This is a genomic window from Roseomonas sp. CCTCC AB2023176 (assembly GCF_042259275.1).
Lineage (GTDB): Bacteria > Pseudomonadota > Alphaproteobacteria > Acetobacterales > Acetobacteraceae > Roseomonas.
In genome coordinates this window covers 3,594,261-3,792,500 of the sequence record NZ_CP170086.1, presented here as the reverse complement: position 1 = coordinate 3,792,500, position 198,240 = coordinate 3,594,261, and the positions used below count along the sequence as shown (strand labels likewise).

At 72.4% G+C, this 198,240-nt stretch carries 180 protein-coding genes, 2 tRNA genes, 2 other RNA genes and 6 pseudogenes (2 of these 190 running past the window's edge); 100 read left to right on the top strand and 90 right to left on the bottom strand.

The features are described 5' to 3' along the window. Window positions 1-2,531: the 5' portion of an ATP-dependent chaperone ClpB gene (clpB, locus tag ACE7GA_RS18955; RefSeq protein WP_376089990.1), read on the bottom strand. Its footprint begins 70 nt before the window's first position; only the first 2,531 of its 2,601 coding nucleotides appear in the window; it begins with the start codon at window positions 2,529-2,531; the stop codon falls past the left edge of the window. 167 nt (window positions 2,532-2,698) lie between these two features. On the opposite strand from clpB, the gene ACE7GA_RS18950 reads away from it, so the two are divergent. Both ACE7GA_RS18950 and ACE7GA_RS18945 read left to right on the top strand, forming a co-directional pair. Beyond that, window positions 2,699-3,478, top strand: a complete 780-nt coding sequence (locus tag ACE7GA_RS18950; protein WP_376089987.1) for an MOSC domain-containing protein — start codon at window positions 2,699-2,701, stop codon at window positions 3,476-3,478. A gap of 83 nt (window positions 3,479-3,561) precedes the next feature. Then, window positions 3,562-5,739, top strand: coding sequence for a glycogen debranching N-terminal domain-containing protein (locus tag ACE7GA_RS18945; RefSeq protein WP_376089984.1), 2,178 nt, complete (start codon window positions 3,562-3,564; stop codon window positions 5,737-5,739). Window positions 5,740-5,765: 26 nt separating this feature from the next. Here ACE7GA_RS18945 and ACE7GA_RS18940 read toward each other — a convergent pair whose 3' ends face one another. The 7 genes from ACE7GA_RS18940 to ACE7GA_RS18910 form a co-directional block, all read right to left on the bottom strand. Continuing rightward, window positions 5,766-6,128 carry a DUF4167 domain-containing protein gene (locus ACE7GA_RS18940; RefSeq protein WP_376089981.1) on the bottom strand — a complete coding sequence of 121 codons (363 nt, stop codon included), beginning with the start codon at window positions 6,126-6,128 and terminating at the stop codon, window positions 5,766-5,768. 330 nt (window positions 6,129-6,458) lie between these two features. Beyond that, a complete protein-coding gene (gene prmC / locus ACE7GA_RS18935) occupies window positions 6,459-7,325 on the bottom strand; it encodes a peptide chain release factor N(5)-glutamine methyltransferase (RefSeq protein WP_376089978.1) in 867 nt (288 codons plus the stop codon). A 28-nt stretch (window positions 7,326-7,353) separates the two neighbouring features. Then, window positions 7,354-8,409, bottom strand: a complete 1,056-nt coding sequence (prfA, locus tag ACE7GA_RS18930) for a peptide chain release factor 1 (RefSeq protein WP_376089975.1) — start codon at window positions 8,407-8,409, stop codon at window positions 7,354-7,356. Then, a complete protein-coding gene (gene hisS, locus ACE7GA_RS18925; RefSeq protein ID WP_376089972.1) occupies window positions 8,409-9,656 on the bottom strand; it encodes a histidine--tRNA ligase in 1,248 nt (415 codons plus the stop codon). Before hisS ends, prfA begins: the two co-directional genes overlap by 1 nt. 38 nt (window positions 9,657-9,694) lie before the next feature. Then, a complete protein-coding gene (locus tag ACE7GA_RS18920; RefSeq protein WP_376089969.1) occupies window positions 9,695-9,862 on the bottom strand; it encodes a hypothetical protein in 168 nt (55 codons plus the stop codon). Then, on the bottom strand, window positions 9,859-11,001 hold the full coding sequence (gene ispG, locus ACE7GA_RS18915) for a flavodoxin-dependent (E)-4-hydroxy-3-methylbut-2-enyl-diphosphate synthase (protein WP_376089966.1): 1,143 nt from the start codon (window positions 10,999-11,001) through the stop codon (window positions 9,859-9,861). The genes ACE7GA_RS18920 and ispG overlap by 4 nt, the downstream gene beginning before the upstream one ends. A gap of 93 nt (window positions 11,002-11,094) precedes the next feature. Continuing rightward, window positions 11,095-12,150, bottom strand: a complete 1,056-nt coding sequence (locus tag ACE7GA_RS18910; protein WP_376089963.1) for a helix-turn-helix domain-containing protein — start codon at window positions 12,148-12,150, stop codon at window positions 11,095-11,097. Between the two features lie 153 nt (window positions 12,151-12,303). On the opposite strand from ACE7GA_RS18910, the gene ACE7GA_RS18905 reads away from it, so the two are divergent. From ACE7GA_RS18905 to ACE7GA_RS18895, 3 genes are read left to right on the top strand one after another with little or no spacing between them, the layout of a single operon-like run. Continuing rightward, on the top strand, window positions 12,304-13,401 hold the full coding sequence (locus tag ACE7GA_RS18905) for an ABC transporter ATP-binding protein (protein WP_376089960.1): 1,098 nt from the start codon (window positions 12,304-12,306) through the stop codon (window positions 13,399-13,401). Beyond that, window positions 13,398-14,432, top strand: coding sequence for a PotD/PotF family extracellular solute-binding protein (locus ACE7GA_RS18900; RefSeq protein WP_376089957.1), 1,035 nt, complete (start codon window positions 13,398-13,400; stop codon window positions 14,430-14,432). The genes ACE7GA_RS18905 and ACE7GA_RS18900 overlap by 4 nt, the downstream gene beginning before the upstream one ends. 10 nt (window positions 14,433-14,442) lie before the next feature. Continuing rightward, window positions 14,443-16,125: an ABC transporter permease gene (locus ACE7GA_RS18895; RefSeq protein WP_376089954.1), complete on the top strand. Its 1,683-nt coding sequence runs from the start codon at window positions 14,443-14,445 to the stop codon at window positions 16,123-16,125. A gap of 879 nt (window positions 16,126-17,004) precedes the next feature. Here the strand turns inward: ACE7GA_RS18895 and ACE7GA_RS18890 are convergent. Beyond that, complete coding sequence (locus tag ACE7GA_RS18890; protein WP_376089951.1) at window positions 17,005-17,424, bottom strand: helix-turn-helix transcriptional regulator; 420 nt, start codon at window positions 17,422-17,424, stop codon at window positions 17,005-17,007. A gap of 212 nt (window positions 17,425-17,636) precedes the next feature. Between ACE7GA_RS18890 and ACE7GA_RS18885 the strand changes: the two genes are divergently transcribed. The 8 genes from ACE7GA_RS18885 (at window position 17,637) to ACE7GA_RS18850 (ending at window position 28,549) form a co-directional block, all read left to right on the top strand. After that, window positions 17,637-19,664 (top strand): M3 family metallopeptidase, encoded by a 2,028-nt coding sequence (locus ACE7GA_RS18885; RefSeq protein WP_376089948.1) that lies wholly within the window; start codon window positions 17,637-17,639, stop codon window positions 19,662-19,664. 143 nt (window positions 19,665-19,807) lie between these two features. After that, a complete protein-coding gene (locus ACE7GA_RS18880; RefSeq protein WP_376089945.1) occupies window positions 19,808-21,871 on the top strand; it encodes a 3-hydroxyacyl-CoA dehydrogenase NAD-binding domain-containing protein in 2,064 nt (687 codons plus the stop codon). Beyond that, on the top strand, window positions 21,868-23,520 hold the full coding sequence (locus ACE7GA_RS18875; protein ID WP_376089942.1) for an AMP-binding protein: 1,653 nt from the start codon (window positions 21,868-21,870) through the stop codon (window positions 23,518-23,520). The genes ACE7GA_RS18880 and ACE7GA_RS18875 overlap by 4 nt, the downstream gene beginning before the upstream one ends. 4 nt (window positions 23,521-23,524) lie before the next feature. Next, window positions 23,525-23,953, top strand: coding sequence for a PaaI family thioesterase (locus ACE7GA_RS18870; protein ID WP_376089939.1), 429 nt, complete (start codon window positions 23,525-23,527; stop codon window positions 23,951-23,953). Then, entirely contained in the window at window positions 23,950-25,152 is a 1,203-nt protein-coding gene (locus ACE7GA_RS18865) for an acetyl-CoA C-acyltransferase (protein ID WP_376089936.1), read from the top strand. The genes ACE7GA_RS18870 and ACE7GA_RS18865 overlap by 4 nt, the downstream gene beginning before the upstream one ends. A 1-nt stretch (window position 25,153) precedes the next feature. Next, window positions 25,154-26,350, top strand: coding sequence for an acyl-CoA dehydrogenase family protein (locus tag ACE7GA_RS18860; RefSeq protein WP_376089933.1), 1,197 nt, complete (start codon window positions 25,154-25,156; stop codon window positions 26,348-26,350). A gap of 4 nt (window positions 26,351-26,354) precedes the next feature. After that, window positions 26,355-27,497 (top strand): acyl-CoA dehydrogenase family protein, encoded by a 1,143-nt coding sequence (locus ACE7GA_RS18855; RefSeq protein ID WP_376089930.1) that lies wholly within the window; start codon window positions 26,355-26,357, stop codon window positions 27,495-27,497. Between the two features lie 71 nt (window positions 27,498-27,568). Further along, the gene (locus ACE7GA_RS18850) at window positions 27,569-28,549 is read left to right on the top strand and encodes a tripartite tricarboxylate transporter substrate binding protein (protein WP_376089927.1); all 981 of its coding nucleotides are present in this window, start codon (window positions 27,569-27,571) and stop codon (window positions 28,547-28,549) included. Window positions 28,550-28,568: 19 nt separating this feature from the next. Here the strand turns inward: ACE7GA_RS18850 and ACE7GA_RS18845 are convergent, their stop codons facing one another. From ACE7GA_RS18845 to ACE7GA_RS18830, 4 genes and pseudogenes are all read right to left on the bottom strand, one after another. Then, window positions 28,569-29,186 carry an HpcH/HpaI aldolase/citrate lyase family protein gene (locus ACE7GA_RS18845; protein WP_376089924.1) on the bottom strand — a complete coding sequence of 206 codons (618 nt, stop codon included), beginning with the start codon at window positions 29,184-29,186 and terminating at the stop codon, window positions 28,569-28,571. A gap of 122 nt (window positions 29,187-29,308) precedes the next feature. Next, window positions 29,309-29,383 (bottom strand): annotated as a pseudogene (locus ACE7GA_RS18840) (hypothetical protein); the annotation flags it as partial. Window positions 29,384-29,720: 337 nt separating this feature from the next. Beyond that, window positions 29,721-30,407 (bottom strand): MBL fold metallo-hydrolase, encoded by a 687-nt coding sequence (locus ACE7GA_RS18835; protein WP_376089921.1) that lies wholly within the window; start codon window positions 30,405-30,407, stop codon window positions 29,721-29,723. 511 nt (window positions 30,408-30,918) lie between these two features. Continuing rightward, window positions 30,919-33,150, bottom strand: a complete 2,232-nt coding sequence (locus tag ACE7GA_RS18830) for a family 1 glycosylhydrolase (protein WP_376089918.1) — start codon at window positions 33,148-33,150, stop codon at window positions 30,919-30,921. A gap of 473 nt (window positions 33,151-33,623) precedes the next feature. Here ACE7GA_RS18830 and ACE7GA_RS18825 point away from each other — a divergent pair, with 473 nt between their 5' ends. After that, a complete protein-coding gene (locus ACE7GA_RS18825; protein WP_376089915.1) occupies window positions 33,624-37,268 on the top strand; it encodes a helicase-related protein in 3,645 nt (1,214 codons plus the stop codon). A gap of 43 nt (window positions 37,269-37,311) precedes the next feature. Here the strand turns inward: ACE7GA_RS18825 and ACE7GA_RS18820 are convergent, their stop codons facing one another. After that, complete coding sequence (locus tag ACE7GA_RS18820) at window positions 37,312-38,172, bottom strand: hypothetical protein (RefSeq protein WP_376089912.1); 861 nt, start codon at window positions 38,170-38,172, stop codon at window positions 37,312-37,314. A 313-nt stretch (window positions 38,173-38,485) separates the two neighbouring features. Between ACE7GA_RS18820 and purC the strand changes: the two genes are divergently transcribed. The 5 genes from purC (at window position 38,486) to purQ (ending at window position 40,899) form a co-directional block, all read left to right on the top strand. After that, window positions 38,486-39,271 carry a phosphoribosylaminoimidazolesuccinocarboxamide synthase gene (gene purC / locus ACE7GA_RS18815; protein ID WP_376089909.1) on the top strand — a complete coding sequence of 262 codons (786 nt, stop codon included), beginning with the start codon at window positions 38,486-38,488 and terminating at the stop codon, window positions 39,269-39,271. 10 nt (window positions 39,272-39,281) lie between these two features. Continuing rightward, on the top strand, window positions 39,282-39,521 hold the full coding sequence (gene purS / locus ACE7GA_RS18810) for a phosphoribosylformylglycinamidine synthase subunit PurS (protein WP_376089906.1): 240 nt from the start codon (window positions 39,282-39,284) through the stop codon (window positions 39,519-39,521). A 1-nt stretch (window position 39,522) separates the two neighbouring features. Continuing rightward, window positions 39,523-39,756, top strand: a complete 234-nt coding sequence (locus ACE7GA_RS18805) for a hypothetical protein (RefSeq protein ID WP_376089903.1) — start codon at window positions 39,523-39,525, stop codon at window positions 39,754-39,756. A 61-nt stretch (window positions 39,757-39,817) separates the two neighbouring features. Beyond that, complete coding sequence (locus ACE7GA_RS18800) at window positions 39,818-40,102, top strand: hypothetical protein (protein WP_376089900.1); 285 nt, start codon at window positions 39,818-39,820, stop codon at window positions 40,100-40,102. Between the two features lie 122 nt (window positions 40,103-40,224). Next, entirely contained in the window at window positions 40,225-40,899 is a 675-nt protein-coding gene (purQ, locus tag ACE7GA_RS18795) for a phosphoribosylformylglycinamidine synthase subunit PurQ (protein WP_376089897.1), read from the top strand. Window positions 40,900-40,917: 18 nt separating this feature from the next. Here purQ and ACE7GA_RS18790 read toward each other — a convergent pair whose 3' ends face one another. Together ACE7GA_RS18790 and ACE7GA_RS18785 are read right to left on the bottom strand one after the other, a co-directional pair. Next, complete coding sequence (locus ACE7GA_RS18790; protein WP_376089894.1) at window positions 40,918-42,708, bottom strand: LCCL domain-containing protein; 1,791 nt, start codon at window positions 42,706-42,708, stop codon at window positions 40,918-40,920. A gap of 96 nt (window positions 42,709-42,804) precedes the next feature. Continuing rightward, entirely contained in the window at window positions 42,805-43,794 is a 990-nt protein-coding gene (locus ACE7GA_RS18785; RefSeq protein ID WP_376089891.1) for an SDR family NAD(P)-dependent oxidoreductase, read from the bottom strand. Window positions 43,795-44,086: 292 nt separating this feature from the next. Between ACE7GA_RS18785 and ACE7GA_RS18780 the strand changes: the two genes are divergently transcribed. Beyond that, on the top strand, window positions 44,087-45,067 hold the full coding sequence (locus ACE7GA_RS18780) for a Bug family tripartite tricarboxylate transporter substrate binding protein (RefSeq protein ID WP_376089888.1): 981 nt from the start codon (window positions 44,087-44,089) through the stop codon (window positions 45,065-45,067). A 174-nt stretch (window positions 45,068-45,241) separates the two neighbouring features. Here the strand turns inward: ACE7GA_RS18780 and ACE7GA_RS18775 are convergent, their stop codons facing one another. Next, window positions 45,242-45,571 (bottom strand): hypothetical protein, encoded by a 330-nt coding sequence (locus tag ACE7GA_RS18775; protein ID WP_376089885.1) that lies wholly within the window; start codon window positions 45,569-45,571, stop codon window positions 45,242-45,244. A gap of 146 nt (window positions 45,572-45,717) precedes the next feature. Beyond that, window positions 45,718-47,379: a M10 family metallopeptidase C-terminal domain-containing protein gene (locus tag ACE7GA_RS18770; protein ID WP_376089882.1), complete on the bottom strand. Its 1,662-nt coding sequence runs from the start codon at window positions 47,377-47,379 to the stop codon at window positions 45,718-45,720. Window positions 47,380-47,688: 309 nt separating this feature from the next. Between ACE7GA_RS18770 and purL the strand changes: the two genes are divergently transcribed. From purL to ACE7GA_RS18750, 4 genes are all read left to right on the top strand, one after another. Beyond that, window positions 47,689-49,920 carry a phosphoribosylformylglycinamidine synthase subunit PurL gene (gene purL / locus ACE7GA_RS18765; protein ID WP_376089879.1) on the top strand — a complete coding sequence of 744 codons (2,232 nt, stop codon included), beginning with the start codon at window positions 47,689-47,691 and terminating at the stop codon, window positions 49,918-49,920. Between the two features lie 26 nt (window positions 49,921-49,946). Further along, window positions 49,947-50,180, top strand: a complete 234-nt coding sequence (locus tag ACE7GA_RS18760; protein ID WP_376089876.1) for a BolA/IbaG family iron-sulfur metabolism protein — start codon at window positions 49,947-49,949, stop codon at window positions 50,178-50,180. Between the two features lie 14 nt (window positions 50,181-50,194). After that, complete coding sequence (gene grxD, locus ACE7GA_RS18755) at window positions 50,195-50,530, top strand: Grx4 family monothiol glutaredoxin (protein ID WP_376089873.1); 336 nt, start codon at window positions 50,195-50,197, stop codon at window positions 50,528-50,530. A 99-nt stretch (window positions 50,531-50,629) separates the two neighbouring features. Beyond that, window positions 50,630-51,778 carry an MFS transporter gene (locus ACE7GA_RS18750; RefSeq protein ID WP_376089870.1) on the top strand — a complete coding sequence of 383 codons (1,149 nt, stop codon included), beginning with the start codon at window positions 50,630-50,632 and terminating at the stop codon, window positions 51,776-51,778. Window positions 51,779-51,782: 4 nt separating this feature from the next. Here ACE7GA_RS18750 and ACE7GA_RS18745 read toward each other — a convergent pair whose 3' ends face one another. After that, the gene (locus ACE7GA_RS18745; RefSeq protein ID WP_376089867.1) at window positions 51,783-52,547 is read right to left on the bottom strand and encodes a hypothetical protein; all 765 of its coding nucleotides are present in this window, start codon (window positions 52,545-52,547) and stop codon (window positions 51,783-51,785) included. A 258-nt stretch (window positions 52,548-52,805) separates the two neighbouring features. Here ACE7GA_RS18745 and ACE7GA_RS18740 point away from each other — a divergent pair, with 258 nt between their 5' ends. Beyond that, a complete protein-coding gene (locus ACE7GA_RS18740) occupies window positions 52,806-53,105 on the top strand; it encodes a hypothetical protein (protein ID WP_376089864.1) in 300 nt (99 codons plus the stop codon). Window positions 53,106-53,184: 79 nt separating this feature from the next. Here the strand turns inward: ACE7GA_RS18740 and rpsD are convergent, their stop codons facing one another. Next, window positions 53,185-53,802 carry a 30S ribosomal protein S4 gene (gene rpsD / locus ACE7GA_RS18735; RefSeq protein WP_376089861.1) on the bottom strand — a complete coding sequence of 206 codons (618 nt, stop codon included), beginning with the start codon at window positions 53,800-53,802 and terminating at the stop codon, window positions 53,185-53,187. Window positions 53,803-54,017: 215 nt separating this feature from the next. Between rpsD and ACE7GA_RS18730 the strand changes: the two genes are divergently transcribed. Next, window positions 54,018-54,245: a hypothetical protein gene (locus ACE7GA_RS18730; protein WP_376089858.1), complete on the top strand. Its 228-nt coding sequence runs from the start codon at window positions 54,018-54,020 to the stop codon at window positions 54,243-54,245. Window positions 54,246-54,570: 325 nt separating this feature from the next. Here ACE7GA_RS18730 and ACE7GA_RS18725 read toward each other — a convergent pair whose 3' ends face one another. Continuing rightward, entirely contained in the window at window positions 54,571-55,428 is an 858-nt protein-coding gene (locus ACE7GA_RS18725; protein ID WP_376089855.1) for a LysR substrate-binding domain-containing protein, read from the bottom strand. Window positions 55,429-55,544: 116 nt separating this feature from the next. On the opposite strand from ACE7GA_RS18725, the gene ACE7GA_RS18720 reads away from it, so the two are divergent. Then, a complete protein-coding gene (locus ACE7GA_RS18720) occupies window positions 55,545-55,964 on the top strand; it encodes a 4-oxalocrotonate tautomerase family protein (RefSeq protein WP_376089852.1) in 420 nt (139 codons plus the stop codon). A gap of 175 nt (window positions 55,965-56,139) precedes the next feature. Here the strand turns inward: ACE7GA_RS18720 and ACE7GA_RS18715 are convergent, their stop codons facing one another. The 4 genes from ACE7GA_RS18715 to ACE7GA_RS18700 are packed head-to-tail and all read right to left on the bottom strand — an operon-like array spanning window position 56,140 to window position 59,406. Then, window positions 56,140-56,907, bottom strand: a complete 768-nt coding sequence (locus ACE7GA_RS18715) for a lysophospholipid acyltransferase family protein (protein ID WP_376089849.1) — start codon at window positions 56,905-56,907, stop codon at window positions 56,140-56,142. Next, window positions 56,904-57,902 carry a phosphatidate cytidylyltransferase gene (locus tag ACE7GA_RS18710; protein WP_376089846.1) on the bottom strand — a complete coding sequence of 333 codons (999 nt, stop codon included), beginning with the start codon at window positions 57,900-57,902 and terminating at the stop codon, window positions 56,904-56,906. The genes ACE7GA_RS18715 and ACE7GA_RS18710 overlap by 4 nt, the downstream gene beginning before the upstream one ends. Then, a complete protein-coding gene (locus ACE7GA_RS18705) occupies window positions 57,899-58,531 on the bottom strand; it encodes a CDP-alcohol phosphatidyltransferase family protein (RefSeq protein WP_376089843.1) in 633 nt (210 codons plus the stop codon). The genes ACE7GA_RS18710 and ACE7GA_RS18705 overlap by 4 nt, the downstream gene beginning before the upstream one ends. Window positions 58,532-58,587: 56 nt before the next feature. After that, on the bottom strand, window positions 58,588-59,406 hold the full coding sequence (locus ACE7GA_RS18700) for an RNA methyltransferase (protein ID WP_376089840.1): 819 nt from the start codon (window positions 59,404-59,406) through the stop codon (window positions 58,588-58,590). 168 nt (window positions 59,407-59,574) lie between these two features. On the opposite strand from ACE7GA_RS18700, the gene ACE7GA_RS18695 reads away from it, so the two are divergent. Both ACE7GA_RS18695 and ACE7GA_RS18690 read left to right on the top strand, forming a co-directional pair. Continuing rightward, entirely contained in the window at window positions 59,575-59,940 is a 366-nt protein-coding gene (locus tag ACE7GA_RS18695) for an HPF/RaiA family ribosome-associated protein (protein WP_376089837.1), read from the top strand. A 56-nt stretch (window positions 59,941-59,996) separates the two neighbouring features. Next, window positions 59,997-60,623 carry an alpha/beta hydrolase gene (locus ACE7GA_RS18690; protein ID WP_376089834.1) on the top strand — a complete coding sequence of 209 codons (627 nt, stop codon included), beginning with the start codon at window positions 59,997-59,999 and terminating at the stop codon, window positions 60,621-60,623. Between the two features lie 12 nt (window positions 60,624-60,635). Here the strand turns inward: ACE7GA_RS18690 and ACE7GA_RS18685 are convergent, their stop codons facing one another. The 9 genes from ACE7GA_RS18685 to ACE7GA_RS18645 all read right to left on the bottom strand — a co-directional run bounded on the left by ACE7GA_RS18685 (window position 60,636) and on the right by ACE7GA_RS18645 (window position 68,114). Beyond that, window positions 60,636-60,995, bottom strand: a complete 360-nt coding sequence (locus ACE7GA_RS18685) for a DUF305 domain-containing protein (RefSeq protein WP_376089831.1) — start codon at window positions 60,993-60,995, stop codon at window positions 60,636-60,638. A gap of 76 nt (window positions 60,996-61,071) precedes the next feature. Then, window positions 61,072-62,505 carry a cysteine--tRNA ligase gene (cysS, locus tag ACE7GA_RS18680; RefSeq protein ID WP_376089828.1) on the bottom strand — a complete coding sequence of 478 codons (1,434 nt, stop codon included), beginning with the start codon at window positions 62,503-62,505 and terminating at the stop codon, window positions 61,072-61,074. Between the two features lie 133 nt (window positions 62,506-62,638). Continuing rightward, entirely contained in the window at window positions 62,639-63,289 is a 651-nt protein-coding gene (locus tag ACE7GA_RS18675) for a glutathione S-transferase family protein (protein WP_376089825.1), read from the bottom strand. After that, a complete protein-coding gene (gene gltX / locus ACE7GA_RS18670) occupies window positions 63,286-64,653 on the bottom strand; it encodes a glutamate--tRNA ligase (RefSeq protein ID WP_376089822.1) in 1,368 nt (455 codons plus the stop codon). Before gltX ends, ACE7GA_RS18675 begins: the two co-directional genes overlap by 4 nt. Continuing rightward, window positions 64,650-65,060, bottom strand: coding sequence for a hypothetical protein (locus ACE7GA_RS18665; protein ID WP_376089819.1), 411 nt, complete (start codon window positions 65,058-65,060; stop codon window positions 64,650-64,652). Before ACE7GA_RS18665 ends, gltX begins: the two co-directional genes overlap by 4 nt. Continuing rightward, window positions 65,060-66,724, bottom strand: coding sequence for an NAD+ synthase (locus ACE7GA_RS18660; RefSeq protein WP_376089816.1), 1,665 nt, complete (start codon window positions 66,722-66,724; stop codon window positions 65,060-65,062). The genes ACE7GA_RS18665 and ACE7GA_RS18660 overlap by 1 nt, the downstream gene beginning before the upstream one ends. Window positions 66,725-66,757: 33 nt before the next feature. Then, entirely contained in the window at window positions 66,758-67,177 is a 420-nt protein-coding gene (locus ACE7GA_RS18655) for a hypothetical protein (RefSeq protein ID WP_376089813.1), read from the bottom strand. Continuing rightward, a complete protein-coding gene (locus ACE7GA_RS18650) occupies window positions 67,174-67,785 on the bottom strand; it encodes an EamA family transporter (protein WP_376089810.1) in 612 nt (203 codons plus the stop codon). The genes ACE7GA_RS18655 and ACE7GA_RS18650 overlap by 4 nt, the downstream gene beginning before the upstream one ends. Continuing rightward, window positions 67,785-68,114: a hypothetical protein gene (locus ACE7GA_RS18645; RefSeq protein WP_376089807.1), complete on the bottom strand. Its 330-nt coding sequence runs from the start codon at window positions 68,112-68,114 to the stop codon at window positions 67,785-67,787. Before ACE7GA_RS18645 ends, ACE7GA_RS18650 begins: the two co-directional genes overlap by 1 nt. A 77-nt stretch (window positions 68,115-68,191) precedes the next feature. Between ACE7GA_RS18645 and ACE7GA_RS18640 the strand changes: the two genes are divergently transcribed. Next, window positions 68,192-69,235, top strand: coding sequence for a 2OG-Fe(II) oxygenase family protein (locus tag ACE7GA_RS18640; protein WP_376089804.1), 1,044 nt, complete (start codon window positions 68,192-68,194; stop codon window positions 69,233-69,235). 117 nt (window positions 69,236-69,352) lie between these two features. Here ACE7GA_RS18640 and ACE7GA_RS18635 read toward each other — a convergent pair whose 3' ends face one another. Continuing rightward, complete coding sequence (locus ACE7GA_RS18635; protein WP_376089801.1) at window positions 69,353-70,507, bottom strand: nicotinate phosphoribosyltransferase; 1,155 nt, start codon at window positions 70,505-70,507, stop codon at window positions 69,353-69,355. A 17-nt stretch (window positions 70,508-70,524) separates the two neighbouring features. Further along, window positions 70,525-71,952: a class II 3-deoxy-7-phosphoheptulonate synthase gene (locus ACE7GA_RS18630; protein ID WP_376089798.1), complete on the bottom strand. Its 1,428-nt coding sequence runs from the start codon at window positions 71,950-71,952 to the stop codon at window positions 70,525-70,527. Between the two features lie 149 nt (window positions 71,953-72,101). Here ACE7GA_RS18630 and ACE7GA_RS18625 point away from each other — a divergent pair, with 149 nt between their 5' ends. Further along, a complete protein-coding gene (locus ACE7GA_RS18625) occupies window positions 72,102-72,479 on the top strand; it encodes a DUF6152 family protein (RefSeq protein ID WP_376089795.1) in 378 nt (125 codons plus the stop codon). Window positions 72,480-72,485: 6 nt separating this feature from the next. Next, window positions 72,486-72,965 carry a DUF2214 domain-containing protein gene (locus ACE7GA_RS18620; protein ID WP_376089792.1) on the top strand — a complete coding sequence of 160 codons (480 nt, stop codon included), beginning with the start codon at window positions 72,486-72,488 and terminating at the stop codon, window positions 72,963-72,965. Window positions 72,966-72,969: 4 nt separating this feature from the next. Here ACE7GA_RS18620 and gorA read toward each other — a convergent pair whose 3' ends face one another. Genes gorA through glmU form a run of 8 tightly spaced genes read right to left on the bottom strand, consistent with a single transcriptional unit; the run spans window position 72,970 to window position 82,448 of the window. Next, a complete protein-coding gene (gene gorA / locus ACE7GA_RS18615; protein ID WP_376089789.1) occupies window positions 72,970-74,364 on the bottom strand; it encodes a glutathione-disulfide reductase in 1,395 nt (464 codons plus the stop codon). Further along, window positions 74,361-74,996: a hypothetical protein gene (locus ACE7GA_RS18610; RefSeq protein WP_376089786.1), complete on the bottom strand. Its 636-nt coding sequence runs from the start codon at window positions 74,994-74,996 to the stop codon at window positions 74,361-74,363. Before ACE7GA_RS18610 ends, gorA begins: the two co-directional genes overlap by 4 nt. A 2-nt stretch (window positions 74,997-74,998) precedes the next feature. Then, window positions 74,999-75,691 (bottom strand): Fe2+-dependent dioxygenase, encoded by a 693-nt coding sequence (locus ACE7GA_RS18605; protein ID WP_376089783.1) that lies wholly within the window; start codon window positions 75,689-75,691, stop codon window positions 74,999-75,001. A 13-nt stretch (window positions 75,692-75,704) separates the two neighbouring features. Beyond that, a complete protein-coding gene (locus ACE7GA_RS18600) occupies window positions 75,705-76,517 on the bottom strand; it encodes a hypothetical protein (protein WP_376089780.1) in 813 nt (270 codons plus the stop codon). Between the two features lie 4 nt (window positions 76,518-76,521). Beyond that, window positions 76,522-78,000 carry an NAD-dependent succinate-semialdehyde dehydrogenase gene (locus ACE7GA_RS18595; protein WP_376089777.1) on the bottom strand — a complete coding sequence of 493 codons (1,479 nt, stop codon included), beginning with the start codon at window positions 77,998-78,000 and terminating at the stop codon, window positions 76,522-76,524. A gap of 53 nt (window positions 78,001-78,053) precedes the next feature. Continuing rightward, complete coding sequence (locus tag ACE7GA_RS18590) at window positions 78,054-79,292, bottom strand: MFS transporter (protein ID WP_376089774.1); 1,239 nt, start codon at window positions 79,290-79,292, stop codon at window positions 78,054-78,056. 10 nt (window positions 79,293-79,302) lie between these two features. Further along, on the bottom strand, window positions 79,303-81,126 hold the full coding sequence (gene glmS / locus ACE7GA_RS18585) for a glutamine--fructose-6-phosphate transaminase (isomerizing) (RefSeq protein WP_376089771.1): 1,824 nt from the start codon (window positions 81,124-81,126) through the stop codon (window positions 79,303-79,305). Further along, window positions 81,126-82,448 (bottom strand): bifunctional UDP-N-acetylglucosamine diphosphorylase/glucosamine-1-phosphate N-acetyltransferase GlmU, encoded by a 1,323-nt coding sequence (gene glmU, locus ACE7GA_RS18580; RefSeq protein WP_376089768.1) that lies wholly within the window; start codon window positions 82,446-82,448, stop codon window positions 81,126-81,128. The genes glmS and glmU overlap by 1 nt, the downstream gene beginning before the upstream one ends. 90 nt (window positions 82,449-82,538) lie before the next feature. Here glmU and ACE7GA_RS18575 point away from each other — a divergent pair, with 90 nt between their 5' ends. Beyond that, on the top strand, window positions 82,539-83,174 hold the full coding sequence (locus tag ACE7GA_RS18575; RefSeq protein WP_376089765.1) for an HAD family hydrolase: 636 nt from the start codon (window positions 82,539-82,541) through the stop codon (window positions 83,172-83,174). Window positions 83,175-83,178: 4 nt separating this feature from the next. On the opposite strand, the gene ACE7GA_RS18570 is transcribed toward ACE7GA_RS18575, so the two are convergent. Continuing rightward, complete coding sequence (locus tag ACE7GA_RS18570) at window positions 83,179-83,946, bottom strand: DUF3108 domain-containing protein (protein WP_376100358.1); 768 nt, start codon at window positions 83,944-83,946, stop codon at window positions 83,179-83,181. A 136-nt stretch (window positions 83,947-84,082) separates the two neighbouring features. On the opposite strand from ACE7GA_RS18570, the gene ACE7GA_RS18565 reads away from it, so the two are divergent. Further along, window positions 84,083-84,157: transfer RNA gene (locus ACE7GA_RS18565), tRNA-Val, on the top strand. Between the two features lie 13 nt (window positions 84,158-84,170). Here the strand turns inward: ACE7GA_RS18565 and ACE7GA_RS18560 are convergent. From ACE7GA_RS18560 to ACE7GA_RS18520, 9 genes are all read right to left on the bottom strand, one after another. After that, a complete protein-coding gene (locus ACE7GA_RS18560) occupies window positions 84,171-85,097 on the bottom strand; it encodes a manganese catalase family protein (RefSeq protein WP_376089762.1) in 927 nt (308 codons plus the stop codon). 128 nt (window positions 85,098-85,225) lie between these two features. Then, window positions 85,226-85,753 (bottom strand): EF-hand domain-containing protein, encoded by a 528-nt coding sequence (locus ACE7GA_RS18555; protein WP_376089759.1) that lies wholly within the window; start codon window positions 85,751-85,753, stop codon window positions 85,226-85,228. Between the two features lie 82 nt (window positions 85,754-85,835). Next, entirely contained in the window at window positions 85,836-87,227 is a 1,392-nt protein-coding gene (locus ACE7GA_RS18550; protein ID WP_376089756.1) for a M20/M25/M40 family metallo-hydrolase, read from the bottom strand. 175 nt (window positions 87,228-87,402) lie between these two features. Beyond that, window positions 87,403-87,774: a hypothetical protein gene (locus ACE7GA_RS18545; protein ID WP_376089753.1), complete on the bottom strand. Its 372-nt coding sequence runs from the start codon at window positions 87,772-87,774 to the stop codon at window positions 87,403-87,405. After that, window positions 87,764-88,396 carry a maleylacetoacetate isomerase gene (maiA, locus tag ACE7GA_RS18540; RefSeq protein WP_376089750.1) on the bottom strand — a complete coding sequence of 211 codons (633 nt, stop codon included), beginning with the start codon at window positions 88,394-88,396 and terminating at the stop codon, window positions 87,764-87,766. Before maiA ends, ACE7GA_RS18545 begins: the two co-directional genes overlap by 11 nt. Before the next feature lie 49 nt (window positions 88,397-88,445). Continuing rightward, on the bottom strand, window positions 88,446-90,431 hold the full coding sequence (locus ACE7GA_RS18535) for an HWE histidine kinase domain-containing protein (RefSeq protein WP_376089747.1): 1,986 nt from the start codon (window positions 90,429-90,431) through the stop codon (window positions 88,446-88,448). 172 nt (window positions 90,432-90,603) lie between these two features. Then, window positions 90,604-91,776, bottom strand: a complete 1,173-nt coding sequence (locus ACE7GA_RS18530; RefSeq protein ID WP_376089745.1) for an acyl-CoA dehydrogenase family protein — start codon at window positions 91,774-91,776, stop codon at window positions 90,604-90,606. Window positions 91,777-91,927: 151 nt separating this feature from the next. Beyond that, window positions 91,928-92,734: an FkbM family methyltransferase gene (locus tag ACE7GA_RS18525; protein WP_376089741.1), complete on the bottom strand. Its 807-nt coding sequence runs from the start codon at window positions 92,732-92,734 to the stop codon at window positions 91,928-91,930. 258 nt (window positions 92,735-92,992) lie between these two features. Further along, window positions 92,993-96,430: an indolepyruvate ferredoxin oxidoreductase family protein gene (locus tag ACE7GA_RS18520; RefSeq protein ID WP_376089738.1), complete on the bottom strand. Its 3,438-nt coding sequence runs from the start codon at window positions 96,428-96,430 to the stop codon at window positions 92,993-92,995. 120 nt (window positions 96,431-96,550) lie between these two features. Here ACE7GA_RS18520 and ACE7GA_RS18515 point away from each other — a divergent pair, with 120 nt between their 5' ends. After that, the gene (locus ACE7GA_RS18515; protein WP_376089734.1) at window positions 96,551-97,003 is read left to right on the top strand and encodes an Lrp/AsnC family transcriptional regulator; all 453 of its coding nucleotides are present in this window, start codon (window positions 96,551-96,553) and stop codon (window positions 97,001-97,003) included. Window positions 97,004-97,013: 10 nt separating this feature from the next. On the opposite strand, the gene ACE7GA_RS18510 is transcribed toward ACE7GA_RS18515, so the two are convergent. After that, on the bottom strand, window positions 97,014-99,881 hold the full coding sequence (locus ACE7GA_RS18510) for an FG-GAP-like repeat-containing protein (protein WP_376089731.1): 2,868 nt from the start codon (window positions 99,879-99,881) through the stop codon (window positions 97,014-97,016). Window positions 99,882-100,160: 279 nt separating this feature from the next. Further along, on the bottom strand, window positions 100,161-100,454 hold the full coding sequence (locus ACE7GA_RS18505; protein ID WP_376089728.1) for a hypothetical protein: 294 nt from the start codon (window positions 100,452-100,454) through the stop codon (window positions 100,161-100,163). A 148-nt stretch (window positions 100,455-100,602) separates the two neighbouring features. On the opposite strand from ACE7GA_RS18505, the gene ACE7GA_RS18500 reads away from it, so the two are divergent. Further along, a complete protein-coding gene (locus ACE7GA_RS18500; protein ID WP_376089725.1) occupies window positions 100,603-101,271 on the top strand; it encodes an SCO family protein in 669 nt (222 codons plus the stop codon). 123 nt (window positions 101,272-101,394) lie between these two features. Beyond that, window positions 101,395-102,657: a phosphoglycerate dehydrogenase gene (gene serA, locus ACE7GA_RS18495; RefSeq protein ID WP_376089722.1), complete on the top strand. Its 1,263-nt coding sequence runs from the start codon at window positions 101,395-101,397 to the stop codon at window positions 102,655-102,657. A gap of 140 nt (window positions 102,658-102,797) precedes the next feature. Here the strand turns inward: serA and ACE7GA_RS18490 are convergent, their stop codons facing one another. From ACE7GA_RS18490 to hflK, 4 genes are all read right to left on the bottom strand, one after another. Next, complete coding sequence (locus tag ACE7GA_RS18490) at window positions 102,798-104,642, bottom strand: Do family serine endopeptidase (protein WP_376089719.1); 1,845 nt, start codon at window positions 104,640-104,642, stop codon at window positions 102,798-102,800. Next, window positions 104,566-106,413, bottom strand: a complete 1,848-nt coding sequence (locus ACE7GA_RS18485) for a methyl-accepting chemotaxis protein (protein WP_376089716.1) — start codon at window positions 106,411-106,413, stop codon at window positions 104,566-104,568. Before ACE7GA_RS18485 ends, ACE7GA_RS18490 begins: the two co-directional genes overlap by 77 nt. A gap of 117 nt (window positions 106,414-106,530) precedes the next feature. Next, window positions 106,531-107,406, bottom strand: a complete 876-nt coding sequence (gene hflC, locus ACE7GA_RS18480) for a protease modulator HflC (RefSeq protein ID WP_376089713.1) — start codon at window positions 107,404-107,406, stop codon at window positions 106,531-106,533. After that, complete coding sequence (gene hflK, locus ACE7GA_RS18475) at window positions 107,403-108,590, bottom strand: FtsH protease activity modulator HflK (RefSeq protein WP_376089710.1); 1,188 nt, start codon at window positions 108,588-108,590, stop codon at window positions 107,403-107,405. Before hflK ends, hflC begins: the two co-directional genes overlap by 4 nt. Window positions 108,591-108,755: 165 nt before the next feature. Between hflK and ACE7GA_RS18470 the strand changes: the two genes are divergently transcribed. Continuing rightward, entirely contained in the window at window positions 108,756-109,871 is a 1,116-nt protein-coding gene (locus ACE7GA_RS18470) for an Mrp/NBP35 family ATP-binding protein (RefSeq protein WP_376089707.1), read from the top strand. Here the strand turns inward: ACE7GA_RS18470 and ACE7GA_RS18465 are convergent. From ACE7GA_RS18465 to ACE7GA_RS18455, 3 genes are all read right to left on the bottom strand, one after another. Further along, on the bottom strand, window positions 109,858-111,261 hold the full coding sequence (locus ACE7GA_RS18465) for a tetratricopeptide repeat protein (protein WP_376089704.1): 1,404 nt from the start codon (window positions 111,259-111,261) through the stop codon (window positions 109,858-109,860). The genes ACE7GA_RS18470 and ACE7GA_RS18465 overlap by 14 nt on opposite strands. Before the next feature lie 65 nt (window positions 111,262-111,326). After that, window positions 111,327-112,715 (bottom strand): amidohydrolase, encoded by a 1,389-nt coding sequence (locus ACE7GA_RS18460; protein WP_376089701.1) that lies wholly within the window; start codon window positions 112,713-112,715, stop codon window positions 111,327-111,329. Window positions 112,716-112,863: 148 nt separating this feature from the next. Then, on the bottom strand, window positions 112,864-113,760 hold the full coding sequence (locus ACE7GA_RS18455; RefSeq protein ID WP_376089698.1) for a PfkB family carbohydrate kinase: 897 nt from the start codon (window positions 113,758-113,760) through the stop codon (window positions 112,864-112,866). A 233-nt stretch (window positions 113,761-113,993) separates the two neighbouring features. Here ACE7GA_RS18455 and ACE7GA_RS18450 point away from each other — a divergent pair, with 233 nt between their 5' ends. Next, window positions 113,994-115,178, top strand: coding sequence for a helix-turn-helix transcriptional regulator (locus ACE7GA_RS18450; RefSeq protein WP_376089695.1), 1,185 nt, complete (start codon window positions 113,994-113,996; stop codon window positions 115,176-115,178). Between the two features lie 81 nt (window positions 115,179-115,259). On the opposite strand, the gene ACE7GA_RS18445 is transcribed toward ACE7GA_RS18450, so the two are convergent. From ACE7GA_RS18445 to ACE7GA_RS18435, 3 genes are all read right to left on the bottom strand, one after another. Beyond that, window positions 115,260-115,535: a hypothetical protein gene (locus ACE7GA_RS18445; RefSeq protein WP_376089692.1), complete on the bottom strand. Its 276-nt coding sequence runs from the start codon at window positions 115,533-115,535 to the stop codon at window positions 115,260-115,262. Beyond that, on the bottom strand, window positions 115,532-116,506 hold the full coding sequence (gene thyX, locus ACE7GA_RS18440; protein WP_376089689.1) for an FAD-dependent thymidylate synthase: 975 nt from the start codon (window positions 116,504-116,506) through the stop codon (window positions 115,532-115,534). Before thyX ends, ACE7GA_RS18445 begins: the two co-directional genes overlap by 4 nt. A 249-nt stretch (window positions 116,507-116,755) precedes the next feature. Next, the gene (locus ACE7GA_RS18435) at window positions 116,756-117,082 is read right to left on the bottom strand and encodes a DUF4440 domain-containing protein (protein WP_376089685.1); all 327 of its coding nucleotides are present in this window, start codon (window positions 117,080-117,082) and stop codon (window positions 116,756-116,758) included. A gap of 23 nt (window positions 117,083-117,105) precedes the next feature. Here ACE7GA_RS18435 and ssrA point away from each other — a divergent pair. After that, window positions 117,106-117,456, top strand: a transfer-messenger RNA (tmRNA) gene (gene ssrA, locus ACE7GA_RS18430). 5 nt (window positions 117,457-117,461) lie between these two features. Here ssrA and ACE7GA_RS18425 read toward each other — a convergent pair. Then, complete coding sequence (locus ACE7GA_RS18425; RefSeq protein WP_376089682.1) at window positions 117,462-117,824, bottom strand: hypothetical protein; 363 nt, start codon at window positions 117,822-117,824, stop codon at window positions 117,462-117,464. Window positions 117,825-117,874: 50 nt separating this feature from the next. Between ACE7GA_RS18425 and ACE7GA_RS18420 the strand changes: the two genes are divergently transcribed. From ACE7GA_RS18420 to ACE7GA_RS18375, 10 genes are all read left to right on the top strand, one after another. Then, window positions 117,875-118,411 (top strand): TetR/AcrR family transcriptional regulator, encoded by a 537-nt coding sequence (locus ACE7GA_RS18420; RefSeq protein ID WP_376089679.1) that lies wholly within the window; start codon window positions 117,875-117,877, stop codon window positions 118,409-118,411. Between the two features lie 87 nt (window positions 118,412-118,498). Continuing rightward, window positions 118,499-119,026, top strand: coding sequence for an SspB family protein (locus ACE7GA_RS18415; protein WP_376089676.1), 528 nt, complete (start codon window positions 118,499-118,501; stop codon window positions 119,024-119,026). Between the two features lie 190 nt (window positions 119,027-119,216). After that, a complete protein-coding gene (locus ACE7GA_RS18410) occupies window positions 119,217-120,860 on the top strand; it encodes a fumarate hydratase (protein ID WP_376100355.1) in 1,644 nt (547 codons plus the stop codon). 22 nt (window positions 120,861-120,882) lie between these two features. Next, entirely contained in the window at window positions 120,883-121,209 is a 327-nt protein-coding gene (locus tag ACE7GA_RS18405) for a hypothetical protein (RefSeq protein WP_376089673.1), read from the top strand. A gap of 10 nt (window positions 121,210-121,219) precedes the next feature. After that, window positions 121,220-121,603 carry a RidA family protein gene (locus ACE7GA_RS18400; RefSeq protein WP_376089670.1) on the top strand — a complete coding sequence of 128 codons (384 nt, stop codon included), beginning with the start codon at window positions 121,220-121,222 and terminating at the stop codon, window positions 121,601-121,603. A gap of 63 nt (window positions 121,604-121,666) precedes the next feature. Then, complete coding sequence (locus ACE7GA_RS18395) at window positions 121,667-121,996, top strand: hypothetical protein (RefSeq protein ID WP_376089667.1); 330 nt, start codon at window positions 121,667-121,669, stop codon at window positions 121,994-121,996. Window positions 121,997-122,896: 900 nt separating this feature from the next. Then, on the top strand, window positions 122,897-123,301 hold the full coding sequence (locus ACE7GA_RS18390; protein WP_376089664.1) for a VOC family protein: 405 nt from the start codon (window positions 122,897-122,899) through the stop codon (window positions 123,299-123,301). 10 nt (window positions 123,302-123,311) lie between these two features. Beyond that, entirely contained in the window at window positions 123,312-124,460 is a 1,149-nt protein-coding gene (locus ACE7GA_RS18385; RefSeq protein ID WP_376089661.1) for an alanine racemase, read from the top strand. A gap of 416 nt (window positions 124,461-124,876) precedes the next feature. Then, the gene (locus tag ACE7GA_RS18380; protein ID WP_376089658.1) at window positions 124,877-126,304 is read left to right on the top strand and encodes a class II fumarate hydratase; all 1,428 of its coding nucleotides are present in this window, start codon (window positions 124,877-124,879) and stop codon (window positions 126,302-126,304) included. A 2-nt stretch (window positions 126,305-126,306) separates the two neighbouring features. Then, window positions 126,307-126,543: a ribbon-helix-helix domain-containing protein gene (locus tag ACE7GA_RS18375; protein ID WP_376089655.1), complete on the top strand. Its 237-nt coding sequence runs from the start codon at window positions 126,307-126,309 to the stop codon at window positions 126,541-126,543. On the opposite strand, the gene ACE7GA_RS18370 is transcribed toward ACE7GA_RS18375, so the two are convergent. The 4 genes from ACE7GA_RS18370 to ACE7GA_RS18355 all read right to left on the bottom strand — a co-directional run bounded on the left by ACE7GA_RS18370 (window position 126,531) and on the right by ACE7GA_RS18355 (window position 133,180). Then, window positions 126,531-127,676 (bottom strand): G1 family glutamic endopeptidase, encoded by a 1,146-nt coding sequence (locus ACE7GA_RS18370; RefSeq protein ID WP_376089652.1) that lies wholly within the window; start codon window positions 127,674-127,676, stop codon window positions 126,531-126,533. The two genes, ACE7GA_RS18375 and ACE7GA_RS18370, sit on opposite strands and share 13 nt — an antisense overlap. A 4-nt stretch (window positions 127,677-127,680) precedes the next feature. Further along, window positions 127,681-128,628 carry a hypothetical protein gene (locus ACE7GA_RS18365; protein ID WP_376089649.1) on the bottom strand — a complete coding sequence of 316 codons (948 nt, stop codon included), beginning with the start codon at window positions 128,626-128,628 and terminating at the stop codon, window positions 127,681-127,683. Between the two features lie 33 nt (window positions 128,629-128,661). Next, window positions 128,662-130,233 (bottom strand): winged helix-turn-helix domain-containing tetratricopeptide repeat protein, encoded by a 1,572-nt coding sequence (locus ACE7GA_RS18360; RefSeq protein ID WP_376089646.1) that lies wholly within the window; start codon window positions 130,231-130,233, stop codon window positions 128,662-128,664. Window positions 130,234-130,339: 106 nt separating this feature from the next. Further along, on the bottom strand, window positions 130,340-133,180 hold the full coding sequence (locus ACE7GA_RS18355; protein WP_376089643.1) for an AsmA-like C-terminal region-containing protein: 2,841 nt from the start codon (window positions 133,178-133,180) through the stop codon (window positions 130,340-130,342). 373 nt (window positions 133,181-133,553) lie between these two features. Between ACE7GA_RS18355 and ACE7GA_RS18350 the strand changes: the two genes are divergently transcribed. The 30 genes and pseudogenes from ACE7GA_RS18350 (at window position 133,554) to ACE7GA_RS18205 (ending at window position 163,766) form a co-directional block, all read left to right on the top strand. Next, complete coding sequence (locus ACE7GA_RS18350; RefSeq protein ID WP_376089640.1) at window positions 133,554-134,303, top strand: cache domain-containing protein; 750 nt, start codon at window positions 133,554-133,556, stop codon at window positions 134,301-134,303. Further along, window positions 134,234-136,357, top strand: a complete 2,124-nt coding sequence (locus tag ACE7GA_RS18345) for an ATP-binding protein (protein ID WP_376100352.1) — start codon at window positions 134,234-134,236, stop codon at window positions 136,355-136,357. The genes ACE7GA_RS18350 and ACE7GA_RS18345 overlap by 70 nt, the downstream gene beginning before the upstream one ends. Window positions 136,358-136,400: 43 nt before the next feature. After that, window positions 136,401-137,174: a TerB family tellurite resistance protein gene (locus ACE7GA_RS18340; RefSeq protein ID WP_376089637.1), complete on the top strand. Its 774-nt coding sequence runs from the start codon at window positions 136,401-136,403 to the stop codon at window positions 137,172-137,174. 153 nt (window positions 137,175-137,327) lie between these two features. Continuing rightward, window positions 137,328-137,384: pseudogene (locus ACE7GA_RS18335) on the top strand (nucleotidyltransferase domain-containing protein); the annotation flags it as partial. Then, a complete protein-coding gene (locus tag ACE7GA_RS18330; protein ID WP_376089634.1) occupies window positions 137,385-137,546 on the top strand; it encodes a hypothetical protein in 162 nt (53 codons plus the stop codon). It abuts the pseudogene before it with no gap. Continuing rightward, window positions 137,539-138,006: a hypothetical protein gene (locus ACE7GA_RS18325; RefSeq protein WP_376089631.1), complete on the top strand. Its 468-nt coding sequence runs from the start codon at window positions 137,539-137,541 to the stop codon at window positions 138,004-138,006. Before ACE7GA_RS18330 ends, ACE7GA_RS18325 begins: the two co-directional genes overlap by 8 nt. 10 nt (window positions 138,007-138,016) lie before the next feature. After that, window positions 138,017-138,751, top strand: a complete 735-nt coding sequence (locus tag ACE7GA_RS18320) for an N-acetylmuramoyl-L-alanine amidase (RefSeq protein ID WP_376089628.1) — start codon at window positions 138,017-138,019, stop codon at window positions 138,749-138,751. A 43-nt stretch (window positions 138,752-138,794) separates the two neighbouring features. Continuing rightward, an RNA gene (gene rnpB, locus ACE7GA_RS18315) (RNase P RNA component class A) lies at window positions 138,795-139,229 on the top strand. A gap of 406 nt (window positions 139,230-139,635) precedes the next feature. Next, on the top strand, window positions 139,636-140,112 hold the full coding sequence (gene mraZ, locus ACE7GA_RS18310) for a division/cell wall cluster transcriptional repressor MraZ (protein WP_376089625.1): 477 nt from the start codon (window positions 139,636-139,638) through the stop codon (window positions 140,110-140,112). Then, window positions 140,109-141,052 (top strand): annotated as a pseudogene (rsmH, locus tag ACE7GA_RS18305) (16S rRNA (cytosine(1402)-N(4))-methyltransferase RsmH). Before mraZ ends, rsmH begins: the two are co-directional and overlap by 4 nt. After that, window positions 141,049-141,858 (top strand): hypothetical protein, encoded by an 810-nt coding sequence (locus ACE7GA_RS18300; protein ID WP_376089623.1) that lies wholly within the window; start codon window positions 141,049-141,051, stop codon window positions 141,856-141,858. Before rsmH ends, ACE7GA_RS18300 begins: the two are co-directional and overlap by 4 nt. Before the next feature lie 2 nt (window positions 141,859-141,860). Beyond that, the gene (locus tag ACE7GA_RS18295) at window positions 141,861-143,903 is read left to right on the top strand and encodes a peptidoglycan D,D-transpeptidase FtsI family protein (protein ID WP_376089620.1); all 2,043 of its coding nucleotides are present in this window, start codon (window positions 141,861-141,863) and stop codon (window positions 143,901-143,903) included. Then, a complete protein-coding gene (locus ACE7GA_RS18290; protein ID WP_376100349.1) occupies window positions 143,904-145,361 on the top strand; it encodes a UDP-N-acetylmuramoyl-L-alanyl-D-glutamate--2,6-diaminopimelate ligase in 1,458 nt (485 codons plus the stop codon). Next, window positions 145,358-146,731 carry a UDP-N-acetylmuramoyl-tripeptide--D-alanyl-D-alanine ligase gene (murF, locus tag ACE7GA_RS18285; RefSeq protein ID WP_376089617.1) on the top strand — a complete coding sequence of 458 codons (1,374 nt, stop codon included), beginning with the start codon at window positions 145,358-145,360 and terminating at the stop codon, window positions 146,729-146,731. Before ACE7GA_RS18290 ends, murF begins: the two co-directional genes overlap by 4 nt. Beyond that, entirely contained in the window at window positions 146,728-147,810 is a 1,083-nt protein-coding gene (mraY, locus tag ACE7GA_RS18280; protein ID WP_376089614.1) for a phospho-N-acetylmuramoyl-pentapeptide-transferase, read from the top strand. Before murF ends, mraY begins: the two co-directional genes overlap by 4 nt. After that, complete coding sequence (murD, locus tag ACE7GA_RS18275) at window positions 147,807-149,156, top strand: UDP-N-acetylmuramoyl-L-alanine--D-glutamate ligase (RefSeq protein ID WP_376089611.1); 1,350 nt, start codon at window positions 147,807-147,809, stop codon at window positions 149,154-149,156. The genes mraY and murD overlap by 4 nt, the downstream gene beginning before the upstream one ends. Continuing rightward, entirely contained in the window at window positions 149,153-150,295 is a 1,143-nt protein-coding gene (locus tag ACE7GA_RS18270) for an FtsW/RodA/SpoVE family cell cycle protein (protein WP_376100347.1), read from the top strand. Before murD ends, ACE7GA_RS18270 begins: the two co-directional genes overlap by 4 nt. Window positions 150,296-150,347: 52 nt before the next feature. After that, entirely contained in the window at window positions 150,348-151,472 is a 1,125-nt protein-coding gene (murG, locus tag ACE7GA_RS18265; RefSeq protein WP_376089608.1) for an undecaprenyldiphospho-muramoylpentapeptide beta-N-acetylglucosaminyltransferase, read from the top strand. A gap of 1 nt (window position 151,473) precedes the next feature. Next, window positions 151,474-152,916, top strand: coding sequence for a UDP-N-acetylmuramate--L-alanine ligase (gene murC, locus ACE7GA_RS18260; RefSeq protein WP_376089605.1), 1,443 nt, complete (start codon window positions 151,474-151,476; stop codon window positions 152,914-152,916). After that, window positions 152,913-153,835 (top strand): annotated as a pseudogene (murB, locus tag ACE7GA_RS18255) (UDP-N-acetylmuramate dehydrogenase). The gene murC and the pseudogene murB overlap by 4 nt, the downstream one beginning before the upstream one ends. Continuing rightward, window positions 153,832-154,791: a D-alanine--D-alanine ligase gene (locus tag ACE7GA_RS18250; protein WP_376089601.1), complete on the top strand. Its 960-nt coding sequence runs from the start codon at window positions 153,832-153,834 to the stop codon at window positions 154,789-154,791. The pseudogene murB and the gene ACE7GA_RS18250 overlap by 4 nt, the downstream one beginning before the upstream one ends. Then, window positions 154,781-155,668 (top strand): cell division protein FtsQ/DivIB, encoded by an 888-nt coding sequence (locus tag ACE7GA_RS18245; protein WP_376089598.1) that lies wholly within the window; start codon window positions 154,781-154,783, stop codon window positions 155,666-155,668. Before ACE7GA_RS18250 ends, ACE7GA_RS18245 begins: the two co-directional genes overlap by 11 nt. Then, window positions 155,665-156,984, top strand: coding sequence for a cell division protein FtsA (gene ftsA / locus ACE7GA_RS18240; RefSeq protein WP_376089595.1), 1,320 nt, complete (start codon window positions 155,665-155,667; stop codon window positions 156,982-156,984). Before ACE7GA_RS18245 ends, ftsA begins: the two co-directional genes overlap by 4 nt. 117 nt (window positions 156,985-157,101) lie before the next feature. After that, window positions 157,102-158,623, top strand: a pseudogene (gene ftsZ, locus ACE7GA_RS18235) (cell division protein FtsZ). 196 nt (window positions 158,624-158,819) lie between these two features. After that, window positions 158,820-159,752: a UDP-3-O-acyl-N-acetylglucosamine deacetylase gene (gene lpxC, locus ACE7GA_RS18230; protein ID WP_376089592.1), complete on the top strand. Its 933-nt coding sequence runs from the start codon at window positions 158,820-158,822 to the stop codon at window positions 159,750-159,752. A gap of 65 nt (window positions 159,753-159,817) precedes the next feature. Beyond that, on the top strand, window positions 159,818-160,699 hold the full coding sequence (locus ACE7GA_RS18225) for an outer membrane protein assembly factor BamD (RefSeq protein ID WP_376089589.1): 882 nt from the start codon (window positions 159,818-159,820) through the stop codon (window positions 160,697-160,699). Between the two features lie 40 nt (window positions 160,700-160,739). After that, window positions 160,740-162,417, top strand: a pseudogene (gene recN / locus ACE7GA_RS18220) (DNA repair protein RecN). A 79-nt stretch (window positions 162,418-162,496) separates the two neighbouring features. Next, window positions 162,497-162,847, top strand: a complete 351-nt coding sequence (locus tag ACE7GA_RS18215; protein WP_376089586.1) for a DUF6968 family protein — start codon at window positions 162,497-162,499, stop codon at window positions 162,845-162,847. Beyond that, window positions 162,844-163,341, top strand: coding sequence for a GNAT family N-acetyltransferase (locus tag ACE7GA_RS18210; RefSeq protein ID WP_376089583.1), 498 nt, complete (start codon window positions 162,844-162,846; stop codon window positions 163,339-163,341). The genes ACE7GA_RS18215 and ACE7GA_RS18210 overlap by 4 nt, the downstream gene beginning before the upstream one ends. Continuing rightward, the gene (locus ACE7GA_RS18205) at window positions 163,338-163,766 is read left to right on the top strand and encodes a hypothetical protein (RefSeq protein WP_376089580.1); all 429 of its coding nucleotides are present in this window, start codon (window positions 163,338-163,340) and stop codon (window positions 163,764-163,766) included. Before ACE7GA_RS18210 ends, ACE7GA_RS18205 begins: the two co-directional genes overlap by 4 nt. Here ACE7GA_RS18205 and ACE7GA_RS18200 read toward each other — a convergent pair. From ACE7GA_RS18200 to ACE7GA_RS18190, 3 genes are read right to left on the bottom strand one after another with little or no spacing between them, the layout of a single operon-like run. After that, on the bottom strand, window positions 163,700-164,173 hold the full coding sequence (locus tag ACE7GA_RS18200) for a type II toxin-antitoxin system VapC family toxin (protein ID WP_376089577.1): 474 nt from the start codon (window positions 164,171-164,173) through the stop codon (window positions 163,700-163,702). The two genes, ACE7GA_RS18205 and ACE7GA_RS18200, sit on opposite strands and share 67 nt — an antisense overlap. Then, window positions 164,166-164,447, bottom strand: a complete 282-nt coding sequence (locus ACE7GA_RS18195; protein WP_376089574.1) for an AbrB/MazE/SpoVT family DNA-binding domain-containing protein — start codon at window positions 164,445-164,447, stop codon at window positions 164,166-164,168. The genes ACE7GA_RS18200 and ACE7GA_RS18195 overlap by 8 nt, the downstream gene beginning before the upstream one ends. 27 nt (window positions 164,448-164,474) lie before the next feature. Next, window positions 164,475-165,182, bottom strand: a complete 708-nt coding sequence (locus tag ACE7GA_RS18190) for an endonuclease V (RefSeq protein ID WP_376089571.1) — start codon at window positions 165,180-165,182, stop codon at window positions 164,475-164,477. Between the two features lie 60 nt (window positions 165,183-165,242). Here ACE7GA_RS18190 and ligA point away from each other — a divergent pair, with 60 nt between their 5' ends. The 4 genes from ligA (at window position 165,243) to ACE7GA_RS18170 (ending at window position 169,798) form a co-directional block, all read left to right on the top strand. After that, a complete protein-coding gene (gene ligA, locus ACE7GA_RS18185; protein WP_376089568.1) occupies window positions 165,243-167,396 on the top strand; it encodes an NAD-dependent DNA ligase LigA in 2,154 nt (717 codons plus the stop codon). Beyond that, window positions 167,396-168,274 carry a C13 family peptidase gene (locus ACE7GA_RS18180; protein ID WP_376089566.1) on the top strand — a complete coding sequence of 293 codons (879 nt, stop codon included), beginning with the start codon at window positions 167,396-167,398 and terminating at the stop codon, window positions 168,272-168,274. Before ligA ends, ACE7GA_RS18180 begins: the two co-directional genes overlap by 1 nt. Window positions 168,275-168,384: 110 nt before the next feature. Beyond that, complete coding sequence (locus tag ACE7GA_RS18175; protein WP_376089562.1) at window positions 168,385-169,029, top strand: LysE family translocator; 645 nt, start codon at window positions 168,385-168,387, stop codon at window positions 169,027-169,029. Between the two features lie 82 nt (window positions 169,030-169,111). Continuing rightward, a complete protein-coding gene (locus ACE7GA_RS18170) occupies window positions 169,112-169,798 on the top strand; it encodes a hypothetical protein (RefSeq protein WP_376089559.1) in 687 nt (228 codons plus the stop codon). Between the two features lie 4 nt (window positions 169,799-169,802). Here ACE7GA_RS18170 and ACE7GA_RS18165 read toward each other — a convergent pair whose 3' ends face one another. Next, window positions 169,803-171,599 (bottom strand): aminopeptidase P family protein, encoded by a 1,797-nt coding sequence (locus tag ACE7GA_RS18165; protein WP_376089556.1) that lies wholly within the window; start codon window positions 171,597-171,599, stop codon window positions 169,803-169,805. Window positions 171,600-171,765: 166 nt separating this feature from the next. Between ACE7GA_RS18165 and ACE7GA_RS18160 the strand changes: the two genes are divergently transcribed. The 3 genes from ACE7GA_RS18160 to ACE7GA_RS18150 all read left to right on the top strand — a co-directional run bounded on the left by ACE7GA_RS18160 (window position 171,766) and on the right by ACE7GA_RS18150 (window position 172,881). Beyond that, a complete protein-coding gene (locus tag ACE7GA_RS18160) occupies window positions 171,766-172,128 on the top strand; it encodes a DUF1127 domain-containing protein (RefSeq protein ID WP_376089553.1) in 363 nt (120 codons plus the stop codon). Window positions 172,129-172,297: 169 nt separating this feature from the next. Next, entirely contained in the window at window positions 172,298-172,564 is a 267-nt protein-coding gene (locus ACE7GA_RS18155; protein WP_376089550.1) for a type II toxin-antitoxin system CcdA family antitoxin, read from the top strand. Window positions 172,565-172,569: 5 nt separating this feature from the next. Then, on the top strand, window positions 172,570-172,881 hold the full coding sequence (locus tag ACE7GA_RS18150) for a CcdB family protein (RefSeq protein ID WP_376089547.1): 312 nt from the start codon (window positions 172,570-172,572) through the stop codon (window positions 172,879-172,881). On the opposite strand, the gene ACE7GA_RS18145 is transcribed toward ACE7GA_RS18150, so the two are convergent. Together ACE7GA_RS18145 and ACE7GA_RS18140 are read right to left on the bottom strand one after the other, a co-directional pair. Further along, entirely contained in the window at window positions 172,868-173,791 is a 924-nt protein-coding gene (locus ACE7GA_RS18145) for a 50S ribosomal protein L11 methyltransferase (RefSeq protein WP_376089544.1), read from the bottom strand. The two genes, ACE7GA_RS18150 and ACE7GA_RS18145, sit on opposite strands and share 14 nt — an antisense overlap. A 41-nt stretch (window positions 173,792-173,832) precedes the next feature. Continuing rightward, a complete protein-coding gene (locus ACE7GA_RS18140; protein ID WP_376089541.1) occupies window positions 173,833-176,043 on the bottom strand; it encodes an ATP-dependent helicase in 2,211 nt (736 codons plus the stop codon). A 56-nt stretch (window positions 176,044-176,099) separates the two neighbouring features. Between ACE7GA_RS18140 and ACE7GA_RS18135 the strand changes: the two genes are divergently transcribed. Both ACE7GA_RS18135 and ACE7GA_RS18130 read left to right on the top strand, forming a co-directional pair. Further along, window positions 176,100-176,492, top strand: coding sequence for a hypothetical protein (locus ACE7GA_RS18135; RefSeq protein WP_376089538.1), 393 nt, complete (start codon window positions 176,100-176,102; stop codon window positions 176,490-176,492). Continuing rightward, window positions 176,417-177,022: a hypothetical protein gene (locus tag ACE7GA_RS18130; RefSeq protein ID WP_376089535.1), complete on the top strand. Its 606-nt coding sequence runs from the start codon at window positions 176,417-176,419 to the stop codon at window positions 177,020-177,022. The genes ACE7GA_RS18135 and ACE7GA_RS18130 overlap by 76 nt, the downstream gene beginning before the upstream one ends. Here ACE7GA_RS18130 and ACE7GA_RS18125 read toward each other — a convergent pair whose 3' ends face one another. Together ACE7GA_RS18125 and metF are read right to left on the bottom strand one after the other, a co-directional pair. Further along, entirely contained in the window at window positions 177,023-177,769 is a 747-nt protein-coding gene (locus tag ACE7GA_RS18125) for a ZIP family metal transporter (RefSeq protein ID WP_376089532.1), read from the bottom strand. Window positions 177,770-177,819: 50 nt separating this feature from the next. Beyond that, window positions 177,820-178,758, bottom strand: coding sequence for a methylenetetrahydrofolate reductase [NAD(P)H] (gene metF, locus ACE7GA_RS18120; RefSeq protein ID WP_376089529.1), 939 nt, complete (start codon window positions 178,756-178,758; stop codon window positions 177,820-177,822). 170 nt (window positions 178,759-178,928) lie between these two features. Here metF and ACE7GA_RS18115 point away from each other — a divergent pair, with 170 nt between their 5' ends. Both ACE7GA_RS18115 and ACE7GA_RS18110 read left to right on the top strand, forming a co-directional pair. Further along, a complete protein-coding gene (locus ACE7GA_RS18115) occupies window positions 178,929-179,720 on the top strand; it encodes a VacJ family lipoprotein (protein ID WP_376089526.1) in 792 nt (263 codons plus the stop codon). A gap of 104 nt (window positions 179,721-179,824) precedes the next feature. Continuing rightward, window positions 179,825-180,448: a phospholipid-binding protein MlaC gene (locus ACE7GA_RS18110; RefSeq protein WP_376089523.1), complete on the top strand. Its 624-nt coding sequence runs from the start codon at window positions 179,825-179,827 to the stop codon at window positions 180,446-180,448. A gap of 6 nt (window positions 180,449-180,454) precedes the next feature. On the opposite strand, the gene ACE7GA_RS18105 is transcribed toward ACE7GA_RS18110, so the two are convergent. From ACE7GA_RS18105 to ettA, 3 genes are all read right to left on the bottom strand, one after another. Continuing rightward, the gene (locus tag ACE7GA_RS18105; protein WP_376089520.1) at window positions 180,455-180,754 is read right to left on the bottom strand and encodes a hypothetical protein; all 300 of its coding nucleotides are present in this window, start codon (window positions 180,752-180,754) and stop codon (window positions 180,455-180,457) included. Window positions 180,755-180,823: 69 nt separating this feature from the next. Next, window positions 180,824-181,447: a GNAT family N-acetyltransferase gene (locus tag ACE7GA_RS18100; RefSeq protein ID WP_376089517.1), complete on the bottom strand. Its 624-nt coding sequence runs from the start codon at window positions 181,445-181,447 to the stop codon at window positions 180,824-180,826. A gap of 33 nt (window positions 181,448-181,480) precedes the next feature. Then, the gene (gene ettA / locus ACE7GA_RS18095) at window positions 181,481-183,160 is read right to left on the bottom strand and encodes an energy-dependent translational throttle protein EttA (protein ID WP_376089514.1); all 1,680 of its coding nucleotides are present in this window, start codon (window positions 183,158-183,160) and stop codon (window positions 181,481-181,483) included. A gap of 113 nt (window positions 183,161-183,273) precedes the next feature. Between ettA and ACE7GA_RS18090 the strand changes: the two genes are divergently transcribed. Beyond that, complete coding sequence (locus tag ACE7GA_RS18090) at window positions 183,274-183,852, top strand: LysE family translocator (RefSeq protein ID WP_376089511.1); 579 nt, start codon at window positions 183,274-183,276, stop codon at window positions 183,850-183,852. A gap of 198 nt (window positions 183,853-184,050) precedes the next feature. Here the strand turns inward: ACE7GA_RS18090 and ACE7GA_RS18085 are convergent, their stop codons facing one another. The 7 genes from ACE7GA_RS18085 to ACE7GA_RS18055 form a co-directional block, all read right to left on the bottom strand. Further along, window positions 184,051-184,977, bottom strand: a complete 927-nt coding sequence (locus ACE7GA_RS18085) for a 3-keto-5-aminohexanoate cleavage protein (protein ID WP_376089508.1) — start codon at window positions 184,975-184,977, stop codon at window positions 184,051-184,053. A gap of 108 nt (window positions 184,978-185,085) precedes the next feature. Further along, a complete protein-coding gene (locus tag ACE7GA_RS18080) occupies window positions 185,086-185,505 on the bottom strand; it encodes an acyl-CoA thioesterase (protein WP_376089505.1) in 420 nt (139 codons plus the stop codon). After that, on the bottom strand, window positions 185,502-187,058 hold the full coding sequence (locus ACE7GA_RS18075) for a class I adenylate-forming enzyme family protein (protein ID WP_376089502.1): 1,557 nt from the start codon (window positions 187,056-187,058) through the stop codon (window positions 185,502-185,504). The genes ACE7GA_RS18080 and ACE7GA_RS18075 overlap by 4 nt, the downstream gene beginning before the upstream one ends. A 37-nt stretch (window positions 187,059-187,095) precedes the next feature. Continuing rightward, window positions 187,096-188,046, bottom strand: a complete 951-nt coding sequence (locus tag ACE7GA_RS18070) for a 3-hydroxyacyl-CoA dehydrogenase NAD-binding domain-containing protein (RefSeq protein ID WP_376089499.1) — start codon at window positions 188,044-188,046, stop codon at window positions 187,096-187,098. Further along, window positions 188,043-188,342 carry a hypothetical protein gene (locus tag ACE7GA_RS18065; protein WP_376089496.1) on the bottom strand — a complete coding sequence of 100 codons (300 nt, stop codon included), beginning with the start codon at window positions 188,340-188,342 and terminating at the stop codon, window positions 188,043-188,045. The genes ACE7GA_RS18070 and ACE7GA_RS18065 overlap by 4 nt, the downstream gene beginning before the upstream one ends. Window positions 188,343-188,351: 9 nt before the next feature. Next, complete coding sequence (locus tag ACE7GA_RS18060) at window positions 188,352-189,149, bottom strand: crotonase/enoyl-CoA hydratase family protein (protein WP_376089493.1); 798 nt, start codon at window positions 189,147-189,149, stop codon at window positions 188,352-188,354. A 102-nt stretch (window positions 189,150-189,251) separates the two neighbouring features. Then, window positions 189,252-189,737, bottom strand: a complete 486-nt coding sequence (locus tag ACE7GA_RS18055) for a MarR family winged helix-turn-helix transcriptional regulator (RefSeq protein ID WP_376089490.1) — start codon at window positions 189,735-189,737, stop codon at window positions 189,252-189,254. Window positions 189,738-189,805: 68 nt separating this feature from the next. Here ACE7GA_RS18055 and ACE7GA_RS18050 point away from each other — a divergent pair, with 68 nt between their 5' ends. The 4 genes from ACE7GA_RS18050 to ACE7GA_RS18035 all read left to right on the top strand — a co-directional run bounded on the left by ACE7GA_RS18050 (window position 189,806) and on the right by ACE7GA_RS18035 (window position 193,949). Further along, window positions 189,806-190,690, top strand: coding sequence for a 3-keto-5-aminohexanoate cleavage protein (locus ACE7GA_RS18050; RefSeq protein ID WP_376089487.1), 885 nt, complete (start codon window positions 189,806-189,808; stop codon window positions 190,688-190,690). A 45-nt stretch (window positions 190,691-190,735) separates the two neighbouring features. Beyond that, on the top strand, window positions 190,736-191,959 hold the full coding sequence (locus tag ACE7GA_RS18045) for an ABC transporter substrate-binding protein (protein WP_376089484.1): 1,224 nt from the start codon (window positions 190,736-190,738) through the stop codon (window positions 191,957-191,959). A gap of 188 nt (window positions 191,960-192,147) precedes the next feature. Continuing rightward, a complete protein-coding gene (gene hemC / locus ACE7GA_RS18040) occupies window positions 192,148-193,182 on the top strand; it encodes a hydroxymethylbilane synthase (protein ID WP_376089481.1) in 1,035 nt (344 codons plus the stop codon). A 23-nt stretch (window positions 193,183-193,205) separates the two neighbouring features. Continuing rightward, entirely contained in the window at window positions 193,206-193,949 is a 744-nt protein-coding gene (locus ACE7GA_RS18035) for a uroporphyrinogen-III synthase (RefSeq protein ID WP_376089478.1), read from the top strand. Window positions 193,950-194,216: 267 nt separating this feature from the next. On the opposite strand, the gene ACE7GA_RS18030 is transcribed toward ACE7GA_RS18035, so the two are convergent. Beyond that, window positions 194,217-194,555 (bottom strand): hypothetical protein, encoded by a 339-nt coding sequence (locus ACE7GA_RS18030; RefSeq protein WP_376089475.1) that lies wholly within the window; start codon window positions 194,553-194,555, stop codon window positions 194,217-194,219. Between ACE7GA_RS18030 and ACE7GA_RS18025 the strand changes: the two genes are divergently transcribed. From ACE7GA_RS18025 to ACE7GA_RS18010, 4 genes are all read left to right on the top strand, one after another. Then, entirely contained in the window at window positions 194,545-195,984 is a 1,440-nt protein-coding gene (locus tag ACE7GA_RS18025; protein WP_376089472.1) for a mitofilin family membrane protein, read from the top strand. The two genes, ACE7GA_RS18030 and ACE7GA_RS18025, sit on opposite strands and share 11 nt — an antisense overlap. Further along, window positions 195,984-197,273, top strand: a complete 1,290-nt coding sequence (locus ACE7GA_RS18020) for a heme biosynthesis HemY N-terminal domain-containing protein (protein WP_376089469.1) — start codon at window positions 195,984-195,986, stop codon at window positions 197,271-197,273. Before ACE7GA_RS18025 ends, ACE7GA_RS18020 begins: the two co-directional genes overlap by 1 nt. 72 nt (window positions 197,274-197,345) lie before the next feature. Continuing rightward, a tRNA-Thr gene (locus tag ACE7GA_RS18015) sits at window positions 197,346-197,420 on the top strand. A gap of 92 nt (window positions 197,421-197,512) precedes the next feature. Next, a protein-coding gene (locus tag ACE7GA_RS18010) for a pyridoxal phosphate-dependent aminotransferase (RefSeq protein WP_376089466.1) crosses the window boundary here: on the top strand, window positions 197,513-198,240 show its 5' portion. 466 nt of this gene lie beyond the right edge of the window; only the first 728 of its 1,194 coding nucleotides appear in the window; it begins with the start codon at window positions 197,513-197,515; its stop codon lies off the right edge, out of view.

The following is a 198,240-nucleotide window of genomic DNA, read 5'->3' as shown; positions in this document are numbered from 1 at the left end:
ACGCGTACGAACTGACCATCACGGACCGAACCCTCCAGCAACAAGCTGGCAAGTCGGTCCTGCAGGTTCCGCTGGATGACGCGCCGCAGGGGCCGGGCTCCGTAGGTCGGGTCGTAGCCCGCCTCCGCCAGCCAGTCCCTGGCATCCTGGTCCAGGTCCAGCGTGATCTTCCGGTCCGAGAGGAGCGACCGCAGGCGCCCGAGCTGGATTTCGACGATCGCGCCCATGTCGCCCCGGGCCAAACGACGGAACAGGACGATCTCGTCGAGGCGGTTCAGGAACTCCGGCCGGAAGCGGGTCCGGACGATGTTCATGACCTGGCCGCGGACGAGGTCCACATCCTCCCCCTCCCGCTGGGCCGCCAGGACCTCGGAACCGAGGTTGGATGTCAGGACGATGAGTGTGTTGCGGAAGTCCACCGTCCTCCCCTGCCCGTCCGTCAGACGGCCGTCGTCCAGGACCTGAAGAAGGATGTTGAAGACGTCCTCATGCGCCTTCTCCACCTCGTCGAAGAGGATGACCTGATAGGGGCGCCGGCGAACGGCCTCAGTCAGCGCGCCGCCTTCCTCGTAGCCCACATATCCCGGCGGCGCGCCGATCAGGCGCGCCACGGCGTGCTTCTCCATGTATTCCGACATGTCCACGCGCAGCAGCGCGCGGTCGTCGTCGAACATGAAGGCTGCCAGCGCCTTCGTCAGTTCCGTCTTGCCGACGCCCGTCGGGCCGAGGAACAGGAAGGAGCCGATCGGGCGGTTCGGGTCCTGCAGGCCGGCGCGGGCGCGCCTCACCGCCTTGGAGACGGCTTCCAACGCCTCCTCCTGGCCGACGACGCGGCGGCGCAGCGCCTCCTCCATGCGGAGGAGTTTTGCCCGCTCGCCCTCAAGCATCTTTTCGACGGGCACGCCGGTCCAGCGTGAGACGACGGAAGCGATCCCCTCTTCCGTCACAGCCTCGTTCACCAGCCGCCCGCCGCTGTCGCCGGCCTCGGCAATCTGCTTCTCCAGGCGCGGGATGACGGAATACGTCAGTTCGCCGGCACGCGCGTAGTCTCCCTTGCGCTGCGCGAGTTCGACCTCCGTGCGGGCCTTGTCCAGCTCCTCCTTCGCCTTCTGGGCGGAGACGAGCCGGTCCTTCTCGGCCTGCCAACGGGTGGTCAGTTCGGCCGAACGCTCCTCGAGCGTCGCAACCTCGCGCTCCAGCTTCTCCAGCCGGTCGCGGGAGGCGACGTCCGTCTCGCGCTTCAGCGCCTCGCGCTCGATCTTCAGGCGCATGAGGTCGCGGTCCACCTCGTCCAGCTCCTCCGGCTTGCTGTCCACCTGCATGCGCAGGCGGGACGCCGCCTCGTCCACGAGGTCGATCGCCTTGTCCGGCAGGAAGCGGTCGGTGATGTAACGATTGGACAGCGTCGCCGCCGCGACCAGCGCGGAATCCGCGATGCGGACCCCGTGGTGAAGCTCGTACTTCTCGCGGATTCCGCGGAGGATGGAGATGGTGTCCTCCACGGAAGGCTCGCCGACGAAGACGGCCTGAAAGCGACGGGCGAGGGCCGCGTCCTTCTCGACGTGCTTGCGGTACTCGTCGAGCGTGGTGGCGCCGACGCAGTGCAGCTCGCCGCGGGCGAGCGCAGGCTTCAGCAGGTTCGACGCATCCATCGCGCCATCCGCCTTCCCAGCGCCGACGAGGGTGTGCATCTCGTCGATGAAGAGGATCACCTCGCCCTGGGCGGACTCGATCTCGGTGAGGACCCCCTTCAGCCGCTCCTCGAACTCGCCGCGATATTTGGCGCCGGCGACCATCGCCCCGAGGTCGAGCGCGAGGACACGCTTGGTCTTCAGCGCCTCCGGCACATCGCCGTTGACGATGCGCAGCGCGAGGCCCTCGACGATCGCGGTCTTCCCGACGCCAGGCTCGCCGATCAGGACGGGGTTGTTCTTGGTGCGGCGTGCCAGCACCTGGATGGTGCGGCGGATCTCCTCGTCGCGGCCGATGACCGGGTCGAGCTTGCCGTCGCGCGCGGCCGCCGTGAGATCGCGGGCGTACTTCTTCAGCGCGTCGAAGGACTGCTCGGCCGTGGCGTTGTCCACCTTGCGGCCTTTGCGGATGTCCTCGACGGCGGCCTCCAGCTTCTGCGCCGTCGCGCCGGCCTTGACGAGGATGCGGCCTGCCGTGGCATCGCTTGCCGCCAGCGCGACCAGCAGCCGGTCCTGCGCGACGTAGGAGTCGCCGGCCTTCGTCGCGGCGCGCTCGGCGCCGTCCAGCACGCGGACCAGGTCCGGCGTGACCTGCGGGTTGCCGGCACCACCGCCGCTGACGCGTGCGTTCCGCGCGACCTCCGCGTCCACCTCGCGCTTCGCCGCGACGGCGTCGCCGCCGGCGGCGCGGATCAGGCCGCTTGACGCGCCCTCCTCATCGTCGAGGAGCGCCTTCAGCAGGTGTTCCGGCGTGATGCGCTGATGGTATTCGCGGATCGCGATGGTCTGCGCGGCCTGCAGGAAGCCGCGCGCGCGCTCAGTGAGCTTCTCGATATCCATGCATGTCCCTCCGCCGCGGGCACGCGCACTGGCGTAGGTCCCGCGGTATCGCTGGCGACCGCCCTCCCCGCCCCTCACGAGGCGACGGCTTGGGCATCACTGAACGATGTGGTAGCGCCAGCGCCGGCCCTTCAAGGCCCGACGGGGCGAGGACGTTTCATTTCTCCATGCGTATCGAACGGATCTACCGCTATCCCGTGAAGGGCCTGACGGCCGAGAGCCTGGAGGAGGTGGCGCTGACGGAGGGTCAGACCCTTCCGCATGACCGGCGCTTCGCGCTCGTCCAAGGTGACACCGAGTTCGATGCGGCGTCGCCACGCTTCCTGCCGAAGCAGAACTTCGCCTGCATGATGAAGAACGCGAAGGTCGTGCTGGTCCGGGCAGCCTTCGACCCGCATGACGGCACGCTGTCGCTCGCGGCCGCGGGTCATGTGCCGATGGTCGCGCCGACGCGCACGGCGGCCGGGCGGGACGCGCTGGGGGCGTGGCTCACGGCCTTCCTCGGCGAGGAGGCGCGCTACGGCACCGCGGCGGACGGATCGCCCCGCGCACCATGGTTCACCGAGGCGCCGGGCCACGCCTTCACGGACCAGGTGAAGAAGGGCGTGTCCATCATCAACCTCGCGAGCCTCGCCGCGGTGGAACAGGCGCTCGGACGGCAGCTCGATCCGTTGCGGTTCCGCGCCAACTTCTACATCTCGGGCCTCGCGCCCTGGGCGGAATTCGGTTGGGTTGGGCAGGAGTTGCTCCTGGGCGGGGCGCGGCTCTCCGTCTTCAAGCGCACGGTGCGCTGCCCCGCGACCCAGGTGGACCTCGCAACGGGGGAACGGGATTGCGACGTGCCCCGTCTGCTGCAGGAGCACTTCGGCCACAAGGACCTTGGCGTGCACGCCGCCGTGCTGGAGGGCGGTCGCGTCGCGGTCGGGGACGCGCTCGAGCCGGTCTGACCGGCGTCGGAACGCTTGCCGCGGCCGGTTCGGCCGCCCATGCTCGCCCGCGTTAACGTGGGTTAAGGGTTGGGAGGTCCGGCTTGGACGAAGAGGGGTCCTCGGATCGCGAGGACGGCGCGTGGAACATCGCGGCAACGTCTGCCAACACGCTCTACCGTCCTCGCACGCTGAAGAACGGCCCGTCCTTCCTCGTTCTCGACCACCTCGGCGATGCACAGGCGTTCGGGCCGACGGCAGAGGGGCTCTTCCACGACGACACGCGGTTCCTGTCGCGGCTCGCGCTCCGGGTGGGCGGCGCGCGGCCGCTGCTGCTGTCCTCCGCGGTCAGCGCGGACAACGCGCTGCTGACGGTGAACCTGACGAATCCCGAGCTGCCGGACGCCGCGCGGACGCGTCGCGACACGATCCACCTGGAGCGTCAGGTCGTGCTCGGCGCGGGGCTGATGCGGGAGCGGCTGACGCTCCGGAACTTCGGGAACGCGCCGATCGCCTTCGACGTGACGCTCTCCCTCGGCGCTGATTTCGCCGACATCTTCGAGGTGCGCGGGCAGCGACGCGCCCGTCGTGGCGAACGCCTGCCGCCGCGCGCGACGGAGGACGGCGTCGTGTTCGCCTATCGCGGGCTGGACGGCGTCGAGCGGCGCACCTTCGCGCGCTTCGATCCAATGCCGGCGGACGAGCCCGGGCGCGACAACCGCTGGCCCCTGACGCTCACGCCGGGTGAGGAGCGGCGGATCGAGGTCGCGATCGCCTGCGAGTCCGGGCCGGAGCCGGGTCCCGCGCCGGCGGCCTTCGACCCGCTGCTGGCTGGCATCCGTGCCTGGGCGCGGCGGCGGGAAGGGGAACACGCATCGGTCACATCCTCCAATCCAGCCTTCGATGCGTGGTTCGCGCGGTCGCAGGCGGACCTGACGATGCTGACGACCGAGACCGAGCAAGGCCCCCTGCCCTATGGCGGCATCCCCTGGTTCTCCTGCCCCATCGGGCGGCACTCCATCGTCGCGGCGCTGCTGTGCCTCTGGTCCGATCCGGCGCTGGCTGCGGGCGTGCTGCGCTTCCATGCGGCGCACCAGGCGACCGCGATGGATCCGTCCCGTGATGCGGAGCCGGGGAAGATCCTGCATGAGCGTCGGCGGGGCGAAATGGCGGCACTGCGCGAGGTTCCCTTCGGCCTCTATTACGGGTCGGTGGATACGACGCCGCTCTTCGTCATGCTCGCCGCGTCCTACGCGGAGCGGACGGGCGACCTCGCGCTGATCCGTGGCATCTGGCCCAACATCGTCGCGGCGCTGAACTGGATCGAGCGGCACGGCGACGGGGATGGCGACCTGCTGGTCGAATACGACCGGCGCTCGGCGAACGGACTGATCCAGCAGGGCTGGAAGGATTCCTGGGACAGCGTCTTTCACGAGGACGGCTCGCCGGCCGAGGGGGAGATCGCCCTGATCGAGGTACAGGCCTATGCCGAGGCCGCCTGGCGCGGCGCGGCGCGGCTGGCCCGCGCGCTTGGGCAGGAAGGGCAGGCCGACCTTTGGTCAGACCGCGCGGAGGAGACGCGGGCGCGGATCGAGGAGGCGTTCTGGGACGAAACGCTAGGCACCTATGCCATGGCGCTGGACGGGGCAAAGCGGCCCTGCCGTGTGCGTTCCTCCAACCCGGGGCACGCACTGTTCACGGGGCTGCCCTCGCCAGACCGCGCGGCGCGCATCGCCGGCACGCTGATGTCGTCCCAAGGCTTCGGCGGCTGGGGCGTGCGGACCGTCGCGGCGGGGCAGGCGCGGTACAATCCGATGTCGTATCACGTCGGCTCGATCTGGCCGCACGACAACGCGCTGATCGCGCTGGGGCTGAAGCGCTACGGGCTGCACGCGCCGCTGGAGGCGTTGCTGGGCGGTCTCTACGCAAGCGCGCTGGCGATGGAAGACAAGCGGCTGCCCGAACTGTTCTGCGGGTTCCCGCGGCGGGACGGGGAGCCGCCGACCACCTATCCCGTCGCCTGCATCCCGCAAGCCTGGGCGGCGGCGGCTGCGCATGCGTCGCTGGGCGCGATGCTCGGCGTGGCCTTCCGGCCGGAGGAGCGGGAGATCCGCTTCGTCCGCCCGATCCTGCCGCCTTGGCTCGACGAATTGCGGGTCGGCAACCTGCGGCTCGGCGAGGCTTCAGCGGAGGTTCTGCTGCGACGCGGCCGCGGCGAGGGCGGCGTCACCGTGAGGGTGCTGCGCCGCACCGGCCCGCTGGAGGTGGCGGTCATCGCCTGATCGCGGACGTCCCGGCTACTGGCCGACTACTGAAGGGCTTCGCGGCCCTCGGTCTCGACGGCCTCGTGCGAGCCATCGGGGCCTGCATGGCCGTTGACGGGGCCGACTTCCTCGACACCCTCGGACGGCGGTGGGCCGTCGTCGTTGCCCTGGTAGCGGCGCTGCTGGTAGCCGCCATTGCCCTGTGGCTGCTGACCCTGGACCTGGTTCATCGCGCCGAGGATGCGGAAATAGTGCTCGGCGTGCTGGAAGTAGCCCTCGGCGGCGACCCGGTCGCCGGAGCTCGTCGCGTCCCGGCCGAGCTGGAGGTACTTCTCGAAAAGCTGCTGGGCGGTGCCCCGCATCCGCATATCCGGTCCGATCGAGTCGAACACGTGGTTGCGGTTCATGGGTTGGTGGTTGGTGTTGGGACGGGGACCGCCGCCGCCACCGTGGCCGCCACCGCCATGGCCACCCCCCCGGTAGTTCCCGCGGCCGCGCATGCGCTTCATGTTCATGGTCTGTGGTGTTCGCACCTTCGGGCCCGCGGCCCGTACGCGATGGGCGAACCCATCACTTGGCGAGACGTGGCGCTGAGAGTTGTGCCGGTCGGCTCGCCCGCGGGATCAACCTTCCCGCCCGATCCGCCGCGACCTGTGCCAGGTGGCGCGATGGGGGGAGCCGTGACGGGAACCTAGTGTCCCCGCCCGATTCCTCCAAACGGTTTTTTCGCGCCCGGATCAGGTCGGGTCTACGGCAAGCGTCAGCATGAGCGCCCGGGGGATGCCGGCGAGGTCGGGGCGGCAAGCCAGGACGGTCAGGCCGCTGTCGTGCATGAGGCCGGACACCGGCACTTCCTGCCCGTGACCGAGTTCGAGGACAGCGAGGCCACGCGGGGCCAGAAGGCGTGGCAGGGCGCGGGCCAGGGCGCGGTAGGCGTCCAGGCCGTCGGCGCCGCCGTCCAGGGCGAGATGCGGTTCGTACCGGGAGACGTCGGGCATGAGGTCGGGGATCACCGCCGACTCGATATAGGGCGGGTTGGAGAAGATCAGGTCGAAACGGCCGGTGACGGCGGCATCCCAGTCGCCCACCGCGAACGCGGCGCGGTCGTCCAGACGATTGGCGACTGCGTTGTCCAAGGCGAGCCGGGCCGCGGCTTCGCTGCGGTCCAGCCCGAGGCCGAAGGCGGCGGCGGCGAACTCGGACAGGGCGGCCAGGAGCAGGGCGCCGGTGCCGGTCCCGAGGTCGAGGATGCGCCGTACGGCCGCCCGGTCGCGGCGGGCGTCGAGCGCGGCTTCGATCAGCGTCTCGGTGTCGGCCCGCGGCACCAGCGCGTCGGGGGTGGAGCGCAGCGCCAGGGTCCAGAACCCGGCCTCACCAAGCAAGTGCGCGACCGGTGTGCGGGCCGCGCGGGCAGCCAGGAGCGCGCGGAAGCGAGAGGCTGTATCGGGCGGGACAGGGGCGCGGGGGTCACGCAGGAGCGAGTCCTGCGTCCCGCCGGTCGCATGGGCCAGGAGAAGGCGGGCTTCGAAGCGCGGCTGCTCGATACCCGCGGCGCGGAGGATCTGGCCGGCCTGGCACAGGAAGGCCCCGACGGTTTCGCCCATTCCCGAAGTAGAGGGCTCGCAGGCCACGTCAGTCCGCCTCGGCCGCGAGCCGCGCGGCCTCGTCCTCGGCGATGAGAGCGTCGATGATGTCGTCCAGTTCCCCCAGCATCACGCGCTCGATCTTGTGCAGCGTCAGGCTGATCCGGTGGTCGGTCACGCGCCCTTGCGGGAAGTTGTAGGTGCGGATGCGCTCGCTGCGGTCGCCGGTGCCGACCTGCCCCCGGCGGTCGGCGGCCCGGGCGTTGTCGGCGGCGGCGCGCTGGCCCTCGTAGATTCGGGCGCGAAGCACCTTCATCGCCTTCGCGCGGTTCTTGTGCTGCGACTTCTCCTCCTGCATCGCGACGACGATGCCGGTCGGCAGGTGGGTGATGCGGACCGCGCTGTCCGTCTTGTTCACGTGCTGCCCGCCGGCGCCGCTCGCGCGGTAGGTGTCGATCCGCAGGTCGGATTCGCTGATCTGGACGTCCACCTCCTCCGCCTCCGGCAGCACGGCGACGGTCACGGTGGAGGTGTGGATGCGGCCTTGGGTTTCGGTTGCCGGCACGCGCTGGACGCGGTGCACGCCGCTCTCGAATTTCAGCTTCGCGAAGACACCGCGGCCCGTGACGGACGCCGTGGCACCCTTCACGCCACCCAGCTCGTTCTCGTCGTAGTCCAGGGTTTCCCAGCGCCAGCCCTGCCGCTCGGCGTAGCGCTGGTAGGCGCGAAACATTTCGCCGGCAAAGATGCCCGCCTCGTCGCCGCCGGCGGCGGGGCGGACTTCCAGGATCGCGGAGCGCTCATCCGCCGCGTCGCGCGGCAGCAGCATGATCCGGATTTCCCGCACCAGCACGGGAACGCGGTCCTTCTGGGAGAGGAACTCCGGCTCGGCCAGCTCGCGCATCTCGGGGTCCGCGAGCAGTGCCTCCGCCTCATCCCGCGCGCGCTCGGCGGCGCGCAGCTCGCCGACCTTCGCGACGATCGGCTCGAGGTCCGACAGTTCCTTCGACAAGGTGCCGAAGCGGGAGCCGTCGGCGGTGCCGAGTGCGTGCCGGATCTCGTCGGCCCGGGTCAGCAGGCGGTCGAGTTTCTGGGGGAGCGCCATCAGGACAAGCGCGCGGGCAGCTCCGCCAGCGCCACGCTCTCCTGCGTGCCGGCGTCGAGGTCGCGGAACTGGACGGTGCCGGCTGCGATCTCGTCGTCGCCGATGATGACGGCGGCGCGGGCATTGAGCTTGTTCGCACGCTCCATCCGCCGCTTCAGGTTTCCCTTGTAGGCGACCTCGGCCGCTAGACCGACGCGGCGCAGTGCCTGCGCCGCGTCGAGCGCCACGGCCTCCGCCGCCTCGCCGACCGGGATGACGGCGACCGGGCGCGGCGCGGGCGGGGTGCGGCCGGCGCCTTCCAAGAGGAGCGACAGGCGTTCAATGCCTGCGGCCCAGCCGACGCAGGGCGTTGAAGGGCCGCCCATTTCCTCGACGAGGCCGTTGTAGCGGCCGCCACCGAGGACGGTGCCCTGCGCGCCCAGGCGGTCGGTGACGAACTCGAAGGCCGTGTGGCTGTAGTAGTCCAGGCCGCGCACGATGCGCGGGTTCTCTCGGTAGGGCACGCCGAAGCGGTCGAGGTGCCGGCGGACGGAGTCGTAGAAGGCCGAGGCCTCCGGCGTCAGGTGCGCGTGGATCGTGGGCGCATCGGCCACGATCGCCTTGTCCTTCGCGTCCTTGCTGTCCACGACGCGGAGGGGATTGCGTTCCAGCCGCGCCTGGCTCTCGGCGGACAGCCCGTCCTTGTGGCCCAGGAAATAGGCAATGAGGGCCGCGCGATAGGCATCGCGGGACGGCGCGTCGCCGAGGGTGTTGATCTCCAGCACCGTGCCCTCGGCCACGCCGAGGTCTGACAGGATGTGCCAGCCGCAGGCGATCACCTCGGCATCGGCCAGCGGCTCGGCGGCGCCGAGCACCTCCAGGTCAATCTGATGAAACTGGCGGTAGCGGCCCTTCTGCGGCCGTTCGTAGCGGAACATCGGTCCCGCCGCGAACACCTTGCGCGGGAGCGTCTGGGTCAGGCCATTGGTGACGAGGGCGCGGCACAGCCCAGCCGTATACTCGGGACGCAGGGTGACGCTGTCCCCGCCGCGGTCCTCGAAGGTGTACATCTCCTTCGTCACGACGTCCGACGTCTCGCCGAGGGTGCGGAAGAAGACGCGCGTGTCCTCGAAGATCGGAGTCGCCCATTCCTCGAAGCCGTAGAGGGCGGCGACGCGCCGGGCCGTGTCCACGACGTGGTGGTGGCGCCGGAAGTCCTCGCCGATCAGGTCATGCGTGCCGCGGGCGGGCTGGAGAGGCTGGGCCATGGGGGGCGGTGGATTAGCACCCGCGCCTCACCTTGTCCCTACCCCTCCCGAAGCACCACGACGGCCTGGCGCAGCAGGTCCTTGGCACGGTCGAGCACGACGGCGTCGTCATCCTCCAGCAGGCCGTGGCCTTCCTCGAACTCCTCCAGCAGGTCGAGGATGGCCTGCTCGAAGGCGCTGAGGACCGGGTGCGCGTCGTCGCTCATTTGGCCAGGGCGGGCTCAGGGGTCGGCGCGGCCTCGGCGGCCTTCGCGGCGCGGACCGCCTCGGCCCTCTGCTCCACGAGATCGACGATGTGGTCCACCATGTCACCGGTCCGGATCGTGTGGTCGCGCTTCCCGGCGGAATAGACCATGTGGGTCCCTTCCCCGCCCCCGGTCAGGCCGATGTCGGTCATCAGCGCCTCGCCCGGGCCGTTCACGACGCAGCCGATGATGGACAGCGTGATGGGCACGTCGATATGGGCCAGCCGCTCCTCAAGCTTCTCCACCGTGCGGATCACGTCGAAGCCCTGCCGCGCGCAGGACGGGCAGGAGATGATCTTCACCCCGCGGTGGCGCAGGCCGAGCGACTTCAGGATCTCCCAGCCGACCAGCACTTCCTCTTCCGGCTCCGCGGACAGGGACACGCGCACCGTGTCGCCGATGCCGGCCCAGAGGAGGCTGCCGAGGCCGATCGCCGACTTCACCGTGCCGGTCCGGCGCCCGCCGGCTTCGGTGATGCCGATGTGGAGCGGGTGATCGCAGGCCTCGGCCAGTTGCTGGTAGGCGGCGACGGCGAGGAAGACGTCGCTCGCCTTCACGCTGATCTTGAACTCGTGGAAGTCGTTCTGCAGCAGGTGGTCGGCGTGCCAAAGCGCGCTCTCGACCAGCGCATCGGGGTTGGGCTCGCCGTATTTCTCCAGCAGGTGCTTCTCAAGCGAGCCGGCATTGACGCCGATGCGGATGGAGCAGCCATGGTCCTTCGCGGCGCGGACGACTTCCTTAACCCGCTCCGCGCTGCCGATGTTGCCGGGGTTGATGCGTAGGCACGCAGCGCCGGCCTGGGCGGCCTCGATCGCGCGCTTGTAGTGGAAGTGGATGTCGGCAACGACGGGAACGTTCACCTCCCGCACGATCTCGGCCAGCGCCGCGGTGCTCGGCTCGTCGGGGCAGGAGACGCGGACGATGTCCACGCCGGCGAGTTCGGAGCGGCGGATCTGGGCGATCGTCGCCTGCGCGTCCTCGGTCGGCGTGTTGGTCATGGTCTGGACGGAGATCGGGGCGTCGCCGCCGACGGGCACCTTGCCGACGTGGATCTGCCGGGACTTCCGACGCTCGATGTGCTGGTACGGGCGGTAGGACATGGGGGGCCTCTCGACGCGCGAGGGATATGGCAGGGCGGCCCCGGAAGGCCAAGGCGTAGGCGGCCGCCCGGGAGGTCCCCAGGTGGCGGCCCGTCAGCGCGGGGCGGGGCCGGGGGTGGCCGTCGCGGTGCCCGGCCCGGCCGCCTGGGGCGGGCGCGCGGCGCGGAGCGTGTCTGGGTTCACGGCGACGTCGCGGACGACGCCCTGACGGCCGGCCAGGACCTGGGTCGCCTGGCCATCCACCACGACTTCCAGCCCCTGGGCCTTGCCGGTCGAGAAGACCAGGCCCTCGCGACCACCCGGGACCTGGAAGGCTTCCCCGGCGCGGAGGACGCGGTTCAGCAGCACCTGGCCGGACCGGGAATCCCGGACCTGGACCCAGGCCTCATCCGTCGCGCGGAGGGTGACGCGGCTTGCATCCGGCGCGGGCGCGGCGGGCGTCACGGGCGGCGGGGCCGGGGCGGCGGGCGTGACGGCCGCAGGACCCGGCGTCCCAGCGGTGCCGGGGCCGGCTTGGGGCGCGGCGGCCGGGGGCCGCGCCTGGCCGATCATGACGTTGCCCGGGCTGCCCGGGGCGGCGCCCGGGGCCGGCGGAGTGACCCCGGGGCGGCCGCCCGGCACGGCCTGGCCGAGGGTAGGCGGCAGAACCGGCGCTGTATCGGCGCCGGTTGGCGAAAGGGAGGACACGGCCTCCCGCGCCGCCTGTTCCACCCGGGCCGGAGGGGGTGGGATGTTGTCCACGACGCGGTCGGCCGAGCCGCTCCAGGACCACCAAGCCGCGTAGCCACCGACAAGCACGATCGCACCGATCAGCATGACGACGCCGGCGGGCATCCCCCGCTGCGTCACCGGCTCGGGGAAGACGAGGTCGGTGCGGCCGCGGGGGCTGGCAGGGCCGTCGCGGTAGCGCCGTGCCAGGTCGTCCGCGTTCAGGCCGAGGCTGCGGGCGTAGGTCCGCACAAAGCCCAGCGCGTAGGCGGGACCGGGCAGGTCGCGGCTGCGACCCTCCTCGAGAGCCGCGAGGTAGCGCCGGTTGATGCGCAGCCGGTCGGACACCTCGTCGAGGGTGATGCCGAGGGCGAGCCGGGCGTCGCGCAATTCCTCGCCGACGCGGGCGGCCTCGGCGGAGGCCATGTCGTTCTTTACCATGCGCGGGGATGGCTCGGGCGCGGGGTCATTCGGGGCTCGTCGGGGATGGGCGGGACACCTATCGCGGGGCGGGCGGGCGCGGAAGTCCCGAGTTCCGGTGGCGTGTTGTGCCCGGCGGCACGAATATCGCAGTGTCCTGATCGAACGGGATCGGTGACATCGATCCCCCGCATCGGAACCGACGTGGCGCGCCTCGACCTCGATGGACTGACGAAGCGTTACGGGGCGCAGGCCGCCGTGGATGGCCTGACGCTCTCGGCCGCGCCGGGGGAGTGCATCGCCCTCCTCGGGCCTTCAGGCTGTGGCAAGACGACGACGCTGCGCATGGCCGCGGGCTTCGTAGCGCCCGACGGGGGCGACATCCGCCTGGACGGGCGCAGCATCGCGCGGGACCCGCCGCACCGGCGCCCGATCGGGATGGTGTTCCAGGCCTATGCCCTCTTTCCGCACATGAGCGCGGCGGGGAACGTTGCCTTCGGACTGGAGATGCGGAACCTGCCGAGGGCCGAGCGCGGGCGGCGGACCGCGGAGGCGCTGGCCCTGGTGGGGCTATCGGGGATGGCGGATCGTTACCCCTCCCAGATGTCCGGGGGGCAGCAGCAGCGGGTGGCCCTGGCCCGGGCGCTGGTGATCGAACCCGAATTGCTTCTGCTGGACGAGCCGCTGTCGAACCTCGACGCGACGCTGCGGGGGGAGATGCGGGCGGAGATCTCCCGCCTTCGGGCGCGGCTGCCGGTGACGACGCTGTTCGTCACGCACGACCAGTCCGAGGCGATGGCGCTCGCCGACCGGATCGCGGTGCTGGACAAGGGGCAGCTGGTCGAGGTTTCCGATCCCCGGACCCTGTCGGAGGCGCCGACCCGGCTCTTCACGGCGCGCTTCCTCGGCGAACGGACGGTGCTGCCCGGCGCAGTGCGGGACGGCACCTTCGACCTCGGGACCGGGCTGTCGGCCCGGATCACGTCGGGCGCGCCGGCGCGGCCGACGCACCTCGCGCTGCGCGCCGCGCGGCTGCGCTTCGGAACGGAGGGGGAGGACGCGCCCCTGCGCCTCCCCGGCCGGGTCGCGGAGGCCGCGTGGCTTGGCGACACCGTCTCCTACCAGGTGCAGACCGCGGGGCCGCGCCTCGCCGTCATCCGCCCGACCACCGAGGCGCCGTTGCCGCCCGGCGCCGAGGTCACCGTCATCGCCGGGCCCGACGCCATGGCCTGGATTGCCGAACCCCAAACCGAACAGGACCTTGCCGCATGACCGCCCTCCCCCGCCGCCTCATCCTGGGGGCCGGACTGGCTGCCCCCTATGCCTTCAGCCGCGCGGCCGTCGCGCAGATCAACCGGGGCGATGAGTTGACCGTCGGCATCTGGGGCGGCGCGCAGGAGCGGATCACCCGCCAGTTCTGCGCGCGGCCGCTGGAGGAGCGCTACGGCGTGAAGGTCAACTTCGTCCTCGGCGGCACGCCGGAGCGGCGGGCCAGGGCCTATGCGGAGCGCGGGCGGCCGTCCTTCGACATCGTCTACCTCAACATCTTCGAGAGCCGGCAGGCCGTGAAGGACGGCGTGACCCAGGCCGCGACGGATGCGGTACCGAACGCGGCGCATCTGTTTCCCGCGGCGAAGGTCGGCGGCTACGGCGTGGCCTTCAATCCCGTCACGATCGTCTACGACAGGCGCAAGGTCCGCGCGCCCATGACGTCCTGGAAGGACCTGTGGCGCGAGGACCTGCGGGGGCAGGTGATCTGGCCGTCCTACCCCGGCGCGCAAGGCACGGCGGCGCTGCTGATGGCCGCGAAGATCCATGGCGGGTCGGAGAACGACATCGAGCCGGCCTTCCGGGAGATCGCCCGCCTCAAGCCCTTCGCGGCGATCCAGGGGAGCCAGGACCAGCTCTACACGATGTTCGACCAGGGCGTCGGCGCGGCGTCCGTCGAGTTCGGCTCGTTCACGCGCTCCTATGCGGAAACCCGGAACCCGAACATCGAGATCGCGGACCCCGTGGAGGGGCAGGCGATCTCCGCCAACTACGCCTGCATCACCGTCGGCACGCGGAACCAGCGGTTGGCGGAGGAGTGGATCAACCTGCACCTCTCGCCGGAGTGCCAGCTGGAGTATGCCAAGGCAATCTACTACTCGCCGACCGTGACGAACGTGGATGTGCCGGCGGACCTCGCTCCGAAATTGCTGTTGGGAGAACAGGTCCGGCGCCTCGTGGACTTCGACTGGGACGTGGTGATCCGCAACCAGCCCCGCTGGTCCTCGCGGTTCCAGCGGGAAATCGCGGGATAGCCGCCGTTCCTTGATCCTCGCCCTTCCCTACGCGCTGTGGCTGCTGGCGGCCTTCGCGGCGCCGCTGGCCGCGGTGGCCCTGATGAGCGTGCAGGAGAGCCAGGAGCCCTTCACCCCGCTCTCCCTCCTCCCCGACACGGCGCAGTATGCGGAGATCGCGACCGACCCGTTCCTGCTCCGGACGCTCGGGCAGACCGTGGCGCTCGGGGCGGGGGTCACGCTGGCCTCGGCCTGCCTCGCCTATCCCGTGGCGCTCTGGCTGACCCGGCTGGCGCCGCGCTGGCGGCCCTGGGGCTTCGCACTGGTGCTCGTGCCGCTGCTGACGAACGTCGTGGTGCGCTCGCTCGGCATCATCCTGCTGCTGGCGCCGGGTGGGCCGGTCGGGTGGGTGGCGGAGAGCGTCGGGCTGCCGCGGCCTAACCTACTGTTCGGGTGGTTCGCCGTGGGGCTGTCGCTGACGCAGGTCTTCATGCCCTACCTCGTCCTGTCGCTCTACGACGTGCTCGAGGGGGCGGACCGGCGCCTTCCGGAAGCGGCCTCCGGCCTCGGCGCGGGACCGGCGATGCGGTTCCTGCGGGTGACCCTGCCGCTGTCGCTGGGCGGGCTGCGGGCCGGGCTGACGGTCGTGTTCCTGCTGGCCTCAACGGCCTACGTCTCGGCGACGCTCGTCGGGGGGCGGAAGGTCACGGTCACCGGGATGATCATCTACAGGGAGGCGCTGGAGAACCTGAACGTTCCCCTGGCGTCGGCGCTGTCCATGACGATGCTCGCGATCTCCGTCGTCTCGACGCTGCTCATCGCGGCCGTCATCGGCGGGTTGATGCCCTGGGCGCGGGGGCGGCCGCGGCGGCCGGCGCGGGGCCTGCCGCCGATGCTGCGCCGCGCGCTGGTCCGGGCGGTCGAGGCGGTCGGGCCGTGGGTCGGGCGGCTGCTCCTGGCGATCGGCGTGGCGCTGCTGGTCTTCCCGCTGCTGCTCGTGGCCGTGGCCTCGGTGAATGACGTGCGGCAGGCGACGGTCGCCTCCTTCCACGGCTTCACTTGGCGCTGGTACGCGGCGATCTGGGACAACCGGCGCTACCTCGGCGATTTCCGGACCTCGCTGGAACTGGCGGCAGCGACGACGGCGATCTCCCTCCTCCTCGCGCTGCCCGCGTCCTTCGCCCTGGTCCGCGGCGCCTTCCGGGGGCGGGAAGCGCTGGGCGCCGCCCTCATGCTGCCCCTCGCCCTGCCGGGCATCGCGATCGGGCTGGGAATGCTGCGGCTGCTGCAATGGTTCGTGGAGGTCCCGCCCTTCCTCGGAATGCTCGCCGTCCACGTCGTGCTCGTCGCGCCCTTCGTGCTGGCCATGCTGCGCGCCTCCGTGGCGACCCTCGACCGGTCGCTGGAGGAAGCGGCAGGCGGGCTGGGCGCGCCGCCGCGCCGGGTCCTGTGGCGGGTGATCCTGCCGCAACTGGCGCCCGGTCTGGTCGTGGCCGGGCTGCTCGGCTTCCTCATCTCCTTCGGGGAGGTCACGGTGACGGCCTTCCTCGTCAACGCGCGGCTCCAGACCTTACCAGTGCGGATCTACGCGGAGGCGACCTTCTCCCTCGAGAACACGGTCAACGCCCTGGCCACGCTCACGATCCTCATGACGGTCGGGTTGCTGCTCGTGGTGAACCGGTTCGTTCGGCTCGATCGTGTCTGGAAGCGGTGATTCGCCTTGCCCCTGCCAGCATGACGGTGTGATGACTCCCCGGCCGGTGCGCGGGGCCGGCAGCCAAGGGGCCCGCCGCCGTGTGCCGTTTCCTCGCCTACCAGGTCGAGCCCATCTTCCCGGGCGACCTGGTCTGCGCGCCCTCCCACTCCCTCGTCGCCCAATCGCTCCACGCCGACGAGGGGAAGACCCGGACCAACGGGGACGGCTTCGGCCTGGGCTGGTACGGGCAGCGGGAGGAGTTGGGGCTCTACCGCGAACTCCGCCCGGCCTGGTCCGACGAGAACCTGCGCTCCCTCTGCGAACAGGTGCGGTCGCGGCTGTTCCTTGCGCATGTCCGGGCGCGACCGGCACCGCGACGACGCGGGCCAACTGCCACCCTTTCGCGGTGGGACGGCACTTGTCCATGCACAACGGCCAGATCGGCGGCTATGCGTCGGTCCGCCGCAAGGTCTAGGCGCTGATCCCCGACGAACTCTATGCCCACCGACTCGGCACGGCGGATACCGAGGCGCTGTTCCTCGCCGCCCTGGCGGATGGCGTCGAGGACGACGCGCTCGGAGCCATGTCCCGCACCCTTGCCTGCGTGGTCGCGATCATGTGCGCGGCTGGGGTGCGGGAAGCGCTGCGCTTCACGGCCGTCCACTCGGACGGGGTGGCGCTGCAGGCTTCCGCTGGGCGAGCGACGGGCGGCCGCGGAGCCTGTCCTGGCGCCGGACGGAAGCGGGGCTGGTCGTGGCGTCGGAGCCCTTCGACTCCCGCGATCACGGCTTGCACGGGGTCCCGCCCGGCTCGGCTCTCCGCGCCAAGATCGGCGCGGTGCCGGAGATCCTGGCCTTCGGGGTCAACGCGCTCCCGCTCGCGGCCTGAACGCGGGCATCAGCCGCCGGCGGCGGCCCTGGCCCGTCCGGCCGGGCCCCACCCGGTGGGCACGGGGGCACCACCGGGCGCAGCACCCCCGCGCGGCCCCGGGCGCGCCCCGCCGAGGGACTGCCCGTAGCGGTCCGCGACCGGAGTCGCGGTGGCGTAGGCCCCGGGACGTCCCAGGCGGAGTTCCACCCCCTCCGCGGCGAAGGCCCGGCGAAGCGCGAGAAGCGTGGCGCGATGGGGCACGCCCTGCCGCGCCTCGAAGTTCCGGACGGTGCGCTCGCTCACGCCCGCGCGGATGGCGAGGTCCTGCTCGGTCCAACCCAGCGCGCGCCTGAGGCGCTCGCAGGTGCTGGCGGTCAGGGGCAGCGCTGTCTCCGGTGCGCCTTGTCCGGCAGGATGCGCCGGTGGCGGCTTCGTGTCGTCGCGCATGATCCGTGGTGCTCCGTCGCGGTTCGTTCCGGAAGCTGCCGTGGAGCGCGGTCCCGCGCAGTCTCGTTGGTACGATCGCTGCGATAGGCGCAAGCCCGCCTTGCCGAGGGAGCCCCGGAGGATGGGAGGCGGGAAGGAACGGTCGCGGGGGGGCCGGACCGATCGGGCCGCGCCGGGTTGACCGGGACCCCGCCCGGGCCCCGTATGCCGCTATGTCGCCCGACAATCCCCTCCTGGCGCCGCCCCCCACCCCCTTCGGTCTGCCGGCTTTCGACCGGATCCGGCCCGAGCATGTCGGCCCGGCCTTCGAGGCCGCGATGGCGACGCACCGCGCGGAGATCGAAGCGATCGGGTCCGACCCCGCGCCGCCCGACTTCGCGAACACGATCGAGGCGCTGGAGCGGAGCGGGCGGGACCTGGCGCGTGTCGGGGCGGTCTTTTCCAACCTCGTCGTCAGCCTCGGTGGCGCGGCACTGGAGGAGTTGGACCGGGAATGGTCGCCGCGGCTGGCGGCGCATCACGTGCGGATCGCGATGGACCCGGCGGTGTTTGCGCGCGTCGCGGCGCTGCATGCGCGCCAGGACTCGCTGGACATGCCGGAGGATGCGCGGCGGCTGCTGGAGCGAACGCATCTCGGCTTCATCCGCAGCGGCGCCGCCCTCGGTCCCGTGGAGCGGGAGCGGCTGACGGCGATCACGGAGCGGCTGGCAGTGCTGCACACGCGCTTCGGGCAGAACGTGCTGCACGACGAGAAGACCTGGCAGTTGCGGCTGCTTGAAGACGACTTGGACGGTCTGCCGGACTTCCTGCGCGACGGCCTGGCGGCGGCCGCGGCGGGGCGGGGGCTGGACGGCTATCTCGTCACGCTGTCGCGGTCGCTGATCGAGCCGTTCCTGACCTTCTCCGCGCGCCGCGACCTGCGGCACGTGGCCTACGCGGCCTGGGTCGCCCGAGGCCTGCATCCAGGGGAGCACGACAACCGCCCGCTGATCCCGGAGATCCTGGCACTGCGGCGGGAGCGAGCGCGTCTGCTCGGCTACCCCGACTTCGTCGCCTTCCGCCTCGCGGATTCCATGGCCGGGTCGGTCGGAGCCGTCCGTGACCTGCTTCTGGCAGCCTGGGATCCGGCCAAGCGCTGGGCAGCGGAGGAACGGGACCGGCTGCTCGCCGCCGCGCGGGAGGAAGGCTTCAACGACGCGATCCGACCCTGGGACTGGCGCCACTACGCCGAGAAGGTGCGCCGGCGCGACTACGCGCTGGACGAGGCGGCGCTGAAGCCCTTCTTCGAGTTCGGGGCGATGCAGCAGGCCGCCTTCGACACGGCGGGGCGACTCTTCGGCCTGTCCTTCGCGGCGCAGGATGGGCTTGCGTCCTATCACCCGGATGTCCGGACCTACGAGGTTCGGGACGCCGCGGGGCATGTCGGCGTCTTCCTCGCCGATCCCTTTGCGCGGCCGGACAAGCGATCCGGCGCCTGGATGAGCAGCTACCGCGACCAGGAGAACCTGGACGGCCCGGTCTCGCCTGTCATCGTCAACAACAACAACTTCGCACGGTCCGAGCCGACCCTGCTGAGCTTCGACGACGCGGAGACGCTGTTCCACGAGTTCGGCCACGCGCTGCACGGTCTGCTGTCCCGCGTGCGCTACCCCGCGCAGTCCGGCACGAGCGTCCGGCGGGACTTCGTGGAGCTGCCATCCCAGATCTACGAGCACTGGCTGGCGCTGCCGGACACGCTGCGCCGCTACGCCCGGCACCACGCGACGGGCGAGGCGCTGCCGGAAGCGACGATCGAACGGTTGCTGTCGGCGCAGACCTTCAACCAGGGCTTCGCGACGGTGGAATACGTGGCCTCGGCGCTCCTTGACCTCGCGCTGCACGAGCATCCGTCGCCGGAGACGCTGGACATCGAGGCCTTCGAGGCGGAGGTCCTGGCGGAGATTGGCATGCCCGCGGAGATCGGGCCGCGCCACCGGCCCGCGCATTTCCAGCACCTCTTTGCGGGCGGCGGCTACGCGGCGGGCTACTACTCCTACCTCTGGGCGGAGGTGCTGGACGCCGACGGCTTCGACGCCTTCCGGAAGGCCGGCGATCCTTACGACGCCGCGATCGCGGGCCGGCTGCGGACGCTGCTTTCGGCCGGGGATTCGCGGGACCCGATGGCGCTCTACGTCGCCTTCCGTGGGCGACCGCCTTCGGTCGGGCCGCTCCTGCGGGATCGTGGGCTGGCCGCGGCCTGACGGAAGGCCTCCCGCCCCTGCGACTTGACGCGGCGGGAGGGGCTTCGCAGCGTGGCGGGCATCGGGACGTCGTCGGGCCGAGGGGCGGGCAGCCTCCGGCAAGGATCGGGGGAAACGTGTCGGAAACGGTATCGCGACAGGTCGTGACCACGCGCGTCGAGGACGGTATCGCCGTCCTTACCGTCAGCAATCCGCCGGTCAACGCCCTCGGCGCGGCCGTGCGTGCGGCCCTGGTCGAAGCGCTTCAGGCAGCCGTCACGGACGGGGCCGTCCGCGCGATCGTGCTGCGGGCAGAAGGACGCGCCTTCATCGCGGGGGCCGACATCTCGGAGTTCGGCAAGCCGCCGGTGCCGCCTTCCCTGCCGGACGTCGTGGCGGCGTTCGAGGACTCGGCGAAGCCCATCGTCGCCGCAGTGCATGCGGCGGCGCTTGGCGGCGGGTTGGAGGTGATCCTGGGCTGCCACGCACGCGTCGCGGCGCCGGCCGCAGCCTTCGGGCTGCCGGAAGTCAAGTTGGGCCTGCTGCCCGGCGCGGGCGGGACGCAGCGCCTGCCGCGGCTGATCGGGGCGGCCGAGGCACTGCGGATCATGGTCGCCGGCGATCCGGTCAAGGCGTCGGACGCGCTGCGCCTGGGCATCGTGGACGAGGTCGCGGAGGGCGACCTGGTCGCGGCGGCGAAGCGCCGCGCGGCGTCGCTGGCGGGGGCCGGTGCGCCGCGGCCGACGAAGGCGCGTGACGCGCTGGGCGCCCGCGACGCCTTCGAGGAGGCCGCCGCCGCGAGCCAGAAGAAGGCGGGCGACAACCCTTCGGCAGCCGCCTGCGTGGACGCGGTGCGCGCATGCTTCGAAGCAACCTTCGAGGAGGGGATGGCGCGGGAGCGCGCGCATTTCGTCCGGCTGCGGGAAGACCCGCGGAGCAAGGCCCTGCGCCACGCCTTCTTCGCGGAACGCACGGCGGCGCGGGTGCCCGGCGTGGGCAAGGACGTTCGGCCGCGCGCCGTGAAGCGTGCGGCCGTGATCGGCGGCGGTACGATGGGCGGCGGCATCGCCATGTGCTTCGCCAATGCGGGCATCCCCGTGACGCTCATCGAGACGAGCGCGGAGAACCTGGAACGCGGCCTTGGGCGCGTGGCGTCGAATTACGACACCTCGGTCAAGCGCGGCAGCCTGACGCAGGACGCCCGCGACAGGCGGTTCGGGCTGATCGAGGGAAAGATCGGGCTGGACGCGGTCACGGATGCCGACGTCGTGGTCGAGGCGGTCTTCGAGGAAATGGGGCTGAAGAAGGACATCTTCGGCACGCTCGATCGGCTCGCGAAGCCTGGGGCGGTGCTGGCGACGAATACCTCCTACCTCGACGTGAACGAGATCGCCGCGGCGACCTCTCGGCCGGCCGACGTGGTGGGGATGCACTTCTTCTCGCCGGCGAACGTCATGCGGCTGCTGGAGGTGGTGCGTGGCAAGGCGACCGCGCCCGATGCACTGGTGACGGCGATGGAACTGGGCCGGACGCTCGGCAAGGTGCCGGTCGTCTCCGGCGTCTGCCACGGCTTCATCGGCAACCGGATGCTCGCGCGGCGGACGGCGGCGGCGGAGCGGCTGCTGATCGAGGGCGCGCTGCCCGAGGAGGTCGATGCGGCGCTGACCGCCTTCGGCTTCCGCATGGGGCCCTTCGCGATGGCGGACCTGGCGGGGCTCGACATTGGCTGGCGCATCCGGAAGGCGACTGGGAAGACGGCGCCGATCGCCGATGCGCTCTGCGAGGCGGGGCGGCTCGGGCAGAAGACGGGCAAGGGGTACTACGACTACTCCGGCGGCGCGCGGACCGGCGCGCCGGATCCGGAGGTGCCGGCGCTGATCGAGCGGGTGTCGTCCGACCAGGGCGTCACACGCCGGAGCATCGGGCGTGAGGAGATCACGGAACGCCTGCTCTACCCGATGATCAACGAAGGGGCGCGCATCCTGGAGGAAGGGATCGCCGCGCGTCCCGGGGACGTCGATGTGGTCTGGCTGCATGGCTACAACTGGCCAGCGGCGACGGGCGGGCCGATGTTCCACGCCGATACGGTTGGGCTTGCGCGTATCGCGGAGCGGCTTGAAGGCTTCGCGGCGGATTCGGGCGACGAAACGCTGCGGCCGGCGGCGCTGCTGCGGCGGTTGGCGGATGAGCGCCGCGGCTTCGCATCGCTGGAAGCCAAGGCGGCGTGACCGAGCCGCCGGCGCATCCTTGGGAGGCATCCTACCCGCCGGGATGCCGCTGGGATACGCCGATCGAGACGGGCACGCTGCCCGAGTTCCTGGACCGTGTGGCGGTCCGGTGGGACGGCAAGCCGGCGCTGGAATATCGCGGACGGGTCGTGTCGTACCGGGAACTCCGGTCCCTCGCCGACCGGCTGGCGGCGGGGTTCCTGGCGGCGGGGATTGGTCCGGGCGAGACGGTGGGCCTCTACCTGCCGAACTCGCCGTGGCATCCCGTCGCCTTCTTCGCGCTGCTGCGGGCCGGGGCGCGGGTGGTGCACCTGTCCGCGCTCGATGCGCGGCGGGAGGTCGCGCACAAGCTGCGCGACAGCGGGGCGCGGGTGGTCGTGACGGCCGACCTGCCGTCCCTGCTGGAGAACGCAGCCTGGCTGCGGCAGGACGGTCCGGCAACAATGGTATTCATCGCGCCGGACGCGTATTGGACGGGCGGGGAAGATGCCGCGCGTCCGGATGGCTTCCTGTCACTCGTTCCGCTGCTGGACGCACCGGCCCCAGCATCATGGCCCGAGATCCGCGCGGGGGACGTGGCGCTGCTGCAGTACACCGGCGGCACGACGGGGCGGCCGAAGGGTGCGATGCTGACGCATGCGAACCTGACGGCGGCCGTGTCCATCTACACGGCCTGGGTGGACGAACGGACGCGGCTGGAGCCGGGCGAGCAGCGCGTGCTGCTGGTGCTTCCGCTGTTCCACATCTACGCGCTGACCGCCGTGCTGCTGCGGCACCTGTCTGAGGGCAACATGCTGCTCGTGCGGCCGCGCTTCGATGCCGCGTCGGTGCTGGACGATATCGAAGGGCATCGGGTCAGCGTCTTCCCAGGCGTGCCCACCATGTTCATCGGCCTGCTGAACGCGCCGGGGGCCGAAGGGCGCGACTTTTCCTCGCTCCGCATGGTGTCCTCGGGCGGGGCACCCCTTCCCTTCGAAGTCAGGGCAAAAGTCGAGCGATTGCTGGGGTGCTTCCTCGGTGGCGGGTGGGGGATGACGGAAACCTCGCCAGCCGGGACGCGCGTGACGCCGGATGCGCCGCGGCGCGCGGGGATGATCGGCCTGCCCCTGCCTGGGGTGGAATTGCGGATCGTGTCGGCCGAGGATCCCTCGCGCGTCCTGCCGCCCGGCGAGACGGGGGAGATCGCGGTCCGCGGACCCAACGTCTTCGGCGGCTACTGGAACGCGCCGGAGGCGAACGCGGCGGCTTTCCGCGACGGGTTATTCCTGACGGGCGACGTGGGATGGATGGATGAGGGGGGTTACTTCACCCTCGTGGACCGGCGAAAGAACATGATCATCTCCGGCGGGTTCAACGTCTATCCGAACGCGGTGGAAGGGGCCATCTACGAGCATCCGGACGTCGCGGAGTGCATCGTGATCGGCGTTCCCGATCCCTACAGGGGCGAGGCGGCGAAGGCCTACGTCACGCTGCGGGCCGGCGCGGCGCCGCTGACGCTCGAGGCGTTGCGGGAGTTCCTGCGCGACCGTCTCGGCCGGCACGAAGTGCCCGCGGCGCTGGAGGTCCGTGACCACCTGCCCCGGAGTGCGACGGGCAAGCTGCTGGCCAGCGCGCTGCGGGACGAGGTTCGGGGGGGCGCCATTGGCTGACGGGATGTTCGATCCGGCGACGGCGGGATGGGAACGGCGCGGGACCGGCGCCTTTTCACTCCTCACCGGCCCCTTCTGGGCACGGCGAGACGATCGCGGCTGGGTCTATGGCCTGCTTGCGGAGGACCGGCACCTGAACGGCGCGGGCATCGTCCATGGCGGGCTGCTGGTCACCATGGCCGACAACGCGCTGGGCCTGACGGTTTGGGAGGCGGCGGGGCGCGTGCCCTGCGTGACGGTGACGCTGAACACGCAGTTCATCTCGGCCGTGCACCCCGGCGAGTTCATCCAGGCGCGGGCGGAAATCCTGCGCCAGGCGCGGTCCACGGTCTTCGTCCGCGGCGTATTGACGGTGGGTGACCGGATCGTCGCGGCAGCGGACGGGGTTTGGAAGATCCTGGCCGCGCCGCTCGCGAGGAAGGGGGGCGCATGAGAAGCGCGGTCATTGTCTCGACGGCGCGGACGCCGATCGGGCGCGCCCACAGGGGTGCGTTCAACGACACGCAGGCGCAGACGCTCGGCGGCCACGTCGTGGCCGAGGCCGTGCGGCGCGCCGGCGTGGAGCCGGGCGAGATCGAGGACGTGGTGATCGGCGCAGCCGTGCAGCAGGGTGCGCAGGGCTACGACCTCGGGCGCCAGGTCGCGCTGCGCGCGGGGCTGCCGGAGACGGTGCCGGGGATGACGGTGGACCGGCAATGCGCGTCGGGGCTGATGGCGATCGCGACGGCGGCGAAGCAGGTCATCCATGACGGCATGCAGGTCGTGGTCGGCGGGGGCTTGGAGAGCGTCTCGCTTTGCCAGAACGAGAGGACAAATCGCTGGCGGCGGGAGGACCCCGACCTCGTCGCGCGCGTGCCGCACATGTACATGACGATGCTGGAGACGGCGGAGATCGTGTCCGACCGCTACGGCGTGCCGCGGGACGCGCAGGACGAATACGCCTTCCGGTCGCAGCAGAAAGTCGCGATGGCGCAGAAGGCCGGCCACTTCGATGCCGAGATCGTGCCGCTGCCGACCGTCATGTCTGTGACCGACAAGACGAACGGCGAGGTCTCGCGCCGCCCCGTGACGCTGGAGCGGGACGAGGGCAACCGGCCCGACACGACGCTGGAGGGGCTGACCTCCCTCAAGCCGGTCTTCAAGGACGGGCAGGTGGTGAAGGAGGGCCGGTTCGTCACGGCCGGCAACGCGTCGCAACTGTCGGATGGTGCTTCGGCCTGCGTCGTGATGGGGGAGGGCGAGGCGTCGCGTCGCGGCCTGCATCCGCTGGGCATCTACCGCGGTATGGCGGTCGCGGGCTGCGATCCCGCGGAGATGGGCATCGGGCCGGTCTTCGCGGTGCCGAAGCTGCTGCGCCAGCACGGGCTGACGGTGGACGATGTCGGGTTGTGGGAGCTGAACGAGGCCTTCGCCTGCCAGGTCCTCTACTGCCGAGACCGCCTCGGCATCCCGGACGGGCTGCTCAACGTCAACGGCGGCGCCATCAGCATTGGGCATCCCTATGGCATGTCCGGCGCGCGGATGACGGGACACGCCCTGATCGAGGGCAAGCGGCGGGGCGCGCGCTTCGTCGTGGTGACGATGTGCGTCGGCGGCGGCATGGGCGCCGCCGGCCTGTTCGAGGTGGCTTGAGATGGACCTTCGCTTCACCCCGGAGGAGCGCGCCTTCCGCCAGGAAGTCCGCGACTTCATCGCCGCCGAACTGCCGCGCGAGACGCAGGACAAGCTCGTCGCCGGGCGGCACCTGTCGAGACGGGACATGGTGGACTGGCACAAGAAACTGCACGCGCGCGGCTGGGCCGTGCCGCATTGGCCGCGCGAATGGGGCGGTTCGGACCTGACGGCGACGCAGCGCTTCCTGCTGACGGAAGAACTGCAGAAGGCCCCTGCCCCGCTGCCGCTTGCCTTCAACGCGCTGATGGTCGGCCCGGTCATCGCCGCCTTCGGGACAGAGGAACAGAAGCGGCGCTTCCTGCCTCCCACCGCCAGCCTCGACATCTGGTGGTGCCAGGGCTTCTCGGAGCCGGGGGCGGGGTCGGACCTCGCCTCGCTCAAGTGCTCGGCCGAGCGGCGCGGCGACACCTACGTCGTCAATGGACAGAAGACCTGGACGACGCTCGCGCAGCACGCGGACTGGATCTTCCTGCTGGTGCGGACGGACAAGGCGGCGAAGAAGCAGGAAGGCATCTCCTTCCTGCTGGTGGACATGCGCCTGCCCGGCGTCACCGTGCGCCCGATCATCACCATCGACGGCGCGCACGAGGTGAACGAGGTCTTCTTCGATGACGTGCAGGTTCCCGCGGACTGCCTCATCGGCGAGGAGAACCGCGGCTGGGACTGCGCCAAGTTCCTCCTCGGCAATGAGCGCGCGGGCCAGGCGCGCGTCGGAACCAGCCAGGAACGGCTGCGGCGGCTGAAGGGTCTCGCGGCACGGACGATGCAGGACGGACGGCCGCTGATCGAGGACAGCCGCTTCCGCGACCGCGTCGCGGAGGTCGAGGTGCAGTTGAAGGCGCTGGAGATGACGACGATGCGCGTCGTCGCGAAGGCCGCTGGCGGGGACCGGAAGCCCGACCCCGCCTCCTCCATCCTGAAGGTGCGGGGGTCGGAGATCCTGCAATCCATCACGGAGCTGTACCTCGAAGCAGCAGGCCCCTACGCATTGCCCGCCGTCCCGGAGCCGCGCGAGGGCGCCAATGAGCCGGAAGTCGCGCCGGACTGGGCGACGACGGTGGCACCGACCTATCTCAACTGGCGCAAGCTCTCGATCTACGGCGGCTCCAACGAAGTCCAGCGGAGCATCATGGCCAAAGCCTTCCTGGGTCTCTGACGCGATGGATTTCGAGCTCTCCGACGAACAGCGGATGATCCAGGACAGCCTGAGGCGGCTGCTGGCCGACCGCTACGGCTTCGAGCAGCGGCGCGCGCTGGCCGGCACCGCCCCGGGATGGAGCCGGGAGGTCTGGGCCGCCTATGCCGAACTGGGCCTCCTCGGCCTGCCTTTCGCGGAGGAGGAGGGCGGCTTCGGCGGTGGGCCGGTCGAGACGCTGATCGTCATGGAAGCGCTCGGCGGCGCGCTGGCGCTGGAGCCCTACCTCTCGACGGTCGTCGTGGGGGGCGGCTTCCTGCGGCACGGGGCCGATGCGGCGCAGCGCGCCGAACTCGCGCCGCGCATCACGGAAGGCGCGCTGCTGCTGGCCTTCGCGCAGGTGGAACCGCAATCACGCTATGACCTGGCCGACGTGGAGACACGCGCCCGGCGCGACGGTGACGGATGGGTGCTGGAAGGCCGCAAGGGCGTCGTCCTGCACGGCGACACCGCGGACATGCTGATCGTGACGGCGCGCACCGCCGGGGCGTCGCGGGAACGGCGCGGCGTCGGCGTCTTCCTCGTGGCCGCCGGCGCACCGGGCGTGACGCGCCACGGCTGTGCCACCTTCGACGGCGGACGCGCGGCCGATGTGACCTTCGCCGGCGCGCGCGCCCACGCCGTGCTGGGCGACCCGGAGGACGGGCTGCCGCTCGCCGAACGCGTGGTGGACGAGGCGGTCGCGGCCCTCGCCGCGGAGGCGGTCGGGGCCATGGACGCGGCGCAGCGCCTGACCATCGACTACCTCCGCACCCGCAAGCAGTTCGGCGTGCCGATCGGCTCCTTCCAGGTCATCCAGCACCGCGCCGCCGACATGATGGTCCACCTGGAGCAGACGCGCTCCATGGCGATGTACGCCGCCATGATGGCAGACGAGGAGGACCCGGGCGAACGCCGCCGGGCCATGCACGCCGTGAAGGTCCAGGTCGGCCGCGCCGCGCGGCGCCTGGGGCAGGAGGCCGTGCAGCTCCACGGCGGGATCGGCGTAACGATGGAATACGCCGTCGGACACTATTTCGCCCGGCTCACCGCGATCGACACGATGTTCGGCGACGCTGACCGGCACCTGCGGCTTCTCTCGGATGCGGGCGGCCTGATCGCTGCGTAGCGCCCCACCCCACGCCCGGGGCAGTATCCTGGCGAGACGGCCGCGAAGACGGCCGACCGAGGGAGGAGAGCATGCGACATGAGACGACGTTCCGCCGGCGCGGGCTGCTCGCAGCCGGGGCGGCGCTGGCTGCCCCGCGCCTCGCGGCGGCTCAGGGGCGTTTCCCCGACCGGCCGATCCGCCTGATCATTCCCTGGCCGCCCGGCGGGTCCGCCGACGCCCAGCTCCGATCCCTCGGCGAGATCGGGGCGCGGGCCCTCGGCCAGCCCGTGGTGCTGGAAAACCGCCCGGGCGCCGGCGGAACGCTCCACGCACCCTACCTCGCGCGAGAGGCGCGGCCGGACGGGTACAGCATCGGCCAGATGCACCTCTCGGTCATCCGGCGCGCCTTCATGATGCGCAACGCCGGCTGGGACCCGGTGGCCGACTTCACGCCGATCATCGGCCTCACCGGCTGGCTCTTCGGCATCGCGGTGCGGGCCGACAGCCCGATCCGCGATTGGGCGGGCTACATCGCCTACGCGAAGGCCAATCCGGGCCGGCTGAGCTACTCGAGCTCGGGCATCGGCACGTCCAACCACATCGCGATGGAGGATATCGCGGCGCGGGAGGGCATCGAACTGCTCCACGTGCCCTTCCGCGGCACGAACGAGGGCGTGACGGCGGTTCTGTCGGGACAGGTCATGTCCGTCGCCGATTCCTCGGCCTGGGCGCCCAACGTAGAGGCGGGACAGATGCGCCTCATCTGCGTCTGGACCGCGGAGCGGACGCCACGCTTCCCCGATGTGCCGTCGCTGCGCGAGCTCGGCCACGACCTCGTCGTCACCTCGCCCTACGGGCTGATGGGGCCGAAGGGGATGGATGCCGGCGTGGTCCGCGTCCTGCACGACGCGTTCAAGGACGCGCTCTTCGATCCGGCGAACCAGCGGGTGCGGTCGCAGTTCGACATGCCGCTGGAATACCTCCCGACCGAGGATTACCGCGCCTTCATCGCGCGCCGCGCTGAGTATGAGCGGGCGATGGTCCAGCGGCTGAACCTCCGGCTGGAATGACGGGCGGCGGCCCCGCCGCTCACGCCACGCCGGCGGCGCGGGCCCGGGCCAGGACGCGCTCCGCACGCCGCGCCACCGGCCGCTCCACCAGCCGCCCGTCGAGGACCGCGAGGCCGCCGTCGCTGTCCCGGTAGGCCGCGACGACCCGCGCGGCCCCGGCCGCCTCCTCCGGCGTCGGCGTGAAGGCGGCGTGGATCGGCCCGACCTGGACGGGATGGATCGCCGCCTTGCCGGTGAAGCCGATACGCCGGGCGGCGCGGGCCTCGTCCTCCGTCACCGCGGGAGCGCGGACATCGAGGCAGGGGACGTCCATCGCCTCCACCCCCGCGGCGTGCGCGGCGTGGACGACTCGCGCGCGGGCATGCCGCAGCGGCTCCTCCGCCACCTCGACGCCGAGTTCCGCCGCCAGGTCCACGCCGCCGAAGAGCAGCCCGGCGACGAGCGGGGAGGCCGCGGCGATGGCGGGCGCCGCCTGGACGCCGCGAAGGGTCTCGATCAGGGCGACGATGCGTGGGACGGCGCCTCCCTCGGCCAGCACGGCTTCCGCGATCCGGATCTCCTCCGCGTCGTCCACCTTCGGCATGACGAGGATGCCCCGTCCCGGGGCGAGGTCCGCGACCGCCGCGAGGTCGCGCAAGCCGTCGCGCGAGCGGAGCGTGTTGATCCTGACGGCGCGGAGGGCCGGTCCCCCTCGTCGTCGCGCAGGAAGTCCAGGGCCGCGGACCGTGCGGCCGCCTTGGCCTCGGGCGCCACAGCGTCCTCCAGGTCCACGCAGACGATATCGGCACCGGCCGCCAGCGCCTTGCCGAAGCGGTCGGGCCGGCTGCCCGGCACGAATAGGAGGGATCGAAACACGTCGTTCTCCGCGCGCTGGCGCCGGCGCAATGGCTGGGCCCGCCCGGCCTTGCCGGACGGGGAAGCCGGCACCGGGCCGGGGCCCCGCTGCGGTGCCGGATGCAGGCCCGCCCCGTCAACCCGCCCAGGCCGGCGGCGAGCCCGGCGCGGGCTCTTCGATCCGGCTGTCGTCCGCTTGCGAGCCACCCAAGGGCAAGCGCAGCCACGGGCCAGGTCGGAACGGCGCTCGCCCGAAAGGACATCCGCGCGGGCCGGTTCCGCCCAGAGCCGCACATCTGCTTCTCCGACGGCAGCCCAGGCCCCCTTGATGCCTGCGTCAGCCGGCCGGGAATGCGTCTAGCCGAGGCCCCCGCAGGAAGGGGTTGGACCGCCGTTCCTCTCCGAAGCTGGACCCGGGGCCGTGCCCGCAAAGGAAGCGCATGTCGTCGCCGAGCGGGAGGAGCTTGTCGCGGATGGATTCCAGCAGCGCCGCCTCGTCACCGTATGGGAAGTCGGTGCGTCCGACGGCGCCGCGGAAGAGCACGTCGCCGACGATCGCAAGGCCGAGCTGCGGCGCGGCGAAGACCACGTGCCCCGGCGTGTGGCCGGGGCAGTGCAGCACCGCGAAGTCCTGCCCCGCCACCGATACGGTCTCGCCCTCCGTCAGCCAGCGGTCCGGGGCAACGTCCTCCAGCCCCTCGATGCCGAAGCGGGCGCCCTGCTCGGCAAGGCCGGACAGCAGGAAGGCGTCGCGCCGGTCCGGGCCGATGATCGGGACAGTCGCGCCCTGCCGTGCCTCGAGCTCCCGCCGGAGTTCCGCGGCCCCGCCCGCGTGGTCGAGATGGCCGTGGGTGAGGAGGATCCCGTCCACCGTGAACCCCGCCCGGTCGAGCGCGGCGAGAAGCCGCGGCACGTCGCCGCCAGGGTCGATCACCGTGCCGCGGCCAGCCTCGGCATCCCAGATGAGGGCGCAGTTCTGCTGGAAGGGCGTGACTGGCACCTGGGCGGCCTGAAGGCGGGACATGGCGCCGCGTGCCATGGCGGTCCGGAACGGGTCAACCGCGGCCGGCTTCCGCATACACCCGGAACCGCGCGGACGCTTCGAGAGGGACGCGGGCCGCGGAACCCCGTAGCTCCCGGCCGGTTCGGCCGCGGCGGGCCGCATCGGCCGTAACGGGCGCCGGGCTCGTTCGTGGCCCCCCTGCGCGAGCGGTCCGCGGCTGACGACGCATCCGCAGCGTCGCGTGCGGCCTTGCCCTGGGCCCCAAACGTCGGAACTCGCGCCATCACGGCCCCGCGTACCTCCGGATACGTTTCCCAGGGCGCCGAGGGGCACGCCGGCGATCCGGCCGGGGCGTAGCGCAGCCTCGCCCGGCACCTCGATCGCGCCGGGCCGTCAGGCGCCCGTCCCGGGGCTCCCCCGGACGAAGAGCGCCACCCCGTGCCCGCTTCCGGCACGTCAGGCCCCTCGCGCGGCGATCATTCGGGGAGCGTCGTGGCGTTGCGGGCCGGGGGCGCGGCCCGCCGGACCGACGTCATGCGGCGTCGCGTTCGCGGGCGAGCGGGGCGGGATCGGGGTTCGCGCGCCTCGCCTCCGCCAGGAAGGATCCCAGGGCGCCGTCGATCGTGCGGAGCCGCAGGCCGTAGCCGGATCGCAGGGCGCTTCTGGCGGGCCGCGCCGGCTGGGGGCCGGTTGCGCGCCGGACGCGGGGGGCAGCGAGGCCGAGGGCACGCAGGGCCTCGCGGATCAGATCCTCCCAGGTTGCGGACCCGTCGCCCGCGAGGTGGCGGAGGCCGGTCTCGCGGTCCATCAGCAGGTTCAACGCGAAATCCGCGAGGTCCGGGAGGTAGGTCGGGGAGACGAGGCCGCCCGGCGGCGCCTCGGCCGGCAGGCCGTTGCTGGCGGCGCGGATGGCGCGGGCGAGTGGGTTCCGCCCGTCCCAAGGCCCGAAGAAGGGGCCGGGACGAAGCAGGAGCGCACCGGGATGGCGTGCGAGCAACGCCTCGTCGCTCGCCGCCTTCGTCGCCGCGTAGGTATTGAGGGGGCCAACGGCGTCGCGCTCGAGGTAGGGCTCGGCCTTCGCCCCGTCGAAGATGAGGTGGCTGGAGAAGGCGAGGAGGGGCAGCCCGGCATCGGCGCAGGCACCGCCGAGGACCTCGGCCGCCCGGAGGTTGTCGCGCGTCGCCCGGGCCGGGTCCCGAACGGCCGCGGCGACGCGGGCGAAGCCGGCGGCGTTGACCACCGCCCAGGGCCGGACCTCGGCGAGCGCGGCGGCGACGGACGCCGGATCGGCGACGTCGAGGGCATCGCGCCCAAGGGCAACGAAGCCGAGGTCCCGAAAGCCGCAGAGGTTCGCGAAGGCCGTCGCGAGCGCGCCACCGGCGCCGGTGATCAGCAGCGGCCGGCGCTGGCGCGGCGGGCGGTGTCGGCGCATCCGTCCCGCCGGCATCGTCGTCGGCCAGGGCGTGGCGCGGGGCCAGTGGAAGCGGTCCCCCCGCTGCCACCAGCCCGGACCGTCGAGCATCGGGTGATCGTAGGTACCGGTCCGCGCCAGGCTGCGGACGGCGTGTGCGACGGCGGTCGGGCGCGGCTCCGGCCCGCGGATGTCGAAGACGCCGGCCTCGTAGAAGCCGTTGCTCTCCTGCAGCAGGCTGTTCCAGTCGAAGGCGCCGAGGAGAGACCAGGCCGTGATGGCGCGCACGTCCACGCCGCGCTTCCGGAGCCGGCAGGCTGCGCCCCAGATCTCCATGAGCCAGCGGATCTGCTGTTCGCGGCTGGAGTCGGAATGGACTTCCGTCACCGCGATCGGGATGCGGTAGCGGTCCCAGGCCTCTTCGAGCAGTGTCTCCGGCCCGGCCAGGCCGCGCGTCACGGCGCGCAGCGCGGGGCAGTCGATGTAGCGGTGCCGCCCGTTGCCGCCGACGGGATGGCCGGGGTAGCGCTCCAGCCGCTCGTCGATGAAGCGCTCGCCGGACAGGTAGTGGTTCAACCCGACGATGTCCGGTGGGTACGGCGCCTCGGCGAATTCCTCGATCACCGCCTCCGACGTCGCGTCCACCAGCGCGGCCCGCAGCGGGTGTTCCCGTGTGACGCGGCCCGTGAGGAGATCGAAGCCGGCCCAACGCCGCTCGTTCTCGTAGGCCGCCTGGTAGGCGAGCGTCCGGGTCGAGAGGAAACGCCCCAGGTCTTCCGTCTGGATCAACCGTGCCCGCGGGTTAATCGCGCGGATCGCCCGCATCGCCAGCCGTACGCCGCGCACCTGGTTCACGAGCATGCGGAGGCAGGACCGCTCATCCGTCGCGTGCGGGTACCAGAAGCCGTAGAGGCCGGAGAAGCGCGCTGTGGTCAGCGGCTCGTTCACCGGCGTCCAGTCCTCGACCCAGGGATAGCGTTCCGCCACGGCGCGGGCATAGGCCGCCAGGCGTTCCGGGAAGGTCGGGTCGGCGAGGTTCGTCTCCCGCGGTCCGCTGCCGTGGTGGACGAGGCCGGCGATCGGACGCAGGCCGAGGTCACGCAGCATTGCCAGCCGTTCGTCGGTCCAGCGCCAGTCCGCGCGGTCCAGCCCGTCCGGCGCCACGCGCTCCCACAGCACGGGGTAGCGGATGGCGCGAAGGCCGAGTTCGGCGAAGCGGTGGAGGTCGGAGGGCCGATCCTGATGGCCGTTCAGGATGGTCTGGTCGCGATAGGCGTCGCGGACGCGGACGACGGTGCATTCGACGCCGCCCCACATCTCGGGCGGGCCTGGCAGGGCGGAGGCTGGGGGCAAGCGGGGGACCTCCGTCACGGGGATGGCGTGCCGCGGAGCGGTCGGGATTGCGGACGCGGGCCCGTCCCGGGCGGGGGCGGGAGATTGCGATCGGTAACCCGTGCGCGCCGGGCGGGTTCCGGTCGTTGCCGCGTTCGTCATCGGTCGTTGCCGCGGGTGCGGCAGGCGGCCCGGCGGCGATGATGGCGATGCTTGCTTGATCGGCCACGGACGATGTCCCGCCGCGGCGGGATGGCCCGCCCACGCGGAGCAACCGCGATCCGCCCACGGGCAACCGGATCGGAGCTGCGTCCGGCGCCTGGACAAGGCCCTGCGGAGGTGGAGGCTGGCCGCAGATCGGAATCCCTTCGTGCGTGGGCGCTTTCCGCCGGGGCGGGGTAGGCCCACCCTGCCGCGAACCCCCGATGCGAACCGTGCGTTCACCGCCCGGTCCGATCCCGACCATCACGACCGGAACCGGAGAGCGACGAGCGATGGAGGAGGAAGGACCAGCCGGCCTCGAGGGTGCGATCCGGTCGGTCGCCGATGCGGAGAACCTGACCCTCACCCCCGCCGAACTCCGCGGCGTCCGGACGCAGCTCGAGGACGGCGCTCCCGTGACCGCCGGATCGCTGCGTCGCGCTCTCTCGGAAACGAGGCGGCCCGGGTGGCGCCGCCGCTTGGCGACGCTCGCCGCGGGGGTGGAAGCGCTGCCGGCGCGGCGGGACGACGTCGAAGTGGCCGTCGCCGGCATCGCCGACCCGGGCGCGGGCGACGCCGAACTGCTGAGGGCGCTGCGTGCGGCGGTGCTCGCGCGACTGGCGGGGTACGGCACGCCCGACGCCGCGCTCGCCGCGGCCCTCGACGACCTGCCGAAGCGGCCCTCGGGCGAATCGTCGCTCGATGCGGCCGAGCATGCCGCGCGCCTGGCGGCGGAGGCCTTCGCCCTGCCTGCCCGCGAGGCCGACTCCTTCGCCCAGCGCGCGCGGGAGGCCGAGCGGCGCCGGCGGGAGGAACGCCGCGCCGCTGCGAAGGCCGCGCGCGAGACGCGGGCCGAGGAGGACCGGCGCCTCAAGGCTTGGGAAGGCACGCTCGTCGGCGCCGAGGCGGTGCCCCTGCTGCTCGGCTGCACGCGGGACGAGGCGGCGCGCTGGATCCGCGCGGGCGTCATCCCGGTCGCCCGCCGTGTCGCGCTCCATCGGGGCGGACGGACGGTGCAGGAATCGGAGTTCGACCCCGCGGCGCTGGAGGCGCTGCGGCCCGAGGTCCCCGCCTGGCGCGACGCCGATGCAGGCCGACGCGGCCCCGACGCCGGGGAGTCCCCGGCCGGTACGCGCCGTACGTCGAACGCCGCGGTTGCGCGCGTCGCCGGGCTGGACCGCTACGCCGCGCATTTCGCGACGGCGCGGGCGCTGGATCGGCGGATCATCGCCTGCCTCGGCCCGACCAATTCGGGAAAGACCTATTTCGGCCTGTCGCGCCTCGCGGAGGCCGAGAGCGGCGTGGCGCTCGGCCCCTTGCGATTGCTCGCCCACGAGTACCGGGAGGGGCTGGAGGCCCGCGGCGTCCCGACCTCCCTCCTGACGGGGGAGGAGCGCGTCCCCATCCCCGGTAGCCGCCACGTCGCGGCGACGGTGGAGATGTGCCCCTTCCAGACGCCGGTGGACGTCGCGGTCATCGACGAGGCGCAGATGGTCGCCGATCCCGACCGCGGCCCGGCCTGGACGGCGGCGATGATGGGGGTTCCGGCCCGGCAGGTCATCGTCCTCGGCGCGCCCGACGCGCTGCCGATGATCCGACGGATCGCCAGGCTCTGCGGCGATCCGCTGGAGGAGATGCGGCTGGAACGCATGGGGCCGCTCGTCGCCGCCCCGCATCCCGTGACGATGGGGGAGATCGGGCGCGGCGACGCGGTGATCGCCTTCTCGCGCCGGGAGGTCTTCGCGCTCCGCGCCGAACTGCTGCGCCGCGGGCGCAGCGTCGCCGTGGTCTACGGCGCGCTCGGCCCCACCGTGCGACGCGCCGAGGCACGGCGCTTCCGCGAGGGTGAGGCAGAGGTTCTCGTTGCCACCGACGCCATCGGCATGGGGCTGAACATCGGCCCGCTGCGACGCGTCGTCTTCTCCTCCCTCGCGAAGTATGACGGACAGCAGGAACGGCCGCTTTTCGTGCAGGAGATCAAGCAGATCGGCGGCCGCGCCGGGCGGTTCGGCGGAACGCACGCCGAGGGGATCGTCGCCGTGCTCGCGGGCGGCGGGAACCCGGCCGAGATCGCGCGCGCCCTCGTGGCCGGGCCGGTTCCGCCGCAAGACCCGCGGCCGCCCGTCGCGCCGGACGCTGAGATCGTGGCGGCCGTGGCGGCGGAGATCGGCACCACAAGCCTCTTCGGCACCCTGCGGCGGATCGAGCGCGCGGTGCTGCGGCGCGACGACCCGAACTACAGGCTCGGCGATCTCTCGACACAGATGGCGATCGCGGGCGTGGTGGACGGGGTGCGGGAACTGTCGCTGATGGACCGCTGGACCTATGCGCTCTGCCCCGTGGACGAGCGGGATGAGGGGATCGCGCGCCTGTCGAACTGGGCGGTCGAGCACGCGCTGGGCCACGCGGTCGCGCCCCCGCGCGCGGGCCGGCTACCGCCGCCGGACCGAGCGGACCAGCAGGCGTTGCAGCTGGCCGAGCGCGTGCACCGCCGCCTCGTCGCCTGGCGCTGGATGGCGCAGCGCTTCCCCGACGCGTATCGGGACCTGGAAGGGGCGATGACAGAGAGCCGTCGCCTGAACGACTGGATCGAGGCCGTGCTGTCGGCGCAGCCATCCGACCGCCGGCGCGCGGTGGCGGGCGTCGCGATGGATCCCGCGCAGGGCCAGGGCAGGCCCCGGCCGGACGGGAAACAGGCGGGCGGGAAACAGGCGGGCGGGAACCAGGCGGGCGGGAAACAGACGGGCGGGAAGCCGTCGGGCGGCCCCCGCGTCGCGGCATGGCGCGCCGGGGGCGCCCGCCGGTCGTCGCGGGCTGATCGCCGGTCAGCGCGGCACGCCGCTCCTGCCTGGCTGAGCGTGCGCGATGGCGGCGCTGTCCAGCGGCCGCGTGGGTCCAGTGCGCTCTCCCGGTGGCGTCGCTTCGCGCCCGGCCCTGGCGGCACCCTGATCGACCGCGGGTCGGAACCGGCACCGCGGGCTGCGATCCAGGGCACGCGAAAAAGGCGGGGCGGCCCTTCCGGACCGCCCCGCCCCGCCCCATTCGCCACGTCGATCGCCGGATCAGCGACGCGTCGTGTCGGTCCCGAAGGTCCGGTCAACCGCCCGCTCCGCCGCCGTGCCGTCCGACTGGGACGGGTGCGCACCGGAGACGTTCGTGCCCGCCGCCTTGTCGAAGGCGCGGCTCGCCGCCGTGCCCGGCGGATTACCCGGGGTCCCGTCCGGCGAGCGCGGGATCACGGTGTCTTCCGTAGTCGTCGCCCCGCTGACGCGCACGCGGGACCGCTCATGCTCCGGATGCGCGCCGGAGATGTTGGTCCCCGCAACCTCGTCCGCGCCGCGCGACAGCATCGTGCCCGGCGGGTTGCCGGCCGTGCCGTCCGTCGAGGCGCCGGTGGAAGAGCCGGTGTAGCCCGTCCAGCCGCCCGCGCGGTAGTCGGCCTCACGCGTGGAGGCATGCACGCCGTTGTGGCGGTCGAGGATCGCCTCGGCCTCCGCCGCCCGCGCCTCGTCCGCGCGGATCGTGACGAGCGTGCCGCCGCGGCTCACGCCCTCGGCATAGACGTTCGCCTCGGACTCCTCGACGCCGGCACCGGTCAGCGACCCGACCAGGCTGCCGGCGGCAGCGCCGACGCCCGCGCCCGTCAGCGCCGCGACGAGCCAGCCAGCCGCCACGATCGGCCCGATGCCCGGGATCGCCAGCGCGCCGATGCCCGCGAGCAGCCCGGCGCCGCCGCCGAGCACGGTCCCGATCGTTGCCCCGGTGCCGACGCCCGTAGCGGTCTCGTCGCCGGTCTCCCGGCCATGGGCGGCGTTGTCGTCCTCCGGCCGCGTCGTGCTGTCGTTCGCGAGCAGCGAGACGTTGTCATGCCCGAAGCCCGCGGCCTCGAGCGCCGTGACCGCGGCGCGGGCATCGGCGTGGCTGTCGAACAGCCGTGAGATGGTCCTGATGGCCATGTCGTCGTTCCTTTTCCGTCCGATGTCAGCGATTGGTCTGCTCGCGCGCCGGCGCCTGCGGGGCCGCGCCCGCCGCACCCGAGCCCGTGGCATTCGTCCCGCTCGTGCGGGAGCTGTCGGCCGCGTTGTTGCCGAGCGCGTTGTTCCGCGCGCCACCCTGCTGGCCGCCCACCGGGCCACCCTGCATCATGGAGCCCGGGGCGCCGGAGCCCGTATTGGCCGCCGAGTTGGAGCCGGCCGAGTTCGCCGCGCCCGCCGTCGCGCCGCCCGAGGAGGCGCCGAGCGGCGTCGCCCGGTTATTGTCGGCCGTGCCGCTCGTCGCGGCCGCACCGCCGCCCGTCACGACGTTGCCGCGGAAGTCGAGGCCGACCTCCTGCTGCTGGCCGTTCCGGGTGCCCTGGCCCCGCCACACGCCCTGCTCGTCGCGCCGAAGTTCGCCGACGCCGGAATAGCCGGCGGCCTCGATGCGCGAGCGCGCCTGGCCCTCGGTGAAGGAATTCGCGCCCTCGGCCGGGGTGGTCGTCGTGTTCGGCGCGTCGCCCGGGTTGCGGTTCGTCATGCCGGAGGACGAGGCCTGCGACTCCGCGTTGCCCGCCGCCGGATCATTCGGCCGGCCGCCCGCGGCGTTCGTCGCGCCGGAAACGGTCGAGTTCACCGTCGAGCCGACGGTCCCGCCGGCAACGGTCGGCGAGGCCGCGGGACCGGTCGTGGTCCCCGGGGCCGCGCCGGTGCTGGACTGGGTCGGCGGCGCCATGGTCATGGGCTGGGTGGAGGACCCCATGCTCCCGCCGCCGCTCGTATTGCCGGTCGCGCCCTGCTGGGCCAGGACGGCTCCGGGCGCCGCGAGCGCCGCGGCCAGGGCCACGGCAACAGCCTTCGTGCGCATGCGTATCTCCCAAACTGTGCTTCTGAAGGCGTCGGAATGATCCGCGCCCCGGTGATAACGCGCGGGAGAGGCGCCCGTTGGCGGCCGGGGTTCACGCGACCGTCAGCAGCACCGGATGCAACTTCGGAACGTTCCGCCATGCGGCATGCGCGGGGGGTCGGTGAGCTCCTCTGCCGCTCGCGGTTGGCCGGGGGCCCCCCCTGCTATACCCCCGTCACGAGCCGCCCGGGCCAGGGCACCCCCTGCCCGCCCGGGCGCGCAGCTTTATTCCCGGCGGGTCCAGGCCCCCGGATCACGTGACCGGGGGACCCCGATGGCCCGCAGGCGGCAGGTGTACGAAGGCAAGGCGAAGGTCCTGTTCGAGGGACCGGAGCCAGGCACCCTCGTGCAGTACTTCAAGGACGACGCGACGGCCGGGAACGGCGCCAAGAAGGGCATCATCACCGGCAAGGGCGTGCTGAACAACCGCATCTCCGAGCACCTGATGATGCGGCTCGGCGAGATCGGCGTCCCCACCCACTTCATTCGCCGCCTGAACATGCGGGAGCAGCTCATCCGCGAGGTCGAGATCATTCCGCTGGAGGTGGTGATCCGCAACATCGCCGCGGGCTCGCTGGCGACCCGGTTGGGGATCCAGGAGGGCACGCGCCTCCCGCGCTCCCTCGTCGAGTACTACTACAAGAACGATGCGCTGAACGACCCGATGGTGTCGGAGGAGCACATCACCTGCTTCGGCTGGGCCTCGACGCAGGACCTGGACGACATGGTCGCACTGGCGCTTCGGGTGAACGACTTCCTGACCGGCCTCTTCCTCGGCGTCGGCATTTCCCTGGTCGACTTCAAGCTTGAGTTCGGGCGGCTGTACGAGAACGACGAGATGCGGATCGTGCTGGCGGACGAGATCAGCCCCGACAACTGCCGGCTCTGGGACGCCAAGACCGGCGAGAAGATGGACAAGGACCGCTTCCGCCGCGACCTCGGCAAGGTCGAGGAAGGCTACCAGGAAGTGGCGAAGCGGCTGGGCATCCTGCCGGAGGCGGGCGTCCGCGACCTCAAGGGGCCGGAGATGATGCAGATGGCCGGGCTGCGTCTCGCATGAGGCTGCCCCGATGAAGCTTCGCGTCTTCGTCATGCCGAAGCCCGGCGTGCTGGATCCTCAAGGGAAGGCAATCGGGCATGCGCTCGGGAACCTCGGCTTCTCCGGGGTCGGCGAGGTCCGGGCGGGCAAGGTGATCGAGCTGGAGGTCAGCGAGACCGACCCGGCGGCCGCCAGGGCGGCAGGCGAGGAGATGGCGCGGAAGCTCCTCGCCAATACGGTCATCGAGTCCTTCCGCGTCGAAGTCGCGTGACGTGATCAAGGCCAGCCTCGTCATCATGACGGTGCTGACCGTCCTCATCTCCATCGGGCTGCGGTGGCGGGAACAGCGCGTCGAGGCGCTGCGACCCGTGGTGCGTCGGGAGGGCTGGATCGCCGCGCAGAAGCGCAAGGCGAACCGGTGGGTGACGGCGGCGGCGCTGGCTGCGGTGGCAACGCTACTAGTGTTAGGCGGGCTGCAGTGGCTGCGCGTTTGGCAAAACGGCTGAGACACGCCGAACGGGCTCGGGGTGCAACGGCGCTGTCGCCGATGCCCCAAGGTTCACTCTGATGCGCCTGGACGCGGCGGACCTTTTGTTTTTGATTGGGCCATTCGCGATTGGTGGAATCGCTTGTATCGGGCTGCTCCGGCCAACCTTCGGTGTGATGCTGACAGCCTTGTCAGGCGTCGTCATCTTCGCTGCGGCAGTGTGGCTTGTTGCTTTTGTCCCCGCCCTCTTCTTCCTTGGTGCTTTGTTCTTCCCCATGGGCTTGTTGATCTTCGCGTTGCCCTTCTGGTTCATGATAAGGGCGGCAAAGAATGGTCGCGAGTTGATGGAAAGACCGAAGCCGTGACCACCGGCGCCCAAGTCGTACGGTGTCACGCAGATTAGCGGTACAGCACACCTAGTTTCGCCGAGTGCCGCCAGAGGCCTTGGAGAAGGGCTCGGTCTTCCAACAGACTTTCGGAGCTGACCATGAAAGCCGTCATCCTCCTCTTCCCCGGCACGAACCGGGAGCGCGACATGGCGATCGCGCTGGAACACGCGACGGGGAAGAAGCCGACGATCCTCTTCCACGGGGAGACGGAACTGCCCCGCGGCACGGACCTCGTCGTCCTGCCGGGCGGCTTCTCCCATGGCGACTACCTCCGAACCGGGGCCATGGCGGCGCATTCCCCGATCATGGGCCCGGTACGCGACTTCGCCGCGCGGGGCGGGCACGTGCTCGGCGTCTGCAACGGCTTCCAGATCCTCTGCGAGGCCGGGCTGCTGCCGGGCGTGCTGCTACGGAACAAGGATCTGCGGTTCCTGTCCATGGAATGCGTGCTGCGTGTGGAGCGGGCCGGCACGCCCTACACCGCGCACTGGCAGAAGGGCGCGACCTTCCGCGCCCCGATGGCCCATGGCGACGGCAACTACTTCGCCGACGACGCGACGCTCGACCGGCTGGAGGGCGAGGGTCTCGTCGCGTTCCGCTACCACGACGCCAACCGCAACGGCGCCTCGCGCGACATCGCGGGGATCCTGTCCCAGAACCTCCGCGTCCTCGGGCTGATGCCGCACCCGGAGGATCTGGTGGACCCGCTGATGGGCGGGGAGGACGGCCTCCCCCTCTTCACCTCGATCGCCGAGGCGTTGGCGCCGGCCTGACCGGCCGGCGCCCGCCCGTCACTGCACCCGCACCGCCTGTACGCGGCGGTTCAGCGACCGCCCCGCCTCGTCCGCGTTGTTCGCGATGGGCTGGGTCGCGCCCCGGCCTTCCGAGGCCACCCGGTCCGGCGACACGCCATTCGCGACGAGCCAGGCTCGCACGGACTCCGCGCGCCGACCGGAAAGCGGGATGTTGATCCCGTCATTCCCCGTATTGTCAGTGTGCCCGACCAACCGCAGCCGCAGCGACGGGTCGGCGTTCAGCGCATCACGCACCTGCATCAGAACCGGCACCGCGTTGGCGTCCAGGTCGGCGGAGTTCGTGCGGAAGGTGATGTAGAGCGCCACCGTGCCCGTCGTCCGCAGCGCCTCTGCGACCGGCGCCTGCACCGGGCCGGTCGCGCGCGGCCCTTCGGCCTGGATACGGTAGGACGCCTCGTAGGCGCCGTAGTTCGTGGACTGCACGCCGTTGCGCGTGGTCCCGAGGTAGCGCGGCTGCCCCGGCATCATCGTCAGCTTCACCATCCCACCGGTCAGCGGGATGGCGCCGGCATGCACGGCGGCGCGGCAGGTCCGGCTGTCCGCGGTGTAGGTATCCGTGCCCCAGACCGCGCCGGACAGGGTCCGCTCCCCGGGGCAGAGGCAGGCGACGACCTCGGTGGAGCCGGCATAGGCCGACATCGTGTCCGGGCAGAGCGCCGGGCCTGCCTGCACGCCGATGAACTGGAAGGACGCCGCGTAGTTCCCGTAATTCGTCGAGCTGACGCCGTTGCGCGTCGTACCGGGATAGCGCGCCTGCCCTTCCATCATGCGCAGGGAGACGAGGCCGCCATTCGGCCCGACGGCCCCCGCATGGACCGCAGCGCGGCAGGTCCGGCTGTCCGAGGTATAGACGTCGGTTCCCCACACCGCGCCGGAGCGCGTCGCCTCCGCCGGGCAGGTGCAGCGCAGCTGCTCGCCGGAGCCGCGATAGGCGTCCATGTTGTCCGGGCACACGCCCGGCCCCTCGGCCCGCTGCACCCCTTCGAAGCGGAAGGACGTAGCGTAGGCGCCGTGGTTCGTCGACGTCACGCCGTTGCGCGTGGTGCCCGGATGGATCGCTGCGCCCGGCAGCATCGTGATCGTCACCCGCCCGCCCGAGAGCGGAATGGCACCGGCATGCACCGCCGCGCGGCACGTCCGGCTATCCGCCGTGTAAGTATCGCTGCCCCAGACCGCGCCGCCGCGGGTCATGGTGTCAGGGCAGGTGCAGGTCAGCGTTTCCGTGCTGCCCTGGAACGCGGATAGCGTGTCGGGGCATTGACCCACGTCCTGCGGGCCGGACGCGGCGGCCTGCGGCGCCGGGGTAGCGCTGCCGACGGGCAGGTCGAAGCGGTAGCTCGCCGCGTAGGATCCGTAATTCGTGGAGGCAAATCCGTTTCGAGTCGTGCCGAGGTAGCGCGGTTGCCCCGGCAACATGCGGACCGTGACCTCGCCGCCCCCCGTGCCGATCGCCCCGGCATGGACCGCGGCGCGGCAGGTCCGGCTATCCGCCGTGTAGGTGTCGGTGCCCCAGACCGGGCCGGAGCGAGTGAGGGCGGCCGGGCAGGCGCAGGTCAGCACCTCCGACGAACCGGCGAAGGCCGCCATGTTGTCGGGGCATTGCGACACCGCGGCTCGCGGGGCCGGCGCCGGGGGCGCGGCCGGGGCGGCCACCCCGGGCTTGCCCGGGGCCTCGGGGACGGGCGCGCCGGCCGGCGGCGGCTTCGCCGCGTCCTGCGCCAGGGCCGGCGACGCGAGGAGCGCCAGCACCCCGAGCAGCCGCATCATCCGCACCATCATCCATCGCCCCCACGCGTCGCCGCTGGCAGCCTAGGCACGGTCGGCACGGGTCGCCAACGGCCGGCCCTGTCGCGTCGGTCGCGCTCAGGGCGCCGAGTTGTCCCGGCGCCAGCGCTCGCGCATGCCGCCGTCGACCGTTGGCGGCGCGGGGGACGGGGCGAAGAGGTTGCCGGAAGTCGGCGGCGCGGGCGGCGCGCCCTCGATCTGAATGCGCTGCATCATGTCCGCGGCGATCCGGTTGGCGAGGCCTGGCGCGATCTGCGAACCCAGCACGGCCCCCGCTGCCTTGGGCCCGACGGGAAACTCGCCGGAGGGCTGGTGGAGCGCGGCCCAGACGATCGCGTCCGCGACATCCCGCGCGTCGTCGGGCAACGGGCCGCGCGCCTCCCGCCCCGTGCGATTGCCGGCATTGGCCCAGATCGGCGTGTCCACGGCCCAGGGTAGGATGGTCACGATCCGCACGCGGTCCGCGAGCCCGTTCAGCCGCAGCTCCTCCCGCAGCGCACCGTCCAGGCCGATGATCCCCGCCTTCGTCGCGGCGTAGGAGGCGTGGTAGGCCAGCGGGATCCGGCCTTCCACCGAGGCCATGTTCAGCAGAGTCCCGAAGCCCTGCGCGCGGAAGCGTCGCAGCGCGGCGTGGGTGCCGAGCATGACGCCGCCGAGGTTCACCTCGATGGTGCGGCGGTGCTCCTCGGTCGGCACCTCCTCGAAGCGGCCGATGGGGATGATTCCGGCGATGTTCAGCCAGACATCCACCCGGCCGAAGCGGCGCTCCGCGGCGGTGGCCAGGGTTTCGGCGTAGTCGGGGTTGCCCACGTCCAGCGGGACGACCAGCGCCTCCCCGCCGCTCGCACGGATGGTGCGCGCCACGTCCTCCAGCGCTTCCGCCCGGCGCGCCGTGAGGACGACGTTGGCGCCGAGCGAGCCGGCACGTTCCGCCACCCCCCGCCCGATGCCCGACGAGGCGCCGGTGACGACCCAGGTGCGGCCGGCGACCCAGGCGCGGTCGCTCTCCCGCGGCGCCGGGGTGCAGGCAGCGCCGAGGAGCGCGACGAGGAGGACGAGGAAGCGCATGGCCGCAGGCATCCGAGGGAGGGGAGGTCCGACCGCCCAACGCGGCCGGGCCAGGGAGGGCATGGTGACGATCGCGCGCGGGCCGGGCCAGCATCGGGGCCGGCACGCCCGTCCCACGCAGGCGCTCTGGCCGCCGCTTCCCGTTCGGCGGTGGCGGATGCCGTTGCGGCGGGATGGGAGGCCAAGCCCCCATCTCCCCGGCGCGCCCCACCCTGGCGCCGCGCGGCCCCGGCCCGGTAGCATCGGCGCCGGGACCGTGCCGCGTGCGGGGGCCGGCCGGGAGGATGACGGGATGCAGCGGCGCGGATTGATCGGGGCGGCGGGCGCCCTCCTGCCCCTCTCGGCGCAGACGGCGTCGGCGCAGACGGCGCGCCCCTGGGCGCCCACGCGGCCGGTCCGGATCATCGTCGGCGTGGCGCCGGGGGTGGGGACGATCGACCTGACGGCGCGTTCCGTCACCGAGGCGATGAGCGAGGCGCTCGGGCAGCCCGTCGTCGTGGAGAACCGCCCGGGTGCCGGTGGGATCATCGCGGTCGAGGCGGTATCCCGCGCCGAAAAGGACGGCCACACGCTGCTGCTCGGCGGTGCCGACCAGATCGTCCATTCCTTCCTGCTGGCCGAGCGGCCGCCGATGGACCCGATCCGCGACTTCACCCCGATCGCGCGGGCGACGCGGGACCACTGGATGGTGGTGGCGGCGCCGAACCTCGGCGTTTCCTCCATCGCGGAACTGGCGGCGTTGGGGAAGCGGCGGCCGGGGGAGCTGACCTACGCCTCCTTCGGGCCGGGGACGCTGTTCCACCTGCTCGGCGCGCGCCTGGCGCAGCGTCTCGGCTTCGAGGGGCTGCACGTCCCCTATCGCGGTGACTACACGCCAGACCTGCTGGCCGGGCGGATCGCCTACCTCGCCCAGCCCACGGCGCTGCTGATGCCGCATGTCCAGGCAGGGCGCCTGAAGGCGCTGGCCGTGCTGTCGCCGCAGCGCCTTCCCTCCCTGCCCGAGGTGCCGACGGTCATCGAGGCGGGGCTGCCCGACCTGTCGTTCAACATGGGGATCATCCTGTTCACGCCGGGCGGAACGCCGCCGGAGATGACGGGAGCGCTGAACGCGGCCTTCGGGCGGGCGGCGGCGAACCCGGCGGCGCGGGCGCGGCTGGCGGATCTGAACTTGGAACTGGTGGGCGGGACGATGGCTGAGGCGGCCGATTACACGCGGTGGATGGTCGGGTTTATCGACGACATGCGGGAGAAGGTGTTGGGGACGGCAAGGTGAGCTTCGCCGCTTGCGACCGAGCGGTCATTCGCGCCTCGGAGACGGTGGTAAGACGGTGCCAGTCAGGCGACTCGCGCGCGTTTGAACCACGGTGAATCGGGGTGCCGCTGCGCGGCCGTCGAAGGATGCCAAGCCGATTCGGCTGTCCGGCAGTCCCCTGAATAACCGGCACGTTCAGCGGCGTGCCGGCAGTCCACCCATGCTCGCGAACACCTGCCGATCCTTGTTCGCCTGCATCAGCATCGAGAAGCTCGGGACCTTCTCGAACCCCAGCCCTTGCGGAACCCCAGTGTCGGGATCGGCCTGGATCTTCCCATAGGCCTCGCCCGAGACCTTCTCCCACTTCCCCGCGGGCTTCTTCACCTCGACGTTCACTACCGTCGCCTTGAACACCATCCGCACGATCGCCTCCTTCGGCGCGTTCGGCTTGGTCAGGCTCGGTGCGCCGGCCATCACCTGCCAGCCGTTCTTCAGCGCCCAGGCGGTAAGTTCATCCTTGTCCATTGTGCGGACCCCTTCCGTGATCGGCGGGTCCTATGGGCCGGAGAAGGCTCCGGCGCCAGCATGCCACGCCCCGCCGCCTGGCGCTTCCCAGCGACAGGCACCTTCGCGGCAGCCCCGGGAGTGAGCCGCCGCGATGCCGTGACCGCTCAAACCCAGAGGAAGTCCGCCTTCGACAGCGAGGTCGACGTCACCCCGTCCAGCGTCACCCCCATATCCGCGACCCCATCCCCGTTCACGTCCACGCTCAACTGGTGCGTCGCCTCGTCGAACCGCGCCTCGGAGTGTTTCGTCGCAGAGAACGCCGCGTCTCCGCGGAATTCGAACGCCCCCTTCTGTAACCCGGAGAAGACGAGCCGGTCGCTCGTCGCGTCGAAGTCGGTGATGCGCTCGCCCGCCCCGGGGGCCGCGTCCGCAACGGCCTTGTAGATGAACCGGTCGGCGCCCGCGCCGCCCGTCAGCAGGTCCGTCGCCGCGCCGCCGTACAGGTCGTCCGCGTTGGCACTGCCGATCAGCGTGTCCGCCCCGCCCCCACCCTCGAGCCGCGCGCCCGGGCCGAGGTTGACGATGCGGTCGTTCCCCGACCCACCCACCACGGTCTCCACGCTGGACACCGACACGTCGTTGCCCCCGGTGGAGGAAAGGGCCAGCCGGTCCGCCCCGGCACCGAGCGCGATCGTGCCACCGACGAGCGGCGTCGCGAGGGTGACCGTGTCGGCGTAGCCGCCGCCGATGATCGTCTCGACGTTCGACACGGTCAGCGTGTTCGCGCCGGCGGATGACAGGGTCAGGGTGTCGCCCCCGCCCAGCAGGTCGATCGTGGCGCCGGTGACCGCCTTCGTCAGCACCATGACGTCGTCACCGGCAGTTGCCGTGGGCGTCGCCGGGTCCACCGACCAAGGGTGCGCCGAGTCCACCACCGGCTTCGTCGTCAGCACCGTCATGTTTGCGACGCTCACCGGCCCGCTGCCGTACTGCGACGTCGTCAGCCCGAAGACGCTGTTGTCGTGCACGTCGGCGGTCGTCGTCGTCCGGTTCATGACGAGCCGCACGCTTCCCGACGCCATCTCGTTCAGGACCGTGTTGCCGCTCATCTCCAGGCTCGTACCCGCGCGGAGGTTCCCCTCGGCGCCGAAGGCCACGATCGCCGGGTTGCCCGACAGGGCGCCCTGCTGGATCACGTTGTTCTCGATCACCGCGTGGCCGCCGTTCGGGAGGTCGATGCTGTAGCTGCCCGTCCCTGTCGCGCCGTCCGCGATGCGGCTGTTCGTGATGATCGTGTTGTCGGCCCGGCTTTTGATCTGGTGGCCCACCGAGGCATCGTGGAGGTAGCTGTTGTCGATCGTCAGGGTCCCGACCTGACCGACATAGAGGTTGTGGGAATAACCGTCCCCCGCGCCGTTGTAGGCGAATTCCGAGTCCCGGATCGTGATGCTGCCGGTCTTGGCGGAGCCGCCAAGGATTCCGTTCTCGTTGTGGTGGAAGTAGGAGTCGGTGACGGTGAGGTGCCCGCCTTCGTAGCGGATGCCCGCGCCGTTGCGGTCCGCGACCTTCGCCCCGGAGAACTCGAAGCCGCTGACCGTCAGATCAGTCGTGCTGACGAGGATGGCCTTGCCGTTCGTCGGCGGGACCGTCGCCTTCATGTGCACGAGGCCGCCCACGGCCTCCAGCGTGATCTTGGTCCGTACCGTCGCGAAATCGTTGACGTAGGTGCCAGCGTCCACGGCGACGACGTCGCCATCGCGGGAGGCCGCGATGGCGGAGGAGATAGTCGAGAACTGCTTGCCCGACCCGACGGTGAGAGTGGTCACGGGAGACTCCGATGCAGCGGCGAACCGTTCCGGCCACCCGGGAACCGCGATCTGCGGGTCCATCACGCAACCGTGAGTGGTATCAGGCACACGGATTCGTGAATGGTCAAACGCAAAAGTGAGTAGATTTGGCTTCGGAATCAAACGTTTTCGATACGACCTTCGCCCCGAGGCGCTTATTCCGAGTGCGACGCTTGGTTGCGCCGGCCGGCCCCTTCGCGACGCCGCGCTGCGCTCTCGCGCTCTGTGTCAGGGGCACCGCCGCCTCGTCGCTGGACAGCCAGGCCCCGGCCGGGGACAAGCCGCCGCATGTCCGACGCGACCCTCGCGCCCACGCCGCTTCCCCTCGACCGCGCCCGCACGCTCGCCGCGGAGTTCGGCCTCAAGCCCGAAGAGACCGAGCGCGTCCTCGGCATCCTCGGCCGCACGCCGTCACTCACCGAGCTCGGCATCTTCTCGGTGATGTGGAGCGAGCACTGCTCCTACAAATCCAGTCGCGTCTGGCTGCGGGAACTGCCGACAAGGGCGCCCTGGGTGATCCACGGCCCCGGCGAGAATGCCGGCGTCATCGCGATCGGCGACGGCCTGGCCGCCGTCTTCAAGATGGAGTCCCACAACCACCCGTCCTTCATCGAGCCCTACCAGGGCGCGGCGACGGGCGTGGGCGGCATCCTCCGCGACGTCTTCACGATGGGCGCGCGACCCATCGCCAACCTCAACGCGCTGCGCTTCGGCGACGTGAAGAACCCCCGCACGAAGCGGATCCTGGACGGCGTGGTGCGGGGTATCGGCGGCTACGGCAATTGCGTCGGGGTTCCCACCGTCGGCGGCGAGGTGAACTTCCACCGCGCCTATGACGGCAACCCGCTGGTCAACGCGATGACGGTGGGCATCGCCCCCGCCGACCGCATCTTCCTCAGTGCCGCCGCGGGCATCGGCAATTCCGTCGTCTATGTCGGCTCCAAGACGGGCCGCGACGGCATCCACGGCGCGACCATGGCGTCCACCGACTTCACCGAAGCCGCGGAGGAGAAGCGCCCGACCGTCCAGATCGGCGACCCCTTCGCCGAGAAGCTGCTGATCGAGGCCTGCATGGAGCTGATGGCGACCGACGCCATCGTCGCCATCCAGGACATGGGCGCCGCCGGCCTGACCAGCAGCAGCGTGGAGATGGCGGGCAAGGGCGGCGTCGGGATCGAACTCGTGCTCGACAACGTCCCGCAGCGCGAGGACGGGATGACGGCCTACGAGATGATGCTCTCGGAAAGCCAGGAACGCATGCTCATGGTCCTGAAGCCCGGGCGCGAGCACGTGGCCGAGGCCATCTTCCGCAAGTGGGAAATGGACTTTGCGGTCATCGGCCACATCACGGACACCGGCCGCATCGTCATCCGCCATCGCGGCGAGATCGAGGCCGACATCCCGCTGGCGCCGCTGGAATCCGAAGCACCTCTCTATCGCCGCCCGACGGCCGAAACGCCGCGCCGTGCACCGCTGGAGCCCGTCGCCGATCCCGTTGGCATCGCCCCGGCCCTGATGACGCTGATCGCCTGCCCCGACCTCTGCTCCCGCCGCTGGATCTGGGACCAGTACGACAGCACCGTGAACGGCCAGACCGTGAAGCGCCCCGGCGGCGCCGACGCCGCGGTGGTGCGGATCGAGGGCCATGCGCGTGCGCTGGCCATGACCACCGACGTCACCCCCCGCTACTGCGCCGCGGATCCGGAGGAGGGCGGCAAGCAGGCCGTCGCGGAGACTTGGCGCAACCTCACCGCGGTTGGCGCGCGTCCGCTCGCGATCACCGACAACATGAACTTCGGCAACCCCGAGCGACCGGAGATCATGGGCCAGTTCGCGGCATGCATCCGCGGCATGAAGGCGGCCTGCGAAGCGCTGGACTACCCCGTCGTGAGCGGCAACGTCTCGCTCTACAACGAGACGCGGAACGCGGCGAACCCGAGCGCCATCCTCCCAACCCCCGCCATCGGCGGTGTCGGCGTTCTGGACGATGCGCGCCAGGCCGTCGGCCTCGCCCCCTCCCCGGGCGATGCGATTGTCCTGATCGGCGAGACGCGCGGCCACCTGGGCCAGTCGCTCTGGCTGCGGGAGGTCGCGGGGCTGGAGGACGGCCCGCCCCCGCCCGTGGACCTCGCGGCCGAGCGCGGCGCCGGCGACCTTGTCCGCGCCGAGATCCTGGCGGGCCACGTTACGGCCTGCCACGACGTCTCCGATGGTGGCCTGCTGATCGCCCTCGCGGAGATGGCGCTGGGCGGCGCCACCGGCCTCGCCCTGGAGTCGCCCGACACCGCCCTGCCCCCGCACGCCTTCTGGTTCGGGGAGGACCAGGGCCGCTACCTCTGCGCCACCCGGGATCCGGACGCTCTGACCGCCGCGGCGAAGGCCGCCGGCCTCCCTGCCCGCCTCATCGCCCGTGCCACGGGCCCCGGCCCCTTGGCCCTGCCCGACGGAACGGCCATATCTCTCGATGCGCTGCGTGACGCGCACGAGGGAACGCTGCCCGCCCTGATGGCACAGGCCTGAAGACCGGGGGCGTAGGGGACCGACCGATGGCCATGCCGGCTTCCGAGATCGAGGCGCTGATCAGGGCCGCGATCCCCGACGCCCAGGTCACGATCGAGGACCTGGCGGGCGACGGCGACCACTACGCCGCGAAGGTCGTCAGCGCGACCTTCCGGGGCATCCCCCGCGTGCGGCAGCACCAGATCGTCTACGCCGCCCTCCAGGGGCGGATGGGGGGCGCGCTCCACGCCCTCGCCCTGCAAACCTCGGCACCCGATTGAAGGGATATTCCCGAATGAGCGACGTCAACGCCCGCATCCAGCAGACCATCGAGGCCAATCCCGTCGTGCTCTTCATGAAGGGCACGCCGGTCTTCCCGCAATGCGGATTCTCCGCCCGGGTGGTGCAGATCCTCTCCCACATGGGCGTGCCCTTCACCGGCGTGAACGTGCTGGAGGACATGGAGATCCGCGACGGCATCAAGTCGTTCTCCCAGTGGCCGACCATCCCGCAGCTCTACGTGAAGGGCGAGTTCGTGGGGGGCTGCGACATCACCACCGAGATGTTCCAGTCCGGCGAGCTTGCGACGCTGCTGGACGAGAAGGGCGTGCCGCACTCCGCCAACGCCTGACCGGCGTCGCTTCCCGGTGAAACGGTCGCGGGGCGGTTCTCCCTGAACCGCCCCGCCATCACCCCCTCTTGGCAGGTCGCGCTGGCCGTCACGCTGCTTATGCAGACGGTCGCGACCTTCATGTCGCAGTCCCTGCCCGTCCTCGCGCCGCTGCTGACCGGCTCAGCGGGCCTCGCGCCGCAGGCCGTCGGGCCGCTCTCGTCCCTCACGACCGTCGCGACGATGGCCTTCATGGTGCTCGGCGTCGGCTGGATGACCCGCGTGGGGCCCGTGCGGGCGTTGCAGGCGGGGACGGCGATCTCCGCACTCGGCCTCGGCGTCGCGGCGCTGGGCGGGACGCCGGCGCTCGTCGCGGCCTCCATCCTGCTCGGCGTGGGCTACGGCCCTTCCAACCCCGCGGGGGCCCGCATCCTCGCGGCGACCGCGCCGGCACGGCACCGCTCCCTCATCTTCTCCATCAAGCAGGCCGGGGCGCCCCTCGGGGGCGTGGTGGCCGGCCTGCTCGTCGCGCCGCTGGCCGTCTGGCTCGGCGCGGGCTGGGCGCTGCTGGCGGTACTCGTCGTCGCCCTCCTCGCCACGGTGGTCATCCAACCCGCCCGTACCGCACTCGACCTCGAACGCGATCCGACGCGCCGGACGACTTTCGGTCGCACCACCCTCATCGCCCCCTTCCAGGCGCTGCGCGGACGGCCGGGCATGTCGGCCCTCACCATCCTCGCCCTGTCCTTCGCAACGACGCAGGGCTGCCTTCAGGCCTTCGTCGTGACCTGGCTGACGACGACGCGGGGCTTCACCCTCGTCGAGGCCGGCGGCGTCTTCGCCGCGATCCAGACGGGCAGCGTGCTATCCCGCCTCGTCCTCGGCTGGGCGGCGGACCGCAGCGGGCGGCCTTCCGCGACCCTCATCTTCCAGGCCTTTGCCAGCGGTGCCGTCATCATCGCCTTCGCCTTGCTCCCGGCGGGGACGAGTCAGGGGGCCGTGCTCGCGGTCGGGGTCGTCACCGGCGCGCTCTGCGCGGGGTGGAACGGCATCTTCCAGGCGGAGATCGCGCGCCTCGCCGCGCCCGGCCGCATCGCCGAGGCAACGGCGGGGTCCACCACGCTCTGCTTCGTGGGCTACGCGGTGGCTCCGATTCTGTTCGCCTGGACCGTGTCGGTGACCGGAAGCTGGACGATCCCGCAGGTCGCGACGGGGGTGCAGCTCATCATCGTGGCCGTCCTCGTCGCACCGCGGCTGTGGCGGGCGTGAAGCGTTACGCCGGGCGGGGACGCCGGACCCAGGCCAGGCCCAGGATCGTCCCGAGCATCAGCCCGGCCGCGATCGCCTCGACCACGTTGACCTGATTGATCCCGAGATTCGCCGCGACGATCGCCGCCAGCGCCCAGGCCACCGCGCCCGCGTACCAGGGCGATCCCGTCAAGGTCAGGATCGACGCCGCGACGCCGCCGGCCGCCAGCGTGAACATCGCCGCGGTGATCGTAGCACCCAGGCCGCCCGAGGGCAGGATGCCCGAGAGAGTCGCCGTGGACGCCACGTTCACGAAGGCGGCCGCCGTCAGCCAGCCCGCGAGCAACCCGGTCAGCGGCTTCACCACCCACCGCGCGAAGCCGTCCCGCTCGGTGGAACGGGACGACACCCAGAGCGCCGCGAGCGCCGCGGTGAGCGCGACGAGGATGATGACGACGGACGGCGCGCCGATGCGGCCGGCGAAGGTGACCCAGGTCTGCCAGAGACCGTTCATCGCGAAGGCGACCGCAAGCGGCCATGCCACGCGCCGCGCCAGCGGGTCCTCTGCGCGCGACGGCAGCGCCTGCCAGACGGCGTAGACCAGCGCGAGGGTGAAGATCACGCCCCAGATAGAGAAGGCGTAGCCCGCCGGCGTCAGTGGCGTTCGCGACTCCGCGGCGGAGTCCATGATCGACCGCCCCCATCCGAGCGCCATCCAGAGATAGGCCGTGACGATCTGCCAGATCGCCGCACCGAGCACGGCCCATCGCCGCGCGTCGCCGTCCCGCATCCCTGTCCCTCCATAAGTCGCGCCAGGGTGGGGGTGACGGGAACTCCGCGCAACGACGAAGGCCAGGGAAACAGCGGGCGACGCGGCGCATGCGTTCATTCGCCGCTTGGAAGTGGCCGGCCGGTCCGGTGACAGGAGAGGGGCGCAGTGGCCACGCGCGCACGCCGTCGCAATCAGGCCGCTTTGCCGCCCCGCAAAGGCCCTGCAACCCATGCCCCCTTCCCATCGCTGAGGTTGTACCGGCAGGGAGCCACGGCGGTGTCCATCGATTGGTGCGTCGTCCTGGGGGTGCTGTGCGCCGTGGCCGCACGGTCCGTCTGGCGTGGCGCGCACCCGCTGAGCCTCGCCTTCGTGGCGGCGGTCGGCAGCCTCGGCGCGCTGATCGGCGACTATCTCGGCGTGACGGCTTCGGGTGGAACCGGCTGGATCATCCTGCCCTGGACGGCGGCCGGGGCGGTCCTGCTGCCCGTCCTGTTCTACCTCTCGGCGCTCCGGGACGATGCCGAGGACGCCGCGCTGCAAAGGCTTCAGGCCGCTCCGCCGCGACCGTCCTCCTGAATTGCGAAGCGGGAGGGAGAGCCCCGCTCCCCCTCCCGCTCGTCGTCGCAGATGCGGGCGGGACCTCCCGCCCGTCGGCTCAGCGCGAGTAGAACTCGACCACGAGGTTCGGTTCCATCTGCACGGGGTACGGCACGTCCGACAGCTTCGGCGCGCGCACGAAGGCACCCTTCATCGCGCGGGCATCGACCTGCAGGTATTCCGGCACGTCGCGCTCCCCGTTCTGCACCGCGTCCAGCGCGACGGTCAGCTGCTTCGACTTCTCGCGCACCTCGACCACGTCGCCGTCCTTCACGAGGTAGGACGGGATGTTCACCCGCTTGCCGTTGATCGTGATGTGGCCGTGGTTGACGAACTGACGGGCTGCGAAGGGCGTGACGGCGAACTTCATCCGGTACACGACGCAATCCAGCCGGCGCTCCAGCAGCTCCACCAGGTTCTCGGAGGTATCGCCCTTCCGGCGCACGGCCTCATCGTAGTACTTCCGGAACTGCTTCTCGCCGATGTTGCCGTAGTAGCCCTTGAGCTTCTGCTTCGCCATGAGCTGGATGCCGAAGTCGGTCGGCTTGTTCTTTCGGCGCTGGCCGTGCTGGCCCGGCCCGTACTCCCGCTTGGCGATCGGCGACTTGGCCCGGCCCCAGAGGTTCACGCCGAGGCGGCGGTTGATCTTGTACTTGCTTTCGGCCCGCTTGGTCATGCGGGGGTCCTTTCGTCATCGTCCGGGCTGGCGGCCTTCGGCCTGTGTCCCGTGTGTTGTCCCGGTAGTCCCGACGGCAGATGGCCGAAGGGCGGGCGCATGCCGGTCCGGACCCGAAAGGGCCCTGGCACGTCCGCGTTCCCGGAAGGAGGCGGGCGTATGGCCCGCCGGATGTCCCGTTGTCAAACCGGCGAAACCCGTCCACCTCCCCGGCCATGAACCTGCGCGCGGATATCCTGGTCCTCGGCCTGACGGCGGGGGTCGTCGGCAGCCTGGTGGGGGGGCTGATGCTCGGCGTCGGCCTGGGGCTGGTGGTCCAGGGCGTCCACATCGCCTGGCTCCTCGTCCTGCCCGCGGCGCCGGTCGCCGGCGGCCTGGGCTACCTCCTGGCGAAGCGGCTCGTCGCCCGGCTCCAAGCCGACGGCGCGATGGAGCGGGGCTAAACCGACAAGGTGCCGGACCGCGCGCCCGCCGGAAGCGGGCCGCGTACTCCGGCGAGAGCGGCCCGGACGGCGGGTTTTTGGCGGGCGAGTTCAGCCCGGGCCGAGGCGGGGGCGCGCGCTCAGAGCACGATCGGGGAAGCCGCCCGGGCCCGCGTACCGCCGGCGGAACCGATGAGACGGGCAGACTCGCAAACGATCATCCCCTTCAGCGCCCCGTTGACCTGAATCGCGCCGGGTTCCCTGTATCGGCGAGGGTGCCGGAATGCCGCACAGCGCTGCCCGACGCAGTGCCGCGGGCGGCATGGATGCGACGCCCGTCGCGCCGTCAGGCCGGACGGGCACGCAGCCCCTCGGCGAGCAGGGCCGCGAGGCGCCCCACCGGCGCCGCATGGTCGCGCCGCAGCCGCAGGCTGAACACCGCGTACGGCAAGGGGGGCAGGTCCAAGGCCCGCGGCGCCACCGCGATCCCCTCCCCCGCGAAGCGCCGCGTCCGGGCCATCACGGCGATGCCAGCACGCACGGCAGCCCGCAGCCCGGCAAGGCTGGGGCTTGTCGCGGCGATCCGGTGCGGCCGGCCGGCGCGGGTCAAGGCAGCCAGGGCGGCGTCGCGGAAGCCGCAGGGCGCGTCCAGGACCGCCAGTGGAACTTCGCCTGCCCCCACGGCGAGACCCCCGGATGCGGCCATCCACCGCATCGGCTCCCGCAGGATCGCCACTTCCTCCCCCGCCCCGCCGCCGGCCATGACGAGCGCGAGGTCCACGCGCCCGGCCGCCAGATCCTCCAGCAGCGGCGCGGACCGCCCGACGCGCAAGTCCAGCCGCACCGCGGGATGCGAGGCAACGAAGCTCCGCAGCAGCCCGGGCAGAACCGTATCCGCGAAATCCTGCGTCACGCCGAGCGCGACGCGCCCCGAGGCGTCGAGCCCGGCCACGGCCAGCCGCGCGTCGCGATGCGCCTCGAGCACCCGGCGGGCATGCGGCATCAAGGCCTCCCCCGCCTCGGTCAGAACGCGGCCGCGGCCGGCCGGGACGAGGAGCGCCGCGCCGAGTTCGGCCTCCAGGCGCTGCACCTGGGCCGTGACGGCGGAGGGGGTGCGGCCGACCGCCTCCGCCGCGCGGGTGAGGCTGCCTGCATCGGTGAAGGCCAGGAACGTGCGCAGAAGGTCGGGATCGAGCGGCCGCATGCTTCATTATGCTCGAAGTTTCCGTATCGAACTATTCGATTCTTATGCGGCTTTGAAGAGCGCATCCCGGTGGGTGAGGCGGCATCCCGCCGCCTGCCGGGACAGAAACCCACGCCATGCCCATCCTCAACGTCACCCTTTCCGGCACGCCTGATGCCGGTCGTTCGGCCCGGGTCTCGGCGCGCCTCTCCGCGCTGACCGCGGAGCACCTGCGGAAGGACCCGACGGTCACCGCCGTCGCTCTCCACCACGTCGGGCCGGAGCACTGGTTCGCCGGCGGGCGGTCCCTCGCCGAGACGGGCGAAGCGAGCTTCTGGCTGGACATCAAAGTCGTGGACGGTACGAACACGAAGACCGAGCTGGCTGCCTATCTCGACGCCGTCTTCGAGCACATGCGCGACCTATTCGGCGGGCGCGTGCACCCCGAGAGCTACGTCCTGGTGCACGAGGTTCCCGCCGCGGCCTACGGCTATGGCGGCGTGACGCAGGAGCAGCGCTTCATCGCCGGGCGCCTGCGGGCAGCCGTGAACGCGTAGTCACGGCCGAGTGGCGCGGGACGATCCGGGCTGGCGGCACCCGGCGGCGTCGTGGCCGTGAACGCCGCTGACGGCTCGTCCCGGTCCGTGCCAGCGTCCATCGCCGGCATGGCGATCCCGTGCGGGAACCGGGACTGGCCGCCGCGCCGGCGTGCCCGGTCCCGGCAGGAGCCCTTCAGGTGGCCGGCCCCTCGCCCCTTTCCCGCGACGGTGCGAGGGCGCGCACAGCCTCCTCCGCCGCCTGCGTCACGCTCTCCCACCCCGTGCGGCCGTTCGGGACGTCCGCGAAGGACAGGGGGGCGCCGATCGCCAGGCGAAGCGGCCGGGGCCGCGGCATCCGCGCGGTCGCCGGCCAGGCGGCATGTGCGCCCTCGATCCAGCAGGGCACGACCGGGGCCTTCGTGCCCGCGATGAGGGCACCGAGGCCGGGCTGGAACCGCGCCATCGCGCCGTCGCGGGACCGGGTTCCCTCGGGGAAGAGGATGAGGACGAGCCGGTCCTCCAGCAGCCGCGCGCGCAGCGTCTCAAGGTCCCGCCGCGACGTCCGGCGGCGCCAGACCGGCAGCGCCCCGACCGCATAGGCCGCGAAGGCCGCGCCGCCCGTCGTCGTGAAGAAGTGGTCGCCCGCCGCGAGCGCGAAGGCGCGCCGCGCGCATTCGCCCCGCAGCACGGAGGAGAGCGCCAGCGCGTCCAGGTGGCTCGCGTGGTTCGCGACGAGGACGAAGGGCGGCTCGGCCGGCAGGTTCTCCCGCCCCGCCACGGCCAGCCGATGCGCGGCCGCGAGGTAGCCGCGTGTCAGCACCCGCCACGCCCCGTTCAGCGCGAGCGTACCGAGCCCCGCCTCCCGCACCTGGCTGCGCAGGCGCTGCGCCGGTGTCAGCCCGTGGTCGCGCGCGGGCCGCAGGTCGAAGCGCGCGCCCGGCGGGGTATCCCCTTCCGTCATCCGCCGGTGATGAGCCGCGTCGGTTGGTCCAGCCCGAAACCGACGTAGTAGCCGATGAGGTGGAAGGTCGCCGGCGCGACGAGCAGCATCGAGTTGAACCGGTCGAGCACCCCGCCATGGCCCGGGATGACGGTCCCCATGTCCTTGATGCCGAGGTCCCGCTTGATGGAGGAGAGCGTGAGGTCCCCGAGCTGCCCGCCGAGGCTGACGAGCGCGCCGAGCAGGATCAGCAGGTCCCAGCGCTCCATCGGCGTACCGGCGAAGATCGGCTGGCCGACGAGCGCGACGACGGCCGTCGTCGTCACCAGCGCCCCGACGGCGCCGGAGATCGTCTTCCCCGGCGAGGTGTTCGGCAGCAGCTTCAGCCCGCCGATCAACTTGCCCCAGGTGAAGGCCGCGACGTCGTTCAGCGCGACGGCCGTCAGTAGCAGCAGCACGAAGGGTCGGTAGCCCGGGTCGTTGGCCATGTAGCCGAGATGCGCGAGCCCCGCCCCGAACAGCATGAAGGCCACGGTCGCGAGCGCGGTACGCTGGATGTAGCCCTGCGGCCGGTCCAGCGGGATCGAGGCGACGGCGATCGTCGTGACCGTCAGCGGCCAGAGGGCCACAAAGAACCCGTACCAGTGATCCAGCGCCGCGAAGTTCACGAGGAGGATGCCGAGCACGACGACGCCGACGAGGAGATGTTCGCGGAAGAACCCCGTCGCGCGCCCGTATTCCCGGAGGCACGCGAGGCCGAGGAGCGTGACCGCGGCGATCGTGAACACGCGCCCGAGCAGCACGGGGCCGAGCATCAGCGGCAGCAGCACGCACCAGGCGCCGAGGCGCAGCCAGAGCTCCCGCCGCAGGGCCGGCGAGCCCTTCCCCGCCAGGGTCATCGCGCCGATCAGCACCGCCGCGACCGCGACGACGCCGAGCGTCGCGAGGACGATGCCCAGTGCGACCGGATGCTCGAAGGCGCGGGCGAGGCCCTCGGGTGCGGTGGGCCGGGTCATGCGCCGCGGAGGTGCCCCGAGATGCCGGCCAGCCGGCGTAGCGCCGTCAGCACGGACAAGACGGTAATCACGACGAGCGACCAGGAGGGCAGCGCCGCGTGCCAGGCAAGCGGCGTGGCGGCGCACCAGATCGCCAGCGCGGTGACGAGCGCCATGCGGTGCTGCTTCGCCATGGGCCCCCGAAAGTCGCTCGGCGCGCCGACCGTCCGGCCGACCGCCCGGATATAGGCCGCGGACATCGCCCCGAGCGAGGCCGCGAGGCCCCAGGCCGGGCTCCCCGCGGCGACGCCGAGGCCCAGGAGGACCGCGGTGTCGGAGACGCGGTCGGGGACCTCGTTCCAGAGTTCGCCGCGCGCCGAGGCGACGCGGCGCCCGATCGCGACCATGCCGTCGAGGAGGTTGGCGAGCAGCCGCAACTGGACGAAGACCGCCGCCAGCAGCCAGAGCGGCCGAGCCGCCTCCGGCCACCAAGCCGTCCCGGCGAGGATGAATCCGGCCATGAGGCCGGCCCCCATCCCCGCCGCGGAGATGGCATCCGGCGAGGCGTCACGTTCGATCAGCCAGCGGGCGACGCGGTTCATGATCGCCAAGTCGCGGGCAGCGATGGGGCGGCGGTCCGTTCCGTCCATGCCTCACCATGGCACGCCCCCGGCAACGGGGCACCATTCGGATCCAGGCCCGCGGCTCAGCCTTCCTCCGGCACCCTCCCCCGCACCATCCGCCCCCGAGACAATTCCGTCACCACCCCGTGCAGCGTCCGCAATTCCTGCTCCGTCACCTCCCCGCGCTCGAACAGATGTCTCAGGTTCCGCACCATCCCCGGCCGCTTCGGCAGGTTGTCGAGGAAGCCGCAGGCATCGAGTTCCGACACGAGACGGGCCAGGAACCCCTCGAGTTCCCCCTTCGTCGCGACCCGCGTCTCGTTCGTCATCAGCGCGCGGGGCGGGGTGGGCTCAGCCGCGGTCCACCATTCATAGGCCAGGATCATCACGGCCTGCGCGAGGTTCAGGCTCATGTGCTGCGGGTTGAGCGGGTAGCGCACCAGCGTGTCGGCCTGCGCCATGTCGTCATTGTCGAGGCCCGCCCTCTCCGGCCCGAACAGGACCGCCGTCCGCAGGCCGCGGCCGCAGATCGCCCGCAGGTCCTCCGCCGCGGCCCGGGCGGTGCGGACGGGAACGATCACGTGGCGCGGGCGCGGGCAGGTCGCGAAGACGCGCTGGCAGTCCGCGACCGCCTCGGCCACCGTCCCGTGCACGGTCGCGGCGTCCAGGATGCGGTCGGCGCCGGAAGCCGCGTGCCATGCCGTCGCCTGCGGCCACCCGTCCCGCGGCGCCACGAGCCGCAAGTGGAACAATCCCCCGTTCGCCATGGCCCGCGCCGCGGTGCCGACGTTCTGCGCGAGCTGCGGCCGGACGAGGACGACGATCGGCGACTCACCCTCGGGCGGCGTCAGGTCGGCCCCGCCCTCGCGCTTCCAGGTGATAGGCTTGATGGGGGAGGTCATGGGAGGGGCGCCCCATGCCGCGCCGGCCACCCCGGGTCAACGCGGGGCGGGTCAACGCGGGGCGGGTCAACGCGCAGGGCTCGTTGCGCGTTCCCCGACCTCCCATGTGCGATCCGGCCCGATGCTCCATCCGGGGCGGGACGGGTCCACCAGCCGAAGGAGGAACGCATGGCAGCACCGGCGAGCGTGGAGCGCGAGGGGCGGATCATAGTCTCGGGGCACCAGACGGACCTCGGCGACGCCCTGAAGACCTATGCGACGGCGGAGCTGCAGAAGCTGTCGGAGAAGTACTTCGACGGCGCGGAGGACATCACCGCCACCGTCTCCCGCGGCGGCAAAGGCAACGGCTTCGGCTGGAACATCCGCGTGCATGCGGGACGCGACATGTATTTCGACGGCCACGGCGACCACATGGCCAACCCCTACACTGCCTTCAACACGGCCCTAGAACGGGTGGACAAGCAGCTCCGGCGCGAGAAGCGGGCGCGGCGCGAGGACAAGCCCACCAACGCCCTGAAGGACGGGTTGCTCTGACCCAGGCGCCCGGTTCCACAGCGCGCCGGGGGCGGCTTTCGGCGAGGCCGGGGGCGATGCCCGCGGTGCCTCTCGCGCCGGGGGTCCACCCGCTGGGAATTGGCGGGAGGCGGGACGGGCTTCTCTGGGTGCCGGACGGCGTCGCGACGCCCGGCCCGGTCCTCCTCTGGCTGCACGGGGCGGGCGGTGACGCGACGGGGACCGTGCGGCTGATCGAAGCGCCCGCCCGGCGCGCCGGCGTCCCGCTCCTCGTCCCGGAATCGCGGCTCGCGACCTGGGACGTCATCGCCAGGGGCTTCGGGCCCGACGTGGCCTTCCTCGACGCCGCGCTCGGCAGGGCCTTCGATCTCCTCGCCGTCGATCCGGACCGCGTCGCGATCGGCGGCTTCTCGGACGGGGCGTCCTATGCCCTCTCGCTCGGGCTGGCGAACGGGGACCTCTTCCGGGCCATCCTCGCCTTCTCGCCCGGCTTTGCAGCGCCGTCGGACGCGGTCGGCCGGCCGGCCGTCTTCGTCTCGCACGGCGTCGCCGATGCGGTGCTGCCGATCGGGCCGTGCAGCCGCCGGCTCGTACCGCGGCTGCGCCGCGCCGGCTACGACGTGCGCTACGAGGAGTTCGAGGGCGGCCACGTCATCCCGGAGGCCGTGGCGGAGGCTGCCCTCCGCCTCCTCGGCCCGGGCTGAGGGCCCGCAGCATCAGCGCCGTGGCAAGCGGTCCAGCAGGGTCCGCATCTCCGCGATCTCGCGTTCCTGGTCGCGGATGACGGTCTCGGCCATGCGCCGCACTTCGGGGTCGCGCCCGTGCCGCAGGACGGTGCGGGCCATGTCCACCGCGGCCTGATGGTGCGGGATCATGCCGGCGAGGAAGTCGCGGTCCGCGTCGCCGGTCTGGCGCGGCGTGTCGCGCATCATGCGATCCATCGCCTCGCGATAGCCGCTGGAGGCCGCGTTCTCGTTCGCCGGGGCGGCGCCGTGCGCGCCGTGGCCGGCATGCTGGGCGAGGACCCCGCCGGACAGGACGACGAGGCACGGAAGGGCGAGGAAGAGTCGGCGCATCGGGTTCTCCTCTGCTAGGGCGGCGGAGATGGGGCCCTGCCCCGGGGCAGGGTCAACGCCCCGGGGACAAGGCGGCTCAGGCCCGGCGCCAGGTTGTGCCGTTCTTCGTATCCTCCAGGACGACGCCCTTCGCGGTCAGGTCGTCGCGGATGCGGTCGGCCTCGGCCCAGTCGCGGCGGGCGCGGGCGGCGAGCCGGGCCTGGATCGCCGCCTCGATCGCCGCGTCGTTCCCCTCCCCTCCCCGACGCCAGGCGACGGCGTCTGAGTTCAGGATGCCGAGGACCTCCGCGACTTCGCGCATCGCAGCCGCGGCTTGGCCGGGATGCGGCTTCCAGCCGCGCGCCGCGCGGTCCAGCACGACCGTCGGGGAGCCGCCGACGGAGAGCGCGTTCTCCAGCGTCCGCAGGTCCTGGAGGCGGGCGATGGCGAGCGGCGTGTTCAGGTCGTCGGCCAGTGGCTCCAACGCCCATTCCACCATGTCGCGGACGGTGTCGTCGTCCGCGGCGGGCACGGGCAGGGCGCGGGCGAGGAGGGCGTAGAAGGAATCGAGTTCCGCCTTCGCCTCGTGCAGCCGCTCCTCCGAATAGTCGAGCGCGGCGCGGTAATGGGTGCGCAGCAAGACGAGGCGGAAGGCCTCCCCGGCCCAGGGGCCGAGGCGCAGGATGTCGCGCACCGTGAGGAAGTTGCCGAGCGACTTCGACATCTTCTCGCCGTTCACGAGCAGCATGCCGTTGTGCAGCCACATCCGCGCGAAGTGGGAGTGCGGGAAGGCGCAGCGGGACTGGGCCAGCTCGTTCTCGTGGTGCGGGAAGATCAGGTCCTGGCCGCCGCCATGGATGTCGAACTCCTCGCCGAGGTGGCGCCAGGACATGGCGGAGCATTCGATGTGCCAGCCCGGGCGGCCGCGACCCCAGGGGGAGTCCCAGCCCGGCATCGCATCCGTGGACGGCTTCCAGAGCACGAAGTCGCCGGGGTCCCGCTTGTAGGGGGCAACGTCGACCCGCGCGCCCGCCAGCAGTTCGTCCGGGTCGCGGCCGGAGAGGCGGCCGTATTCGGGGAAGGACGCGACGGAGAAGAGGACGTGGCCGTCGGCGGCATAGGCGTGGCCGCCCTCGACCAGCCGGCCGATGAGCGTGACCATGTCGGCGATGCTGTCCGTCGCGCGCGGCTCGACGTCGGGCGGCAGGATGTTCAGGGACGCCATGTCGGCGTGGAAGTCGGCCGTAGTGCCGGCGGTGATCTCGGCGATCGAATGGCCGGTCTCGGCCGCGCGCGCCATGATCTTGTCGTCCAGGTCGGTGATGTTCCGGGCGTAGGTCACGCGTGGGTAACGCCGGCGCAGCAGCCGCGCGAGCACGTCGAAGACGACGTTGGGCCGGGCGTTCCCGAGATGCGCGAGATCGTAGACCGTCGGGCCGCAGACATACATGCGCACGTGGCCCGGATCGATCGGAACGAAGGGTTCGCGCTGGCGCGTGGCGGAGTTGTGGAAGTGCAGCGGGGGGATCATCGGACAACCTGAACGTCGTGGCGGCGGGACGCTGCCGGGCGGGCAGCGGGGGGCGGCTCAGCGGCGACAGGGCGTCCGGGACATCGGGCGGGTATGGGCCAGGGGGCGGCGGGGTTCAAGCCTCGCGCGCCGGTCAGCCCTCAGCCAGGACGGCAAAGGCCGGGCGGCCGGCGCAGCGGCCCATCCAGGCGCCGAGACGGGCGAAGGGCGTGAGGTCCACGCCCAGCATCGCCACCCAGCCGACGAAGGCGGCGAGGTGCGTGTCCGCCAGCGTGTAGTCGCCGAGCAGGTAGTCACGCCCGGCCAGCGCGCCGTCGAGGATCGCGAGCGCGGCGAGGGTGTCGCCCCGCGCCTTCCCTGCCGCTGTGGCGTCGCGGGCCTCCGGGACCACCCAGTCGGCCGAGGCAACCTCTACACCGCCCTCGTTCCCCGGGGGCAGGGCTTCGGCGAGCCGGCCGGCCGCCTCGGCCAGGCGGACATTGGCCCAGACGATCCATGTCATCGCCTGCCCACGGCGCGGACCGGCCGCGGGATAGAGGCCGCGCTCCACGCCGAAGACCTCGCCTAGATACATCGTGATCGCTCCGGACTCCCAGATCGGTACGCCGTCATGGACGATGACGGGCACGCGGCCATTCGGGTTGAGCGCGAGAAATTCCGGACTCTTGGTGCCGGAGGCGCCAAAGGGCTGCCGCACGCGCTCGCAGGGGATGCCGAGTTCGGCAAGGACGAGCGTGGTGACGGTTGCTGTGGAGTTCGGCGCGTAGTGGAAGACGAGGCTCATGGGGCGGTCGCCTGGGTTGCCGCGACGGATCGACGCAGCCGTTCCGCGACGCGGTCCCGCCCGATCAGGGGCAGGAAGGTCTTGAGGTCGGGACCGTGGTCTTCACCCGTCAGGGCGCGGCGGAGCGGCAGGAACAGGGCCTTGCCCTTCCGGCCCGTCGCGGCGCCGACCGCGGCGGTCCAGGCGGGGAAGGTCGCGGTGTTCCAGGGTTCGGGTGGGAGGGCGTCGAGCGCGGCATGGAGCAGGTCGCGTTCCTCCGGCTGCTCGGGCACGGTGATCGTGCCGCGCGCCGTCTCCAGCCAGTCCTTCGCTTCCGGAAGCAGATCCAGGTTTCCTCGGATCGCCAGCCAGAAGACCTCGTCCGCGCCTTCGGGCAGGCGGTCGCGCACGGCGGCGTAGTCCAGGCCGTGCAGGTGGCGGCGGTTCAGGGCGAGCAACTGCTTCGTGTCGAAGCGCGCGGTGGAATGGGACACGCGGGAAAGGTCGTAGTCGCGCGCGAGCTCCGCCGGCGGCGCGGCGGCGGGGTCATGCGACGTCCCGAGCGCCGCGAGGTAGCCGACGAGGGCCGGCGCCTCGATCCCGTCACGCCGGAAGTTCCGAAGCGAGACGGAGCCGAGGCGCTTCGAGAGCGGGCCGCCTGATTCGTCGGTCAGCAACGGCAGGTGGGCGAAGCGGATGCGGTTGGGACGTCCGGTCCCGTTCAACGAAGACAGGGCTTCCAGGATGTCGAGCTGGATACCCGTGTTGGTGACGTGGTCCTCGCCCCGGATGATATCGGTGATCCCCGTCTCCAGGTCGTCCACGACGGAGGTGAAGGTGTAGAGGAAGGTCCCGTCGGCGCGCACCAGCACGGGGTCCGACAGGCTGGGCAGCTTGACGGAACGCTCGCCCAGCACGCCGTCGCGCCAGGCGACGGTGCGGTGGTTCAGCTTGAAGCGGTAGTAGGGCTGCTTGCCGTTGGCGATCGCGCGCTGGAGCTGGTCCGGCGTCATCTTCAGGGCGCCGCGGTCGTAGATCGGGGCGCGGCCCTGCTTGCGGCGCTGCTCCCGCTTGTAGTTCAGCTCCTCCTCGCTCTCCAGGCAGGGGTAGAGCAGGCCCTTCGCCTTCAGCGCCTCCGCCGCGGCGGCATAGCGTTCCGTGCGGTCGGACTGGCGGAAGGATTCGTCCCAGTCGAGGCCGAGCCAGCGCAGGTCTTCCTCGATGCCCTGCGCGAATTCCGGCTTGGAGCGTTCGACGTCCGTGTCGTCCAGACGCAGGACGAAGGTGCCGCCGTGACGGCGCGCGTGGAGCCAGTTCGCGAGCGCGACACGGGCATTGCCGACATGCAGGAAGCCCGTGGGGCTCGGGGCGAAGCGGACCTTCACTCCGAGGGTTCCCGAATCACGTCGTCCTCGGGCGGCTCGTCCTCCTCGTCCTCATCGTCGCCGCGGTCGCGGCGGGGGTCGAGGGAGCGCCAGTCGCGTTCGGCCTGCGATCGTGCCGGCTTCGCCGCGAAGTTCCGGATGTCGTCCGTGCTCGTCCAGCCCTGTCCCGTGGCATCGCGGGCCTCGGCGTCCTCGCCGAAGGCGAACCAGTTGTTCAGCGTGTCGTCCGCCGAGGCGCCGGGGACGCGGCAGCGCTCCACGCTGTCGCGGACGTAACGGCGTGCGAAGGTCGCGGCGTCGGCGAGGCTGCGGAAGCCCCGCACCTCCTCCGGCGCATCTGACGCGCCGGAAAGGTCCCGGATCGTGACGACGGGGCCGCCGGAGGCGGCGTCGGGCGTGTCGGGCATCAGGACACCAGCGCCGTGAAGCCGTTGGTGATGGGGTAGCGCCGGTCCCGCCCGAAGGCGCGCGGGCCGATCTTCACGCCGGGCGGGGCCTGGCGGCGCTTGTATTCGGCGCGGTCCAGCATCTTCCAGACCCGCACGACCGTCGCGCGGTCGTGGCCGCGCTCGACCAGCTCATCCACGGAGCGCTCGTGCTCCACGATGCCTTCCAGGATCGCGTCGAGTTCGTCGTAAGGCGGAAGCGAGTCCTGGTCCTTCTGGTCCGGCTTGAGTTCGGCCGAGGGCGGCTTGGTGATGACGCGTTGCGGCATCACGGCGCCGGAGGGACCGAGCAAGTCGGGCAGGTGGTTCGCGTTGCGCCACCAGGACAGCGCGAAGACCGTCGTCTTGTACAGGTCCTTCAGCACGGAATACCCGCCGCACATATCGCCGTAGAGCGTGGCGTAGCCCGTGCTCATCTCGCTCTTGTTGCCGGTGGTCAGCAGCATGTCGCCGAATTTGTTAGACATCGCCATGAGCGTCACGCCGCGGATGCGGGACTGCAGGTTCTCCTCGGTGATGTCGGGCGGGCGGTTGCCGAAGGCCGGCGCCAGCATGCCGGCGAAGGCCTCCATCGCCGCGCCGATGTTCACCGTGTCGTAGCGCACGCCCAGCAGGCGCGCGCATCCCTCCGCATCCTCAAGGCTTTCGTGCGACGTGTAGGGGGAGGGCATCATCACGCAGCGCACGCGGTCCGGCCCCAGCGCGTCCACGGCGCAGGCCGCGGTCAGCGCGCTGTCGATGCCGCCGGAGAGGCCCAGCACGACGCCGGGGAAGCGGTTCTTCTCGACGTAGTCGCGCAAGCCCAGGACCATCGCGCGCCAGATCTGTTCTTCGCGCGACATCGGCGCCGGGATGGCCTGCGGCTCGCAGCGCCAGCCCGTCGTGCCGCGGGTCCAGTCGGTCATCACCATCGCTTCCTGGAAACCGGGGAGGACGACGGCGAGGGACCGGTCGGCGTTGAGGACGAAGGAATTGCCGTCGAAGACCAGTTCGTCCTGGCCGCAGACCTGGTTGAGGAAGAGAAAGGGCAGGTTGTTCTCGACCACGCGGGAGACGGCGAGGTCCACGCGGAACGTGCTCTTCCCCGCCTCGAACGGCGATCCGTTGATGGAAAGCAGCATTTCCGCGCCGGATTCTGCCAACGTCTCCGAAACCGACTGGAACCACCAGTCCTCGCAGATCATCAGCCCCAGGCGCACGCCTCGGAACACCACGGGGCCGGGCGCGGGGCCCGGGTCGAACACGCGCTTGTCGTCGAAGACGCCGTAGTTCGGCAGTTCGTGCTTCGCGCGACGGGCGCGGATCTCGCCGCCGTCCAGCAGGAACAGGGCGTTGTGCAGCTGGCCCCCGTTCTTCCAGGGCCCACCGACGACGAGGCCTGGGCCGCCGTCGGCGGTCGCTTCCGCCAGCCGCACGATGGCGGCATCGCATTCGGCCTGGAAGGCGGGTTTCCGCACCAGATCCTCGGGCGGGTAGCCGGCGATGGAAAATTCGGGCGTCAGGACGAGGTCCGCGCCCGCGCGCGCAGCCTCCGCGCGCAGCGCGAGAATGCGGTCGGCGTTGTGGCGGATCGCGCCCTCATGCGGATTGAACTGCGCGAGGGCGATGCGGAGCGTGTCGGGCATGCGACGGCGAACCTAGGGAGGGGGTCCCCCCGGTCAACGCGATGCGCGGCCTCGCCCGACCTCCTGGCGCAACAGTGGCCGGTCCGCGCAGCGGTTCGGGGGCTGCCCGTCCACGACATGCGAGAGCACGACGCTGCCGGCGGCCGTCACCAACCCGCCGCAGGCCGCGACGCGAAGCATCCGTCGCAGGGGAGGCAGCAGGTCCCGCGGGCCGAGCGCGGCGGCCCCCTTGAAGGCCTCCGCCCGGACCGCGTGGATGCGGTTGGAGTGGTTCGTCGCGGAGAGGTTCCAACCCGGCGGGATGCCGCCGGCCACCGCCACCTGTCCGCGGCCCTCAGGGCGGAACGAAACGATACGCACGGCCGGCCCGAACCGGATGTAGCGCGGCCCGGCCTCGACGGGCGGTGCGGCCACTGCCGGCAGGAGGGACGCGCGGAGGATGGCACGCGTCATGGCCGAGCCGCCTCCGCCCGGGCTGCGGCGCCGCGCGGCAGCCCCGCGACCCCCATCACCATCCCCGCGCAGACCAGCGCAACCCCGACGAGCCCCAGCGCTCCCAGCGGCTCCTCCAGCAGCGGCCAGGCGCCGAGTGCGGCCAGCGCCGGGACGACGGAGGTGATGGTCGTCGTGGGTCCTGGCCCCAGCGCGACGACGGCCCGTGCGAAGAGGAACCCCGCCACGATCACCGCCACCGCCCCCTGCCAGACGAACTGGAAGGCGATCGCGCCCCAGGGCACGGCGTGGAGGTTGGTTGGCAGGGCGAAGACCCAGACCGGCAAGAAGAACACCGCGGGCCAGAAGGCGACCGCGATCGTCGCGTCCAGCGCCGGCACACGCCAGGACCGCAGGAGGATCGTGAAGGTCGCCCAGTTGAAGGCGGCGCAGAGGAACAGCAGGTCCCCCCGCCACGCACCGGGGTTGTTCCGCATCGTCGAGGACGCCAGCAGGACGATGCCCGATGCCACCACCGCCAGGGCCGCAGCGCGACGGCGCGTCCACGGCTCCCGCAGCACCAGCGCCGCCAGGGCCGCGGTCTGGAATGCCAGTGTACCCGGCATCATCACGGCACCATGCGCCGCCGGCGCGAAGGCAAAGCCGCAATAGGCGAGGATAGGAAAGCCGAACCCCGCCGTCCCGACCAGCGCGATGCCTCGCCCGAGCCCGAGCCGCGGGAACCCCGCGCGGCGATCAGCGGCAGGATGAAGAGGAACGCCCCGGCGTAGCGCAGCGCTGCGGTATCCCACGGCGTCAGGGCCTGCTTCGCCGAGAGCCGCGAGAACAGGATGAACCCCGCCCAGACCAGCAGCAGCGCGAAGGCGCAAGCGAGGCCGATCCGGCGCTCCCGCGCCGCCCGCGCCGCCCCGTCCATCGGCTCCGACCCGTCCGGCATGGGGGGAGACTAGGGCGTCGCGCGCCGGGCGGCGACCGGCGCTGGCCCGCCGCTTCGGAATGGCCGATACGACGGCCATGAGCGAGCGACCGGCCTACCTTCCCGGCGATCACCTGCCGGCCATCACCATTCCCGACGCGGCGGGGCAGCCCTACGCCCTGATGCACCAGGCCATCGCGGGGCTGCACCGGATCCTCATACTGGGGCGTGAGCCCTCCCCCGCTGCGCTGGCCGCCGCGGAGGCTCCGCTCCGGCACCGCGAGGCGATGCTAATCCTCGTCCGGAACGGGCAGCCGGACGGGGCACGGCGGAGCGGCGGGCCGGTCCGGGTCTTCGATCCCCAGGGGCAGTTGGGGGCGGTGCTGGGCCTGCCTTCGGGCGGGGTGGCAGTCATCTCGCCCCGGGGTCGCCTTTCCCTCTCGCTCCGGGGCGCGACGCCGGACGAGGGGCTGCGCGACGCCCTCGCCACCCTGCCGGAGCCCGTCGAGCCCCCGGTGTTCCGCAGCGGCGCGCCGGTCCTGATCGTGCCGGACGTGCTGGAGCCCGACCTCGTCGCCGCCCTGCTGCGGCACTGGGAGGCGGGCGAGAAGCAGCGGGACCGCGTCGCCGCGTCGTCGGGCGGCCAAGTGGACGCGCCCTCCATCAAGCGCCGCGCCGACGTGATGCTGGATGACCGGGCCCTGCACGCCGCCTTCCAGGCGCGGATCGAGCGGCGGGTGATCCCGGAAATGGCCCGCGCGACGCGGTTCCGCGCCGTCAGCTTCGAACTGCCGCGGATCGGCTGCTACGACGCGGCCGATGCCGGCGGCTTCGGCGCGCACCGCGACAACCGCACGCCCACGACGGCTCACCGCCGCTTCGCGATGAGCCTGAACCTGAACACCGGGGATTACGAGGGCGGGCAGGTCCGCTTCGCGGAGTTCGGGCCGGAGCTCTACGAGCCGCCGAAGGGAGGCGCCGTGATCTTCTGCTGCGACCTGCTGCACGAGGCGCTGCCCGTCACGCGCGGACGGCGCTTCGCCATCTTCACCTTCTTCACGGATGCCGAGGGCTCCGCGCAGGAGAAGCGGTTGATCGAGGAGCACCGGGCGAAAGGCTTCACCGGCGTCACGCTGCGCTGAGGCCGATCCGCGCGGGGCGGGATTCGCCCGGAGCGGTGAACCGGTCCTGCGGCCGACGGACCGGCGCCGCCGGTGCCCGAGACGGTCGGCGGATCCGGCTCGGTGGATCCGGCGCCGTCAGCCCTTCCGCGCGGCGCGCAGCAGGAACTCGCGCCCGACCTTCACCCGCGGCACGCCGTCGTAGGAGATGATGTCGGCCGTCGCGTAGGTCTCGCCCCAGGCATCGGGGATGAACGATCCGGTGCCTACGACGTCAACCGGCGCCTTGGCTTCGGCCATGACGCGGCATTTGCCGACCCCGAAGCCGGAGGACGCGATGATCCGCACCTTCGGGAAGCCGGCCTCGTCCAGCGCTTCCCGCATGCGCCAGATCGCCGCGGCGGAGACGCCGGTCCCCGTGAGGTAGCGGAGTTCGGTCTCCGAGCGGTATCGGCGAATGGCGCCGGGGACGTGCCGTTCCAGCACGGCGTAGGATTCCTGGGGATCGAGCCCTTCGAGGAAGCGGCCGCCATGGGTGTCGAGGCGCACCGCCATCTTCCCGGCCGCTGCGAGGTCGGGGAAGCGGCGGCAGACCGCCAGGCCGTCCGTCACCTCCATGCCGAAATAGTCGGTGAGGACCGTGAGGTTCTGGTCCGGGAAGACCTCGTGGAACATCTCCGCCGCGCGGACGGTGGAGCCGGCATAGCCGATAAGGGCGTGCGGCATCGTCCCGAGGCCGCGTTCGGCGCCGTAATAGGCGGCGGTCGCATCGTTTGCGTTGCCGATGAAGCCGCGCGCGCCCTCGGCCTTCGCAGCCTCGCTGCCGACGGCGGCAGCGTAGGCCATCAGTTCCTGCATCTCGGCGCCGGCGCAGTGGCGGGCTTCCATGGCCAGGAACGGTACGTGCGGCAAGGCGAGGCACATCTGGTAGGCGTTGTGCGCCGCGACGCAGGCCGCGCCGAGTTTCTGGAGCAGTAGCGTCTCCAGGTCCGACAGGTGGATGAAGGAGCCGGTGACGTAGAGGATGGGATCGCCCGCGCCGACCCAGGCGCCTTCGGCGTGCAGGATTTCCACGTCGAAGCGCGCGTTCCGCAGCCGCGCCGCGCTCTCCAGCCAGTCCAGCATCAGCCTTGGGGCGGAAACGACGGGACGGCGCAGGAAAATGGCGTATGTGACGCGGCAATCGCCGAACTGGCCGACGATCGCTTTCGTGCGCTTGAAGTAGCTGTCCGTTCGCGCGGCGATGTCGGCCTCGCTCGCGACGGGGGCGTGGCCGGGGGGAAGGGCGTCCATCGGCGGGAGGTGCCGACCTACTGCGCGGCGCGCAAGGGCAGGCCGGTCATGTCGGCCCGCCGCGCCTTCAATTCCTCGGCGAGGAGGAAGGCCAGCTCCAGCGACTGCTCCGCGTTCAGCCGCGGGTCGCAAAACGTCGCGTAGTTGCCGGACAGGTCGGCCTCCGACAGGCGGTGCGCGCCGCCGAGGCATTCGGTCACCTCGCGTCCCGTCATCTCCACGTGCACGCCGGCGGGCACCGTGCCCTCGGCGTGGTGCACGTCAAAGAAGGCGCGAGTTTCCTTGAGGATCGCGTCGAAGGAGCGGGTCTTGTAGGCGCCGGCCGCCCCGCTGAAGACGCTATGCGTGTTGCCGTGCATCGGGTCGCAGATCCAGGTGACCTTGCGGCCGGCGCGGGCGACGGCACGGGCGAGCGGCGGCAGCTTTTCGCTGACCTTGTCGGCCCCCATGCGCGCGATGAGCGTCAGCCGCCCCGCCTCGTTCCGCGGGTTCAGCCGCTCGGTGAGGCGCAGCAGGTCGTCCGGGTCCTGGCTCGGGCCGACCTTCATCCCGATCGGGTTGGAGATGCCGCGCATGAACTCGACATGCGCGCCGTCCAGTTGCCGCGTGCGGTCGCCGATCCAGAGGAAGTGCGCGGACGTCGCATACCACTGGCCCGGATGCGTGGAGGGATCGCGGGTCAACGCCTGCTCGAAGGGCAGCAGCAGGGCTTCGTGGCCGGTGTAGAAGTCGGTCTCACGGATCTGCGGGGCATTCGCGCTGTTCATGCCGCAGGCCGCCATGAAGCGCAGCGTCTCGTCGATGCGGCGCGCGAGGTCGGCGTAGCGGTCCGCAAGCGGGGAGCGCGCGACGAAGCCGAGGTTCCAGCGATGTACCTCGTGCAGGTCGGCGTAGCCGCCGGTCGCGAAGGCGCGCAGCAGGTTCAGCGTCGCCGCGGCCTGCATGTAGGCAAACTCCATCCGCGACGGGTCGGGTGTCCGCGCCTCCGGCGTGAAGTCCGGGCCGTTGATGATGTCGCCGCGGTAGGATGGCAGCGAAACGCCGCCCTGGGTCTCGGTGTCGGAAGAACGGGGTTTGGCGAACTGCCCGGCCATGCGCCCCATCTTCACGACGGGGGTCCCGCCGCCGAACGTCAGCACCACGGCCATCTGCAGCAGCACGCGGAACGTGTCGCGGATGGTGTTGGACGTGAAGTCGGCAAAGGATTCCGCGCAGTCGCCGCCCTGGAGGACGAAGGCCTTTCCTTCCCCCGCCAGCGCGAGCTGCGCCTTCAGCCGGTCCGCCTCACCTGCAAAAACGAGCACGGGGTATCGGGCGAGCTTGCGCTCCATCGCCTCCAGCGCGGATGCGTCGGGATAGGACGGAACCTGCCGGATCGGCTGGTCGCGCCAGGAGGCGGGGTGCCACTTCGACTCGTGACGCGGGGTCTCGTTACGCGGGGTCATCGGGAAGGCTGGTCCGTGCGGTGGGCGCGCTCTCCGGCGCGGCGCCGCACCATAGGGGGGCGACGGGTCGCGGGGGAAGCGTCGCTGCCCCCTGACGGCCGGGACTTGGCTCCCTAGATGGAGGAATGTCCATCTTTCCAGGAGGCTCCATGAACCGGCGCATGCTTCTCGGCGCGGCCACGCTCCTTCTCCCCACCGGCACGGCCCTGGCCCATCACGGCTGGGGCTGGGCCGAGGGGGAACAGACCACCCTTTCCGGCACCATCCGGCAGGTCACGATCGCCCCGCCCCACCCCGTCCTGCAGGTCCAGTCGGCAGACGGCGCGGTCTGGACGGTGGAACTCGGCAATCCCAACCAGACCAGCCGCGCGGGCTTCGTCGACGGCGTGGCCAAGCCGGGCGACCGAATCGTCGCGCTCGGCAACCGGTCCCTGAACCAGGGGGAACGCCGGCTGAAGGCCGTGCGCGTGACGGTGAACGACCGGCAGTTCGACATTTATCCGGAGCGGATCGGCCGGACCAGCTGATCCGGCGTGGAGCAGGATGCCTGGACGGCGCTGTCGGAATGGGTCGTCCCGGCGGCGCTGCGCCGCTCCTCGTCCCTTTACGCTGCGGTGAACGCCGCGCACATCATAGGCATCGGGCTGCTGCTCGGCGCAATCGCAACGCTGGATGCGCGTCTGCTCGGTGCGTTCCGCCGGACGCCCGTCGCCGCGATCGGCCCGCCGCTGGTGCGCGTCGCCGGGACGGGGCTCGGGGTTGCGATCGCGACCGGTGCGCTGCTCTTCTCCGTGCGACCGGCGGAATACGCGGCAAACCCCGCCTTCCTCGCGAAGCTCGCCCTCGTCGCGCTTGGCCTGTTGAACGTCGCGGCACTTCGCCTCGGCCCGGGCTGGCGGCACGCACTCGCGGGAGGGGACCTCACCGCGGCCGTCCGCCTCGGCGCGGCCGCCTCCCTGGGGATCTGGATCGCCGCGATTCTCGCGGGGCGCTGGATCGCCTTCGTCGCCTGACGGCTCAGGCCGCCTTCGCCGCGTCCCCGACCCGCCGCGTCGCGGTGCGCAGCGTCACGAATTCCTCCGCAACCGTCGGGTGGATGCCGATCGTTGCGTCGAGCTGCGCCTTCGTCAGCCCGTTCACCACCGCCACCGCCATGCCCTGCATGATCTCCGGCGAATCCTCGCCGAGCATGTGGGCGCCCAGCAACCGGCCGGTCCCCGCCTCCACCACCAGCTTCATCAGGGCACGCCGCCCCGCGCGCTTGGTGATGGTATGGCGCAGTGGCGTGAAGCGGGCGGTGTAGATGTCGGCGGGGCCACGGACCGCCGCCTCCTCTTCCGTCAGCCCGACGCTCGACATCGGCGGCGTCGTGAAGACGGCCTTCGGCACGTTCTCGTAGGACACCTTCCGTGGCCGGTTGCCGAAGAGCGTGTCGGCCAGCGCGTGTCCCGTCGCCGTCGCGAAGGGCGTCAGGTTCACGCGGTCGGTCACGTCGCCCAGCGCGTAGATATGCGGCACATTCGTCGCGTGGTCGTCGTCCACCGGGATCGGATGGCCCTCCCGCGCCGTCAGGCCGGCGGCTTCCAGGTTCATGCCCCGCGTGTTCGGCGCGCGGCCCGTCGCAAGGATCACGGCATCCGCCTCGACCACCTTGCCGGAAAGGAAGCGCACGACCTTCGTGCCGCCCCGCTCCGTGATCTCCGCCGGCGTCTCGTTCGGCAGGAGGGTCAGGCCGTTCTGCGTCAGGGTCTCGGCGATCGCCTCGCGCAGTTCGTGATCGAAGCCGCGCAGCGGCAGCGACTGGCGATAGGCCACCGTGACCTCCGCGCCCAGGCCGTGCAGCAGGTTCCCGAACTCCAGCCCGATATAGCCGGCGCCGACCATCAGCACGCGGCGCGGCATTTCCTGCAAGGTGAACAGGTCGTCCGAAATCATCCCGAGCGCGGCGCCCGGAATGCTAGGGCGCGTGGGATGGCCGCCGACCGCGATGACGATCCGCGCCGCCGTGACGCGCTGCGCCCCGTCCGGCGTCTCGACCTCGATCTCGTGCGGGCCGAGGAACCGCGCCCGCCCCTCATATGTCTTCGCCCCCGCCGCGTTGAGCATGCGGGCATAGACGGCGGCAATCCGCCCCACCTCCTCGTCCCGCGCGCGGACGAGGGTCATCCAGTCATGCCGCCGTTCCCCGAAGGACCAGCCGAAGGCCGCGGCATCCTCGGCCCAGGTGCCGTACTCTGCCGCGTTGACCATCAGCTTCTTCGGCACGCAGCCCACGTTGACGCAGGTGCCGCCCCAGAAGCGCCCCTCCGCGATGCCGACGCGGGCGCCGTGGGTCGCGGCGATGCGTGCGGTCCGGACGCCAGCCGAGCCGCCGCCGATGACGAAGAGGTCGAAGTCGTAGGTACCACTCATGGAACGGAAGGTCGGGTCAGGGGCGGGCCAGGGCAAGCCCCGTCCGAGGCATGGGACCGATGCCCGGCACCTAATGCCGCCCGCGCCGCGGCGATCCGCTCGCGGGCGAAAGCGAGGACGGCGCGCGCTTCCTCCGGTCCGGCCAGGGCGCGGAGCGGCACCGCGATCCCCTGCACGTGGCCGATCCAGAACAGGAGGAGGCCGTCCGCCTCCTCCGCCTCCGTGAAGACCCGCCAGGCATGGAGGGCGTTCCCGGCCTCGCCCGCCGAGCCGACCCCCTCCGCCCCAATCCGCACCCGGCGCGGCAGGCGCTGCACGTCGGTCGAGGCAAGCGCGAAGGCCGCGACGCCGCGCTGGTAGCGGGCAATCGCCCCGCGCATCGCAAGCAGCCCGGCGACGTAGGCGCCGAGGATGAGGAAGCCCAGGCCCCAGGCCGACCCTTCGTCGTGCACGATCCCCAGCTCGCGCACCGCGAGCGCGCCGAGGAAGGTTATGGCGAGGCCCAGCAGCGTCTCCCGCCACGCCGCCGGGCGGGGCGCGGCGGCACCCGTCCGCACCGCGGCGCGCCGGGCATAGGCGGCGAGTTCCGCGTCCGTCAGCACGAACTCCGCCTCGAAGGACGGCCCTGCCACGATCACGTCTCCGCCCACATCCGCAGGAGGTTCGCGTAGGACCGCGCGATCCGGTGGAAGGTCTCGCCCGCCCCCTCCCGCGCGTGGACGGCAATCCGCGCGGCGGCGAGGTCGAAGAGCACCTCCCGCGCCGCGGGATCCCGCACCAGGCTCTGCGCCCAGGTCACGGCGACCAGCCGCTCCCCCGCCGTTACCGGAGCGACGCGATGCAGGGTCGTGGCGGGATAGGCGATCGCATCGCCGGCGCCGAGCTTGTAGGCGGCCTCCCCGCCCGGCGAGTCCAGGACCAGCTCCCCGCCCTCGTAGGTACCCGGATCGGCCAGGAACACCGTCACCGACACGTCGGCACGGGTCGGCCCAGACGGGTCGGACATCCCCATCAGCGCGTCGTCCACGTGCAGGTCGTAGGCCGGCGAGCCCTCTGCCACGCAGCGGTAGCGGGCCAGCAGCACGGGACGCAGCCGGCGCGGCAGGGCCGCGGCGCGGAAGACCGCATTCGCGAGCAGCGCAGCGGATACCATCGCCGCGGCTTCCCGCGCGCGCGGGTCGTCCGCGGCCGCCTGCTCGTTCCGCTTAGCCTCCCGCGCGTGCCAGCCGGCCGTGCGCCGCCCATCCTCGAACCGTGCCTCGGACAGGAGGGCGCGGATGCGCGACAGCCGGTCCGGGTCCAGGACGCCGCCGATCGGGACGATCACGGGCGGCGCGCGGTCAGGGCAGGTCTTCCAGGACCAGCTTGAGGTTCGCCGTGGCCGCACTCACGGTGCCTGCCTCCACCGCCCGGTCCGGCCGCGCCGCACCGGGATAGGCAGTGGCGAGGGCATCGAGGGCCGTCCGCATCGCGATCGCGGCTTGCGCATGTCCCGCCGCGTCCAGGGCGGGCGCGACGCCGACAGCCCGGCGCCGCGCCGCGAGGTAGAGGCCGAGGCCGTCCAGATACGGCTCGACCTCCGTCGTCCGCGCGGCGTAGGCGGCCTGGAGCGCGGCACGGTCCGCCAGTTCCCCGATGGCCAGCGCCCGCACCTTGAGGGTCGGGCCGGGCTCCGGCGCCCGCGCTTCGGCCAGGACGAGCGCCTCCAGCACCGCGTCCACCGCCGCCACGATCCGGTCGGCAGGCGCGCGCTCCAGCGCAAGGTCCCGGGCGCGTTCCATCGGCGCCTGCAGGTCCGGCGCACCACGGGCCTTCAGCACCTCCTCCATCGGCACGAGGATCTCGACGATCGGGTGCGCGAAGAGTGCGGAAGCCGTCTGCACGTCACCCGCCAGGTAGGCCTCCCTCCCCGCGAGGTAATGCGCCGCAGCGACGTCCAGCGCGGTGACGTAGGCGACCGGGTCGGTCCCGGCACGCGCGGCGTCGATGCCGCCCTCGCCACCCTCGCCCCCTTCCCCGCCCTCACCTCCGCCCATCCCGCCCGACGCGGGCACCTGCGCCTGCGCCGGGGCTTCGGAGCCCGCGAGGACGACGAAGGCGCCGAGGCCGAGCCAGAGCTTCGTTCGGCGCGTGATCGGGGGTGGCGTGCTCATGCGCTCAGGCCCCCAGGCCGCCGAGAAGGCAGTACTTGATCTCCATATATTCCTCGATGCCGTACTTGCTGCCCTCGCGCCCCAGGCCGGATTCCTTCACGCCGCCGAAGGGCGCGACTTCCGTGCTGATGATGCCCTCGTTGATGCCGACGATGCCGCTCTCCAGCGCCTCGGCGACGCGGAAGATCCGGCCGACGTCGCGGGCGTAGAAGTACGACGCCAGCCCGAACTCCGTGTCGTTCGCCAGGCGGATCCCCTCCTCCTCCGTCCCGAAGCGGATCAGGGGCGCCATCGGCCCGAAGGTCTCCTCGCGCAGCACCTTCGCGGAGAGCGGGACGTCGGTGAGGATCGTCGGCTGGAAGAAGTTGCCACCGCGCTCGTGCCGGTGGCCACCGGTCAGCACCTTCGCGCCGCCGGCCGTGGCGTCGGCGATGTGTTCCTCGACCTTCGCGACGGCGTCGGCATTGATCAGCGGGCCCTGGGTCACGCCAGGCTCGGTGCCCGGGCCGACCTTCAGGGCCTCGACCGCCGCCTTCAGCTTCCCGGCAAAAGCGTCGTAGACCCCGTCCTGCACGAGGATGCGGTTGGCGCAGACGCAGGTCTGGCCCGTGTTGCGGAACTTGCTGGCCATCGCGCCCTGCACCGCCGCGTCCAGGTCCGCGTCGTCGAAGACAAGGAAGGCCGCGTTGCCGCCGAGTTCCATCGACGTCTTCTTGATGGTCGAGGAACACATCGCCAGCAGCTTGCGGCCGACCTCGGTACTGCCGGTGAAGGAGACCTTCGCGACGTCCGGGTTGGTGCAGAGCTCCTGGCCCTGCTCGCCGGACGGCCCGGTGATGACGTTGCAGACGCCCGGCGGCATGCCCGCACGTTCCGCCAGCACTGCCAGTGCCAGCGCCGAGAACGGCGTCTGGGAGGCCGGGCGGATCACGCCCGTGCAGCCCGCGGCCCAGCCCGGGCCGGCCTTGCGGGTGATCATTGCGGCCGGGAAGTTCCAAGGCGTGATGGCCGCGAAGACGCCGATCGGCTGCTTCATGACAAGGATGCGGGTGCCCGCCTTGAAGGTCGGGATGACGTCGCCGTAGACCCGCTTCCCCTCCTCGGCGAACCATTCGATGAAGGAGGCGGCGTAGGCCACCTCGCCCTTCGCCTCGGCCAGCGGCTTTCCCTGCTCAGCCGTCATGATGGCCGCGAGGTCGTCGGCATTCGCGTGCATCAGGTCATGCAGGCGCCGCAGGATCGCCGCGCGCTCCTTGGCGAGCATCGCGCGCCACTTCGGCTGGGCGTCCTTCGCCGCGGCGATGGCGCGGCGCGTCTCCTCACGCGACAGTGAGGGAACGGTGCCAATCACGTCGCCCGTGGCGGGATTCCGGACGGAAATCGTCTTGCCAGAGGCGGCCTGCACCCAGGCATCGCCGATCCGGTTGGCCTGCCGGAACAGGTCGGGGTCGCGGAGCGGGATCTTCGCAGCGGCGTCGAGCATGGCGGCATCTCCTTCCCTTGCGCCGGGAAGGATAGGGTGCCCGACCCCCGCTGTCAGCGCCCGCGCATGCGCGGCAGTAGCGCCGTCAGGACGCCGAGCCCGGGCAGAAAAGAGCAGATGCGGTACACCGCGTCCAACCCGATCCGGTCCGCCATCTCCCCCAGCGCCGCGGCACCGAGCCCGCCCAGGCCGAAGGCGAAGCCGAAGAACAGCCCGGCGACCAGCCCGACGCGGCCGGGCATGAGGTCCTGCGCGTAGACGAGGATGGCGGAGAAGGAGGAGGCCATCACGAAGCCGATCACGACCGTCAGGGCAACCGTCGCGGTCAGCCCGACATAGGGCAGCGCAAGGGTGAAGGGCAGCGCGCCGAGGATGGAGAACCACATCACCGGCAGCCGCCCCACCCGGTCCCCGACCGCGCCGCCGGCGAGCGCACCAAGCACGCCCGCGCCGAGATAAACGAAGAGCAGCACCTGCGCCGTCTCCACCGACACCTGAAACCGCTCGATGAGGTAGAAGGTGTAGTAGGACGACAGGCCGGCCGTGTAGACCATCTTGGAGAACACGAGCGCGACGAGGACGGTGATCGCGAACGCCACCCGGGTACGCGACAACCGGCGGTCCGACGCGCCGACCGTCACGTTCTTCCGTGCCGCCGGCGCCAGCCGCCGCGCGTACCAGATGCCGACCCGGTAGAGGACGAGCATGCCGAGAAGGGCGGCGCCCGAGAACAGCACGAGGCTCTTCTGCCCCTGCGGCGCGACGATGAAGGCGGCGAGCAGCGGCCCGACCGCCGTCCCGAAATTCCCGCCCACCTGGAACAGGGATTGCGCGAGGCCGTAGCGGCCACCCGAGGCCATCCGCGCGACGCGCGACGATTCCGGATGGAACACCGCGGACCCCACCCCGATCAGCGCGGCGGAGACGAGGATCACCCCGTAGCTGTGTGCCTGCGACAGCAGCAGAAGCCCGACGAGAGTGGACCCCATCCCGATCGCGAGCGAATACGGCATGGGCCGCCGGTCCGTCACGATCCCCACCAGCGGCTGCAGCAGCGACGCCGTGCATTGGAACGCGAGCGTGATGAGCCCGATCTGCCCGAAGTCGAGCGCGTAGTTCTCCTTCAGGATCGGGTACATCGCCGGGACCAGCGACTGGATCATGTCGTTCAGGAAGTGACAGAAGCTGAGCGACAAGAGGATCGCGAAGGCCGTCCCGGTCTCCGCGACCGGCGCGGCGGACGCCGCGGCCGGTGTTTCGGCGCCCTCGCGCCCGATCGCGGTCTGGCTCATGGGTTGAAGGCTATTCCACCGTCACGGACTTCGCGAGGTTCCGCGGCTGGTCGACGTCCGTCCCCTTCAGCACCGCGACCTGATAGGCGAGAAGCTGCACCGGTATCGCGTAGAGGATCGGCGTCACGAAGGGATCCACCGTCGGCAGCACGACGACGCGATGTGCGAAGCGCCGCAGCGCCGGCGCGCCCTCCGCATCGGTGAAGGCGATGATCTTCCCGCCCCGCGCCGCCGCTTCCTGCAAGTTCGACGCCGTCTTCTCGAACAGCGGTCCGGACGGACAGAGGGAGATGACCGGCACGCTGGAATCGATCAACGCGATGGGGCCGTGCTTCATCTCGCCGGCGGCGTAGCCCTCGGCGTGGATGTAGCTGATCTCCTTCAGCTTCAGCGCGCCTTCCATCGCGATGGGGAAGAGGCTTCCACGCGCGAGAAAAAGGACGTCCCGCGCTTCCTTGACCTCGTTCGCGACCTCCTCGATCTCCCCGCCGCGCTCCAGGATGGTTGCCGCGTGCTCCGGCACCTCGAGCAGCGCGCTGGTGAGCCGCGCTTCCTCCTCGACAGAAATCGCGCCGCGCGCGCGCGCGAAGTTCAGCGCGAGGCAGGCCATCACCGACAGCTGCGCCGTGAAGGCCTTGGTCGAGGCCACCGCGATCTCCGGCCCGGCCACTGTCATCAGCGTGGCGTCGCTCTCGCGCGCCATGCTGCTCTCCGGCACGTTGACGACGGACACCAGCGATTGCCCGCCGTTCCGCAGCATCTTCATCGCGGCGAGGTTGTCCGCCGTCTCCCCCGACTGCGACACGAACAGCGCCGACCCGCCCTTCGCGAGCGGCGGGTCGCGGTAGCGCAGTTCGGAGGCCACGTCGGCGTCGCAGGGGATGCGCGCGATCGTCTCGAACCAGTAGCGCGCGGTCTGGCAGACCAGGAAGGCCGACCCGCAGCCCGAGAGCCAGAGGCGTGGCAGCGTCGCCGGGTCGAAAGGCAGGTCGGGCCGCGCCACGGCGCGCGTCGCGGGGTCCACGTATTGCGTCAACGTGTCGCCGATCACCGCGGGGTGCTCGTGGAGTTCCTTCTCCATGAAGTGGCGGTAGTTGCCCTTGCCGATCGCGGCGCCGGTGATCGCCGTAACCTTCACCGCCCGCTCCACCGGCCGGTCCGCCGCGTCGAAGACCTGCGCGGAGGCCTCGTCCAGCACCGCCCAGTCGCCCTCATTCAGGTGCGCGATCCGGCGGGTCAGCGGCGCCAGCGCCAGCGCATCGGAGCCGACGAACATCTCACCCTCGCCGTAGCCGATAGCGAGCGGCGCACCCTGCCGGGCTGCCAGCAACTTGCGCTTGTGTCCCGCGAAGATGGCGGCCAGCGCGAAGGCCCCGTGCACCCGCTTCAACGCGCCGGAGAACGCTTCCTCCGGCGACTGCCCCTCGGCCAAATGGTGGTCGACCAGCCTTGCGAAGGTCTCGGTATCCGTCTCCGTCTCGAACTCCTGGCCCTTGGCTTCCAGTTCCGCACGCAACTCCGCGTGGTTTTCGATGATGCCGTTATGCACGACGGCGACGCGCGCGGTCCCGTGCGGGTGGGCGTTCCGCGTCGTTGGCGCCCCGTGCGTCGCCCAGCGCGTGTGGCCGATCCCCGTCGTCCCGGGCAGCGGGTCACCGTCCAGCACGGAGGCGAGGTTCGAGAGCTTCCCCTCGGCACGCCGCCGATCCACGTGCCCGTTCACGAGCGTCGCGATGCCCGCGCTGTCGTAGCCGCGGTATTCCAGCCGGCGCAGGGCCTCCAGCAGCCGGGGGGCCGCATCCTCACGACCGACGACGCCGACGATGCCGCACATCAGCGGGGCTCCTTTTTCTGCGAGGCGCGGAAGGACGCAGCGCGGCCGGGCTTAGCGTCCTGTCGCGCCCGCCCGAAGGCCATCGCGTCGGCCTCCACGTCCTGGGTAATGGTGCTGCCGGCCGCCACAAAGGCGCCTTCGCCCAAGCTCAACGGCGCAACGAGCGTCGCGTTGGACCCGACGAACGTTCCGGCGCCGACTTTAGTGCGGTGCTTATTCACGCCGTCGTAGTTGCAGGTGATCGTTCCGGCCCCGATATTGGACTTGGCCCCGATCTCCGCGTCGCCGAGGTAAGCGAGGTGGTTCGCCTTGGCACCGTCGCCCAGCACGGCCGCCTTCAGTTCCACGAAGTTCCCCACATGGGCCGCGGCACCGACGACCGTTCCGGGTCGCAGCCGGGCGAAGGGGCCGATGACAGCGCCGCGGCGGACGGTTGCGCCTTCCAGGTGACAGAAGGCGCGGATGTCAACCTCGTCCTCGACCGTGACGCCCGGGGCGAAGACGACGTTCGGGCCGACCGTCACGTCCTGCCCAAGCACCGTGTCGTGGCAGAACGTCACGCTGTCCGGTGAGACGAGGGTGGCGCCGTTCGCCATGGCCCGCGCACGCAGCCCGCGCTGGACCTGCGCCTCGGCCTCGGCCAGTTCGGCGCGGGAGTTGATGCCGCGGCATTCGGCCTCCGGCGCCTCGGCGGCGACGGCACGACGCCCCTCGGCGCGTGCCAGGGCCACGACCTCGGTCAGGTAGAATTCGCCGGTCGCGGGGCTCGCCGGCACGGCGCGCAGCCAGCGGAACAGGTCGGCGGCGGCGGCGCAGACGACGCCCACGTTGCAGAGGCCGACCGCCCGCTCCGCCTCCGTCGCGTCCTTCCATTCGACCACCCGACTGATGCCGCCATCCAGATGGGGCAGGACGCGGCCGTAGCGTGCGGGGTCGGCGGGGCGCATGGCCAGCAAGGCGAGGTCCGCGTTCGCCCGCGCGGCGAGGAGGCGCCGGAGCGTCGCCGCCTCGATCAGCGGGTTGTCGGCATAGAGAACGGCAACGTCGCCCTCGAACCCGTCCAGAAGCGGCGCGGCCTGGAGCGCGGCATGGGCGGTCCCCAGCCTATCCGCCTGCACGACCGTCGGGTTCGGAGCGGCGGCCTTTTCCAGCGCGGGCATGTCCGGGCCGACGACGACGACCACGCGTTCGAAGGCCCCCTCCACAGCCGCGAGGAGGTGCCGCAGCATCGGCCGACCGGCGATGGGGTGCAGCGCCTTCGGCAGCGCCGACTTCATGCGCGTGCCCATGCCGGCGGCGAGGAGGATCGCAGCGTTCGCCATGCCGGGCATAGGCCCCGTTTCAGGGCCACGCCGCAAGCCGGGGCCTCCTCAACCCTTGTTGCGCTGCGAAACCCGGGGCAAGCGGGGGCCATGCCCCGCGCCGCCCTCTTCGACCTCGACGGAACCCTCGTGGACAGCGCGGGCGGGATCGCCGCCGCGCTGAACCGGCTGATGACGGCGGCCGGACGGGCCGCCTTCCCGCGCCCGGAGGTCGAGCGGATGATCGGCGACGGGGCGGAGGTGCTGGTCCGCCGGGCCTGCGCGGCACGGGACCTGGCCTACGGCCCAGCCCTGCTCGCGGACTTCCTGAACGACGAGGCGCTGGGCGACGAGGGTGCGCCGGTCTTCGACGGCGTGCTGGAGGTGCTGAGCGCGCTGCGGGACGCGGGCTGGCGCCTGGGCGTCTGCACGAACAAGCCGGAGCGGTTGGCGGTCCGCCTGCTCGACGGTCTCGGCCTGTCCCCGCTGCTCGACGGGATCGGCGGGGGACCCTTCCCGGTCCGGAAGCCTGACCCGGCGCACCCGCTCGGCGTGCTCGCGCGAATGGGATGCCCGCGCGACGGGGCGGTTCTGGTCGGCGACCACGCGAACGACGTGCTTGCCGCGCGCGGCGCGGGGATCGAGCCGATCTTCGCGGCCTGGGGCTATGGGCCGCCCGACATGGCGGACGGGGCGCGCGTCGCCGGGGCGCCGGGCGACCTACCGGGGCTGCTCGGCCCGGCCTGAGCCGTCACCGCCGCGGCTGGGCCCGCGCCTCCTCCGTACCGACCCTGGCCGTGACGAGGTGCGCGGACATCGTCCCGAACCAGCGGCTCGGGATCTCGAGGCGCACGGGGATGATGGCGCCCGGCGAGACCTCCGCCAGCCAGGCGGTGCCGGGCTGCGGACGGCCGGCCTCGGCGGGGTTGTCGCCGGACCGGAAGCCGGCGGTCAGCCGCCCCTCGAACTCGCACCGCAAGGCGCGGCCGGACCATTCGCCGCGGACGGGCGGCAGCATCTCCCAGCGCGCGGTGCGGGCGGACATCTGGGTCAGGCGGCGGCCGTCATAGACCGTCGTCGTGGCTTCGCAGCGCTGTTCCCGCTGCACCTGGCGGATGAGGAAGGCGACGGCCGAGAGGCTGTCCACCGTACCGCGGCGGGCGGCCTCCGGCACCTCCTCGCGCTCCGCGGTGTTCGGCGGCAGCAGATCGCGGACCACGGGCCGGTTCCCGTCCCAGGAAAGGACCGTCCGCCTCGGGTCCCCGCGCCATGTGCCCTGGCCGACATAGCTGACCGGCTGCACGCCGGCTGCTGTCCATGTGCCCGTCGCCCGGGTGGTCTGGCGCCCCTCGCCCATCAATGTGGCGGGAAGGCCGACCAACCGGCTCGTGAACTCGATCCCGTATCCCCGCTCATCGGTATCGAGGACGGTCCGGACCTCCAGGACCGTCACGCCCATGGCCTGCACGACGTAGTCGGCGGTCACCCGCTCCGCCCGGAGCGGCGAGGCGGCGAGCAGGGTGAGGGCGGCAACGGCGGCTGCGGCGGGGGGCGCATCGGCGGGTCTCCCATCGGGTGGCCCGCAGCATATGGCCCGTCCCCGCGCCTTGACACGGGGAGGGCGCCGACGATACCTCCCGCGTCCCGGATGGCGCGGGCGCGTAGCTCAGCGGGAGAGCATTCGCTTCACACGCGAAGGGTCACAGGTTCAATCCCTGTCGCGCCCACCACCGCCCCGGCGGGCTACCGGGACTTCTTCCACAACTTCGTCGCGATCTCGAACATTTCCTCCGGTGCGTAGTCCGGGGTGAAGGCGCTGGGCTGGCCCGTCAGGTCGTGGATCTTGCCGCCCTCCGGAGGGCCGTCCACGACCTCAAGCTCGCCCGGCGGATCACCCGGCAGCGCCGTCTCCCCACCGCCCCAGATGCCCCGCATCTCCTCGTAGTCGGAGGGAGAGAAGCGGTAGAGGCGACGGTGAGAGCCCTCCGCCAGGTACTTCTGGCATTCCGGGATGCGGTCGGCCGGAATGTTCGGCACGGGCAGCATCTGCTCGACATTCACGCCGGTGATCTTCTTCAGCGCCAGGGCGTAGGCGTGCGCGTGGACCTGGCCGCGGACCAGAAGGTACCCGCAGACCTCCCGCGCGCAGGGGTCCACCACCGTCTCGTAGACCCGCAGCTTGTGCAGGCGCGCGCCGATCTCGAGGTGGAAGTTGTGCAGCAGGTCGGTGACGAGGTTGCCCGTCGTCGTCACGAAATCGCGGTTCCAGGACTGCGAGTTGGAATCCACCGGCACCGCGCCGCCGCCGTGGGAGAGGAAGGAGGCGGCGGAACGGATGTCCTTCATCAAGGCGAAGGGCGCGCCAGAGATATCGCCGCCGTCACCCGTGTCGTCGGCTTCCGAATCCGGCCCGTTGTTGATCATCGCGACGCCGTTGGAGACGAGCTCGACATGCCCCAACTCCTCCGCCGTGATGTTCGCGACGAGGGAGTAGAAGGGCCGCAGCTTCGCCTTGGAGCGGAAGTTGAAGCTCTGGAACATGTAGTTCCCGAGCGTGGACATCTCCCCGTACTTGCCGCCGAGCAGCTCCTGAAGCGCCGCGGCCTCGTTCGGGTCCTTGCGCCGGGGCGGCGGAAGTTCGGTCTGCAAGCGGTCGATGCGGAGGAACATGCGGGCTGGCCTTCACCTGGTTCGGTCCAGGCGCAACGCCCGCTCGCGGCAAAGGATCGGCATCGTTACGCAGGCCGCGGGCGACGTATTCGTGACGCCGCCCGCGGTGAGGCTTCAGCGCCGAGGCTTCAGCGCGCGGGCTGGGCGGGGGCCGGCTGGCCCGGGGCGGGGCGGTCTCCGCGTGGGCCGCGGGGGCGGAGTTCCTCCCGCGTCAGGGCGCCGTCGCCGTTCGTGTCGCGCATGCGGAACATCGCCTCGGCGAAGGGCCGCAGCTCCGCAAGCGTCACCTTGCCGTCGCGGTCGCTGTCGAGCGCGCGGAACATCGCCTGGCCCCGCTCCTCCATCCGCCCGGCTCGGTCGGCTGCGGGCATCGGGCGGCCGGCGGCCTGCATCTGCGCCTGGACGTAGGTCCGGAACTCCTCCCAGGTCACGCCGCCATCGCCGTTGGCGTCGGCGCGTGCGAAGCGGGCGGAAAGGGCGGCCCAGCCCTCCTCCTGCGTGATACGGCCGTCGCGATTGGCGTCGGCCTCATTGAACATCTGCTCGCCCATCGCGGCGCGGTGGTGGTGCGGGCGGGTCTGCGCGATGGCGACGCCGGCGCCGAGGGCGGCCGTGCCGATCAGGGTGGCAGCGATGATCTTGCGGGTTCGGGTCATGGTCGTCTCCGTGGGATGTCCGGAAGATGACCTCGGGCGTGTAACGCTGCGACGCGGGGCGTGTGAGGAAGCGTGACGCAACTCAGGGCGTCCCTCCCTCCCCCAGGTCCCACCAGATCCCCGCGAAGGCCGTGATCCCCTCCCGCACCAGTGCGGGGATCACGTGCTCGTCCGGCCCGTGCTGCTTGCAGCCGTTGTAGGAGTGGGGAATCCAGACCAGCGGCACGCCGAGGTGGTCCACGAAGACGTCGCCCGGCAGCCCGCCGGAGGAGTTCGGGATGACCTGCACGCGACGGCCAAGGCTTCTCTCCATGCTCGCCTGCGTCCAGCGCACCCAGGGATGGTCCGGCGCGGTGCGCGACGCCGGCATGCGGATGCCCGCATTCTCGATCCGCACGAGCTCCAGCCCCTGGGCATCGAGGTGCGCGCGCAGCGCCGGCTCGAAGCGGTCGGTGTCGGAATCCACGGTGTAGCGGATCTGGCAATGCGCGCGCGCGTCGGGTGCGACGGCGTTGACGGGGTTCTCCGGCCGCCCGCTCGTCATTGCCAGCACGATGAAGGAGGCCCAGCCGTAGATCTTCTCGGCGGAGGAAAGCCCCGGCTCGCCCCAGCCCGGGTCCACCGTCGCCGCCTCGCCACCGCCGCCGACGGGGCAGCCTTCCAGCACGCGCCTTACCTCGGCCGGTACCGTCTCGCCCGGCAGCCATGCGCGCACGGCGATCCGCCCGTGCCGGTCCACGATGGACGCGACGGCATGCGACAGCAGGATCGCCGGGTCCCGCGTCAGCCCGCCCCAATGGCCCGAATGCACGCCGCCGTCCCGCAACTTGACGACGAGATCGAAGTGGAAGGTCCCCCGCGTGCCCGTCGCGATGGTCGGCAGGTCCGGCACCACCCGCGGCCCGTCGGAGGCGATCAGCGTATCCGCCGCCAGTTCCTCCCGATGCGCCGCCACGAAGTCGCGCAGCCCCCGCGACCCCCGCTCCTCCGCCATTTCCAGCACGAGCTTCACGTTGAAGCCGAGCTTGCCGCCGCGCTCTGCCATCACCGCCTCCAACGCGGCGAGGTTGATCGCGTGCTGCCCCTTGTTGTCTGCCGTGCCGCGCCCGTACCAGCGCCCGTCGCGTTCCGTGACCGTCCAGGGCGCGATGCCAGCGGCCCACTGATCCTCCAGCCCCCGAACCGTGTCGCCGTGACCGTAGAGAAGGACCGTCCGGAGCGACGGGTCCTCGATCCGGCTCGCCGTCAGGATCGGGCCGAAGCCGTCCTCCGGGTTCGCGTGTACCGCCCGGGCAAAGCCGAGCGAGTCGAGCCAGGGCCCGATCCCATCCTCCAGATAGCGCCGCAGGTCCGCGTCGTGTCCCGGATCCTGTGAGGTCGATGGAATGGCGATGAGCGAATCCAGCCGCGCTCGGAAGGCCCCGGAGTCGAAGATGTCCTGGGCACGGGCAATGGCGGATTCACGGTCGGGCATGGCGATCCTGGCGCTCGGTCCCCCTTGCGTGCACCCGCGGCCGCGCCCTGTCCAGGCGACCGTCCGCGCCGCACGCCCCGGGGCTCGCCTCGGCCCGACCGTCGTCGGGATCCAGGAGCCGGGGTCACCGCGGCAGGAGCAGACCCGCCACCGCGCGACCGCCCCCGGGCCGCCCCTAGCGCGTCCGCGCCGGCGCGGAGGTGGATCCGCCGCGGGAGCCGACCACCCCGCCGCCAAGGACGGCCGCCGCGACCGTCGGAAGCGCGATGGCCGCGATCCCCGGCGCGGCCAGACCGATCCCCGTCGCCGGCAGGACCACCGGCGGGGTCGAGAACGGCAGCGGCGCTGTCCGCACAACCCCGACCGGCGCCCCGGCCCTCGCGACCCCGGCAGGGGGCGCGGCCATCCGTGGCACCGGTGCGCCGCGCGGCGGGATCACGACCCCGGAGGCGGGCGGCACGACGACGGTCGTCAGCGTGGATTGCGCCAACGCCTCGGTCCCTGCGGCGAGGGAGAACAGGACGGCAAGGGCGGCGCTATTCCGCATCGGGCTGCTTCTCCGGCGCCGTGTCGGCGAATGGTGGCAGCGCGAGGCAGGCGGCCTCCGCCGAGAGGAGCCTCGGCAGCCCGTCCAGCGGCGCGGCGAAGCGGCGCGCGTTGAACAGCTGCGGGACGAGGCAGAGGTCGGCCAGCGTCGGCGCATCCCCGAACAGGAAGGGGCCGCGCCCCTCCCGGACCAGCGCCTCGCAGGCCGCCAGCCCCTCGGCGATCACGTCGCGCGCCCAACCGGTCACCGCATCCTCCGGCTGCCCCATGGCGCGAAGTCGCGCGAGGACCTTCAGGTTCTGGACCGGGTGGATATCGCAGGCGACCGCCAGCGCGAAGGCCCGCACCTTCGCCCGCGCCACGGCGTCGCGCGGCAGCAGCGGCGGGTCCGGGTGCGTCTCCTCCAGCCATTCAAGGATGGCGAGGGACTGCGTCAGAACTGCGCCGTCATTCGTCTCCAGCGCCGGCAGCAGCCCCTGCGGGTTCAGCGCCAGGAAGGCCGGCGCCCGCTGCTCCCCCTTGCGCAGGTGATGGAACGCGCCCTGCGCCGCGATCCCCTTCAGGGCGAGGCCGATCCGGACCCGCCAGGACGCGGTGGAGCGATAGTAGCCGTGCAGACGCATGCCGCACGAAAGTGACGGCCGGGCCGCACCGCGTCAACGTGCCGGGCTTTCAGGCGACGACCGCCGGCTCCGCCTCCAGGATCCGAGCCGCCGGAAGGCTGATCGCACAGGCCAGCCCCTCGGGGTCCCAGGCCCGCTCCATCACGCCGCCGAGCTGGCGTTGCACGGTGCCCTCGATCACCCGGGTCCCGAAGCCGCGGCCCGACGGTGCGCCCGCCAGCGCCGGCCCGCCCCTCTCGTGCCAGGTGAGGCGGAGATCCCCGCCGCGCACGTCCCAGTCGATCGTCACGACGCCGTCGGCGCGGGAGAGCGCCCCGTATTTCGTCGCGTTGGTGGCGAGCTCGTGCAGGGCCATGGCCAGGGGCTGCACCGCCCAGGCCCGCAGCATCACCGCGGCGCCTCGGAGGACGGTCCGCGGCCGGGCGCGCCCGGTCCCCGCGACGAACGGCGCCAGCTCGGCCTCGATCAGATCGCGGAGGCCGACGCCCTGCCAACCCGTGGCGGCCAGCATCTCGATCGCCCGGGCCAGGGCACCGATGCGGCCATCCACCTCGCGGCGAAAGCTCTCCAGGTCCGGCGCGTCGGTCAGCCGCACCGCGGCCTGCGCCGTGGCGAGCGCGTTCTTCGCCCGGTGGTCCACCTCACGCCGCAGCAGGTCGCGCCGCGTCTCCGCCTCCCGCTGCTCCGAGATGTCCTGGACCATGACGACGAGCCGCCCAGGTTCGCCGGGCAGGGGCGCAGACGAGACGCGGACGGCAAGCCGCGACCCGTCGTGCTGGACGAACTCCGTCTCGTAGGGGTCCCACCAGCCCCGCCGCCGCGCCTCCTCCAGTGCCGCTTCGTCCAGGGCGCGCGCCTCCTCCGGCGTCGCGCGGGACAGGTCGAAGCGCCCGGCATCCAGGTCCGCGCGGGTCTGTCCCGTCATCTCCAGCAGGCGGTCATTCGCGAGCAGGGTATCGCCGGAGGGCAGGTCATGGACGGCCATGCCCACGACCCTGCTCTCGAAGACGCCGCGAAACCGCGCCTCCGCGGCGCGCCGGGCCTCGGCCGTCGCGCGCTCCGCGACCTCGCGCCGCAGCGCAGCCTCCGCCGTCTCCGCGGCCCTCGAGCGCCGGAGCGCCAGCCAGGCAAGGCCGACGAGCGCCATGATCGTCGGGATGCCGATGGCGAGTTGCCGGCGCAACGTCTCCCGCCACCGCGCGACGATCAGCGGCGTCGGCCGCGCCAGGGTCACGTAGAGCGGCAGGTCGCCGACCCGGCGGAAGGCGATGAGCCGCGCATCGCCCGCCCGATCGCCAGCCAGCCCGAGCGTCTGGCCAAGGTAGACACCGGCACGGTCGCCCCGCGCGGCCGCGTCCCGCAGGGAGCTGCCGCGCGGGATCTGGGGCAGGCGCTCCGGGAACCCGGGCGTGCGCACGAGCACCTCCCCGTCCGCGCGGACGAGGGAGGCCACGTCCCCCGGCTCCCCGCCGATCGTTCCGAACCCACGCGCCACCGCGTTGGGGTTGACCGAGATGTTCACCAGCCCGTCATAGGCGCCGGGCGGCATGGCGTTCCCCGTGTTCTCCCGCCGTCGCGACACGCCGTAGAACAGGAACCCGTTGAGGCGCCCGACCTGGACGCTGCTGACGTGCAGGGGCGGCGGGGCCGGCGCGCGCAGGGCCTGCACCCATTCGCGGTCGTCGAACCGAAGGTCCCGGGGGACCGGGAAGGTGTCAGCCGAGACGAGCGGGCGGGCCTCGCGGTCCAGCACGACGACAGTTTGCACGAGGGGCAGGCGCGGCACGCGTTCCCGCAGCCGCGCGTGCAGTTCAGCCTCCCGGCTGCGGATCTCCTCGTCCCTCAGCCCGGCGAGGATGTCGTTGGCCGTGTCCGCAGCGAGACGCTGCCCCTCTACGAGCCGAAGGGAGTATTCCGCCCCGGCTTCCGCGCTGCGGGACAGCTCGCGCTCCGCCCCGGCCCAGGTCTCGCGCCAGCCCAGCCAGGCGAGTGCCGAGAGCGCGAGCAGCGGGATCACGAGCGCGCCGGCGAGCACGAGCCCGAGCCCGGTCCTTCGGCTTGGAGCCGCTGAATAGGTCCTGACCGCTACGGACACATCCCCCTACACGAGACCGACGTGGTGCAAGCCTGAGGTAACGGTCCCCGTGATTGCCGCAAGCGGCGACCGGCCCTCACCCGAGTTCTCACCGATTCAGGCAGAAACGCAACTACCGCCGGCCCAGCACGTGGCGCGAGACGATCAGGCGCATGACCTCGTTCGTGCCCTCGAGGATCCGGTGCACGCGCAGGTCGCGGACGAGCTTCTCGATCCCGTAGTCGTGCAGGTAGCCGTAGCCGCCGAGCAGCTGCAGCGCATCGTCGGTGACCTTGAAGCAGGTATCCGTCACGAAGCGCTTGGCCATGGCGCAGAAGGCCGTCGCGTCCGCCGCCTTGGCGTCCAGTTTCCCGCAGGCGCGCCAGAGCAGGGCGCGGCTCGCCTCCAGCTCCGTTGCCATGTCGGCCAGCCGGAACTGGGTCGCCTGGAAATCGGCGACCGCCTTGCCGAAGGCACGGCGCTCCCGCACGTAGTCCAGCGCGATATCGAGCGCACGCTGCGCTCCGCCGATCGAGCAGGCCGCGATGTTCAGCCGCCCGCCGTCGAGGCCGGCCATCGCCATGCGGAAGCCCTGCCCTTCCTCGCCGAGCAGCGCGTCGGCGGAGACCTTCGCGTCCTCCATCACCACGGTGCGGGTCGGCTGCGCGTTCCAGCCCATCTTCCGCTCGTTCGCGCCGAAGGACAGGCCCGGCGCGTCCTTCGGGATCAGCAGCGCGGAGATCCCGTCCGGCGTGTCGCCCCCCGTGCGCACCATCGTCAGGTACAGGTCCGAGGCCCCCGCGCCAGAGATGAACTGCTTCGCCCCGTTCAGCACGTAGCCGTCGTTCGTCCGCACGGCGCGCGTGCGCAGTGCCGCGGCGTCCGAGCCCGACCCCGGCTCCGTCAGGCAATAGGAGGCGATCAGCTCCATCGTGACGAGCTTCGGCAACCACAGCGCCCGCTGGGCCTCGCTGCCCCAGCGGTCGATCATCCAGGCCACCATGTTGTGGATGGACAGGAACGCGGAGGTCGTAGGGCATCCCGTCGCCAGCGCCTCGAAGATCACCGCGGCATCGAGGCGCGACAGGCCGGAGCCGCCGGAATCCTCGCGCACGTAGATCGCGGCCATGCCGAGCTCGGCGGCCTGCCGCATCTCCTCGACCGGGAAGTGCTTGTCCAGGTCCCATTCCAAGGCTTTGGGCGCGAGCACGTCCTTCGCGAAGGCGAGCGCGGTCTCGCGCAGCGCCTGCGTGTCCTCCGGAAGGTCGAAGGCGGCGGTGGAAGGGGGAGCGTTGTCGAGCGGCATGGCGTCTCCCGTGGTCCCGTTCTTCGCAGGGGCGAACCCGGTGTTCGTTGCTGGGATCGCGTTCAACACCTGAATGGGGGGCGTCGCAAGTTCCCAGTCTCTCGCGACGCCTGTGGTTCGCGGCGCGTCCGGACTGGCGCGGCCGAATGCGTCAGGGCCGCATCCAAAGGACGTCGCCCGCCGGCTCGCCGGACACGGCCTCGACCGTCCCGTCCGGACGCGCGCACCAGGGCTCCAGGCCCAGGTCCCGCAGGAGTGTCACGACATCGGCCACGCGATGGCCGTAGCGCGCGGCGTAGCCGTTCACGAGTTCCGTCTGAACAACGATGCCGGGGTTCCCGCCGACCGTCCGGACCGCGCCCCGAAGAACCGGCAGCTCGAAACCCTCCACGTCGATCTTCAGGTAGTCCACCCGCTCCGCCCCGAGGTCCCGCAACGCATCGTCCAGGGTGCCGAGACGGACCCGGGCCGCGCCGGGCGCCGCATCCTGCGCCGAGACATGGGTCTCCCCGGGATTGGCGTCCTCGAAGGTCATGGTGACCTCGCCGTCGCCATCCCCCAGCGCCATGTGAACCGGGACGACCTGCCGCAAGGCGTTCGCCTCGACGTTCCGCCGCAGGTAGGCGTAGGTCCTCGGATGCGCCTCGAAGGCGATGACCCGACCCTCTGCCCCGACGAGCCGTGCGGCCGGCAGCGAGTAGGTGCCGATATTGGCTCCAACGTCCACGAAGACCGCGCCGCGCCCCAGCCTGCGCTCGACGAAACGCCAGATCGCCAGGTCGCGCGCGCCGTCCACGACGACGGCGAAGGAACTGAAGTTGTTCGGCATCGTCGAGAAGACGAGGCCCTCCGGCGACCGGAACGTGACGTCCCCGCCGTTCAGCTCGTGCAGGACGAAGCGCGCGGCACGCGACGTCGTGCGGAGGGGCGCCCGCGCATAGGCCTCGGTGGACCGCATCCACGACACCATCCTCGGGAGGCGCCAGCGCAGGGCCCTCACGGCAGGCGGCACCAACTGCCTCATCATTCCCGATCGTCCCTCCGCAACCCTCGCAGCCGCCCCGGGCCCGCGATCCGACGCGCCCGGCACACGCGGGCCGATGGGGGGTGACATACTCCATCGGCCGGGGCGCGCACTGGCCCGGTGCCGCGCTGCTCCATCTGTGATCGGGCGGGCGGCGCGCCGACCGGGCGGCAGCCCCGCCCGGGCCGCGCGTCAGGCCGCAACGGCCTCCCTCGTCGGTGCGACCGTCCCGTCACGTGCGAAGGCGTCGGCCGTCGCGGCGATCCGCGGGCGCGCCGCCTCGAGGTTCCGGGCCTTCACGTGGCCGAAGCCGCGGATGGCGTTCCAGGCCTCCACCCAGGCGACCAGGGCGTCGCGGTTGCCGGCAGCCAGGCGCGGGAGCATGGCCAGCAACGCCTCGCGGAATTCCCGGATGAGCGCCCGTTCCGTCCGCCGCTCCTCCGTCCGGCCGAAGGGGTCGAGGGCCGTGCCCCGCAGCACCTTCCCGTGCCGCAGCAGCCCCATGGCCCGCATCATCCAGGGCCCGAACTGCTGCTTCACCGGCAAGCCGGTGTCCGGGTTGCGCTTCGTCAGCACCGGCGGGGCGAGGTGCATGACAAGCCGCTTCGTGCCGGTGAAGCGCCGCGCGAGGTCCTGCCGGAAGCCGGTGTCGGCGTGCAGGCGGGCCACCTCGTACTCGTCCTTGTAGGCCATCAGCCGGTACAGGGCCTGCGCCACCGCCCGCGTCAGGCGGTCATCCGACGCCACCGCGGCCTCCGCCTGCCGCACCGTCGCGACGAGGTCGGCGTAGGACCGCGCATAGGTCGCGTCCTGGTAGTCCGTCAGGTCGGCAACGCGGCGCGCGACCAGCGCTTCCGTCGTCTCCGGCGCGCGCGGCGCCGCGGGCCCGGCCAGGGCCGCCGCGCGGCCGAGGTCGAAGGCCTTGACGTTGTTCTCGACCGCCGTGCCGTTCATCTCCAGCGCCCGCCGGATCGCGGCGTCGGAGAGCGGCACGAGCCCGCGCTGGAAGGCGACGCCGAGGAGGAAAACGTTGAGGTAGATGACGTCCCCGAAGGACTCCTCCACCGCATGCGCCGCGGGGATCGCCAGCAGGTCCCGCGACGCGCCACGCAGGCTGCCGACCATCGCCTCGATCTCGCCGCCGGTCTTGCCCTTCAGGTAGCCCGCCGTCGGCGCGAGGTCCGCGTTCAGAACGATCGCCGTGCGCTCCGCCGATAGCAGCGGCCGCACCACCCGCCCATGCGCCCCGACCATGTCGGAGGCGATGAGCAGGTCCGCCTGCCCCGCCCCGATCCGCGGCCCCGCCAGCGTCTCCGGCGCGGCGCCCGGCGCGCCGATGCGAAGCTGCGCCTGCACACCGCCGCCCTTCTGCGCCAGGCCCAACTGGTCCATCGTCCGAACGGGACGCCCGTCCAGATGCGCCGCCATTGCCAGGATCGCCGACAACGCCGTCACCCCCTGCCCGCCGATGCCGGCAACGGCGATGTTCCAGGCCTCCCCGCGCAACGTCGGCAGTGCGGGTTCCGGCAGGTTCTCCGGCACCACCGCCCCGCCCTCATGCGCTGCGACCTCCGCGCCTTCCAGAGTCACGAAGGACGGGCAAAAGCCCTTGAGGCACGAAAAATCCTGGTTGCAGGCGGACTGGTCGATCTGCCGCTTCCGCCCGAACTCCGTCATCACGGGCTGCACCGCGAGGCAGTTGGACTGCACGCCGCAATCGCCGCAATCCTCACAGACCCGGGCGTTGATGACGACGCGCTTCGTCGCGGCCGCGGCCATCCCACGCTTGCGGTGACGCCGGCGCTCCGTCGCGCATTCCTGGTCGTAGATCAGGACCGTGACGCCGGGGACGTCACGCAAGTCCTTCTGAACCGCGTCGAGCCGATCCCGGTGCTCGAAGGCGACGCCCGCGGGCATCAGCGGATCGCCGCGATGCCGCTCCGGATCGTCGGAGACGACGACGATGCGCGCCGCGCCTTCCGCCGCCATCTGCGCGGCAATCCGCGGCACCGTCGCCTCGGCATCCGGCGTCTGCCCGCCCGTCATCGCAACCGCGCCGTTGACGAGGATCTTGTAGGTTATGTTCGCCTTCGCAGCGATCGCCGCGCGGATCGCGAGGCTGCCCGAATGGGCGTAGGTTCCGTCACCGAGGTTGGTGAAGACGTGGTGCGCCTCCACGAAGGGCGCCTGGCCCAGCCACGGCATTCCCTCGCCGCCCATGTGGGTGAATGTGACGGAGTTCCGGTCCATCCAGGTGACCATGTAGTGGCACCCGATGCCCGCCATGCCGCGGGACCCCTCCGGCACCTTCGTCGAGGAATTGTGCGGGCAGCCCGGGCAGAACCAGGGTTCCCGAAGCGTGACCGGAGCACGGTCGGCCTGGCGAAGGCCGTCCAGTTCGGCGATGCGCGCGGCGAAGCGCTCATGGCGCGCGTCCCGCGGCAGCCGCGCATCCAGCGCCCGCGCCACGGCGGCTGCATCGAGTTCCGTCAGTTCCGACAGCAGCGGCGAACCATCGGCGTTCCGCTTGCCGGTGATCCGCGGCGCGTCGGGCGTGCCGTAGAGCGCCTCGCGTAACTGCGCCTCGAGGAAGGATCGCCGGTCCTCGACGACGAGGATTTCCTCCAGACCCTTCGCGAAGTCACGGGCCGCGACGGCATCCAGCGGCCAGGCCAGCCCCACCTTCCAGACTCGCAGTCCCATGAGGCGCGCGACCTCCTCGGTGACGCCGAGGTCGAGCATCGCCTGCCGCAGCGTCGCATAGGCCTTGCCCCGCGCCGCGATCCCGATCCGGGCGCGCGGGCTGTCCAGCACGACCGGGTTCAGGCCGTTGGCCCGCGCGAAGGCCACCGCCGCAGGCAGCCGCACGAGCCGGAGGCGCCGCTCCTGCGCCAGCACCACGTCGGGGATGCGGATGTGCCGCCCGTCCACGCCTTCGAAGTCGCCCTCGGGGATCACGGGCATCCAGGCCAGCGCATCGGCCCGGAAGGTCGCCGAGGCGTCCATCGTGTCCGCCACGCACTTCATCGCGGACCAGAGGCCGGAGAAGCGCGACATCGCGATCCCCTTCAGCCCGAACTCCAGCACCTCCGCGACGCCGGCGGGGTCGAGGTAGGGCACCTCCAGGTCCATGAAGGTATGCTCGGTCGCGTTCGCGACGGTGGAGGATTTCGCCGACGGATCGTCCCCCGCCAGCGCGAGCACTCCGCCTAGCGGCGCCGTCCCCGCCGAATTGGCGTGCCGGATCGCATCGCCCGAGCGGTCCACGCCGGGGCCCTTGGCGTACCAGATCGCGAAGACCCCGGCCTTCCTGCCGTCGTTGAACAGGTTGACCTGCTGCGTCCCCCAGGCCGCCGTCGCCGCCAGGTCCTCGTTCAGCCCGGGCTGGAACACGACCCCCGCCGCGTCCAGTCGCTTCTTCTGCTTCAGCAGTTCCTTGTCATAAGTCCCGAGCGGCGAGCCGCGGTAGCCCGTCACGAACCCCGCCGTGTCCAGCCCCCGTGCCGCGTCCAATTCCCGCTGCGCCAGCGGCAGCCGCACCAGCGCCTGCACCCCCGTCATCAGCACGGGGTCGGAGGCAGAGGCCCAGCGGTCATCGAGGCTGACGGTCGGACGCCGGACGGTACCCATGACGCAACGCTCCCACGGGGCGATTCGGCCCCTTATCTGGGGAGAGAATGCCCTGGCTGCACCGGCGTTTCCTGCCGTTTTCCGTTGTGCACCGCCGAAGGTTCGGAACATCCTTCTGCCATGGATGCCACCGACCGACGAATCCTCCGCGCCCTGGCACGCCGCGGCCGCCTGTCCAATGCCGAACTCGCGGAGGAGGTCGGCCTCTCCCCCTCTCCTTGCTGGACGCGCGTGAAGCGTCTTGAAGCGGCGGGCGTCATCCAGGGCTACGCCGCCATCCTGGACCAGGCCCAGCTCGGCCTGCCCGACACCGTGTTCCTGGAAGTGATGATGGAGAAGCACGACGAGCGCGCCCTGCGCGAGTTCGAGGCTGCGGTGAACGGGATCCCCGAGATCCTGGAATGCCACCTCGTAACCGGCGAGTACGACTACATCATCAAGGCCGCGGTCTCCGGCACCGCGGGCTACGAGGCGCTGCTGCGGAACAGGATCTACGGCCTGCCCGGCGTCCGCCATACACGGACTGCGTTCACGCTGCGCTGCCTGAAGCGCGAAATCTCCGCCGTGCCGTGACTGCCTACCATCAGAGAAGGCCGTGGTCCGCCGCGAGCGCGACGTAGACGGCGAAGTAGCCGAAGGCGACGACGTCCGCGCGGCCGTCCCCGTTCACGTCCCCGGCCTCCCGGGGGAAAATGTCGTTGCTGATCCAGCCCCCGGCACCTGGGCCGAAGCCGTCCATCAGCAGGGTGGGCGCGCCGAAGGTGCCGTCGCCGTTGGACAGGCCGGCCCAGACCGCGGCATGGCCGAAGCCGATCACGTCCGACCGTCCGTCCCCGTTGATGTCGGCCAGGAGCCGCGGATAGAGGTCCTGGCTCGTCCAGCCGCCGGCGCCGCGCGCGAAACCCGCGGCCCCCATCTGCGCCGGGGCGAAGGTTCCGTCCGCCTGCCCGAGCGCGACCCAGATGCCCGCCTCGCCGAAGCCGACGACGTCGGCTCGCCCGTCGCCGTTCACGTCACCGACCATCCGCGGGTAGACGTCCTGGTTCACCCAGCCGCCCGCCGTGACCCCGAAGTTCGGCAGCGCCAGGAAGGGCGAGGCGAACTGGCCGCCGCCTGTCGCGAGCGAGACCCACACGCCCCCATCCCCGAACGCCACGATGTCCGCCATCCTGTCGCCGTTCACGTCCGCCACCCTGCGCGGGAAGACGGAATCGCTGATCCATCCGCCGGATCCCGGCCCGAAGCCCGGAAGCGTGAAGGCGATGGCCCCGAAGGTCCCGCCGGCCTGGCCGAGTGAAACCCAGACGCCCGCGTGCCCGAAGGCCACGACGTCCGCTCGCCCATCCCCGTTCACGTCGGCGAGCGTGCGGAGGTAGAGGTCGTTGTCGGACCAGCCGCCCGCACCGGGCCCGAACCCCTCGAGCGCGAGGTGCGGCGGCGCGAAGCTGCCGTCCTCGCGCGCGGTCGAGACCCAGACGCCGGCATGGCCGAAGGCCACGATATCCGACCGCCCGTCCCCGTTCACGTCGGCGAGGTGGCGGGGATAGGTCCGTTCGTCGACCCATCCGCCTGAACCCGGCCCGAACGCGCCGATCGCGACCTCCGCGGGTCGCAGCGGCGGCTGATCCATCACCGTGACCGAGATCGTCTGCGTGCTCGACAGCGCGGGGAAGCCGCTGTCGGTCACCCGGACCGTGAGCACGTAGGTGTTGTCCCCGCCCGCATCGCGGGGCGCCTCGTGGTCAGGCGGCGCCGCGAATCGAAGCACGCCGGTCGCCGCGTCCACGGCGAAGAACCGCGCGTCCGGGCTGTGCGGCCCGACGTCGATCGAGAAGGCGAGCGTCTGCCCGCGATCGGCGTCCCACGCTCCGAGGACCGTCACCTGCGTGGTGCCTTCGGCGAGCGCGAACGCCGCGGAGGCGCCGCCCGTCGTGAACACCGGAACGGTGTTGACGACGGGCGGTGGCGGTGGCGGCGGTGGCGGTGGCGGTGGCGGTGGCGGCGGTGGCGGTGGCGGTGGCGGTGGCGGCGGTGGCGGTGGCGGTGGCGGCGGTGGCGGTGGCGGCGGTGGCGGTGGCGGTGGCGGCGGTGGCGGTGGCGGCGGTGGCGGCGGTGGCGGCGGTGGCGGCGGTGGCGGCGGTGGCGGCGGTGGCGGCGGTGGCGGCGGTGGCGGCGGTGCCGGTGGCGGTGGCGGTGGCGGTGGCGGTGGCGGTGGTGGCGGCGGTGGTGGCGGCGGCGGCGGCGGTGGCGGTGGTGGCGGTGGTGGCGGTGGCGGTGGCGGTGGCGGCGGCACCTCGTTGTCGGCAATCGCGACGGACAGCCGAACCGGCGCGAGGGTCGCGTAGGTCGGATCCGTGCTCGTGAAGCTGAGCGTGATGAAGGACGTGCGCGGCCCTTCGAAGGTCGTGTTGTCGACGGCGGTGACGTAGACCGGACGCGGAAGCGCCCAGTTCGCCGTCGGCTGGATCGCGTAGGCCGTTGTCGGGACGTAGCTGAACGTGTTCCGCGCGACCCGTATGTCCGCGTCGGGCGTGATCGTCACCGTGACAGCCGCCGTCGGACGCGTCGTGAGCTCGAAGGTGAAGGCGTCGCCTGCGCCACCCTCCGCGACGGCCACGTCCGGATGCACGATCTTCAGCATCGGCCAACCCGGCGACTGGGGCGGGGGCGGCGGAGGCGGCAGCGGCGGTGGCGGTGGCGGCGGCGGAGGCGGAGGCGGAGGCGGAGGCGGAGGCGGAGGCGGCGGCGGAGGTGCGGGAGGCGGTGGTGGCGGCGATGGTGGCGGTTGGGGAGGCGGGCTGACGGGCGGCGGTGAGGTCGTGCCGGTCCCGCCGCGGCCCGAGCCGTCGAGCACCTGGAACTCCACGCCATAGGCTGCCTCGTTCAACCCGTCGGACACTGCGACCAGGACCGATCGCGTCGTGCCGCCTTCGCGCAGCAGCTCCACGCCGTCGCGCAGGCGCAGCACGTCGCCGTCGAACGTGAACCAGGCTTCGTCCGGCCACAGAACGCGCCATTCCTGCGGCCGCGCCGAATCGGGGTCGTAGGACGCGAGCCGGCCGATCACGGCGCCCACGTCGCTCTGCAGAACCGAACCGCCCGATACGAAGCCCGGCTGCCCCGGCGGCGTGTCGTCCACGCCGAGGAGGGTGGTCGTCCAGTTGCCCTCGACCGTCTGCCAGACCCCGTCGGCCAGCACGGCGAGGCCGATCTTCAGCACGGGGTCGGCGCCGGGCAGATACTCCTCCCGGTCCAGGCCGGCACGCGGGGTCAGCGCCACGCGCAGCCCACTGGCATCCAACGCGGCATCGAAGGCGGCGGCGTCGGCACCGGTCAGTCGCAGGTCGGTCGCCCGGCCGAGGCCGGCAAGCGTCAGGACCGCGGCACAGTCGCCCGGGCGCGGATTCTCGTAGAGGGTGGCGGGCATCGTGCCCGTCGCCGTGATGGGCATGTCGGCGCCGCTTCCTGTGGCGCGCCGACCATCCGGAGATCGGGTGAAGGAAGGGTAAGCGCCCCGACGGACACGGCGCCGCCCCGCGCAGATCGGCGGAAGCGCAAGTTCCCGGTCAGCGCAGAGCCTGCGCGATACGCTACCTCAAGCCTCGGTCGCGCACCGAGTCGCGGAACGTGCCAAAGCCCGCGGTCGACGCGGCGCGCAGGCCCAATGGGGGGACCAGGACAAACCCGCGGGGCAAGCCCGCATCGAGCGGCCCCGGTCGGATCGCCCGGATCAGGCGGCGCGTGCCGCCTTCAGCCGCGCCTGAGCCCAGCGCGGCGCCTCCCCGAGAAGCCGGTCCATCTCCCGCGGTGGCAAGGTCTCGGCGAACTCCAGCGCCGTCACGGCCTCCGGGTCCCAGGACGCAGCCACGCGATCCACCTCGCCGGCCATCCCTTCCAGCGCAGCGGCCGCCCGCCGCGCCGCGACGAGGATCCGCGCCGTGGCCTCCTGCCGCGCGCGCTCCGCCAGGTTGTCGTTCGCGATCTCGGACAAGGTCGCGAGGGCGGCGTCGCGGGACGTCAGCATGGCAGCTCCTGTCGCCTGGCAGACCCCAGGCACGCGGGTAGTGGCGGACCGCGGGGGAACGCGGGGACCGGCCCGGCGTTGCGCGTCCGTCTCGATCAACGTGGGTCCCCACCGGGCATCCGGCAACGACCTGCCCTATATGCTCCGCATGATTCGCAGCATCCGCATCGCCGCCACCGTCCTCCTGCTTCTCGTCGGCTTGGCCTGGGGCGCGGCTTGGTTCCGTGCCGCGCCGGGCGAGCCGCTCGGCCAGTCCTTCGCGCGCCTGGTCGCGGGGGCAGCGCCGCCCTCGGCCGGCGGCGTCGCCCTGCCGGGGGGCGTCAGCCTCGGCGGACCCTTCGCCCTCACGGACCACACCGGGCGCGCGGTGACGGATGCGGACTACCGCGGTTCCTTCCTCCTCGTCTTCTTCGGCTTCACCTTCTGCCCCGACGTCTGCCCGACGGAGCTGCAGACCGTCGCCGCGGCTATGGACCTGCTGGGTCCGCAGGCCGCACGGGTCCGGCCGCTGTTCATCACGGTGGACCCGGCCCGCGACACGCCCGCCAAGCTCGCGGAATACGTCGCCCTGTTCCATCCCGCGATCACCGGCCTGACCGGCACGCCGGAGCAGGTCGCCGCCGTGGCCCGCGCCTACCGCGTGTACTACGCCCGCGCGACCCCGGCCGGCGCCTCCGAGTACCTCATGGACCACTCGGCCTTCACCTATCTCATGGGTCCGGACGGGACCCTGCGGACCATCTTCCGCCCGGGCGTGCCGGCGGAGGAGATCGCGGGCGCGCTCCGCGCCCAGCTCGGCGCCCCCGCCCGGTCCTGACCCGCGGCGAAGCCAGCCCCCGCCCGGCCGTCCGCGCGCCCGTGCCGGGGCGTTGCCCGCGCGGGTCCGGCCCGACGCCTTCGCGGTTGTGCGGAACGATCGAGGCCGGCTAGGGGTCGGCCCATGCCCGATACGCACCAGCCCGCCCACGAGCTCTCGCTCGCGAAGGACAGGATCCGCATCCTGCTCCTGGAGGGCGTCTCCGACAGCGCCGTCGCGAACTTCAACGCCGCGGGCTACGCCACGATCCAGCGGGTCACGAAGGCCCTGGACGAGGACGCGCTCATCGAGGCGGTGCACGGCGTCCACATGCTCGGCATCCGGTCGCGCACCCGCGTCACCGCGCGCGTGCTGGAGGCCGCCGACCGCCTCATGGCCATCGGCTGCTTCTGCATCGGCACGGACCAGGTGGACTTGGCCGCCGCCCGGGCCCGCGGCATCCCCGTGTTCAACGCGCCCTTCTCAAACACCCGCTCCGTCGCGGAACTCGTGATGGGGGAGATCGTGATGCTGCTGCGGGGCATCCCCGGCCGGTCCAACGCAGCCCATATCGGCGTCTGGGACAAGTCGGCGACCGACAGCCGCGAAGTCCGCGGCAAGACGCTCGGCATCGTCGGCTACGGCAATATCGGCGCGCAGGTCTCCGTTCTGGCGGAGGCCTTCGGCATGCGTGTCTCCTACTTCGACACCATCCCGAAGCTGCCGCACGGCAACGCCCTCGGCGCCCCGACCCTCCGTGCCCTGCTCGAGGAATCGGACATTGTCACCCTGCACGTCCCGGAAACGGCCGCGACGGTTGGCCTGATCGGCACCGACGAGCTCGCGCGGATGCGGCAGGGAGCGATCCTCATCAACAACTCCCGCGGCAAGGTCGTCGACCTCGACGCGCTGCGTGCGGCGATGGAGTCCGGCCACCTCGGCGGCGCCGCCGTGGACGTCTTCCCGGAGGAGCCGGAGAGCAAGGACCAGCGCTTCACCAGCCCCCTCCAGGGCCTGCGCAACGTCATCCTGACGCCGCATATCGGCGGTTCGACCATCGAGGCGCAGTCACGCATCGGCGAGGAGACCTCGCGCAAGCTCGTGGACTATTCCGACACCGGCGCGACGCTCGGCGCGGTGAACTTCCCCGAAGCGGTGCTGCCCGCCCGCCCGCGCGGCGCGCGGTTCCTGCACGTGCACGGCAACCACCCCGGTACGCTCGCCGCGGTGAACGAGGTCTTCTCCCGCTTCGGTGCGAACATCGCGGGGCAGTACCTCCAGACCGACCCGCAGATCGGCTACGTCGTCGTGGACGCGGAGGGGCTGGACGACGCGGGCGCGGTGCTTTCGGCGCTGCGCGCCCTGCCCGGCACCATCCGGGCCCGCCTGCTTTACGAACGGCGATAGGCGCCGCCGGGCCGGTCCGCGGGGCTCAGCCGCCCGGCGCCGGGGGACGCAACGAGGGCGCCCCGACTCGGCTGAGGCCCTCCAGACACGCGAAAGGGGCGACCCTTCCGGACCGCCCCTTTTTCGTCCCAAGCCGGCGATCAGTTGCGCCGGCTGTTCCCTTCCTCCCGCAGCCGCAGGGGCACGAAGCGCTGCCCCTGGGCGCTCTCGACGAGGAACAGCGCACTCGCGCGGTTCTGTCGGCGCAGGCGCTCGACGCGCTCCGCCAGTTCCTGCGGCGTGTTCACCCGCTCCTGCTGCACCTCGACGACGACGTCGCCGGCGCGCAGGTCCCGCTCCGCCGCCGGGGAGCCCGGCGCGACCTCGGTCACCACCACGCCGCGCTGCTCCGGCCGCAGCGAGAACCGCTCGCGCGCCTCGTTCGTGATGCCCGTCACCCGCATGCCGAGGCCCGGGATCTCCAGCGCCTGGGCGGCCTGCGGACGCGCCGGCTGGCCGCCGCGCTGCCCCTGCGTCTCCGCCACCTCCTGCGGCAGCTCGGCGACGGTCACCTGCACCGTCTCCTCCTTGCCGTCGCGCCAGACGACGACGGGAACGGTCGTGCCCACGCGCGTCTCCGCGACGATCCGCGGCAGGTTACGCATCTCCCGCACCTCCTGCCCATTGAAGCGCAGCACGACGTCACCGGCGCGGATGCCGCCCTTGGCCGCCGGACCGTCATCCTGCGCGCGCGCCACCAGGGCGCCGCGGCCCCCGTTGCGCAGGCCCAGGCTCTCGGCGATCTCGTCTGTCACCTGCTGGATATTCACGCCGAGCCATCCGCGCCGCACGCGCCCGCCGTCGCGCAACTGCTCGACGATGCCGCGCGCCAGGTTGGACGGGATCGCGAAGCCGATGCCGATGGAGCCGCCCGACGGCGAGTAGATCGCCGTGTTGATCCCGATGACCTTGCCCTGCATGTCGAAGAGTGGGCCGCCGGAGTTGCCGCGGTTGATCGCAGCGTCCGTCTGGATGAAGTCGTCGTAGAGACCCTGCCGGATGTCGCGCGACCGGGCCGACACGATGCCCGCGGACACGGATCCGCCCAGGCCGAAGGGGTTGCCGATCGCCAGCACCCAGTCGCCGACCTGTGCGTCGTCGGAATTGCCGAAATCCACCGCCGTCAGGCGCCGGTCGGTCTCGCGGATCCGCAGCAGCGCCACGTCGGTCCGCGGGTCGGCGCCGACGAGATCGGCGCGGAGAGTCGTGTTGTCCTGAAGGACGACGTTGATCTCGTCCCCGCCCTCGACGACGTGGTTGTTCGTCACCACCAGGCGCTGACCCGCGTCGATGACGAAACCCGAGCCGAGCGAGGTCGCGCGGCGGCCGCCGCCACCCGGCGGCTGCCCCGGGCGGTTCTGCGGCCCCTGCGGTCCGCGCCCCTCGGGCTGGCCCGGGCGCCCGTAGCGCTCGAAGAAGTCGCGGAAGAACTCTTCGAAGGGGAGCCCGGCGGCGCCTGCGGCACCTCCGGAGCGTCGGGCCGGTTGCCCGCGCGTGCCTGCACGGCGCTCGAGACCTGGATGGAAACGACGGCCGGCAGCAGCTGCTGGGCAAGGGGCCGGAAGGAAGACGGCGCGTCGCGCATCGGGGTCTGGGCGAAGACCGGCGAGGGCGCGGCGGCCGAGAACGCCGCGATGAGGGCGAGGGTCGCGGCGATGGGGGTGCGAAGACGCAAGGGGACGATCCCTTCGGGGTGGTTCCGTTCGGTCCCGGCAATGTGGCGCTTCCGGCGGCCGGGTCGAGTGCCGACTTGTTACAAAGGTTGCCCCGCCCCGCCGGGCCCGATCACGCCTCCGCGTGTCCGATGTCAGAATTCGTCCCAGCGGCCGTCGTCTGCACCAGCCCGGACCGCCCCGCCCCCGACGACCTTCAGCGCGGGTCGGGCGGCCGCCGCCGGGCGCGACGCCGGCCGGACGGAGGCGGCCCCCGCTCCGTCGCTGCGTCACCCGTGCGGAACCGCTCCACGGACCGGAGCAGTTCCCGGCCGTCTCCCGCCAGGGCGTGCGCCGCCGCCGTGCTCTCCTGCACCATCGCCGCGTTCTGCTGGGTCACCTGATCCATCTGGTTCACCGCGACGTTGATCTGCCGGAGCCCGACCGCCTGCTCCCCGGCGGAGGCGGAGATGGCGCCGACCACCTGGTCGATCTCCCCAACGCGGCCGATGATCCGGGTCAGCGCCTCGCCGGTCTCCGCGACGAGCTTCACCCCCGTCCCGACCTGCTGCGACGACGTGGAGATCAGTGCCTTGATCTCCCTCGCGGCCTCCGCGGACCGGTGCGCCAGGGCCCGCACCTCCGTCGCCACTACGGCGAAGCCGCGCCCCGCATCCCCCGCCCGCGCTGCCTCCACACCGGCGTTGAGCGCGAGGAGGTTCGTCTGGAAGGCGATCTCGTCGATCACGCCGATGATCTGACCGATCTTCTTGGCCGAGGCCTCGATCTCGCTCATCGCGGTGACGGTGCGGCGGACCACCTCGCCGCTGCTCTCAGCGTCGCCGCGCGCCGCCCCGACGACCCCGGCCGCGCGGGTCGCGCCGGCCGCGGTGCTGTCCACCGTCGCCGTCAGCTGGTCCAGCGCCGCGGCGGTCTGCTCCAGGCTCGCGGCCTGCTGCTCCGTCCGCCGCGCGAGTTCGTCGGCCGAGGCGGCGATGCTCGCGGCCCCGCCCTGGATCCCCTCCGCATTACGCGTGACCGTCACCATCGCCGCGCGCAGCGTGTCCATCGCGTTGTTGAAGTCGGCCCGCAGGCCTTCGTACTCCGCGGGGAAGGCCTCGTTCAGCCGCTGGGTGAGGTCGCCGGAAGCCAGCCGCCCCAGCCCGCCCGCGAGGGACGATACGACGCGGGCCGCTTCCGCCGCGCGGGCCCGCTCCTCCGCGTTGCGAAGCTCCTTTTCCTCGGCTTCGCCGCGCCTCGCCTCCTCGAGCGCCGTCATGGCCACGGCATTGTCCCGGAAGACCTGGACCGTCCGGGCCATCGCCCCGACCTCATCGCCGCGCTCGGCGCCGGCGATCTCCTGCGCGGTCTGGCCGGAGGCCAGCCGCTCCATCACCGAACGCAGCCGGTTCAAGGGCGCGACGATCTGCCGCGACACGATCATTAGGGCAGCAAGCAGTCCCGCGACGATCGCGGCAGCCGTCACGCCCTGCGTCAGCCACATGTTCCGCGCGGACACGGCATCCAGCGCCGCCGCCGCGGTGACGTTGGCCGTCGTTTCCCGATCCAGGAATGTCCGGAGGTCCTGCTCCACCTGGAGGATGACGGGGTTGACCTCCATCATCATCCGGTATGCCTCGATCTCGCGGCCGCGTGTGCCGAGTTCCACGACGCGGTCGAGGCCCGACGACACCCGGCCGATGCCATCCCGCAGCCGGCCCTCGAACTCCGGATGACCCGCGAGAATGCCGGCCGCCGCCGCGAGGCGCTGCGAGTTCCGCACCTTGTAGTCCTCAAAGGCCGCGCGGGCCGCGCGACCCTCCGGCGTTGTCCCGTCGTACTGGACGATCTTGTAGGCGTCGTAGGCCATGCCGGTCATGTTGCCGTTCAGCCGCGCCAGGGCGGTCAGCGCGACTCCGCGGCCGAGCAGGCCCTCGTAGGAGTTGGAGAGGCTGGACGTCGCCCAGCCGCCATAGGCCGTCCCGAGCAGACCCACGAAGGCAACGATCGCGACCGAGAGGAGGATCTTCCCCGAGATCGCCAATCCCCTGAGAATACGTGTCATGGGCTCCGCTCCGATCTCGTCCGGGGAGGTTCCCCGGTTCGAGGTCGGGCGAGGCTAGGCAGCCATCCTTAAAGGCGGCTTAGCGTCGCCGCCCGCACGGGCGGCGGCGCGACGCCATCACCGCGCGACGGTCGGCGCCTCGCGCAGGTAGCGGAAGAAATCGCTGTCCGGCGTGAGGAGCAGCCGCGACTCGCTCCCCTCACCGAACACCTCGCGGTACGCCTGCATCGTCCGGTAGAACTGGAAAAAGCCGGGGTCGCGCTGGAAGGCGTCGGCGAAGATGCGCGTCGCCTCCTGCTCGCCCTGGCCGCGGAGGATGTCGGCGCTCGCCTGCGCCTCGGCCAGCAACACGGTGCGGTCGCGGTCGGCGGCGGCGCGGATGCGGGCCGCGCCCTCGGCGCCCTCGGCGCGCGCCTCGCGGGCCACGCGCTCGCGCTCCGACTGCATACGGGAGAGGATGGCCTGCGTGTTCTCCTGCGGCAGGTCGGCGCGCCGGATGCGGACATCCGCCACCTCGATCCCGAAGCGCCGCGCCTCCTCGTTCACCTGGCGGCGGATCTCGTTCATCACGCGCAGGCGGTCGTTCGACAGCACGGCCAGCAGCGGCTCGCTGCCGAGCACGCGCCGCAGGGACGAGGACACGATGGACGACAGCCGTCCGCGGATGCCGGATTCCGCCGCACCGGCCGTCTGGTAGAAGAGCAGCGGATCGGTCACCCGGAATCGCGTGAAGCTGTCCACGATCAGACGCCGCTGGTCCGCGAGGATCACCTCCTCGCCCGGCGCCTCGAAGTCCAGCAGCCGGCGGTCGAAGGCGATGACGGCCTGGATGAAGGGCACCTTCACGTGCAGGCCGGGGTCGCGGATCACGCGGATCGGCTGGCCGAACTGCGTGATCAGCACCTGCTGCGTCTGGTGCACGGTGAAGAGCGCCGAAGCCGCGGTGATCACCACCGCGAGCAGGACGACGCCGAGGATCAGGAGGCGGTTCATCGGACGGGGACCTGCGGACGGACCTGCGTGGCGGCCGCCGCTGGCGGCACCGCCGGCGGTCGAGGCGCCGGCGGCTGCGGCCGCTGCGAATCGAGGTTGAGGAGCGGCACGAGGCCCTGGAGGCGGTCGTCCACCACGATCTTCGGGTTGCGGCGGAGGATCTCCTCCATCGTCTCGAGGTAGAGGCGCCGCAGCGTCACGTCCTGCGCCACCTGGTAGGCGGAGAGGACGGAGATGAAGCGCGCCGCCTCGCCGCGTGCGCGGGCGATCTGGCTGTCACGGGCGCCGGTCGCCTCCTGCACCATCCGCTCGGCCTCGCCGCGGGCGCGCGGGATGATGTCGTTGCGGTAGGATTCCGCCTCGTTGCGGGCGCGCTCGCGGTCCGCGTTCGCGCGCTGCACGTCGCGGAAGGCCTCGATGACGGCGTTCGGCGGATCGACCTTCTGCAGCTGGACCTGCGTCACCTCGATGCCCGCCCGGTACTGGTCGAGGATCGCCTGCGTGCCCTGGCGGACCTGCTGCTCGATCTGTGCGCGCGCCTCGGTCAGCGCGGGCTGGATGGGCGTGCGGCCGATCACCTCGCGCATCATCGACTCGGCCGCGGACTTCACGGTGTTGTCTGGGTTGCGCGTGTTGAACAGGTACTCGCCGGCGTCGCGGATGCGCCAGAACACCGCGAAGTCGATGTCGATGATGTTCTCGTCGCCCGTCAGCATGAGCGACTCTTCCTCGACGTCGCGGCTCGGCGTCGGGCGCTGCGTGATGACGTTGGAGTCGAGCGCGCTGCGGAAGCCGACGTCGACGCGATTGATGCGCGTCACGCGCGGCGTGGTCGCGCTCTCGACCGGCCAGGGAAGGTGGTAGTTCAGGCCCGGCGGCGTCGTGCGCTCGAAGGCCCCGAAGCGCATCACCACGCCCTGCTCGTCCGGCTGCACGCGGTAGAAGCCCGAGGCGCCCCAGAACAGCAGCACGAGGATGCCGAGCACCGCGAGGCCCTTGCCGCCGCCGCGCCGCGGCAGCCAACGGCGCAGGGCGTCCTGCGCCTGCCGGATCGCGTCATCCAGGTCCGGACCCCGTCCGGAGCCGCCGCCACCGCCGCCCGGCGGGGGAACGCCCCAGGGACCCCCGGCCGGTTGTTGCCGCCGGGCGAACCCCAGGGAGACGGCCCGCCGCTGTTGTTCCACGCCATCGGGCGTCGGTACTCCGTTCGAATCCGCCGCGCGGTGCATCCGCCGCGGGCGCGCTTGCGCGCAGGTGGTGGCACCCATATGCCGGGCGCGGCGCCGTCCGCGAAGAGGGGACATTGCGCGCGGTTCATCTTGGCCCGGATCGGGGGGTTTCAAGCGATGGTGAGCGAGGGTCCGCGCGGCCTGGAAGCCGCGGTGCGCTCCGCACTCGCCGGCCTGCGCGACCCCGCGACGGGCCGGGACCTCGCCGCGGCCGGGATGATCGGCGGCATCGCCGCGCGCGACGGCATGGTGCAGGTGGAACTCGCCGTCCCTCGCGACCGGGCGCGGGGGCTGGAGCCGCTCCGCGCCGCCGCCGAGGCTGCGGTGCGCGGCGTTCCCGGCGTGCTCAGCGCGACGGTGGTCCTCACCTCACACCGTGACGCCCAGCCCGCCCCGCCGCCGCGCGCACCCGCCGCCGGCCAGCGCGCAGGTGGCGGCCCGATGCTGCTGCGGGAGGTCGGGGCGGTGATCGCCGTCGCCTCCGGCAAGGGTGGCGTCGGCAAGTCCACCACCGCCGTCAACCTCGCCTGCGCCCTCGCGCAATCCGGCCTTCGCGTCGGGCTGCTGGACGCCGACGTCTACGGCCCTTCCCTCCCCCTCATGCTCGGCGCGGCGGGCAAGCCGGACGTCGTGGGCGACCGCATCCAGCCGGTCCGGTGCTGGGGGCTGCACGCCATGTCCATCGGATTCCTCGTGGACCAGGAGTCACCCATGGTCTGGCGCGGCCCGATGGTCATGGGCGCGCTGGAGCAGATGATGACCCAGGTCGCCTGGCCGGCCCTCGACGTCATGGTCGTGGACATGCCGCCCGGCACCGGCGACGCGCAGCTCACCATGTCCCAGCGCGTGCCGCTCCGCGGCGCCGTCATCGTCTCGACGCCGCAGGACGTTGCGCTCCTGGACGCGCGACGCGGCATCCGGATGTTCGAGAAGGTGAACGTCCCCGTCCTGGGCTTGATCGAGAACATGTCCTTCTTCTGCTGCCCGAACTGCAACCACCGCAGCGACATCTTCGGCCATGGCGGCGCGCGCGCGGAGGCCGGCCGCCTCGGGGTCGAGTTCCTCGGCGAATTGCCGCTGAAACTCGCGATCCGCGAGGCGGCCGATGCCGGCAACCCCATCGTCCTCGCGCAGCCGGAATCGGACGAGGCGGCCGCCTATCGCCGAGTTGCCGCACGCGTCTGGGACAAGGCGAAGACCCCGGCCGCGGCCGGCCCGCGAATCACGGTCGAGTAGGGGCGCTCCCGGGAAGGCGCAGCCAGCCCGTCCGCCGCTCGCCACCCCGCTCCAGATGCGGCCGAAGTTCATCTGCGAGCTGCCGGAGCGCCGCGTCCGACGGCACGGCGCGGCAGCCCTCTTCCGCTGCCGCGGCAGCCTCGGGCCCCAAGCCCAGATCGCGCAGAGCACGCGCGCGCGCGCGGTGGGCGTGACCCATGCCGGGGTTCAGGCGGATGCCCGTTTCGAACATCCCGACGGCTTCCTCCGCCCGCCCGGACTGAAGCAGGACATAGCCGACCCAGGCTGCCAGTTCCGCGTCCGCGGGGTCGAGCGCGTGGGCCTGCCGCGCATGCGTCAGCGCCTCCTCGGCACGCCCGAGCCGGGCCAGGGCGAGGCTCAGGCCACCATGCGCGGAACCAAGGCCGGGATCGGCCGACAGGGCCCGCCGGAAGGCCAGCGCCGCTTCCTCGTCGCGGTCGGCGCGCAGCAGGGCATGCCCGACCGCATCGTCGATCCGCGCGGCCGCCACGAGGCCGGACGCAGCCTCGCCGAACCGGGCCAGATCCTCTGCCGTCGCCCCCGAAGCGACTAGGCGGGAGAGGGCCACCCCGGCCCCGTGCGCCAGCATGGGCTCGAGGACCGCGGCGTCGAAGCCGCGCGCCTCGGCCTGTGCCGCGAGCCGCAGCGCCGGGCCGACATGCCCGCGCCGCAGGGCCGCCGCACCGAGGCAGGCATGCCATGGCGCGCAGGCACCGCGGCCGCTGCGGACGAGCCGCCGCAGCCCGGGGGCGTCCCCCGCCAGCACGCAGGCCAGCGCCCGGGCCAGGACGGATCGCCCCGCCAAGAGCCAGATCGCCCAGTGCCCGACGAACGGTGCGACCACCGAACGCAGGGGCCCCGCCTCCAGCGCCAGGCGCAGGTGCGCGCCATCCTCCGCGTCCCAGGGATCGGCAAGCACGAACGTCTCGTCCGCCAGGTGTTCCCGCCGCACGGCCATGCCGGCATGCAGGGCGGGGTCGAAATGCGCGGCGTAGCGCCGGTCCCACGGCACGTCGCGCGGATCGAGCGAAACCTGCGGCGACACCGCCAGCGCATGCGTCAGCCCTAGCAGCCGCCCGTGACGCAAGGCGGCATAGCCGCCCATGCTGTACCCATAGCCGAGACGCCGCTGCCTCCCGACGCCCGAGAGGAACGGCGCGCAGCGCACCATCGCGGCCGCCGGATACCAGTTCGGCCCCTTCGCCACGATCCCGATGCAGTCGAGATTGAGCTGCTCCGCCGGCTCGCCCGCCCAGAAGCGGCCAGGCGCGGGGCGGAGGTCCTTGTCGCCGAAGGTGATGAGCGTGAAGTCCGAGGATCCGGGCCGGTACACGGCCTGGACCGCATCGTCGTCGTAGAGGATTCTCAAGGTTCGCCGGGTCCCGGCGCGACCCTAGGGGGGGCGACCTTCCCCCGCAACCGGCCTCCGGCGCGTCAGGCCGCCGCGCTGCCGGTGAAGTCCGCGACCATGTGCAGCGTCGCGCGCAGCCCGACGATCATCCCCGCCTCGTCAACCCGGAAGCGCGGCGAGTGGTTCGGCGCAACCGTCCGCAGGTCCGCATCCGGTGCGGAGATACCGACGTTGAAGAACACCCCGGGCACCGCGCGCGAGAAGTAGGCGAAATCCTCCGCCGCCGTCGCGGGCGGCGAGAGCCGAAGCCGGTCCCCCGCGATCCGCGCCAGGGTCGGCGCCATCCGCTCGGTCAGCGCGACGTTGTTGACGTTCGTGGGGTAGCCGTTCGGCTCCCACCGTACCTCGGCCCGCCCGTCCATGCCGCGCGCCACGTTCTCCGCGATCTCGCCGACGCGACGCATCATGAAGCCGCGCCGCTCCTCGCTGTAGGTGCGGAGCGTGCCGTTCATGCTCACCCGGTCCGGGATGATGTTGCTGCGGTTGCCGCCGTGGAACTGACCGACCGTGAGCACCGAGGCCTCGCTGCCCGAAACCTGGCGGCTCTGGATCGTCTGCAGCGCGGTCACGATCTGGGCGCCGATCACGATCGGGTCCACCCCGCCCCAGGGCAACGCGCCATGCGTCTGCCGCCCGTGCACGATGATCGTGAACTCGTCCGCGCTGGCCGTGGAAGGCCCGGGGCGATAGCCGATCTCGCCGACGCGCAGGCCGCTGCTCACATGCAGCCCGAAGACCGCGTCGGGCCTGGGATCGGCGAAGGCGCCCTCGTCCAGCATGCGCCGTGCCCCGCCGATCTCGCCGTTCGGCAGGTTTTCCTCCGCCGGCTGGAAGAGCAGCTTCAGCGTGCCGCGCAGCGTCGCCTTCTGCGCCGCCAGGACCTCCGCCGTGGCCATCAGGATCGCGACGTGGCAGTCATGCCCGCAGGCATGCATGACGCCGACCTGCTGCCCGCCCCATTCCGCGGTGGCGCGGGACCGGAAGGGCAGGTCCACCTCCTCGGCGACCGGCAGGGCGTCCATGTCGGCCCGCAGCGCGAGCACCGGCCCCGGCCCGCCCTCGCCCTGCAGGTGCGCGACGATGCCCGTCACCGCGACGCCCTCCCGCACCTCGTAGCCCAGCGCGCGCAGGTGCGCGGCGACGAGCGCGGCGGTCCGCCGCTCCTGGTTCCCCAGCTCCGGGTTCGCGTGGATGTCGCGGCGCCAGGCGATCATCCGCGCCTCGACCGCCTGCGCAGCCTCGTCGAGACGCGCGTGGAGAGGCAGCGCGGCGGCCGCCGTCACGGCGTTCGCCGGCCGCGCGAAGCCGGCCGGCAGCACGCAGCAGGCGCAGGCCGCCGCGAGCAGCCCGCGGCGGGAGGGGAGCGTCGGATTGTCGGCGGTCCGGCGCGTCGCGGGGCGGCGGAAGAGCATGGGCGAGGTCCTTCCCAGAAGCCCCGAAAGGCTGGACCCGCCGCCCCGCCCTTGTCGAGCGCCGCTTGCCGGGCGCCGCTTGCCGGGCGCCGCTTGCCGGCGCCGCTTGCTGGGCAACGCTTGCCGGACGGCCGTCCCGGCTCGACGGCTATCCCGCCCCCGCGAGCAGGGCGTCCGTCTCCGTCGCGTCCGGCATCGCCGCGGCGGCGCCACGCCGCGTCACGGACAGTGCCGCGGCCGCCGCTGCACGGCGCATCGCGCCCACCAGCGGCATCCCGCGGGACAGCCCGGCGGCGAGCACCCCGCACCAGCAATCCCCAGCACCCGTCGTGTCCTGCACCGGCCCCGCCCGGAAGGCCGGAACGGCATGGAGCCCGTCGCCATCCGCGGCCTCGGCCCCCGCCTCTCCGCGCGTGACCGCGATGGCTACGCCGAGCACCGCGCGCAGCGCCGCCGGCGCGCCGTCGCAGCCCAGATGCGCGCCGATCCAGGCCGCCTCGTGCTCGTTGACCACCAGCAGGTGCAGCCCGCGCAGCGCCTCGGCCGCCAGCGGCCCGGCCGGCGCCATGTTCAGGATCGCCCGCCCGCCGTGCGCCCGCACGCGCGCGACGAGGGTTGCGTTCTCCGCCGGCGGAACCTCCATCTGGAGCAGCACGACACCGTCCAGCGCATCCACCGGAACCGCATCCGCCCGCGCGCGCGCGTTCGCGCCGGGCGACACCGCGATCTGGTTCCGCCCCTCCGCATCCACGCAGATCGCCGCAGCGCCCGTCGGCACGTCGGTCCGCACCACGCCCGACAGGTCCGCCCCGCTCCCCCGCAGCGCCGACAGCGCCGCCTCCGCCAGGGCGTCCTGCCCGACCGCGCCGAACATGCGGACCGCCGCGCCGTCGCGTGCGGCCGCCACGGCCTGATTGGCCCCCTTGCCGCCGGGCAGCGCGGACCAGGCCCCGCCGAGGACGGTGTGCCCCGGCGCGGGCAGCGACGGCACGGGGAAGACGAGGTCCGCGTTGATGCTGCCGAAGACCGTGACCGTACCGCGCATGCCCGGCGCATGCGGCCGACCCTGCCCTGGGGTCAAGCCTCCGCACGAGCGTCTGGCCCGCGAGACGCGCCTGACGCTCGGGCCCCGGACTTTCGCGCGCCCGACGCTCGCGCGCCGGACGCTCGCGGGAGGGTGATGCCCCCGCCGGAACATCGTCGTTGACCCGCCGACTCCCCGCTCACGTACGGTCCTTGGACCAGAAGGGCCCGGCAGCGGGCAGGTCGGAGCGAGCCATGTCCCCAGCACGCGTCCTCGCCGTGACCGAGGAAATCTACGACGCGGCCACCGGCGGCACGCCCTGGGCCGTCGTCGGTGCCAGCCTCACGGCCCTCCTCAGGGCACGGACCATCTCGCTCATGGCGGGCGACGTGCTGGCGGGCGAGCCGGAGATCCTCTGCGCCGCCGAGGTCCCGCCCGACGGCGTGACGGCCTATCGGCGCCACTACCGCCACGTGGACCTCTGGACGAAGCGCGCGGCCGCGGCCTTCGCGCATGAAGCCGCGCACGGCCCGCCTCGGGTGAGCGTGAGCGGCACCCTCGTGCCGGAGGCCGAGTTCGTCGAGAGCGAGTTCTATCGCGAATTCGGCCGCCATCACGGGCTCCGCTACGTGGTGGGAAGTTTCGTTCCGCTCGGCGCGGCCGGCGCCATGCCGATCGGCCTGCACCGGCCGGCCGGTGCCGCTCCCTTCGGCGATCCGGAACGCAAGCTCCTCTCCGCCGTCCTGCCCCACCTCCGGCGCGCGATGCAGCTGCGCCACCGACTCGGCGCGGCAGCCGGGGATGGGAGTGCGCCCGCGCCCGGCCTCGGCGCCCTCGACGCGCTTTCGCAGCCGCTCCTGATCCTCGACGCCGACATGCACGTCCTCGTCGCCAATCTCGCGGCGGAGGCGGTGACCTCCGCCGAAGGCGCCGCGCTCCGCCTCCGGCGTGCGGGCCACCTGCGCGCCGCCGCGCGCACCGTGCTCACGCCGACGCATCGCGCCGACCGGGTCGCGCTCGAGGCCCTCGTCCGCGCGACAGCGTTCGCGCAGGGAACCGGCGGGGCCATCCGGCTGCGCGACGCGCAGGGCGTGCCCTCCCTCGCCGGCCTCGTCACGCCGCTGCCGCGACGCATCGCGGCCGCCGATGGCGGCGGCATCGCACGGGTGGAGGGCCGCGCTCTCCTGCTCCTGCGAGAGATCGGTCGGAGCGCCGCCGCCCCGAACGCGGACGTCCTGCGCGGCCTCTTCGGCCTGACCCGCGCGGAGGCCGACATCGTCCGCAGCCTCGCCGGCGGCGCGACGAAGGCCGCGGTCGCCACCGCCCGCGGCCTGCGCGAGACGACGGTGCGCACCCATGTCCGCTCCGTGCTCGACAAGACCGGTGCCGCGAACCTGCGGGACCTGGAACGCATGCTGGCCGGGCTGGAGGGGATGTAGGCCCGGTCGCGCCCGGCCCTCATCCGGCGCAGTCCGGCGGCCCAACCGTCGCGTCGCGTCGTGGCGTCGTTCGCTCGCGCTCTACCGCGCGGTCGCGCGCCCCAGGGCGAAGCCGCCGAGCGTCGCGCCGAGGATCAGCGCCCAGACCTCCCCGAAGACCGCCGCTATGATCGGCAGGCCGACGAGCACGGCGAAGAGGATGACGAGCACCGCGATCCAGCGGCGCGCCAGGGGTCCCGGCCGCAGGAACCCGAAGCGGCCGGGCGGTGCACCGCCACCGCCACGCGGTGACGGCGCCTTTGCCGAAGGCCGCTTCGCAGGCCGCGGGCCGGGGCGGGTGGCGGCGACCCGGCTCACGCCACCCCCGCCGGAGGCTCCAGCTTGCCGCCGGCCTCGTCGCGCCCGAGGACGTCCATCAGTTCCCGCCACTCGCGCTTCGAGAGGCCGCTGCCGCGCTGCTCCACTGCCTCGCCGCAGGTCATCCGCCGGACGACCGCGAGCATTTGGGCGGAGAGGGTCACGGCGCCCATCCGGTAGTCGCGAAAGGCCTCGTAGGTGTGTGGGACCCAGGCCTGGACCGTCCGGAGCATGGCGTCGGCATAGACGCGAATCTCGTATTGCGCGTGGGCGTCGGCCCGCAGCGCCAGAAAGCCCAGCAGGTTGTGCAGATCCGTCTTCCAGTACCACTGCGTGTAGGCATTGAGCGTCAGGTTCATCCGCGCGAGTTCCCGGGCCAGCCCGCGCCGGCCGGGGTCCAGGACCTGCCCTTCCTCGTCCTCGTTCAGCATGTCCAGGTAGTGGTCGTAGTTCCGGGTCGCGTCCTCTCGCAGCATGTCCATGACGCGCGCCGCCTCGTCGCCCGACAGCACGTCGCCGCGCCCCTGGCGGTTGACGACGGATTGCGCCGCCAACGCCTCCGGCGCCGGCAGGTAGAATTCCCGGTCGAGGATGGAGTAGCGCGCGGAATACTCGTTCACGTTGGCCATGCGGTGCCGGATCCACTGCCGCGCGACGAAGATCGGCAGCTTCACGTGGTACTTGATCTCGCACATCTCGAAGGGCGTCGAATGCCGGTGCCGCATGAGGTAGCGGATCAGCCCCCGGTCCTCGTTCGCCGCCCGTGTGCCGCGCCCGTAGGAGACGCGCGCCGCCTGCACCACCGCACCATCATCGCCCATGTAGTCCACGACGCGGACGAAGCCGTGGTCGAGCACCGGCAGCGGTTCGTAGAGCATCGCTTCCAGCGCCGGCGAGACGGGTCGCCGCGTCTCGTGACGGCCGGCAAGCGTTTCCTGCACCTCCGCGCGCTGTGCGTCCGTGAGCGGCATCCGTGTCCCCCTGAGCGTCGGCCGATGTAGCCCGTGCCGAAGCGGTGGGGGAGTCGGTTCCGCGTCGGTCCGGCCACACTGTGTGCCGGGCGCCATGGTGTTCGTGCGGCGCCCGCCGCGCCGAAGCAACGCCCGCCACAGCGCTCGCACTCTCTTGACCGCAGCTCGGCGAGCAGCCCGCCCGATGGGGCCGTGGCGTCGGCGTCGTCGAGCGCGACCCCCGGGGGTTCGGACGCGGGGTGCGGCCCGTCAGGACGGCGGCTGGGCGTGCTGGACCAGCCGCCAGCCGTCCAGGCCCTCCCGCCAAGTCGAGGTGCAGGCGGCACGGTAGGGCGCCGCACCGTCGCGCCGTCCCTCCGCGGTGTAGCCAAGCACGACCAAGCCCTTGGCAGGGCGCGCCAGGACGCGTCCCGCCATCGTGACGGAGGCCCAGCGCGGCGCCGCGGCGATCGCTTCCGCAATCGCCGGCCCATCCAGGATTCCCGCGCCCGGGAAGGCCTTGACGGCGACGGGGTCCATTGACTGGGCATAGGCGTCCGGCCCGCCCGTCCACAACGCCTCCTCGGCGCGCCACACCGCGTCGTCCTGCAGAATAGCCTCCCCTGGAATCCCGTCGCGGTTTGGCCTATATCAGACGGGTCGTCTTCGGACGGCTATGGCGATAAACGGCACGTGGAATAAGCGTTGCGGACCCGGGGGCAGTGCCCGGCGGCTCCACCATCACCGACGAACCACTCGGTTCGTTGTTCCAACCGCCCTTGTCGGGGTGGGGACGATGGGGCCGAAACAGGCTCGACGCGCGCGGTAAAGACGTGTCCTTTGCCCGGCATTGTACCGCCGTCATCGGGCTAAATCACAAGTGCCAACGACAACAGCCGCGAGGCTGTGGCGCTCGCTGCCTAATAGGTAAGCGCGGTCCGGGGGGAACCGGGCAACAGAATCCCCCCACTTTTTCTCAGAACGTCCAGGCGTGCAGCAGGCGCCCGGGGACCGCGACGGCCGCCACGCCGGCGATGACGAGCGACCCGGCACAGATCAGCATGGACCGCCGGTGCGCCTCCACCCGCCCGTGCCGGACGCGCCAGACCGCCCAGCCCAGCGTCGCCATCATGATCAGCGCGAGGACGTGCAGCGGCGTGAAGCCGTGCGTCGTCAGCGCCAAGGCCGACAGCGCCGCCCCGAACAGCGCCCCCGCCGCGACGCGCCCCGCGATGCGGTGGCTGATGCCCAGCCGCCGCGCCCCGATCGCCACGGGCACCGCGGCCAGGGCGGCGAGCGAGAAACCGAGGTGAACGAGAACCGGAAGGGGGGTGGACATCGCCGCGTCTCCGTTGTGAACAGCGTTTACATAAAGGTGCGGAGTTAACGGTGTCAACATCAGATCGCCCCTACCATCACGGCGACCTCCGCGCCGCCCTGCTCGACGCGGGAGACACCTTGCTGGATGAGGGCGGCAACGGCGGCTTTGCCCTGCGTGAGGCCGCCCGCCGCGCCGGCGTGACGGCAGCCGCCGCCTACCGGCACTTCCCCGACAAGGACGCGCTTCTGCTGGCCCTCGCCGCGCGCGGCTATGCCGCTTTCGGCCGGACCATGGGTGAAGCCGCGGCCGCGATCCCGACCGACGCGCTGAACGCAATGGGCGAGGCCTATGTCCGCTTCGCCCTCGACCGCCCCGCGCGTTTCCGCCTGATGTTCGGCCCGCTCGTGGCGGCGTCCCGGGGCCGCAATGCAGCGCTCGACGCCGCGCGCGACGCGACGTTCCGGGCGCTGCAGGATGCCGCCGGCGACCGCCCCCGCGCCCTGCGCGCCTGGGGCCTGGTCCACGGCCTGGCCATGCTGCTGATCGACGGCGCCCTTCCCGCCGACGAGCCGGCCGCCCTCATCCGCGAACTGCTCCAAGCATGAGAGGCGGGTTGCCGCGCGCCGCGCGCCCGGCTACCGCGACCCTCACGCCGCGCCTATATCGGCCCTCCCGCCCCCTCCGGACCCCGCATGAGCGAGACCGCACCGCCGCCCGACAGCCTGCTGCCCTACGACCGCTGGACCGAAGAGGCGATGCGCGGCGTGGCGCTGCGCGCCCTCGAGCACGCGGCGGAGAAGGGCCTGCCGGGCGAGCACCACTTCTACCTGACCTTCCGCACCGACCACCCGGACACGAAGGTCCCAGGTCACCTCAAGGCCCGCTACCCGCAGGAGATGACGATCGTCCTGCAGCACCAGTTCTGGGACCTGAAGGTGGACCGCGCGGCACAGAAGGTCTCGGTGGGCCTCTCCTTCGGCGGCGTGCCCGCGTCGCTCGTCATGCCCTTCGCCGCGCTCATCGCCTTCTGGGACCCTCATGTCCGCGTCGGCCTGCGCTTCGGCGAGGGCGTGGCGGCGGACGACGCGGAACCGAACGACGCAGCCGCCTTGCCCCCCGCGCCGGAAGCAACCGAAGCGCCCGCGCCGCCGAAGCAGGAGACACCGGCACAGGTCGTCTCCCTCGACGCCTTCCGCCGCAAGCCCGCCGGTCGCGACTGACCGAACCGCCGCGCCCGCGCGGCCCGCATCCAAGCGGAGACATACGATGCCCGCCCTCGACCACCCCGCCGCCACGCCCTCCGGCGCGGAAGGAACCTCCGCCGCCGACACGCCGCGCGTGACCAACCCGAACGACCTCACGCCCGTCGCCCCCGTCGGAAACCCGAACGGCGCGGAGGGCGATGCGGGCATGCCCGTGTCGCAGCGCACCAAGGGCTTCGACTATTCCCCGATGTTCCCGCTGGGCGAACCCGAGACGCCCTGGCGCAAGTTGGACATCGAGGGCGTCTCCACGATCGAGGTCGGCGGCCGCAAGGTCCTGCGCATCCCGCCCCGCGTGTTGGAGGAACTGGCCTTCCAGGCCTGCCGCGACGTGTCCCACCTGCTGCGCCCCGGCCACCTGCAGCAGTTGAACAACATCCTGCGTGACCCGGAGGCCAGTGCGAACGACCGCTTCGTCGCGCTCGACCTGCTGAAGAACGCCAACATCGCTGCGGGCGGCGTGCTGCCCATGTGCCAGGACACCGGCACCGCCATCGTCCACGGCAAGAAGGGCCAGCGCGTCTGGGTCGAGGGCAACGAGGAGGAAGCCCTCTCCTACGGCGTCCACCGCACCTACACCGAGACGAACCTGCGCTATTCCCAGATGGCGCCGCTCTCGATGTACGAGGAGGTGAACACCGGCAACAACCTGCCGGTCCAGTTCGACATCTACGCCGCCCCCGGCGAGCACCACGCCGAGGAGTTCGAGCTGATGTTCGTTCTCAAGGGCGGCGGTTCCGCGAACAAGACCTTCCTGTTCCAGCAGACCCGCGCGGTGCTGAACCCGAAGAAGCTGCTCGACTTCCTCGGCGAGAAGATCAGGACGCTCGGCACCAGCGCCTGCCCTCCCTATCATCTCGCCATCGTCATCGGCGGCACCTCCGCCGAGGCGACGCTGAAGACGGTGAAACTCGCCTCCACCCGTTACCTCGACACCCTCCCCGACCGCGGGAGCAGGTCCGGCCACGCCTTCCGCGACCGGGAGCTGGAGAAGGAGGTCCACAAGCTCACCCAGAACCTCGGCATCGGCGCGCAGTTCGGCGGCAAGTATTTCTGCCACGACGTGCGGATCATCCGCCTGCCGCGCCACGGCGCCTCGCTGCCCATCGGCATCGGCGTCTCCTGCTCCGCCGACCGCCAGATCAAGGCGAAGATCACCGCGGACGGGGTGTTCCTGGAACAGCTGGAACACGACCCCGCGCGCTTCCTTCCGGAACATACCGACGAGATCATGGGAGGAGAGGTCGTCCGCATCGACCTGAACCGACCGATGGACGCGATCCGCGCCGAACTCTCGCGCCACCCCGTGAAGACGCGCGTGTCCCTCACCGGCACCATCGTCGTGGCCCGCGACATCGCCCACGCGAAGCTGAAGGAACGCCTCGACCGCGGCGAGGGCCTGCCGCAATACGTCGAGGACCACCCAGTGTACTACGCCGGCCCCGCCAAGACACCGGAGGGCATGCCCACCGGCTCCTTCGGTCCCACGACCGCGGGTCGGATGGACTCCTACGTCGCGGAATTCCAGGCCGCCGGCGGCTCGCTCGTCATGCTGGCGAAGGGCAACCGCTCCAAGGCCGTGACCGAATCCTGCAAGCGGAACGGCGGGTTCTACCTCGGCTCCGTCGGCGGGCCCGCCGCGCGCCTCGCCCAGGACTGCATCCGCAAGGTCGAGGTCCTGGAATACCCGGAGCTCGGGATGGAGGCGATCTGGCGCATCGAAGTCGAGGACTTCCCCGCCTTCATCGTCGTGGACGATAAGGGCAACGACTTCTACGACGGGCTGGAATGAACGGCGTGGCGTCCGCTCGCTGATGGAAACCACGCTCCTCGCGACGGCGATGATGGCGCTCGCCTCCCTCGGCGCGACGCTCCTCCTCTCGCGGCGCGCCGCGGCGGACGGCACCGATTTCGGCACGGCCCTCCTGCGGCTTGCCCAGGCGCTCCCCCTCGCCGTCGCCTTCCTCTACGGCCACGGCGCCTGGTGGACGGGGCCGGTCGCCATCCTCCTCGGCGTCGCGGCGGGGCTGGGTGCCGCGCGCGTCACCGGCGGCGCGACGCTTGCCGTCGGCGTCGTCGCGCTCGCGATGGGCCTGTCCTACATGGCCTCGGTCATCCTCCGCTTCGGCCCGCCCAACTGAGGCAACCAGCATGACGCGGCGCCTCATCTCCTCCGGCTCCCCCTTCGAGCGGGACATCGGCTATTCCCGCGCCGTCGTGGACGGCGACTGGATCTTCGTCTCCGGTACCACCGGCTACGATTACGCGACGATGGAGATCGCGCCGGACGTGGTCCGGCAATGCGAGCAGACGCTGAAGAACATCGCCGCCGCCCTCGCCGAGGCCGGAGCCCGCCTCTCCGACATCGTCCGCGTCCGCTACATCGTCCCCGACCCCGCGGACTGGGAACCCTGCTGGCCCATCCTGCGCCTCTATCTCGGGGAGGTCCGCCCCGCCGCCACCCTCATCCACGCCGCCCTCCAGAACCCGGCCATGCGGATCGAGATCGAGGTCACGGCGCGGCTCCGGTCCTGAAGCCGCGCCGGGCGCCGCGCGTTGCCCCCCAGTGCCCAGTCCCGGGCGCAGCGGAGATATGACATGACGATCAGGACCTCGGTGCTTGGACTGGCGCTGTTGGCGGCCCTTTCCACGGGGGCACTCGCCCAGGGCTCGGCCGGCGGGTCGGGCAGCGGATCGGCGGGCGCATCGGGCGGCGCCGGGGCGGGCAATGCCGGGAGCGGCGGGACCGCGACCTCCTCCGCGCCCAGCGGTACAAGTTCCTCGAGCGGCGGCTCCTCCGTGGCGGGCGGTGCCCCGGCGCGCAGCGGGTCCGGCACCGGCGGGACGGGCAGTGTCCCCGACGCGGGCGTCGGCGGCAGCGGCCTGGTCGGCCCGGGAAGCGGCACCACGGGCAGCACGCAACGCTGAGACGCGGCCACGCGCCACGGCGCCAACCGGATCGCCACGCGACGGCCACCACTGCCGCGGAACGGCCACGAGCACCCTGAAATGACCCCGGGGCCGCCGGATGGCGGCCACCGGGGCACGGGATCCTCTCCTTCGCCACCCCTTCCGCACCCGGAAGCGGGTGCCGCGAAGAGGAAAAGGGAACCCCCATGTCCACCCGTATCCGGTCCGCCCTGCTCGGCGCCGTCATCGCCCTGCCCGCCTTCGGCGCGCTCGCCCAGACCGCCGTCCCAGCCTCCCCGGCGCCGGCCGGAGACCGCCCGGCGGCCGCGCGTCCGGCGACGCCCGCGCCCTCGGCCGCCGCGACGCCGGCGACCACCCCGTCCCGCACCGGCGCGGCCGCGACGCCACACGGCGCCTCCGGCAGCCACGTCGGCCCCCAGACGGGCACCCAGACGGGCACCCAACGGGCACCCAGACGGGCACCCAGACGGGCAGCGTCACCGCGCCGCGCGCCACGCCGCCGTCCGGCAACGTCGCCGCGCCGAATGGCGGGTCGGTCCAGGGTAGCGTCGCCCAGGGTCAGGGCACGAACCGCGCGACCGTCCAGCCCATGGCTCCCGGCAGCACCACGGGCAGTACCACGGGCAGCACCGGCGGCGGCAGCGTCATCCGCTGACGGCCGGCCCGCGGCGGATCAGGATGCGACCCGCCGCGGGCCAGGCGCGGCCACCACGCCCCCAACGGGGAACAAAGGAGCGGGGGTGGCGGCCCCGACCTCGCCGCGACGGGCGCGCTTGCCCGCCGCGGCACGCGCGCGCCTGCCCAGCGCGGCACGCGCGCTCTTGCCCGCCGCGGACCGTCGTTGCATGGGGTGCCCCGCCCGCGGCGTCCCGCTGCGGCGCTGCCGGGAACACCGCAATGCGCTTCGCCGTGGACCGCCTCGACCACCTCGTCGTCACCTGCGACGACGTGGACACCATGGCGAACTGGTACGCCCGCGTCCTCGGGATGGAGCGGGACTCCTTCGGTTCCGAGAACCGCACCGCCCTCCGCTTCGGCGGCCAGAAGATCAACCTGCGCCCGAAGACCGCGACGCAGGAGGAATGGTTCACCGGCCGCACCGTCGCCACCGGCTGCCACGACCTCTGCTTCATCGTGACCGTCCCCGCCGAGGACGTCGTCGCCCACCTCGAGACCTGCGGCGTCACGGTGGAGGTCGGCCCCTCCGTCCGGATTGGCGCCCTCGGCCCCATCAACTCCGTCTATTGCCGCGACCCCGAGGGCAACCTCGTCGAGATCGCCTCCTACGGCGACGTACCCTGAGGCGGGGAGCGTGACGCCCGACGGCACCTCCGGCGCCCCGCCGCGCCCGGCGCCCGACACCCCGCGCCTGCTGCTGGACCGCGCGCGGCTGGAGGCCAATGTTGCCCGCCTCCACGCCCGCTGCCAGGCGCTCGGCGTTGCCTTCCGCCCGCACTTCAAGACCGCGAAGTCGGCCGAGGTCGCGCTGATCTCGACCGGGGGCGCCCCCGGCCCGCAGACCGTCTCGACGATCAAGGAGGCCGAGTTCCTCGCCGCCGCCGGCGCCGCGCGCGACATCCTCCTCGCCGCCACCGCCATCCCGGCGCGCATCCCGCGCGCGGAGGCCCTGCGCCGTGCCCATGGCACCCGCCTGATCCTCGTCCTCGACAGCCCGGAGATGGCCGCCCTCCTCGACGCCGCCGCGACCGAACCGCACGAGGTCCTGGTCGAGGTTGACAGCGGCGAGCACCGCGCCGGCGTCCCGCCCGAACGCGCGCTGGCCATCGCCCGCGCCACCGCCGCCACGCGCCACCTCCGTCTGGCCGGCGTCATGACCCATGGCGGCCACTCCTACGGATTCGCCGGGGCCGAGGAGATCGCCGAGGTCGCGGAGGCCGAGCGCGCCGGCACCGTCGCCGCCGCCGAGGCGATCCGCGCGGCGGGCCTGCGCGCCGACATCGTCTCGGTCGGCTCCTCCCCCACCCTGCTGCATGCCCGCCACCTGACCGGCGTGACGGAAGCGCGGGCCGGCGTCTCCCTCCTCTGGGACCTCGCGCAGATGTCGCGCGGCCTCTGCGGGTGGGAGGACCTGGCCTGCTCCGTCCTCTCGACCGTCATCGGCCACAACCGCGCCGGCCCCGCCCTGGTGCTGGATGCCGGCGCCCTCGCCCTCTCGAAGGACGTCACCGCCAACAGCTTCGCCCCCGGCACCGGCTTCGGGATCCTCGCGGACGAGCACGGCCACCGCCTGCCGCTGCACGTCGCCACCGCCTACCAGGAACACGGGATGGTGCCGGTTCCCCACGAATCCTGGTTCGTGCGCCTGCCCGTCGGCTCCCTCGTCCGCGTCTATCCCAACCACGTCTGCATGACCGCGGCCGGCGGCTACGGCGCCTTCGACGTGATCAACCCGGATGGCGCGGTCACGGATCGGTGGCCGCGGGTGGACGGCTGGCACTGACGGCGACCGCCCGAGCCGCGCCGCGACCCCGGGGCCGACGACGGAAGGCAACGCGGCTCGCGCTCCCCGACGGCGCGCCCCGGCCAGGGGCCAAGGACCGCAACCGCCGGCCCGCGGCCCGCCCGCCGGCACGGCGCGACGCACGCGACGATCCAAACCCCGCCGCGACACCGATTTGCGACGCTCGGTCCGCCATAACCTCCTCACCGGTTCCACCGCCGCCACCACCGCCCGCTGGGCGACGGCCGGCGGGATCACCCGGCGGAGGACATCCCCCCTGACCCGTAGATCGGCGGGCGCTGCGGCCGCAGCGCCCGCCGATCTCGCGTGGGCGTGCGATCACGGACGGTGGAATCGCCGCCGACCGCATGGCCCTCCCTTGGTGGTGGCGCCTCGCCTGCCCCATCTCGCATCCCATGACCCAGACCCGCACAGAGACCGACTCCCTCGGCACCATCGAGATCGAGGCCGGCCGCCTGTGGGGCCCGCAGACCGAGCGCGCACGCCGCCTCTTCCAGATCGGGACCGAGCGCTTCCCCGCCGGCCTCATCCGCGCCGTCGGCCTGCAGAAGCAGGCCGCCGCCGAGGCCAACCTCCGCCTCGGCGAACTTCCACAGGACATCGCCGACCCGATCATCGCCGCCGCCGCCGAGATCGCCGCCAACCAGCGCGATGCCGATTTCCCCCTCCCCGTCTGGCAGACCGGATCCGGCACCCAAACGAACATGAACGCGAACGAGGTCATCGCGAACCGCGCGAACCAGATGCTCGGCCAGCCGCTCGGCGCGCGGAAGCCGGTTCACCCGAACGACCACGTCAACCGCGGCCAGTCCTCCAACGACTCCTTCCCCACCGTGATGCACGTCGCGGCCGCGGAGGCCGTGACGCAGCGCCTCATCCCCGGCCTGCGCACGCTGCACGCATCCCTCGCGCGCCGCGCGGTGGAATGGTCGGGCATCGTGAAGCTCGGCCGCACCCACCTGATGGATGCGGTCCCCGTTACCCTCGGCCAGGAATTCGCCGCCTGGGCGCGCCAGGTCGAACTCGGCATCGCCCGCGTCGAAGCCGCCCTGCCCCGCCTCCTGGCCCTCCCGCAGGGCGGCACGGCGGCCGGCACCGGCCTCAACACGCACACCGAATTCGCCCGTACCTTCGCCGAGCGCATGGCGGCCCTCACCGGCCTGCCCTTCACCGCGAACCCCAACCCCTTCGAGGGCATGGGCGCCCATGACGCCTTCGTAGAACTGCAGGGCCAGATGAACGTCGTCGCGGTGTCGCTCAACAAGATCGCGAACGACATCCGCCTCCTCGGTTCGGGCCCCCGCTCCGGCTTCTCGGAACTCGTCATCCCGTCGGACGGCCTGTCCTCCTCCATCATGCCGGGCAAGACCAACCCGACGCAGTCGGAGGCGCTCACGATGGTCTGCGCGCAGGTCATGGGAAACACGACCACCGTCACGATCGCCGGCACGCAGGGGCACCTGGAACTCAACGTCTTCAAGCCCGTCATCATCCAGGCCGTGCTGCAATCCGCGGCGCTGCTCGCCGACGCCGCCGAATCCTTCGCGCACAACATGGTGGACAAGCTGGAGCCCAACGCGGCGCGCATCGCGGAGAACGTCGCGAAGTCGCTCATGCTCGTCACCGCGCTGAACCCGCGGATCGGCTACGACAAGGCCGTCCAGATCGGGAAGAAGGCCCTAGCCGAGAACCTCACCCTCCGCGACGCCGCGCAGCAGCTCGGCCACGTGTCGCCGGAGGACTTCGACCACTGGGTCCGGCCGGAGGAGATGACCCGGCCCGGTCACCAGGAAGGGGGTGCTGCCCTCGCCGGCTCGGGCTGACCGTGCGCGGCCACCTGGAGAAGCGCTCCTTCACCCTCGCGGGCCACAGGACCTCCGTCGCCCTCGAACCCGCCTTCTGGGAAGCGCTGGAGGAAGAGGCCGCGCGCCGCGGCACAACCCTCCTCCGCCTCGTCGCGGAGGCCGACGCGGTCCGCGCCGACCCGACGCTCCCCCTCGCTTCCGCCCTCCGCCTCCACGCCCTGGCCGCCGCCCGCGCCGCGGCTCCTCAGTCGCAGTAGCGCACCGTCAGACCCGTCCCCCGCGCCGACCCCGCGACCGGCGACGACACGCAGACCGAGCGCGCCGGCCCGACCCGCCGGTCCAGCATGCGGATGACCCGCCGCCCGCCCAGGCCGCGCAGGTCGGCCACCTCGTGAAAGGGCTGCTCCGGCAGCCGCACCCCGGCGATGCAGTCCTGGAACACGACCTCGCCGAAATCCGGCAGCGGGTAGAGGTCGTCCCGCCCCGCGACCGTCGGCCGCTCCACCACCCAGACCGCCGCCTGCCCCGTCACCGGCGCCGCGTTCACGTGCGCGACCTCCGCCAGGAAGTCGTTCGCGACGAGGCCGGACCGCCACAGCGTCCCGTCCTCCTGCCCCGTCGTCTCGTTGCGAATGCACAGCACCGCCCGATCCGGCGCATGCAGCGCGATCCAGCACGTCACCTCGTCCCCCGGGGAGACGACGAAGTCGGCAAAGCGCACCTCCGGGTAGGGCTCGCCGCGGACCCACCATTGCGCCCAGGCGTAGGTCTCGATCCAGCGCTTGCCGTCCTGGAAGCACTCCGACGTCGTCGTGCCGATCTGCGGCAGGGACGCCGCCATCCGCCGGTGCCCGTCGAGCCCGACCCAGACCGAGACGCGGCGGGACAGCGGGTCCTCGTCCCGCGGCCCCGGGATCGGCGGGGGCAGCGCGGCATTGTCCCGCGCGTCGGGCACCTTCCACCGGCCGCAAGCCGCGGAGAACCGTTCCTCCCCGTTGGCCGTGATCAGCGCGCCGGACCAGTTCCGGCTTCCCTGCCAGGCCGAGGCGCCGGCGACCCGCGCGCCCGAATTGCTCGCCATGGGGCGGTGGCCCACCGGCGGCCCCGGATCCGTCCGGCCCGATGGCTGCGTCCGCCGCAGCGCCGTCCAGGTCGCGGCGAGGTCGCTGCCCCGCGGCCCCGGCCAGGGCGGCCGCCCGCCCGCCAGGAAGGCCTGCCGATAGCCCTCCGGCGTTTCCCCGAACTCGTGGCCCGGATCGGTCGGGAAGCCCCCGTCGCCTCCCGCCGGCCCGCCACCCGCGACCTCGCCCAGGGGCCGCGCCCGATCGTCGAGTGCCCGCCGCACCGATTCGTAGAGGCTGAATATGCAGCCGGGCGGACTATCATCCATGGCGTCACGTCCACTCCGTCCGCGCCGCCTTCAGCAGGTCGGCAAAGGACTGCGTCGCCTGCAAGGCCGGGAGGAGCTGCCCCGCGAGGTCCCGCCCCGCCGCCGAATCGCTGGGGTAATGCACCCCGGCGATCTCGCGGTTCCGCGCGATGCGATCGGCCATCGCGTCCACCACGGTCTGCGCCGCCGCCCAGGGCGTACCCTCGCGCACCGCCTCGACGCAGCGCGCGATGAGGAAGGCCTGCGTCGCATGGCCCGACGGGTAGGCCGCGTGCCCGGGTACCGCGATCGGGGGCCGCAGCGCCGGGCAGACCTGCGACGGACGCCGCCGGTCATTCAGGCGCTTGAAGTGCTGCGCCGCGATCCCCGCGACGAGCGACGCCGTCTCCATCACCGCCGCCGTCCGGGGATGGCTCCCGGGCGTGGCGGTGAGCACGCCGAGGAAATGCGTGATGAACTCCGCATCCTGCGACAGGATCTCGCCCAGCGCGTCGGGGCGCTCGTCCTCGGCGGCGCGGATCAGCTCGTCGATCTCCTCGTCCACGACCTCCGTCAGACTCTTCCCGTCCCGCCGCAGGCGATCCTGCCAGGAAGCCAGCGCGATGCCGCCCGCGCCCTGCGGCTCGCCATCGGCGGTCCGTTGCCGCTGCCGCCAGGCCGGACCGTCCGTGAAATCCGCCAGGATGTGCCATGCCCGCCAGGACGCCGACCAGTTGCGTCCGAAGCTTCCCTCGTGACCCGACCGGAAGTCCCGGTCCGCGATCCGCTTGGGCGAAAGAGCCGAGGGCATGGCGACGAAGGGCAGGTCCACGCGGTCCGGGAAGAACCAGCCACCGCCACCGCCGGCATTGCCCTGGTTGCCTTGGTTCCCCTGATTTCCTTGGTTGCCCTGGTTACCCTGGTTGCCCTGGTTACCCTGGTTGCCCTGATTTCCCTGGTTGCTCGCCGACATCCGTCCCCCTTCGCGCCTCTCGAACCCGAATGCCTACCAGGGCAGCCCCGCCTCGCTCAGCCGTCGTGCGAAGAGATCCCGGATCTCTCCCCGCAAAGGCGTCTTCGCGACGAAGCCGGAGAGCCTGAATTCCGGATCCATCACCCGCACGCGGTCGGCCAGCTCCCGCGCTTCCTCCGCCCGCCCGAGGGCGACGAGCGTCGCCACGAGGGTGCGAAGGTTCGGCGCGTGCAGCGCATTGGCGGCGGCCGACCGGCGCGCGCAGGCGGCCGCGCGCTCGAACTCGCCGGCCGTGTAGCAGGCCTGCGCCAGGATGTGCTCGTGAAGAAAGGTGAAGGAGTCCATCGGCGCCAGGCGCAGCCCACGCTCCGCCCAGGTGATCGCCTCCGCACCCTCGTCCAGCCAGGACCGCAGCGCCGCGCCCCAGCTCCAGGCCATCGCGCAGGAGGGGCCGGAGGCCACGGCCTCGTCCAGCATCTCCCGCGCCGCCTCGAAGTCGTGGTCCATGTAGCCGCGCAGGAACCCGCGCAGCGCGAGGGAGAAGGGGTCACGCGGGTCCCGGTCCAGCGCCGCGTCCGCGAAGCGGGCGGACAGCGCGAAATCCCCGGCATCCGACCAACCCTGCGCGACGCGCAGCGAATGCCACCACGCCATGTAGCTGTGCGGCATCGCGCTCGTCGGATCCGCCGCGATCGCCCCCTCGAGGAGGGTCCGCGCACGATCCATGGACGCGCGGTCGAGCCGCCGGATCTCGTTCAGGGCGCGCAGCACGAAGTCGTAGGCCGTCAGGCTCGCCGGCGGCTTGCGCAGGACGCGCGACAACTCGCGTTCCTGCAGCCGTGGCGCGATGAGTGTCATCACCTGCTCCGCGACCCGATCCTGCAGCTCGAAAAGATCGGCCTCCGATCCCTCGAAGCGATCGCTGCGGATCACCGTGCCGCGCTCGGCATCCGTCAGCTCCGTCGTGATCCGAAGTCGGCCGCCGGACCGCCGCAGGCCGCCATATAGAACGTAGCGCGCCCCGAGGTCGCGGGCCGCCGCCCGCGCGTCCGTCGTCACCTCCGCGAAGGCCAGCGCCGAACCGCGGGAAATGACGAGGAGCCAGTCCAGGCGCGATAGAACCTCGACGATCCCCTCGATGATGCCGTCGGCGAAGTAGGCCTCCTCGCGGTCGAAGTACTCCTTCCGGAAGGGCAGCACGGCGATGACCGGGCGGTCGTCCGCGCTCGTCGAGAAGGACAGCCCATGGTCCGGGTCCGCCACCTGGACCGCCGGCGCCCGCTCGTCCAGCACCTCGGCCTGGAGGAGATAGCCCCGCCGCGGAACCGTGCGCAGCAGCTCCGCCGCCGGTCCCAACGCGCGCCGCAGTTCCCCGATGCACTGGGTGATGCTGTCGTCGGTGACGAAGATCCCCGGCCAGACGGTATCCAGGATGGTCGCGCGCTCCACCACCCGCCCCGCATTGTCGAGGAGCAGCCGCAACAGGTCGAAGGTCTTGGGACGCAGGAGCGTCTCGCTCCCGTCCGGCGCGACGAGAACGCCCAGGCCTTCGTCGAAGGTACAGTCGCCGAAGCGAAGCTTCCGGCTCGCAGGGGACAGACGCATAGGAGGACCGTGATGCCGGGGCGAGTGTAGGCAGCGTCGGGGTGCAAGGGGCAAGCGTCGCGTTGCGGCCATGCCGGCCGAAGTTTCGCCGCCGGGATGATCAATCCTATCGCGCCGCCCGCCAGCGCAGCCAGCCCGCCACCTCCGGCACCCGGCGGACCCGGCCGGCAGGCCCGGTCACGCGCACCCCGACCTCCGGCCCGTCATAGCCGGGCGCCGTGGGCCGGACCGTCGCCGCCAGGTCCAGCGCGCCCCGCGCCACGTCCGCCTCGCCCGAAAACGAGACCGTCGCCCCCTCCGCCGCACCCCGGGCCTCCGCGACGGTGGCGCGCGCCCCGGCGATCGCGACGCGGATCGCCATCGCCTCCACGCCCGTGGCCCCCCCCGCCAGGGCGCCCCGCAGCGCCGCCTCGTCGCCCACGGCCGCCGCGGACGCCGCGGCCGTCCCGTCGAACCCAAACAGCACGCCGTTCCGCACCTCGCCCGTCGCCTCGCCCGAGAGCGTCGAGAGCAGCGTCGCCGGGCTGCTTCCCGCCGCCTCGAGCCGCAGCTCTACCGATCCGCGCCCGGCCACGAGGTCGAAGGGCAATCCCGTCACCGTCCCCGTGACCACGGCGTCCCGCAGCGTCCCGGCGACGGCCAGTCGCGGCGGACCCGCCCCGGCCGTCGCGTCGAGCGACGCCGCGCCCCGCAACGCGCCCTCGGAGAGGACCGCCTCGACTTCCTCCAGCGACAGGCGGCCGGACGCCAGCCGCAGCCGGGCCGAGACCCCAGAGGGCGGCGGCAGGCCGAGGCCCTCCAGCCGGTCCACCCGCAGCGCAAGGTCGGCCTCCGCGGCGCGCAGCAGCCCCAGCGGCAGCGGGTCCCCAAGCCCCGCGCGGAAGGCCGGCAGGACGAGGGTCTCGATCGCCACCCGCCCGCCGAGCCGCGGCACGCCCTCCAGCGCGAGCGTGCCCGCGCCCTGCGCCCGCAGGGCACCGGCTACGAGGTCGAACCGCTCCGCCGCCACCCCCTGCGGCGAGGCCGCGAGCGCCGCGACGAGGGACAGCGATCCGTCCCCGACCCACTCCGCCGCCCGCCCGTCCCAGGCCGCGGCGAGCACCCGCGGTGCCCCGGGGTGCCGCAGGGTCAGCAGCCCGTTCGCCCGCCGCGCCGGCAGGTCGAGCGTCCCGTTCGCCTCCACCCGTCCGTCGCCCAGGTCCATCCCGAGCCCGACGGCGAGGGCGTCCAGCGCCCCGGCCGCCGTGGCGCGGAGGGTGACCGGCTCGGCGGCCAGCGGGACGTCGTCCGGCCACCCGCCCGGCACCATCGCTGCGAGCGCCCGCAGCTCGGGCGCGGACACCTCCAGCGTCGCGTCGGAGAGCCGCGGCGCCGGCCCCAGCAGCGCCACGCCCGACGCCACGACCTCCGCCCGCGCCACCTGGCCGGAGAGACGCCGGAGCGTCAGCCGCCCGTTCTCGAGCGCGGCGTCCAGCGAGGCGCGCTCAAGCGAAACCCCGCCCCAGCGTGCCGAATCCGCCGCCACGCGGAGATTGGCATCGATCGCTCCCACGCCCCGGCTGACGCCCGCCCAGCCCAGCTCGGGCCGCAGCCAGGAATCGAGGTCGAGGCTATCGAGCGTCAGGCCGAGCCCCAGCTGCGTCCGCTGCCCCGTCCGCAGCACGCCCGCGCCGGACACCCGCGTCCCGTCGATCACCGCGGCGAGCTCTGCGATGTTCGTGCTCCCGGGCTCCAGCACCAGCCGCGCGCGGCCCGCGCCGGCGCGGAGGCGCCCCGGCGCGATCCAGGGCGCCTCGACCCCGAGCGCCGCGAGCGCCGCGCGCAGGTCGGTCCCCTCGACGCGGACGGCGGCCTCCAGCCGCTCCCCGGCGGTCGCGCCGTTCAGCTCCACCGTCGTCTCCCCGGGGAGGACGGCGGAGACGTCCGTTAGGGTCAGCCGCTCCCCCTCCCGGAAGGCCGCCGCGCGCAGCCGCCGCAGGGTCACGCCGCGCAGCGTCGCCGCCTCCGCCGACAGGTCCAGGCCGAGCGGCAGCGCCCCCGGCCCGGGCCGGGCCCGCAGCGCCGCGTACCAGGGGTCAAGGTCCACCCGCGCCGCCGCGAGCGCCGCATCGAGCCGCGGCGAGGGCGAGAGTCGCAGCGTCACCGCACCCCGCGCCGCGGTCCCGCCGACTTCCAGCGCCAGCTCGTCCGCGGCAACGAGATCGGGGGCGACCGTCAGGCGCCCACGCGCCCGGAACGGGCCGGGCGGCCCCGGCAGCAGCACCGGCAGGTCCGGGCCGGAGGCCTCCACCGTGCCTTCGACGATGCCCTCGGGCTGCAGCACGCCGCGCGCCGCGACGACCGCACCGCCGAGCGAGACCGTCAGTTCGACCGGCGTCGCGCCATCGTTCCCCGGCCGACCCATCCCCGCGTCGAAGCGCCATTCCAGCCCGTCCCGCAGGAAGCGCCCGGTCGCGCGCAGCGCCTGGCCCGGGTCGCCGGCGCGCAGGCTCGCGCGCACCTGCTCCAGCGCGACGCCGCCGATTACCAGCCGGCTGTCCTCCAGCTCCGCCTCCAGCGCCGGCAGCCCGCGGGGCAGGTCGGCGAGCGCGACCGGCGGCCAGGGCACGCGGATCTCCGCGCCGACCAGCGCCACCTCCCGCGGCACGATGCGGCCGATGAGCAGCGCGGGACCGTCGAGCCGCAGCCGCAGCGCATTCGCCGTCGCCGCCAGCGCGTCGTCCGGCTCCCCGACCGTCACGCCGGAGGCCTCGATCTCGGGCCGGGGCAGCAACCGCAGCCGCACCGGCCCGAACAGCCCGACGCGCCGGCCAATCCGCTCAGACGCGAGGGCCGCGAGCAGATCGCGCCGCGCGGTCCAGTCCGTGAGGGCGGGAACCGCGCCGAGCACGGCCACGGCCGCGAGGAGGAGCGCGAATGGGATGCCGAGGAGGAGCCTACGGCGCATCCGCGACGGACTAGCGGCCACCCGCATGCGGCGCGGCGGCGCGCGACGCGGTGGGGCCGTGGGGGGCGATCATCCGGGGTCCTCGAGGCCGCGGGGCGGGGGCCCGGCGATGCGCCGCACAATGCGGCCCGCGGGTCCGCCCGGCAACATCGCGCGCCGCGCCGCGCGGTCCGCATGCCCCAAGCGGCGCCGGGCGTGGCGCCCGCATCTCCGCCCGCCGCCTGGCCCGCCCCCTCGCCCCTCAGCGGATCCGGCATGTCCGGGACGGACCCACCGACGTGACCGGGCCTGCCGGAGGTTTCCGCCCGGCCCGGATCGGGTCTAATCAAGTCCGACCATCATGCGGACCACGCGGCGGGAGCCCCCGGCGAACGTGCCCACCTCCGACGCAGCACGGACGGCCCCACTGCCCGGCGCGCCGACGCTGCGCGGCCGCCTCTCGCGCCTGGTCGTCGTGGCGCTGCTCCCGGTTGCCCTCCTCGCCGCGGCCGTCGCCACGTCCGGGTACCGGGCCGAGCGCGGACGCACGGAGGCACGCACCGTGGAGGTCGCGCGCGGCGTCGCGCTCGCGGTCGAGCGGGAGCTCCGCGGCATGACCGCGAGCCTCGAGGCGCTCGCGCTCTCCCCCTCGCTCGGCTCCGGCGACCTCGACGCCTTCCGGCGGGAAGCCGCGGCCCTCACCGCGCGCCACTACCCCGGCGCGAACGTCCTCGTCGTCGCGCCGGACGGCCGGCAGCTGATGAACCTGGCCGTGCCCCCGGGGCAACCGCTTCCATCCCGCGTGATGATGGACACCACCCGGCAGGTGATCGAGACCGGGCGGCCCGCCGTGTCCGACGTCTTCACGGGACAGCCCCTGAGCCGACCGGTCGTCTCGGTGGACGTGCCCGTGCCCGGCCCGGACGGCGCGGTGTCGCAGGTCCTCGCACTCGGCTTTCCCGCCTCCGCCTTCGCCGAGATCATCCGCCAGCAGCGGCCCCGGCGCGGCTCCGTCGTCGCGATCCTCGACCGGCGCGGCACGGTCGTGGCGCGCGAGCCCGACCCGGGGGCCGCCTGGCCGGCCGCCCGGCGGTACCCGCCCTGGTCGCAGAGGTCGACGCACGGGGCGAGGGCACGGCGCTGACGACGACCCTCGAGGGCAACCCCGTCCTCTCCGCCTTCAGCCGCCCCGGCCCCTCCGGCTGGGCCGTCGCGATCGGCATCCCGGAGTCCGAGGTCTTCGCGCCGCTGTGGCGATCGCTCGCCCTCACCGCCGCGGGGACCGCGCTCGCCCTCCTCCTCGCGCTCGTCCTCGCCCGCCGTGTCTCCGAGGACATCGCCCGGCCCGTCCAGGCCCTCGTCTCCCTCGCCGCCGCCCCGCGAGGTGGTCACGCGCCATCGAGCCCCGGCCTGCGCGCTGACGCCCCGGCGAGCCTTGGCCTGCGCGAGGCCGACGCCGTCGCCGCCGCCCTCCTCGCCGCCGAGAGCGCCCGGGCCGAGAGCGAGGAGCGCTACCGCCTCGCGGTCGAGAGCGCGGAGATCGGCTTTTGGGACGTGGACCCGGTGAAGGGCAGCCTCATCTGGCCCCCCCGGGTCAAGGCGATGTTCGGCATCTCGGCGGACCGCCCGGTCTCGATGGACGACTTCTACGCGGGCCTGCACCCCGATGACCGCGGCGCGACGGCCGCCGCCTATGCCGGCGCGGCCGATCCGGCCCGCCGCGCCCTCTATGACGTCGAATACCGCACCATCGGCAAGGAGGACGGCGTTGTCCGCTGGGTCGCGGCGAAGGGCCGCGGCGTGTTCGACGCCTCGGGGCGCTGCGTCCGGCTGATCGGCACCGCCGTGGACATCACCGCCCGCAAATCAGCCGAGGCGGCGCTCGCCTGCAGCGAGGCCGAACTGCGGCGGCTGAACGAAGACCTCGAGGCACGTGTCCGCCGCGAGGTCGTCGCGCGCGAGGCGGCGCAGGCCCAGCTGGCCCACGCGCAGCGCATGGAGGCGCTCGGCCAGCTCGCAGGCGGCGTCGCGCATGACGTCAACAACGTGCTCCAGGCCGTCCAGGGCAGCGCCCGCCTCATCGAGACGCGGCCGGAGGACCCGGAGCGCGTCCGCCGCCTCGCCCGCGTCGTGCTGGAGGCCGCCAGCCGCGGCGCGGCCGTCACCCGCCGCCTCCTCTCCTTCTCCCGCCGTGCCGACCTGCGGGCGGAGCCGGTGGAGGCCGCGCCGCTCCTGGCGGGGCTGCGCGAGATCCTGGCCCATACCCTCGGCGCCGGCATAGACGTCCGGGTGGAGGTCCGGCCGGGCCTCCCGCCCCTCCTCGCCGACAAGGCGCAACTCGAGACGGTGCTCGTCAACCTCGCCACGAACGCGCGCGACGCGATGGACGGCATTGGGACCATCACCCTCTCGGCCGTCGCCGAAGCGGTGGAGGACGAGACCATCCGCCTGCCCCCGGCGCTTCGTCCCGGCCGCTACGTCCGCCTCTCCCTCGCCGACACCGGCGCCGGGATGGACTCCGCGACCGTGGCGCGCGCGACGGAGCCGTTCTTCACGACGAAGGGGATCGGCAAGGGCACCGGCCTCGGCCTCTCCATGGCCCGCGGCTTCGCCGAGCAGTCCGGCGGGGCCCTGGCGATCGAGAGCAGCCCCGGCGCGGGCACCACCATCCGGCTCTGGCTGCCACTGGCCGCGGAGGCCGGGGATGCGGTGGACGCGGCGGCCGCCGGATCGGCGGCACCGGCCCGCGCGCGCGTGCTGCTGGTGGACGACGAGGCGCTGGTCCGCGCCGTGACCGCCGAGGGCCTGGAGGACGCGGGCTACGACGTCCTCTCCCTCGGCTCCGGCGCCGAGGCGCTGGACGCTCTCGCGGCCGGAGCGCCGGCCGACATTCTCGTCTCCGACCTGTCGATGCCCGGCATGGACGGGCTGGCCCTGATCCGCGCCGCCAAGGCCGCGCGCCCCGGCCTGCCCGCGATCCTCCTCACCGGCTTCGCCACGGATGCCGCGGAAATCGCGATGGACGGGGCGCTCAGCGGGTCCTTCTCCCTCCTCCGCAAGCCCGTGGAGGCCGGCGCGCTTGCGGAGCGGGCGGCCGCCCTCATCGGCGCCGCCGGCGACGAGGCCCCCGGCGGGATGGCGCGCGGCGCGGCCGTGACCGCGCCCCGCGCTTCCGGGCGCGGGCGGGATGGGGCATAGCCCGTTCACCACGCGGACATGGGCACGCGGGACACGGGGTGGCTTGGGCTTCTGGGGCAAGATCATCGGCGGCGCGGTCGGCTTCGCCATGGGCGGGCCGTTCGGCGCGATGGCCGGCGCGGCGCTCGGCCACGCGATGGACGACGGGACGCTTGCCCGCGCCATCCCCGGGATGGACGGCGCGCGCATCGCCGCCCTGCTGGGATCGCGCGAGAGCCTTTTCGCCATCTCCGTCGTCGTGCTCTCCGCCAAGCTCGCGAAGTGCGACGGCCCCGTGAAGCGGGAGGAGATCGACGCCTTCAAGCGGACGTTCCGCATCCCGCCGGAGAACATGAAGGAGGTCGCGACCCTCTTCGACCAGGCCCGCAGCAATGCCGAAGGCTACGAGACCTTCGCCGAGCGCCTCGGCGCTGCCTTCCCCGACAACCGCGCGATGCTGGAGGACGTGCTCTCCGCCCTCTTCCGCATCGCCGAGGCTGACGGGCCGGTGAACGGGCGCGAGATGGCCTACCTGACCGCGGTCCACGCCCGCCTGGGCCTCGACGCCGCCGCGTTCGAACGCGCCCGCCTCGGCCAGCCTGCCTTCGGCCGCGCGGCGCCGCAGGACGAAGGACCGGACCCCTACGGCATGCTCGGCCTGGCCCGCGACGCCTCGGATGAGGAGGTCCGAGCGGCGTGGAAGCGCCTCATGCGGGAGAACCACCCGGACAGCCTCGCCGCCCGCGGCGTCCCGGCGGAGTTCGTCAAGCGCGCGACGGACAAGGTCGCGGGCATCAACGCGGCGTGGGACCGGATCAAGCGGGAGCGCGGGCTGTAGCGTTGATTTCGACCCCGGCCGCGTTCATGGAAGCGACGGAGGCCCGCGATGGACGACACGCAGACCACCGAGACCGTCGAGCAGCGTCGCGCGCGCGCCAACGCCGGCGTGCGCGCCGCGATCAATGCGCTGTAAGCAAAGGGCGTCCGGGCCCTCGTCGTCGGGTCCCTCGCCAAGGGTACCTTCGGCCGCTGGTCCGACGTCGACATCATGGTGACGCGGTGTCCCGACAATCTGCGCTACGCGATCGAGGGTCTCGTGGAGGACTGCCTCGGGGACATTCCGCTCGGCGTCGTCTACGTGGACGAGGTCAAGACGTGGCGCTTGGCGCGGATGCTCCCGAGTGTGCGCGATGTCCACGATCTTGAGTGACGCGGAAGCCGAGTTCTCCGACCTCTCGCACGAGGCGGCACGCCTGAGCGAATTCCTGGCTCGGCTCGATCATGGCAACCTCGGCGACGACACGCTCGAGACCTGGGTCGCGGCGCACACCTGCGGTTCGTCATCGGAGGGACTCTGCATGGGGATGGAGCGTGTCATGCTCCTCCTCGCAACGCGTATCGACGGAGTGCCGATGGCCAATACGGCGTCCTGGCATCTCGGCCTGCTTCGTCGGATGGGTGAGCCGGTCGAGGGCCGACGCGGTGCTGTCCTGACGCCTAGCCTCTGCGCCGCGCTCGATCGCCTCTGTGGTTTTCGCCACCGGGAACGCAACAGCTACGCCGCCGACCTCCGCCCGGTGACCGTGATCGAACGCGCCGAGGAAGCCCTGGCGACCCTGGCCCGCTTCTTCGACGCGGTTCGCACGTTCCTGCAGACCCGTTCCCCGTGATCGCCACACCGTGACCATCGCCCTGATCCGCCCCCCCGGCGCCTTCCGGATCGAGGACCTGCCCAGCCCGAACCAGGACGACCGTCCCGTCGGCACGCCGGTGGACACCCTCATCCTCCACTACACCGACATGGAGTCCGGCGCGGCCGCGATCGCCCGCCTGCGCGACCCCGCCGCCAAGGTCTCTTCCCACTACGTCGTCGAGGAGGACGGACGCGTCTTCCGGCTGGTGCACGAGGAACGCCGGGCCGCCCATGCCGGCATCTCCCACTGGCGGGGCCATGAGGCGCTGAACGGCCGCTCCATCGGCATTGAGGTCGTGAACCCCGGCCATTCCTGCGGCTACCGGGCCTTCCCCGCCCTCCAGATGGGCGCCGTCGCCGAGCTCTGCCTCGGAATCCTGTCCCGGCACCCCATCCCCGCGCGAAACGTCGTCGCCCATTCCGACGTGGCCCCGGACCGGAAGGTGGACCCGGGCGAGCTCTTCGACTGGGAGGGCCTGGCCGCGATCGGCATCGGCTTCTGGCCGACGGGCGTGGACGGTGCGGACCGCGGGAGACCGCCGGACGGCATGGCTCGCGCGACCGGCCTGATGCGGCGGATTGGCTACGGCGTGGACCCGGACCGGCCGGAAGTCGCGCTGCGCGCCTTCCAGCGTCACTGGCGCCAGGAATGCGTGGACGGAAGCCCCGATGCCGGGACGCTCGCGCGGCTGGAGGCGGTGGCCCGGCTCGCCGAGGCCTGACAGGCGCTTGCCGGCGGCGTGCCGCCCGCGCATACCCCGCCCGCCAGGCGGCCGGACGACCGCTGGCCCGGGTTCACCCCGCGGCTGGAGGAAAGTCCGGGCTCCACGGGAAGACGGTGCCGGTTAACGGCCGGCGGGCCGGGGCGCGAGCCCCTGCCCAGGGACAGTGCCACAGAGAACAGACCACCGCCTGCCGAGGGACTTGTTCCCGAGGCCGGCGGCCAGGGTGAAACGGTGGGGTAAGAGCCCACCGCGCCCCCGGCGACGGGGGCGGCACGGCAAACCCCACCGGGAGCAAGGCCGAATAGGGGTGGCCGGCGAGCGTGGAGACACGCCGACGCAGGGGTTCCCGCCCCGCCGCCCGGGTTGGCCGCGCGAACCCCCCGGCAACGGGGGGTCCAGAGGAATGGTCGTCCGGTGCCGCCCAGGGTCGCTTGGTCGGCACCGACAGAACCCGGCTTACAGGCCGCCTGGCACCTTTCGTTTCGCAAGCCGAAACGCCACTCACGTTTTCGCTCGCGGGCCTACACAGGCCGAAACGAATTCGGCCGGCTTGCCCCACCCGGCGAGTCAACAAATCAGCCCATCACTCGCCGCCAACACCTTGATCCACAAGGTTATCCACAGGCGTTGCAGCGCGGTCACACAGGGAAAACGGTGCGAAACGATGCTTGGCGTCCCAGGATATCCCATGGTATCCCAACTCATCCCGTGAGGGCGCGGATCGAGGGGGGTCCAGCCCACGGGGTGGTCGGGTGAGCCGGCGGGATCGGGGGGTCCCGCCGGCCATCTGAGGGGGAGCTGAACCTGCCTTCACGACCCGGGCAGGGGCATCGGCAGCGTCGCCGGGAACGACCGCGTCGAGGGGAGCGGACGTCCATCGGATGACCCACTTCCTGGGCACCTTCAGCGGCAAGTTGGACAAGAAGGGACGGGTCTCCGTCCCCGCGTCCTTCCGTGCGGCCCTGGAACGCCTGGGCACCGAGGAGCTGATCTTCCGCCCCTCCCATACCCATCCCTGCGTCGAGGCCTGGCCGGCGCCCTTCTTCGCCGCGCTCTCCGAGGGTCTGAACACGCTCGACGCCTTCTCCGACGCCCATGACGAGATGGCGATGGCCCTCTTCTCCGAGGCTTGCCCGCTGCGCCCGGACGGCGAGGGGCGAATCGTGCTCCCCGAGTCGCTCATCGTCCATGGCGGCCTGGGGGAGGCCGTCTGCTTCGTCGGCGTCGGCCGCACCTTCCAGCTATGGGAACCCGCCGCGGCCAAGCGGCGGATGGACGAGGCGCGGGAACGCGCCCGGGCCCGCGGCCTGACCGTCCCTGCCCCCAGCCAGGGTCAGAACCCGGGCCGCCCGGCATGAGCGGCGTCCTGACCGGCCACGTCCCCGTGATGCTGGCGGAGGTGCTCGCCGCCCTCTCCCCCGCGACGGCGCCGCCTACCTCGACGGCACCTTCGGCGGCGGCGGCTATGCCCGGGCCATCCTGGAGGCCGCGGGATGCACCCTCTACGCCCTGGACCGCGACCCCGACGCGATCGCCCGCGGTGCTGCCCTCGTCGCCGCGCATCCCGGCCGGCTCCACCTGATCCAGGGCCGGTTCGGCGACATGCTCGACCTCATCGGCTCCCGCGGCGTCACGGCCCTGGACGGGGTGGTGCTGGACCTCGGCGTCTCCTCCTTCCAGATCGACCAGGCGGAGCGCGGCTTCTCGCTGCGGGCGGACGGCCCGCTGGACATGCGCATGGAGGCGCGCGGGCCAACCGCGGCTGACCTCGTCAACACGCTCCCCGAGTCGGAACTCGCCGACCTCCTCTGGACCCTCGGCGAGGAGCGGCAGTCCCGCCGCATCGCCCGCAAGATCGTCGCGGCGCGCGGCGACGCGCCCTTCCGGACGACGTTGCAGCTGGCGGAAGCCATCCACGCCGTCATGCCCCGCGATCCGTCGGGCATGGACAGCGCCACGCGCTCCTTCCAGGCGCTGCGGATCCGCGTGAACGACGAGCTCGGCGAAATCGAGCGCGGCCTCGCCGCCGCCGCGCGACTGCTCGCGCCAGGCGGGCGACTCGTCGTCGTGTCCTTCCATTCGCTCGAGGACCGCATCGTCAAGCGCTTCATGCGCGACGCCGCGGGGCGGGCGCCGTCGGCATCGCGCCACGATCCGTCATCCCTCCTCGACGCGACTCGCAACGCTGGTTTCAAACTGCTGACGACGAACGCGCTGCGGCCGACGGCCGCAGAGACCGACAGGAATCCCCGCGCGCGGTCCGCCCGCCTGCGCGCGATCGAGAGGCTGGCCGCATGATCCGACCCCTGACCCTGCTGTCGCTGATCGCAGCCGGCGGCGCCGGGCTGCACCTCTACTCGGTGAAGCACGAGGTCTCGACGCTGGAGCGTGAACTGCGCGACATCGGCCGCCAGACCGAGGCGGCGCGGGAGCGCACCGCGGTCCTGCGGGCCGAATGGGCCCTGCTGAACGAGCCGGAGCGCCTGCGCGCCGCCGCGGCACGCCTGCTGCCGCTGGAGCCGATGCAGACCGCGCAGTTCGTCCGCCCCGCCGAGGTCGAGCGCCGCCTGCCGACCGTCGTCGCCTTCGCCGGCCCGCAGAACCTCTTCGCGCCGGCCAGCGCGACGATGGTCGCGGCCGCGACGCCGGCCGCCGCGGCGGCGGTCATGGCCGCGCAGGCCAACGCGGCCGCACCCGCGGCCAATGGCGCCGCGACTGCCCAAGCCCGCGCGGCGCAACCCGCTGCCGCGGTCGCGTCGCCGGCCGCAGCCCAGCCGCCCGCCGCTGCTCGCGCCTCCGCCCCCGTGCAAGTGGCCGCTGCCCCGGCGCGCGAGGCCGTCCGCCCGGCGGCTGCGACGCCCCGCGCGGCGCCGGAGCCCGCCCGCGCCGCCCCGGCGCCGCAGCCCCGCGCGCCGGAGGTCACGCAGCAGGCCGCCGCCCCCGCGCAGCCGACCATCCGCCCGGCGATCTACCTCGCCCCCGTGGCGCGCCAGGCCGAACCACCCGTCCCGACCGGCTCCGCCCTCGGCGCGGCCAGCCGGCCGATGCTCGCGCCGCCCGTCCCCTTCGGTGCGGCGCAGGCCGCCTCGCCGCCGGCGCGCTGACCTTGCCGATCGCGCCCGACCCGCACGACGCGCCGGCTGGCCCGTCCTCCTACGACGGCCCGGCCGAATCGCGTTCGCGCGCCCTCGTCCGCAGCGCCGCCCCCGACCGCAACCGGCGCGCGGTGCTGGAGAGGAGCCGCGGGCGGCTGCTCTTCGCCGCCCTCGGCTTCACCGCGCTGTTCGGCGCCGTCGGGCTGAAGCTGACGCATGCGACGCTGATAGACCCGCGCGAGCCGCGCCGCATCGCCGCGCGCTCCCCCGGGCCGATCGTCGTGAACGAGCACGTGTCGCAGCGCGCGCCCATCATCGACCGGAACGGGGAGATGCTTGCCGTCTCCCTCCCCGTGACCGCGCTCTACGCGAATCCCCGCCAGATCGAGAATCCGGCCGCCGTCGCCGACCGCCTCGTCCGCGTCCTGCCGCAACTGAACCGCGACCGCCTGATCGAGCGCCTCTCCGGCGACCGGCAGTTCACCTACATCGCCCGCGCCCTGACGCCGCGCGAGCAGCAGGCCGTGAACAACCTCGGCGTCGCCGGCCTGCACTTCGAGGACGGCGAGCGCCGCTACTACCCGCAAGGCCGCGCGGCCGTGCACGTCCTCGGCAACGCCGACGTGGATGGCGGCGGCGTCTCGGGCCTCGAGCGCTACCACGACGAGCGGCTGCGGGCCCGCCCCAACGTCGCGCTGCGCACCTCCATCGACATCCGCGTCCAGCTGGCGCTGCGCGACGCGGTGATGCGCGCGATCGAGGACTACACAGGCATCGGCGGCGCCGGCGTCGTGATGGACGTCAACACCGGCGAGGTCATCGCCATGGTGTCGCTACCGGACTACGACTCGTCCGACATCACCGCCGCCACGGCCGACCAGCGCTTCAACCGCGTCACCGTCGGCGTGTACGAGCCCGGGTCTACCTTCAAGCTCTTCACCGCCGCCGCCGCGCTGGAATACGGCACGGGTAATCTCGGGTCGTCCTACAACGCCTCCGCGCCGATCCGGTACGGGCGCTTCACCATCTCCGACTACCGCGGGAAGAACCGCGTCCTCTCCTTCCCGGAGATGCTGATCCATTCCTCCAACATCGCAGCCGCCCACATGGCCCAGGGCTTCGGCCCGCAGCGGCAGCGCGAGTTCATGCTGCGCATGGGCATGCTCCAGCGCCAGGGGATCGAGCTGACCGAGGCCGCCGTGCCCATCGTGCCGCCGGCCTCCGGGTGGCGCGAGATCAACATGCTGACGATCGCCTTCGGCCACGGCATCTCCGTCACCCCGCTGCACGTCGTCACGGGCGTCTCCGCCCTCGTGAACGGCGGCACGCTGCGACAGCCCACGCTCCTCGCCGTGCCGCCCGGGGAAACGCGGGAGGGCACGCGCGTCATCTCCGAGCGCAACTCCGAACTGATGCGCCGCCTGATGCGCGCCGTCGTCACGGACGGCTCCGGCAAGGGCGCGGACGTCGCGGGATATTTCGTCGGCGGCAAGACGGGCACGGCGCAGAAGACGGGGCCGCGCGGCGGCTACCTGCCGAACAAGCGCATCGCCGCCTTCGTCGGCGCCTTCCCGATGAACGCGCCGCGCTACGCCGTCTACGTCATGGTGGACGAGCCGAACCCCAACGCCCGCTCCCACGGCTTCGCGACCGCGGGGTGGGTCGCGGCGCCCGCCGCCGGCACCGTCATCTCCCGCATCGCGCCGGTGCTCGGCCTGATCCCCGAGGACCCGCAGTCGCCGCAGATCCTCCAGGCCGTCTCCCTCCCCGGCGCCCGTCCGCCCGTGGCCCCCGCCCGCCCGGGCACCGGCACGGCGGCGGCGCGGGCCGGCACGACCGCGCCGGCCGCAGGCCCGGCGCCCGCCTTGCGCCAGCCTGCGCCGGCCGCCGCGCCGCAGCCCACCCCCGCCGTCCCGCAGAACCCGCTGCGCACGACGGAAGCGGCGCCCTCCCTCCTGCAGTCACGCGCGATCGAGGCGATCCGCGTGGGCCTGACCTCCTCCGCCCAGGCCGCGGAACCGTCCCGTGCGGCTCCGCCCCTTGCGTCTCGATGAATTGCTGGCACGGATGGCGGCCCCCTTCCCTCCCCCGTCACGCCCGCCGACATCGCGGGCCTGACCGCGGACAGCCGCGCCGTCGGGCCCGGCGTGCTCTTCGCCGCCCTCCCCGGCGCGCGCCGCGATGGGCGCGACTTCATCGCCGAAGCGGTGCAGCGCGGCGCTGCCGCGATCCTCGCGCCCGAGGGCACGGAATGGCCGCCCGGCGTCCCGCCGCGGCCGCTCATCACCGCCGCCGACCCGCGCCGCGCGCTTGCCCTGATGGCCGCCGCCTTCCACGGCCTGCAGCCCGAGCGCGTCGTCGCGATCACCGGCACGAACGGCAAGACGAGCACCGCCGACTTCCTGCGCCAGATCTGGGGCGGAACCGGTGCCCGCGCCGCCTCCCTCGGCACGCTCGGCCTCGTCGCCGAGGGCTTTCCCGTCGGCGAGACGCTGACGACGCCCGACCCCGTCTCGCTCCACGCCACCCTGGCCGCGCTCGCCAAGGGCGGCGTGACCCACGCGGCGATGGAGGCCTCCTCCCACGGCCTCGACCAGCGCCGCCTCGACGGGGTGCGCCTCGCCGCGGCTGGCTTCTCCAACCTCACGCGTGACCACCTGGACTATCACGGCGGCATGGCCGCCTATCGCGCCGCGAAACTGCGCCTCTTCGACACGCTCCTCGCGCCCGGCAGGCCCGGCGTCGCGAACGCAGACATGGACGGCGAGACGCTGGATGCGCTGAGGGGCGTCGCCGCCCGCCGCAACATCCGCCTGACGACGGTCGGGGTGGCGGGCGGCGAGATCCGCCTACTCTCCCACGCCCCGTTGCCGGAAGGCCAGGCGCTGGAACTCGACGCGTTCGGCACGCGCGCCTCCGTCACGCTCCCCCTCGTCGGCCGATACCAGGCCGACAACGTCCTGCTCGCATTGGCGCTGGCCGTCGTCACCGGCACGTCCGTCGGCCGTGCGCTCGAAACTCTCCCCGGCCTCGTCGGTGTCCGCGGCCGCATGGAACTGGCCGCACGTCTGCCGAATGGTGCCGCGGTCTACGTGGACTACGCCCACACGCCGGACGCGCTGGAACGCCTGCTGACCGCGCTGCGCCCGCACGCCCGCCGCCTTCACGTCGTCTTCGGCGCCGGCGGCGACCGCGATCCCGGCAAGCGCCCGCTGATGGGCGCCGCCTGCGCCCGCCTCGCCGACGTCTGCACCGTGACCGACGACAACCCGCGCTCCGAGGACCCCGCCACCATCCGCGCCGCGATCATGGCCGGCATGGCGGCGGCCTGCCCCCGCGCGTCCGAGATCGGCGACCGCGAGGCCGCCATCGCCGCCGCCATGGCCGCCCTCGCGCCCGGCGACGTCCTCGCCCTCGCCGGCAAGGGCCACGAGAGCGGCCAGACCGTCCGCGGCGTCACCACGCCCTTCGACGACGCTGCGGTCGTCCGCCGCCTGGCCGGCCTCGCGTGATGCCGCTCTGGGACAGCGACGCGCTCCGCGCGGCGACGGGCGGGACGGTGCCGGACGGGGTGGCCGTGACCGGCATTTCCATCGACACGCGCAGCCTGCGCCCGGGCGACCTGTTCGTCGCGCTCCGCGACGCGCGGGATGGGCACGACTTCGTCCTCGCCGCCTTCGCGGCCGGCGCCGCCTGCGCCCTGGTGGACCGCAATGTCGCAGGCGGCCCGACCCTGCGCGTGACCGACACGCTGCAAGGCCTGACCGACCTCGGCGCCGCCGGACGCGCCCGCGCCGGGGCCCGCGTCGTCGCCGTCACCGGTTCCGTCGGCAAGACCAGCACGAAGGAAATGCTGGCCGCCGGCCTCACGGCCTGCGGCCCCACCCACGCCTCCGTCGCGAGCTTCAACAACCATTGGGGCGTCCCCGTCACCCTGGCACGCATGCCCGCCGATGCCGCCTTCGCCGTCATCGAGATCGGCATGAACACGCGTGGCGAGATCGCGCCGCTCTCCCGCCTCGCCCACCCCGACGTCGTGATGATCACGACCATCGCCCCCGCGCATCTCGGCCGCCTCGGCTCGATGGAGGCGATCGCGGAGGAGAAGGCCGACATCCTCGCCGGCCTCGCCCCCGATGGCACGGCGGTCTTCCCCGCCGACAACGAATGGTCGCCGCTGCTCCGCCGCCGCGCCGAAGCCGCCGGCGCGCGCCTGCTGACCTTCGGTGAATCCGTCGATGCCGACGCCCGCCTGACGGAGTGGACGGGCGGCGCCGACACGCAATCCTTCCGCGCCCTGATCTTCGGTGCCGATCTCCACGTCACGCTTCCCGTGCCCGGCCGCCACATGGGCCTCAACGCGCTCGCTGCGATCGTCGCGGCTGGCGCGCTTGGCGCCGACCCGGCCCGCTTCGCCGCGGGCCTCGCCGCCTTCTCCGCCCTCGCCGGCCGCGGCGCCCGCGTCGTCCTCCCGCTCCCGGGCGGCGAGGCGCTGCTCCTCGACGAATCCTACAACGCCAACACTGCCTCCATCCGCGCGGCGCTCGCCGTCCTCGCCGCCCAGCCCGCGCGCCGCCGCATCGCCGTCCTCGGCGACATGCTCGAACTCGGCGAGGACGCGCCGGTGATGCATGCCGGCCTCGCGCCAGACGCGGCCGCCGCTGCCGACCTGATCTTCAGCTGCGGCCCCGAGATGCGCCGCCTGCACGACGCGCTGCCGCCGAACAAGCGGGGAACGCACGCCCCGGACAGTGCCGCGCTCGCCCCGATCGTGGCCGAGGCGCTACAGCCGGGTGACGTTATCCTCGTGAAAGGGTCGCTGGGGTCGCGCATGTCGGCGGTTGTGCGAGCGCTGCAGACGGTGCAAGGGGCCGCCGCATGATCCCCGCCCTGCTCGCCGGTATCAGCGATTTCCCGCTGTTCAACCTGTTCCGCTATCTCACCTTCCGCGCCGGCGCCGCGTGCCTCACCGCGCTGCTGCTCTCGATGTTCTTCGGGCCGGCCTTCATCCGTTGGCTGAAGTCGGTGCAGCCCGAAGGCCAGCCGATCCGCGCCGACGGCCCGCAAGGGCACCTCGCGAAGAAGGGCACGCCGACGATGGGCGGCGTGCTCATCCTCGCGTCCCTTACCGCCTCGACGCTGCTCTGGGTGGACCTGCGCAACGGGATGATCTGGTTCGTCCTCCTCGTCACGCTGGGTTTCGGCGTGCTCGGCTATCTCGACGACTGGCTGAAGCTGACGAAGAAGAACACGAAGGGCGTGTCCGCGCGCAGCAAGCTCCTGATCCAGGCGGCGCTCGGCCTCGTCGCCGGCATCGGCATCACTCTCCTCATGCCCGTCAGCCTGCAGGACAGCCTGGCCGTGCCCGTCTTCAAGGAAGTCCTGATCCCCTTCGGTTGGTTCTTCCCTGTGCTCAGCATGTTCGTGATGGTCGGCGCCTCCAACGCCGTGAACCTGACGGACGGCCTCGACGGCCTTGCCATCGTGCCCGTGATGATCACCGGCGGCGTCTTCGCCCTCATCGCCTACCTCGTCGGCAACCGCGTCTTCGCGGATTACCTGCAGCTCCACTTCGTACCTGGCACGGGTGAGCTCGCGGTCTTCTGCTCCGCCCTCATCGGCGCCGGCCTCGGCTTCCTCTGGTTCAACGCCCCGCCGGCCGCCGTCTTCATGGGCGACACCGGGTCGCTGGCCCTCGGCGGCGCCCTCGGTGCTGTCGCCGTCGCGACGAAGCACGAGGTCGTGCTGGCCATCGTCGGCGGGGTCTTCGTGGTCGAGACGCTCTCCGTCATCATCCAGGTCTTCTGGTTCAAGCGCACGGGCCGCCGCGTCTTCCTCATGGCCCCGCTGCACCATCACTTCGAGAAGAAGGGCTGGCCGGAGCCGACCATCGTCATCCGCTTCTGGATCATTTCGATGATCCTCGGCCTTGTCGGCCTGTCCACGCTGAAGATCCGATGAGCGCCCCGCGCCCCTTCGCCGGACAGCGGATCGCCGTGCTGGGGCTCGGCCGCGCCGGGCTGCCCGCCGCGACGCGCCTGGCCGAATGGGGCGCACACGTCACCGCCTGGGACGACGGCGCGGCCGCGCGCGACGCCGCATCCGGCGCCGGCCTGACGGTCGCGGTACCCCGCGACTTTGACGCCCTCCTGATCTCCCCCGGCATCCCGCATCGCGGTCCGAAGGCGCACGCCATCGCCCTCCGCGCCGCCGAGATCGGGGCGCCGATCCTGGCCGATGTCGAGTTACTCTGGCGCGGCGTCCGCGCCCTCGGCTCGAAGGCGCGCTTCGTGGGCATCACCGGTACGAACGGCAAGTCCACGACGACGGCGCTGCTGGACCACATCCTGCGGACTGCCGGCCGCACCGTCGCCACCGGCGCCAACCTCGGCCCGCCCGCCATGGCCATGCCCGTGCTGCCGGACGGCGGCACCTACGTGCTGGAGATATCCTCCTACTCCGCCGAGCGGCTGGACCGCACCCGCTTCGATCTCGCCGCTTTCCTGAATCTCTCCCCGGACCATCTGGACCGCCACGGCGACATGGCCGGCTACGCCGCCGCGAAGGCGACCATTCTGCGCGACGCCGTGGCCGTGATCGGGATGGACGACGACCGGTCGCGCGGCGTCGGGGCTGCCCATCGCGGTCGCGTCATTCCGATCTCCGGCACCAACCCGCAGCCAGGCGGCGTTTGGGCCGAAGGTACCCTCCTCCGCGACGACGGCGGTCCCATCGCCGACCTGCGCGACGCGCCCGCCCTTCCCGGGGCGCACAACGCCCAGAACGCCGCGGCGGCGGCGGCTCTCGCCCTCGCCCTGGACGTCCCGCGCGCGACGATCGCCGGGGCCATCCGCACCTATCCCGGCCTGCCGCACCGCCAGGAGCGCGTCGCCACCATCGGCGGCGTGACCTTCCTGAACGACAGCAAGGCGACGAACGCGGATTCCGCCGCCGTCGCGATGGCCTGCCACGACCGCTTCGTCTGGATCGCCGGCGGCGTCCCCAAGGCCGGCGGTATCGCCCCGCTCGCCCCGCTCTTCCCCCGGATCGCCCGCGCCCTGCTGATCGGGGAGGCCGCGCCCGCCTTCGCCGCGACCCTCGCCGCCCACGGCACGCCGCACGAGGTCGTCGGTACGCTGGACGGCGCCGTCGCCGCCTCGCTCCCCGCCGCGCGCGCGACCGGTGCGGCCGTCGTGCTGCTCTCGCCTGCCTGCGCCTCCTTCGACCAGTTCAGCGGCTTCGAGGCGCGCGGCGAGGCATTCCGCAGCCTCGTCCACCACCTGCACCAGACTGCGGAAGCCGCCTGATGGCCCTCTCCCGTGCCGATACCTCCGTCCTCGGCCGCTGGTGGTGGTCCGTGGACCGCTGGACCCTCGCGGCCCTCTTCGCGCTCGTCGGCTTCGGCTACGTCATGGTGCTCGCCGCAGCCCCGGCGGTCGCGGAGCGCATCGGCGCGGCGTCGCGCAACGTCTTCTTCTTCCGCCAGGTCTTCTACCTGCTCGCCGCGGTCTTCGTGATCATCACCGTCTCCCTCTTCTCGCCGAAGGGCGTGCGGCGCCTGGCACTCCTCGGCTGCGCCGGCGCCCTTGCCCTCACCGCCGCGACCCTCGTCATCGGGCCGGAGATCAAGGGCGCCCGCCGCTGGCTGAACCTGCCCCTGCTCGGCTCCCTCCAGCCCTCCGAGTTCCTGAAGCCCTGCTTCGCCGTCGTCGCGGCCTGGATGATCGCCGAAGCCAAGACCGCAGAGCGCCGCGGTTGGATCGGCTGGGTCCTTGCCCTCGGCCTCTATGGCATGATCGCGGTGCTCCTGAAGCAGCAGCCGGACATCGGCATGCTCATGGTCATCACCGCGACCTTCCTCGCGATCATCTTCGTCTCCGGCATCAACGTGGTGATCGTGAGCATCATCGGCGCGGCCGCAGCGGGCGTCGCCGTGCTCGCGTACTTCATGTTCCCCCACGTCCAATCGCGCGTCGCCCGCTTCCTAAACCCCGGCGTCGGTGACAACTACCAGGTGGACGTGGCGCTCGAGGCGTTCGGCGCCGGTGGCCTGATGGGCGTCGGTCCCGGCGAGGGCCGGGTCAAGAACGTCCTGCCGGACGCCCATGCCGACTTCGTCTTCGCCGTGCTCGGCGAGGAGTTCGGCCTCATCATCTGCCTCCTCGTCCTTGGCCTCTTCGCCTTCGTCGTGCTCCGCGGCCTCGTCCGCCTGCTCGGCGAGGCCGACCTCTTCGTCATCCTCGCGGCGACCGGCTTGCTGACGCAGTTCGGCCTCCAGGCCTTCGTCAACATGGCGTCGTCCCTGCACCTGATCCCGACGAAGGGCATGACGCTGCCCTTCGTCTCCTACGGCGGCTCCTCCGTCATCGCGATCGCGATCGGCATGGGCTTCCTCCTGGCCCTCACGCGCAAGCGCATGCTTGGTCGGCCCGAGGAGGGATCATGACGCCCTTCGATCCACGCCTTCCGGCTTCGCCGTCCGACGATCGGAGGGAGCGGTGAGAGGCCCCTTCGTCCGCCCCATCATCATCGCCGCCGGCGGGACCGGCGGCCACCTCTTCCCAGCCGAAGCGCTCGCCGCCGCGCTGCTCGCGAGGGGCGAGCGCGTCGCGTTGATGACGGACGCCCGGTCCGCCGCCTACGCCTCCCCCGTCTTCGCGAACACGGAACGATTCGTCCTCCGCGGCTCCGGCCTGGCCGGCCACGGCGCGCTCGGCGCCGCGAAGGGCGCGCTGGCGCTGGCCGCCGGCACGGCCGAGGCCCGCGGCCTGCTGCGCCGCCTCCGCGCCGCGGCCGTGGTCGGCTTCGGCGGTTACCCCTCCGTGCCCCCCGTCCTCGCCGCCCGGCTCCTCTCGCACCGCCCCGCCGTCATCCTGCACGAACAGAACGCCGTCCTCGGCCGCGCCAATCGTACGCTGGCCCGCGGCGCCGACCTGATGGCGCTGTGCTTCGAGGGCACGTCGAGCGTCCCCGCCGGCGCCCGCGCCGAAGTGCTGGGCAACCCCATCCGTCCCGCCATCGCAGCCCTGCACGGCCGGGGCTACGCGCCGCCGACCGATCGCTTCCGCCTCCTCGTCCTCGGCGGCTCCCTCGGCGCCCGGATCCTGTCGGACGTCGTCCCCGCCGCCGTCGCCCTCCTACCGCCCGAACTGCGGTCGAGGATCGAGGTCGTGCAGCAGTGCCGCACCGAGGACCTGGACCGCTCCGGCGCCGCCTACGCCGCCGCCGGCGTCACCGCCGACCTCTCCGCCTTCTTCACCGACATCGCTTCCCGCTACGCCGCCGCCCACCTCGTCATCGCCCGCGCCGGCGCCTCCACGGTCGCCGAGATCGCCTGTGCCGGCCGCCCATCGATCCTCGTCCCCCTCCCCCACGCCATCGACGACCACCAGAGCGCCAACGCCGCCTCCCTCGCGAAGGCCGGCGCCGCCGAGGTCATCGCGCAGCCCTTCTTCGCGCCGGAACCCCTCGCCAAGGCGATCCGCGCGCGCATGACCCACCCTGAATCCCTGGACGAAGCAGCCCGCGCCGCGGCATCCCTCGCCCGCCCCGAGGCGGCCGAACGGCTTGCTGACCGCGTCCTGCAACTCGCCCGCGAACGCCTCCGCACGGAACCCGCCTGACATGCGCGCCCTGCCCCTCAACATCGGCCCGATCCACTTCGTGGGGATTGGCGGCATCGGCATGTCCGGCATCGCGGAGGTCCTGCACAACCTCGGCTACGCCGTGCAGGGCTCCGACATCGCGGAGGGCTACAACGTCACCCGCCTCCGCAACGCCGGCATCACCGTCCACATCGGCCACGCCGAGGAAAACCTCGGCGCCGCCCAGGTCGTCGTGACCTCCACCGCCGTGAAGCGCGACAACCCCGAAGTGGCGGCCGCCCGCGCCCGCTTCCTCCCCGTCGTCCGCCGCGCGGAGATGCTGGCCGAGCTCATGCGCCTGAGGTGGTCCATCGCCGTCGGCGGCACCCACGGCAAGACCACCACGACGTCCCTCGTCGCCGCCGTCCTGGAAGCGGCGAAGCTGGACCCGACCGTCATCAACGGCGGCATCGTCAACGCCTACGGCACCAACACCCGCCTCGGCGCCGGCGAATGGATGGTCGTCGAGGCCGACGAATCCGACGGCTCCTTCCTCAAGCTTCCAGCCGTGGTCGCCGTCGTTACCAACATGGACCCGGAACACCTGGACCATTGGGGCACGGCGGAAGCCATGAAGCAGGGCTTCATGGACTTCGTCGGCAACATCCCGTTCTACGGCTTCGCCGTCCTCTGCGCCGACCACCCGGAGGTGCAGGCGATGATCCCCCGCCTCTCCGACCGCAAGCTCATCACCTACGGCTTCTCCCCCCAGGCCGATGTCCGCGCCGAACGCGTCATCACCGACCGCATGGGGGCGACCTTCGAAGTCGTCGTGCAGGACCGCGTGACGAAGCGCACGCGACGCATGAAGCCCTTCCGCCTGCCGATGCTCGGCCAACACAACGTCCTCAACGCCCTCGCCGCCGTCGCCATCGCGGTGGAGATGGACGTGCCGGAAGACACGATCCGCACCGCCCTGACCAACTTCAAGGGCGTGAAGCGCCGCTTCACCCGCGTCGGCGAATCCGGCGGCATCACCGTCATCGACGATTACGGCCACCACCCCGTCGAGATCGCCGCCGTCCTCAAGGCGGCCCGCCAGGCCGGCGCGCGCGACGTCGTCGCCGTCGTCCAGCCCCATCGCTATTCCCGCCTGCAGGCCCTGTTCGAGGAATTCTGCACCTGCATGAACGACGCGGGCACGGTGATCGTCGCCGACGTCTACGCCGCGGGCGAACAGCCGATCGAGGGCGTGGACCAGGATGCGCTGGTCGAGGGCCTGCGCGCCCACGGCCACCGATCCGTCGTCCCCCTCCCCGGCCCCGAGAACCTGGCGGAGATGGTCAACGCCATCGCCAAGGCCGGCGACTACGTCGTCTGTCTCGGCGCCGGTAGCATCACCACCTGGGCCCATGCCCTGCCGGAGCAGTTGTCCTCCCTCCAGGCCATGACCGGCTCCCGCCGCATCCGCGCCGTCTCATGACGGCGACGACGTTGGTTGAACGGGGCGCAGCACCCCTGCCCGGCCTGAAGGGCCGCGTCGCCCGCGACGCGGAACTCGGCCCGCAGACCTGGTTCCGCGTCGGCGGCCCCGCCGATTGGCTGGTCAAGCCCGCGGACCTGGACGACCTGCTGCGCCTGCTCCGCAAGGCCAACGCACCCATCACGGTGATCGGCGCTGCCTCCAACCTCATCATCCGCGACGGTGGGGTGCGCGGCATCGTGGTCCGCCTCGCCCGCGGCTTCACCGACGTCGTCGCGGACGGGGACGGCGTCGTCGCCGGCGCCGGCGCGTTGGACATCACCGTCGCCGAACGCGCCGCCTCCGCCAGCCTCGCCGGCCTGGAGTTCCTCAGCGGCATCCCCGGCACGATCGGCGGCGCCGTCGCCATGAACGCCGGCGCCTATGGCACGGAAACGAAGGACGTCCTGGACTGGGCGGAGATCGCGACCGCGGATGGCCTGCTGCGCGTCACCGCCGACGGCCTCCGCATGGCCTACCGCCACGCCTCCCTGCCCCCGGCGGCATCGTCGTCCGCGCCCGCCTGCGCGCCCGCCCTGGCCCCATCGGCGATATCGTCGGCCGCATGGCCGAGATCCGCGCGGCGCGCGAAGCAACGCAGCCCGTCCGCTCCCGCACCGGCGGCAGCACCTTCGCCAACCCGAATACCGGATCGGGGGGCGACAAGGCCTGGCGCCTGATCGACGCCGCGGGCTGCCGCGGCCTGACCCGCGGCGGCGCCCAGGTCAGCGAGAAGCACTGCAACTTCCTCCTCAACACCGGCGAAGCCACCGCCGCCGACCTCGAAGACCTCGGCGAGGAAGTCCGCACGAAGGTGCTGGCGCATTCCGGCGTCCCGCTGCATTGGGAAATCCGCCGCATCGGAGACCGCCGGCCATGATTCGCGTGACCCTCCTCTGCGGCGGTCGCTCCACCGAGCGCGAGGTCTCGCTGTCCTCCGGCGAAGGCTGCGTCCGCGCCCTGCGCGAGGCCGGGTTCGACGTCACCGTCCTGGATCCCGGCCCCGACCTGCCCTCGCTGGTGCAGCAGATCGCGGCCTCCCGCCCCGACGTGGTCTTCAACGCCCTGCACGGCCGCTTCGGCGAGGATGGATGTATCCAGGGCATCCTCGACTGGATGGGCATTGCCTATACGCACTCCGGCCTACGCGCCTCGGCGCTCGCGATGGACAAGGCCGCCGCCAAGGCCGCCTTCGCCGCGGCCGGCCTCCCTGTCGTCCCGCACCGCATCCTCGACGCCGCCGACCTGGCGCAGGCCGACCCGCTGCCGCTCCCCTACGTCGTGAAGCCGGTGCGGGAGGGCTCGTCCGTCGGCGTCTTCATCCTGCGGGAAGGCGACAACCGCCGCGCCGCCATCGCCGCGTCCTGGCGCTGGGGCGAGATCATCGCCGAACCCTTCATTCCCGGACGCGAGCTCACCGTCGCCGTCCGCGGCGACACGCCGCTCGAGGTCACGGAGATCACGACGGGCCGCGGCTTCTACGACTACGACGCGAAGTATGCGGAAGGCGGTTCCCGCCACGTCCTCCCGGCGCCCATCCCCGCCGAACTTCGCCGCCACGCCATGGACTGCGCCCTCCGCGCCCATCGCGCGCTGGGCTGCCGCGGCGTCACCCGCAGCGACTTCCGCTGGGATGACTCCCGCCCGGGCACGGAGGGCCTCGTGCTGCTGGAAGTGAACACCCAGCCCGGCATGACGCCCACCTCCCTCGTCCCGGAACAGGCCGCCTTCCGCGGCATCTCCTTCCCCGAACTCTGCTCCTGGATGGTGCGCGAAGCCGCGCATGACGGCGCGGAAACCGGTGGCACGTCCCTAGGGGTCCGCGATGCCGCGTGAGCTCCGCGCCACCCGCAAGACGGTCGAGCAGGACCCGAAGCGCCCCAGCGCGCTCCGGCTCTGGCTGCGCCGCAAGAAGCCGCTGCTGCGCCCGGCGCTGCGCATCACCGCCGTCCTCCTGCTCCTCGGCGTCGGCGCGGCGGGCGTCATGGCGCTCGACCCCGCCGGCCGCCTCGCGAGCCTGACCGAGCGCGCGACCGGCGCTCTCGGTGCGCGCTTCGGCGGCATGACCGTCACCGACATCGTTATCGAAGGCGCGCGCAACACGCCCCCCGCCCTGCTGCGGGAAGCGCTTGCTGTCCGCACCGGGGATCCCGTCCTCGCCTTCGCCCCGGAAGCCGCGCGGGACCGTGTCCGCCAGATCGCCTGGATCGAGGACGCGCACGTCGAGCGCCGCCTGAACGGCACCGTCCTCGTCCGCGTCCGGGAACGCGCGCCCTTCGCCATCTGGCAGAATGGCGGCCGCTTCGTCATCGTGGACCGGGACGGCCGGACCGTCGCCTCCGACCGCCTCGACGCCTTCGGCCCCCTCCCCCTCATCGTCGGCCCTGGGGCGGAGCGCGGCGCCGGCACCCTCTACGACCTGCTGCGCGACGCGCCGGACGTGCTGGTGCGCACCCAGGCCCTCGTCCGCGTCGGCGACCGCCGGTGGGACCTCCGCCTGCATTCCGGGACGAACGTCATGCTGCCGGAGGGGCACGAGGCCGCGGCCATCACGCGCCTCAAGGATCTCCAGGCCCGCCAGGCGCTGTTGGACCGTCCCTTGCAAGTCGTGGACATGCGCCTGCCCGACCGCCTCGTGCTGCGTCCCAACCCGCCGCCCGCCACCCCGGCGCCGGCCCAGCAGGCCACCCAGGTGCGGGGGAGGAACGGATGAACGCGATCTCGCGGGTTTCGACGACCGACGGGGGCGGGCCGCCACCCCATGGTTCTGGTTTGGGACCCGGCCGCCGGCCCCGCGCGCGGTCCGGCAATTTCGGCGTGCTGGACATCGGCAGCAGCAAGGTCGTCTGCCTCGTCGCGCGGATCGAGAACGACGGCACGCCCCGCGTCCTCGGCTTCGGCTGGCACCGCGCCCGCGGCGTGAAGGGCGGCAACGTCGTCGACCTGCAGGAGGCGGAGCGCTCCATCCGCGCCGCCGTGGCAAGTGCGGAGGAGATGGCGGACCAGAAGCTCTCCGGCATCATCTGCAACCTCTCCTGCGGCCAGCCGGAATCCCGCGTCCACAACGTGCAGTGGACCATCGGCGGCCGCGCCGTGACGGAAGCCGACCTCCGTGCCGTCGTCTCCGAAGGCCGCCGCCGCATGGCGGAAGAAGGGCGCGAGCCCGTCCACGCCCTCCCCCTCGGCTTCACCATCGACGCGACGCCCGGCGTGGACGACCCGCGCGGGATGATCTGCGACACCCTCGGCGCGCGTCTCCACATGGTGGACGGCGCCTCCCCGTCGCTGCGCAACCTCGGCCTCGCCCTCCACGCCTCCGACCTCGAGGTCGAGGAACTCGTTGCAGCCCCCTACGCCGCCGCCCTTGCCGCCCTCGTGGACGACGAACGGCAGCTCGGCGCGACGGTCGTCGACATGGGCGCCGGCGTCACCTCCGCCGCCGTGCTGCAGGAAGGTCACCTTCTCCACACTGCGCAGATCCCTGTCGGCGGCTGGCAGGTCACGAACGACCTGGCGCGCGGCCTGACGACGTCCGTCAGCCACGCCGAACGCATCAAGACTTTGCATGGCGGCGTCCTCGCCACCGCCGATGACGAACGCGAAACGATCCCCGTCCCGCAGATCGGGGAGGATGAGGAAGTCCTGGCCCGCATTCCCCGCGCCATGGTTGCCCACATCATTCGCCCGCGACTGGAGGAGACCTTCGAACTCCTCCGCGACAAGCTGGACTCCGCCGGACTCGGCCGCGACGTCGGCGCCCGTGTCGTGCTGACCGGCGGCGCGTCCCAACTCGTGGGTGCGCGGGAAACCGCGGCGCGGATCCTCGGCCGCCAGGTCAGGCTCGGGCGGCCGCATCCGGTCCGCGGGCTTCCCGAAGCCTTCCATTCCCCCGCCTTCGCGACGACCCTCGGACTCCTCGCCTGGGGCGCCGGCGATGGCCGTCCCGTGCTCGACCTCGATTACGGCGCGCGGGCCGTGCGTGAGGGCGTTTTCATGCGTTTGGTGAATTGGCTTCGCGACCGTGTGTGAGGCATAAGACCGGCAGGGGCGATCCGGCGATTCGTGGGCTTGAGCGGGGGCTCGGGACGCGATTCGCGGGACAGCACGCGGGGCGACTCGCGTGGCGGAATCAGGGGGACTGAAGACATGACGCTGAACCTTACCATCCCGCGTCAGCAGCACACCGACTTCACGCCGCGCATCACCGTCGTCGGCGTCGGCGGCGCCGGCTGCAATGCCGTGAACAACATGATCGGGATGGGTCTCGACGGCGTCGAGTTCCTTGTCGCGAACACCGATGCGCAGCAGCTGCAGAACTCGCGCGCCGAACGCCGCGTGCAGCTCGGCCCGCACCTGACGCAGGGCCTCGGCGCCGGCGCGAAGCCGGAGATCGGCCGCGCCGCGGCGGAAGAGGCCACCGAGGACCTCGCCCGTCACCTCGAGGGCGTGCACATGGTCTTCGTCACGGCCGGCATGGGCGGCGGCACGTACCGGCGCCGCGCCGGTCATCGCGCGCATGGCGCGTGAGCGCGGCGTTCTGACCGTCGGCGTCGTCACCCGTCCCTTCGACTTCGAAGGCGCGAAGCGTCGCCGCGCCGCCGACGCGGGGCTGGAGGAACTCCAGCAGCACGTCGACACGCTCATCATCGTCCCGAACCAGAACCTCTTCCGCAAGGCCAACGAGCGAACGACCTTCGCCGAGGCCTTCAAGATGGCCGACGACGTTCTCTACATGGGCGTGCGCGGCGTGACCGACCTGATGGTCAACCCCGGCCTCGTGAACCTCGACTTCGCCGACATCCGCACTGTCATGGCCGAGATGGGCAAGGCAATGATGGGCACCGGCGAGGCCGAGGGCGACGACCGCGCCGTGAAGGCCGCAGAGGCCGCGATCAGCAACCCGCTGCTGGAGGACACCTCCATGCGCGGCGCCCGCGGCGTGCTGATCAACATCACCGGCGGCTACGACATGACGCTGTTCGAGGTGGACGAGGCCGCGAACCGCATCCGCCGCGAAGTCGATGAGGACGCGAACATCATCGTCGGCACCTCGATCGACGAGAGCCTGAACGGCCGCCTCCGCGTCTCCGTCGTCGCGACGGGGATCGATGCCGGCGAAGCCGTTTCCGAGGCGGTCGCGGTCGAGACGCGCAAGGTCGCCGCGGTCGGCGGCGGCAACGTCGTCCCCGGCGGCTTCGGCGGGCCGATCGGTGCGCCCCGCATGGCGCCGGCGCGCCCCGCGATGCCCGCGCCCGTCATGCCCGGCGCGCCCGTGGTCCCGGCGCCGGCCATGCCGCACGCCGCCCCGCAGCAGGCCGGCCCGGTCCGGGTGCCCTTCGTCCAGCGCCGGGCCGCCACCGTGTCCGACGTGCCGCCGGAAGCCCCGATGGCCGAGGCCGCGCCGATCGCCCCGGCCCCTGCCCCGCTCCAGGCCGGCCCCGGCCCGATGCGCGCTCCCGCCGCCCCGCCGCCCTCCTCCGGCGGGCTGAAGAGCCTCTTCTCCCGCGCCACGGGCATTGCGCAGAGCGGCATCCGCCGCGCCCCGGCGGAGCCGCAGGCGCCCGCCGCGGCGCCGCATGCCGAGACGCCCCGCGCCCCCGCGCGCCAGGCCGGAGAGGACCAGATGGGCCTCGACATCCCGACCTTCCTCCGCCGCCAGGGCAACTGATCCGCCCCGCCCGTTCGCGCCAAAGCCCCGCCGGGAAACCGGCGGGGCTTTTTGTTTGTGCCAGAATCTAGCCATATCAATCACTTATGGTGAAATCTGGAGAAACAACGCTTGAATCGCTTGCGGCATGGTGCGGTGCGATCTTCCGCCCCGTCGGATCGTCCTCGCGGTCCGTCGCCACGGCACGGTGGGGTTCATGGACGGTTACTTTCCTCTCGGCACGACACGCTTCCGGACCCTCAAGTCCGCGATCGGCTGCGTCGGCACGGGCCTGCACAGCGGCGCGCGCGTCTCCCTGACGCTGCGCCCGGCCCAGCCGGGGACCGGCATCGTCTTCCGGCGCACCGACACGGGCGCCGAGATCGCTGCACGCTACGACAACGTCACGGACACGCGCCTCTGCACCGTCCTCGGTGAGGGCCCTTCCCGCATCGGCACCGTCGAGCACGTCATGGCCGCCCTCGCCGGCCTCGGCGTAACCGACGCGATCGTCGAAGTGGACGGTCCGGAGATCCCCATCCTCGACGGCTCCGCCGCGCCCTTCGTCTTCCTCCTCGAGTGTGCCGGCCTGACCACCTCCGCCGCCCCCGCGCCAGCCATTGAAGTCTTGCGCGCCATCCGCGTCACGGACGGTGACGGCCCCGATGCCGCCTGGGCAGAGCTCTCCCCGTCCGTCCTCCCGGGCCTCGAGGCCGACCTGACGATCGACTTCGGCGCCACGGCCGTCGGCCGCCAGTCCCTCTCCCTGCGCCTTTCCGACGACACCTTCCGCGCCGTCCTCGCCGGCGCCCGCACCTTCACGATGGCCGAGGACGTGGCCCGCCTCCGTGCCGTCGGCCTGGCCCAGGGCGGCTCCCTCGCCAACGCCGTCGTCGTGGACGGCCCTCTGGTGCTGAACCCCGGCGGCCTGCGCCACCCCGACGAGTTCGTCCGCCACAAGCTCCTCGACGCCGTGGGCGACCTGGCGCTCGCCGGCGCCTCGCTCAAGGCGACGTTCCGCGGCCACAAGTCGGGCCACGGCCTGAACAACCGCGTGCTCCGCGCCCTCTTCGCCGATGAGACAGCCTATCGCTGGATCGGGGAGGACGAAGGCCTGCTCTCCAACGTCCGGGTCGCCGTCGCGGCTTGAACGTCGGGCCTACACTCGGGCCCCACCCGTTCCGCCCGGCTCGGACCCCGTGCTATAGGCCCGCCATGGTCACGTCCCGCCTTAGCGCCCCCGGGCTTCGCGCCGCCGCCGTCCTGCTCGCCGGCCTCTCCCTCGCCGGCTGCGAGACGCTGAACAGCCTGAACCCTTTCAGCAGCGGCAGCAGCAGCACGACGATTCGCCCGCGTGACGCCGCGAACGCGCAGCTCGGCCCCGAAGAGCTTTATGCCTCCGGCCTGAACTCCATGCGCGGGGAGCGCTACGGCGAGGCCGTCGAGTTCTTCGACCTCGTCGAGCGCGACCACCCCTATTCCACCTGGGCCACGAACGCCCGGCTGATGAGCGCCTTCGCCGAATACTCCCGCAATCGCTACACCGAAGCGCTCGGCCAGCTGGACCGCTTCATCCAACTGCACCCCGCGCACCGCGACATTGCCTACGCCTACTACCTCCGCGCCCTCTCCTACTACGAGCAGATCGCCGATGCGGAGCGCGACCAGGCAGGCACGGAAACCGCGATGACCGCGCTGCAGGACGTGGTGAACCGCTTTCCCAACACGCCCTATGCCCGCGACGCGCGCCTGAAGATCGACCTCGCCCGCGACCACATGGCGGGCAAGGAGATGAACGTCGGCCGCTTCTACCAGAACCGCCGGGTCTACGCCGCGGCCATCGGCCGCTTCCGCAAGGTCGTCGAGGACTACCCGACGACGAACCACGTCCCCGAAGCCCTGCACCGCCTGACCGAGATCTACCTCGCCATGGGCCTGACCGAGGAAGCCCGCCGCACCGCGTCCGTCCTCGGCTACAACTACCCCGGCTCCCCCTGGTACCAGGATTCCTACGCCCTTCTCGTGGACGGCGCGCCGCGACCCGACGGAAGCAGCCGCCCGGGCTTCTTCGCGCGCACCCTCAACTCCATCTTCTGACGAGCGCCTTGCCGGCACTGGCCGGGCGGGAAACCAACCCATGCTCGTCTCCCTCGCGATCCGCGACGTCGTCCTGATCGAGCGGCTCGACCTGTCCTTCGGCGCCGGCCTCTCCGTCCTCACGGGGGAGACGGGCGCCGGCAAGTCCATCCTGCTCGACAGCCTGGGCCTCGCCCTGGGACAGCGCGCCGAGGCCGGGATGGTGCGTGCCGGCCAGTCCCAGGCCTCCGTCGTCGCGGTGTTCCAGCCCCCGCCGACCACCCCGCCCACGCCGTCCTGACCGAGCAGGGCATCGAGGCGGAGGACCAGCTCGTCCTCCGCCGCATCCTCACCGCCGACGGCCGCTCCCGCGCGTTCGTCAACGACGAGCCGGTCGGCGTCGCCCTCCTCCGCCGCCTCGGCGGCCTGCTGGTGGAAGTACAGGGCCAGCACGAGCAGGTCGGCCTGGCCGACCCCGCGACCCACGCCAGCCTGCTCGACGCCTTCGGCGGCCTGGAACCCCGCCGCAACGCGACCGCTGACGCCTACCGCACCTGGAAGTCCGCCGAACGCGCGCTGCGCGAGGCCCGCGAGGCCATCGCCGCGGCCCAGCGCGACGAGGAATGGCTCCGCCACGCCGTCGCCGAACTCTCCGACCTCAAGCCCGAGGAAGGCGAGGAGGACAGCCTCGCCGCAGAGCGCCAGCGCATGCAGGGCGGCGAGCGCCGCGCCGAAGCCCTCGCCGCCGCCCTTTCCGAACTCCACCCCCGAGACCGCCGCGGCGGCGGCAACCCCGCAGCCGCCCTGCGCAACGCCGCCCGTGCGCTCGAACGCCTCCCCCGCCGAACGAGGAAGCCGCCCCGGCACTAGCCGCCCTCGGCGCCGCCCAGGACGCCCTGGCCGAGGCGGAAAGCATCCTCGAACGCCTGGCCGGCGAGGCCCAGCCCGACCCCCGCCGCCTGGAACAGGTGGAGGAACGCCTCTTCGCCCTTCGCGCCGCCGCCCGGAAGCACGCGGTGGCCGTCGTCGACCTCCCGACCCACTTGACCAACCTCCGCGACCGCCTCCAAAGCCTCGACGCGGGCGCCGGCCGCGTCACCGCCCTGGAACGCACGGCCGCCGAGGCCCGCGCAACCTACGTCACCGCCGCCGACGCCCTCACCGCCGCCCGCACCGACAACGCGGGCAAGCTCGAACGCGCCGTGAAGTCTGAACTCGGCCCCCTCAAGCTCGACCGCGCCCGCCTTCACATCGAACTCCTGCCCCGCGAGGAATCCGCCTGGGGCCCTGACGGCCGCGACCGCGTCACCTTCCTCGTCACGACGAACCCGGGCCAGAAGCCCGGCGCCCTGGCAAAGATCGCCTCCGGCGGCGAACTCTCCCGCCTCATGCTCGCACTCAAGGTCGTCCTGGCCCGCGGCTCCCCCGTCCCCACCCTCGTCTTCGACGAGGTCGACAGCGGCATCGGCGGCGCCACCGCGGCGGCAGTCGGCGACCGCCTTTCCCGCGTCGCCGAGCGCCTCCAGGTCCTCGTCGTCACCCATTCCCCCCAGGTCGCGGCCCGTGGCGCGCAGCACTTCCAGGTCGCGAAGGGCGTGCGCGGGGAACGCGCGGAAACCCGCGTCATCCCCCTCGACCCCCGCGCCCGCCGGGAGGAAATCGCCCGCATGCTCGCGGGCGAACGCATCACCGAGGCCGCCCGCGCCGCGGCGGATGACCTCCTGCGGGGCGCCGCGTAGCACCCCGTTCTTGTGACTATATTCTTGCAAATCCGTCTCGAACGTGCCATGACCACGCCGCGAAACGGGAGGTCGCGGCATGAACGGCACGGAGCATCGCACCATCGCGCGCCGTGAGCTCGGGTCAGTCCTCGGCCCCGTCATCGTGGAACTGGACGGCCCGCGGGCCGACGGGGCTGACGCGGCCTGCAACTACCGCATCGCCGGCCCGCGGATCGGCGCGGCCGGACAGGTGCGTGGCGTGGACGGCTTCCAGGCACTGCATCTCGCCATGGAGCGGATCGGCGCCGCACTCAGGGCAAGCGAGGAGTTCGCGGCAGGCCCTCTCCGCTGGCTCGACATGGACGAGCCGGGGTTCCCGCTGCCGCCGCGCCTCGCCGGACTGACCTGGCGGGCGGCGGGCACGCCCCCGGACACCGCCCGCCTGTGACGCAGGGCGTCAATGCCACCCGCCCCGCCCGCGACGAGGACGCCCCCCGCGTCGCTGCCCTCGTCAACGCCATCAACTCTCTCGACGGCGCCACCCCGCCTATCCCGATGACGGCTGAAATCATCCGCCGCGACCTCCTCGGCCCATCGCCCCAGGCCATCCTCCGCCTCGGTACGCTGGACGACGCGGTCGTCGGCTTCGCCACGGCCACCCCGCTCTATGACGCGACGCGTTGCGCCCCAATCCTCATGGTCCTCGACCTCTACGTCGAAGCGCAGGCCCGCCGCCGCGGCATCGCCCGCGCCCTCCTGGCCGCACTCGCCGCCGAGGCCCGCGCCCGCGGCGCCGCCGCGCTCTGGTGGGGCGTGGACGAGGGCGATGACGAGGCCGAATCCTTCTACCGCGCCGTCGGCGCCGTGGCCGAGGAACGCTTCACGGGTATGCTGCTCGAAGGCCGCGCCCTCGACGCGCTGGCGGACGGGGCGGGACCATGACGGCGGACGGACTTTCCCTCGCGGCGACGATCATCCTGATCCTGCCAATGATGTACTGCTTCGTCGCCACGCCGACTTTCCTGCTGCGGCCGCTGAGCGACCCCGTCGTGACCTGGCTTTTGCGCGGCGTCTTCAACGTCGGCTTCGCGCTCGTCGGCCTCTTCGGCGCCGCTGCCGCAATTGCCTTCCTCGCGGCCGGACGACCGCCGTTGACCGTCGCGCTCGGGCTCCTCGCCTTCCTCACCGTGCTGGCGAGGCGCTGGTTGCTGCGCCGAATGGACGCCGACCTGGGCGCCCGCGACGCCGGGGACATGGATGCCGTGCGGCGCCTCCGACGCCTGCACTGGGCCGGCATGGCCTACAACGCGGCGCAACTGGCGGCGGTGGTCGCTAACCTCTCCGCCGCCTTCGGGCAGCGCGCCTGAATGCAACAACGCGGGCCGTCACATGACCTTGGCACAACCGACCGGACGGAAGGGAAGCAGGTCCGGAACCGCGCGGGATCGCGCGTGAGCAACATCCATCCGCCGACGACGGCGTGCGCCCCGACGAGGAGGTCGGACAACACGCCCCGCCGGACACCCTCGGTCCGGCGATAGGAGAGGTGAGCTCTCCCCGCCAGGAGGAGCGCCGGGAGCGGCGTCGGCTCGCGCTGCACCGACGTATCGGCCAGGAACGCGTCGAGGCCTTCGACACGGGCGAAGCGCATGGAGGTCTCGGCGTAGACCACGTCGTAGATGGCGATGCGCCCCTGCGCCCAAGCGGCCCAGACCGGATCATCCGTCAGCAGGTCGAGAAGGACGCCCGTGTCCACGAGCGTCACGTCAGTCATCGTCGCGCAGCAGCCGCTTGATCTCGTCGGTGGAGAGGCCAGGGCCGGCCGCAACCCGCCAGCGCGCGAAGCGGTTTTCCGGCCGGTCCTCGGCCTTCGCCGGCCGCAGCGCGACGGGACCGTCACCCTCGACGTCGAACGTCACCGCGGTCCCCGGCACGATGCCCAGGTGGTCCCTGGTCGGCTTGGGGATGGTCACCTGGCCCTTGGTCGTCACGGTCGTCGCAATGACGCCATCCGCATTACCGGCCGACGCTGAGGCGTTGGCCGCCATCAGCGGAGGCAAGGCGCCCCAGGGCGCCTACCGCGCCGCCCGCCGCGCCTCCCCCGCCAGCTTGTCCGCCAGCCGCGTCGGCTCCGGCAGCCGATACCCGGCCAGCCAGTCCCGCACGTGCCGCAGCGCGCCGTCGGGCGACACGCGATGCCCGACGGAGACGTACAGCGGCAGGCTCCCCCGCCGCGTGCGCAGCGCCGTCGCGATCCGCCGATCCTTCCACACCAGCGGCGCCGTGCTGCCGGGCTCCTCCCCCAACTCCCCCTCGACCCGCCCGACCAGCACCGACTTCGCCACCCCCACCGTCGGCAGGTCCAGCAGCACGCCGAGGTGGCTGGCGCTGCCGCAACGCCGCGGGTGGCTCAGCCCCTGCCCGTCCACCAGGATCAGATCGGGCCGCCGCTCCAGCCGCCCCACAGCCTCGACCATGAAGGGCGCCTCCCGGAAGCCGAGGAACCCCGGCACGTACCGGAAGCCCGGCACACCCTCCGCGTACCCCGTTCCCACCGGCCGCGACCGGTCGCCCGACGCATCCAGCAGCACCGCCATCGCCCGCAGCCGGTCCGGCGCCCCGCGCGGCGCGCCCGCGCAATCGACGCCGGCCACGAAGCGCGACGCGCCCTCCGCTACCGGTCGGTCCACCTCCTCGATCCGCTCCGCGATCTCCGCCTGCGCGGCTCGCGCAGCCTCCAGCGTGGCCGGCCGGATCCAGTCTTCCGGGATGTCCCTCATCATCACCCAACGCCGGCGGGGCGGCCCTGGCACTCCCCCACCCCCGCCCTATTCTCCGCGCCGATGCCCCCTGTGAAGACCGCCACCCTCCGAGACCCCGCCGATCTGTCCGAAGAGGAGGCGGCGGCCGAACTCGCCGACCTTGCCGCGCGCATCGCCGAGGCCAACACCGCCTACCACGTCCACGACGCCCCGATCATGCCGGACGCGGAGTACGACACCCTCTTCCGCCGCAACGCCGCGATCGAGGCGCGCTTCCCCGACCTGATCCGCGAGGACAGCCCGTCCCGCCGCGTCGGCGACGCCCCGGCGGCCGGCTTCGCCAAGTCCACCCACGGCACGCCGATGCTGTCGCTGGACAACGCCTTCGACGCGGCCGACTTCGCCGAATTCACCGCCCGCATCCGCCGCTTCCTGAACCTCCCGGCGGAGGAACCGCTGCGCTTCGTCGCGGAGCCCAAGATCGACGGCCTCTCCGTCAACCTGACCTACGAGAACGGCTCTTTTGTCCGAGGCGCCACCCGAGGCGACGGCACGGTCGGCGAGGACATCACCCAGAACCTCCTCACGCTGAAGCAGATCCCCCGCCGCCTGAAGGGCGACCACCCGCGACGGATCGAAATCCGCGGCGAGGTCTTCATGACCAAGCCCGATTTCCTCCGCTTCCGCGACGACCAGATCCTTTTGTCCGAAGGGCGCGAGCGCCGCCGCGAAGCGGGCGAGCGCGCCGGCGAGGCCGTGCGCATCCCGGCCAATCCCCGCAACGCCGCCGCCGGGTCGCTGCGCCAGTTGGACCCGGCGATCACCGCGTCCCGCCCGCTCCGCATGTTCGCCTACGCCCAGGGCGACTCGAGCGAGCCGGTGGCCGACACCCATTCCGGCTACCTCGACCGCCTGCGCAGCTGGGGCTTCCAGGTGAACCCCTTGTCCGAGAGCCTGGACGAAGCGGACATCCCGGCCTTCCAGGCAACCATGACGGAACGCCGCGCCGGCCTCGAATACGACATCGACGGCGTCGTCTATAAGCTGGACCGCCTGGACTGGCAGGCGCGCCTCGGCTTCGTCGGCCGGGCCCCGCGCTGGGCCATCGCCTGGAAGTTCCCCGCCGAGCAGGCGCAGACAATCCTCCTCGACATTCAGATCCAGGTTGGCCGCACCGGCGCCCTCACCCCGCGCGCGATCATGCAGCCCGTGAACGTCGGCGGCGTCATGGTCCAGCACGCCACCCTCCACAACGAGGACGAGGTGGCACGCCGCGACGCCCGCATCGGCGACACCGTCATTCTCCAGCGCGCCGGCGACGTCATCCCGCAGATCATCGGCGTCGTCCCGGACAAGCGCCCGAAGGACGCCGCTCCCTGGGAACCCCCGACCACCTGCCCCGCCTGCGGCTCCCCCGCGGTGCGCCCGGAAGCCGAGGTCGTGCGCCGCTGCACCGGCGGCCTGATCTGCCCCGCGCAGCAGGTGGAACGCCTGATCCACTTCGCCTCGCGCCGCGCCCTCGATATCGAGGGCCTGGGCATCGAAAACGTGGAACTCCTTCACCGCGAGGGCTTGGTCTCCACCCCCGCCGACATCTTCCGCCTGCACCGTGCCGAGGCCGTCGCGAGGATGCGCACCTTCCCCGGCTGGGGCGCGAAGGCGAAAGGCGAGAGCAAGAAGATCACCAACCTGCTCGCCGCCATCGAGGATCGCCGCGCCCCGCCATTGGAACGCTTCCTCTTCGCCCTGGGCATCCGCCGCATCGGCGACCAGAACGCCCGCCTCCTCGCCCGCCACTACGGCAGCGCGCAGGCCTGGCGCGACGCCATGCTGGCCGCACGGGTCATCGGCTCCGAGGCGCGCGAGGATCTCGGCTCCATCCAGGGCATCGGCCCCTCCATCGCGACCGAACTCGTCACCTTTTTCGAGGAACCCCGGAACCTCGCTGCCCTGGACGACCTCCTGTCCGAAACCCGCCCGGAGGAGGCGAAGGCCGTCTCCGGTGCCCTCGCGGGCAAGAGCATCGTCTTCACCGGCACCCTCACCACCATGACCCGCCCCGAGGCCGAGGCGCGCGCCGAATCCCTCGGTGCCAAGGTCGTGAAATCCGTCTCGAAGAAGACGGATTACGTCGTCATCGGCGCCGATGCAGGCTCCAAGGCGACGAAGGCCGCCGAACTCGGCCTGACGACGCTGGACGAGGATGGGTGGCGCAAGATGGCAGGCTTCGCGTGATGCTCGGCCGGGCCGCGTGCCTCCGCGGGCTTCTGCCCGCGCTGCCAGCCTTCCGACCCGCCCCGCGCGCCGGGACTCCCGGTGTGCAGCGCCGCGCGACGGGCGCTGCTGTCGCGCTCCTCGCCGCCCTCCTCTCGCTCGCAGCCTGCGCACCCGGCGCGGTTCCCAGCTCCGCCCCGGTCGCGGCCGTGCCGCAAGCCCCGACCCGTTGGCATGCCATCCTCGTCGCCGGCGACCCGTCCCTCCCCGTCTGGGACAATGCCGTCGAGCGCTTCGCCCGCTCCATGCCGGACGCCGCGAGCAGTCGCCGCTTCAGCGCGGCCGGCCGGCCCGGCGCCGCTCCCGCCACGATCCCGAATGTCCTCCAGACGATCGCGGCCCTGCGCCCAGGCCCCGGCGAGGGCTGCCTCGTCTTCCTCACCATGCACGGCGCCCCCGGTCGAGGCCTGGCCTTCGTTCAGTCCAACCAGACGCTCGGTCCCGGCCCCTTTCAGTCCGCCCTGTCCCGCGGCTGCGGGGACGCACCGACCGTCGTGGTCGCCTCTGGATGCTACACCGGCAGTTTCGCCCCCGCCCTTGCCGCGCCCAACCGCGTCGTCCTGACCGCGGCGCGCGCCGACCGCCCCTCCTTCGGCTGCGGCGCCGGCTACACCTATACCGTCTTCGATTCCTGCCTGCTCGACGCGCTCGACGCGAACGCCCCGCGCGGCTGGACGGCCGTCTCCGACGCCACGCTCGCCTGCGTCGCCGCCGAGGAAGCCCGGCTCCGCGAACGCCCGAGCGAGCCGCAGCGCAGCATCACGCCAGCCCTCGCGGGCGAACCGATCCGCTGGGCCCCCGCGCCCTCCTCTGCCGCGGGCGCGGGTGGCAAGCGCTGACCCGCCCTGCCGCCCGCCGCATCCCCGTAGCGACGCATCAGCGCCGCTGACGCCGCGCATCAACCGAAGTCGTTGGACGCGGCCAAGCCCCGCCGGGAAGGATCCGGCGCATGACGCTGCCCGTGGACCCGACGCTCCTCCTTGCCTGGCTCGGCGCGGTCCTGATCCTCTGCGCGACGCCAGGCCCGGACTTCGTCTTCATCCTCGGACAGACGCTCCGCGGCGGGCGGCGGATGGGCTGGGCGGCGGTGGCGGGCGTCTGCCTCGGCGTGCTGATCCACATCGTGCTCTCGGCCGCCGGCGTCGCGGCGATCATCGCGGCGGACCCGGCGCTGTTCGGTACCATCCGCGTGATCGGTGCCCTCTACCTGCTCTGGATGGGCGTCGCCGCGCTGCGTGAGGCCTGGCGCGGCGGGGCGGCGTTCGCGCCCGCGGCGGCCACCGCCGCGACGCTGCGGGCCGCCTTCCTCCAAGGTCTCGTCACGAACCTCCTGAACCCGAAAGTCGTGCTGTTCTTCCTTGCGATCCTGCCGCAGTTCGTGGCGCCGGACCGGGCGCCGCCCTGGGTGCAGATGCTCATCCTCGGCCCGATGCTGCCCCTCGTCGCCCAGCCCTTCTACTGGTTCGTGATCGAGGCCGCGACGCGCACGGCCCGCAGCGTCGGCGGGGGCACGGGACGCGCGGCACGATGGCTGAACGGGACGGCGGGCGCGATCTTCCTCGGCCTCGGGACGCGGCTGCTGATCGCGCGCTGAAGCGTCGCCGCGGCCGGTCGCCGCATAGGCGCCGGACGGGCGCCGCAAAGGTGACACCCCTCCGCGCGTTCCTGTCCTTGCCATGACCCGATCCAGCGACGACCGCCAGCGCCTCCGGACCCTTCTCCTGCTGCTCGCCGCCGGCGCCGCCGTCCCGGCCTGCACGCCGGCTGGCACGGAGTTCTCCACCCCCTACGGACCGCCCGCCTCGACAGCACCGGGCCAGGGCTACGGGGCGCCGCCCGCCTACGGGACGGCGCCGTCCTACGCGCCGCCATCGTATGCGACGCCCTATGCGGCCCCTTACGGCGCCCCGGCCTCGCCCTCCTACGGATCGCCCTATGCCGCGGCCCCGTCCTACGCGCCCTATGGCAGCGCGCCGGCCTACTCACCCTCCTACGCCGCGCCGGGCACCTTCCCGGCGCCGCCCTACGCGTCGCCGCTTCCGCCGCCGGTGCCGCGTCAGGTCGTTCCAGAGGCAGGCTCCTCCTACGGGTATGACGGCCGCACGGCGCCGCCCTCCTACGGCGCGTCGCCCTACGGCCAGGGCGACGCCGATACGGGCCGCTCCTACCCGAACGACAATGGCGGCACGGCCGCGCCCTACGAAGGATATGGCGGAAGCGGGACGCAGTACGGGTACGGCGATGGCGCGCCACGCTACGCGCCGTCCTACCGGCAGGATCCGCCGACGGCGCCCACGCCGAACGTGGACCGGCAGGAGATCCCGGGGCCGAGCCTCGGCGCGCCGACCTGGCGCGGGTCCTGACGGGTCAGAGCGGCGCGCAGGCGCGGCGGAGCCAGTCAAGCGTCGCCGCGTCCTCCGGCCTGTCCAGCATCGGCGCGATCTCGGCCAGCACGCGCGCGTGGTAGGCATCCACCGCGGCGCGTTCGGGCGGCAGCAGCGCCTCGGTCGCGATGAGGCGGCGGTCGAACGGCACGAGGGTCAGGGTCTCGAAGCGCAGCCAGGTCTTCTTGGCGGCCAGCGTCTCATCACGCTGCACCAGAAGCAGGTTCTCGATGCGGATGCCGTATGCGCCGGGCAGGTAGTAGCCCGGCTCGTCGGAGAGGATCATGCCTTCCCGCAGCGGCACGTTCGCGGCGGCGCGGGAGAACGCGGCCGGGCCTTCGTGCACCGACAGGTACGCGCCGACGCCGTGTCCCGTGCCGTGGTCGAAATCGAGGCCCGCTTCCCAGAGCGGCCGGCGCGCGATGACGTCGAGGTGCGGGCCCGCCACGCCCTCCGGAAAGCGCGTGGCGGACAGCGCGAGCATTCCGCGCAGGACGAGGGTGTAGCGGTCCCGCAAATCGGACATCGCGGGACCCGGCCCCGTCCAGAGCGTGCGGGTGATGTCCGTCGTGCCGTCGAGGTACTGGCCGCCGCTGTCGATGAGGAAGCCTTCGTCGGCGCGCACGGCGCGGTTGGTGGACGGGCTGGCGCGGTAGTGGATGACCGCGCCGTTCTCCCCGGCGCCGGAGATGGCGGGGAAGGATTCGCCGCGGAACAGGTCCTCGCGTTGCCGGAAGCGGAGGAGTTCGTCGGCGACCGCCATCTCCGTTAGCGCGCCCGAGGGCGCCGTCGATCTGAACCAGGCGAGGAAGCGGGCCATGGCGCGGGCATCGCGGCGATGCGCGGCGCGTGCGCCGTCCTGTTCGGCAGCCGTCTTCTGCGCGCGCGGGAGGCGGACGGGGTCGGCAGCGCCGACGACCGTCGCGCCGGCGGCGCGGAGAGTGCGGTCGAACCAGGCGGGCGTGGACTCGGCATCCAGGCGGACCTTCTTGCCGGACAGCGCTGAGAGCGCCGCGGGCAGAGCGGTGCGCGGGGCGAAGGAGACGGCGTTGCCGAGCGTTGCCCGCAGGTCCGGGCCGGCCTTCGACGGATCCATGAAGACCTGCACGCCCGCGTCCTCGGCGACGATCGCGAAGCCCAGGGCGAGCGGCGTGTTGGCGAGGTCGGCGCCGCGCAGGTTCAGCAGCCACGCAACCGAGTGGGGGTCCGACAGCACGGCGGCGTCCTGGCCGTCGGTGCGTAGGGCATCGGCGATGAGGGCGCGCTTCTCCGCGGCAGTGCGGCCGGCGTAGCGGTCGGGCCAGGGCTCGGCGGGGGCCGCGGGCTCGGCGGGGCGGTCGGTCCAGACGGTATCGAGCGGGTTCCGGTCCACGGGGATGAGTTCGACGCCGGCGACGGTGAGACGCTCGATCCCGCCGGGGGAGTGCAGCCAGGGATCGTAGCCCACGCGCCTGCCCGCCGCGTGTTCCTTCAGCCAAACGGCGGGCGGTTCGTCCGTGATGTGGCGGCGTTCCCAAAACGCGGGGTCGGTCTGCTGCGCGACCTGGGTGACGTAGCGGCCATCGGTGAAGACGGCGGCGCGGTCGGCCAGGACGATGGCGAGGCCGGCCGATCCGGTGAAGCCGGTCAGCCACTTCAGCCGCGCACCGGAGGGCGGGACGTATTCGCCCAGGTATTCGTCGGAGCGCGGGACGATGAAGCCGTCCAGGCCGGCGCGGGCGAGTTCGGCCCGCAGCGCGGCAAGGCGGGCGGTGCGGTCGGGCTTGTGCTCGGCGCTCACGGCATGTGTCTCCAATTTTCCATGTGCTTAGCGCATGCCTCTGTCCGCGGAACGACGCGGGTCATCCTGGACTCGAGCGCCCATGTTGCACCTGCGAAGAGCGTTCGGGCGGCCTGGGCATGAGCCCCGCCGCAGACCGGATGCACGACGAGATGGACGTCTTACCATGAACCCCCGCATCGCCGAGGCGCACCCCGCGCCCCTGATGCCCTTCCCGGCCAACACCCGCCTCAGCACGCCGCAGGCCGTGGCCCTGGAGGCGCGCCGCGCCCGGGACGCCATGCTGATGGCCGCGCTGCGTGACCTGTTCGGCGGCACGGCCGCCCGCCTACTGGCCTGGCGCGAGCGTCGCCGCGCGATCGCCGAGCTGCGGATGCTGAGCGACCGGGAACTCTCCGATATCGGCTTGTCGCGCGAGACCATCGCCCTGGCCGTGACGGCCAATCCGGCCGAGGAAGCCGCGCTGGTTGCCGGCACCTCGCCGATGGTCGCAGCGAACGACGTGGTCGCCGCCCGCGCGGCGGCCTGACGGAACCGGGGCGACCGGCGGACCCCCTCCCCCCAAGCCGGTGGCCCTGATGCCCGGCCCGCGACGCGCCCTTCCCTCCCGGGGCGCCGACGCGGGCCGGTGCTGTTTTGGGCGGTTGCGGATCTGGCCGGGCGTGCGCATGCTTTGCGCATGCGCACAGGAGGGTCTGATGGTCACCCTATCCACGAACAAGGTTTTCGATGCGGGTGCGCCGCGCCGACCCGTCAACCTGTCCCTCAACGAGGACCTCGTCACACGGGCGCGGATGCTCACGACGAATCTGTCCGGCACCGTGGAGGCTTTGCTGGCCACGTTCGTTCAGGAGGAGCAGAAGCGGCGGAGGCGGGATGATGCGGTGTTGCGGGATGTTCTCGCGGCGGTAAGCGCCTTCCATGAGGAGCATGGCCTCCTCTCGGACGAGTTCTCGAAGCTCTGACGGTCGTGAGCCAGTTTGCCGTTCATCGTAATCCGGGGCGCGATGCAGCAACGCCCTTCGTCGTGCAGATGCAGTCCTCGCGTCTTGCCGACGTGCCGGGGCGCTTCGTCATGCCCCTGGTCCGCGTCGGGCCGCGCTCGCCGCCGGATCACGCCCTGACGCCGCGGATGACCGTTCTCGGCGAGACCGTCTATGCCAACCCTTTCGACGTGGCCACCGTGCCCAAGGAACGCCTGGGAACGACGCTGGCGTTGCTGGATGATGCACAGGGTGACGCCGTCGTCCGCGCGCTCGACGAACTGATCAGCCGGGCCTGAGAAGACCACCGCGCCGGCGGACAACGAGCGTCGTCCAGGGGCCGACGTCCAGGCGGCGCTCCAGGACCATCCCGGCGCGGCGGTGGGCCGCCAGGACCATGCGGGCCTGGGTGCCGAGGAGGCCGGCAAGGATGGCGGTGCCGCCGGGACGAAGGCGGACGCCGAGGTCGTGCGCCATGGCGCAGAGCGGGCGCGCGAGGATGTTCGCGAAGACGAGGTCGTAGCGGCCGCGGTGCACGCTCCGTGCACGCCAGCCATCGGCGAGGGCGGCGTGGACGAGTGGTGCGAGGCCGTTGAGGCGCGCGTTCTCCGCAGCAATGCGGACCGACCAGGGTTCGATGTCCGTCGCGAGCACGGGGCGGCGCAGCGCCTTCGCGGCGGCCATGGCGAGGATGCCGGAGCCCGCGCCGAGGTCGAGGATGCGGCGGCCGTCGCGCGGGGTGCGGGCCAGGCGCGGGGCGACGCGTTCGAAGGCGATGAGGCAGCCGCGGGTGGAGTTGTGCTCGCCGGAGCCGAAGGCGAGGCCCGCGTCGAGGGTCAGGACCGTGCGGCCCCAGACTTCTCGGGGCGGGACGTGGGTCGGGCGGATGAGGACGCGGCCGCCGATTTCCTGTTCCGGGAAGGACTGGGCGGTGCGGGCCAGCCAGCCTTCGGATTCGACGGGGGCGCGTTCGGCGGTGAGTTCGACGCCCGTGAAGGCGGAGGCGAGAGCGAGGGCGGCGGTCAGCGCGTCCTCCTTCACGCCGAGTTCGCGCACGCCCTCGACGCGCCAGGTGTCCGTGTCCTCGTCACGGAAAAGCGCGACGGAGCGGCAGACCGATTGCAGCGCGGCCTCGGCCGCGGGGACGGCATGCTCGGGGAGTGCGTCGAGCCAGAGGGTTTCGAGTTCCTGCGGGTGGTGCCGGGACATCTAGGCGGGGCTCCTGTCCTCGCGCGGCGGGCCGAACGCCATCACGCCTTCTCCACGAAGCGGTCGAGCACGCGCTTCTGTCCCGCCTTCTCGAAGTCCACCTCGAGCTTGTCGTCCTCTACCAAGGTGACGCGGCCGTAGCCGAACTTCTGGTGAAAGACGCGGGTGCCCACGGCGATGCTGTCGGCGCGCGCCGGGCGTTCCTTTACCTCCCAGGACCCGGCCTCGATCACGCGCGGGGCACGCGACATGAAGGGGCTGCTGCCGGAGAAGACGCTGGGGATATCGGCGAGGCGCGGGCGCGTGTTGCCTTCGCGCGTGACATGCGCGTCGGGCAGCTCGTCGAGGAAGCGTGAGGGGATGGCGACGGACCAGTTGCCGTACACGCGGCGGTTCGCGGCGTGGGAGATCACGGCCATCTTGCGTGCGCGGGTGATGCCCACATAGGCCAGGCGCCGCTCCTCCTCCAGCGACTTGGTGCCGCCCTCGTCCAGCGCGCGCTGGTGGGGGAAGAGGCCTTCTTCCCAGCCGGGGAGGAAGACGAGGTCGAATTCCAGGCCCTTCGCGGCGTGGAGCGTCATGAGCGAAACGCGCTCAGCTTCCGCGGCCTCGTCGGTCTCCATGACGAGGGCGACGTGTTCGAGGAAGCCGCCGAGCGTCTCGAACTCGCCGACGGCGCGGACGAGTTCCTTCAGGTTCTCCAGGCGCCCCGGAGCTTCAGGTGACTTGTCCTGGCGCCACATCTCCGTGTAGCCGGACTCGTCGAGCATCGTGGCGACGGCGACGACGTGGCCCTCCTTCGCCAGGACGTTGCGCCAGCGGGTGAAGCCCTGGAACAGCTCGCGCATCGCGGCGCGCGGGCGGGGGCGGAGGGCTTCTGTCTGCGCGAGGCGTTCGGCGGCGATGGCGAGCGGGACGGATTGTTCCCGTGCGGCCCGGTGCATGGCCTGCATGCCACCGTCGCCCAGGCCGCGCTTCGGGACGTTGGCGATACGCTCGAAGGCCAGGTCGTCGGCGGGCTGCTGCAGGATGCGCATGTAGGCCATGGCATCGCGGATTTCCGCGCGCTCGTAGAACTTCAGGCCGCCGACGACACGGTAGGGCACGCCGAGGGTGATGAGGCGTTCCTCGAAGGAGCGAGTCTGGAAGGAGGCGCGGACGAGGATCGCGACCTCCGACAGCGGGGTCTTCCGGCGCTGCGCCTGCTCGATGCGCTCACCGACCATGCGGGCTTCCTCTTCGGAGTCCCAGAGGGAGACGACGGCGACCTTTTCGCCCTCGGCGTCGTTGCGGCCGGAGCGGAGCGTTTTCCCGAGGCGGCCTTCGTTCTTCGCGATGAGGTGCGATGCCGCGGCGAGGATCGGATGGGTCGACCGGTAGTTGGATTCCAGGCGGACGATCGTGGCGCCCGGGAAGTCCTTCTCGAAGCGCAGGATGTTCTCGATCTCGGCGCCGCGCCACGAATAGATGGATTGGTCGTCGTCCCCCACGCAGCAGATGTTGCGATGGGCCTGGGCCAGCAGGCGCAGCCAGAGGTACTGCACCGTGTTCGTGTCCTGGTATTCGTCGACGAGGATGTAGCGGAACATGCGGTGGTACTGGGCCAATACGGCCTCCTGCGTGCGCAGGATCTCCGTCATGTGCAGCAGGAGGTCGCCGAAATCGGCGCAGTTCAACTGCTTCAGGCGTTCCTGGTACTGTTCATACAGCGCGCGGGCCCGGCCATGGGCGTAGTCGTTCTCCTCGGCTGGCGTGACGCGGGCGGGGGTCAGGCCGCGGTCCTTCCAGCGCTGGATGACAGCCATCAGGCCCTGGGCCGGCCAGCGCTTCAGGTCCACCGCGGCCGCGTCCATCACTTGCTTCAACAGCCGGTTCTGATCGTCCGTGTCGAGGATCGTGAAGGACGAGGTCAGGCCCACATACTCCGCGTGGCGCCGCAGCATCCGCGCGCAGAGAGCATGGAAGGTGCCGAGCCAAAGGCCCTCGGCGGGACGGCCGAGGATGGCGGAGACGCGGTCCCGCATCTCCCGCGCCGCCTTGTTCGTGAAGGTGACGGCGAGGACCTGATTGGGGAAGGCGCGGCGCGTCATCAGGATATGGGCGAAGCGCGTCGTGAGCACGCGCGTCTTGCCCGTGCCCGCGCCGGCGAGCACGAGCAGCGGTCCGTCCACCGTTTCGACGGCGGCGCGCTGCTCGGGGTTCAGCTTGGCGAGGTAGTCCTCGGGGGCCGTCGCGGGGGGTTGGGCTTCCACCCCGCGGGCTATAGAACGGGGCGCGAACGGGGCCAACCACAGTCGGGGCGTCACGCGTGATTCGGCAGGCCCTGGAATGGTCGGGACGGCGGGGCAGCCTGCTGTTGGCCGTGGGGATCTTCGCGGGCCTGCTGACGCCGCCGCTGGCCGCCGCACTTCGGGACGTGGTGACGCCCGTGGTCTTCCTGCTGATGACGCTCGTGCTGCTGCGCGTGGATCCGGCCCAGGTGCTGGGCTACCTGCGGCGCCCCGTGCTGGTGGCGGCGCTGCTGGGATGGCTGCTGCTGGTCTGCCCGGTGCTGGCCTGGGCGGTCGCGCGGCTGACGGGGCTGGACGGGCCGCTCGGGGCGGCGCTCGTCATCATGGCGACGGGGTGTGCGGCAACGTCCTCCCCGCCTTCGCGCGGCTGGTGGGGCTGGACGGGGAAGTGTCGCTCGTCGTCGCGGTGATCTCGACGCTGCTCGTGCCCTTCACCGCGCCGCCGCTGGCGCTCGGGCTGCTGGGGGTGGACCTGTCCATCTCCGTCGCGGCGCTGTCCGCGCGGCTGGCGCTGGTAGTGGGGCTGCCGCTGGTCTTGTCGGTGCTGATCCGGCGCTGGGCGGGGCCGGCGCGGCTGGCGGCCTGGGGGCCGGCGGTGGATGGGGCGGTCGTGCTGCTCGTCGTCCTCTACGGCTTCGGGGTGATGGACGGGGTGCTGGCGCTGCTGCTGCGCGATCCGGGCTTCGTGCTCGGCGGGATCGCGCTGGCCTTCGCGGGGTCCTTCGGGCTGAACGCGGCGACGGCGGCGGCCTTCCTGCCCGCGGGACGGCGGCTGGGGCTCTCGGCAGGGTTGCTGTCGGGAAACCGGAACATGGCGCTGTACCTGGCAGTGCTGCCGGAGACGACCGACAGCCGGGTGCTGCTGTTCTTCGCGCTGTGCCAGTTCCCGCTGTTTCTCTCGCCGTTCCTGTTGCGGCCGGTCTATGCGCGCCTGCGCTGATCAGCGGCCGAGCTTGCTGAGGACGAAGGCCGCGAGGAAGCCGGCCGCGGTGATGAGGCCGGCGTAGTCGCGCGCGGTCTCGAAGGCCTCGGGGATCATCGTGTCGGTGAGCATGGCAAGGATGGCGCCGGCGGCGACGGCGGTGACGAAGGCGATCGCCCCCGGTCCGGCGCCGGCCATGGCCGCGGCGCCCAGCAGCGCCGCCAGCCCCGACGCCAGGGCGATTCCGCCCCAGACGCCGAAGACGTAGGCGGCGGAGCGGCCGGCCTTGCGCATGCCCGCGGCGCTCGAGAGGCCTTCCGGAAGGTTCGACAGGAAGATCGCGATGACCGCGACGAGGGAGACACCCTCCCCGCTCAGCAGGGATACCCCGATCACGACGGATTCGGGGATTCCGTCCAGCAGCGCCCCGACGGCGATGGCGAGGCCGCTGCCGCCTTCCTCCGACTGATGGTCGCCGGAGCGCTTGCGGTGCTTCGCGCCGTAGCGGGACACCGCGAGGTTCGCGAGCGTGTAGGCGGCCGCGCCCGCGACGAACCCCGCCGCGGTCCAGCCGAAGCCGCCGCGCTCCTGCGCCTCCTGCATCAGGTCGAAGGAAAGGGCGGAGATCAGTACCCCTGAGCCGAAGGCCATGATAGCCGCGACGAGGCGGGGCGGCAGGCGGGTGAACCAGGCGATCGCGGCGCCGATCACCAGCGCCGAGCCGGAAAGCAGGCCCCAGAGGCCAGCCTGGATGGCGACCGGCACGCTGCGCCTCCCGTCGTTCTCCTAGCGGGAACGCGGGCGGCGCGGGGCGGTTACGCCGGCGCGCGCTCTGGCCGCGCGCCGAGCAGGTGGGCGATGGCGTAGGTGAGGTCGGGACGGTTCAGCGTGTAGAAGTGGAACTCGTCCACGCCGTTGGCCTGAAGGAGCCGGACCTGTTCCGCCGCGACGACGGCGGCGACCATGCGGCGGGTTTCCGCATCGTCGTCCAGGCCGTCGAACAGCGTTGCCATCCAGGACGGCACGCCAGCGCCGCACATGGCGGAGAACTTGCGCACCTGGGCGAAGTTGGAGACCGGAAGGATGCCCGGGACGATCGGGACCGTGATGCCCGCGGCATGGGCGCGGTCGATGAAGCGCAGGAAGGTCTCGGCTTCAAAGAAGTACTGCGTGATCGCGCGGGTCGCGCCGGCGTCGATCTTGCGCTTGAGATTATCGAGGTCGTGGTCGGCCGAGACCGCCGTCGGATGCGTCTCCGGGTAGGCCGCGACGGAAATCTCGAACTCGCCGATCCGGCGCAGGCCTTCGACGAGGTCGGCGGCGTAGGCGTAGCCCCCAGGGTACGGGACGTAGTCGCCGCCGGCGGGGGCGTCCCCGCGCAGCGCGACGATGTGGCGGACGCCGGCGTCCCAGTATTGCCGCGCGACGTCGTCCACCTCCCCGCGGGAGGCGCCGACGCAGGTCAGGTGCGCGGCGGGGGTGAGCGACGTCTCGTTCAAGATGCGGGTCACCGTCGCGTGGGTGCGGGCCTGGGTGGAGCCGCCGGCCCCATAGGTGACCGAGACGAAGCGCGGCCGCAGCGGCGCCAGGCGCTGCACGCAGGTCCAGAGCTGGGCTTCCAGGGTGTCGTTCTTCGGCGGGAAGAATTCGAAGGACAGGGCCGGGGCGGGCATGGCCGTCAGGGACGGCAGGGCGTCGATCCGGGGGCCGGAGAGCCAAGCCTGAAGCGTCTTCGGGGGTGTCAGCTCGTTCATGCCGGGGGTTCTAGCCGCATCCCGGCGCCTGCGGAACGGCGATCTCGGGGCTGGATCACGCGGCCTTGTCCCCTTCGGACCGGGATCGTACCATTTCAGCACGTAACCAGCGTTCCCCCACCCCCGCCCGCGATGGTAAGGCCCCCGGCAGATCATTGATTCGAGACGCGATGCGCCCGCTCCGCCTGCTGACTTTCGCGCTGCTCACCGTGTTGACGGTCAGCGGCTGTGCCACGCGCCCCCCGGCGGATGACCGGGAGGCCGTCGCCGAGTTCGAGGCGAACAACGACCCCGCCGAGCCCTTCAACCGCGCGATGTACGACGTGAACGACGCGATCGACCGCGCCGTGCTGCGCCCCGTCGCGCAGGGCTACCGCGCCGTCGTGCCGGCGCCGGTGCGCACGGGCGTGCGGAACGTGCTGTCCAACCTGCGCTCGCCGGTCATCCTCGTGAATGACGCGCTGCAGGGGGAGACGCAGCGCTTCGGCAACACGCTCGGGCGCTTCCTCCTCAACACGACGCTGGGCGTGGGCGGGATCTTCGACGTGGCGAAGGAACTCGGCCTGCCGCCTCACACCGAGGATTTCGGGCAGACCCTCGCCGTGTATGGCGTAGGCGAAGGGCCGTACCTGTTCCTGCCGCTGATCGGGCCGAGCAACCCGCGCGACATCGTCGGCTTCGTGGCGGGCATCCTGGCCGATCCGCTGACCTGGCTGACCTTCGGCAACTCGCAGGTCGCGAACACCTGGTCCTATGTCCGCGGCGGCGCGACCGTCGTGGACACGCGGGAGGGCCTGCTGGACACGACGGACGACGTGCAGCGGTCCAGCCTGGATCCCTACGCGACGATCCGGTCGGGCTACCGCCAGCGTCGGGCGCGCGACATCGCGAATACGCCGGAGGCGGTGCCACAGTCCGGCGGCGGACTGGGCAGCGGCTTCGGCCTCGCCCCGACGCGGTAGGCGACCCGGCAGGCGGGGCGCGGTAACGGAAGCCTGGGCGGGGCGTTGAGACGCCACCGCGCCCACACTACCTGCCGGGCCGGACGGATACGGAAGACCTGACCATGCAACGACGCGCACTCCTCCTCGCCGCGGCGGCCCTCCCGATGACGAGCATCGCGCCTGCGGGCGCGCAGGCCGTGGATCCGGCGCGGGCAACGGCCTTCATCCAGGCGACGGGGCAGGAACTGGTCTCCGCCATCAATGGCGCCGGCGGCGTGGCCCAGCGGCGGGCCCAGGTTGCGGCGGTCCTGCGGCGGGCCGTGGACGTGGAGGGCGTCGGCCGCTTCATCCTCGGCCGCTACTGGCGCACGGCGACGGCTGACGAGCAGCAGCAGTACATGCGGCTCTTCGAGGAGACGCTGATCCGCAACCTCTCCGCGCGGTTCGGCGAATACCAGGGCGTGCGCTTCTCGCTCGGGCGCGCGCAGCAGCGGACGGAGGACGATACCCTCGTCAACACCGTGATCGAGCGGCCGAACACGGCGGCCTTCTCACTGGACTGGCGGGTGGCCGACGTGGGCGGGCAGCCGAGGGTCGTGGACGTGATCGCGGAAGGCACCTCGCTCCGCCTCACGACGCGGAGCGAGTATGCGGCGGTCGTGTCGCGGAACGGCGGGCGCGTGTCCGCGCTTCTGGACGCGATGCGGAGCCAGGTCGCCCAGCTCGCGGCGCGCGAGCGGAGCTGAGGCGCACTATCGGGGCTGGACCGTGGTGTTGCCGCCCGGCGTGCCCGGGGGAGTAATCACCGGTGTGGAGTTCGGCGTCTCGTCCGGGACGTCGGCCTGAGGCATCCGGGGCGTGGCGGGCGGCGTGATCACGCCGCTGCGCGGGATGCCGCTGGCGGTCCTGTCGCCGGTGCTCGGGGCGGGCTCCACCCGTTCCGGGACGGCACTGGATGTCCCGGGGGCAGGTGCGGTGGTCGTCGGGCCGGGCTGGGCGAGGGCGGGCGTGGCCGAGGCGAGCAGGATGAGCGCGAGGGCGGACCGGGTCATGCCGCGATTCCTCCGGTGATGGCGCAGACCTAACGCGGCGCGGCCAGCGGTGGTTGGGGGCGGGAGCAGTCAGGCCGGCGCCAGGCTCTCGTAGATCACCATGCGGTGACTCCCGTTCCGGAATTCGCCGCATTCGGTCATGCCGATGTCGCGCATGACGGCGCGGGAGGACCCGTTCGTCTCCCGCGCGATCCCGACGATCCGCGCCACGCCCGCCGCATGGCCGAAGCGGAGCGCGGCCGCCGCGGCCTCGCGCGCGAAGCCCTTGCCGCGACATTCGGGCCAGAGGGCGTAGCGCAGCGCGACGCCGCGGCCGTCCGGACGTTCCATCAGCCCGACGATGCCGAGGAACTCGCCGCTTTCCGTCACGTGCACGGTCCAGGTGCCGTAGCCGCGGACGGCCCAGAAATCGATGTCGTCCTCCAGCTCCTCCCGCGTGCGGGTGGGGGTGCGGACGCCGTGGAGCATGCTGCCGAAGACCCGTTCATCCCCCTTCAGGCGGACGAGGTCGGGCAGGTATTCGCGCCCGACAGGCAGCAGCGTGAGCCGATCCGTCCGCACGATCCGCGCGTTGCGGAGGGCGGGCATGGAGTGCCTTTCCCGTCGCTCCGCCGCGTAACGGCGGAGCGCGGCGCCCAGCGCCGAGAAGTCAGCCGGCGGCGCGGTGGGCGGCTTCGGCTCCTCGTCGGCCATCGCGACCCTACCGGGGAGCTTCGGCGGTGACGCTCACCGCGTCAGCGGCCGGTACTTGATCCGGTGCGGCTGGTCGGCCGCGACGCCTAGGCGTCGGCGCTTGTCCGCCTCGTAGGCCTGGTAGTTGCCCTCGAACCACTCGACGTGGCTGTCGCCCTCGAACGCCAGGATGTGGGTCGCGAGGCGGTCGAGGAACCAGCGGTCGTGCGAGATGATGACGGCGCAGCCCGCGAAGTCCGTCAGCGCCTCCTCCAGCGCGCGGAGCGTGTCCACGTCGAGGTCGTTCGTCGGCTCATCGAGGAGCAGGACGTTGTGCGGCACCTTCAGCATCTTCGCCAGATGCACGCGGTTGCGCTCACCGCCGGAGAGCACGCCAACCGGCTTCTGCTGGTCGCCGCCCTTGAAGTTGAAGGCGGCGCAATAGGCGCGGCTGGGGACCTGCCGCTTGCCCATGGTGATCAGTTCCATCCCGCCGGAGATTTCCTGCCACACCGTGTTCTTGTCGTTCAGCGTGTCGCGGGACTGGTCCACGTAGCCGAGGTCCACGGAATCGCCGACCGTCATGGTGCCGGCGTCCGGGTGCTCGCGGCCCGTGATCATCTTGAACAGCGTGGTCTTGCCCGCGCCGTTCGGCCCGATCACGCCGACGATGCCGCCAGGCGGCAGCTTGAAGGACAGGTCGTCGATCAGCAGGCGGTTGCCGTAGGCCTTGCGGATGGCGTCTGCGACGATGACGGTGTTGCCTAGGCGCGGCGCCGGCGGAATCTGGATCTCCGTGGGGTCGGGCGCCTTGTCCAGCGACTTCACCAGCAGTTCCTCATAGGCCTGGATACGGGCCTTGCTCTTCGCCTGGCGCGCGGCCGGGCTGCGGCCGATCCATTCCTGCTCCTCGGCCAACTGCCGCTGACGGGTGCTCTCCTCCTTCTCCTCCTGCGCCAGACGCTTGCGCTTCTTCTCCAGGTAGGCGGAATAGTTGCCCTCGTAGGGGATGCCGCGCCCGCGATCGACTTCCAGGATCCAGTTCGTGACGTTGTCGAGGAAGTAGCGGTCGTGGGTCACGACGAGCACCGCGCCCTCATAGTCGCGCAGCGTCTTTTCCAGCCAGGACACGCTCTCCGCGTCCAGGTGGTTCGTCGGCTCGTCCAGCAGCAGCAGGTCGGGCTTTTCCAGCAGCAGCTTGCAGAGCGCGACGCGACGCCGCTCCCCGCCCGAGAGATGCGTCACCGCGGATTCCGCGGGCGGGCAGCGCAGGGCGTCGAGAGCGATGTCCACCTGGCGGTCGAGGTCCCAGCCATTGGCGGCATCGATGCGCTCCTGCAACTCGGCCTGCTCGGCCAGCAGCGTGTTCATCTCGTCGTCCGACATCTCCTCGCCGAACTTCATCGAGATCTCGTTGAAGCGCTCAAGGTCCTGCGTCAGCGTGCCGAAGGCGTCGCGCACGTTCTCGCCGACGGTCTTGGCGGGGTCGAGCCAGGGTTCCTGCGACAGGTATCCGACGGTGGCGCCCTCGGCGACCCAGGCCTCGCCGCCGTATTCCCTGTCCTGCCCCGACATGATGCGCATCAGCGTGGACTTGCCGGCGCCGTTGGGGCCGAGCACGCCGATCTTCGCGTTGGGGAGGAAGGACAGCGTGATGCCCTTGAAGATCTCGCGACCGCCCGGATAGGACTTGGTGAGGTCCTTCATGACGTAGACGTATTGCCAGGCAGGCATTCCGGGCTCCGGGTACAGACAGCGTTCGGGGGTTGCGGCCTTCTAGCCCCGGCGGCCGGGGTCGCCAACCTTTCGCCTGTTCACGCGCCCCGCCGGGCGGCTATGCAACGCGCATGACCGATCCCGCCGTCTTCGTCCTGACCGTGCTGTTCATCCTCGGCACGCCCGGGCCGACCAATACGCTGCTGGCCACCGGCGGCGCGAGCATGGGGGTCCGCCGGTCCCTGCCGCTGATGGTCGGGGAGGCCTGCGGCTACTCCATTTCGATCCTGACGATCGGGCTGGTGCTGGCCCCGGTCATCTCGGGCGTACCCTGGGCGGCGCTGGCACTGCGGCTGGTGGTCGGGGCCTACCTCGTCCTGCTGGCAGTGCAGCTGTGGCAGCGCGGGGCGAGCTTCACGCAGGGGGCGCGGACCGTGACCCCGGCGCAGGTCTTCGTGACGACGCTGCTGAACCCGAAGGCGATCGTCTTTGCCCTGGGCGTGGTGCCCTTCGGCGCAGCGAACTGGCCGGCCTATTTCGCGGGGTTCCTGGCGATGCTCGCGACGGTAGCGTTCGCCTGGATCGCCCTCGGGGCAGCTCTCGGGCAGGCGGCGGCCGCGACCGGGCGGGCGCGGCTGGTCCCGCGGGTCGGGGCGGCGGCGGTGATGGGCTTCGCCGCCTTCCTCCTCGTCGGGCCGCTGGTGCACTGACCCCGTCCGCGGGTCGTTGCGGGCATCCGGCGCGCCGATTCACGCCGAGTTGATGACCCGCGGCGGCCGGCGGATGCCGCGCCTGTTCGACATGGCGCCTGCTCGTCACCGCGGCGGTTCGGGGCAGCGGACAGGGGGACCGGCGCTCCGGCGTCGCGGACCCGGCTTCACCCCGGGCCCCCGGCCAGGTGGCTCGCGTCAGGCGTGATGAACCGCGAAGTCGGGCCGGACGGGGGCCGACTTCAGCGGCAGGCCGAGGATCTCCCGCGCCTCGGCGGCCGTCGCGGGCTCGAAGCCCATCTCGCGGACGAGGCGGACGACCCGTTCGGTCAGCTGCACGTTCGTCGCAAGCTCGCCCTGGCGGTAGTAGAGGTTGTCCTCCAGCCCGACGCGGACGTGACCGCCGAGCAGCAGGGCGTTCATGGCGGCCGGGAGCTGCGCGGGACCGATTCCCGACACGCCCCAGATGCAGCCCTTCGGCAGCAGGTCCACCATCATCTGCAGGACGCGGGGGGAATAGGGCATGGCTCCCTGGAAGCCGCGATGCACGCCGAGGACGATGTTGACGTAGGGCGGGTCCTCATCGAGCCCCTCGGCCAGGAGCGTCGCGACGTCCTGGATGATGTGGGTGGGGGAGAAGACCTCCCATTCCGGCTTGATCCCGCGCGCCCGCATGGCGACGGCCAGCTCGCGGCAGCGGGACGGGGAGGTGTGCATGAGCAGTTCCTGCCCGCCATAGCTCGCGATGATCGTCGTGGCGTCGAGCGTGCACATCTCGGCGCCGGCCTCCATGCCCTTGACACGTTCCTCCCAGAGAATCTCCGGGTAGCCGTTGCTGCCCGTGCCGACCATGTCGCCGTGCACGCCGCCGCCGGTCGAGTTGTTGATGACGATGTCGCAGCGGGAGCGAATGCGGGTGTTGATGTCGCGGTAGATGCCCGCGTCGCAGGTCGCGAGGCCGTCGGGGCGGCGGGCGTGGATCGCGACGACGCTGGCACCAGCGTTGTAGCAATTGTACACGTCGCGGGCGATGTCTTCGGGTTGCAGCGGGACGTGCGGGCTCTGTCCCGGCAAGGCCATGCCGCCGGTGGGCGCAATCGTCACGATGACCTTGTTGCCTGCCATTTGCTTCCTCCTTCGTCTCGGGCTTCGTCTCGGGCTTCGTCTCGGACGCCGCCCGGGTGGCGGGCGGCGCTGCCGTAGCGTCAGCCTGCCACGCGGCGCGCGGTGGCGTCAGCCGCGGAGCCGGGCCATGATGTCGGGCGGGACCGGGACGGCCTGGAGCCCCGTGCCGTCCGGGCGGGCGAGGCCCCAGATACGGATCTGCTCGCCCTCCGCAAGGAGCGTGCCGCCGCGGCGGAAGGCGTGGCGGACGCGGAAGGAGCGGCCGGCGCCGAAATCGGGCGCCGCAATGCAGTGCTCGATCGTGTCGCCGTATTCGGCAGGGGCACGGAAGTCGCAGCGCACGCTGACGAGCGGGGAACCGCGGAAGGCGGGATCGGACGCGGCGAGCACGTCGAAGCCGGCGCCGCGGGCACGGGCGAGCTCGTGGAAGCCCTCATCCATCCAGCGGAAGTAGTGGGCGTGGAAGACGATGCGCGCGGGATCGCAGTCGTTCCAGTGGACGGGGATGGCCCGTACGAAGTCCGTCATGCCGGCATCGCGACGGAGCGGCGGAGCGCGAGCCTGTCGAGCTTCTGGGCGCCGGTCATGGGGAGCGACTCCACCAGACGGATCTCGGATGGGCACTGGTAGGGTGCGAGGCGGGCGGCACAGTGCGCGGCGAGGTCGGCCTCCTTCACCGCCGCCCCGGCCATCGCGACGACGAAGGCGATGAGGCGTTCGCCGCCGGTCCGGTCGTCCGCTGCGCCGACGACGCCCGCGACGTTCACGCCGGGATGGGCGTGCAGGACTTCCTCTACCTCGCGCGGGAAGACGTTGAAGCCCTTGACGAAGACGACGTCCTTCTTTCGGTCGGTGATGAAGACGAAGCCCTCCGCGTCCATGTGCCCGATATCGCCGGTGTAGAGGAAGCCGTCGCGCAGCGTTGCCGCGGTTTCGTCGGGGCGGTTTCGGTAGCCCTGCATCAGGTGGGGGCCGCGCACGCGGACCTCGCCGCGCTCGCCGGCGGGGAGGATGCGCGTACCCGTCTCCAGGTCCACGACCTCGACGACGTTGCAGGGCAGCGCGCGGCCGACGGAACCGGGGCGGAGGCCGGTGCGGTCGTTCACGCCGCTGATCGGCGCGATCTCCGTCATGCCGTAGCCCTCGTGGATCGGCAGGCCGGTGGCACGGCGCCAGCGTTCCATCAGCTCCAACGCGAAGGGTGCGCCACCGGCGGGGCAGACGCGCAGCGCCGAGAGGTCGGCGGAGGCAAGGTTCTCCGCCGACAGGACGCCCGCGTAGATCGCGGGCGGGCCGCCGCCGAAGAAGGTGACGCGGTGGCGCGTCATGAGGTCCACGATCTCGTCAGGCTTGAAGCGCTCGGGGATGACGGAGGTGCCGCGGGCCGAGAGCGGGACGGTGATGCCCTGCAGGAAGCCGTAGATGTGCGTGAAGGGCGCGACGGGAAGGAAGACCTCGCCCGTGTTCCGCGTGGGCCAGAGGTATTCCATGCAGCGGGTCGAGACGATCAGGCGCTCATGCGTGTGCTCGATGCCCTTGGAGCGGCCGGTGGTGCCGCCGCTGAACGGCATCGCGGCAGGCGTCTCCGGCCCGGGCGGCGGACGGTCGCAGGTGTCGGGCGACGCGGCGAGGCGCGTGATCTCCGCCTCATCCAGCACGATCGGGGGAGCGAGGCCGAGGCGGTCCGCAATCTCCGCGGCGGCGGCAGCGTGGGATGGGGCGCAGGCCAACGCGCGGACCGCCGCGTCGGCCAGCAGCGCCTCCAGCAGCGCGGGCGGGTAGGCGGGGTTCAGCAGCGCGGGGACCGAGAGGGCGCGGAGAGCGGCGAGGTAGGCGAGCGGAAATGCGACGGAGTTCGGCAGGATGAGGCCGATCCCCTCCCCCGGCGCGACGGTCGCCGCGATCCGCGCGGCGAGGGCGTCGGCGGCGCGCGCCAGGCCGGCCCAGCTCAGGACAGTGTCGCGTTGGCGGAAGGCGACGACGTCCGGCGCCGTGGCTGCGGCGTGGTCCAGCATCGCGATGAGCGTGCGAAGCGGCGGCTTTGCCTCGCCGACGCCGTGCAGGGGCAGTTCCAGAGTCATGCGATGGTCACCCTCCCCTCTCGCGTCCCCTCTCGCATCACGGCAGGCCGGCAGTGCCCGCCTTGGCGGCGAGCAGCTGCAGCAACACGTCGTCGCGCGCCGCGACCATGCCGTCGGTTCCCTGCCCGCCGAGTTCCGCGGCGACGCCGTCCGCGACCTCGCGCGCCAGGGCCGGGTTCACGGTGACCGAGCCGAGGTCGCGCCACAGCGCCTGCGTCGCGGCCCAGAGCGGCTTGTCGAAGAGGGCGGCGAGGCCTCCGGGCCCGCCGGACAGGTGAAGGTTCAGGAACGGGCCGAGTAGCGCCCAGCGCAGGCCCGGCCCGTGCGCGATGGCGGCGTCGAGGTCGGCAACGCTCACCACGCCGGACTGCACGAGGTGGAAGGCCTCCTGCCACAGCGCGGCCTGGAGGCGGTTGGCGACGTGGCCGGGGACCTCCTTCCGCAGACGGATGGGGTGCTTGCCGACGGCTCGGTAGAAGGACATCGCGGCTTCGATTGCTTCTTCCGTCCCCGCATCGCCGCCGGCGACCTCGACGAGCGGGATCAGGTGCGGCGGGTTGAAGGGGTGGCCGAGCAGGACGCGCCCCGGGTGCCGGGGGCAGGCGGACTGCACCTGCGACACCTGGATGGTCGAGGTGCTGCTGGCCAGGATCACGTGCGCCGGCGCGGCCGCGTCCATCCGGGCGAAGAGGTCGCGCTTGAGGTCCAGGCGTTCGGGGCCGTTCTCCTGCACGAAGTCGGCCGCGGCCGCGGCGTCCTCGGGCCGCGTGACGAAGCGAAGGCGGTCGGGGCTGGCGCGGTCGGACAGGCCCAGGCGCTCCATCGCGGACCAACCGGCCTCGACGGCGCGGCGCGTCGCCTCCTCCGCGCCAGGGGCCGGGTCGGTCGCGACGACGTCCAGGCCGCGGGCGAGGAAGAGCAACGCCCAGGATGCGCCGATGAGGCCGGTGCCGATGACGGCGATGCGGCGGACAGGCTGCTCGATCACGCGGCGACTCCGGTGGCGGCGGGTTCGGGGGCGGCGGGTTCGGGGGCGGTCAGGCCGGCCCAGCCGGCTTTCGCGTAGGCGCGCCAGCCGTCGCGGTAGCCCGGAGGCGTCGCGACACCGCAGTCGCGCAGACTACAGCCCATGCGGTCCGCCCCCGGCGCGAGCGGGGCGAGCACGCCGGTCGCGAAGCGGCGTGCCTGCGCCAACATCGCCGCGGTCGTCTCCGTGTCCGGCCGGGACGCCCGACCGCCCACGACACGGTCGAGCAGCAGGGCGAGGGTGGACGCGTCGTCCATCGCCGGCCCCTACCCGTCCCCGCCGCGCGTCACCTTGGGACCGCGGCCCTGTACGAAGTCGGTCAGGCGCGCCACGGCTTCCGGCGCGGTCTGGGCGAGCGCGGCCATCATGCTCTCCACGAACAGCCCGTCATCCTCGCTCATGTCCTGGATGCGCGGCAGCGCCTGGAGGACGCCGAGGACGGTAAGCGGCGCCATGTCCGCGACCTTCGCCGCGATCTCCTCCGCCTTCGCCAGCGCGTCGCCCGCGGGCACGAGGTACTGGACGAGGCCCGCACGCTCCGCCGCGGCAGCGTCGAGCACGCGGCCCGTCAGCATCATGTCGGCCATCCGGCTCGCGCCCAGCAGCCGCGCGACGTGGACCGAGGCGCCGCCGCCGACATAGATGCCGCGCGTGCCCTCTGGCAGGGCGAAGAAGGCGGTCTCGTCGGCGACGCGGATATGGCAGGCGGCCGCGAGTTCCAGCCCGCCGCCCACTGTCGCGCCGTGCAGCGCGGCGATGACCGGGATCGGGCCGCGGCGCAGCAGCTGGAAGGCCGCATGCCAGCCGCGGGAGTGGTGGAAGACCTCAACCGCGTCGCGCACCCGCTGTTCCGAGAGGTCGAGGCCCGCCGAGAAGCCGGGGCCGTGGCCATGGATGACGAGCGCCCTCGCCTCCCCCTGCGCGCGTCGTACGCCGGCGAGAAGGTCGGAGAACAGCGCCTCGCTGATCGCGTTGCGCTTGGCCGGGCGGTTCAGGCCGAGCAGCGCGACGCGGTCGCGAAGCTCGTAGGTGACGAGAGCCCCGCCGGTTCCATCAGGCGCCATGGCCGCTCCCTCCACGCCGTGCTTGCAAACTTATCTATGAAGCATAATAGTCCATCGGGCGCGGACTTCCAGGGCCAATCCGGGGGCCGCGCGGGGGAGGGTTCAGCGATGCAGCAGCTTCCGCAGCAGCGCGAGCAGCGTCCGTCCCTCCTCGGCCGACAGGCCCTCGAGGAAGCCGGCATCCACGGCGTCCGCCGCCGCCTCCATCTCCGCCCAGGCCGCCCTGCCCTTGCGCGTCGCGTGCAGCAGGTTGGCGCGCAGTTCGCGCTGGTCCGGCGTGCGCTCGACCAGCCCGGCGGCGGCGAGGTCGTTCACCAGCGCCGCTACGTTGGACGGCTTGATCCGCAGGTCCTCCGCCAGCGCGCCGGGGCGGATTCCCGGGTTCGCCACGATCATCGCGAAGACGGAGAAGGACGCCGGCGTCACGCCGAGCCCCGCGAAGTGCCGGTAGAACTCGTCGAAGGACCGGAGCTGCGCGAGGCGGACGAGGAAGGCGGGGCGGTGGTTCAGCGGCGAGCGGAGTTCGCCGGCGGCGCGGCCTTCCTCTGGCACGAGGCGGACGGGCGTGCTGCGGCGCGGTGCGGGCATGCGCCGGGCATAACGCGGGGCCTGCGGCGGCGGAAGCCGTCGGCCGGTTCGTGACCCAGGGGAACGGAATGTCGGGCAAGGTGATCGTGACGGTGGCGCCGACGGGCGGCATGGCGTCGAAGGATTCCAACGCGAACCTGCCGACGCAGCCGGAGGAGATCGCGGATTCCGTGCACAAATCTTACAAGGAAGGGGCCGCGATCGCCGCCCTGCACGCGCGGCGGCCCGACGACCAGGCGACCTGCAACGCCGACATCTACCGCCGGATCAACGGGCTGATCCGCGAACGCTGCGATATCATCCTGAACAACTCGACCGGCGGCGGATCCTCCGGCGACATGCTGCTGCCGCGTCCCGATGGCATGTTCGAGAACAACTTCGAGGAACGGCTGAAGGGCCTCGACGCTGGGGCGGAGATGGCGACCCTCGACGGCTTCACCGCCGTGGACAATTTCGGCAGCCGCGAGATCCTGGTGATCACAACCCCGTCCCGTTGCGAGGCGATGGCGAAGCGCTTCCAGGAACGCGGCATCAAGCCGGAATGGGAGGTCTTCAACCCCGCCCACATCCTCCAGGACGTGACGCGCCTCATCGCGAAGGGCTTCGACAAGCCGCCCTACTTCATCAACATGGTGCTCGGCACCGACCGCAACTTCCAGGGCGGCATGCCCTACAGCCACGACATCCTCACCGCGATGATCCGGCTGCTGCCGCCGCAATCCGTCTTCTGCGTCTCGGCGATCGGCCCGGCGCAGCTTCCCGCGACGACGCAGGCGATGCTGCTGGGCGGCCACGTGCGCGTGGGGCTGGAGGACAACAACTACTACGGCCGTGGCGTCCTCGCGACGAACGAGAACCTCGTGGCCCGAACCGTCCGCATCGCGCGGGAGCTGAACATCGAGGTCGCGTCCGCCGCGGAGGCGCGCGAGATGCTCGGCCTCAAGCCTGTGTAGTCCATCCGACGCAACGTCCAGGCAACAGGAACAGGGAGAGACGGGATGAACCTCGATCGCCGCGGGCTTCTGGCCCTGCCCCTCGCGGGCGCGCTGCCGTGGTCCGCCGCGCGCGCCCAGGCGCGGCCCTTCCGGATTGGCGTGCTGACCGACATGTCCGGCCCGTTCCGCGACGATTCCGGCCCGACCTCGGTCGCCGCGGTGCGGCAGGCCATCGAGGATTTCGGTGCGGCCAACCGAGGCCTGAACGTCGAGGTCCTCGTCGCCGATCACCAGAACCGGCCGGACGTCGCCGTCTCCACCGCGCGCCAGTGGTTCGACCGGGACGGGGTGGACGCGGTGGTGGACCTGGTGGGCTCGGCTGTCGCCCTCGCCGTCGCCGGCATCGCGCGGGAGAAGGACAAGGTCTGCATCGTCTCCGGTGCGGGCACGGCGGACCTGACGGGGCCGCAATGCTCCCCCAACACCGTCCACTACGCCTACGACACCTGGATGCTCTCGCGCTCCAACGGCGGGGCGATGGTGCGGGCGGGCGGGGATACCTGGTTCTTCGTCACGGCCGACTACGCCTTCGGCCACGCGCTGCAGCGCGACACGACGGCCTTCATCGAGGGCGCGGGCGGGCGCGTCGTCGGGTCGGTGCGGCATCCCTTCCCCGGGACGACGGACTTCGCCTCCTACCTCCAGACCGCGATCGGGTCGCGGGCGAAGGTGCTGGGGATCGCGAATGCCGGCGCGGACTGCACGAACACGATCAAGCAGGCCGCCGAGTTCCGGCTGACGCGGCGCGGCATGCGGATGGTCGGGCTGGTGATGGTGCTGTCGAACATCCAGGCGCTGGGCCTGGAGACGGCGCAGGGGCTGAACTTCACCGAAACCTTCTACTGGGACCTGAACGACCGGACGCGCGCCCTCTCCGCGCGGCTCGCGCCGAAGATCGGGGGCGGGCGGATGAACATGCTCCAGGCCGGGTCCTATGGCGGGACGATGCACCTGCTTCGGGCGGTGGCCGATCTCGGGCCGGAGGCGCGAGCTTCCGGGCGGGCGATCGTCGAGCGGATGAAGGCGGTGCCGACGGACGACGACGCCTTCGGCCAGGGCCGCGTGCGGGAGGACGGGCGCAAGCTGCATCCGGCCTACCTGCTGGAGGTGAAGTCGCCGGCCGAATCCCGCGGTCCCTGGGATTACTGCAAGGTCGTCGCGACGACGTCGGCGGAGGAGGCCTTCCGCCCGGCGGGCGAAGGCGGCTGCACCCTCGTGCGCGCCTGAGGCGGCGAGCGGGGGAGCCCGGCCACGGGGCGTCTCTGCGCGACGGGATCGCGTCGCGCCGCGGACGCGCTGGCCCGTGCAGGTCAGGTCAAGGCAGGGACGATCGCCCACCGGTCCGCCGTCGGCCGGTCATTCGCGGACGGCCGGCCGACTTTCCCCGCGACGGTGACGGTCCTATGACCCCGCCCATGTCGATGACCCACCCCGGCCCGGGCGGGGCCCCCGCGGCCGGGCCCGTCGCCGGCCGGGCCGCCATGAAGCCGCACCGCCGCAGCCTTCCCCTCCGCGTCGGCACCCGCGGCTCTCCACTCGCCCTCTGGCAGACCCGGACCTTCATCCGGATCATCACGGAGTTCTGCCCCGTCCTCCGCGGCGTGGGTGCCTTCGAGGAACACGTCATCCGCACCACGGGCGACGCGACCCAGGCCGAGGGCACGCGCCTCGCCGACATCGGCGGCAAAGGCCTCTTCGCGAAGGAAATCCACGAGGCGCTGCTCGACGGCCGTGTGGACTTCGCCGTCCACTCCCTAAAGGACCTCGAGACGGAGATGCCACCGGGCATCGTCCTCGCCTGCACGCTGAAGCGGGAGGACAGCCGGGACGTGCTGATCGCCGGCCCCGCGCTTGGCGCACTCGACCCCGCCGACCCGCTCGTCTCCATCCCCTCCGGCGCCCGGATCGGGACCGCCTCCCTCCGCCGGCAGTCGCAGATCCTGCACGCCCGCCCCGACCTCTGCGTCGGCCATATCCGCGGCAACGTGGACTCCCGCCTGCGCAAACTGGCCGATGGCGAGGCCGATGCCACCCTCCTCGCCCATGCCGGCCTCCGCCGCCTCGGCCTCTCCCCGCCCGGCATGGTGGTCCTGGACCCCGAAGCCATGGTCCCCGCCGCCTGCCAGGGCATCGTCGGCGTGACGGTGCGGGAGGAGGACAGCGAACTCCTGCAGCTTCTCGGTGGCATCGAGGATCGCGACGCCCGTGCCGTCTCCCGCGCCGAGCGCGCCCTGCTCGGCGCCCTCGACGGCTCCTGCCGCACGCCGATCGGCGGGCACGGGCGCCTGCTGCCCAACGGCACGCTGCACCTGACCGGCCTGGTCGCCCGCCCCGACGGCACCTTTCTTCTCAAGCGCGCGCTGCACGGCCCCGTCGCCGACGCCGAGCGGATCGGTCGGGAGCTTGGCCGCAGCCTCCGTGCCGACAGCCCGGCCGACATCTTCGGCTGACCCGCCCTTGGCCGCCCCCTTCCTTGGCTGAGCCCGCGACCGGCCGCCCGGGCTGCCTCGTCACCCGCCCCGAGCCCGCCGCGACCGACACCGCGACCCGCATCGCCGCCCTGGGCTGGGACCCCATCCTCGCCCCCGCCCTGACGCTCACCCCCGTCACCCTGCGCCCGGCGCCGCCGTCCCAGGCCGTCCTGGTCGCCAGTGCCGCGGCCATCCCGTCCCTGACGGCCCTCGACCCACCCCCACCCGTCCTCGCCGTTGGCGCCGCGACCGCAGAGGCCGCCCGCCGCGCCGGCTTCCCCCAGGTCACCCCCGCCGAGGGCGACGCCGCCTCCCTCGCCGACCTTGCCGCTCGCACCCTGGACCCTGCCGCCGGCCCCCTCCTCCTCGCGGTGGGCGAGACCTACGGCCTGGACCTCGCCGCCGCCCTTCGCGATCGCGGCTTCCGCGTCGTCCGCCGCACCGCGTACGCCGCCCGCCCCGCCACAGCCTTGCCGGACCCGGCGCGGGACGCCCTGGCGACGCGGCGGGTCAAGGCCGCGCTCTTCCTCTCGCCCCGTAGCGCCACCACCTGCGTCGCGCTGTTGCGGGCGGCGGGACTCGAATCGGTCTCCGAGGGCATACGGGCCCTGGCCCTGAGCCCCCGCATCGCCGCCGCTATCGCGACGTTGCGTTGGGCGGGGCTGGACACGGCGCCGCGTCCCAGGTTGGACGATCTGCTGACGATGCTCGGCCCGGCCCGGGCCGATGAGGGGGGAGCGCGATGAGCGACGACGGGAAGAAGGGCGGGGGATCGAAGCCGGCACGCAACGAACCGGGGAAGGGCCCGTCCGGCGGCGCGCCGGCCCCCGCGGGCGCGGGAATCCCGCCGCGCCCGGCGCCCGTCACGCCCCCCCCGGCCGGCGACATGAGGCCGGCATCCCCGTCCGGCCCCGGCACCAGCACCCCCCTGCGGCCGCGCCGAAGCCGACCTCCGCGACGGGTAGTGCGCCCGTGCGCCCGAACGACGGCCCCGCCGCACCGGTCACCGCCGCTTACCCGGCCGCCGCCGCCGCGGCGACGCCAGCCCAGGCCACGCCGACGCCGCCGGGCGCCACGGCAGCCGCTCCGTCGCCGAGCGGGCCCGCGGACATGGTCTCCTCGGCGCAGCCGACCGGAGCCGCCACCTTGCCGGGCGCGAGCCCTGCCCCCAGCGCGGGATCGCCCCGAATGGCCGGCCCGGCCGCCGGACCGACCGCCACCCCCGCCGCCCGTCCTGCCGCGGCAGCTCCCGCGACGGTCGCCGCCACCGCCGCGACCGAAGCGGCCGCCGGCGGGGCAACGGACACCCCCACCACGCCCAGCGTCGCCACTGCACCGGCCATGACCGGCACGCGCCCCGCCGGTATCGGCGCCGTTCCCCCGCCGCCCGCACGCCGCAGCCGCTTCGACGCGGCCCTCCTTCCCATCGGAGCCGCCGTCGTCGTCCTCGCGGGCGCCATCATCTTCCTCCTCGTCTCCCCCCGTGATCGGCCGATCCGGGAGGCCGAGACACGTGACGCCGCCCTGACCCGCCTCGACACGCTGGACACCCGCCTCACCGCGGTCGAACGCCGCCCCGGCATCGATGGCCTGCCCGAGCGCATCGCCGCGGCCGAGACGGGCCTCCGCGACCTCGCCGCGCGCCCGGTCAACGATGCCGAGGCCCGCTCCGGCCTCGATGCCCTGCGCAACGCGACCATGGAGGCGACGCGCCGGATCGAGGAGCGCACCGCCGCCCTCGACACCCGCATCACCGAAGCCGACCGCAACGCCACCGCCCGCACCGCGGAGGCCGATCGCACCGCGACCACCCGCATCGCCGAACTTGAACGCGCCACCACAGCCCGCGCCGCCGAGGTCGCCCGCACGGCCGAGGAGCGCGCCGCCGCCCTGGAAGGCCGCGTCACCGAATCCGACCGCCGCACCGAGGGCCGGATCGCCGAGGCCGAGCGCCGCGCCGAATCCCGCATCGCGGCCGCGGAAGCCACGCTCGCCAACCGCCTGACCGGCGCCGAGCAGGCGCTCGCCGCCCGCGTCACTGCGGCCGAGCAGGCCTTCGCCCCGCGCCTCCAGACCCTCGACGCCGCGCTGAACGAGCGTGTCGCCGCCGCCGGCGCCCAGGTGAACCGTCGCCTCGACGAGGCTGGCGCCGCTCTCGACCAGCGCCTTTCGACGCAGGAAACGCAGCAGCGCGAGCGCATCGCCGCGCAGGAACGGCAACTCGCCCAGCGGATCGAGGATTTCCAGAACCGCCTGGCCCAGGCCGAGGCCGCCGAGCGGCGCCTGACGCGCCTTGCCGCCCGAGGCACGATCCAGTCCGCCCTCGAAGCCGGACGCCCCCTCGGTCCGGCCCTCGCCGGCCTTGGCGACGACGTCCCGCCCGCCCTCGTCCGCTACCGGGACGCGGCGCCGCCGACCGAAGCCGCGCTCCGCCTCAACTTCGACGAAGCGGCCCGCGCCGCCCGCGCCGCCGCCGAACCGCAGGGCGGCACGGTCGGCGAGAACGCCCTGGCCCGCCTCGGCGGCCTCGTGACCGTGCGTCGCGGGGATCAGGTCGTCGTCGGCGACCCGGTCTCCGGCGAACTCGAACGAGCGTCGCGGTCCCTCGATGCCGGCGACCTTGCCGGCGCCGTGGCTCGCCTCGAACGCCTTCCCGAACCCTCCCGCCGCGCCATGGCCGGCTGGATCGGCCAGGCCCGCGACCTTGTCGAGGCCAGGTCCGCCGTCCGCGACATCGGGGCTACGCCTTCCAGCACCACCCCGGCCGGGAACCGCGGCTGATGTGGCGCGCGATCTGGCTCCTCGTCCTCCTCGTCCTCGGGGTCGCGGCAGCGCTCTATTTCCGCAACCTCGGCGGCAGCATCGAGATGCAGGTCGGGGCGGTCTACGTCGCCGTCCCGCTCTGGCTCGGCCTCGTCGGCCTCGTCGTCCTCTTCGCCGTCATCCACTACGCGCTGGTCTTCTGGCGTTGGCTCCGCGGCATGCCCGCCCGCACCCGCGCGCGGCGTGACATCCGCAACCGCGAGCGCGGCGACGCTGCCGTCACCCGTGCCCTCATCGCGCTCGCCGCCGGCACGGCGGACGGGGCGCGGCAGGAGATCCGCCGCGCCCGCAACCTCCTCGGCGACACGCCGCAGACGCTGCTGCTGACCGCCGAGGCCGAGCGCATGGCCGGGCGCGACGAGGCGGCGAACGAGGCCTTCAAGGCCCTCGCCCGTCGCGATGACTCGAAGTTCCTCGGCCTTCGCGGCCTGCTCCGCGATGCCATGGCGCGGCAGGACTGGCCCGCCGCCCAGCGCCTCGCGAAGGAAGCCGAGGCCGCACAGCCCGGCGCCACCTGGCTGCGCGAGGAGCGCGCCGCCCTCGCGCTGCGCACCCGCGACTGGCGGGAGGCGCTGACCCTCTCCCCGCCCGGCGCCGGCAACCGCGCCGCCCTCGCCCTCGCCGCCGCGGGGCAGGAGGGGGACGCGGCCAAGGCCGCCGTCCTGGAACGCCAGGCGCTGGAAGCGGACCCGGGCTTCACCCCTGCCGCCATCGCACAGTACCGCCGCCTGATGGCCGACGGCTCCCCGCGCCGCGCGAAGCAGGTCCTGGCCAATGCCTGGACCTCATCCCCGCACCCCGACCTCGCCGAGGAAGCCATCCGCGGGGAGACCGACCCGCTGGCCCGCGTAAAGGCCGCGGAGGCCCTGACCACCGGCAACCGAACCCATCCGGAAGCGCGCCTCCTCCTCGCCCAGACTGCGATGCAGGCCGGTCTGACCGGTCGCGCCCGCGCCGAACTGGACGCGCTGCTGGCCTCCGGCGCCGCCGACCGCCGTGCGTACCTCGCGATGGTGGACCTGGAGGCGATGGAGCAGGGCACTTCCGCCGCGGGACGTGCGGCCGAGGCGAAGTGGCTCCGCGCCGCCGCGGCGGCGGCGCCGGAACCCCGCTGGCGTTGCAACGCCTGCGCGACCGACCACGCGGCCTGGGCGCCGGTCTGCGACCACTGCAACTCGGTGGGCCGCATCGCCTGGACCGGCAACGCCGCCCCGGCCGCCGTGCCCGCGGTCGCGACGAAGGCATGACGACGGCAGTTGCCGCCCGCGCGGGCGGCGTCTAGAAGGCGGCACCCCGCGATGCGGGGGCGCCGCGCCTGGGCCGGGTTAGCACAGCGGTAGTGCAATCGATTCGTAATCGATAGGTCGCGAGTTCGATTCTCGCACCCGGCACCACTTTCCCCCGACCTCCCATTTGCGCCCGCTTGCCACGCCCGCGCGCGCCGGGCAGGGGGACCCCGGCACGCCGCCGGAGAACGCCCCCACCCATGTCCGCCGCCCCGCTCCTCCACCCGACCCCCGCGGCCGACCTCCCGGCACGCATCCTCGGCGTCGGCACGAGCCAGATCGGCATGGTCGCCGACCGCGGCCGCGACGACCCGGACGTCGTCAAACTCTGGATCGGCGAGGGCGACCTTCCGACCCCCGACTTCGTCGTGGAGGCCGCCCACCGCGCCATGCTCGCCGGCGAGACGCGCTACACCTATTCCCGCGGCCTTCCGCGCCTGCACCGTGCGCTGTCGGACTACTATCGCCGGCACTGGGGCGTGGAGGTCGCGCCGGAGCGGTTCACGATCACCGCCGGCGGCATGAACGCGATCATGCAGGCCTGCCAGGCCCTGCTCGACCCGGGCGACGAGATCATCATCCCCACCCCCAACTGGCCAAACCTCGCGGAGGCCGTGCGCGTCACCGGCGGCGTCCCCGTCACCGTCCCCTACCGGCGTTCGACCGACGGCCGCTTCTCCCTGTCGCTGGAGGACGTGCTGGCCGCTGTCACGCCGCGCACCCGCATCCTCGTCGTCAACTCGCCCTCCAACCCCACGGGCTGGGTCATGCCGCTCGCGGAGATGGAGGCGCTGCGCGACGCCGCGCGCGAACGCGGCCTCTGGATCCTCTCCGACGAGGTGTACGGTCACTTCGCCTACGGCAACGCCATCATCCCCTCCTTCCTCCAGATCTGCACGCCGCAGGACCGGCTGATCGTCGCCAACAC

Coding starts and splice junctions, on each gene's coding strand:
- ACE7GA_RS18950 (WP_376089987.1), top strand. CDS start 2,699: ATGCGTATCGAACGGATCTACCGCTATCCCGTGAAGGGCCTGACGGCC.
- ACE7GA_RS18940 (WP_376089981.1), bottom strand. CDS start 6,128: ATGAACCGCAACCACGTGTTCGACTCGATCGGACCGGATATGCGGATG.
- prmC (WP_376089978.1), bottom strand. CDS start 7,325: ATGGGCGAAACCGTCGGGGCCTTCCTGTGCCAGGCCGGCCAGATCCTC.
- prfA (WP_376089975.1), bottom strand. CDS start 8,409: ATGGCGCTCCCCCAGAAACTCGACCGCCTGCTGACCCGGGCCGACGAG.
- hisS (WP_376089972.1), bottom strand. CDS start 9,656: ATGGCCCAGCCTCTCCAGCCCGCCCGCGGCACGCATGACCTGATCGGC.
- ACE7GA_RS18920 (WP_376089969.1), bottom strand. CDS start 9,862: ATGAGCGACGACGCGCACCCGGTCCTCAGCGCCTTCGAGCAGGCCATC.
- ispG (WP_376089966.1), bottom strand. CDS start 11,001: ATGTCCTACCGCCCGTACCAGCACATCGAGCGTCGGAAGTCCCGGCAG.
- ACE7GA_RS18910 (WP_376089963.1), bottom strand. CDS start 12,150: ATGGTAAAGAACGACATGGCCTCCGCCGAGGCCGCCCGCGTCGGCGAG.
- ACE7GA_RS18900 (WP_376089957.1), top strand. CDS start 13,398: ATGACCGCCCTCCCCCGCCGCCTCATCCTGGGGGCCGGACTGGCTGCC.
- ACE7GA_RS18890 (WP_376089951.1), bottom strand. CDS start 17,424: ATGCGCGACGACACGAAGCCGCCACCGGCGCATCCTGCCGGACAAGGC.
- ACE7GA_RS18885 (WP_376089948.1), top strand. CDS start 17,637: ATGTCGCCCGACAATCCCCTCCTGGCGCCGCCCCCCACCCCCTTCGGT.
- ACE7GA_RS18870 (WP_376089939.1), top strand. CDS start 23,525: ATGTTCGATCCGGCGACGGCGGGATGGGAACGGCGCGGGACCGGCGCC.
- ACE7GA_RS18865 (WP_376089936.1), top strand. CDS start 23,950: ATGAGAAGCGCGGTCATTGTCTCGACGGCGCGGACGCCGATCGGGCGC.
- ACE7GA_RS18860 (WP_376089933.1), top strand. CDS start 25,154: ATGGACCTTCGCTTCACCCCGGAGGAGCGCGCCTTCCGCCAGGAAGTC.
- ACE7GA_RS18855 (WP_376089930.1), top strand. CDS start 26,355: ATGGATTTCGAGCTCTCCGACGAACAGCGGATGATCCAGGACAGCCTG.
- ACE7GA_RS18850 (WP_376089927.1), top strand. CDS start 27,569: ATGCGACATGAGACGACGTTCCGCCGGCGCGGGCTGCTCGCAGCCGGG.
- ACE7GA_RS18835 (WP_376089921.1), bottom strand. CDS start 30,407: ATGTCCCGCCTTCAGGCCGCCCAGGTGCCAGTCACGCCCTTCCAGCAG.
- ACE7GA_RS18825 (WP_376089915.1), top strand. CDS start 33,624: ATGGAGGAGGAAGGACCAGCCGGCCTCGAGGGTGCGATCCGGTCGGTC.
- ACE7GA_RS18820 (WP_376089912.1), bottom strand. CDS start 38,172: ATGCGCACGAAGGCTGTTGCCGTGGCCCTGGCCGCGGCGCTCGCGGCG.
- purC (WP_376089909.1), top strand. CDS start 38,486: ATGGCCCGCAGGCGGCAGGTGTACGAAGGCAAGGCGAAGGTCCTGTTC.
- purS (WP_376089906.1), top strand. CDS start 39,282: ATGAAGCTTCGCGTCTTCGTCATGCCGAAGCCCGGCGTGCTGGATCCT.
- ACE7GA_RS18800 (WP_376089900.1), top strand. CDS start 39,818: ATGCGCCTGGACGCGGCGGACCTTTTGTTTTTGATTGGGCCATTCGCG.
- purQ (WP_376089897.1), top strand. CDS start 40,225: ATGAAAGCCGTCATCCTCCTCTTCCCCGGCACGAACCGGGAGCGCGAC.
- ACE7GA_RS18790 (WP_376089894.1), bottom strand. CDS start 42,708: ATGATGCGGCTGCTCGGGGTGCTGGCGCTCCTCGCGTCGCCGGCCCTG.
- ACE7GA_RS18785 (WP_376089891.1), bottom strand. CDS start 43,794: ATGCGCTTCCTCGTCCTCCTCGTCGCGCTCCTCGGCGCTGCCTGCACC.
- ACE7GA_RS18780 (WP_376089888.1), top strand. CDS start 44,087: ATGCAGCGGCGCGGATTGATCGGGGCGGCGGGCGCCCTCCTGCCCCTC.
- ACE7GA_RS18775 (WP_376089885.1), bottom strand. CDS start 45,571: ATGGACAAGGATGAACTTACCGCCTGGGCGCTGAAGAACGGCTGGCAG.
- purL (WP_376089879.1), top strand. CDS start 47,689: ATGTCCGACGCGACCCTCGCGCCCACGCCGCTTCCCCTCGACCGCGCC.
- ACE7GA_RS18760 (WP_376089876.1), top strand. CDS start 49,947: ATGGCCATGCCGGCTTCCGAGATCGAGGCGCTGATCAGGGCCGCGATC.
- grxD (WP_376089873.1), top strand. CDS start 50,195: ATGAGCGACGTCAACGCCCGCATCCAGCAGACCATCGAGGCCAATCCC.
- ACE7GA_RS18750 (WP_376089870.1), top strand. CDS start 50,630: ATGCAGACGGTCGCGACCTTCATGTCGCAGTCCCTGCCCGTCCTCGCG.
- ACE7GA_RS18745 (WP_376089867.1), bottom strand. CDS start 52,547: ATGCGGGACGGCGACGCGCGGCGATGGGCCGTGCTCGGTGCGGCGATC.
- rpsD (WP_376089861.1), bottom strand. CDS start 53,802: ATGACCAAGCGGGCCGAAAGCAAGTACAAGATCAACCGCCGCCTCGGC.
- ACE7GA_RS18730 (WP_376089858.1), top strand. CDS start 54,018: ATGAACCTGCGCGCGGATATCCTGGTCCTCGGCCTGACGGCGGGGGTC.
- ACE7GA_RS18725 (WP_376089855.1), bottom strand. CDS start 55,428: ATGCGGCCGCTCGATCCCGACCTTCTGCGCACGTTCCTGGCCTTCACC.
- ACE7GA_RS18720 (WP_376089852.1), top strand. CDS start 55,545: ATGCCCATCCTCAACGTCACCCTTTCCGGCACGCCTGATGCCGGTCGT.
- ACE7GA_RS18715 (WP_376089849.1), bottom strand. CDS start 56,907: ATGACGGAAGGGGATACCCCGCCGGGCGCGCGCTTCGACCTGCGGCCC.
- ACE7GA_RS18710 (WP_376089846.1), bottom strand. CDS start 57,902: ATGACCCGGCCCACCGCACCCGAGGGCCTCGCCCGCGCCTTCGAGCAT.
- ACE7GA_RS18705 (WP_376089843.1), bottom strand. CDS start 58,531: ATGGACGGAACGGACCGCCGCCCCATCGCTGCCCGCGACTTGGCGATC.
- ACE7GA_RS18700 (WP_376089840.1), bottom strand. CDS start 59,406: ATGACCTCCCCCATCAAGCCTATCACCTGGAAGCGCGAGGGCGGGGCC.
- ACE7GA_RS18695 (WP_376089837.1), top strand. CDS start 59,575: ATGGCAGCACCGGCGAGCGTGGAGCGCGAGGGGCGGATCATAGTCTCG.
- ACE7GA_RS18690 (WP_376089834.1), top strand. CDS start 59,997: ATGCCCGCGGTGCCTCTCGCGCCGGGGGTCCACCCGCTGGGAATTGGC.
- ACE7GA_RS18685 (WP_376089831.1), bottom strand. CDS start 60,995: ATGCGCCGACTCTTCCTCGCCCTTCCGTGCCTCGTCGTCCTGTCCGGC.
- cysS (WP_376089828.1), bottom strand. CDS start 62,505: ATGATCCCCCCGCTGCACTTCCACAACTCCGCCACGCGCCAGCGCGAA.
- ACE7GA_RS18675 (WP_376089825.1), bottom strand. CDS start 63,289: ATGAGCCTCGTCTTCCACTACGCGCCGAACTCCACAGCAACCGTCACC.
- ACE7GA_RS18665 (WP_376089819.1), bottom strand. CDS start 65,060: ATGCCCGACACGCCCGACGCCGCCTCCGGCGGCCCCGTCGTCACGATC.
- ACE7GA_RS18660 (WP_376089816.1), bottom strand. CDS start 66,724: ATGCCCGACACGCTCCGCATCGCCCTCGCGCAGTTCAATCCGCATGAG.
- ACE7GA_RS18655 (WP_376089813.1), bottom strand. CDS start 67,177: ATGACGCGTGCCATCCTCCGCGCGTCCCTCCTGCCGGCAGTGGCCGCA.
- ACE7GA_RS18650 (WP_376089810.1), bottom strand. CDS start 67,785: ATGATGCCGGGTACACTGGCATTCCAGACCGCGGCCCTGGCGGCGCTG.
- ACE7GA_RS18645 (WP_376089807.1), bottom strand. CDS start 68,114: ATGCCGGACGGGTCGGAGCCGATGGACGGGGCGGCGCGGGCGGCGCGG.
- ACE7GA_RS18640 (WP_376089804.1), top strand. CDS start 68,192: ATGAGCGAGCGACCGGCCTACCTTCCCGGCGATCACCTGCCGGCCATC.
- ACE7GA_RS18635 (WP_376089801.1), bottom strand. CDS start 70,507: ATGGACGCCCTTCCCCCCGGCCACGCCCCCGTCGCGAGCGAGGCCGAC.
- ACE7GA_RS18630 (WP_376089798.1), bottom strand. CDS start 71,952: ATGACCCCGCGTAACGAGACCCCGCGTCACGAGTCGAAGTGGCACCCC.
- ACE7GA_RS18625 (WP_376089795.1), top strand. CDS start 72,102: ATGAACCGGCGCATGCTTCTCGGCGCGGCCACGCTCCTTCTCCCCACC.
- gorA (WP_376089789.1), bottom strand. CDS start 74,364: ATGAGTGGTACCTACGACTTCGACCTCTTCGTCATCGGCGGCGGCTCG.
- ACE7GA_RS18600 (WP_376089780.1), bottom strand. CDS start 76,517: ATGAGCACGCCACCCCCGATCACGCGCCGAACGAAGCTCTGGCTCGGC.
- ACE7GA_RS18595 (WP_376089777.1), bottom strand. CDS start 78,000: ATGCTCGACGCCGCTGCGAAGATCCCGCTCCGCGACCCCGACCTGTTC.
- ACE7GA_RS18590 (WP_376089774.1), bottom strand. CDS start 79,292: ATGAGCCAGACCGCGATCGGGCGCGAGGGCGCCGAAACACCGGCCGCG.
- glmS (WP_376089771.1), bottom strand. CDS start 81,126: ATGTGCGGCATCGTCGGCGTCGTCGGTCGTGAGGATGCGGCCCCCCGG.
- glmU (WP_376089768.1), bottom strand. CDS start 82,448: ATGGCGAACGCTGCGATCCTCCTCGCCGCCGGCATGGGCACGCGCATG.
- ACE7GA_RS18575 (WP_376089765.1), top strand. CDS start 82,539: ATGCCCCGCGCCGCCCTCTTCGACCTCGACGGAACCCTCGTGGACAGC.
- ACE7GA_RS18560 (WP_376089762.1), bottom strand. CDS start 85,097: ATGTTCCTCCGCATCGACCGCTTGCAGACCGAACTTCCGCCGCCCCGG.
- ACE7GA_RS18555 (WP_376089759.1), bottom strand. CDS start 85,753: ATGACCCGAACCCGCAAGATCATCGCTGCCACCCTGATCGGCACGGCC.
- ACE7GA_RS18550 (WP_376089756.1), bottom strand. CDS start 87,227: ATGCCCGACCGTGAATCCGCCATTGCCCGTGCCCAGGACATCTTCGAC.
- ACE7GA_RS18545 (WP_376089753.1), bottom strand. CDS start 87,774: ATGCGGAATAGCGCCGCCCTTGCCGTCCTGTTCTCCCTCGCCGCAGGG.
- maiA (WP_376089750.1), bottom strand. CDS start 88,396: ATGCGTCTGCACGGCTACTATCGCTCCACCGCGTCCTGGCGGGTCCGG.
- ACE7GA_RS18530 (WP_376089745.1), bottom strand. CDS start 91,776: ATGCCGCTCGACAACGCTCCCCCTTCCACCGCCGCCTTCGACCTTCCG.
- ACE7GA_RS18525 (WP_376089741.1), bottom strand. CDS start 92,734: ATGCGGTCCACCGAGGCCTATGCGCGGGCGCCCCTCCGCACGACGTCG.
- ACE7GA_RS18520 (WP_376089738.1), bottom strand. CDS start 96,430: ATGGGTACCGTCCGGCGTCCGACCGTCAGCCTCGATGACCGCTGGGCC.
- ACE7GA_RS18515 (WP_376089734.1), top strand. CDS start 96,551: ATGGATGCCACCGACCGACGAATCCTCCGCGCCCTGGCACGCCGCGGC.
- ACE7GA_RS18510 (WP_376089731.1), bottom strand. CDS start 99,881: ATGCCCATCACGGCGACGGGCACGATGCCCGCCACCCTCTACGAGAAT.
- ACE7GA_RS18505 (WP_376089728.1), bottom strand. CDS start 100,454: ATGCTGACGTCCCGCGACGCCGCCCTCGCGACCTTGTCCGAGATCGCG.
- ACE7GA_RS18500 (WP_376089725.1), top strand. CDS start 100,603: ATGATTCGCAGCATCCGCATCGCCGCCACCGTCCTCCTGCTTCTCGTC.
- serA (WP_376089722.1), top strand. CDS start 101,395: ATGCCCGATACGCACCAGCCCGCCCACGAGCTCTCGCTCGCGAAGGAC.
- ACE7GA_RS18485 (WP_376089716.1), bottom strand. CDS start 106,413: ATGACACGTATTCTCAGGGGATTGGCGATCTCGGGGAAGATCCTCCTC.
- hflC (WP_376089713.1), bottom strand. CDS start 107,406: ATGAACCGCCTCCTGATCCTCGGCGTCGTCCTGCTCGCGGTGGTGATC.
- ACE7GA_RS18460 (WP_376089701.1), bottom strand. CDS start 112,715: ATGCTCTTCCGCCGCCCCGCGACGCGCCGGACCGCCGACAATCCGACG.
- ACE7GA_RS18455 (WP_376089698.1), bottom strand. CDS start 113,760: ATGCGCGGTACGGTCACGGTCTTCGGCAGCATCAACGCGGACCTCGTC.
- ACE7GA_RS18450 (WP_376089695.1), top strand. CDS start 113,994: ATGTCCCCAGCACGCGTCCTCGCCGTGACCGAGGAAATCTACGACGCG.
- thyX (WP_376089689.1), bottom strand. CDS start 116,506: ATGCCGCTCACGGACGCACAGCGCGCGGAGGTGCAGGAAACGCTTGCC.
- ACE7GA_RS18425 (WP_376089682.1), bottom strand. CDS start 117,824: ATGTCCACCCCCCTTCCGGTTCTCGTTCACCTCGGTTTCTCGCTCGCC.
- ACE7GA_RS18415 (WP_376089676.1), top strand. CDS start 118,499: ATGAGCGAGACCGCACCGCCGCCCGACAGCCTGCTGCCCTACGACCGC.
- ACE7GA_RS18410 (WP_376100355.1), top strand. CDS start 119,217: ATGCCCGTGTCGCAGCGCACCAAGGGCTTCGACTATTCCCCGATGTTC.
- ACE7GA_RS18405 (WP_376089673.1), top strand. CDS start 120,883: ATGGAAACCACGCTCCTCGCGACGGCGATGATGGCGCTCGCCTCCCTC.
- ACE7GA_RS18400 (WP_376089670.1), top strand. CDS start 121,220: ATGACGCGGCGCCTCATCTCCTCCGGCTCCCCCTTCGAGCGGGACATC.
- ACE7GA_RS18395 (WP_376089667.1), top strand. CDS start 121,667: ATGACGATCAGGACCTCGGTGCTTGGACTGGCGCTGTTGGCGGCCCTT.
- ACE7GA_RS18390 (WP_376089664.1), top strand. CDS start 122,897: ATGCGCTTCGCCGTGGACCGCCTCGACCACCTCGTCGTCACCTGCGAC.
- ACE7GA_RS18380 (WP_376089658.1), top strand. CDS start 124,877: ATGACCCAGACCCGCACAGAGACCGACTCCCTCGGCACCATCGAGATC.
- ACE7GA_RS18370 (WP_376089652.1), bottom strand. CDS start 127,676: ATGGATGATAGTCCGCCCGGCTGCATATTCAGCCTCTACGAATCGGTG.
- ACE7GA_RS18365 (WP_376089649.1), bottom strand. CDS start 128,628: ATGTCGGCGAGCAACCAGGGAAATCAGGGCAACCAGGGTAACCAGGGC.
- ACE7GA_RS18360 (WP_376089646.1), bottom strand. CDS start 130,233: ATGCGTCTGTCCCCTGCGAGCCGGAAGCTTCGCTTCGGCGACTGTACC.
- ACE7GA_RS18355 (WP_376089643.1), bottom strand. CDS start 133,180: ATGCGCCGTAGGCTCCTCCTCGGCATCCCATTCGCGCTCCTCCTCGCG.
- ACE7GA_RS18330 (WP_376089634.1), top strand. CDS start 137,385: ATGGTGACGCGGTGTCCCGACAATCTGCGCTACGCGATCGAGGGTCTC.
- mraZ (WP_376089625.1), top strand. CDS start 139,636: ATGACCCACTTCCTGGGCACCTTCAGCGGCAAGTTGGACAAGAAGGGA.
- ACE7GA_RS18300 (WP_376089623.1), top strand. CDS start 141,049: ATGATCCGACCCCTGACCCTGCTGTCGCTGATCGCAGCCGGCGGCGCC.
- mraY (WP_376089614.1), top strand. CDS start 146,728: ATGATCCCCGCCCTGCTCGCCGGTATCAGCGATTTCCCGCTGTTCAAC.
- murD (WP_376089611.1), top strand. CDS start 147,807: ATGAGCGCCCCGCGCCCCTTCGCCGGACAGCGGATCGCCGTGCTGGGG.
- murC (WP_376089605.1), top strand. CDS start 151,474: ATGCGCGCCCTGCCCCTCAACATCGGCCCGATCCACTTCGTGGGGATT.
- ACE7GA_RS18250 (WP_376089601.1), top strand. CDS start 153,832: ATGATTCGCGTGACCCTCCTCTGCGGCGGTCGCTCCACCGAGCGCGAG.
- ACE7GA_RS18245 (WP_376089598.1), top strand. CDS start 154,781: ATGCCGCGTGAGCTCCGCGCCACCCGCAAGACGGTCGAGCAGGACCCG.
- ftsA (WP_376089595.1), top strand. CDS start 155,665: ATGAACGCGATCTCGCGGGTTTCGACGACCGACGGGGGCGGGCCGCCA.
- lpxC (WP_376089592.1), top strand. CDS start 158,820: ATGGACGGTTACTTTCCTCTCGGCACGACACGCTTCCGGACCCTCAAG.
- ACE7GA_RS18225 (WP_376089589.1), top strand. CDS start 159,818: ATGGTCACGTCCCGCCTTAGCGCCCCCGGGCTTCGCGCCGCCGCCGTC.
- ACE7GA_RS18215 (WP_376089586.1), top strand. CDS start 162,497: ATGAACGGCACGGAGCATCGCACCATCGCGCGCCGTGAGCTCGGGTCA.
- ACE7GA_RS18205 (WP_376089580.1), top strand. CDS start 163,338: ATGACGGCGGACGGACTTTCCCTCGCGGCGACGATCATCCTGATCCTG.
- ACE7GA_RS18200 (WP_376089577.1), bottom strand. CDS start 164,173: ATGACTGACGTGACGCTCGTGGACACGGGCGTCCTTCTCGACCTGCTG.
- ACE7GA_RS18195 (WP_376089574.1), bottom strand. CDS start 164,447: ATGGCGGCCAACGCCTCAGCGTCGGCCGGTAATGCGGATGGCGTCATT.
- ACE7GA_RS18190 (WP_376089571.1), bottom strand. CDS start 165,182: ATGATGAGGGACATCCCGGAAGACTGGATCCGGCCGGCCACGCTGGAG.
- ligA (WP_376089568.1), top strand. CDS start 165,243: ATGCCCCCTGTGAAGACCGCCACCCTCCGAGACCCCGCCGATCTGTCC.
- ACE7GA_RS18180 (WP_376089566.1), top strand. CDS start 167,396: ATGCTCGGCCGGGCCGCGTGCCTCCGCGGGCTTCTGCCCGCGCTGCCA.
- ACE7GA_RS18175 (WP_376089562.1), top strand. CDS start 168,385: ATGACGCTGCCCGTGGACCCGACGCTCCTCCTTGCCTGGCTCGGCGCG.
- ACE7GA_RS18170 (WP_376089559.1), top strand. CDS start 169,112: ATGACCCGATCCAGCGACGACCGCCAGCGCCTCCGGACCCTTCTCCTG.
- ACE7GA_RS18160 (WP_376089553.1), top strand. CDS start 171,766: ATGAACCCCCGCATCGCCGAGGCGCACCCCGCGCCCCTGATGCCCTTC.
- ACE7GA_RS18155 (WP_376089550.1), top strand. CDS start 172,298: ATGGTCACCCTATCCACGAACAAGGTTTTCGATGCGGGTGCGCCGCGC.
- ACE7GA_RS18145 (WP_376089544.1), bottom strand. CDS start 173,791: ATGTCCCGGCACCACCCGCAGGAACTCGAAACCCTCTGGCTCGACGCA.
- metF (WP_376089529.1), bottom strand. CDS start 178,758: ATGAACGAGCTGACACCCCCGAAGACGCTTCAGGCTTGGCTCTCCGGC.
- ACE7GA_RS18115 (WP_376089526.1), top strand. CDS start 178,929: ATGCGCCCGCTCCGCCTGCTGACTTTCGCGCTGCTCACCGTGTTGACG.
- ACE7GA_RS18110 (WP_376089523.1), top strand. CDS start 179,825: ATGCAACGACGCGCACTCCTCCTCGCCGCGGCGGCCCTCCCGATGACG.
- ACE7GA_RS18105 (WP_376089520.1), bottom strand. CDS start 180,754: ATGACCCGGTCCGCCCTCGCGCTCATCCTGCTCGCCTCGGCCACGCCC.
- ACE7GA_RS18100 (WP_376089517.1), bottom strand. CDS start 181,447: ATGGCCGACGAGGAGCCGAAGCCGCCCACCGCGCCGCCGGCTGACTTC.
- ettA (WP_376089514.1), bottom strand. CDS start 183,160: ATGCCTGCCTGGCAATACGTCTACGTCATGAAGGACCTCACCAAGTCC.
- ACE7GA_RS18090 (WP_376089511.1), top strand. CDS start 183,274: ATGACCGATCCCGCCGTCTTCGTCCTGACCGTGCTGTTCATCCTCGGC.
- ACE7GA_RS18085 (WP_376089508.1), bottom strand. CDS start 184,977: ATGGCAGGCAACAAGGTCATCGTGACGATTGCGCCCACCGGCGGCATG.
- ACE7GA_RS18080 (WP_376089505.1), bottom strand. CDS start 185,505: ATGACGGACTTCGTACGGGCCATCCCCGTCCACTGGAACGACTGCGAT.
- ACE7GA_RS18075 (WP_376089502.1), bottom strand. CDS start 187,058: ATGACTCTGGAACTGCCCCTGCACGGCGTCGGCGAGGCAAAGCCGCCG.
- ACE7GA_RS18065 (WP_376089496.1), bottom strand. CDS start 188,342: ATGGACGACGCGTCCACCCTCGCCCTGCTGCTCGACCGTGTCGTGGGC.
- ACE7GA_RS18060 (WP_376089493.1), bottom strand. CDS start 189,149: ATGGCGCCTGATGGAACCGGCGGGGCTCTCGTCACCTACGAGCTTCGC.
- ACE7GA_RS18055 (WP_376089490.1), bottom strand. CDS start 189,737: ATGCCCGCACCGCGCCGCAGCACGCCCGTCCGCCTCGTGCCAGAGGAA.
- ACE7GA_RS18050 (WP_376089487.1), top strand. CDS start 189,806: ATGTCGGGCAAGGTGATCGTGACGGTGGCGCCGACGGGCGGCATGGCG.
- ACE7GA_RS18045 (WP_376089484.1), top strand. CDS start 190,736: ATGAACCTCGATCGCCGCGGGCTTCTGGCCCTGCCCCTCGCGGGCGCG.
- hemC (WP_376089481.1), top strand. CDS start 192,148: ATGTCGATGACCCACCCCGGCCCGGGCGGGGCCCCCGCGGCCGGGCCC.
- ACE7GA_RS18025 (WP_376089472.1), top strand. CDS start 194,545: ATGACCGGCACGCGCCCCGCCGGTATCGGCGCCGTTCCCCCGCCGCCC.
- ACE7GA_RS18020 (WP_376089469.1), top strand. CDS start 195,984: ATGTGGCGCGCGATCTGGCTCCTCGTCCTCCTCGTCCTCGGGGTCGCG.